The 230,686-nt window shown below is 33.2% G+C and carries 222 protein-coding genes, 1 tRNA gene, 2 pseudogenes and 1 riboswitch (1 of these 226 cut by a window edge); of the genes and pseudogenes, 99 read left to right on the top strand and 126 right to left on the bottom strand.

The features are described 5' to 3' along the window. On the bottom strand, positions 1 to 461 hold the beginning of the coding sequence (locus OH814_RS01110) for a M28 family metallopeptidase (RefSeq protein WP_308826794.1). Its footprint begins 589 nt before the window's first position; only the first 461 of its 1,050 coding nucleotides appear in the window; its start codon is at positions 459 to 461; its stop codon lies off the left edge, out of view. 83 nt (positions 462 to 544) lie between these two features. Here OH814_RS01110 and OH814_RS01105 point away from each other — a divergent pair, with 83 nt between their 5' ends. Together OH814_RS01105 and OH814_RS01100 are read left to right on the top strand one after the other, a co-directional pair. Then, positions 545 to 1,684: an aminotransferase class I/II-fold pyridoxal phosphate-dependent enzyme gene (locus tag OH814_RS01105; protein WP_308826793.1), complete on the top strand. Its 1,140-nt coding sequence runs from the start codon at positions 545 to 547 to the stop codon at positions 1,682 to 1,684. A gap of 109 nt (positions 1,685 to 1,793) precedes the next feature. Then, a complete protein-coding gene (locus tag OH814_RS01100) occupies positions 1,794 to 2,660 on the top strand; it encodes a hypothetical protein (protein WP_308826792.1) in 867 nt (288 codons plus the stop codon). 65 nt (positions 2,661 to 2,725) lie between these two features. Here the strand turns inward: OH814_RS01100 and OH814_RS01095 are convergent, their stop codons facing one another. From OH814_RS01095 to pepE, 11 genes are all read right to left on the bottom strand, one after another. After that, positions 2,726 to 5,467, bottom strand: a complete 2,742-nt coding sequence (locus OH814_RS01095; RefSeq protein WP_308826791.1) for a sodium-translocating pyrophosphatase — start codon at positions 5,465 to 5,467, stop codon at positions 2,726 to 2,728. Between the two features lie 522 nt (positions 5,468 to 5,989). Next, positions 5,990 to 6,601, bottom strand: coding sequence for an inorganic pyrophosphatase (locus tag OH814_RS01090; protein WP_076558242.1), 612 nt, complete (start codon positions 6,599 to 6,601; stop codon positions 5,990 to 5,992). A 20-nt stretch (positions 6,602 to 6,621) separates the two neighbouring features. Then, positions 6,622 to 7,134, bottom strand: coding sequence for a hypothetical protein (locus OH814_RS01085; protein ID WP_076558240.1), 513 nt, complete (start codon positions 7,132 to 7,134; stop codon positions 6,622 to 6,624). A gap of 36 nt (positions 7,135 to 7,170) precedes the next feature. Then, positions 7,171 to 8,103: a phytanoyl-CoA dioxygenase family protein gene (locus OH814_RS01080; protein ID WP_308826790.1), complete on the bottom strand. Its 933-nt coding sequence runs from the start codon at positions 8,101 to 8,103 to the stop codon at positions 7,171 to 7,173. Positions 8,104 to 8,175: 72 nt separating this feature from the next. Further along, complete coding sequence (locus OH814_RS01075) at positions 8,176 to 9,084, bottom strand: hypothetical protein (RefSeq protein ID WP_308826789.1); 909 nt, start codon at positions 9,082 to 9,084, stop codon at positions 8,176 to 8,178. After that, complete coding sequence (radC, locus tag OH814_RS01070; RefSeq protein ID WP_308826788.1) at positions 9,081 to 9,758, bottom strand: DNA repair protein RadC; 678 nt, start codon at positions 9,756 to 9,758, stop codon at positions 9,081 to 9,083. The genes OH814_RS01075 and radC overlap by 4 nt, the downstream gene beginning before the upstream one ends. Before the next feature lie 128 nt (positions 9,759 to 9,886). Continuing rightward, positions 9,887 to 10,459: a murein L,D-transpeptidase catalytic domain-containing protein gene (locus tag OH814_RS01065; protein ID WP_308826787.1), complete on the bottom strand. Its 573-nt coding sequence runs from the start codon at positions 10,457 to 10,459 to the stop codon at positions 9,887 to 9,889. 195 nt (positions 10,460 to 10,654) lie between these two features. Next, complete coding sequence (locus OH814_RS01060; RefSeq protein ID WP_308826786.1) at positions 10,655 to 11,323, bottom strand: ABC transporter ATP-binding protein; 669 nt, start codon at positions 11,321 to 11,323, stop codon at positions 10,655 to 10,657. A 101-nt stretch (positions 11,324 to 11,424) separates the two neighbouring features. Further along, entirely contained in the window at positions 11,425 to 12,528 is a 1,104-nt protein-coding gene (locus tag OH814_RS01055; RefSeq protein WP_308826785.1) for a HAMP domain-containing sensor histidine kinase, read from the bottom strand. A gap of 61 nt (positions 12,529 to 12,589) precedes the next feature. Next, complete coding sequence (dacB, locus tag OH814_RS01050) at positions 12,590 to 13,963, bottom strand: D-alanyl-D-alanine carboxypeptidase/D-alanyl-D-alanine-endopeptidase (protein WP_308826784.1); 1,374 nt, start codon at positions 13,961 to 13,963, stop codon at positions 12,590 to 12,592. Positions 13,964 to 14,059: 96 nt separating this feature from the next. Then, positions 14,060 to 14,752 carry a dipeptidase PepE gene (pepE, locus tag OH814_RS01045; RefSeq protein ID WP_308826783.1) on the bottom strand — a complete coding sequence of 231 codons (693 nt, stop codon included), beginning with the start codon at positions 14,750 to 14,752 and terminating at the stop codon, positions 14,060 to 14,062. 187 nt (positions 14,753 to 14,939) lie between these two features. Here pepE and OH814_RS01040 point away from each other — a divergent pair, with 187 nt between their 5' ends. Next, positions 14,940 to 15,497 carry a tetratricopeptide repeat protein gene (locus tag OH814_RS01040; protein WP_308826782.1) on the top strand — a complete coding sequence of 186 codons (558 nt, stop codon included), beginning with the start codon at positions 14,940 to 14,942 and terminating at the stop codon, positions 15,495 to 15,497. Between the two features lie 20 nt (positions 15,498 to 15,517). On the opposite strand, the gene OH814_RS01035 is transcribed toward OH814_RS01040, so the two are convergent. Beyond that, the gene (locus OH814_RS01035) at positions 15,518 to 16,021 is read right to left on the bottom strand and encodes a YdeI/OmpD-associated family protein (RefSeq protein ID WP_308826781.1); all 504 of its coding nucleotides are present in this window, start codon (positions 16,019 to 16,021) and stop codon (positions 15,518 to 15,520) included. Between the two features lie 185 nt (positions 16,022 to 16,206). Between OH814_RS01035 and fsa the strand changes: the two genes are divergently transcribed. Next, positions 16,207 to 16,860, top strand: coding sequence for a fructose-6-phosphate aldolase (gene fsa, locus OH814_RS01030; protein ID WP_308826780.1), 654 nt, complete (start codon positions 16,207 to 16,209; stop codon positions 16,858 to 16,860). A gap of 126 nt (positions 16,861 to 16,986) precedes the next feature. Here fsa and OH814_RS01025 read toward each other — a convergent pair whose 3' ends face one another. Next, entirely contained in the window at positions 16,987 to 17,415 is a 429-nt protein-coding gene (locus OH814_RS01025; protein ID WP_115619090.1) for a DoxX family protein, read from the bottom strand. 66 nt (positions 17,416 to 17,481) lie between these two features. Beyond that, on the bottom strand, positions 17,482 to 18,357 hold the full coding sequence (era, locus tag OH814_RS01020) for a GTPase Era (protein WP_076558217.1): 876 nt from the start codon (positions 18,355 to 18,357) through the stop codon (positions 17,482 to 17,484). Positions 18,358 to 18,592: 235 nt separating this feature from the next. Here era and OH814_RS01015 point away from each other — a divergent pair, with 235 nt between their 5' ends. The 3 genes from OH814_RS01015 to OH814_RS01005 all read left to right on the top strand — a co-directional run bounded on the left by OH814_RS01015 (position 18,593) and on the right by OH814_RS01005 (position 20,298). Next, on the top strand, positions 18,593 to 19,156 hold the full coding sequence (locus OH814_RS01015; protein ID WP_308826779.1) for a Crp/Fnr family transcriptional regulator: 564 nt from the start codon (positions 18,593 to 18,595) through the stop codon (positions 19,154 to 19,156). A gap of 73 nt (positions 19,157 to 19,229) precedes the next feature. Continuing rightward, positions 19,230 to 19,556: a multidrug efflux SMR transporter gene (locus OH814_RS01010; protein ID WP_076558213.1), complete on the top strand. Its 327-nt coding sequence runs from the start codon at positions 19,230 to 19,232 to the stop codon at positions 19,554 to 19,556. A 40-nt stretch (positions 19,557 to 19,596) separates the two neighbouring features. Further along, a complete protein-coding gene (locus tag OH814_RS01005; RefSeq protein ID WP_308826778.1) occupies positions 19,597 to 20,298 on the top strand; it encodes a T9SS type A sorting domain-containing protein in 702 nt (233 codons plus the stop codon). Positions 20,299 to 20,344: 46 nt separating this feature from the next. Here OH814_RS01005 and OH814_RS01000 read toward each other — a convergent pair whose 3' ends face one another. The 5 genes from OH814_RS01000 to gpmI all read right to left on the bottom strand — a co-directional run bounded on the left by OH814_RS01000 (position 20,345) and on the right by gpmI (position 25,254). Next, positions 20,345 to 21,112 (bottom strand): class I SAM-dependent methyltransferase, encoded by a 768-nt coding sequence (locus OH814_RS01000; protein WP_076558209.1) that lies wholly within the window; start codon positions 21,110 to 21,112, stop codon positions 20,345 to 20,347. Then, positions 21,112 to 21,921 (bottom strand): type I methionyl aminopeptidase, encoded by an 810-nt coding sequence (map, locus tag OH814_RS00995; RefSeq protein ID WP_076558207.1) that lies wholly within the window; start codon positions 21,919 to 21,921, stop codon positions 21,112 to 21,114. The genes OH814_RS01000 and map overlap by 1 nt, the downstream gene beginning before the upstream one ends. Before the next feature lie 136 nt (positions 21,922 to 22,057). Next, positions 22,058 to 22,489 carry a BT0820 family HAD-type phosphatase gene (locus OH814_RS00990; RefSeq protein ID WP_076558205.1) on the bottom strand — a complete coding sequence of 144 codons (432 nt, stop codon included), beginning with the start codon at positions 22,487 to 22,489 and terminating at the stop codon, positions 22,058 to 22,060. Positions 22,490 to 22,584: 95 nt separating this feature from the next. Continuing rightward, positions 22,585 to 23,565 carry an acyl-ACP desaturase gene (locus tag OH814_RS00985; protein WP_076558203.1) on the bottom strand — a complete coding sequence of 327 codons (981 nt, stop codon included), beginning with the start codon at positions 23,563 to 23,565 and terminating at the stop codon, positions 22,585 to 22,587. 147 nt (positions 23,566 to 23,712) lie between these two features. Then, positions 23,713 to 25,254, bottom strand: a complete 1,542-nt coding sequence (gene gpmI / locus OH814_RS00980) for a 2,3-bisphosphoglycerate-independent phosphoglycerate mutase (protein ID WP_308826777.1) — start codon at positions 25,252 to 25,254, stop codon at positions 23,713 to 23,715. A 345-nt stretch (positions 25,255 to 25,599) separates the two neighbouring features. On the opposite strand from gpmI, the gene OH814_RS00975 reads away from it, so the two are divergent. Continuing rightward, positions 25,600 to 25,923: a translation initiation factor gene (locus tag OH814_RS00975; protein ID WP_076558200.1), complete on the top strand. Its 324-nt coding sequence runs from the start codon at positions 25,600 to 25,602 to the stop codon at positions 25,921 to 25,923. A 217-nt stretch (positions 25,924 to 26,140) separates the two neighbouring features. Further along, a complete protein-coding gene (locus OH814_RS00970) occupies positions 26,141 to 26,995 on the top strand; it encodes a nucleoside phosphorylase (RefSeq protein WP_115619096.1) in 855 nt (284 codons plus the stop codon). A gap of 40 nt (positions 26,996 to 27,035) precedes the next feature. Here the strand turns inward: OH814_RS00970 and OH814_RS00965 are convergent, their stop codons facing one another. Next, a complete protein-coding gene (locus OH814_RS00965) occupies positions 27,036 to 27,866 on the bottom strand; it encodes a hypothetical protein (protein ID WP_308826776.1) in 831 nt (276 codons plus the stop codon). A gap of 122 nt (positions 27,867 to 27,988) precedes the next feature. Here OH814_RS00965 and OH814_RS00960 point away from each other — a divergent pair, with 122 nt between their 5' ends. Both OH814_RS00960 and OH814_RS00955 read left to right on the top strand, forming a co-directional pair. Beyond that, complete coding sequence (locus OH814_RS00960; protein WP_076558193.1) at positions 27,989 to 28,288, top strand: hypothetical protein; 300 nt, start codon at positions 27,989 to 27,991, stop codon at positions 28,286 to 28,288. Between the two features lie 121 nt (positions 28,289 to 28,409). Continuing rightward, positions 28,410 to 29,219: an enoyl-ACP reductase gene (locus OH814_RS00955; protein WP_102981595.1), complete on the top strand. Its 810-nt coding sequence runs from the start codon at positions 28,410 to 28,412 to the stop codon at positions 29,217 to 29,219. A gap of 132 nt (positions 29,220 to 29,351) precedes the next feature. Here OH814_RS00955 and OH814_RS00950 read toward each other — a convergent pair whose 3' ends face one another. The 6 genes from OH814_RS00950 to OH814_RS00925 all read right to left on the bottom strand — a co-directional run bounded on the left by OH814_RS00950 (position 29,352) and on the right by OH814_RS00925 (position 39,994). After that, a complete protein-coding gene (locus OH814_RS00950) occupies positions 29,352 to 30,791 on the bottom strand; it encodes a glycoside hydrolase family 30 protein (protein WP_308826775.1) in 1,440 nt (479 codons plus the stop codon). 60 nt (positions 30,792 to 30,851) lie between these two features. After that, complete coding sequence (locus OH814_RS00945; protein WP_308826774.1) at positions 30,852 to 31,532, bottom strand: glycoside hydrolase family 16 protein; 681 nt, start codon at positions 31,530 to 31,532, stop codon at positions 30,852 to 30,854. Positions 31,533 to 31,935: 403 nt separating this feature from the next. Then, positions 31,936 to 34,158, bottom strand: coding sequence for a beta-glucosidase BglX (gene bglX, locus OH814_RS00940; RefSeq protein ID WP_308826773.1), 2,223 nt, complete (start codon positions 34,156 to 34,158; stop codon positions 31,936 to 31,938). 150 nt (positions 34,159 to 34,308) lie between these two features. Further along, positions 34,309 to 35,739 carry a glycoside hydrolase family 30 beta sandwich domain-containing protein gene (locus OH814_RS00935; RefSeq protein WP_308826772.1) on the bottom strand — a complete coding sequence of 477 codons (1,431 nt, stop codon included), beginning with the start codon at positions 35,737 to 35,739 and terminating at the stop codon, positions 34,309 to 34,311. A 2-nt stretch (positions 35,740 to 35,741) separates the two neighbouring features. Then, positions 35,742 to 37,205 carry a RagB/SusD family nutrient uptake outer membrane protein gene (locus OH814_RS00930; RefSeq protein ID WP_308826771.1) on the bottom strand — a complete coding sequence of 488 codons (1,464 nt, stop codon included), beginning with the start codon at positions 37,203 to 37,205 and terminating at the stop codon, positions 35,742 to 35,744. A gap of 11 nt (positions 37,206 to 37,216) precedes the next feature. Then, a complete protein-coding gene (locus OH814_RS00925; protein ID WP_308826770.1) occupies positions 37,217 to 39,994 on the bottom strand; it encodes a SusC/RagA family TonB-linked outer membrane protein in 2,778 nt (925 codons plus the stop codon). A 177-nt stretch (positions 39,995 to 40,171) separates the two neighbouring features. Between OH814_RS00925 and OH814_RS00920 the strand changes: the two genes are divergently transcribed. The 3 genes from OH814_RS00920 to OH814_RS00910 all read left to right on the top strand — a co-directional run bounded on the left by OH814_RS00920 (position 40,172) and on the right by OH814_RS00910 (position 43,370). After that, positions 40,172 to 41,356: an MFS transporter gene (locus tag OH814_RS00920; RefSeq protein WP_308826769.1), complete on the top strand. Its 1,185-nt coding sequence runs from the start codon at positions 40,172 to 40,174 to the stop codon at positions 41,354 to 41,356. Between the two features lie 22 nt (positions 41,357 to 41,378). Next, complete coding sequence (locus OH814_RS00915) at positions 41,379 to 42,119, top strand: NUDIX domain-containing protein (RefSeq protein WP_076558168.1); 741 nt, start codon at positions 41,379 to 41,381, stop codon at positions 42,117 to 42,119. Between the two features lie 72 nt (positions 42,120 to 42,191). Next, complete coding sequence (locus OH814_RS00910; RefSeq protein WP_308826768.1) at positions 42,192 to 43,370, top strand: acyl-CoA dehydrogenase family protein; 1,179 nt, start codon at positions 42,192 to 42,194, stop codon at positions 43,368 to 43,370. Between the two features lie 107 nt (positions 43,371 to 43,477). Here OH814_RS00910 and OH814_RS00905 read toward each other — a convergent pair whose 3' ends face one another. The 6 genes from OH814_RS00905 to OH814_RS00880 all read right to left on the bottom strand — a co-directional run bounded on the left by OH814_RS00905 (position 43,478) and on the right by OH814_RS00880 (position 49,146). After that, positions 43,478 to 46,177: a PD-(D/E)XK nuclease family protein gene (locus OH814_RS00905; RefSeq protein ID WP_308826767.1), complete on the bottom strand. Its 2,700-nt coding sequence runs from the start codon at positions 46,175 to 46,177 to the stop codon at positions 43,478 to 43,480. After that, the gene (locus OH814_RS00900) at positions 46,174 to 46,710 is read right to left on the bottom strand and encodes a DUF922 domain-containing protein (RefSeq protein WP_308826766.1); all 537 of its coding nucleotides are present in this window, start codon (positions 46,708 to 46,710) and stop codon (positions 46,174 to 46,176) included. The genes OH814_RS00905 and OH814_RS00900 overlap by 4 nt, the downstream gene beginning before the upstream one ends. Further along, the gene (locus tag OH814_RS00895) at positions 46,710 to 47,117 is read right to left on the bottom strand and encodes a hypothetical protein (protein ID WP_308826765.1); all 408 of its coding nucleotides are present in this window, start codon (positions 47,115 to 47,117) and stop codon (positions 46,710 to 46,712) included. The genes OH814_RS00900 and OH814_RS00895 overlap by 1 nt, the downstream gene beginning before the upstream one ends. A 63-nt stretch (positions 47,118 to 47,180) precedes the next feature. Next, positions 47,181 to 47,816, bottom strand: a complete 636-nt coding sequence (rsmG, locus tag OH814_RS00890) for a 16S rRNA (guanine(527)-N(7))-methyltransferase RsmG (protein WP_115619109.1) — start codon at positions 47,814 to 47,816, stop codon at positions 47,181 to 47,183. Between the two features lie 91 nt (positions 47,817 to 47,907). After that, positions 47,908 to 48,624, bottom strand: coding sequence for a hypothetical protein (locus OH814_RS00885; RefSeq protein ID WP_076558156.1), 717 nt, complete (start codon positions 48,622 to 48,624; stop codon positions 47,908 to 47,910). Positions 48,625 to 48,681: 57 nt separating this feature from the next. Next, positions 48,682 to 49,146 (bottom strand): hypothetical protein, encoded by a 465-nt coding sequence (locus OH814_RS00880; protein WP_076558154.1) that lies wholly within the window; start codon positions 49,144 to 49,146, stop codon positions 48,682 to 48,684. 256 nt (positions 49,147 to 49,402) lie between these two features. On the opposite strand from OH814_RS00880, the gene OH814_RS00875 reads away from it, so the two are divergent. Both OH814_RS00875 and OH814_RS00870 read left to right on the top strand, forming a co-directional pair. Further along, positions 49,403 to 50,596, top strand: coding sequence for a pyridoxal phosphate-dependent aminotransferase (locus tag OH814_RS00875; RefSeq protein ID WP_123885090.1), 1,194 nt, complete (start codon positions 49,403 to 49,405; stop codon positions 50,594 to 50,596). Between the two features lie 6 nt (positions 50,597 to 50,602). Continuing rightward, positions 50,603 to 53,542 carry an insulinase family protein gene (locus OH814_RS00870; protein WP_308826764.1) on the top strand — a complete coding sequence of 980 codons (2,940 nt, stop codon included), beginning with the start codon at positions 50,603 to 50,605 and terminating at the stop codon, positions 53,540 to 53,542. 61 nt (positions 53,543 to 53,603) lie between these two features. On the opposite strand, the gene OH814_RS00865 is transcribed toward OH814_RS00870, so the two are convergent. Then, positions 53,604 to 54,416, bottom strand: a complete 813-nt coding sequence (locus OH814_RS00865) for a GLPGLI family protein (protein WP_308826763.1) — start codon at positions 54,414 to 54,416, stop codon at positions 53,604 to 53,606. Between the two features lie 244 nt (positions 54,417 to 54,660). On the opposite strand from OH814_RS00865, the gene OH814_RS00860 reads away from it, so the two are divergent. From OH814_RS00860 to OH814_RS00850, 3 genes are all read left to right on the top strand, one after another. Continuing rightward, the gene (locus OH814_RS00860; protein WP_308826762.1) at positions 54,661 to 55,293 is read left to right on the top strand and encodes a peroxiredoxin; all 633 of its coding nucleotides are present in this window, start codon (positions 54,661 to 54,663) and stop codon (positions 55,291 to 55,293) included. Between the two features lie 148 nt (positions 55,294 to 55,441). Further along, positions 55,442 to 55,750, top strand: coding sequence for a co-chaperone YbbN (locus OH814_RS00855; protein WP_201134210.1), 309 nt, complete (start codon positions 55,442 to 55,444; stop codon positions 55,748 to 55,750). Further along, positions 55,750 to 55,998 (top strand): DUF6952 family protein, encoded by a 249-nt coding sequence (locus OH814_RS00850; protein ID WP_308826761.1) that lies wholly within the window; start codon positions 55,750 to 55,752, stop codon positions 55,996 to 55,998. Before OH814_RS00855 ends, OH814_RS00850 begins: the two co-directional genes overlap by 1 nt. Positions 55,999 to 56,177: 179 nt before the next feature. On the opposite strand, the gene OH814_RS00845 is transcribed toward OH814_RS00850, so the two are convergent. The 3 genes from OH814_RS00845 to OH814_RS00835 form a co-directional block, all read right to left on the bottom strand. Next, complete coding sequence (locus OH814_RS00845) at positions 56,178 to 56,864, bottom strand: Bax inhibitor-1 family protein (RefSeq protein WP_308826760.1); 687 nt, start codon at positions 56,862 to 56,864, stop codon at positions 56,178 to 56,180. A 28-nt stretch (positions 56,865 to 56,892) separates the two neighbouring features. Beyond that, positions 56,893 to 57,339, bottom strand: coding sequence for a peptidylprolyl isomerase (locus OH814_RS00840; RefSeq protein ID WP_123885093.1), 447 nt, complete (start codon positions 57,337 to 57,339; stop codon positions 56,893 to 56,895). 131 nt (positions 57,340 to 57,470) lie between these two features. Further along, the gene (locus tag OH814_RS00835) at positions 57,471 to 58,505 is read right to left on the bottom strand and encodes an acyl-CoA reductase (RefSeq protein WP_308826759.1); all 1,035 of its coding nucleotides are present in this window, start codon (positions 58,503 to 58,505) and stop codon (positions 57,471 to 57,473) included. Positions 58,506 to 58,564: 59 nt separating this feature from the next. Between OH814_RS00835 and OH814_RS00830 the strand changes: the two genes are divergently transcribed. From OH814_RS00830 to OH814_RS00815, 4 genes are all read left to right on the top strand, one after another. Beyond that, positions 58,565 to 58,915, top strand: a complete 351-nt coding sequence (locus tag OH814_RS00830; protein ID WP_047443901.1) for a 4Fe-4S binding protein — start codon at positions 58,565 to 58,567, stop codon at positions 58,913 to 58,915. Positions 58,916 to 59,044: 129 nt separating this feature from the next. Continuing rightward, positions 59,045 to 60,109 (top strand): 3-phosphoserine/phosphohydroxythreonine transaminase, encoded by a 1,065-nt coding sequence (gene serC, locus OH814_RS00825; protein WP_308826758.1) that lies wholly within the window; start codon positions 59,045 to 59,047, stop codon positions 60,107 to 60,109. A gap of 108 nt (positions 60,110 to 60,217) precedes the next feature. Beyond that, positions 60,218 to 61,177 (top strand): D-2-hydroxyacid dehydrogenase, encoded by a 960-nt coding sequence (locus tag OH814_RS00820; protein WP_123885096.1) that lies wholly within the window; start codon positions 60,218 to 60,220, stop codon positions 61,175 to 61,177. Between the two features lie 7 nt (positions 61,178 to 61,184). Further along, positions 61,185 to 62,426 (top strand): DUF1015 domain-containing protein, encoded by a 1,242-nt coding sequence (locus OH814_RS00815; protein WP_308826757.1) that lies wholly within the window; start codon positions 61,185 to 61,187, stop codon positions 62,424 to 62,426. Between the two features lie 62 nt (positions 62,427 to 62,488). Here OH814_RS00815 and OH814_RS00810 read toward each other — a convergent pair whose 3' ends face one another. The 5 genes from OH814_RS00810 to OH814_RS00790 all read right to left on the bottom strand — a co-directional run bounded on the left by OH814_RS00810 (position 62,489) and on the right by OH814_RS00790 (position 65,920). Next, positions 62,489 to 63,301: a GLPGLI family protein gene (locus OH814_RS00810; protein ID WP_308826756.1), complete on the bottom strand. Its 813-nt coding sequence runs from the start codon at positions 63,299 to 63,301 to the stop codon at positions 62,489 to 62,491. Positions 63,302 to 63,323: 22 nt separating this feature from the next. Further along, a complete protein-coding gene (lepB, locus tag OH814_RS00805) occupies positions 63,324 to 63,956 on the bottom strand; it encodes a signal peptidase I (RefSeq protein WP_308826755.1) in 633 nt (210 codons plus the stop codon). Further along, the gene (locus OH814_RS00800) at positions 63,953 to 64,513 is read right to left on the bottom strand and encodes a hypothetical protein (RefSeq protein WP_308826754.1); all 561 of its coding nucleotides are present in this window, start codon (positions 64,511 to 64,513) and stop codon (positions 63,953 to 63,955) included. The genes lepB and OH814_RS00800 overlap by 4 nt, the downstream gene beginning before the upstream one ends. A 2-nt stretch (positions 64,514 to 64,515) precedes the next feature. After that, a complete protein-coding gene (locus OH814_RS00795) occupies positions 64,516 to 65,598 on the bottom strand; it encodes a BF3164 family lipoprotein (protein WP_308826753.1) in 1,083 nt (360 codons plus the stop codon). A gap of 88 nt (positions 65,599 to 65,686) precedes the next feature. Beyond that, positions 65,687 to 65,920, bottom strand: a complete 234-nt coding sequence (locus OH814_RS00790) for a hypothetical protein (RefSeq protein ID WP_308826752.1) — start codon at positions 65,918 to 65,920, stop codon at positions 65,687 to 65,689. 123 nt (positions 65,921 to 66,043) lie between these two features. Here OH814_RS00790 and OH814_RS00785 point away from each other — a divergent pair, with 123 nt between their 5' ends. The 5 genes from OH814_RS00785 to OH814_RS00765 all read left to right on the top strand — a co-directional run bounded on the left by OH814_RS00785 (position 66,044) and on the right by OH814_RS00765 (position 70,322). Continuing rightward, on the top strand, positions 66,044 to 66,382 hold the full coding sequence (locus OH814_RS00785; RefSeq protein WP_308826751.1) for a helix-turn-helix transcriptional regulator: 339 nt from the start codon (positions 66,044 to 66,046) through the stop codon (positions 66,380 to 66,382). Between the two features lie 74 nt (positions 66,383 to 66,456). Then, a complete protein-coding gene (locus OH814_RS00780; RefSeq protein WP_308826750.1) occupies positions 66,457 to 67,857 on the top strand; it encodes a M28 family peptidase in 1,401 nt (466 codons plus the stop codon). A 33-nt stretch (positions 67,858 to 67,890) separates the two neighbouring features. After that, the gene (locus OH814_RS00775; RefSeq protein ID WP_308826749.1) at positions 67,891 to 68,451 is read left to right on the top strand and encodes a hypothetical protein; all 561 of its coding nucleotides are present in this window, start codon (positions 67,891 to 67,893) and stop codon (positions 68,449 to 68,451) included. A gap of 35 nt (positions 68,452 to 68,486) precedes the next feature. Then, on the top strand, positions 68,487 to 68,951 hold the full coding sequence (locus OH814_RS00770) for a hypothetical protein (RefSeq protein WP_201134214.1): 465 nt from the start codon (positions 68,487 to 68,489) through the stop codon (positions 68,949 to 68,951). 15 nt (positions 68,952 to 68,966) lie between these two features. Continuing rightward, positions 68,967 to 70,322: a M20/M25/M40 family metallo-hydrolase gene (locus OH814_RS00765; protein ID WP_308826748.1), complete on the top strand. Its 1,356-nt coding sequence runs from the start codon at positions 68,967 to 68,969 to the stop codon at positions 70,320 to 70,322. Between the two features lie 29 nt (positions 70,323 to 70,351). On the opposite strand, the gene OH814_RS00760 is transcribed toward OH814_RS00765, so the two are convergent. Both OH814_RS00760 and OH814_RS00755 read right to left on the bottom strand, forming a co-directional pair. Next, complete coding sequence (locus OH814_RS00760) at positions 70,352 to 70,834, bottom strand: hypothetical protein (RefSeq protein WP_308826747.1); 483 nt, start codon at positions 70,832 to 70,834, stop codon at positions 70,352 to 70,354. 39 nt (positions 70,835 to 70,873) lie between these two features. Further along, positions 70,874 to 72,037 carry an aspartyl protease family protein gene (locus OH814_RS00755; RefSeq protein WP_308826746.1) on the bottom strand — a complete coding sequence of 388 codons (1,164 nt, stop codon included), beginning with the start codon at positions 72,035 to 72,037 and terminating at the stop codon, positions 70,874 to 70,876. Between the two features lie 191 nt (positions 72,038 to 72,228). Between OH814_RS00755 and OH814_RS00750 the strand changes: the two genes are divergently transcribed. The 3 genes from OH814_RS00750 to OH814_RS00740 all read left to right on the top strand — a co-directional run bounded on the left by OH814_RS00750 (position 72,229) and on the right by OH814_RS00740 (position 75,616). Beyond that, positions 72,229 to 73,938 (top strand): DUF4041 domain-containing protein, encoded by a 1,710-nt coding sequence (locus OH814_RS00750; protein WP_308826745.1) that lies wholly within the window; start codon positions 72,229 to 72,231, stop codon positions 73,936 to 73,938. A 121-nt stretch (positions 73,939 to 74,059) separates the two neighbouring features. Beyond that, positions 74,060 to 74,147 (top strand) — tRNA-Ser (locus OH814_RS00745). A 251-nt stretch (positions 74,148 to 74,398) separates the two neighbouring features. Continuing rightward, the gene (locus OH814_RS00740; protein WP_308826744.1) at positions 74,399 to 75,616 is read left to right on the top strand and encodes a site-specific integrase; all 1,218 of its coding nucleotides are present in this window, start codon (positions 74,399 to 74,401) and stop codon (positions 75,614 to 75,616) included. A gap of 137 nt (positions 75,617 to 75,753) precedes the next feature. On the opposite strand, the gene OH814_RS00735 is transcribed toward OH814_RS00740, so the two are convergent. From OH814_RS00735 to OH814_RS00670, 15 genes are all read right to left on the bottom strand, one after another. Then, positions 75,754 to 76,086 (bottom strand): hypothetical protein, encoded by a 333-nt coding sequence (locus OH814_RS00735; protein WP_228445026.1) that lies wholly within the window; start codon positions 76,084 to 76,086, stop codon positions 75,754 to 75,756. A gap of 30 nt (positions 76,087 to 76,116) precedes the next feature. Beyond that, positions 76,117 to 76,374 carry a helix-turn-helix domain-containing protein gene (locus OH814_RS00730; protein WP_123885105.1) on the bottom strand — a complete coding sequence of 86 codons (258 nt, stop codon included), beginning with the start codon at positions 76,372 to 76,374 and terminating at the stop codon, positions 76,117 to 76,119. 836 nt (positions 76,375 to 77,210) lie between these two features. Continuing rightward, positions 77,211 to 77,561 (bottom strand): hypothetical protein, encoded by a 351-nt coding sequence (locus OH814_RS00725; protein ID WP_308826743.1) that lies wholly within the window; start codon positions 77,559 to 77,561, stop codon positions 77,211 to 77,213. A gap of 769 nt (positions 77,562 to 78,330) precedes the next feature. Beyond that, positions 78,331 to 78,927, bottom strand: a complete 597-nt coding sequence (locus OH814_RS00720; RefSeq protein ID WP_308826742.1) for a hypothetical protein — start codon at positions 78,925 to 78,927, stop codon at positions 78,331 to 78,333. A 9-nt stretch (positions 78,928 to 78,936) separates the two neighbouring features. Continuing rightward, positions 78,937 to 80,397 carry a thiol-activated cytolysin family protein gene (locus OH814_RS00715; protein WP_308826741.1) on the bottom strand — a complete coding sequence of 487 codons (1,461 nt, stop codon included), beginning with the start codon at positions 80,395 to 80,397 and terminating at the stop codon, positions 78,937 to 78,939. Positions 80,398 to 80,417: 20 nt separating this feature from the next. Then, positions 80,418 to 81,509 (bottom strand): thiol-activated cytolysin family protein, encoded by a 1,092-nt coding sequence (locus OH814_RS00710; RefSeq protein WP_123885109.1) that lies wholly within the window; start codon positions 81,507 to 81,509, stop codon positions 80,418 to 80,420. Between the two features lie 1,338 nt (positions 81,510 to 82,847). Continuing rightward, a complete protein-coding gene (locus OH814_RS00705; RefSeq protein WP_123885110.1) occupies positions 82,848 to 83,447 on the bottom strand; it encodes a TlpA disulfide reductase family protein in 600 nt (199 codons plus the stop codon). A 136-nt stretch (positions 83,448 to 83,583) separates the two neighbouring features. After that, on the bottom strand, positions 83,584 to 83,733 hold the full coding sequence (locus OH814_RS20580) for a co-chaperone YbbN (protein WP_123885111.1): 150 nt from the start codon (positions 83,731 to 83,733) through the stop codon (positions 83,584 to 83,586). Between the two features lie 9 nt (positions 83,734 to 83,742). Beyond that, on the bottom strand, positions 83,743 to 84,009 hold the full coding sequence (locus OH814_RS00700) for a thiopurine S-methyltransferase (RefSeq protein WP_308826740.1): 267 nt from the start codon (positions 84,007 to 84,009) through the stop codon (positions 83,743 to 83,745). A 54-nt stretch (positions 84,010 to 84,063) separates the two neighbouring features. Continuing rightward, a complete protein-coding gene (locus tag OH814_RS00695) occupies positions 84,064 to 85,464 on the bottom strand; it encodes an MBL fold metallo-hydrolase (protein WP_308826739.1) in 1,401 nt (466 codons plus the stop codon). Between the two features lie 103 nt (positions 85,465 to 85,567). Continuing rightward, positions 85,568 to 86,050, bottom strand: a complete 483-nt coding sequence (locus tag OH814_RS00690; protein ID WP_123885113.1) for a DUF6691 family protein — start codon at positions 86,048 to 86,050, stop codon at positions 85,568 to 85,570. Between the two features lie 12 nt (positions 86,051 to 86,062). Beyond that, positions 86,063 to 86,626 carry a YeeE/YedE family protein gene (locus OH814_RS00685; RefSeq protein ID WP_123885114.1) on the bottom strand — a complete coding sequence of 188 codons (564 nt, stop codon included), beginning with the start codon at positions 86,624 to 86,626 and terminating at the stop codon, positions 86,063 to 86,065. Between the two features lie 152 nt (positions 86,627 to 86,778). Continuing rightward, entirely contained in the window at positions 86,779 to 87,570 is a 792-nt protein-coding gene (locus tag OH814_RS00680; protein WP_123885115.1) for a sulfite exporter TauE/SafE family protein, read from the bottom strand. Positions 87,571 to 87,645: 75 nt separating this feature from the next. Further along, positions 87,646 to 88,275, bottom strand: coding sequence for a Crp/Fnr family transcriptional regulator (locus OH814_RS00675; protein WP_123885116.1), 630 nt, complete (start codon positions 88,273 to 88,275; stop codon positions 87,646 to 87,648). Positions 88,276 to 88,343: 68 nt separating this feature from the next. Next, positions 88,344 to 89,012, bottom strand: a complete 669-nt coding sequence (locus OH814_RS00670) for an HAD family phosphatase (protein ID WP_308826738.1) — start codon at positions 89,010 to 89,012, stop codon at positions 88,344 to 88,346. Positions 89,013 to 89,430: 418 nt separating this feature from the next. Between OH814_RS00670 and OH814_RS00665 the strand changes: the two genes are divergently transcribed. Continuing rightward, positions 89,431 to 90,003: a hypothetical protein gene (locus tag OH814_RS00665; RefSeq protein ID WP_123885119.1), complete on the top strand. Its 573-nt coding sequence runs from the start codon at positions 89,431 to 89,433 to the stop codon at positions 90,001 to 90,003. A gap of 77 nt (positions 90,004 to 90,080) precedes the next feature. Here OH814_RS00665 and OH814_RS00660 read toward each other — a convergent pair whose 3' ends face one another. The 3 genes from OH814_RS00660 to OH814_RS00650 form a co-directional block, all read right to left on the bottom strand. Continuing rightward, positions 90,081 to 90,920, bottom strand: coding sequence for an MBL fold metallo-hydrolase (locus tag OH814_RS00660; RefSeq protein WP_123885120.1), 840 nt, complete (start codon positions 90,918 to 90,920; stop codon positions 90,081 to 90,083). Positions 90,921 to 91,170: 250 nt separating this feature from the next. Continuing rightward, positions 91,171 to 92,283 carry an LLM class flavin-dependent oxidoreductase gene (locus tag OH814_RS00655; RefSeq protein ID WP_123885121.1) on the bottom strand — a complete coding sequence of 371 codons (1,113 nt, stop codon included), beginning with the start codon at positions 92,281 to 92,283 and terminating at the stop codon, positions 91,171 to 91,173. Between the two features lie 259 nt (positions 92,284 to 92,542). Then, positions 92,543 to 93,100 (bottom strand): cysteine hydrolase family protein, encoded by a 558-nt coding sequence (locus OH814_RS00650; protein ID WP_123885122.1) that lies wholly within the window; start codon positions 93,098 to 93,100, stop codon positions 92,543 to 92,545. Between the two features lie 186 nt (positions 93,101 to 93,286). Here OH814_RS00650 and OH814_RS00645 point away from each other — a divergent pair, with 186 nt between their 5' ends. From OH814_RS00645 to OH814_RS00605, 9 genes are all read left to right on the top strand, one after another. Further along, positions 93,287 to 94,144 (top strand): AraC family transcriptional regulator, encoded by an 858-nt coding sequence (locus OH814_RS00645; protein WP_123885123.1) that lies wholly within the window; start codon positions 93,287 to 93,289, stop codon positions 94,142 to 94,144. A 209-nt stretch (positions 94,145 to 94,353) separates the two neighbouring features. Beyond that, the gene (locus tag OH814_RS00640; RefSeq protein ID WP_123885124.1) at positions 94,354 to 94,680 is read left to right on the top strand and encodes a helix-turn-helix domain-containing protein; all 327 of its coding nucleotides are present in this window, start codon (positions 94,354 to 94,356) and stop codon (positions 94,678 to 94,680) included. Between the two features lie 101 nt (positions 94,681 to 94,781). Then, on the top strand, positions 94,782 to 95,141 hold the full coding sequence (locus OH814_RS00635; protein WP_123885125.1) for a hypothetical protein: 360 nt from the start codon (positions 94,782 to 94,784) through the stop codon (positions 95,139 to 95,141). Between the two features lie 69 nt (positions 95,142 to 95,210). Beyond that, the gene (locus tag OH814_RS00630; protein ID WP_123885126.1) at positions 95,211 to 95,486 is read left to right on the top strand and encodes a YHS domain-containing protein; all 276 of its coding nucleotides are present in this window, start codon (positions 95,211 to 95,213) and stop codon (positions 95,484 to 95,486) included. After that, the gene (locus OH814_RS00625; RefSeq protein WP_123885127.1) at positions 95,473 to 96,162 is read left to right on the top strand and encodes an SCO family protein; all 690 of its coding nucleotides are present in this window, start codon (positions 95,473 to 95,475) and stop codon (positions 96,160 to 96,162) included. Before OH814_RS00630 ends, OH814_RS00625 begins: the two co-directional genes overlap by 14 nt. A gap of 93 nt (positions 96,163 to 96,255) precedes the next feature. Next, positions 96,256 to 96,591, top strand: a complete 336-nt coding sequence (locus OH814_RS00620) for a hypothetical protein (protein ID WP_228445030.1) — start codon at positions 96,256 to 96,258, stop codon at positions 96,589 to 96,591. A 226-nt stretch (positions 96,592 to 96,817) separates the two neighbouring features. Beyond that, positions 96,818 to 97,447 (top strand): hypothetical protein, encoded by a 630-nt coding sequence (locus OH814_RS00615; protein WP_185145463.1) that lies wholly within the window; start codon positions 96,818 to 96,820, stop codon positions 97,445 to 97,447. 189 nt (positions 97,448 to 97,636) lie between these two features. Then, positions 97,637 to 99,874 carry a TonB-dependent receptor plug domain-containing protein gene (locus OH814_RS00610; RefSeq protein WP_308826737.1) on the top strand — a complete coding sequence of 746 codons (2,238 nt, stop codon included), beginning with the start codon at positions 97,637 to 97,639 and terminating at the stop codon, positions 99,872 to 99,874. 380 nt (positions 99,875 to 100,254) lie between these two features. Then, a complete protein-coding gene (locus OH814_RS00605; RefSeq protein ID WP_308826736.1) occupies positions 100,255 to 102,813 on the top strand; it encodes an AAA domain-containing protein in 2,559 nt (852 codons plus the stop codon). 84 nt (positions 102,814 to 102,897) lie between these two features. Here the strand turns inward: OH814_RS00605 and OH814_RS20575 are convergent. The 5 genes and pseudogenes from OH814_RS20575 to OH814_RS00585 form a co-directional block, all read right to left on the bottom strand. Beyond that, a pseudogene (locus tag OH814_RS20575) lies at positions 102,898 to 102,975 on the bottom strand (DUF3892 domain-containing protein); the annotation flags it as partial. 572 nt (positions 102,976 to 103,547) lie between these two features. Further along, positions 103,548 to 105,689 carry a DEAD/DEAH box helicase gene (locus OH814_RS00600; RefSeq protein ID WP_308826735.1) on the bottom strand — a complete coding sequence of 714 codons (2,142 nt, stop codon included), beginning with the start codon at positions 105,687 to 105,689 and terminating at the stop codon, positions 103,548 to 103,550. Further along, complete coding sequence (locus OH814_RS00595; RefSeq protein WP_308826734.1) at positions 105,686 to 107,002, bottom strand: ATP-binding protein; 1,317 nt, start codon at positions 107,000 to 107,002, stop codon at positions 105,686 to 105,688. The genes OH814_RS00600 and OH814_RS00595 overlap by 4 nt, the downstream gene beginning before the upstream one ends. Then, positions 106,995 to 108,464, bottom strand: coding sequence for a tellurite resistance TerB C-terminal domain-containing protein (locus OH814_RS00590; RefSeq protein WP_308826733.1), 1,470 nt, complete (start codon positions 108,462 to 108,464; stop codon positions 106,995 to 106,997). Before OH814_RS00590 ends, OH814_RS00595 begins: the two co-directional genes overlap by 8 nt. A gap of 50 nt (positions 108,465 to 108,514) precedes the next feature. Beyond that, a complete protein-coding gene (locus tag OH814_RS00585) occupies positions 108,515 to 109,288 on the bottom strand; it encodes a hypothetical protein (RefSeq protein WP_308826732.1) in 774 nt (257 codons plus the stop codon). Positions 109,289 to 109,711: 423 nt separating this feature from the next. Between OH814_RS00585 and OH814_RS00580 the strand changes: the two genes are divergently transcribed. The 6 genes from OH814_RS00580 to OH814_RS00555 all read left to right on the top strand — a co-directional run bounded on the left by OH814_RS00580 (position 109,712) and on the right by OH814_RS00555 (position 117,352). Next, positions 109,712 to 109,933 (top strand): hypothetical protein, encoded by a 222-nt coding sequence (locus tag OH814_RS00580; protein ID WP_308826731.1) that lies wholly within the window; start codon positions 109,712 to 109,714, stop codon positions 109,931 to 109,933. Positions 109,934 to 110,297: 364 nt separating this feature from the next. Next, positions 110,298 to 111,674 carry an ATP-binding protein gene (locus OH814_RS00575; RefSeq protein ID WP_308826730.1) on the top strand — a complete coding sequence of 459 codons (1,377 nt, stop codon included), beginning with the start codon at positions 110,298 to 110,300 and terminating at the stop codon, positions 111,672 to 111,674. Between the two features lie 13 nt (positions 111,675 to 111,687). Beyond that, positions 111,688 to 112,353 carry a response regulator gene (locus tag OH814_RS00570; protein WP_308826729.1) on the top strand — a complete coding sequence of 222 codons (666 nt, stop codon included), beginning with the start codon at positions 111,688 to 111,690 and terminating at the stop codon, positions 112,351 to 112,353. Between the two features lie 782 nt (positions 112,354 to 113,135). Further along, positions 113,136 to 115,205: a phospholipase D-like domain-containing protein gene (locus OH814_RS00565; protein WP_308826728.1), complete on the top strand. Its 2,070-nt coding sequence runs from the start codon at positions 113,136 to 113,138 to the stop codon at positions 115,203 to 115,205. Positions 115,206 to 115,214: 9 nt separating this feature from the next. Continuing rightward, positions 115,215 to 116,171 (top strand): hypothetical protein, encoded by a 957-nt coding sequence (locus tag OH814_RS00560; RefSeq protein ID WP_308826727.1) that lies wholly within the window; start codon positions 115,215 to 115,217, stop codon positions 116,169 to 116,171. A 41-nt stretch (positions 116,172 to 116,212) separates the two neighbouring features. Continuing rightward, entirely contained in the window at positions 116,213 to 117,352 is a 1,140-nt protein-coding gene (locus OH814_RS00555; RefSeq protein WP_308826726.1) for a DUF4236 domain-containing protein, read from the top strand. A 389-nt stretch (positions 117,353 to 117,741) separates the two neighbouring features. Here OH814_RS00555 and OH814_RS00550 read toward each other — a convergent pair whose 3' ends face one another. The 3 genes from OH814_RS00550 to OH814_RS00540 form a co-directional block, all read right to left on the bottom strand. After that, on the bottom strand, positions 117,742 to 119,025 hold the full coding sequence (locus OH814_RS00550; RefSeq protein WP_308826725.1) for a DUF3945 domain-containing protein: 1,284 nt from the start codon (positions 119,023 to 119,025) through the stop codon (positions 117,742 to 117,744). Between the two features lie 262 nt (positions 119,026 to 119,287). Continuing rightward, positions 119,288 to 120,253 carry a zincin-like metallopeptidase domain-containing protein gene (locus OH814_RS00545; RefSeq protein ID WP_308826724.1) on the bottom strand — a complete coding sequence of 322 codons (966 nt, stop codon included), beginning with the start codon at positions 120,251 to 120,253 and terminating at the stop codon, positions 119,288 to 119,290. A 61-nt stretch (positions 120,254 to 120,314) separates the two neighbouring features. Then, the gene (locus tag OH814_RS00540; RefSeq protein ID WP_308826723.1) at positions 120,315 to 120,758 is read right to left on the bottom strand and encodes a JAB domain-containing protein; all 444 of its coding nucleotides are present in this window, start codon (positions 120,756 to 120,758) and stop codon (positions 120,315 to 120,317) included. Between the two features lie 500 nt (positions 120,759 to 121,258). Here OH814_RS00540 and OH814_RS00535 point away from each other — a divergent pair, with 500 nt between their 5' ends. Then, positions 121,259 to 121,732 (top strand): hypothetical protein, encoded by a 474-nt coding sequence (locus OH814_RS00535; RefSeq protein ID WP_308826722.1) that lies wholly within the window; start codon positions 121,259 to 121,261, stop codon positions 121,730 to 121,732. A gap of 601 nt (positions 121,733 to 122,333) precedes the next feature. Then, complete coding sequence (locus OH814_RS00530) at positions 122,334 to 122,738, top strand: hypothetical protein (protein ID WP_308826721.1); 405 nt, start codon at positions 122,334 to 122,336, stop codon at positions 122,736 to 122,738. 527 nt (positions 122,739 to 123,265) lie between these two features. On the opposite strand, the gene OH814_RS00525 is transcribed toward OH814_RS00530, so the two are convergent. The 6 genes from OH814_RS00525 to OH814_RS00500 form a co-directional block, all read right to left on the bottom strand. Beyond that, positions 123,266 to 123,436, bottom strand: coding sequence for a hypothetical protein (locus tag OH814_RS00525; RefSeq protein WP_308826720.1), 171 nt, complete (start codon positions 123,434 to 123,436; stop codon positions 123,266 to 123,268). A 157-nt stretch (positions 123,437 to 123,593) separates the two neighbouring features. Continuing rightward, positions 123,594 to 123,992 carry an SMI1/KNR4 family protein gene (locus OH814_RS00520; RefSeq protein WP_308826719.1) on the bottom strand — a complete coding sequence of 133 codons (399 nt, stop codon included), beginning with the start codon at positions 123,990 to 123,992 and terminating at the stop codon, positions 123,594 to 123,596. A gap of 11 nt (positions 123,993 to 124,003) precedes the next feature. Next, the gene (locus OH814_RS00515; protein WP_308826718.1) at positions 124,004 to 124,570 is read right to left on the bottom strand and encodes a hypothetical protein; all 567 of its coding nucleotides are present in this window, start codon (positions 124,568 to 124,570) and stop codon (positions 124,004 to 124,006) included. Then, on the bottom strand, positions 124,548 to 128,048 hold the full coding sequence (locus OH814_RS00510; RefSeq protein ID WP_308826717.1) for a DUF6443 domain-containing protein: 3,501 nt from the start codon (positions 128,046 to 128,048) through the stop codon (positions 124,548 to 124,550). Before OH814_RS00510 ends, OH814_RS00515 begins: the two co-directional genes overlap by 23 nt. Before the next feature lie 39 nt (positions 128,049 to 128,087). Then, on the bottom strand, positions 128,088 to 131,552 hold the full coding sequence (locus tag OH814_RS00505; protein WP_308826716.1) for a DUF5977 domain-containing protein: 3,465 nt from the start codon (positions 131,550 to 131,552) through the stop codon (positions 128,088 to 128,090). A gap of 5 nt (positions 131,553 to 131,557) precedes the next feature. Continuing rightward, positions 131,558 to 133,171, bottom strand: coding sequence for a T9SS type A sorting domain-containing protein (locus OH814_RS00500; protein WP_308826715.1), 1,614 nt, complete (start codon positions 133,169 to 133,171; stop codon positions 131,558 to 131,560). A 214-nt stretch (positions 133,172 to 133,385) separates the two neighbouring features. Between OH814_RS00500 and OH814_RS00495 the strand changes: the two genes are divergently transcribed. Continuing rightward, complete coding sequence (locus OH814_RS00495) at positions 133,386 to 133,757, top strand: hypothetical protein (protein ID WP_308826714.1); 372 nt, start codon at positions 133,386 to 133,388, stop codon at positions 133,755 to 133,757. Between the two features lie 360 nt (positions 133,758 to 134,117). Here the strand turns inward: OH814_RS00495 and OH814_RS00490 are convergent, their stop codons facing one another. After that, a complete protein-coding gene (locus tag OH814_RS00490) occupies positions 134,118 to 135,404 on the bottom strand; it encodes an AbiH family protein (protein ID WP_308826713.1) in 1,287 nt (428 codons plus the stop codon). A 235-nt stretch (positions 135,405 to 135,639) separates the two neighbouring features. Here OH814_RS00490 and OH814_RS00485 point away from each other — a divergent pair, with 235 nt between their 5' ends. Next, positions 135,640 to 136,008 (top strand): DUF1016 N-terminal domain-containing protein, encoded by a 369-nt coding sequence (locus OH814_RS00485; RefSeq protein ID WP_308826712.1) that lies wholly within the window; start codon positions 135,640 to 135,642, stop codon positions 136,006 to 136,008. 301 nt (positions 136,009 to 136,309) lie between these two features. Here the strand turns inward: OH814_RS00485 and OH814_RS00480 are convergent, their stop codons facing one another. The 3 genes from OH814_RS00480 to OH814_RS00470 all read right to left on the bottom strand — a co-directional run bounded on the left by OH814_RS00480 (position 136,310) and on the right by OH814_RS00470 (position 136,966). Further along, positions 136,310 to 136,453, bottom strand: coding sequence for a hypothetical protein (locus OH814_RS00480; protein WP_308826711.1), 144 nt, complete (start codon positions 136,451 to 136,453; stop codon positions 136,310 to 136,312). Beyond that, a complete protein-coding gene (locus tag OH814_RS00475; protein ID WP_308826710.1) occupies positions 136,450 to 136,659 on the bottom strand; it encodes a hypothetical protein in 210 nt (69 codons plus the stop codon). Before OH814_RS00475 ends, OH814_RS00480 begins: the two co-directional genes overlap by 4 nt. 160 nt (positions 136,660 to 136,819) lie before the next feature. Then, complete coding sequence (locus OH814_RS00470; protein ID WP_308827002.1) at positions 136,820 to 136,966, bottom strand: winged helix-turn-helix transcriptional regulator; 147 nt, start codon at positions 136,964 to 136,966, stop codon at positions 136,820 to 136,822. Between the two features lie 106 nt (positions 136,967 to 137,072). Here OH814_RS00470 and OH814_RS00465 point away from each other — a divergent pair, with 106 nt between their 5' ends. The 5 genes from OH814_RS00465 (at position 137,073) to OH814_RS00445 (ending at position 141,050) form a co-directional block, all read left to right on the top strand. Continuing rightward, positions 137,073 to 137,570 (top strand): hypothetical protein, encoded by a 498-nt coding sequence (locus OH814_RS00465; RefSeq protein WP_201134396.1) that lies wholly within the window; start codon positions 137,073 to 137,075, stop codon positions 137,568 to 137,570. Beyond that, positions 137,567 to 138,238 carry a glycosyl transferase gene (locus OH814_RS00460; protein WP_201134397.1) on the top strand — a complete coding sequence of 224 codons (672 nt, stop codon included), beginning with the start codon at positions 137,567 to 137,569 and terminating at the stop codon, positions 138,236 to 138,238. Before OH814_RS00465 ends, OH814_RS00460 begins: the two co-directional genes overlap by 4 nt. 495 nt (positions 138,239 to 138,733) lie before the next feature. Beyond that, entirely contained in the window at positions 138,734 to 138,892 is a 159-nt protein-coding gene (locus tag OH814_RS00455; RefSeq protein ID WP_308826709.1) for a hypothetical protein, read from the top strand. A 101-nt stretch (positions 138,893 to 138,993) separates the two neighbouring features. Continuing rightward, positions 138,994 to 140,064 carry a TlpA disulfide reductase family protein gene (locus tag OH814_RS00450; RefSeq protein ID WP_308826708.1) on the top strand — a complete coding sequence of 357 codons (1,071 nt, stop codon included), beginning with the start codon at positions 138,994 to 138,996 and terminating at the stop codon, positions 140,062 to 140,064. 149 nt (positions 140,065 to 140,213) lie between these two features. Further along, positions 140,214 to 141,050, top strand: coding sequence for a DUF6625 family protein (locus OH814_RS00445; RefSeq protein WP_201134400.1), 837 nt, complete (start codon positions 140,214 to 140,216; stop codon positions 141,048 to 141,050). A gap of 1,191 nt (positions 141,051 to 142,241) precedes the next feature. Here the strand turns inward: OH814_RS00445 and gwsS are convergent. The 4 genes from gwsS to OH814_RS00425 all read right to left on the bottom strand — a co-directional run bounded on the left by gwsS (position 142,242) and on the right by OH814_RS00425 (position 145,793). Next, a complete protein-coding gene (gene gwsS / locus OH814_RS00440) occupies positions 142,242 to 143,330 on the bottom strand; it encodes a grasp-with-spasm system SPASM domain peptide maturase (protein ID WP_308826707.1) in 1,089 nt (362 codons plus the stop codon). Between the two features lie 184 nt (positions 143,331 to 143,514). After that, the gene (gene gwsG, locus OH814_RS00435; protein WP_308826706.1) at positions 143,515 to 144,522 is read right to left on the bottom strand and encodes a grasp-with-spasm system ATP-grasp peptide maturase; all 1,008 of its coding nucleotides are present in this window, start codon (positions 144,520 to 144,522) and stop codon (positions 143,515 to 143,517) included. A 65-nt stretch (positions 144,523 to 144,587) separates the two neighbouring features. After that, complete coding sequence (locus OH814_RS00430; protein ID WP_201134403.1) at positions 144,588 to 144,752, bottom strand: hypothetical protein; 165 nt, start codon at positions 144,750 to 144,752, stop codon at positions 144,588 to 144,590. Positions 144,753 to 145,589: 837 nt separating this feature from the next. Next, positions 145,590 to 145,793, bottom strand: coding sequence for a hypothetical protein (locus OH814_RS00425; protein WP_308826705.1), 204 nt, complete (start codon positions 145,791 to 145,793; stop codon positions 145,590 to 145,592). A 458-nt stretch (positions 145,794 to 146,251) separates the two neighbouring features. Here OH814_RS00425 and OH814_RS00420 point away from each other — a divergent pair, with 458 nt between their 5' ends. After that, complete coding sequence (locus tag OH814_RS00420; RefSeq protein ID WP_308826704.1) at positions 146,252 to 146,752, top strand: DUF2004 domain-containing protein; 501 nt, start codon at positions 146,252 to 146,254, stop codon at positions 146,750 to 146,752. Positions 146,753 to 147,002: 250 nt separating this feature from the next. Here the strand turns inward: OH814_RS00420 and OH814_RS00415 are convergent, their stop codons facing one another. From OH814_RS00415 to OH814_RS00375, 9 genes are all read right to left on the bottom strand, one after another. Beyond that, a complete protein-coding gene (locus tag OH814_RS00415; protein WP_308827001.1) occupies positions 147,003 to 147,611 on the bottom strand; it encodes a S41 family peptidase in 609 nt (202 codons plus the stop codon). A 25-nt stretch (positions 147,612 to 147,636) separates the two neighbouring features. After that, on the bottom strand, positions 147,637 to 147,840 hold the full coding sequence (locus OH814_RS00410) for a hypothetical protein (protein WP_308826703.1): 204 nt from the start codon (positions 147,838 to 147,840) through the stop codon (positions 147,637 to 147,639). 68 nt (positions 147,841 to 147,908) lie between these two features. Then, positions 147,909 to 148,481, bottom strand: a complete 573-nt coding sequence (locus OH814_RS00405) for a hypothetical protein (RefSeq protein WP_308826702.1) — start codon at positions 148,479 to 148,481, stop codon at positions 147,909 to 147,911. A 312-nt stretch (positions 148,482 to 148,793) separates the two neighbouring features. Then, positions 148,794 to 149,417 carry an SMI1/KNR4 family protein gene (locus OH814_RS00400; protein WP_308826701.1) on the bottom strand — a complete coding sequence of 208 codons (624 nt, stop codon included), beginning with the start codon at positions 149,415 to 149,417 and terminating at the stop codon, positions 148,794 to 148,796. An 83-nt stretch (positions 149,418 to 149,500) separates the two neighbouring features. Further along, positions 149,501 to 150,178 carry a hypothetical protein gene (locus tag OH814_RS00395; RefSeq protein WP_308826700.1) on the bottom strand — a complete coding sequence of 226 codons (678 nt, stop codon included), beginning with the start codon at positions 150,176 to 150,178 and terminating at the stop codon, positions 149,501 to 149,503. Between the two features lie 337 nt (positions 150,179 to 150,515). After that, positions 150,516 to 150,644, bottom strand: coding sequence for a hypothetical protein (locus OH814_RS00390; protein WP_308826699.1), 129 nt, complete (start codon positions 150,642 to 150,644; stop codon positions 150,516 to 150,518). 70 nt (positions 150,645 to 150,714) lie between these two features. Further along, the gene (locus tag OH814_RS00385) at positions 150,715 to 151,542 is read right to left on the bottom strand and encodes a hypothetical protein (RefSeq protein ID WP_308826698.1); all 828 of its coding nucleotides are present in this window, start codon (positions 151,540 to 151,542) and stop codon (positions 150,715 to 150,717) included. 75 nt (positions 151,543 to 151,617) lie between these two features. Then, positions 151,618 to 152,253, bottom strand: a complete 636-nt coding sequence (locus OH814_RS00380; protein ID WP_308826697.1) for a DUF4304 domain-containing protein — start codon at positions 152,251 to 152,253, stop codon at positions 151,618 to 151,620. Positions 152,254 to 152,299: 46 nt separating this feature from the next. Beyond that, positions 152,300 to 152,848, bottom strand: a complete 549-nt coding sequence (locus OH814_RS00375; protein ID WP_308826696.1) for a hypothetical protein — start codon at positions 152,846 to 152,848, stop codon at positions 152,300 to 152,302. 500 nt (positions 152,849 to 153,348) lie between these two features. Between OH814_RS00375 and OH814_RS00370 the strand changes: the two genes are divergently transcribed. After that, positions 153,349 to 153,618: a nuclear transport factor 2 family protein gene (locus OH814_RS00370; protein WP_308826695.1), complete on the top strand. Its 270-nt coding sequence runs from the start codon at positions 153,349 to 153,351 to the stop codon at positions 153,616 to 153,618. Between the two features lie 303 nt (positions 153,619 to 153,921). On the opposite strand, the gene OH814_RS00365 is transcribed toward OH814_RS00370, so the two are convergent. Both OH814_RS00365 and OH814_RS00360 read right to left on the bottom strand, forming a co-directional pair. Further along, complete coding sequence (locus OH814_RS00365; RefSeq protein ID WP_308826694.1) at positions 153,922 to 154,575, bottom strand: type II CAAX endopeptidase family protein; 654 nt, start codon at positions 154,573 to 154,575, stop codon at positions 153,922 to 153,924. 32 nt (positions 154,576 to 154,607) lie between these two features. Beyond that, positions 154,608 to 155,711, bottom strand: coding sequence for a linear amide C-N hydrolase (locus OH814_RS00360; protein WP_308826693.1), 1,104 nt, complete (start codon positions 155,709 to 155,711; stop codon positions 154,608 to 154,610). Positions 155,712 to 155,726: 15 nt separating this feature from the next. Here OH814_RS00360 and OH814_RS00355 point away from each other — a divergent pair, with 15 nt between their 5' ends. Next, entirely contained in the window at positions 155,727 to 155,933 is a 207-nt protein-coding gene (locus OH814_RS00355; RefSeq protein ID WP_308826692.1) for a hypothetical protein, read from the top strand. Between the two features lie 483 nt (positions 155,934 to 156,416). Next, positions 156,417 to 157,646, top strand: a complete 1,230-nt coding sequence (locus OH814_RS00350) for a YaiO family outer membrane beta-barrel protein (RefSeq protein ID WP_308826691.1) — start codon at positions 156,417 to 156,419, stop codon at positions 157,644 to 157,646. Between the two features lie 6 nt (positions 157,647 to 157,652). Here the strand turns inward: OH814_RS00350 and OH814_RS00345 are convergent, their stop codons facing one another. From OH814_RS00345 to OH814_RS00315, 7 genes and pseudogenes are all read right to left on the bottom strand, one after another. Next, a complete protein-coding gene (locus tag OH814_RS00345; RefSeq protein ID WP_308826690.1) occupies positions 157,653 to 161,078 on the bottom strand; it encodes a sulfatase-like hydrolase/transferase in 3,426 nt (1,141 codons plus the stop codon). Then, complete coding sequence (locus tag OH814_RS00340) at positions 161,072 to 162,136, bottom strand: hypothetical protein (RefSeq protein ID WP_308826689.1); 1,065 nt, start codon at positions 162,134 to 162,136, stop codon at positions 161,072 to 161,074. The genes OH814_RS00345 and OH814_RS00340 overlap by 7 nt, the downstream gene beginning before the upstream one ends. A 3-nt stretch (positions 162,137 to 162,139) precedes the next feature. After that, on the bottom strand, positions 162,140 to 162,496 hold the full coding sequence (locus OH814_RS00335; protein ID WP_201134438.1) for a response regulator transcription factor: 357 nt from the start codon (positions 162,494 to 162,496) through the stop codon (positions 162,140 to 162,142). Then, positions 162,490 to 163,296 (bottom strand): hypothetical protein, encoded by an 807-nt coding sequence (locus OH814_RS00330; RefSeq protein WP_308826688.1) that lies wholly within the window; start codon positions 163,294 to 163,296, stop codon positions 162,490 to 162,492. Before OH814_RS00330 ends, OH814_RS00335 begins: the two co-directional genes overlap by 7 nt. A gap of 505 nt (positions 163,297 to 163,801) precedes the next feature. Continuing rightward, positions 163,802 to 164,029: a hypothetical protein gene (locus tag OH814_RS00325; RefSeq protein ID WP_308826687.1), complete on the bottom strand. Its 228-nt coding sequence runs from the start codon at positions 164,027 to 164,029 to the stop codon at positions 163,802 to 163,804. 244 nt (positions 164,030 to 164,273) lie between these two features. Continuing rightward, on the bottom strand, positions 164,274 to 164,564 hold the full coding sequence (locus tag OH814_RS00320; RefSeq protein WP_308827000.1) for a glycine cleavage system protein H: 291 nt from the start codon (positions 164,562 to 164,564) through the stop codon (positions 164,274 to 164,276). A gap of 93 nt (positions 164,565 to 164,657) precedes the next feature. Then, positions 164,658 to 165,026 (bottom strand): annotated as a pseudogene (locus OH814_RS00315) (glycine cleavage T C-terminal barrel domain-containing protein); the annotation flags it as partial. A 159-nt stretch (positions 165,027 to 165,185) separates the two neighbouring features. Here OH814_RS00315 and OH814_RS00310 point away from each other — a divergent pair. After that, entirely contained in the window at positions 165,186 to 165,461 is a 276-nt protein-coding gene (locus OH814_RS00310; protein ID WP_308826686.1) for a helix-turn-helix domain-containing protein, read from the top strand. A gap of 350 nt (positions 165,462 to 165,811) precedes the next feature. Beyond that, positions 165,812 to 166,012: a DUF1275 family protein gene (locus OH814_RS20570; protein WP_374990541.1), complete on the top strand. Its 201-nt coding sequence runs from the start codon at positions 165,812 to 165,814 to the stop codon at positions 166,010 to 166,012. A 318-nt stretch (positions 166,013 to 166,330) separates the two neighbouring features. On the opposite strand, the gene OH814_RS00305 is transcribed toward OH814_RS20570, so the two are convergent. Further along, on the bottom strand, positions 166,331 to 167,569 hold the full coding sequence (locus tag OH814_RS00305) for a phage integrase SAM-like domain-containing protein (RefSeq protein ID WP_308826685.1): 1,239 nt from the start codon (positions 167,567 to 167,569) through the stop codon (positions 166,331 to 166,333). Between the two features lie 2,158 nt (positions 167,570 to 169,727). Between OH814_RS00305 and OH814_RS00300 the strand changes: the two genes are divergently transcribed. From OH814_RS00300 to OH814_RS00290, 3 genes are all read left to right on the top strand, one after another. Next, positions 169,728 to 170,159 carry a transposase gene (locus tag OH814_RS00300; protein WP_308826684.1) on the top strand — a complete coding sequence of 144 codons (432 nt, stop codon included), beginning with the start codon at positions 169,728 to 169,730 and terminating at the stop codon, positions 170,157 to 170,159. Between the two features lie 23 nt (positions 170,160 to 170,182). After that, positions 170,183 to 170,497 (top strand): helix-turn-helix domain-containing protein, encoded by a 315-nt coding sequence (locus OH814_RS00295; protein WP_308826683.1) that lies wholly within the window; start codon positions 170,183 to 170,185, stop codon positions 170,495 to 170,497. A gap of 81 nt (positions 170,498 to 170,578) precedes the next feature. Continuing rightward, the gene (locus OH814_RS00290) at positions 170,579 to 170,782 is read left to right on the top strand and encodes a hypothetical protein (protein ID WP_308826682.1); all 204 of its coding nucleotides are present in this window, start codon (positions 170,579 to 170,581) and stop codon (positions 170,780 to 170,782) included. A gap of 481 nt (positions 170,783 to 171,263) precedes the next feature. Here the strand turns inward: OH814_RS00290 and OH814_RS00285 are convergent, their stop codons facing one another. Both OH814_RS00285 and OH814_RS00280 read right to left on the bottom strand, forming a co-directional pair. Next, on the bottom strand, positions 171,264 to 171,860 hold the full coding sequence (locus tag OH814_RS00285) for a Crp/Fnr family transcriptional regulator (RefSeq protein ID WP_308826681.1): 597 nt from the start codon (positions 171,858 to 171,860) through the stop codon (positions 171,264 to 171,266). A gap of 376 nt (positions 171,861 to 172,236) precedes the next feature. Then, positions 172,237 to 172,389, bottom strand: a complete 153-nt coding sequence (locus tag OH814_RS00280; RefSeq protein WP_308826680.1) for a hypothetical protein — start codon at positions 172,387 to 172,389, stop codon at positions 172,237 to 172,239. A 165-nt stretch (positions 172,390 to 172,554) separates the two neighbouring features. Here OH814_RS00280 and OH814_RS00275 point away from each other — a divergent pair, with 165 nt between their 5' ends. After that, on the top strand, positions 172,555 to 173,625 hold the full coding sequence (locus tag OH814_RS00275) for a serine hydrolase domain-containing protein (RefSeq protein ID WP_308826679.1): 1,071 nt from the start codon (positions 172,555 to 172,557) through the stop codon (positions 173,623 to 173,625). A gap of 320 nt (positions 173,626 to 173,945) precedes the next feature. Next, positions 173,946 to 175,430, top strand: a complete 1,485-nt coding sequence (locus tag OH814_RS00270) for a serine hydrolase (protein ID WP_308826678.1) — start codon at positions 173,946 to 173,948, stop codon at positions 175,428 to 175,430. A gap of 237 nt (positions 175,431 to 175,667) precedes the next feature. Here OH814_RS00270 and OH814_RS00265 read toward each other — a convergent pair whose 3' ends face one another. Beyond that, positions 175,668 to 176,621 carry a DUF6624 domain-containing protein gene (locus tag OH814_RS00265; protein ID WP_308826677.1) on the bottom strand — a complete coding sequence of 318 codons (954 nt, stop codon included), beginning with the start codon at positions 176,619 to 176,621 and terminating at the stop codon, positions 175,668 to 175,670. 858 nt (positions 176,622 to 177,479) lie between these two features. Here OH814_RS00265 and OH814_RS00260 point away from each other — a divergent pair. From OH814_RS00260 to OH814_RS00245, 4 genes are all read left to right on the top strand, one after another. Further along, entirely contained in the window at positions 177,480 to 178,367 is an 888-nt protein-coding gene (locus OH814_RS00260) for a T9SS type A sorting domain-containing protein (RefSeq protein WP_308826676.1), read from the top strand. A gap of 128 nt (positions 178,368 to 178,495) precedes the next feature. Then, positions 178,496 to 178,948 carry a hypothetical protein gene (locus OH814_RS00255; RefSeq protein ID WP_308826675.1) on the top strand — a complete coding sequence of 151 codons (453 nt, stop codon included), beginning with the start codon at positions 178,496 to 178,498 and terminating at the stop codon, positions 178,946 to 178,948. 102 nt (positions 178,949 to 179,050) lie between these two features. Next, on the top strand, positions 179,051 to 179,665 hold the full coding sequence (locus OH814_RS00250) for a hypothetical protein (RefSeq protein ID WP_308826674.1): 615 nt from the start codon (positions 179,051 to 179,053) through the stop codon (positions 179,663 to 179,665). A gap of 139 nt (positions 179,666 to 179,804) precedes the next feature. Beyond that, positions 179,805 to 180,005 carry a DUF2945 domain-containing protein gene (locus OH814_RS00245; RefSeq protein ID WP_076561602.1) on the top strand — a complete coding sequence of 67 codons (201 nt, stop codon included), beginning with the start codon at positions 179,805 to 179,807 and terminating at the stop codon, positions 180,003 to 180,005. Positions 180,006 to 180,031: 26 nt separating this feature from the next. Here the strand turns inward: OH814_RS00245 and OH814_RS00240 are convergent, their stop codons facing one another. The 3 genes from OH814_RS00240 to OH814_RS00230 all read right to left on the bottom strand — a co-directional run bounded on the left by OH814_RS00240 (position 180,032) and on the right by OH814_RS00230 (position 181,864). Further along, entirely contained in the window at positions 180,032 to 180,703 is a 672-nt protein-coding gene (locus tag OH814_RS00240; protein WP_308826673.1) for a hypothetical protein, read from the bottom strand. 165 nt (positions 180,704 to 180,868) lie between these two features. Beyond that, positions 180,869 to 181,486 (bottom strand): DUF4142 domain-containing protein, encoded by a 618-nt coding sequence (locus OH814_RS00235; protein WP_308826672.1) that lies wholly within the window; start codon positions 181,484 to 181,486, stop codon positions 180,869 to 180,871. Positions 181,487 to 181,594: 108 nt separating this feature from the next. Next, positions 181,595 to 181,864: a hypothetical protein gene (locus OH814_RS00230; protein ID WP_308826671.1), complete on the bottom strand. Its 270-nt coding sequence runs from the start codon at positions 181,862 to 181,864 to the stop codon at positions 181,595 to 181,597. Positions 181,865 to 182,192: 328 nt separating this feature from the next. Between OH814_RS00230 and OH814_RS00225 the strand changes: the two genes are divergently transcribed. Both OH814_RS00225 and OH814_RS00220 read left to right on the top strand, forming a co-directional pair. After that, the gene (locus OH814_RS00225) at positions 182,193 to 182,666 is read left to right on the top strand and encodes a hypothetical protein (RefSeq protein WP_308826670.1); all 474 of its coding nucleotides are present in this window, start codon (positions 182,193 to 182,195) and stop codon (positions 182,664 to 182,666) included. 385 nt (positions 182,667 to 183,051) lie between these two features. Then, a complete protein-coding gene (locus tag OH814_RS00220; RefSeq protein ID WP_308826669.1) occupies positions 183,052 to 183,519 on the top strand; it encodes a hypothetical protein in 468 nt (155 codons plus the stop codon). A gap of 201 nt (positions 183,520 to 183,720) precedes the next feature. On the opposite strand, the gene OH814_RS00215 is transcribed toward OH814_RS00220, so the two are convergent. The 3 genes from OH814_RS00215 to OH814_RS00205 all read right to left on the bottom strand — a co-directional run bounded on the left by OH814_RS00215 (position 183,721) and on the right by OH814_RS00205 (position 186,315). Beyond that, a complete protein-coding gene (locus OH814_RS00215) occupies positions 183,721 to 184,896 on the bottom strand; it encodes an iron-containing alcohol dehydrogenase (protein ID WP_308826668.1) in 1,176 nt (391 codons plus the stop codon). A gap of 75 nt (positions 184,897 to 184,971) precedes the next feature. Beyond that, on the bottom strand, positions 184,972 to 185,844 hold the full coding sequence (locus tag OH814_RS00210) for a helix-turn-helix domain-containing protein (protein ID WP_308826667.1): 873 nt from the start codon (positions 185,842 to 185,844) through the stop codon (positions 184,972 to 184,974). 237 nt (positions 185,845 to 186,081) lie between these two features. Then, a complete protein-coding gene (locus OH814_RS00205; RefSeq protein WP_308826666.1) occupies positions 186,082 to 186,315 on the bottom strand; it encodes a GNAT family N-acetyltransferase in 234 nt (77 codons plus the stop codon). 429 nt (positions 186,316 to 186,744) lie between these two features. Between OH814_RS00205 and OH814_RS00200 the strand changes: the two genes are divergently transcribed. From OH814_RS00200 to OH814_RS00170, 7 genes are all read left to right on the top strand, one after another. Further along, positions 186,745 to 187,179 carry a GNAT family N-acetyltransferase gene (locus OH814_RS00200; protein ID WP_308826665.1) on the top strand — a complete coding sequence of 145 codons (435 nt, stop codon included), beginning with the start codon at positions 186,745 to 186,747 and terminating at the stop codon, positions 187,177 to 187,179. A gap of 56 nt (positions 187,180 to 187,235) precedes the next feature. Further along, entirely contained in the window at positions 187,236 to 187,877 is a 642-nt protein-coding gene (locus tag OH814_RS00195) for a DoxX family protein (RefSeq protein WP_308826664.1), read from the top strand. 47 nt (positions 187,878 to 187,924) lie between these two features. Continuing rightward, complete coding sequence (locus OH814_RS00190; RefSeq protein WP_308826663.1) at positions 187,925 to 189,022, top strand: linear amide C-N hydrolase; 1,098 nt, start codon at positions 187,925 to 187,927, stop codon at positions 189,020 to 189,022. A 55-nt stretch (positions 189,023 to 189,077) separates the two neighbouring features. Next, positions 189,078 to 189,731, top strand: coding sequence for a CPBP family intramembrane glutamic endopeptidase (locus OH814_RS00185; RefSeq protein ID WP_308826662.1), 654 nt, complete (start codon positions 189,078 to 189,080; stop codon positions 189,729 to 189,731). A 302-nt stretch (positions 189,732 to 190,033) separates the two neighbouring features. Continuing rightward, positions 190,034 to 190,126: riboswitch (TPP riboswitch) on the top strand. A 63-nt stretch (positions 190,127 to 190,189) separates the two neighbouring features. Beyond that, complete coding sequence (thiM, locus tag OH814_RS00180) at positions 190,190 to 191,143, top strand: hydroxyethylthiazole kinase (RefSeq protein WP_308826661.1); 954 nt, start codon at positions 190,190 to 190,192, stop codon at positions 191,141 to 191,143. Between the two features lie 18 nt (positions 191,144 to 191,161). Further along, complete coding sequence (locus OH814_RS00175) at positions 191,162 to 191,695, top strand: HAD-IA family hydrolase (RefSeq protein WP_308826660.1); 534 nt, start codon at positions 191,162 to 191,164, stop codon at positions 191,693 to 191,695. A 675-nt stretch (positions 191,696 to 192,370) separates the two neighbouring features. Next, a complete protein-coding gene (locus OH814_RS00170; RefSeq protein WP_308826659.1) occupies positions 192,371 to 192,979 on the top strand; it encodes a phosphatase PAP2 family protein in 609 nt (202 codons plus the stop codon). 70 nt (positions 192,980 to 193,049) lie between these two features. Here the strand turns inward: OH814_RS00170 and ribA are convergent, their stop codons facing one another. Then, positions 193,050 to 193,640, bottom strand: coding sequence for a GTP cyclohydrolase II (gene ribA, locus OH814_RS00165; protein WP_308826658.1), 591 nt, complete (start codon positions 193,638 to 193,640; stop codon positions 193,050 to 193,052). Between the two features lie 97 nt (positions 193,641 to 193,737). On the opposite strand from ribA, the gene OH814_RS00160 reads away from it, so the two are divergent. From OH814_RS00160 to OH814_RS00135, 6 genes are all read left to right on the top strand, one after another. Beyond that, positions 193,738 to 194,397 (top strand): TetR family transcriptional regulator C-terminal domain-containing protein, encoded by a 660-nt coding sequence (locus OH814_RS00160; protein ID WP_308826657.1) that lies wholly within the window; start codon positions 193,738 to 193,740, stop codon positions 194,395 to 194,397. A 138-nt stretch (positions 194,398 to 194,535) separates the two neighbouring features. Continuing rightward, on the top strand, positions 194,536 to 195,855 hold the full coding sequence (locus OH814_RS00155) for an AarF/UbiB family protein (RefSeq protein ID WP_308826656.1): 1,320 nt from the start codon (positions 194,536 to 194,538) through the stop codon (positions 195,853 to 195,855). A gap of 3 nt (positions 195,856 to 195,858) precedes the next feature. Beyond that, positions 195,859 to 196,002, top strand: a complete 144-nt coding sequence (locus OH814_RS00150) for a DUF2256 domain-containing protein (RefSeq protein WP_308826655.1) — start codon at positions 195,859 to 195,861, stop codon at positions 196,000 to 196,002. Next, on the top strand, positions 195,995 to 196,276 hold the full coding sequence (locus OH814_RS00145) for a TIGR03643 family protein (RefSeq protein ID WP_308826654.1): 282 nt from the start codon (positions 195,995 to 195,997) through the stop codon (positions 196,274 to 196,276). Before OH814_RS00150 ends, OH814_RS00145 begins: the two co-directional genes overlap by 8 nt. Positions 196,277 to 196,327: 51 nt before the next feature. Next, positions 196,328 to 197,026 carry an SDR family oxidoreductase gene (locus tag OH814_RS00140; protein WP_308826653.1) on the top strand — a complete coding sequence of 233 codons (699 nt, stop codon included), beginning with the start codon at positions 196,328 to 196,330 and terminating at the stop codon, positions 197,024 to 197,026. Positions 197,027 to 197,064: 38 nt separating this feature from the next. Next, positions 197,065 to 197,712: a MarR family winged helix-turn-helix transcriptional regulator gene (locus OH814_RS00135; RefSeq protein WP_308826652.1), complete on the top strand. Its 648-nt coding sequence runs from the start codon at positions 197,065 to 197,067 to the stop codon at positions 197,710 to 197,712. Between the two features lie 261 nt (positions 197,713 to 197,973). Here the strand turns inward: OH814_RS00135 and OH814_RS00130 are convergent, their stop codons facing one another. The 8 genes from OH814_RS00130 to OH814_RS00095 all read right to left on the bottom strand — a co-directional run bounded on the left by OH814_RS00130 (position 197,974) and on the right by OH814_RS00095 (position 207,016). Beyond that, the gene (locus tag OH814_RS00130) at positions 197,974 to 198,168 is read right to left on the bottom strand and encodes a hypothetical protein (protein WP_308826651.1); all 195 of its coding nucleotides are present in this window, start codon (positions 198,166 to 198,168) and stop codon (positions 197,974 to 197,976) included. Between the two features lie 10 nt (positions 198,169 to 198,178). Next, positions 198,179 to 200,440, bottom strand: a complete 2,262-nt coding sequence (ccoO, locus tag OH814_RS00125; RefSeq protein WP_308826650.1) for a cytochrome-c oxidase, cbb3-type subunit II — start codon at positions 200,438 to 200,440, stop codon at positions 198,179 to 198,181. Positions 200,441 to 200,542: 102 nt separating this feature from the next. Next, on the bottom strand, positions 200,543 to 201,721 hold the full coding sequence (locus OH814_RS00120) for a hypothetical protein (protein ID WP_308826649.1): 1,179 nt from the start codon (positions 201,719 to 201,721) through the stop codon (positions 200,543 to 200,545). Further along, positions 201,711 to 202,814 (bottom strand): UDP-galactopyranose mutase, encoded by a 1,104-nt coding sequence (gene glf / locus OH814_RS00115; RefSeq protein WP_308826648.1) that lies wholly within the window; start codon positions 202,812 to 202,814, stop codon positions 201,711 to 201,713. Before glf ends, OH814_RS00120 begins: the two co-directional genes overlap by 11 nt. Before the next feature lie 31 nt (positions 202,815 to 202,845). Continuing rightward, positions 202,846 to 203,934: a glycosyltransferase family 1 protein gene (locus OH814_RS00110; RefSeq protein ID WP_308826647.1), complete on the bottom strand. Its 1,089-nt coding sequence runs from the start codon at positions 203,932 to 203,934 to the stop codon at positions 202,846 to 202,848. A 122-nt stretch (positions 203,935 to 204,056) separates the two neighbouring features. After that, positions 204,057 to 204,920 carry a cyanophycinase gene (locus tag OH814_RS00105; RefSeq protein WP_308826646.1) on the bottom strand — a complete coding sequence of 288 codons (864 nt, stop codon included), beginning with the start codon at positions 204,918 to 204,920 and terminating at the stop codon, positions 204,057 to 204,059. A 544-nt stretch (positions 204,921 to 205,464) separates the two neighbouring features. Further along, positions 205,465 to 206,094, bottom strand: coding sequence for a hypothetical protein (locus OH814_RS00100; protein ID WP_308826645.1), 630 nt, complete (start codon positions 206,092 to 206,094; stop codon positions 205,465 to 205,467). A 94-nt stretch (positions 206,095 to 206,188) separates the two neighbouring features. Next, on the bottom strand, positions 206,189 to 207,016 hold the full coding sequence (locus OH814_RS00095; RefSeq protein WP_308826644.1) for a Type 1 glutamine amidotransferase-like domain-containing protein: 828 nt from the start codon (positions 207,014 to 207,016) through the stop codon (positions 206,189 to 206,191). Between the two features lie 479 nt (positions 207,017 to 207,495). On the opposite strand from OH814_RS00095, the gene OH814_RS00090 reads away from it, so the two are divergent. The 6 genes from OH814_RS00090 (at position 207,496) to OH814_RS00065 (ending at position 214,403) form a co-directional block, all read left to right on the top strand. Further along, on the top strand, positions 207,496 to 207,696 hold the full coding sequence (locus OH814_RS00090) for a hypothetical protein (protein ID WP_308826643.1): 201 nt from the start codon (positions 207,496 to 207,498) through the stop codon (positions 207,694 to 207,696). Positions 207,697 to 207,712: 16 nt separating this feature from the next. Further along, on the top strand, positions 207,713 to 208,552 hold the full coding sequence (locus OH814_RS00085) for a hypothetical protein (protein WP_308826642.1): 840 nt from the start codon (positions 207,713 to 207,715) through the stop codon (positions 208,550 to 208,552). Between the two features lie 293 nt (positions 208,553 to 208,845). Continuing rightward, positions 208,846 to 209,838, top strand: coding sequence for a UDP-3-O-(3-hydroxymyristoyl)glucosamine N-acyltransferase (gene lpxD / locus OH814_RS00080; protein WP_308826641.1), 993 nt, complete (start codon positions 208,846 to 208,848; stop codon positions 209,836 to 209,838). A gap of 187 nt (positions 209,839 to 210,025) precedes the next feature. Continuing rightward, a complete protein-coding gene (locus OH814_RS00075) occupies positions 210,026 to 212,704 on the top strand; it encodes a PAS domain-containing protein (RefSeq protein WP_308826640.1) in 2,679 nt (892 codons plus the stop codon). Between the two features lie 109 nt (positions 212,705 to 212,813). Beyond that, positions 212,814 to 213,503 (top strand): DUF4304 domain-containing protein, encoded by a 690-nt coding sequence (locus OH814_RS00070; RefSeq protein ID WP_308826639.1) that lies wholly within the window; start codon positions 212,814 to 212,816, stop codon positions 213,501 to 213,503. Between the two features lie 60 nt (positions 213,504 to 213,563). Then, positions 213,564 to 214,403 (top strand): aspartyl protease family protein, encoded by an 840-nt coding sequence (locus OH814_RS00065; protein WP_308826638.1) that lies wholly within the window; start codon positions 213,564 to 213,566, stop codon positions 214,401 to 214,403. Between the two features lie 120 nt (positions 214,404 to 214,523). Here OH814_RS00065 and OH814_RS00060 read toward each other — a convergent pair whose 3' ends face one another. Continuing rightward, positions 214,524 to 215,417 (bottom strand): cation diffusion facilitator family transporter, encoded by an 894-nt coding sequence (locus OH814_RS00060; protein WP_308826637.1) that lies wholly within the window; start codon positions 215,415 to 215,417, stop codon positions 214,524 to 214,526. Positions 215,418 to 215,643: 226 nt separating this feature from the next. On the opposite strand from OH814_RS00060, the gene OH814_RS00055 reads away from it, so the two are divergent. The 3 genes from OH814_RS00055 to OH814_RS00045 all read left to right on the top strand — a co-directional run bounded on the left by OH814_RS00055 (position 215,644) and on the right by OH814_RS00045 (position 217,705). Further along, on the top strand, positions 215,644 to 216,492 hold the full coding sequence (locus tag OH814_RS00055) for a transporter (RefSeq protein ID WP_308826636.1): 849 nt from the start codon (positions 215,644 to 215,646) through the stop codon (positions 216,490 to 216,492). Between the two features lie 61 nt (positions 216,493 to 216,553). After that, a complete protein-coding gene (locus OH814_RS00050) occupies positions 216,554 to 217,117 on the top strand; it encodes a Crp/Fnr family transcriptional regulator (protein WP_308826635.1) in 564 nt (187 codons plus the stop codon). A 69-nt stretch (positions 217,118 to 217,186) separates the two neighbouring features. Beyond that, the gene (locus tag OH814_RS00045) at positions 217,187 to 217,705 is read left to right on the top strand and encodes a GNAT family N-acetyltransferase (RefSeq protein ID WP_308826634.1); all 519 of its coding nucleotides are present in this window, start codon (positions 217,187 to 217,189) and stop codon (positions 217,703 to 217,705) included. Between the two features lie 29 nt (positions 217,706 to 217,734). On the opposite strand, the gene OH814_RS00040 is transcribed toward OH814_RS00045, so the two are convergent. Continuing rightward, positions 217,735 to 218,787 carry an alpha/beta hydrolase-fold protein gene (locus tag OH814_RS00040; RefSeq protein WP_308826633.1) on the bottom strand — a complete coding sequence of 351 codons (1,053 nt, stop codon included), beginning with the start codon at positions 218,785 to 218,787 and terminating at the stop codon, positions 217,735 to 217,737. Between the two features lie 608 nt (positions 218,788 to 219,395). On the opposite strand from OH814_RS00040, the gene OH814_RS00035 reads away from it, so the two are divergent. Next, positions 219,396 to 220,424: a saccharopine dehydrogenase gene (locus OH814_RS00035; RefSeq protein ID WP_308826632.1), complete on the top strand. Its 1,029-nt coding sequence runs from the start codon at positions 219,396 to 219,398 to the stop codon at positions 220,422 to 220,424. 203 nt (positions 220,425 to 220,627) lie between these two features. Here the strand turns inward: OH814_RS00035 and OH814_RS00030 are convergent, their stop codons facing one another. Beyond that, positions 220,628 to 224,536 carry a response regulator gene (locus tag OH814_RS00030; RefSeq protein WP_308826631.1) on the bottom strand — a complete coding sequence of 1,303 codons (3,909 nt, stop codon included), beginning with the start codon at positions 224,534 to 224,536 and terminating at the stop codon, positions 220,628 to 220,630. Between the two features lie 502 nt (positions 224,537 to 225,038). Here OH814_RS00030 and OH814_RS00025 point away from each other — a divergent pair. Together OH814_RS00025 and OH814_RS00020 are read left to right on the top strand one after the other, a co-directional pair. Continuing rightward, positions 225,039 to 225,833, top strand: a complete 795-nt coding sequence (locus OH814_RS00025) for an alpha/beta hydrolase (RefSeq protein ID WP_308826630.1) — start codon at positions 225,039 to 225,041, stop codon at positions 225,831 to 225,833. Next, complete coding sequence (locus tag OH814_RS00020; RefSeq protein ID WP_308826629.1) at positions 225,826 to 226,932, top strand: PAS domain-containing sensor histidine kinase; 1,107 nt, start codon at positions 225,826 to 225,828, stop codon at positions 226,930 to 226,932. The genes OH814_RS00025 and OH814_RS00020 overlap by 8 nt, the downstream gene beginning before the upstream one ends. 152 nt (positions 226,933 to 227,084) lie before the next feature. On the opposite strand, the gene OH814_RS00015 is transcribed toward OH814_RS00020, so the two are convergent. Then, positions 227,085 to 228,110 (bottom strand): rod shape-determining protein, encoded by a 1,026-nt coding sequence (locus OH814_RS00015; RefSeq protein ID WP_076558088.1) that lies wholly within the window; start codon positions 228,108 to 228,110, stop codon positions 227,085 to 227,087. A 221-nt stretch (positions 228,111 to 228,331) separates the two neighbouring features. After that, positions 228,332 to 229,120: a glycosyltransferase gene (locus OH814_RS00010; protein WP_308826999.1), complete on the bottom strand. Its 789-nt coding sequence runs from the start codon at positions 229,118 to 229,120 to the stop codon at positions 228,332 to 228,334. Positions 229,121 to 229,335: 215 nt separating this feature from the next. On the opposite strand from OH814_RS00010, the gene OH814_RS00005 reads away from it, so the two are divergent. Next, complete coding sequence (locus OH814_RS00005; RefSeq protein WP_308826628.1) at positions 229,336 to 230,661, top strand: alpha-amylase family glycosyl hydrolase; 1,326 nt, start codon at positions 229,336 to 229,338, stop codon at positions 230,659 to 230,661. Positions 230,662 to 230,686 lie beyond the last annotated feature (25 nt).

The following is a 230,686-nucleotide window of genomic DNA, read 5'->3' as shown; positions in this document are numbered from 1 at the left end:
ACGACTCCGTTTTTCGTGCCTACATGGTCATAGTGTGCCGAAACAACAATGATTTCTTCGGGTTTTTCGCTCCCTTCAATAAATGCAAGTATATTTTCTGAATCCGGTAAATCTCTCCCGCCAATTTTATTCATATAAGAAGAGGGAACTTTTTGATAATATGATGCTAAATTTTTCGGAAATGAGATTCCTAAATCTTTATAGAATCGAATAATATACTCTCCTGCTTTCTTCTGACCGGGACTTCCCGTATCTCTTCCTTCCATTTCATCAGAAGCAATTACGTATAGATTTTTCTTTAAGTCCTTTAGCTTAATTTGCTGATAGGCTTTACTAAAAGCTTTTTCATTGTTTAAATTACTTGAGCTCGTATTTTGATTCTGATTATTGATCGATGTATTTGCTGTTCCACAACTCGTAAGAATAATTGCAGAAAATATAGGAAGAAGTAATTGCTTCATAATTAAAAAATATTTCTTTAAAAATAACAAAAATATTTCACCTGCTTACTGCGTGCATTTTTTTTATATATTTGATAAACACTATGGAAAAAAATTACGGATTTAATGATTATAAATTTTTTACAGAAATGTCGGAGCTTTCTTCCAGGCATAAAAGTTATGATCTGTCATTAGGCCTTCCCGATTTTGAAATCGATCCGCGTCTTCGGTATTTTCTTAAAGAATCTGCTGACATGATCAGTCACAGTTACGAATCGCTGGCGGGCAATTCTTTGTTGATTGGAAAAATTATTCAATTTAATTTAAACAGAAAAAATAGTTTACAATTAAAATACGAAGAAATTAATATTGTTCCGTGCTCTACATTTGGGTTGTACACTTCCTTAAAATCAATTTTAAATAGAGGCGATGAAGTTATTGTGATTCAGCCTTCTTATTATACTTACGCTCCTTCCATCGTTTTGAATGGCGGAGTTCCTGTTTACTACGATTTGGAAAATGATTTTAAAATTGACTGGGAAAAACTTCAGCAATGTATTTCTGAAAAGACAAAGGCGATCATTGTAAATTCCCCTCAAAATCCTACCGGAAAAACATGGAGTAAAGAAGATTGGGATCAATTGTATGAGCTTATAAAACATCAGGAAATTTACCTTATTTCAGAAGAAGTTTATGATATTTACCATTATGATAATGCAGAACATTACAGTTCGTTCTTGCATCCTGAATTAAGAAAAAAAACATTCTGCATTTTCTCTTTTGGCAAAATGTTTCACGCAACAGGCTGGAAGGTAAGTTATCTTTTGGCAGCTGAAGATTTGTTACAAAATTTCAGAGATCATCAGCAATACATTTCGTACAGCTCCAATTCCCCTTGCCAATATGCAATCGCTAAATATCTTGATGTCTTTGACCCTTCCGAAAATCAAATAATCATGGAGAATAAACGTGATATTTTTAATGAATTGATACAGTTTACTCCTTTGGTAGTTGAAGAAATAGCTCAAGGCGGATTTTTTCAGATTGTAAATTTTAGAAATGTTAATAAAACGATGACAGATGTTGAATTTTCGAAATGGCTTACTGTAGAAAAAAAAGTTTCCTGCTTGCCGCTTTCGGCATTTTATAATTCTAAAACAGATTCAGATTATATCAGATTTAGTTTTGCTAAAAAAGATGATTTGATTATTAATGCTTTGGAGCATTTGAAGAAAGATTTGTAAATCTGTGCAACCCTTAATCAATAAATTTCACATTTTCAATTTTATTTAATTTAGTTTTAAATGAGTTGAACAAATGGATAAAAAATAAAACTTAATAAAAATAACTTTAATGAAGATCTCAAAAAAAATTCTGATGTATTTATGTATCATCATATTATTTTGTTCATGTACCAAAAAAGATCCTTTGGTTGGAACATGGAAATTTACTTATAGTCACGCAAGTAATGAAGCAGATAAGTATAAAGAAGATAATTATTCATCGTATACGTCATATATAACTCTCTCTGGTGATAATTCTTTTTTGCTTGTAGACAACGGAGAATTGAGCCCGGTAACTACACTCAGAATTCCTAAAGATTCGCTTAATGAAAACGATAATAATACCGAAGTTTATTTCGGAACGTGGTCAGTAAAAGACTCAATAATTTATTTTGAAGCTCAGAATCATAAGTCCAGTCCGGAATTTACAGCTAAAATAATTTCTAAAAACGACAGAAATATGAGATTATATTTTCCTGAACAAAAGCAAGCAAAAGGATTGGAGTTTAAATATAAAAAAGATGATTATAATGATGTAAGCCGCTCAGAATCTAATTTTATAACTAATGAATTAAATAAATGGCGTCTCAAAAATAAGAGTAAACAAACAACAGAGAAAATAAGATCTAAAATAGAAAATGCACTGGAATTTTCTATTGCTTTTTTGGAATATCACGAATCTGAAAATAAAGTTGCGATGACGCTTTATTTAGAACCTTTACCTTTCAAATTTTATGGAAATGGAATAGTATTAAAAAATCACTACAAAAACGAAAAATGGAATGATTTGTTTTATGATGAAGAAGATGCTTCTATTGCGTATAACATGCTTAAGAAAAGTTTTAATAATGTAGCAAGTATTCCTGAAGAAATATCGAATAACCCGATAAAAATTAATATTTTCATTCTGAAAGAAACATTAAAAAATTTGAAATAATATTTTTCTTATTTCTAAAGAAAAAGCACTGCGCAATGCAGTGCTTTTGTTTATTATAATTGTGACTAAAGAGAAAGAACTCTTATATCAATTCTTCTGTTTTTTGCGCGACATTCGTCGGTGTCATTGGCTTCACAGACAGGATACATTGAGCCATACCCTTCTGTTTCTATGCGATGTCCATCAATTCCCAATTCTAATAATTTTAGTTTTGTGGTCTGCGCTCTTAAATTTGAAAGCTTCACATTGGTTTCCTGATTTCCTGTATTATCCGTGAATCCGCCGAGTTTTATTCTCATATTCGGATACGCATTCATGATTTCAACCAGATTTAATAATTGGGCTTCTGCTTTTTTCTTGATTTCACTTGAACCGCTTTCAAAGTGAAAATTTTCTAGCGTGTACCAATTATTAGGATCTAAAACAGCCTTATCATTACTTTTTATAGCATTATACATCTGAAGCAACTGGCTTCCTTCACCGATGGTCAATTTTTTCCCACCTTCAAGTTCTACTTCCTGAATTTTTCCGGTATCGTAAACAAAATCTCCTTCTTCATTCAGATATCCTTTAACAACTTTCGGGGCCAAAATAACAGTATTGTGTACAGAATTTACGACAACAGGAGAAGCAGCTATTGACGAAGCTTTAGTCAAAGCTTCGATTTTTGCTTTTCTGTCGGCTTCAATTTTATCTTTATGTAAAACGGCCAAAGTCGGCGCTATTACTAAAGAAACAATAGACATCAATTTAATCAAAATATTCATCGAAGGTCCCGAAGTATCTTTAAACGGATCTCCCACCGTATCTCCTGTTATAGAAGCTTTGTGAGGTTCTGACCCTTTGTAGTACGTCTGACCATTGATATCAACTCCTTTTTCAAAAGATTTTTTGGCATTATCCCAGGCTCCACCTGCATTATTCTGAAATATCCCCATTAAAACTCCGCAAACAGTTGCTCCTGCCAGAAAACCACCTAAAACTTCAGGCCCGAAAATAAAACCAACCAGTAAAGGCGATACAATCGCAATCGCACCGGGAAGCATCATTTTTCGGATAGAAGCATCGGTAGAAATAGCGACACATTTCTGATATTCCGGCTCGGCGGTTCCTTCAAGAATGCCCGGAATTTCTCTAAACTGTCTTCTCACTTCTTCCACCATCGCCATTGCAGCCTGCCCGACTGCGGTAATTGCCAAAGATGAAAATATAAAAGGAATCATTCCTCCAACAAATAATCCTGCCAAAACATCGGCTCGGTAAATATCAATACCGTCAATGCCTGCAATTCCTACAAATGCTGCAAATAAAGCTAATGCCGTTAATGCTGCAGATGCTATTGCAAAACCTTTTCCACTTGCCGCAGTTGTGTTTCCGACAGCATCCAAAATGTCTGTTTTCTCCCGAACTTCTTTAGGGAGCTCACTCATTTCGGCAATTCCACCTGCGTTATCTGCAATAGGTCCGAAAGCATCAATTGCCAACTGCATTGCTGTTGTAGCCATCATTCCTGCTGCAGCGATAGCAACACCGTATAATCCGGCACATAAATAGGAACCGTAAATTCCTCCTGCCAAAACGAGAATCGGTAAAAGTGTAGATTCCATTCCCACGGAAAGCCCGCCTATGATATTGGTCGCATGACCGGTAGAAGACTGTCTCACAATACTTAAAACAGGTCTTTTTCCCATCGCAGTATAGAATTCGGTGATGATACTCATTAAAGTTCCGACAACCAAACCAACGATAATGGCTCCGAAAACCCCCATTTTAGTAAATTCATGGTCTCTTAAAATCATTTTTTCAGGTAAAAGATAAGTAACCAGAAAATATGAAGCTATTGCCGTGATGACGATACTTCCCCAGTTTCCTAAATTTAAAGCATTTTGTACATTAGATGTGGATGCTCCTTCGCTATCATTAATTTTAACGAATAAAGTACCGATCATTGAGAAAATAATTCCTGTTCCGGCTATTAACATCGGTAATAAAATAGGTGCAAAACCTCCGAAATTATCATTAGAAATAGTTTCTCTTCCCAGAACCATTGTTGCTAATACTGTCGCCACATAAGAACCAAATAAATCGGCTCCCATACCTGCAACATCTCCTACGTTATCTCCTACATTATCGGCAATTGTGGCTGGGTTTCGAGGGTCGTCTTCCGGAATTCCCGCTTCCACTTTTCCTACTAAATCTGCTCCAACATCTGCTGCTTTAGTATAAATTCCACCTCCTACTCTGGCAAATAATGCAATAGATTCTGCACCTAAAGAAAATCCCGTAAGGATTTCAATTGTTCTTTCCATTTCGTGAGAATCTACGGCTGCACCAGGTGCAAAAATTTGCTTAATAATTAAGTAGAGGGCTCCTAAACCTAAAACAGCTAATCCTGCAACTCCCATTCCCATTACAGAACCCCCGGTAAAAGATACTTTAAGGGCTTTAGATAACGAAGTTTTTGCAGCTTCGGCAGTTCTTACGTTGGCTTTTGTAGCGATTTTCATTCCTATAAAACCCGCTAAAGCAGACAATATGGCTCCGATGACAAAAGCTATTCCAATGGCCCAATGCGAATTGGAATTGGTCATTCCCATCACTGCTAATAAAATTGCAACAATTATGACAAAATACATCATGATCTTGTACTCGGCCTTCAAAAAAGCCATCGCACCATCAGCAATATGTCCGCTGATTACTTTCATTTTTTCATTTCCTGCATTTTGCCTGCTTACCCAATTACTTTGCAGAAAAGTATAGATAAGGGCAATAACACCGAAAATGGGTACTAAAACAAATAAGTCCATAGTTTATTATTTTTATATTAAAAAAAGTTTGTGATTATCTTTATAAATATAATGATTTTTGTAAATACTTTATGAATTGAATGTAATTATTGTATTATCAGCAAATTTATTTGATACAATTACTCCGGTCATTATAAATTTTTTAGTTAATCTGCCTATAGACTACTACCTTACCTCAGTTCGGGATTAGAGATTCTGATGATAGTTTTTAAAACATTAAACGCAAAGATTTTATAATTGAACTTTCTATTTCAGAAAGCAAAGGCGAATAAATTTGCTTCGCAAAGCTTAAGCAAAAGCTTTATAAAATCAACCTGTTGATTCATCTTAAAGCAGTATAATATTTTATTTAATGGAATATTTTGGAGGGCAAATTAGAAACCATTTAATGAAATAGAAAATATTATATGGGTTTAAAGTTGATACGAAACAATTCGTCATTCATTAATTATTTAAATGAGAAACAAAAAAAGGGTAAATGATTGTTCATTTACCCTTTTAGATATTTAAATCCAGAGAATCTTATCCTCCAAATTTGCTTGCGTAATCTTTTTGAGAAGCTATAATCACTTTTCTAGCATGCTCTGCTCCGTAAACCTCTTGGATTCTACATTTTGCAGGCTCATCTGGTAAGTTTTTGTAAGTTAAGAAATAGTGCATCAACCTTTTTACTTCTGCTTCAGGTAATTCTGAAATATCTCTGAAATGACCAAATGCGTGATCGCTCACCATTACTGCTACGATTTTATCATCAGCTTCACCACCGTCAATCATTTTGAAACCACCGATAGGAATAGCTTCCATCAAAAGTCCGCCCGAGTGAATATTGTGAGAGCTTAATACACATATATCCAAAGGATCGTGATCTCCCATTGTAACATCAGTTGCACCACTTTCAACTGCCAATTTCATTACTTCTTCATTACAGTACGTTCTGGGAACAAAGCCGTAAAGCGCCGGAATAATATTAGAAAACTTCTGAGGTCTGTCTACTTTAAGGTAACCGGTTTCTTTATCTATTTCATATTTAATGGTGTCTGAAGGAACTATTTCCACGAATACGTTTACCACGTTTGGCGCATCTTCTCCTGCAGAAATCCCATGCCACGGATGTGCTTTAAAATTTGGAATCATTATGTATATTTATTATTTAATTAAGCTATTATTAAAATTTCTCTTCTCAAATCTTCTATCGTTGCTCCGATATAATCATTATCATTCATGTAATTCATGATGAAAACGGTTTTATACTCATTAAGATTCGGATTGTTATTGAGACTTTCGTAGGTTTTGTGCAGCAAATCTATGATTGCATTTTTAGAATCTACGATATTCTGCCATGAATTTTTTGTTAAATAAAGTTGCTGTGAAGCATTATATTCAAACTCTTCATTGATGGTTTTCTCGGTAAGAAATACAAATTCGTGAGCTGCAAGTTCTTTATCAAACTTTAGAATAAGGTTTGAAGGTTTTATTCTTTCCAGAAAAAGAGTCATTCTTTCATAAGAATGCGTTTTATTTTCAGAATTAGATTTTACAGAAAGTAATTTTATCTCCTGATTTTTTAAGTTGATGTACGAATACACAAATTGTCGCAGCAAAACCAAAAACGGAATTGCAATAACTAATGCGGCTGCATAGGGTAAATAGTCTGAAAAATCTGTCATAATTTGAGGTAGCAAAATTAATGATATTTTCTGAATTTACAGCTCGAATAATGCAGGTCTTTGCGTAACCTCGTGATAACAGACACTTTTTTCGTCAAAATAATGATAAACTAAGCTCTTTCTTGTTTTTGTTTTATCTAAATGTGGTTCTCCACCGTGAAGAATATTAGCATGCCAAATCAGAAGATCTCCTTTTTTGGCTCTAAAAACTTCCTTTTTCAACCCTAATTCTTTAACTTTATTTTCAAGGAATTCTTCATAAGCTACATAACTTTTTTTGCCGATTTTGAAAGCTGTTCCTTCATTATCATAATCAGAATTTAAGAAATACGGAAGCTTATGACTTCCCGGAATGTAGTGTAAAGCGCCATTTGTTTCATCCACATCTTCCAAAGCAATCCAAACTCCGAGAAGGCCTCCCAAAGGATAAGTCGTCATGTGAATACTGTCTGAATGGGTTTTTTGCTGACTTCCGTTGATGAAATTTATGCTTTGAAACAATTTAGCATCACCATCAATTAAAACAGATAAAAATTCGAGCAAGTTTTTGTCATTTCCGATATTTTTTATGATTTCAGAATGATGAATAACGAACATTAACTTGCCTCCATAACGGAATTTTATAGTTCCATCTTTCAATAGTTTTTCAATCTCATTGTTGATTTGATCGGCAGTTTCAGGTTTTAGATAGTTTCTTAGAACTAAAAAACCATTATCGTCAAAACCTTTAGCGCTGGCTTTATTTTCTTCGGAAAGATTTTTATAAAATTCTGTGTTGAATAGTTTTTGCTCGTCAAATTTTCTTTCATTTTCCGGTAAATGAGCAAAATCCTTGCTTGAAATACTTGAAAAATAATTTTTATCAAGGCCGTATTTTTTATAGAGCGGAATATTATGCTGTAATTTTTTTTTGTTGAAAAAATTATAAATCATGTAAGGCAACTTATAATTGCGAATTTTCTTTAGCATTGCAAGTAGTTTGTTAATACTTTTATAAATCTAAGAATAATATGTAGAACTAATCTAAAGAGAGTAACTAAATTAAAGTTTCATGATAAATTTCAAGCTTAGCAATTTTTTAATAATATTTTTTTTAGAATATTCCATCAGATGATAAGGGCGAAGCTCAGGTCTGAAACCTCTGAAAAATTCTTCTACATTCGGCAATTCACTTCCTTCAAAATCGAATATTTTAGTCTGAATATTCTCTTTTATACATTTGTCTATCAACACGGAAGAACCGGATACTTTAACTGATTCTTTATCATTAAACGTTCCCAAAAGAGCCACCGTAAAATCATCAAAATAAGTAACGATAATATTGATAATTCTTTGGTTAAGATAAAAAGCTGAAAAGTTCAGGCAATTTACCTCAGACATATTTTTAAATATCTTAATAAAAGAATCAACATCTTCTTCTTTATCTGCTCCTAAAAAATTTTCTTTAATAAAGCTTTCAGCCTGAGAAAAACTGATATTTTTAATTTCAGAATTCTTTACAATATCGTCATCAAGTCTAAGCTTTCTTTTTCTTTTTGGGGAATATTTAGAATAAATCGTTTCGTAATCATTGGGAAGAATAAGATAATTCTTCTTTCGTTTTAGTGATGTTTTAAACTGATTAAATTCATTAAAAGTATAAATTCTGATGAGATAATTTTTCTCTAAAAAGCTTAAAAACTGTTCGTTAATTTCAATATTATCTTCGCTGGAAAAAATACCCAATTGCTGACAAAGCATCGGGTTGTGAACGATTTTTATCCCCGATTTGAAAACATAAGGAACCGGCATTACGGCTTCGTAATCTTTGTAAACCAACAATTCCCATTTTTTGTCAGAAGAAATATCTAAAAACTTTTTTGCTGCAGAATATTTTCGCTGTGCAGAATTTTCAAGGCATTGAGTATATTTTTCAAAATCAATTTCATGGTATTTTAATCTTTTAATCATAATAATCCTTCGTCTGAAAAACTGGTATATGCGTTTTGGGTAATAATTAAATGATCCAAAAGCTGAATGTTCATCACATTTCCTGCTTCTTTCACTGTTTTGGTTATACTAATATCTTCTGCACTGGGTCTTAAATTTCCGGACGGATGATTGTGCGAAATAATGATTCCTGTTGAAAAATGTTCTAATGCTGTTTTAAAGAGTATTCTGATGTCAACAATAGATTGATTGATTCCACCTTGAGTCAGTTGAGCGATATGAATCACTTTATTACTTTGGTTGAGAAATAAAGCCCAAAATTCTTCGGTTCTGAGATCCGATAAGTGCATTTTTAAAATATTATAAGCGTCTTTGCTGCTCGAAATCAATGGTTTTTCGGGAATTTCTTGATTGGCTCTTCTCTTCCCGATTTCCAGCGCAGTTGCGATTGAGATTGCCTTTACTTCGCCAACTCCCTTAAATTTCACTAAATCTTTGATCGTTAATAAACTCAACTGATGCCAATTATTATCGACCGATGCCAGAATTTTTCTTGCCAATTCTACCGCCGTTTCATCTCTGCTTCCGCTGCCCATAATAATTGCCAAAAGTTCAGAATCAGAAAGTGAGTTTTTACCTTTCAGTAAAAACTTTTCTCTCGGTCTGTCATCTTCTGCCAAAAATTTTATAGACATAATTTTAGGGTTTAGGTTATGGGGTTTAGTTGTTAGTTATTGAAAATATTTATTAATACATTTTTTTTATTATATCGAATATCAATCCAACAACAATCAACTAAAACCATCAACTATAAAATATTTAGTTAATAAAAAGCATACAAAATAATGCTCTTTTTCGATTGGTCTAAATGTTTTGCGGTTTCTTTAAAAGCTTTTGATGAAAGCATCGGACAACCTAAACTTAAGCAAGATAAATTTTGAGATTCCAGATCCGGAACACAACCAAAGGAATGTAGAACAATAGCGCGCTGCATGGCGTTGCTGTTGGTGGAGTCTAAACCTTTTAAACGATATGCCTTTCCGAACTTACCGGAATAGCTTTCTTTAATCTCATATTTTCCTAAGGAAGATTGATAAGAACCTTCAACATTAGAAAATTGAAGTTGATTCGATCTCTTTATTACAGATCCTGAACCATGAGAAACAATTGCTTTCTGTATTATTTTGTCATTTTTTAAATCGTAAACAAAATACCGGTACTTTCCCGAATGAATTTTAAAGTTAATAAAGACGGCCAGATTTTGATTGTAATCTTTATTTTTAATATAATTTTTAAGCTCAGAAATCTTTTCTTTAGGCAAAACATCTGTACTTTCCTGAGCTTTTGACTCAGTACAGGAAATCAGAAATAAAAATGCAAATAGTAAAGATTTCATATAAAAAATATTTTAAGACAGGATATTTTTTAACCGCAAAAGAGTCAAAAGATTTTTATTAGACCTAAAGTTATTCAAAAGTTTGCAAAACGATTAAAATTAAAGTTTTTACATTTTGTAAACTTTTGAACTTCTATTTTTAATCATTTCTTTTGAATCTTTTGCGGTAAATATTTTTCATAATATAGTAATAAATTACTCAATAATTAATCCGTCCTTCATCACCAATTTACGATCTGTAATCTCGGCTAATTGCGGGTTATGCGTTACAATCACAAAAGTCTGATTGTATTTATCTCTCAAATCAAAAAATAATCGGTGTAGATCATCTGCATTTTTCGAGTCTAAATTTCCTGTCGGCTCATCCGCATAAATAATCTTTGGAGAATTGATTAAAGCTCTTGCAACGGCAACTCTCTGTGCTTCCCCACCCGATAATTGATTGGGTTTGTGATGAATTCTCTCAGCTATTTTTAAATCTTCAAACAAATGATAAGCTTTATCTAAAGCTTCTTTTTCGTTAGTTCCTGCAATCTTTGTTGGCAAAAGCACGTTTTCTAAAGCCGTAAATTCAGGAAGCAACTGATGAAACTGAAAAACAAAACCAATATTCTGATTTCTGAATTTTGAAATCTGTTTATCGGTCATATTGATAAAAGATTCATCATTCAGCATGATTTCGGTATTGTAATTTTTAGGGTTTGAAGGCGTATCTAAAGTTCCCAAAATCTGAAGCAATGTAGATTTTCCGGCACCAGATTCCCCAACTATGGAAACAACTTCCCCGGTTTTGATGTGAATATCAACTCCTTTCAATACTTCCAGACTTCCATAAGATTTATGGATATTACTCGCTTTAATCATGTTTCAAAAATAGTGATTTTTTCTTTTGTTTTGAAGTTTTGGTTGTTGGTTTTAAGATCGAAATTTAGTTTGAAAAATATTCATTTTGTAAAGATAAAGATTTATGCTTTCCTGATCAGAATTCTAAAAGTGGTTCCTTTTCCTACTTCAGTTTGAGAAATTTTAATATCTCCATTATGATACTCCTGCACTACTCTTTTGGCTAAGCTTAAACCTAATCCCCAGCCCCGTTTTTTTGTAGAATATCCAGGTTTAAAAGCATTTTGTGCTTGGTATTTTGTCATGCCGCTTCCGTTATCTTTTACTTCAACCAAGATATTTTTGTTGCGTTCGAAAACCGACATTTGTAACGTACCTTCACCTTTCATGGCATCAACTGCATTTTTTACCAGATTTTCAATTACCCAACTCATTAGAATTCTATTGTGTGGAACCAATATATTGTATGTTGGAAGCAAAAGTGTAAAATCTATTTTCTTTGAAATTCTTGTTTTCAGGTAATCATAATTTTCCCGGATGGTGTTATTAAAATTGGTATCGTTCAACTCGGGTACCGAACCGATTTTTGAAAACCTTTCGGAGATCGTTCTCAGTCTTTCAATATCTTTTTCTATTTCTTGTACACCGTCTGAATCGGGATTTTCAAGCTTCATAATTTCCATCCAGCCCATCATAGAAGATAATGGAGTGCCAATTTGATGTGCCGTTTCTTTTGCTAATCCGGCCCAAAGGTAACCTTCGTCTGTTTTTTTGACTGTTCTCAAAAACCAGAATGAAAATAAGAAGTAACACAATACAAAAAATCCTAATAAAAACGGAGAATACTGTAGGTTATTAAGGATTTTGGAGTTGTCATAATATAAAAACTGATTGTTGCCGTTAGAAAATTCAATTTCTATCGGAGGATATTTTTTTGCCATTCTTTTTGCGAGAGCAACAATCTCATCATTGCTATTTTCATATTCTTTCGAGATATTTTTGTGCTCTATAATCTGGTCATTTCTATCTAAAATAATAACAGGAATCGTAGTATTTGAGCTATAAATTCTAAGAAGTAATTCTTGAACTTCCAAACTTGGAGACGTAGCTTCCTGTTGAAATTTTAAAGCACTTACCAAAATATCAACTCTTCGTACTTCTTCTCTTTTCAAATAGTTTATTACTAAAGTTGAAGCAATCACAATAGCAACAACAACAAGAGTCATTAGAGAAAAAATGAACCAGTTGTTGAATCTGGCAAATATGGATCTTTTTTTCAATTCTTTTTTATTTTAAAACATTCAAGATTTTCTGTAACTCTGTACTTCCGCTTCCCTGATAATTGTTGATAATAATCGAATATACATATTTTTTTCCGTCTTTAGACGTGTGATAGCCAGCAAATGATTTTGTGTCGCGCATTGTTCCGCTTTTCATTTTCATTCCGTTATCCTGAGTCGGGAATCCGTCGTAATAAGAGTCAAACCAAGCTTGTTTTTTAGCATAAAGCAATGCCTGAACTTCCGCTTTTGCTGAAACATAATTTTGTGGTGAAAGTCCGCTTCCGTCGGCAAAATTGATCATATTTGAATTAATTCCTTTTGCTTTCCAAAATTCTTTTAAATAAGCAATTCCGCTTTTAAAACTTGTGTTGTTTTTTTTCTCTTTCCCTAGAGTTTTAATTAAATTTTCACCATACAGGTTTATACTTTTTCTTAAAAACCAATACACGATTTTATCTAACGATGGCGATTCGTAAGTAAGAATGATATTGTTTTTTGGAGTTTCTAAAGGTTTTTTACCTTCTATTTCCAGTTGAGAATTGGTTACCACTTTTCCTGAGAAGTCAATTCCTGAGTCTTTCAGCCATTTCTGAACTTCCACACCCAATTGCAATGGCGGATTTGGAACAGAACCGGAAACTGTCGTTACTTTTCCTGCCGGTAAACTTCCATTAATTAAAGCGATATTTGAATGTGGTGCAGTAAAAATTAAACTTTGATCTGAATTTCCGGATGCTTTCAAATCGTTGAGCCATTTTACATTTTCTAAAGGATAAGAAAAACTTTTAAAATTATTTCCGTTGATATTGATATCGAATTGGTTTTCACGCCAATTTACGCCCCAAACTCCGGCTCCATAATAATTTCCCAAATCATCCCAAGGCCATCCTCCCGGAATAGTTTGATGGTCAAAATAAGAATCATCAATCACCAAATCTCCTGAAATTTTTGTAATTCCTGATTTTTTAACTGCTTCAATCAGTTTTTGTTTGAAATTTTCGGGTTTGTAGCCTTCATATCTCCAGCTTCCTAAAGTAGGATCGCCATTTGAAGTAATGAAAAGATTTCCGTTTAAATTCCCATTAGAAATCGTCCCGGAATAAGATGATGTTGTTTTGTACGTATAATTTTTGCCTAAAGTTTCCAAGGCTGCAGCTGCTGTGAAAATTTTTTGTGTTGAAGCTGTTGAAAGTCCTTTATTTCCCTGAAATTCATACACAAGATTTCCGCTTTCATCGGCTACGTAAAAAGATAGATTAGATGAAATCGCCGAAGAAGAATTCATTAGATTTTTTGTGGCATCATCTAATTTTTGCGAAATATTCTGAGCAAAAATAATTTGTGTGGAAAGTGTAAGAAATACAAAAGTTCTTTTCATTTGATATGTATTAAAAAGCTGTGGAATGCTTCGACTCCGCTCAGCATGACAACGCTAATAATGTTAAGATATTTGAGTAGAATTAAAAAATAAGAATTAAAGTTCGCTTCCGGCTTCAATTTCGTACGGCTCTTTTCCTTTTTCAAAAATCCTTGTCAATTCGCTTCCTTCAACGATAATTTTATCACCAATTCTTCTGATCCAGTTTCCTTCACGCAGTCCTACAACTTTGATGTCATTCTGCGTTAAAAATTCTTTAATTCTGGTTTCTCTGGTTTCTCCGTTGTGTTTTAAATCTGGATTTGGATCTAAATAATGCGGATTGATATTAAACGGAACCAATCCCATACACTCGAAGCTTGGTGGATAAACAATCGGCATATCGTTGGTGGTTTTCATATTTTGTCCGCCAATATTACTTCCTGCGCTGCAACCTAAATACGCTTTTCCGTTTTTTATGTTTTGTTTTAAAACAGACATAAGATTTTCTTCATGCAAAGTTTTAACCAATAAAAAAGTGTTTCCTCCACCTGTAAAATATCCTTTTGCTGAATGTAAAGCTTCAGTTTTGTCGTCAAACTCGTGCAGACCTCTCACTTTAATTTTAATGGTTTCAAAGAAAGATTTTGCTTTTGCGGTGTATTCATCGTGAGAAATTCCACCCGGTCTTGCAAATGGAATGAAGATGATTTCGTCAATTCCGTTATATAATTCAATAAGTTCTTCTTTTAAATATCCAAGATATTCTCCGCCAAAAATTGTAGACGTTGAGGCTAATAATACATTCATAAGATGAAAGATAATAGGTTTGTTATGAAACAAAGATAAACTCAAACAAGGTAAGAATCAAAAAATACGCTAAAAAAAGTCTGATAACTGTTAATACATTCAAAAAAAACTTAAGAGATCTAAAACTTTCTGTTTTCTGGAATTATTCTTGAATTTCAATTATTACAATTTTAAAAATGTAAGAAATATGAAAACGATTAAAATTAATACAAAACAATTATTTGTAGGTTTACTGATGATGGGAAGTACAGGTGCTTTTGTTGCTCAAACCTCGCCAAAAACTGACACCGTAAAAGTTGCTACTTCTACTGCTCAGGTACAGACAAATCCTGTAATTGAAGGTTTGAAAAAACAGGTAGAAGCTAATCCTAAAGATGCAGAAGCATTAGCTAAATTGGCAACTGCTTATCAGGATGCTACAGATTGGCAGAACGCAATTGCTACCTGGAAAAAAATATCGGTGTTATTACCAGATTGGGCACCATCTTATTACAGCCAAGCCTATTCTTATCAATCAGCAAAAGATGATATGAATGCTAAACTTGCTTACGAAAAATATATTGCAACCGTAAAACCGGAAGAGATTGAAGCAAGCAAAAAAAATCTGGCATACGCGTATTATTTTATTGCATTTAGCGAACAAAAAGACAACCCAGATAAAGCAAAAGAGCATATTGCCAAATCAATACAGTATGATCCGAGTAATCAGGAAGCTGTAAAATTGAGTCAGGCTCTTAATTCATAATAATAAAAGAACCGGAGAATTTATTTCTTCGGTTTTTTTATTGGAATTTTTTTTCCGAAAAAGTCTGTTTCTCCTTTTAAATGCCTGATTATTTTTTCGATATTTCTTTGTTTTGCTGCTTCTGTTTTTAGATTATTGATGTACCGAATCAGCTCCAGTTTTCTTGATGGAATAAGGTTTTCAAAACTTTTTGAAGCAACAGGATTTTCTTGAATTGCTTTTTCTAAATCCGGATGAATTGAAATCGTTCGGTCTGAATTATCAAATTCTATAAAAATTTCAAGTATTTCACCAATTCTTTTGGGAGAATCTTTTAGAATCGTTAAATTGATGTACAATCTCCATTCTCCAAAATATTTCATTAAATTTTGTGTGAATTCTTTACCATTTACCTTTCCTTTCACAGGAATTGGACTTTTATTCTTTCCTGAAGTTTCAAAAATTTCATTTAAAATTTCATCAGGAACAAAAACAAAAGGATTAATTCCTATGATGTCGAGCTTTGCGGTGAACTGGTTTTTCATTGAAGTTAAAATTAATGATTTTTATTTTCAAAAGTTTAATTATAAAACCACCACGTCAAAAATTCTTGGAATTTTCGCCAACCTTTCAAAGAAGGGGAATTTCTGAGGCTCAATATGGTAAGTCGACAAATTAATTTCGCACTCAAAATGGAATGTTTATCTTTGCGGGAAATAAATCTATTTAAATGAAATTTTTTATTGACACTGCTAATTTAGAGCAAATTAAAGAAGCTAAAGACCTTGGTATTTTGGATGGTGTAACGACCAACCCGTCATTGATGGCTAAAGAAGGAATTAAAGGTGATGAAGCAATCAAGAATCATTATAAGGCGATCTGCGAGATTGTAGATGGAGATATTTCTGCAGAAGTACTTTCTACAACGTACGAAGAAATGATTAAAGAAGGTGACGAATTGGCTGCAATTCACCCAAATATTGTGGTGAAGATCCCAATGATTAAAGATGGTATTAAAGCTTTGAAATATTTTTCTGATAAAGGAATCAAAACAAACTGTACTTTGATTTTCTCTCCAGGACAGGCACTTTTAGCCGCTAAAGCCGGTGCAACTTATGTTTCTCCGTTTTTGGGAAGATTAGATGATATCACAACGGATGGTTTAAATCTTATTCAGGAAATCAGATTGATTTTTGATAACTATATGTATGACACTGAAATTTTAGCGGCTTCTATCCGTCATTCAATGCATATTATTGACTGTGCAAAAATTGGTGCAGATGTTATCACTTCACCACTTCCTCCGATCTTGAGTTTGTTGAAACACCCTTTAACAGACAGCGGTTTGGTTCAGTTTGTTGCAGATTCTCAAAAATTGGCGTAAGAATTTGAAATTTGAAGTTTGAGATTTGATAGTCGTTTATTGAATAAAATATTTCAAATTCACATAAAAAATCCCGGAACAAAATGTTTCGGGATTTTATTTTATATCAAATTGACTTTACCAGCTTTACCAGTCATTGGCTCTTCTGCGTTTTTCTATCATTCCATCGATGGAAAACCTTCCGGCTCCAAATGAAATAATGATTAAGTAAATTGAAAGGTACAATAAGCTCAATTCTCTTTTATCAAAAGCATCTGCGCCGTGAACTACAAATGCAGCAACAGCCATCGTAAAGATTAAAAATCCTGCTGCAATTCTTGTAAATAAACCAAGAATGATAAAAATAGAACACACAAACTCAGCAAAAACCGCCAATATTAAAGATATTTTTGGACCTAAACCTATAAAATCATAAAAAGGCTTTTCAACTCCATTAATTAAATCCTGAAGTTTTGGAAAACCATGCGAAATCATCGCAAAACCTATAAACAATCTTACAAGAAATAGTACAATATCAAAAATTACAGGATTCGCCTTTGTGTTTAAGTAGCTCATTGATTGAAATTTAAACTAAAGATAACAAAAATATCGTTAATATAACGATGGATAGAGACATTTAGTCTATCTGTATCCAAAATTTTTCAGATCACGATCGTTTTTTCTCCAATCTTTTTTCACTTTCACAAAAAGGTTTAAGTGAATTTTTTTAGAGAAAAATTTCTCCAGATCAATCCTTGCTTCGGTTCCTACTTTTTTGATGGCTTCTCCTTTATGACCGATGATAATCCCTTTCTGGGTATCTCTTTCTACATAAATAATAGAGTCGATAAAAATAATGCCTTCTTTTTCTTTAAACATTTCGGTTACCACTTCTACAGAATATGGAATTTCTTTTTCATAATTCAAAAGAATTTTCTCTCTGATGGCCTCGTTTACAAAGAAACGCTCCGGTTTGTCGGTGTACATGTCTTTATCATAATACGCCGGACTTTCGGGTAACATCGATTTTAATTTCGGTAAAATAATATCTATGTTGAAAGCATTTAAGGCAGAAATAGGAAGAATTTCAGCTTTCGGTATTCTTTCGTGCCATTCGGTGGCTATTTTTTCCAGCCCTTCCTGATTGGTTTGGTCAATTTTATTTAACAATAATAAAACAGGCACCGGAATTTTATTTAATTTATCAATCAAAAATTCAGATTGTTCAGCTTTATCAGTAACATCTACAATGAAAAGAAAAACATCTGCATCCTGTAAAGAGTCTTTTACAAAATCCATCATTTTTTCCTGCAAACCGTATTTAGGGTCTAAAACTCCGGGAGTATCAGAAAATACAATCTGCAAGTCTTCTTCATTATAAATTCCAAAAATTCTATGTCGTGTTGTCTGAGCCTTTTGCGTTACAATTGCCAACTTCTCTCCCATCAATTGATTCAAAAGAGTAGATTTTCCGGCATTCGGCTTTCCAACGATATTTACAAATCCTGCTTTGTGCATATAAAAGTATTAGTTCGTTTTGTTACGATTTGCAAAGTTAGTAAAACAAAATTGGTCTTTCGGTCAATATTAAAATTAGATGCCTAAAAAAGATTATTTTTGAACTAAATTTAATGAATTAAGCAGTAAGAGTTTTTTAATATTAAATACTTTTAGATAAAATGATGCTTTAAAGAACTGGTTTTTACCTAATTATTAAATTTGAATTTTCTGCTAATTCCAAACTGTTATTTTGATGAATATTAAAGAAATTATTGATGCTATTTATTCAATTCCACAAACTTCACAGGAAAATTTGATGCAACATATTTCTGAAGTTAATTATCCTAAAGGATTCTGTCTGATGGAGGCTGATAAAGTGATTCCTTACATCTATTTTTTAAAAAAAGGAATTGTTCGGGCCTACGCTTCTACCGAAAATAATGACATTACTTTTTGGTTTGGAACGGAAGGCGAACCCATTGTTTCTATGAAAAGCTATGTTGATGAAAAACCGGGTTATGAAAATATAGAACTTCTTGAAGACTGCGAGTTTTACAGGCTTAAAACTGAAAAGCTTAAAACTCTTTATAATGAAGATATTCACATTGCAAATTGGGGACGGAAATTTGCAGAGCGTGAGCTGGTAAAGACAGAGGAATTAATTATTTCAAGGCAATATAAAACTGCGTTAGAAAGGTATAAAGATTTGCTGAAAGAAAAACCTTATCTTCTACAGAGAGTGCAGCTTGGTCATATTGCTTCTTATTTGGGAATTGCGCAGGTGAGTTTAAGTAGAATAAGAGCAGAACTGAAATAATTTTATTTTTTAACAATTGTAAAACTTCGTTTCAGTTTAAAACCTCAATTTTGCAGTATAAAATTAGAAAGTAATGAACTGGATTATTTTAATTATCGCAGGATTATTTGAGGTCGCTTTTGCATCATGCCTCGGAAAAGTAAAAGAAACTACTGGCAACGAAATGTATTGGTGGTTTGGAGGATTTTTGGTTTGTCTCACCATAAGTATGCTCTTACTAATCAAGGCAACAGAAACTTTACCGATCGGAACCGCTTATGCAGTCTGGACCGGAATTGGTGCAGTAGGAACTGCTTTGGTAGGAATTTTAGTGTTTAAAGATCCTGCAAGTTTCTGGAGAATATTTTTCATTTCAACATTGATTGGTTCTGTAATTGGTTTAAAAGCAGTTTCGCATTAAAAGTAAAAGGTATATTTCTTATATTTGTGAAAAACTATTTATGAGAACAAAACTACTCTTTCTTTTTATCAGTTGTACCTTGTTTGGACAGAATGCTGATCTTTTTAATAACAATTGGTACATTTCACAAATGATTATCAATAATCAAACTACAGTAAGTCCTATCATGCAAGCTTCTGCGGGTACATCTTTGTTCACTAATAATGGAGGTAATTATAATTTTACTTCTTCATATTACAATTCAGCTGGTTCTACGATTACTTTTAATACCGTTACAGACAGTTTTACAAGACAAGGTGGCGGTTGTACATTGGCTGTTTACAATGGTACAAATGCTGCTGCGGCTCAAGCTTATGACCAAAAAAATTGTGATTTTTATTTAAATACAACATCAGGAGCAATTTTTAATTATCAGATTGTAAATAGCGGAAGCTCCAAAACACTGATTATAACAAATCCTGTTACTGGAGACAAAATTTATTATAACAATTCATTTTTAGGCACAAAGGAAAACGCTATTAAGAAAACTTTTAAGCTATACCCAAATCCTTCTACGGATTTTGTAATCATTGAGAATGTAGAAAAGAACTTAAAATTGAAGATTAATGATCTTTCAGGGAAAATTTTGTTTGAAACATTAACCTCAGATAAAACATTAAAAATAGATGTAAGTAGTTTTGCAACCGGGCAATATATTATGAGTATAGAAAATTTTAAACCTGAAATCTTTATTAAAAAATAAATTTCGGCTTAAGAAAAAGCGGCTTCAGATTATGAAGCCGCTTTTTTTATTTCTTTAAAACGATAGGTAAAATTTCGTTTAGCCTTAAGCCGTATTTTTTTATTTCTGCATCAGAAAACTGCTGTGAGTAAAAATTAGCTTCCACTTCAAAGCCTGCATTCTGTAAACGATCGAAATAATCCATCCCGTACCAACGAACATGATCGTACTGCCCAAAATGTTTTTGTCTTTCTTTTGGATCTGTTATAGTAAAATCTTCGTAGGTTTTTTCCAAAGAATTTTTCATCGGAACCTGCAGAATTCCCCAACCTCCGGGTTTCATTACTCGATATAATTCACTCATAGCTTTTGCATCATCCTGGATATGTTCCAAAACATGATTACAGAAGATGATATCGAAACTTTCATTTTCAAAAGGTAAATCTAAAATATCAGCTTTCACATCTACAATCGGCGAATATAAATCGGCAGAAATGTAATTGAGATTGCTCATTCTTTTAAATTTCCTCAAAAATTCCTGTTCGGGAGCAATATGAAGAACTTTATAATTTTTAATGAAAAAATCGGTTTCATTCTGAAGATACAGATACATCTGACGGTGTCTTTCGAGACTTAAAGTTCCTGGAGACAAAGCATTTTCTCTCTGTTTTCCGTATCCGTAAGGTAAAAATTTACGATAAGATTTTCCGTCAATGGGATCATAAAATTTGTCACCTTTAAAAAACTGATAAATCAGCGGACGTGCCCAAATGCTCATCTTGATAAGCATCGGACGAGGGATTTTATTTAGTAAAAACTTAGTTAGCTTTTTCATTAAAAATCCAATTGAAATGGCTTTTCTTCATCACTTACAATACCTAAAGCATCATAAATATATTTGAATGTAGATAGTAAAACAGGTTTCCCATTAATTACGCAAACATCATGTTCGAAGTGAGCAGAAGGCTGATTGTCTAGTGTGGTAACCGTCCATCCATCATTATGGAATTTCACTTTTTCAGTTCCTAAGTTGATCATCGGCTCGATAGCGATTGCCAAACCGTCTTTAATTACTTTTCCACTTCCTTGCTTTCCATAATTGGGAACTTGCGGATCTTCATGCATTTTCTTTCCTAAACCATGACCCACCAATTCTTTCACAACGCCATACCCTTCTTTTTCACAGTGCTTTTGGATAGCATGAGAAATATCACCGATTCTTTTTCCTCTGATGCACTGTTCAATTCCTTTGTAGAGAGATTCTTTAGCAACTTTCAGTAATTTTTTGGTTTCAGGTTTTACTTCGCCAATTTCAAAAGTATAAGCGTGGTCACCTACATAACCGTTGAGAATGGCACCGCAATCTACAGAAAGTACATCACCTTCTTTTATTTCTTCTTTATTTGGAAAACCGTGAACTACTTGTTCGTTTGGTGAAATACACAGAGAATTCGGAAAGCCTCCATATCCTAAAAATGCAGGTTCGGCACCGTGATCTTTGATAAAATCATGCGCCAGTTTATCTAAATATAAAGTAGTAATTCCCGGTTTGATTTCTTTTGCCAACATTCCTAATGTTCTGGAAACCAACTGGGCACTTTCTCTCATAAGACGAAGCTCGTCTATTGTTTTTAATTGAATCATTTTTATTCTTAGATGTTAGATATTAGATGTTAGAAATTAGTTTTAAATAATACTAATCATCTATATTTTCTGATAATTAATTGGAAGCAGCATCTAAAAACTAATTTCTAATTACTAACTTCTAATTTCTCAAATTTTACCAGAAAAGTCCTTTTTTCTTTTCTTTTTTCAGTTTTGAATATGCTAAAACCTCTTTTCCTTCTACCCGGAACTCAATTCTTTCGTTGATGATATTGTAAATTTCTCCCCAACCCGGAAAACCACCTAAGTTTCTGTCGTCGATAAACCAGTCTGCATCCAATTTTCTTGACTGAGTTTCAGCATCAAAAACTTCTCCTTCAAAACTTGAGTTAATCGCATAAAACTCAATACCGTTCTGTCTGCAAAATTCAACCGCTTCATCCAATGTTTTACCATGTCTGTACGTCCAAAGTATGAGTCTAAAACCTTGAGCCTGAAGTTTTTTCAGAGTTTCGAAAGCGAAAATTTTAGTTTTCCCAATTGCAGGATATGCGTCATCTACGATCGTTCCGTCAAAATCAACTGCAATTTTTTTATTATTTAACATTTTGTTGCGTTTTTAGCTGGGCAAAGATACTAAATAAATAAAAAGTGCCGAAAAACATCCGACACTTCAATTTATAATTTATTGTTAAAATCTAATTATTTTTTAACCCAGTTGAATTCAAACTGCAAATCTGGAGTAGAAATTCTATCTGTAATTTTCTGTAATCTCGATGGAAGCTTCATCAGGTATTCCTGAGCTTTTTCTGCCTTTTCTGTAAGACCTGTAATATGCTCGATTTTCCATTCATCAAGAAGATCTTTCATAATATTGATATAATCCTGACCTGTATAAACCATACATCTTTGTGCCGCATCTGAGAAATGACCCCAAAGTTCACCTGCCTTTTGACCAGATTGTCTCATCATGTGAGCCGGCATAACGATTTTTTTACGCATCATATCTTCAAAAGCCAAAATCATTTCAGAAGGATCTAATTCTAGAATTTTAGCTACGAAATGTTTATATGCTTTTGCGTGTCTTGCTTCATCTGCTGCAATTACACCACACATTTTTGCCAGTTTTCCGTTTCCTGTTTGTTTTGCCAAAGTACCTACCCTTCTATGCGAAACGTTGGTCGCTGTTTCTTGGAAACTTGTGTAGATAAAATTTCTGTAAGGATCCATACTTGTTCCGATATCAAAACCATCACTGATCAGATATTGGGTAGTAATTTCCATCTGTCTCATGTTTACTCTTCCACACAAATACAGGTATTTTCCAAGTAAATCACCGTGTCTGTTTTCTTCGGCAGTCCAAGATCTTATCCAGCTTGCCCAGCCCGGTCCACTTTTTTCCTGATCAATCCCGTCAACACTCATTAGCCAAGATTCGTAAGAAGGTAAAGCTTCTTCAGTAATACAATCCCCAATCAATGTTACAAAAAGATCGTAAGGCATTTCCTGAGCGAAAGTCTGAATCTCTTCTAAGTCATATTTGAAATCAGCGCTAGAAGGATCTGGTAAATAATCTGAAGGTTGCCAGATTTTTTCAATTGGAGTCAAAAATTTATCGAGAAAAGAACCAACTTCCTTCTCCAAAATACCCATTACTTCTTTTCTTACCAGAATATTATACATCTAAAAATACGTTTATAATTTACAAAGATATGATTTATTTGTTATTTGTGGCATAATATAATATGTAACTCATACTATCTCTGACATAAATCATAAGAGATTACCGCTATCATTAGATTAACGGCATTTTTTCAATATTATTATTCACTAACTCACTAAAATGTCTCCTGTCATAATTGCAGGAATTTCAACACCCATGATCGATAAAATAGTCGGAGCCATATCACCCAGTTTTCCTGGTTTCAAATCCCAGTTTTTATCTTTATCCATCACAATTAAAGGAACCAAATTGGTTGAATGCTGTGTATTTGGAGAACCATCTGCGTTAATCATTACATCAGAATTACCATGATCTGCTAAAATGAAAACCGCATACCCGTGTTCATAAGCCATTGTTGCTACTTTTTCGATACAATGATCTACCGTTTCTGCTGCTTTTACAGCGGCTTCAAATACTCCTGTATGACCTACCATATCGGTATTTGCAAAATTTAAACAAATAAAATCTGCTGTTTCGCTTTCCAGTTCTGGTAAGATTGCATTGGTAATCTCATACGCTGACATTTCTGGCTTCAGATCGTAAGTTGGAACGTCTTTCGGGCTAGGACAAAGCAATCTCTTTTCACCATGAAACTCTTCTTCACGGCCTCCTGAAAAGAAAAATGTAACGTGAGGATATTTTTCTGTTTCAGCTATTCTGATCTGGGTTTTTCCGTTTCTTTCCAAAACTTCCCCCATCGTATCTTTCAAAACTTCTTCGTCAAAAACGACGTTTACATTTTGATACGTTTTATCGTAATTGGTTAGTGTAACATAATGAAGATTCAGCTTTCGCATGAAATATTCAGGCATATCGTGCTGACAAAGAACTTCTGTAATCTCACGACCTCTGTCTGTACGGAAATTAAAGCAGATTACTACATCATGATCAACGATTTTTCCCACAGGAACTACGTTTCCAATCTGAGTTTCTTTAACCAGAATAATAGGCTTGATGAATTCATCAGTAATATTTTCGTCGTAAGAAGCTTTTATAGCTGTAAGTGCGTTGGTTATTTGTAAACCCACTCCTTCAACCATTGCATCGTAAGCTAATTTTACACGTTCCCATCTTCTGTCACGATCCATCGCATAATATCTTCCCGTAACTGATGCGAGATTTCCTGTAGTTTGCAACATGTGATTTTGAAGTTCTTCAATAAAGCCAAATCCCGAATGAGGATCGCAGTCTCTACCGTCTGTAAAAGCGTGTACATAAACGTTTTCATGTAAACCAAAATCTTTTGCTGCAGACAAAAGTCCTTTTAAATGATTGATATGTGAATGTACTCCCCCATTGGAAACCAATCCGATAAAGTGTACATTTTTATTTTCTCTTTTTGCATAAGCAAAAGCCTCCTGAATTACTTTTTCCTGTCCTAAAGTTCCGTTTTCGACAGCCATATTCAGTTTTACCAAATTCTGGTACACTACTCTTCCTGCTCCCAAATTCATGTGTCCCACTTCAGAATTTCCCATTTGTCCGGCCGGCAGACCCACTGCCAAGCCGCTTGCTTCTAATGTGGTATGTGGAAATCTTTGATAACAGCTATCTATAAATGGTGTATTTGCCTGAGCTAATGCTGAAACTTCAGGATTTGTTCCTAAACCCCAACCGTCAAGTATTGCTAATATTGCTTTTTTAGACATTTAATTTGATTTTTAAGCAAACAAATTTATCGATTTTAAAGTAAATTGAAGAATTTTCAAGGTTTAAATTTTGCTTAAAAGTTTATAGAAAACTATTTCAGATATTGAATTTAACTTAGAATTCTTATTGATTATTCGCTATTGTATAATTTTTAATTTTAACGCAAAGGTTGCCAAGATTTTTAACGACTCACTGTTTTTAAGTTCACAAAGACGTTCTACTCAGAAACGAATACCAAGAATTTCATTTATAATAGATTGTAAATATTTAGAAGATTTTTAAAATGACAATTGCGATTGAATTAATTTATCCTGAATTATAAATATTATTTTTAATTTTGTTTTATGGATTTAAGAGATCAACTAAAAAACCTTTTTCCTGAACATGAAGAGCAGGATTTTCAAATGCCCGAAGAACAATTCAAACAGAAAGAACCTTTGGTGTGTAAATTTGAAAAGAAAGGACGAAACGGAAAACCTGTAACTATTGTGGAAGGTTGGGAAGGCAGTGAAGACGATCTGAAGAAGATTTCAAAAAAAATAAAGACCACACTAGGAATCGGCGGTTCTGAAAAAGACGGAACAATAATTATTCAGGGAGATAACCGCGATAAAATTATGGCTATTCTAAAAGATTTGGGTTACAAAACCAAAAGAGTCGGCGGTTAAAGTACTTTTCGGAGTATTTTAAGTTTTAATAAAAAAAATTGCCATCGACAAAGAACATGACGACAGCAAAAGAGAAAGTGTAATTATTAAAACGCAAATCTAGAATTTCTATGTTACCGGAATTTTAATCTTAAATTAAATAAAGATTATCTTTTAATAGATCTCCTTTTTCAAAACAAAATTCTTATCTTCACCTTCCTTTTTTAATAAAATAATTATGCTAAATAAACTTGCAGCTTCAGAATTGGTGCTGAATGAAGACGGAAGTGTGTATCACCTTAATCTGTTACCGGAAGATATTGCCAACAAAATAATTTTGGTGGGTGACCCTGACAGAGTTCCAAAAGTTTCAAAATACTTTGATAAAGTAGACGTCAAAAAAAATAAAAGAGAATTTTATACCCACACAGGAACTTTGCGTGGTGAAAGAATTTCTGTGATGTCCACCGGGATTGGTACCGAGAATATCGATATTGTAATGAACGAGCTTGATGCTTTGGTAAATATTGATCTGAAACAAAAGGAGTTTAAATCTGAACATCAAACATTAGAACTATTCAGAATGGGAACCTGCGGAAGTGTAAACCCTGATGTGCAGGTTGATAATATGCTGGTGACTCAAAATGTTGTAGGACTTGACGGTTTGATGCATTTTTACCAAGATTATCAGTTTGAAAATGAGTTTTCGAAGAATTTCTATGAAAAATTCCCATACGAAAAGATTAAACCGATGCTTTATTTCTCGGAATGGTCTGAAGAATTGGGCGAATTATACAAAGACGCAAAATATCACGGAAATACAGCGACTTTTCCCGGGTTTTATGCTCCGCAAGGAAGACAGCTTCGTTTAAAAGCTTTAGATGATAAATTTCTTGAAACTTTAAATGAGTTAGGAATTACCAATTTTGAAATGGAAACTTCTGCAATTTATGCTTTCTCAAAATTGTTGGGTCACAAAGCAATCACCGTAAACAATGTGATTGCCAACAGAAGACGTGGTGAATTTTCATCAGATCATCATGCTTCTGAAAAGAATCTGATAGAATGGGTTCTCGACAGAATCATAAAATAATAAAAAAAGGATTGCAATGCGCAATCCTTTTTTAGTTCTGTTAATACGGACAATTTTTTTCGTATTCTTTTATAATTCCAGCGTAAAATTCGAGATAAGCACGAAGCATATAGTCTCCGATAACCTGCTGCGTTTGATTGTGTTTATAGCCCTGTTTTTTCGCATCGTCATAAGCCTGTTTACGGACTTGTTTAAATCTTTCGTTAATTTCTTTTCTGAAAGCTTTATCTTCCAATTTAGCTTCAAAAGAATCCATATATTTTTGAAAATCGGGACAATTTCTTCCTGCATATCTAAAACTCTGCACCATTCTGTCGTACATTGAGCCAATACTGAACAGGCTCATTTTATCGTAATCTACAGGCATTAAAGCAAAATCGTCTTTTGCATTTCTGATATAAAACTCTGAATATGCATAATTGCAGATTGAATTTGTACAAATGTCTATATTAGAACCATAAATCTGAATCTTCCCTTCATATAGCAATGGCTGAAAAGATCTTTTTCTTTTGTCTTCGACTTTGCCGTTTTTATCTACATACTTCATGTCTAATCTTTCAATGGCGCTTGTCACATCATCATGATCATCAAATATTTTTAGAGATTTTACATCTTTAGCACTTAGCTTTTCTGCAGAAGAACCTGGTGTTTTTTTATATTCAAAACTGTAGATGTTATCTTTATCAAAGAAACCGGGATAGGTACCGTTTGGATAATTGTACCCGACAAAAAAGCCATTTACTTTTGTGCCGTCTTCCAATATAAATTCAGCTTTTGGCTGATCATTCACCTGTTTTTTTCCATAATATTGTTGAGAAAAGATTTTCCCTGTCCCAAGACAAAGTAATAACAATAGTATTTTACCATTCATAATTGATTATAGTTTTATTAAAATCAAATATAAAAAAAATTATGATTTTTTTAACTTTTATTAAATTATTTAGGAATGCTTATTGCGTAGTCTATAAGTATAACACTTAAAATATTGACATTATGGAAAACCAGGATTATAACAAAGCTGAAAAAGCTGTAGACAACACTGAAAATTCTTTAAGAAATGCAGCAACTGATGCAAAATGGAAAGTAAGTGATTTGGCAGACAAAGCCAGAGATTATATCAACGAAAAAAGAAATAATGACGAAGAGGCTAATCAGGAAGGATGGCTAGACAGGGTAAAAGCTAATGCTGCTGACACATGGGAAGACATCAAAGACGGAGCAAATGATGCTTGGGAAAAAACCAAAGATGCTGCAGAAGATGTGAAAGCAGAATGGAACAAAAAAACTAACTAAGTTTATTAGTCTTTTATATATTATCAAGAAAAACGAAGTCTTTTTAGGAAGGCTTCGTTTTTTATTATGTTCTAAACACAAATTATTGCTACATTTGTGGATTAATAAACATTAAAAAATTATGTCATACGGTTTACTTAAAGGCAAGAAGGGAATTATTTTTGGAGCCCTTAATGAACAATCTATCGCATGGAAAGTTGCAGAAAGATGCCACGAAGAAGGCGCAGAATTTATCCTGTCAAACGCTCCTATTGCTCTTAGAATGGGAGAATTGAACGGTTTAGCCGAAAAAACAGGTTCTGAAGTGATCGGTGCAGATGCTACTTCTATTGAAGATCTTGAAAAACTTTTTGATGCGGCTGTTGCAAAATTTGGTAAAATCGATTTTATTCTTCACTCAATTGGTATGTCTATCAACGTGAGAAAAGGAAAGCATTATACAGAAATGAACTACGATTGGTTGGAAAAAGGTTGGGATATCTCAGCGGTTTCTTTCCACAAAGTAATGAGAGTAGCTTACGAAAAGAATTGTATGAACGAATGGGGAAGTATTTTAGCTTTAACTTACATTGCTGCTCAAAGAACGTTCCCGGATTATAACGATATGTCTGATAACAAAGCGTATCTTGAAAGTATTGCAAGAACTTTCGGAAACTATTGGGGTGAAAGAAAAGTACGTGTAAACACAGTTTCTCAGTCTCCTACTCCAACTACTGCAGGTAGCGGTGTGAAAGGTTTCGGTGGTTTCCTAGGATATGCTGAAGATATGTCTCCACTTGGAAACGCTACGGCGCTTGAATGTGCAGATTATTGCGTAACTCTTTTCTCTGATTTAACGAAAAAAGTAACGATGCAGAATCTTTTCCATGATGGTGGATTCAGTAGCTCTGGAGTTACTCAGAAAGTAATCAGCAAATATGATGTTGAATAAGTGAAATTTTCACTCTAAATAAATTAAATCCGAAACAAAAATGTTTCGGATTTTTTTTTGAAATATTAGAAAATAAATTCGGCGGAACCAAAAGCTCCCCCGAATTTTAATTAAAAATATTAATATGAAGTGTTATAAAATTACAGTCTGAATAGAATGTGCAGGTGCAGATAATTTTGCAGACATTCCTTCGATCCAAAGATTAGTATCGATGTCGTTATCAGAATCATTCATGATTACGGTGACCAACTGTCCGTTCTCATTCATGAAAGTTGTTGATGTTAAAGCTGCTCTGTTCGATGAAGTCCCGATTCTTTGAGCATTGGGCTTAATGAATTTTGAAACGTGACCCACGTAATAATATTCATAAGTATAATGAACTTCTCCAGTTTTTGTGTCTGCTATAATCGGAGCAAAACAGAAATTCCCAACGTGATTTGGTCCGCCAGTTTCGTCTAAAAGAACGTTCCAATCTGTCCATAAAGCGGTTCCTTTATTGAAATCATTAATCATATTTCTTCCATACAACTCACCTAAACTTACATCGTAAATTTTAGACATATCAAATTGCTCCTTACAACCTTCAGTAAATGCTAAAAATTTATCCGGAAAAGCTCTTTGAGTTTCTGATAAATTATCGAATAGCTGCGTTTTATTGTTCCATGTTTCGTACCAGTGGTAGCCAATTCCGTGTGCATATTTTGAAGTTTCAGGATCGCTCAGGGTTGTGGTTGCTCTTTGGTAGATCAAATCACGATTGTGATCCCAAATCATTACTTTTTTATCTTTAAAACCATTTTTCCAAAGTGTTGGTCCTAGATTATTTTTAAGGAATTCCCCTTCTTCTTCAGCCGTATAAATACAAGATTCCCAAGTTTGTGTTGCCATAGGTTCGTTCTGAATCGTCAGTCCCCAAACATTGATTCCTCTTTTTTCGTATTCTTTGATGAATTTAATATAATAATCTGCCCAAGTCTGGTAAAAAGGGTTTTCTAATCTTCCTCCTTTCAGCATACTTTTATTAGATTTCATCCAAGCTGGTGGACTCCAGGGAGAAAAGTAAAAGGTAAAATCTTTCCCGATTGCTTTTTGAGCTTCCTTAATCATCGGGATTTTATACTTTTCATCGTGTGCAACATTGAATGATTTTAACGTTTTATCATTTTCTGTAACATAAGTATATGAATCGCTTGAAAAATCACACGAATTCATGTTGGTACGCACAACCGTATACCCCAAACCGTTTTTGCCATAATAAGCTTCAATAATTTCTTTCTGCTTACTCTTCGGAAGTTTATAGAAAGTTTCGGCAGATGCATCAGTAATTGCACCTCCTATTCCAATTAATTTCTGATATTTAAAATCAGGATCTACAAAAATGCAGGCATCCGTTTCTTTTGGCTGAGCCATTTTTTCGAATTTTACCATTCCTTTATCAACCATCTTTTCGTTGGTTTTAGAATTGGTAAAAATCACTTTTGCAGATTTTCCTGCATTTTTTTTCCAGTAGTTTTGTGCGTTTACATTCAAAGCCATTCCGACTACAAAACAACTTACAATTAGCTTTTTCATTTATTTCTTCTTCTTTTTTTTATTTAAATTTAAACCACTCCGTCAAAATTTTTTCGAATTTTAGTTATGTTTATTTTCGTATACTCTTACATAATCAATGTAATATTTCTGTGGGAAAATGGTGTCATCAATTCCTTCTTTTCCGCCCCAAAATCCACCAACAGCCAAATTTAAAATAATGAAATATGGTTGATCAAAAGGCCATGCTTCATACGTTTTTTCTTTATTTTCATAGGTGAAAAACTTTTGATCATCAATATAAACATCGATTTTTTCAGGCGTCCAATCTGCTTTATAAGTATGAAATTTTTCGCTTGCATCTTTCACAAACAATGTATCTGTTTTCTGTGTTCCGATGATGTGATTATACTTTTTTGTGTGAACTGAAGCATGAATATAGCCTTGATTAAAGCCTACATGTTCCATGATATCTAATTCACCATCCTCCGGCCATTCTTTCATGTTTTCGCTCATCATCCAGATGGCAGGCCAGCTTCCGCGACCTTTCGGAAGCTTGGCACGAACTTCAACCGTTCCGTACTGAAAAGAAAATTTCCCTTTGGTTAAAAGTCTTGCGGAAGTATATTTATTTTTCTCCCAGTTTTCTTTTTTGGCTTCAATCACAAGGTTTCCATTTTCAACTCTTGCATTTTCCAGGCGATTCTTAGTATAAAATTGAGCTTCATTATTTCCGTAACCATCGCCTCCAACATCATAATTCCATTTTGCGGAATCGGGCAATCCTTTATAATTAAACTCGTCATTCCAAATTAATTTTCTGCTTGAATCAATTTTGTTTGAAGCACAATTTAATGATGAAAAAATTAAAGTTCCTCCGATTATTATATGAAAATATGTTGGAATTTCATATTTAAAATTTAAAGTTAATGCCTGATATATTGCTATTTCTTTAACGCAAAGATTTTTGTTAAATACTTTTTACTTTAAGGAGCAAAGAGTTGCGACAAGTCGCTTATTAAGCTAGCTTTATAAAATCAACATCGTTGATTCAAATCTTTGCTCCTTAAAATCAAATACAATAAATAAAAAACTTTGCGTTAAAAAACATACTTTAATTGAAAACGCTTAGTTTTTTTACCGCCAAAAGCGGGGTTTATCCCGCTCCTAGACTTGCAACTAATATTTATTTTTCCCAATTAATTCTTTTTGTCTGAACATTTTGTGAATTGGTTCCCACCATAATATCAAATTCTCCAGCTTCCCAATCATAATTTAATTCATCATCATAGAATTTTAAATTTTCCGGAGTTAAGGTAAAGTTGATTATCTTACTTTCTCCTTTTTTGATGAAAACTTTTTGGAAACCTTTCAATTCTTTCACAGGTCTTACTACTTTTCCAAATAAATCTCTGATGTATAATTGCACCACTTCTTCTCCATCATAATTTCCGATGTTGGAAATATTTACACTAATGTTCAACGTCTGATTTCCTTTAAGGTTGGTTGAGCTTATATTCATTTCAGAATATTTAAATTGAGTATAACTTAAGCCATAACCGAAAGGGAATTTAGGATCATTATCAAGATCAATATACGCTGAAACATAATTTCTATCGGTGTTGTTTTTAGCCGGTCTTCCTGTATTGTAATGATTGTAATAAACAGGAATCTGTCCTTCTGTTCTTGGGAAAGTCATTGGAAGTTTCCCACCCGGATTTACCGTTCCAAAAAGAACATCTGCAATAGAATTTCCGGCTTCTGTACCCAGCCACCAAGTGTAAACAATTGTCGAAATATTATCTGCAGCCCAATCAAAAACCAAAGGTCTTCCTGCATTGATCATTAAGACAATAGGTTTTCCTGTTTTAGCAATTTCTTTTAAAAGCTCTTCCTGAACTCCCGAAAAATGAATATTGCTTCTGCTTTTTGCTTCGCCGCTCATCGCGTGACCTTCACCTAAAGTCATAATCACAACATCTGCTTTTTTCGCCGTTTCTACAGCTTCTGCAAACATAGATTTATCCTGATCATCAACATTGGCTCCTTTTGCGTATAGTAAAGTGGAATTTTTATCTAATTGATTTTTAATTCCATCAAACTGCGTAACGATTCTCTGATTGTCATCTTTAAATGCGATCGACCAAAAACCATGATTGGCAACTGTTTCTTTTCCAAAAGGGCCAATTAAAGCCACAGTTTTGGTAGATTTTGAAAGCGGAAGAATATTCTTTTCATTTTTAAGTAAAACAATACTTTTTGAACCAAATTCTCTTCCAAATTTTCTGTTTTCCTGATTATTTAATTGCTGCTTTTGTCTTTTTTCATTACTAAATCTGTAAGGATCATCAAATAATCCCATTTCAAATTTTTTAACTAAAATTCTTCTCGTCGCATCATCAATTAATTTAGGATCAACTTTTCCTTCTTTAACCAATTTTGGAAGTTCAGCCATGTAAGCACGGCTTTCCATATCCATATCTGTTCCTGCATTAATCGCTTTTTCTGCTGCTTCTTTATTATCTTTCGCATAACCGTGAGGAACCATTTCGCCAATACTTCCCCAATCTGAAACGACAAAACCTTTATAATTCCACTGGTCTTTTAAAAGATTTCTTAAAATATATTTGTTTGCTGTTGCCGGAATTCCATTAATGTCGTTAAAAGAATTCATAAAAGTCGCAACACCTGCTTCTGCTGCTGCTTTGAAAGGAGGTAAATACGTTTCATGAAGTTGTCTTAAACTCATGTCAACAGAATTATAATCTCTTCCGCCAACTGCTGCTCCGTATGCTGCAAAATGTTTTGCACAAGCCATAATAGCGTCAAGATTTCCAAGACCTTTTCCCTGAAAACCTTTGATTCTTGCCAAACCAATTTGCATTCCCAAATACGTGTCTTCACCTGAACCTTCCATCACTCTTCCCCATCTCGGATCTCTTGCGATATCGACCATGGGTGCAAAAGTCCAGTGAATTCCGTATGCTGAAGCTTCAGTTGCAGCAATTCGTTCTGATTTTTCAATTAATTTTAAATCCCAACTTGCGGCCTGACCTAAATTCACAGGAAATGTTGTTCTGTAGCCATGAATGACATCCTGACCAAAGAGTAATGGGATTTTTAATCTAGATTTTAAAGCTAATTCCTGAAATTTTTTTGTTTCTTCTGCTCCTGCAACATTGAGCATAGAACCAACTTTTCCTTTTTTTATTTCCTCTAAAACCGTTGCAGAATTTGAGTTTTGCGGGCCCGTTGCATATTCAAAACCGCTGTATTGAACCAACTGCCCTACTTTTTCTTCCAACGTCATTTTAGACAGCAGTTCAGAAACTTTCTGATCAATTGTTTTTTGTCCAAAAACATTGAAACCGAATACTGTAAATGCTAATATGAAATATATCTTCTTCATTTATAATTAGTTTTATTTAGCTTATACTTTAACGCAAAGTTCGCAAAGATTTTTTTGCAAATAATGCTTGATTTTTAAGTTTGCAAAGGCATTCTACTTAGCAAAGAATACGAAGGTTTTTATTCAATATAAATTTTAGAAAATTCTAATTTAAAAAATATAGGTTGCCACAGAACTTCCGGTAATTGTAACCGGAGCAATTTTCTGATTATATTTTATATTGAAACTTTCATCTGATTTATTGTTATTCTGAACAATCAAAACCGTTTTACCTTCCGGAGTTTTAAAAGCAACCGTAGCCAAGTTTTCCGTTTGTGTAGAAGCTATTCTCTGAGAATTTGCAGGAACAAATTTTGAAGCATGAGCAATAATATAATACGCAACATTTCTTGTGAAATTTTCACTGTCTGAAACCGTAATTGCTCCTTTACATTCTGTACAACCTCCCGGTGTATGCGGTTTATATTGAGTATCATTCGCTAAATTCCATTCTAAAGCAATTTTACTCCAGTTTTTCATCGATCCGATGATAACATTTCTGGTATGCCAGTTTAGATCTTCATTGAAAGTACCTTTTGCACCTGTCCATTGTTCTGTAAAATAAAGATTTTTATCTGGATGCGCATCGTGAACAGTACTCAAAGCTGAAATATCACCTTCATACAAATGAAAAGCCGAACCGTCGATATATTGATTGGCTGCTGAATCATTTAAAATATTAATGGCATATTCAGGTTTATTGCAATTGTGATCGTAAACAACGATTTTCGTTTTGATATTATTTGATTTAAAAATCGGACCTAAACTTTGTTTAATAAAATCTCTCTGCTGATCTGAAACCATCAGTAAACTTGGATTATTTCCGGGATGTAAAGGCTCGTTTTGAGGAGTGATTGCATCAATTATAATTCCTTCTTTCTGCATTCCCTGAATATATTTCACGAAATATTTTGCGTAAACATCATAATATTCAGTTTTTAAACTTCCACCAATCGATTTACCATTATCTTTCATCCAAACGGGAGGCGACCACGGTGCTGCAATGATTTTTATTTCAGGATTAATGGCTAAAATTTCTTTTAGCATAGAAATCAGGTCTTTATCTCTTGCCAAACTGAATTTAGAAAGAGAAGGATCGGTTTGACCTTCAGGTAAATCATCATAAGAAAAAACCTCGCCATCCAAATCGGATGCACCAATGCTCAATCTTAAATAGCTTATCGAAATTGAGTTCTTGTCATTTCCGAAAAGTTCGTTTAAAAGCGCTTTTCTTTTTGAAGGTGAGAGACGATTGATTACTTCAACACTTCCGCCGGTTAATGTATATCCAAAACCATCAATATATTGAAACTTTTGAGCGTCGTCAATTTCAATATTCTGAAAGTTATTAGAAGTATTTACAAAAGTTAATGCATTTTGCTGCTGTAATTTTACGCTTTCATCACCTTTTGTCATCCAGATTTGAACTTTGTTTTCTGTATTTGCTACAGATTTACAAGAAAATAAAGGCAAAAGTACCACACCGCTAAATAGCAGTGCAGTACTTTTTAAAAAGAAACTATATGAATTTTTATTTAACATATTTAATATCCGGGATTTTGAGTTAAATTCGGGTTATTATCCAATTGAGTCTGCGGAATTGGCCACAATAGTCTGTTTTGATTTAAATTATTTACATAAGGTAGAAGATTTCCATTTGCATCTCTTTGCTGTGAAAGTATAGAAATTGCTTTTCCTGTTCTTTTTAAGTCAAACCAACGGTGACCTTCGAAAGCTAATTCTAATTTTCTTTCTTTTAGAATTTTATTAATTCCGTCATCTGTATTGGCAATTGTAACAGGAGTTAAACTTGAGTTTGCTCTTGCTCTCACTTGATTGACCAAAGTAGCTGCATCCGCAAAATTTCCCTGATGAACTAAAGCTTCAGCTCTGATTAGTAATAAATCTGCATATCTCATTACATAGAAATTTTGGTGACCTGTCGTAATTCTCATTTTATACATAAAAGGAAAATTATTGCTTTGCCAGAAATTATCTGACCAGCTTACTGTATTCGGATAAAACCACACACTTGAATTCTTTCTTACATTATCACCTTCTGTGTTGAAAGTATTTACGATGTCGTATGAAGGCGTATTAAATTTTTTCCAATCTGTTCCGTAAAACATAGAAGATCCCCATGCCCAAAGATTTCCTGCATTTCCGTTAGATTCGAAGATAGATTCTGCATTCGCTTCGTGATTTCCATCAAAAAGTTGATCGTAATTAGGAAGTAATGAATATCCTTGTCCCATTAATTGCGTTGTATAATCAATTACTTTTGCATAATCAGGATTTGGTTTTGTGGCGTAAACTTTTGCCAATAAAGATAAAGCTAAACCTCTTGTTGCTCTATATTTATTTGAACTTGCAGGCGCACTTGCTAAGGCTCCTTCCAAATCTGCAATAATTTGAGCATAAACCTCATTGATAGGTTTTCTTGCAGGATAAACCTGGTCATAAACTTCTTCAAAGTTTTCATCATTTACACCAATTACAGCTTTTGTTACCAAAGGGAAATCTCCCCAAAGTTGTACACCATGAAAGTTATACATTGCTCGCATAATAGCCGCCTCAGCTTTCATTTCAGCTTTTCGTGAGCTTGTAAGTTCGGGATCTGGAATATTATCTACGTAATTTAAAATTTTATTACAGTTATTAATAAAAGTAAATAAGTAATTCCAATCTCTGTTTACGTTAGAGTTTGTTGCAATAATTCTATACTCGTCAAGCTGGAAGTTCTGAACGTTATCACTTCCTGCATGAGCAATTTCTGTTTGTGCATCACCATTGAAGAAATAATCTAATTGCCAATATTCATTACCCAAATCGGTGTAAATCGTGGTCATCAGACTTTCCGCTTCAGAAGCAGTTTTGTATGGAGTATCTGTATTGGGAATTGCTCTGTCAGTTAGTGGTTCTGTATCTAAATAATCACTACAAGAGGTAGTTCCCACCGTAAGCGTTGCCCCAAGCAAAAAATAATATATTGTTTTATTGAATTTCATAAGAATTTAAATTAAAAGTTAGCTTTAAGACCGAAAATAAATGTTCTTACCTGAGGATAAGTACCGTAATCAACACCAGACACACCGTTTGTTGTGTTGAAAGCGTTCACTTCAGGATCGAAGCCGGTATAATCTGTCCAAGTCAGAAGATTTTGACCAGTTACATATAAGTTGATTTTACTTACGCCTTTGAACGGACTCAAGAAATTGTAACCTAATGTAGCACTCTTAAGTTTTAAGAAAGAACCATCTTCTACAAATCTGTCTGAAACATATTGTGAGCTTGGAGAATTAGCTCTTGGAGTATTTGTAATTTGTCCTGGAGTTGTCCAACGGTCTAAAACTGCAGTTGATTGATTTTTAAAGTCATTCATCATTTCCAAATCAAATCTGGATGCATTGTAAATTTCACCACCATAAGATCCTGTAACCAATACATCTAAATACCAGCTTTTATATGAAAAACTATTGCTAAATCCAAAAGAAAAATCAGGGTTTGGATTTCCTATGAATGTTCTGTCACCAGTATCAAAATATCCGTTTCCATTGTTATCTTTATAAACAATATCCCCTGTCTGAGAGTCAATATGATCCACCTGATACCCATAAAATGAACTAATTGCTTGTCCCGGAGTAAATCTCACCAAATTAGCTCCTACAGTTTCGATATTAGCTTTATCAAGAATAGGAACCCAATTTAGCTGTAATACTTTATTCTTGGTGAATGAAATATTAAAGTTGGTATTCCAATTAAACCCTTCTCCTTTAAAATTTTGAGTATTTAAAGCAAATTCTAACCCTTTATTTTCCATATTTCCAACATTTCTATAAAAAGGCACTTGTGCAGGTCCCATTGGTATTGGAATTATCAGATCATTTGTTTTTCGATGATATGCATCGACACTCAATTTAATTCTGTTACTTAAAAAGCCAAAATCAACACCTATATTTGTATCATTTGTAACCTCCCAGCCTAAATTACTACTATCCCATTGGCGAGTGTACCAAGAGCCTGCATTGCCTAATTCGGTTTGTCTTTCCAAATTATAATGTGAATATGGAGGAATTCCTGAAACGTTTCCAGTCTGTCCCCATCCTCCTCTTAATTTTAATTCAGATATTACCTTACTATCAGAGAGAAAATCTTCATTTGATACCACCCAAGATGCAGAAATACCAGGGAAGAATCCCCATTTATTTCCGTCAGCTAAAGCCGAACTACCATTGTATCTAAAAACTCCCATAATGGTATATTTGTTATCAAGAGTATATAAAGCTCTACCAAAGAATGACAATTCACGCAAATTTTCTTTTACCAAACTTTCATGTCTATTTACAGCAGTATTAAAATCGAACATTGAAGCTCCCTCTGGAAAGCTGTCTCCCCAGTAATTATGCCATGAATTTCTTTTCTCATGAATCTGATTTCCTCCTAATAAAGCCAAATCATGAATTCCTGATTTTATGGTATATGTTAAAGTATTTTCAATATTCAAATCTTGATAGGTTGATAAATACTTACCTCCAATACCTTTTTTCTCTCTTCCATAGCTTGTTTGGTAACCATCTGTAAATTGGTCGTTTGTACTTTCAATTAGGTCAAATGAAACTGTTGGTTTCCACACTAAGTTTTTAAGCAGATTAACTTCCAATCCTAAGTTACTCATAAAACGCTGCGTCTGAGTTTCATTTTTTCTAGATTGATAAGCCACCGGATTTTCCCAAGAAGACTGAAAAGGATTTAAAGCAAACTGTCCGTCTTTATAACCATCAATGAAATTTCCGGAAGCATCTTTCTCTCTTACTTTTAGCTGATTACCATAAATTGGAAGAAAAGAAGGCGTGTTTAAAGCACTTAAAATAACCCCTCCTCTCGAAGTTCCTAAATTATCATTTGTGTTTTTCAAACCTGTATTGATGTAATTGAAATTACCGGTAAGCTTAAGCCAATTGGTAATTTTTGCATCTAAATTTAATTTGGCCGAAATTCTTTCGAATCTAGCCGGGTCAATAATTCCGTCAATTCCCTGATAACCCAATGCTGTATAAGCTCTTACTTTTTCGTTTCCAAAAGAATAATTTACGTTATAATTTTGATCAAAACCTGTTCTGAAGACTTCGTCTTTCCAATTGGTATTGATCCCTTCATATCGTGGATTGTTAATTGTAGTAAGAAAAGATGGATTAATTTCCGCCATCAACTTTTTGTATTGGTCTAAATTTAAAACATCAATATTGTTTACCGTTTTAGACATTCCCCAATAAGCATTGAATGCCAATTGCGGTTTATTAGCTTTTCCTCTTTTTGTAGTGACAATTACAACTCCCGAAGAACCGTTGATTCCGTAAATTGCTGCAGAAGTAGCATCTTTCAGAATGGTCATATCTGTAATATCATCAGGATTAATTCCACTGATGTCAAAAGTTTGAATTCCATCTACTACATAAAGCGGGTTTACGCTTGATGAGATTGAATTGTTCCCTCTGATTTTTACATCTATTGCTGCTCCGGGTTTGCCTGAAGATTGGATAACATTCACACCTGCGGCATTTCCCTGCAGAGCTTGCCCTACATTATAAATAGGTCTGTCGTCAAAAGTTTCAGCTTTTACGGTAGAAACCGCACTTGTTAGGTTTGATTTTTTTACTGAACCATAACCGATAACAACTACTTCTTCAATCTTTTGTTCTTTGGAAACAGTATCACGTGGTGCAGTCTGGGCATTGAAATTTGCAGTAAAATATAGTACAGCAACCAACCCTAGACTCTTTGATATTTTTACATTCATATATAGTTAGTTTTTTAATTCTCAAATTGAGACAATAAAAATATATTTTTTTTTTAATAATTAACATTTTTTTAATAAATATTTTAATATTTCCACTATTTTTGGGCAATCAAAGGCTGTTGAACTTAATAAATAATTCATGATTTGTTAAAATATGGCCTGAACAAATTCCCTAAAATGGCAGCCAAACAACCCAATATTGCACTTCCGCTGAAACTAACTTTCCTTATTTTTTCGATGGTTTTAAATTGTATGGGGATTGTAATTCTTCAACTTTCCGAGCAAAATATTACCTACGATAAGCTGGGTTTTTTAGAATCTTTTAAAGATATACCGATTGCTATATTTTCACTTTTTGCTGTTAATTTTATAAGCCGTTTCGGAACCAAAAAATCACTGATATTTGCTTTGATGCTTGTTGGAACCTGCTCATTATTTTTACCATTTGTTGAAGTATTTTGGTTTTTCAAATTATGGTTTGCCATTATAGGAACCTGTTTTGCGATAGGGAAAATATGTGTTTACGGTATCATTCGAAATAATATGACCGAAGAAAAATCTTTAGCTAAAACCATGAATAGTGTTGAAGCTTCTTTTATGATTGGTATTTTTACAGTAAATACAGGTTTTGGGTGGTTAATTTCCAGTCAGTTTGGCGAATATTGGAAATTTGGCTTCATGTCTATTTCTCTGATTTCTTTTTTTACGGTTTATCTTTTTTCTAAAATTAAAATTGCGGAACCGGAAAACAAAACCACGAGAATCTTTCCTGACTTGTCAGGATTTGGTAAAAAAACCATCATTCTTTTCTTTGCAGTAAGTTTTTTTATTATTTTCATCGAGCAAAGCTTTAATTCCTGGCTTCCATCATTTTACAAAGATCATTTAAAGGTAAATTCTTTCTTCGCACTTCAGGCATCTTCATTTCTGGCACTCTTTTCCTACACAGGCAGAACGATTACATCAAAGATTATTCAGCGTTTTTCATTATCAAAATATTTTATGTTCTGCGTAATGATGATTATCTTTTTGCTGATTATTATTTCAGGACTCCAATTTTATTTCAGTGAAAATACAAAGGTTTTATTATTTCTTTTTCCAGTCATCGGTTTGTTTCTTTCACCTCTCTATCCGGTGATCAATTCAAAAATGATTGCAAAAATTGACAAGAATAAGATCAATACTTTTACTTCTTTAATAGTAAGCGTATCTTCAATAAGCAGCTCAATAAATTCGATATCTATTTCGATACTGTTTAAAAATCAGATGCTTACCTATTACTCTCTCTATATTTTGGGAGCCGTAATAATGGTTTCTGTTCTTGCATTTTCTTATTTTAAACTTAGTTCTGATAGAATTTAAAAAATAATTTTATTTTTACTGCATGAAAACTGATCACAATAAAAACATAGAAACATTAAAAGAACTTATTGATAGTAAAGACCTTATACCCAATGTATCGGTAGATTGCACTATTTTTGGGTTTCATGATAATATCCTGAAAGTCTTATTATTAAAGTACCACGACCTCAATTTGTATTCACTTCCCGGTGGTTTTGTTTTTATTGATGAAGATTTGAGAGAAGCTGCAGATCGTGTTTTGTATGAAAGAACACATCTTAAAGGGCTGTTTTTAGAACAGTTTCATACTTTCGGAAGACTGGATAGAACGCACAATAATGTTCACAAAACATTGATCAATAACAAAGGTCTTGACGTTCCTAAAGATCACTGGATTTTACAGAGATTTATTACAGTTGGGTACTGCAGTCTGATAGATTTTACAATGGCCAATACTTTTCCGGATGCTTTTAATGAATCTTGTGCCTGGTTTGAAGTAAATAAACTTCCGCAAATGGCTTTTGATCACGACCGGGTTATTGCCGAAGGACTAGAATATTTAAGGAAAAACATTGATACTCAGGTTGCTGCAAGTAATTTATTGCCCGAAAAATTTACAATGAAAGATTTGCAGTCGTTGTATGAAACAATTTTAGGTGAAAAATTCAGACGAAATAATTTTCAGCGCAAAATATTAAGTACCAATTCTTTAGAAAGAATGGAGAAGCTATTTGATGGTTCTGCAAATAAAGCACCTTATCTCTATAAATTTATTAAAAAGTAGTTTTTTCTTTCTTTAAAAAAGTTTTCTTTTCAGCATTCCGAAAAAATCTTATTTTTAGGAAAATTAAATTACATGTCATATTATCCTCTTACAAGCATTCCCGATTACTACGGGATTGATGCCTTACTTACCGAAGAACACAAGCTTATACGTCAATCTGTAAGGGATTGGGTGGAGAGTTTTGTAATGCCGAATATTGATGAAGCAGCTCAAAATCATACCGATCTGCCGAATCTGATGAAAGAATTGGGGAAGATTGGTGCATTAGGACCATACATTCCTGAAGAATACGGTGGTTCTGGTCTTGATCAGATTTCTTACGGTTTGATTATGCAGGAATTGGAAAGAGGAGATTCTGCGGTGCGTTCTGCGGCGTCTGTACAAAGTTCTTTGGTGATGTTCCCGATCAATGAGTTCGGTTCTGAAGAGCAAAAAAAGAAATACTTACCCAAGCTAGCTTCCGGTGAGATGATCGGATCTTTCGGTCTTACAGAGCCTAACCACGGTTCAGACCCAAGCTCTATGGAAACTTATTTTAAAGATATGGGAGATCATTATCTTTTGAATGGGGCCAAAATGTGGATCACCAATTCTCCGTTATGCGATATTGCAGTAATCTGGGCTAAAAATGAAGAAGGAAAAGTACAGGGATTAATTGTTGAAAGAGGAATGGAAGGCTTTACCACTCCCGAAACTCACAATAAATGGAGCTTAAGAGCTTCTAAAACCGGTGAATTGGTTTTCAACGATGTGAAAGTTCCAAAAGAAAATTTATTACCTAATGTAACAGGACTGAGAGGACCTTTATCTTGCTTAAACTCTGCACGATACGGAATTTCTTGGGGTGTAATCGGAGCAGCAATCGACTGTTACTGTACGGCTGTTCAATATTCTAAAGAAAGAAAACAGTTTGGCAAACCAATCGGTGGGTTCCAGCTGCAACAGAAAAAATTGGCAGAATTTTTAACAGAAATCACTAAAGCTCAATTGCTTTGTTTACAATTAGGGAATTTGAAAAACGACCACAAAGCAAGTCCTGCTCAAATTTCTATGGCAAAAAGAAATAATGTGAAAATGGCAATTGATATTGCAAGAGAATCACGACAAATTCTTGGCGGAATGGGAATTATGGGAGAATTCCCAATGATGCGTCACGCTGCAAACCTAGAATCGGTAATTACATATGAAGGAACACACGATGTTCACTTGTTGATTACAGGTCTTGATATTACAGGAATTAATGCTTTTTAGGCTAAAATTATATTTCTCAAACCTCACAGGTTTTTAAAAACCTGTGAGGTTTATTTATTTATTAATTTATCGAAAATTAATTTCCAGTATTATTATTTCTAATCAGGCTAAAAATTATAATTTTTCACATTTTCTAAAAAGCTTACTTCAGGATTCAGAATTTCGTGTATTAAATTTTGAATAGAAACCATAGCCTCATCAAGACTTCCCTGAGCAAATTCTAATGACACTACTCCTTTTTTGGCATCCGCAAAACTCCAGATTCCGGTTTCTACAGGAAATCCCCAAAATTCGGGTAAACTTTGTATCACATATTGATATAAGCAAAGCTGCATCGCCTGTTTTCTGTCGCTATTTTGGAAATAGTCTGATTTATTTAACTCATCAATTTTTACAGTAAGATTTTTTGTTTTTGCAGTTTTATAATCGATAATCCTTACCGTTCCATTTAATCGGTCAATTCGGTCGATAAAACCAAAGAAATAAACCTTGTCAGATCTTTCTTCATTCAGATAAAAATCTACGCCTTCAAATCTTCTTTCAATATCAATTATTTCCAAGGAATTACCTGCTTTTATCAATTCCAAATCATGGTTTAGGATATTCTCAATTACTTTTTTAGCAATGGCTTTATGAATGAAATTCATCCCTTTATTGTAAAATTCAGGCTGATGTTTTAGCTTTTCAATAGCAATATTTATAAATTCATCTATCCGTTTAATTGAAGTTTGTAAATCATTTGATTTTAAAACTTTACCTTTTAATACTTCATATACTTCTTGAAGGGTGTAATGAACTAAATTTCCGTAATTTCTAATAGATAATTCTTCTTCAATTTCATCCGCTTCAGAGGTGTTTAAAATCTTTGAAAGATAAAAATCAATCGGATTATAAAGGTAACTTGTTAAATGTGAAGCCGAAACTTTTTCTTTCCATTTTAAAAGCTGCTGCTCAACAATTTCAGTCTTGAAAATCTCGATTGGCTGGCTTAAAATAGGCTCTGAAGAATTTTCAACTATAACGTGCTCGATCTGATGAGAACTTTCCATTTCGATCTGAGTAATAAACCTGCTTTTTTCTCCCGTATTTACTCCCGAACTTAATGCGTTAAAAAGTAAATGTACATTTTGCGCATCCTGAATTAATCGATAAAAGTGATACGCATAAATACTGTCATTTTCAAGGAATGTATGCAAGTCAAAGTGCCTTCTTATATCAAAAGGAATATAGGTATTTTGTGAGTTTCCGAGTGGTAATTTCCCTTCGTTAACCGATAGTAGAATCACGTTTTCGAAGTTTAATAGACGGGTTTCCAAAAGTCCCATTACCTGAAGTCCCCTTAACGGTTCACCCTGAAAATCTATACTTTCTGAATTAATATGTTGGTTGATAAGGATTTCAAGCGTTTCCATCTTGATTTCAAAACCATAAGGCGTAATCTGATTTTTAATAATTCTGAATGCATTTTCAAAATGAGAAACGTTTTCATACTGAATATCATCCAACTCAAGCCATTTGATTTTTTTGCAAAATGCTATAAGATCATCCAAAAACCGATATCCGGAATCTGCTTTCTGAAGTAAATTAAAATACGAAAGGTTACCCAGAAGCTCAGTTAAAAGCTTTTGAGAAATATAAACGATATTTCTTTCTTCTATTTTAGATTTAAAATCGTTGATTGTTTTTTCGTCATCATCAGATTTTGGCAGTTCTTCAAGAATTGGATAAACATCGCGGTAATAATAAGAAGATTTGCTTTTTTCAAGCTGTTTCTGAAGATAAAAAAGCTGTTTTACGGCATTAGAAAAAGAGAGGTTTTTCAGCGGAAAACCCATGGTAATATTTAGGTTTTCAACCTCATGCATTACATCCAGACTTGCAGGAAGAAGATTTTCATCAAGCAAAACAACGGCCGTGTTGGTGTATGTTTTATTATTGATGTTTTTAAATAATTCAGGTAAAATCTTGGTTTGCGTTACATTACCTGAGACTTCGTAGACTTTAATGTTTTTAGGTTGGTTAAAGTCATCTTCGATCCAGTTGAAAGCTCTGCTGTCATTGAATTCTTTCCACATTTTGTGATTTCGAAGAAATTTTCCGGCTTCTTGTCTTTCGTCATCAAAATAATATCGGTCTGCCTGGAAAAAGCATTGTGCTCTATTCCACTGGAGAAGATTCCTCACTAATTTTTCTTCAACAGGAGTAAATGCGTTGAAGCCACAGAAAACAAAATTTTCGATATTGTTTTTCGCAAACTCCCCTATTTTTGCTTTTGCCGATTCGTGAATCATTCCCGGAGTTGCCCAGTTTTTTTCTTTCAGTTTCTTCTTTAAAACAGGAAGAAAAATATTCATATTGCGCCAGAAATTCAGGAACTTTTTTCGCGGAATTTCATCATCGTCACCCAAATCCTGTGCCCATTCTTTTATACGTTCTTCATCAAACATATATTGCAAAACGGCTTCATCAGAATCTGAAAATTTTAAAATATCATCCCAATCTTTTTGGAGTGTAGGAAACCATTTCAAAAATTCGGAAAAATCGTCGTTTGGAATAAGATGTAAGCCTTTATAAACATCAAATGCGAAAAGCCACAGAGAAATCCCCTGAATGGTCTGTTGATCTACGATATTAACGATCAACTCTTCAATCGTATAAAAATTAGGCAGAAACCCGGAATAATTATTTTCTTCTAAAATCTGGCGTATAAAAACGATCGGTCTTTTACCGGGAAGAACAATACTAAATTGCGATAAATCAGTATTTTGGGCTAATAATTCATCGATGATTTTATTTAGAAATTTCAAGGTTTCTGATAGTTGTTTAGTTTTTCGAGTTCTTCGGTAATCAAAAGATTGTATTCTGCCTGCTTTTCTTTATTCATTCCATGCTCGGTAGCACGGTCGTAATTAGCCTGAAAATTTTTGTATTCGGAAGAGATTTTAGCGTAAATTGATTTGAAAAACTTATTGTAATCGGCTGTTGTTTTTATTTTTTCTGAAACTTCCTTTCTGAGTTTTCTGGCATGAATTTCGGCGATATCAAAATGCTTTTGCTCATGAAGCAACACATAATCATTGATCCTTTTGACATCTTTCCATGATTTGTTCTCATTAAAAACCGTCTGAATAGTGATTTTTACGGGAACTTTAGGATCGCTTGATGTCGTTGCAGAATATTCCCAGCCGCAATGGGTGTAGGCTACTACTGTTGAGCCACCCAGATTATTGGTTTTGCTTTTAAAATTATCCCAAACCAATTTTTGATCTTCGCTCCAGTAAATATTTTGAGCTGATATATTATTGAAAATCAATACAAAAACTATTAAAAAAAAACTCATTATTCCACTACAATTGTTTTAGTAATCCAGTTATTATCACCATTCCAGAATCTGAATGTGTAATTTCCTTTTTTCTGCGGACTAAAATTAATCTGATTTGCTGATTGATGACTTGCCTGTTTGCATATACCGTTTGTGAAATACTGATATGCGGTAACATCCCTTTCAAAATCGCTTTTGTGAATATAATCATACCCGTAAAATCCCTCGCATCCTGAAGCGTAAGTTGAATACGTTCTGATACTCTGAACCGAAAAAACACTCATCGTGTCACTAACGATTTTTACACTGTCGATCTTTACTTTATCTACAGATTCTATCGTTTGATAATCATCATCATCTTTACAGGAAGTGAAAAAAAGACCTAAAACTGCCGCAGCAAAACTAATTTTTAATAGAGATTTCATGACATCGGATTTGATCGTTTGGAAGTATAAATTTAGCAAAAAAAAATTCCAAATAATACTATCTTAAGAATTAAAATTACCCTTTGAAAGATAAACTACTTTTTTGGTGTCAAAAAACTCTTCATCGAAGTAATTTTTTAGATTGAAAAGTTCACATTTTAATCCGGCAAGTTCTTCGGCAAGATCTCCGCCTTTTAGATATAAAACTCCGTTATGCTTTGCATTAAGCTGTTCTTTTTCAAATTTACCTTTCAGCCATCTTAAAAATTCGGGCATTTGAGTAACGGCACGACTCACCACGAAATGAAACTTTTCTTTTACTTTTTCTGCCCTTCCATGGATTGCCGTAAGGTTTGATAATCCAACTCCTTCTGCAACTGCATTCACAACCGTAATTTTCTTACCAATAGAATCGATTAAGGTGAACTTAGTTTCAGGAAACAAAATTGCCAAAGGAATTCCGGGAAAACCACCTCCGGTTCCAACATCTAAAACTTTCGTTCCGGGAGCAAATTCCATGATTTTTGCGATGCCTAAAGAATGTAAAATATGTTTCTCATAAAGGGATTCCATATCTTTTCGGGAAATGACATTTATTTTCTCGTTCCATTCTCCATAAAGGCTTTCAAGCATTGTAAACTGCTCAATTTGTTTTTCTGAAAGATCCGGAAAGTATTTTTGAATGATTGCTATCGACATAAAAGTAATTCTAAAGGGCAAAAATAAGTTTAAAAAATAAAAAAAACTTCTTTGTATATAAAGAAGTTTTAAATATAATGCTACAACAAGTTTATAGTTTGCCACTTACTAGTTCATAACCATTATTTAGTAGACCTGCATGAATCATAAATTTATGACCCTTACCATACAAAAGAACAATATTTTTATTTATCAACAACGAAATTTTAGTTAAGGCTTCATTATTCCTTAGTTCATCAGTAAAATAGTATTTAGGAAGTTTCTTTTTTTCTTTGCAAATGTATTTTGCAGATAATGGTGTTTGTAAGTCACATTCGGACAGTATTACTGAACCATATTTTAATTCATATTTTTCAATAAGATCATGAAGTGACATATCTACATTATAATCCGTATTTACTATTCCAGTTTTTTCATTACTTTGAACTATATAGTTTTTTATTGAATATTCTTTTGGTAAACTATTAATGTTATTGTAATTGATATTTGCAATATTATATCCAATGATTTTTCTGGCTTTTCTTGCATTTTTCTCAAAATCATTTTTTTCTATTTCAAAAATAATTCCTTCGTAAGCAATTATAAAACCTTCTTTCCTTAAAGAATCAACTTCTTTCTTTATTGAATAATAATATTCTTTTTTGCCTATGTGAACGGTAGGAAGATAAACGAGATATTTGCCTTGCTTATTCTTATAAACTAGTTTTTTCTTATTAATGTTTTTGTCACTGACTATTTTCGCTAAAATTGACTGACAAGAAACAAGTGAAAAAGATAACATTAGCAATAAAACAATTATTTTAACCATAAATATGTTATAAAAGATCAAGGGTAGGTAGCCGACCCTTGAAATTACCAATATTAATTACGTACTTGCTGTTATTGTTGCAACTGCCTTTAAAACCTGTACTGTTGTTGAAACCCAACAATTAAACTTACAAGCACCTCTACCTGGTTTTTTAGTTCCATCAGCATTAGTATATGTTGTATTACATCCCTGTATACAACTTGCGTGATCATGTTCACCAGCCCCTGCGGTAGTTGCTTGGACTTCATTATTAACCATTACTTCTAATTCCTCATCAGAAAGATTTAAATAATCAGAAAGATTTGGACTCATTACAATATCTGTGACAGCTTCGGAATTCTCATTAAAGGTAAACTCTACAGTTCCGGATATTTCGCCTTTTGCATTTGTACCACCTGGCAAAATGATGGTTTCTACTCTTTTTATTTCGTTTGTAACTTCTTCTCGTTGATTGCTCTCATTACAAGAAAACATCATCAAAGACATTACTAAGACAGAAAAAATACTTTTAAAATTTTTCATATTCTTTTTTTTTATTGTTAGTAATATTAATTTTCAAAATTTTGTGCACAATTTTAAAACATTACAAAACAAAGCAAAAAAAGAATAGTTTACAAACATTTTAGTGATTAATTTATTATGTTAAGTATCAGATAATCAGGTTTAAAAGATGCGTAATCTATTATGATTGTAAAAAAATCATTAACATTAAATCCAAAATTATGTTCTGTTAAAATTAAGTTTTTATATATATTTGTTTAAAAGACAAAAAGAATACATGAATAAACTTTCAGACAGAGTAAACAGATTGGGTTACTCCCAGACATTCGTCATGTCAAACAAAGCTAGAGAGATGAAAGCCAGCGGAATAGATGTGATTTCTTTAACATTGGGTGAGCCTGATTTCGATGTTCCCGATAATATTAAACAAGCAGCTTTTACAGCAATTAATGAAAATTACAGCCACTACTCGCCTGTTCCGGGATTTTTAGAACTTCGTCAGGCGATTTCAGAAAAATTAAAAAGAGATAACCAACTCGATTATAAACCTACACAGATCTGTGTTTCAAACGGAGCTAAGCAGGCAATTATCAACGTCTTAGCAGCGATTATCAATGATGGAGATGAAGTAATTCTACCGACTCCTTTCTGGGTAAGCTATGATGAAATGGTAAAAATGATGGGCGGAAATTCTGTAATGCTTCCGACTTCTTATGTTACCGACTTTAAAATCACTGCAGAACAGTTGGATGAAGCGATTAATGAAAAAACAAAGGCTGTTCTTTTCAGCTCGCCTTGTAATCCTTCAGGCGGATATTACACATATGACGAATTAAAATCTTTAGCGAAAGTTATCGCTAAATATCCTCATGTAACGATAATTTCTGACGAAATCTACGAATATATCAATTACGAAACTAAAACCACCTCGATCGCTCAGTTTCCGGAAGTTTATGAGCAAACTGCGGTAATCAACGGGATGTCTAAAGCTTTTGCAATGACGGGCTGGAGAATTGGTTATTCTGCTTGTCCGGAATGGTTGGCAAAAGCATGTGAAAAAATTCAGGGACAAATGACGAGCGGAGCGAATACTGTTGCTCAACGAGCTTCAATTGTTGCTTTAAAAACTGATCCTTCAGAATATAAATACATGATTGATGCTTTCAAAACAAGAAGAGATCTTGTGTACAGTTTGATGAAGGAAATTCCTGGATTTAAAGTGCTTTTACCGAAAGCTGCTTTCTATTTCTTCCCCGATATTTCTCATTATATAGGAAAAACATTAGACGGAACCGAAATAAAAGATGCAGACGATTTTGCCATGTTTATTTTGGAAAAGGCTCATGTAGGATGTGTTGGCGGAGTTTCATTCGGTAGCCCGGAATGTATCCGGTTTTCTTATGCAGCTTCTGAAGACGATTTGAGAGAAGCGATGAGAAGAATAAAAGATTTACTAGCAAAATTTAATTAAACATAAATGAATTTATTTAAAAAAATTACAATTGTAACGAGCATTGCAGCAGCAAGTTTCTGTGGTTATGCACAGGCTCAGGATTTCCAGTGGAAAGAAGGGAAATCAAATGGGTACACCTATAAATATGTAACCAATGATCCTACTTCTGCAAGATATTATAAGCTTAAAAACGGATTGACTGTCATTTTAAGTGCAACCAATAAAGAACCAAGGATTCAAACTTACATTGCAACAAAAGCCGGTAGTAAAACCGATCCGGCAAGCCACACTGGTCTTGCACATTATCTGGAACACATGCTTTTTAAAGGTACAGATAAGTTTGGTTCAAAAGATTGGGCAAAAGAAAAACCTCTTTTAGATAAAGTGGATGCTCTTTATGAGAAATACAACCAGACAAAAGATGAAGCCAAAAGAAAAGAAATTTATAAAGAAATAGATAAGGTTTCGGGAGAAGCTGCAAACTATGCGATTGCCAATGAATACGACAAAATGATGTCAGGAATGGGCGCAGACGGCACGAATGCATTTACTTCTTTTGAGCAAACTGTTTATGTAGAAGATATTCCGGCCAATGCGGTTGATAAATTTCTCGCTGTACAGTCCGAACGTTTCAGAGCGCCTGTTTTAAGGCTTTTCCATACAGAGCTTGAAGCAGTTTACGAAGAGAAAAACAGGACTTTGGATGATGATACCGACAAAGTATATGATAAAATATTTGAAACGTTGTTTCCGAATAACAATTATGGTAAACAGACGACAATCGGAAAAATCGAGCATCTGAAAAATCCTTCTTTAAAAGCAATTAGAGAATATTACGACAATTATTATGTTCCCAACAATATGGGAGTGATAATGTCGGGAGATTTTAATCCGGATGAGATGATTGGGAAAATCGATAAGGCTTTTTCTTATATGAAGTCTAAAGCCGTTCCGGAATACGTTGTAGGACAAGAAAAACCAATTTCTTCACCAGTTATAAAAGAAGTTGTAGGCCCTAATCCTGAAAGTGTAATGATGGGATTCAGATTTCCGGGAGCTACCACCAAAGACGCAAGGCTTTTAAATTTAATCGGAAATATGCTGACCAACGGCCAAGCCGGATTGATTGATCTGGATCTTGTGAAAAAACAAAAACTCTTGAATGCATATGCTTTTCCGTATGTTTTAAAAGATTATTCTGTTTTAATTTTACAAGGAAGACCAACTGAAGGTCAATCATTGGATGAAGTGAAAACTCTTCTTCTTCAGGAAATTGAAAAACTTAGAAAAGGTGAATTTTCAGATGATTTAATTCAGTCTATCGTTAATAATGAGAAGAAAAGTATTATTCAAAAAGATGAAAAATATTCTTCCAGAGCAAGCATCTTAATGGATGAATTTACCTCTGATATCGATCATAAAGCTTCTTTGGAATATTTAGAAGAAATCTCTAAGCTTACCAAAAAAGATATTATGGATTTTGCATCTAAATATCTTCAAAATAACAATTATGTCGCAGTTTATAAGAAAAAAGGCGAAGACAAAAGTATTGTAAAAGTAGATAAGCCAACAATAACGCCGGTTTCTGTAAACAGAGAAGATAATTCTCCGTTTCTTAAAAAGATCCAGGAGATGCCGGAAAATACTATCTCGCCGGTTTGGTTAAATTTTGATAAAGATATTGAGAAAAGCAAAGTAAAAAGTGTAGATGTTCTTTCTGTAAAAAACACGGATAATGAGCTTTTCAGATTGTATTATTACTTCGATTCAGGAAAATGGAACAACAAAATGCTTCCTTTAGCTGCAGAATATTTACAATATTTAGGAACAAAAGATAAGTCTTCTGAAGCCATAAGCAAAGAATTTTACAAATTAGCTTCAAGCTTTAATGTAAGTGCAGGTAACGAAGATACGTATGTTTCTTTAGAGGGTTTAAATGATAACTTTGATAAAACAGCAGCTTTATTTGAAGATTTAATTAAAAACTGTCAGGCTGATGAAGCAGCCTTAACCGCTTATAAAGCAAGATTGAAAAAAGCGAGAGCCAACGCAAAACAAAACAAAGGAACAATCATGAGTGGATTGAGAAGTTATGCTCAGTATGGTTCTCAAAACCCTTTCAACAATGTTTTAACTGATGCAGAATTAGATGCTTTAAAAGCAGAAGATTTGGTGAATATCCTTCATGATTTATTTAATTATAAACACAAAATTCTTCACTACGGACCAAAATCTGCACACGGAGTTGCATCTTCTTTAACGCTGATTCATAAAGTTCCGGCAACGTTGAAAGAAATGCCGAAATCTAAAACTTTTGCGCAGATTCCTACCGATAAAAATAAAGTTTTGTTTGCCAATTATGACATGGTACAAGCTGAAATTTTCTGGGTAAGAAATGCAGATAATTATAACCCGAAACTTAGTCCGACAATAAGTTTGTTTAATAATTATTTTGGTGGCGGAATGGGATCTATTGTCTTCCAGACGATCAGAGAATCTAAAGCTTTGGCATATTCTACGTATTCATATTTTGGACAGCCAAACAAAAAAGAAAACAAAAATATGATTACGGCTTATGTAGGAACTCAGGCCGATAAACTGAATGAATCTACAACTGCAATGAATGAGCTTTTAACCACTCTTCCAAAATCTGAGCAGCTATTTGAAACCGCAAAAAGCGGATTAAGAAAAACAATCGCTGCAGAAAGAATTACACAAGACGGAATCATTTTCTCTTATTTATCAGCTCAAAAATTAGGTCTTGATTATGACAGAAGAAAAAGTGTCTATGAGCAGTCTCCGAAAATCAGTTTTGCAGACATCAATACTTTCCATGATAATGAAATGAAAGGGAAAAATTACACGTATTGTCTTGTTGCTTCACAAGATAAAGTAAAGGATGAAGATTTGCTGAAATTAGGTGAACTTAAAAAGTTAAGTCTTACAGAAATATTCGGTTACTAAAACCAAAAAGAGCTTTGAAAGAAGCTCTTTTTTTATTTAATTGTAAATGCAACTATAGTTTTTATTTATAGTCAATTCTATGGTTGAGTTCTACAGGATTGTTATTTTCTCGAATCATTTTTTTCATTCTTTCTGATTCGCTTTTCATGTCAACAGAAACCGTACCCCCTAATCCATCATCTTTTTTAAACTGAATTCCCATCGACTTTACACGAGATAAAGGATCTGTGTAAAAATTTTCAGACATTTTTTTTAACTGATCCCAAGTTATTTCTGTGCCTTTTGTTCTATAATAAATTTCTCCATTCAGATTTTTAATTTCTGTCAGGTTAAAAATGAAATTATTCTGATCATCTGAAATTTTCACAATTAAACCTGGTAAACCATGGAAAATATAGGGTCCGTCTTGAATTGGGATTTCATTTGCAAACCATGCAGTCCAATTTCTTCCGCCATAATTTAGTGTTGCTTTCTGAACTTCAAAAGCTCCGATTTTATCTTTTTCAGATAAAATAGTCCAATCAAGTTTTTCGTCAATTTTTATATACAATATTTCTCTAAACATTGTTTGAATACTTTTTAAAACTTCATTGTCAGGTATCTTTTTTATGATGTAAAATTGATGTTCGAGCATAGGTTTTCTTCCAAAACCAAAACCAGTTTTAGCTATAAGTGAATCTGATTTTTTTTCTTGTTCTGTTCTAAAAATAGATAAGCTTCCATCTTTAATGTCTAAAATAGTCTTTTCTAAAACCAGACTATCTTTTAATAAATTTGGTTTGTAGTTTAAATCATATTTAAATGTTTTATTTTGACCGGAAATATTGTTTGAAAATATAATTATAAAAAAGAAAAACCATGTGTGTGTTTTCATAATCATGAAGATACGATTATAATGAGAAATAGATAAGATTACAAGTAACATTATATTAATAATTATAATTAGAAAGTCAACTATACTCAGTTACTAAAAACCAGAAAGAGCTTTGAAAGAAGCTCTTTTTTTATTTAATTGTAAAAACTATTATAGATTTTATTTATCGAAAGTTATTTTTTCAATAGACAAAACTGTGTATATTTGCACTGTAAAATTAATCAAATTAAAAATTAGAAAAATTATGTCTTTAGTAGGTAAAAAATTTCCAAACGTAACGATTGACGCAATGTCTGAAATGGGTAATGATCTTAGAATCAACATCTTTGAAGAAACTACAAAAAACCAACAAAAAGTGATTTTATTCTGGTATCCAAAAGATTTTACTTTTGTTTGCCCGACTGAGCTTCACGCATTTCAGGAAGCTTTAGGTGAATTTGAAAAAAGAAACACTAAAGTAATCGGTGCTTCTTGTGATACAAACGAAGTTCACTTTGCTTGGTTGAACGTTTCAAAAGACAACGGTGGTATTGAAGGAGTTACTTATCCGCTTTTAGCTGATACTCACAGACAATTGGCAAACTTATTAGATATTGTAGATCAGGATCTGGAATTTGACGAAGAAGGAAATGAGTATTTCACAGGTTCAAATGTTACTTACAGAGCAACTTATTTGATCGACGAGACAGGAAAAGTATTCCACGAGTCGGTAAATGATATGCCTCTAGGAAGAAACGTAAAAGAATATTTAAGATTGATCGATGCTTATACTCACGTTCAGAAGCACGGTGAAGTTTGCCCTGCAAACTGGGAAGAAGGTAAAGATGCAATGAAAGCTGACAGAACTTCTACTGCTGAATATTTGGCGAAGAACTAATAAAATTAATGTAACAATGTAGCAAAATATAATGTACCAATATAACAATGTAGCAGTTTACCAATATTTGGGGTCTACTAAATTTAATTGTTACACTGGTAAATTATTAGATTGCTACATTTTTTATTTTTTATAAAAAATTAAAATTATGTATACAGAATTAACAGAAGATACGTTACAAAATATCGTTAGCGACAATGAAAAAGTAGTTGTACAATACGGCGCAACATGGTGTGGAAACTGCAGAATCATGAAGCCTAAATTTAAAAAACTGGCAGCTGAAAACGATGCAATTCCTTTTCTATATGTAGATGCAGAAAAATTACCGGAAAGCAGAAAATTAGCAAAAGTTGACAACTTACCTACTTTCGCAATTTTCAAAAACGGTGAATTGGTCAACCAAGTGCAGTCTAACCAAGCGGAAAGTTTAATTAACCTTTTTAATGAATTAGCATAATGAAGTTACCAGTAATCAGACAGTTTTATCAAAACCAAACTCTGGAAAATTTAGAAAAAACTTTAGAGGTTTTAGAATCTTTCACAGAGTTCAGAGGAACTACAGAAGAGGATATGAATGTTGCAGGTGAATTGATTACCAATATCTGTGGAGCTTTGGAAGTTCATGCAAACGTACAAAACGGAATGAGTGAAAAAGATGCTTTAAACTCTTTTGCTCAAAAGGTTTTAGGGTCAATTGACAAGTAAATTTAAGATTGAAATATTTAAAAATTTCAATTATTATAAAAATATAAACTTTTTGAAGTTTCCCCATATTTTTTAATAAAAAATCCCGATGAAAATACATCAGGATTTTTTGGGTTTATAAAAGTGAATTAAAATTTTGATTAAACTCATAACTTATAACTCATAATTTCTCACTAAAACTAGCTTCTTCTGCTCATTAAAATGCTAAGAATATACCAAAACAGTAGCATGATAGATGCGAAAAGCTGCAATGAAGCTCCTACATATTGATCCGTTACATAAGCATCCTTTAATTTGCTGGTTTGATACAAAATTGTGGCTGACGCTAAAATTACCATTCCTACAGAAAACCATAATCCCAGATTAAATCCGAAAATCATCCCCGCAACAATTAATCCTATAGCGATAAAACCTCCGATTGTAATAATATTTCTAAGGAAAGAAAAATCTCTTTTAGAAGTAAATGCTACAGCCGAAATTCCTGCAAACATAGCTACAGTAAGTGTTGCAGCCTGAAAAATTACAGAACCTCCTGCATACACTACCGCAATATATATCAATGGCAAAAATATTACTGCTTCCAGAAGTACATAAAAACCTAACCCCATATATTGAGTAGATTTACTTTGTGAAAGCGACCATTTGGTAGCTAAAAAAGATGCCAACCAAAATACACCGATAATCAAAAGCCAAAGATAACGCTGAGCAAACATTGCCAAAATTAATTGTTCCGGCACAATATTTAGCAAAACTGTCTCAACACCTATAAATGCAAGAATTGCAAAAGCAACATGCAAATAGGTTTTTTTGTAAAAACTAGCCTTTTCTACATCGGAAGAATGTGCGACTAAAACATCTGTCATCATAAGTTTTCTATTTATAATTTTTATTTTTTTATTTACTGTAACTCGGTTTTACACCTAGAATTTTACCGTCATTTTCAAAAATTACCGTAATCAAATCTTTTGGTGGATTAGATTGATCATCTGTATATTTATACTGAATAGCAGGATACGTTTGATTATCAAGCAATTTTTGATAGCCCGATTGATAAACTTCTGTTTTTCTTTCGAAGCTTATTCCGCCCGAAAGTTTCTGAATCATATTTTCGTCTACCAAACTCTTCACTTTTTCAGAAATCAGAGAACCCACCGCTTGTTTGTCTGCAGTTTTCAAGGCAGAAACAAATTTGGAGAACGACTGATTGTAAAATTCAATTTTATCTTTAGGAATAGAAGCCGAAATATCCATTGCAGGATTTTGAACTTCCACTTTTTTCACATCTTGTGCGAAAGCTGATGAAACTGAAAACAGGCAAAGAACAACGATTAATTTTTTCATATGTAGATGATATTGTTTTTATTTGTCATATAGAATCACCATAAATAACGAGATTTACACGAAATTTAATCAAAAATGATTTCATTTTAGACAAGATTTAAATTTGGCTGACCTAATTTAAGATAAATAAATTAAATAACCTCCAAAAACTTCATTGTATCTACATTATCTGCATAAGTATTCAATCCAGGGTTTTGTGCTTCTCCGAATTGAATTGAATCAATTCCCAGCTCATTTTTAGCAACAACACATTGAATATTTTCTTCGTTTTCAGCAATGAAATTTTTTACTTCATCCAAAGAAGAATATCTGCTAAAATTAATCACAGAAAGCGGACTGAATAATTGAGCGTCTTCTTTCAGCATTACAAAATTATTATCCCAGAATTTATCTTGGTTTAGAAGGTAAACTGCTCTGTTGTAATCGTAATTATTAGCATATTTATTATGATTGATGATTTCTTTAAAATCTAAGAAACTCTCAAACAATCTGTCGATCACAAACTCTTGCGGAATGAAAATTCTGGTCACATTTCTGCATCCTAAACCAAAATACTGGAAAATATCATGCGCTAAAAGCTTCAACTCTTCTTCTGTTTCATCACCTTTTAAAACCGCAACTGAAGTTCTGTTTTTACGGATAATACTTAGATGATTTTTAAAGTAGTATTCCAGATATCTCGCTGTATTGTTGCTTCCTGTTGCTATTACTGCATCAAAATTCTCTAATCTTTCTACAAATTCAAAATCAATGGCTTCGTCAGAAAATTCTTTCCATTTTTTAAGTAAAAATGGAACCATTTGCTTGTCTTTTGATGACAGCTTAATCAATGGTATGTGATTGCTTAAAATCACAGAAATTACATCGTGAAATCCTACCAAAGGAATGTTTCCGGCAAGAATTAAACCTACTTTTTTCGAAGTTTTCGATGGTGAATAGTTTTGCAACCATTCGTTTATATTTTCCTTTGTCAGCAAATCTGCCCATTGTTTTAAGGCATACTTTTGATTATCAGCCGTAAACCATGGGTTTTCAATTTCTGATTTTTTCAATACTTGCTGAAATTCGACATCATTTTCATTATAATATTCAGGGTTTTTTACTAAAAACTCTTTTATATAACCACTTAATTCATTTAGTCCTAAAACTCTTTTTTCGATATTCATAATTACTGCAAAATTGGGGAATATTTTGTAATTTTGTGCAAATTTAAAAAAAATTAGCGATGGCTATTAAAATAACTGATGAATGCATTAACTGCGGAGCCTGCGAACCGGAATGCCCAAACAATGCAATATATGAGGGGGCAGTAGATTGGAAAGCATCCGAAGGTACTGAGCTTTCAGGAACCGTAACCTTACCATCAGGTCTTACGGTTGATGCCGACTCACCACAGGAACCTGTGAGTGACGATGTTTATTTTATTGTAACAGACAAGTGTACAGAATGTAAGGGCTTTCATGAGGAGCCACAGTGCGCTGCGGTTTGCCCGGTAGACTGCTGTGTTCCGGATGAAGATCATGTAGAGTCTGAAGAGGCTTTGCTGAACAAAAAAGCGTTCTTACACGGTGAATAAAAACTTCCGTCTCATAAATTATGAGACGGTTTTATTTTATATTTAAATTATATCTCTTCAAAATAGTAATAATGAAACCGCAGATTTTGTCTATATTGAATAAAATTTGCAAAAACAACAAGTAAAATTATGAGCAAAAAGCACAATTTCAGCGCAGGACCATGTATCTTACCTCAGGAAGTATTTGAAAAATCAGCAGAAGCTATTTTAGATTTCAACGGGATTGGTTTATCAATTCTTGAGATCTCACACAGAAGTAAAGATTTTGTTGCGGTAATGGATGAAGCTCGCGCAATTGTAAAAAGACTGATGAATTTGGGTGACGATTATGAAGTTTTGTATTTGGGAGGCGGTGCAAGTCTTCAGTTTGCAATGGTGCCTTACAATTTGATGAAAGTAGGCGGAAAAGCTGCTTATCTGGATACAGGAACTTGGGCTGCAGGAGCTATAAAAGAGGCTAAAAAAGTAGGAAGTGTAGATATTGTAGGCTCTTCAAAAGAAGAAAATTACTCTTTCATTCCTAAAGATTATAAAATAGGTGCAGAATATGATTATTTCCACTGCACATCAAACAATACCATCTACGGAACACAAATGAAAAACTTTCCTGAAGTAGAAACTTTAATGGTTTGTGATATGAGTTCGGATATTTTCTCAAGACAATTAGATTTCTCTAAATTTGATTTAATCTATGCCGGAGCTCAGAAAAACATGGGACCTGCAGGTGTGACTTTAGTGGTTGTAAAAAAAGAAATTCTTGAAAAATCAGGAAGAGAAAACATGCCTTCTTATTTTGATTATTCTCAGCATATTGCTAAAGAATCGATGTATAATACTCCACCGGTTTTCCCTGTTTATGCATCTTTATTGACGTTACAGTATTTAGAAAAAAACGGAGGAATTGCAGCGGCAGAAGCAAGAAATGAAGCTAAAGCTAAATTATTATACGACGAAATAGATTCTAATCCTTTATTTGAAACGTTCTGTGTGAAAGAAGATCGTTCGCTGATGAATATTTCTTTCAAATTACTCGATGAAAGTAAAAAAGAAGAATTCGATGCTGCATGGAAAGCTGCCGGAATCAATGGGTTAAACGGACACAGAAGTTTGGGTGGTTACAGAGCAAGTATGTATAACGCATTGCCAATAGAAAGTGTGCAGGTTTTGGTAGATGTAATGAAATCTATAAAGTAACTAGCGGGAAAGAAATCAACAATTAAAAGATGTTTTTTCATTCTTTTAAATTTTCTTAATTTGCGAAACTATTAAATTCATCTTAAAAATATTAGATTAATAAGAACAATGAGAGTTTTAGCCAACGACGGAATCTCCAAAGCCGGAGAACTAGCTTTAAAAGAAGCCGGGATAGAACTGCTTGACAACAGAGTTGCTCAGGATCACGTTATTAATTTTATTAATGAAAATAACGTAGATGTTCTTTTGGTGAGAAGTGCTACCAAAGTAAGACAAGATTTGATTGACGCTTGTCCCAATCTGAAAATAATAGGAAGAGGCGGAATCGGTATGGATAATATCGATGTTGAATATGCGATTGAAAAAGGATTATATGTGATCAATACCCCAACTGCTTCCTCAAAATCGGTGGCTGAATTGGTTTTTGCACATTTCTTTTCTTTAGCAAGATTTTTACACGAATCTAACAGACTGATGCCATTGGAAGGGGAAACTCACTTCAATGCGATGAAAAAATCTTTCAGCAAAGCGTACGAACTTTCAGGTAAAACTTTGGGAGTAATTGGCTTCGGAAGTATTGGTCAGGAAGTCGTAAAAATGGGAATTTCTTTAGGAATGAAAGTAAAAGTTCTGACCAGAAAACCCAGAACAGAAGTTTTAGCCTTACATTTTTTCGACGGACAAACTTTAAATTTTGAAATTACTTCTACGAATAATACTGAAGAGTTTTTAAAAGATACCGATTTTATCAGCATCAATACGCCACAGACTGATGAGTATATCATTGATACTCCACAGTTTGAAAAAATGAAAGATGGTGTTTATATCGTCAATACCGCAAGAGGCGGTGTAATCAATGAAGTTACTTTGCTTGATTTTATAGAATCTGGTAAAGTTGCAGGAGCAGCGCTTGATGTTTTTGAAAACGAACCGTCACCTGAACTGATTTTATTGATGAACCCTAATCTGTCTCTTACACCACATTTAGGAGGTAATACGGTAGATGCGCAAGAAAAAATAGGTATTGAACTTGCCAATCAGATTATTGAAATTAAAAAGAAACTATAAATTATATATGCCAGTTTTTAAACCTTTCCGTGGAATACGCCCTCATAAAGATCATGAGGCAACGTTTCCTACTCATCCTTTAGATAATTTCACCCAGGCTGAAATTGCTGAAAAAGCACAAAAAGAAAAAACTTACATCAATATGATTAAACCCTATGTTGTAAGTAAATCTAAAGATGTCGACCGGAATTTAAGGAAAATACGTACCACTTTTGAAGAACTTTTGGAAGACAAAACATTAGTTCAGGACAGCTCTGCCTATTATCTTTATGAGCAGATTTATCCAAACAAGCAGATATTCAGAGGGCTTCTTGGCTTGTCGAGTATTGAAGATTTCTGGAGCGGAAAAATCAAAAGACACGAAAGTACCATTCCTCAGAGAAAAGAAAAGCTGGCGCATTATCTTGATAAAGTGAATCTTCAGGCGGAACCTGTTTTGCTGACTTATCAGTCAAATTCAAAAATTGAATTGCTGATGAATCATGAAGAAAAAAATGTTCCTATTTTCAATCATGTTGATACAATCGGAATCAGACATAAAATCTGGAGAATAGATAACCGCCTGAAACTGCAGCAGTTTAAAGAAGTAATCGATCAGATCGAGTCTTTTTATATTGCAGATGGTCACCACAGAATTGGTTCTACAGCACTTCATGCAAAGCGTCTTAAAGAAAAAAACAAGCGCCATAACGGAACTGAAGCCTATAATTTTGTGTATAGTTTTATCGTTTCCAATCAATCTATAAAAATTCACGATTACAACAGGATTCTGAGCAGTATCGGAGATTTATCTACTGAAGATTTCTTGAAGAAACTGGAAAAATATTTCCTTATTCACGAAAAAGACCAGACTCCGTACTACCCTTCTCAGAAATTTCATATTTCAATGTATTTGGATGGGAAATTTTATTCACTTCACGTAAAACACGATTTGCGTTCCCCGGAAATGTCACTTGATAATCTTGATCATCATATTTTAGATAAATATATCATTAAAGATATTCTGAATATTGAAGATTCCGACAGTTCAGATCAGATTACCTACGTAAAGGGAACATCGAATATCGAAGGAATTAAACTATTGAAAGAGAAAATCGACAAGGGTGAAGGGAAAGTAGGTTTCGGAATCTACCCGGTAAGCTTTAATGATATGATTAAAATATCTGATTTAAAGTTGCGTATGCCTCCAAAATGCACATTTATCGAGCCTAAACTGGTTACTGCATTATTAATGTACGATATGAAATAAAATACATATTAAAATTAAAAAGCATCTTTAGTAGATGCTTTTTATAATAGTTTTAACATTTTTCAATCTTTAGGATAAGGTATAGCTTTATCTTTTTCGATAGGTAAATAATATTCTTTTATACTTTTCTGTATAGATTTTTTTCTTTCTCTAATTTTTTCTGGTGTGCTAAGATCATCATCAGAAGCTAGTGTCCCTCCTTTTCTAATAAAGTCACTGAACTCTTCTATAACATTGTTATAAGAGTCCAATTTTATTTTGTGATATTGTTTTAAGCTTACAGCAATTGGTTTTTTTCCATAATGAGTTTCTAAAAAATTGCTGGTATCAAATGCTTCCGGAAGAGTGATGCTTTTTACTAATGTATAATGAAAAATATTTTCAGAATCATATATTTCAAAAATCAGGCCCGATAATCCTCGAAATTTGTAAGGTCCTTCCTGAAACGGAATTTTATGACTGAACCAGGCGATCCATTTTCTTCCTCCAAAATTACTAGTTGCTTTCTGAAGTGTATAATCCTGTACTTTTTTTGTTTCTTTTTCTAATTTCCAGTCAATTTTATCTGTTGACCTAATAGCAAAATAATCATATCCGTGAGAGAAAAATATCTTGTTTTCAAAACTATTGCGTTTCCTTAATAACAATTGATCGCATTTTAAAAAGTATTGTGTGTTCTTTCCCGTTTTTCTTAAGGAATCATTTTTCACAAATCCCAACTCGTAAAACTTGACAGAGCTGTCAGAAATATCCAAGGCCATATTTGTTTTTATGAAATCATCTTTTTTGTTGATTTCTAATTTATAAATAAATCGATGGTTTTGAGAAGATAAAATTTCAAATGTAATTAGTAAACTAAATAATATTATTTTCATTTTTTTTATTTTTTTTATAAACTTACCAAACTTTGAGAATAACTTTTCCTGTAATATCTGCTTTTTTAACCGGACCGAAAAATCTAGAATCTACCGATTCTGCTCTATTATCTCCCATTAAAAAATAGAAATCGTCCTGAAATATGTATCTTTCTTTAGTCAGATTTAAATCATCAACATTTTCTTCTTCAATCAATTTTTTATAAAGAATGATATTTTTAGGGTTTAGTGCTATTACCATTCCTTTTTTTGGGATTAGAAAAGCACCAAAATTGTATAATGTCCATTCATTTTTACCATATGTACTATAAATTTCCGATCTGGAAAATGCATCAGATTCCGAATTTTTTTTATCTACAGCGTTACTTGGTAATGGAATTAATACATTATCTAAATAAGTTTTGCCTTTAATTATTTTAAAAGTATTTCCAGGTAATCCTATACAACGTTTAATCATTTTTTTATTTTCATGTTTAAATATTATAACATCATTATAGGTAATTGAATAAAAATTTTTAATTATCAATACTTTATTACCCGCTTTGTAAGTATTATTCATCGAGTTTTGATTTATTGTATATATTTCAAAAAAGAATATTCTTAAAATTATTAAAGCGAAAAGAAAAGCTATAATATAAAAAAAATCTTTTCTCATAAATTACATATAAGAATTTTGGAGTATAGTGACTTTGCTTTATCATTATCGTAAAAAGCTCCAAATAAAATCACTTCAGAATTATTATTTAGAATCATTGTGTTATAAAGATTATCCGAGACTGGTAGCTTATTTATTGTTTTAAATGAATAATATTCTCTTTCGTAATATATAGGATAGGGAAAATTTATTTTCTTTATCGCATCTGAAACATATAGCTTGGTTGGAGCACTTGCAATGAATACAAAATTTACATTTGGATTTTCGGGCAAATTTTGTAATGATTTCTTTATTGTACTTAATTCGTCTATACATTTATCACAATCTGCTGTAAAAAAATGAACAATAGTATATCCTTGCATATTTATTAAATCACTAATTTTATTATTTGTAGAAGAAACATTAATCAACTTTTCCATGTTGGAGGGAAAAAATATTTTTTTCTTATACCAACTTTTCATCATTGTCTTTGTTTCTTGTTGTATATTTTCACATTTGTTTTTACATGATGTAAAGAAAATAAAACAGTATATTAAAAAGAATTTTAACATTTTCATTCTTAAAAATTTAGTTTAGTTAAAAAAATACTTTTTACTCTATCATCGTAACAGTATAGAGTTTTTGTTTTCTGGTTTATACAGATTTTACTTACTTTTCGGTCTAAAGAAAGTTCTTTTATAAAATTGCCGTCCCAGTCAAAAATCAAAATTTTTTCTGAAGATGTTTCACCGTTTTTATCTCCTGAAAAAAGACAATAAATATAATCTTCAGTATATGCGACAGATAAATAAGCATAAATTGTTTTTTCATCATCTTCAACAGAGAATCCCATTTTAAGTTTTGTAACATACATTTTAGGATTGAAATTATCTTTATTATAAATCGTTTTTTCAAGCTTATCATTTACATAAAATTCAGCTCTGCTAGCTTTATTATAAAAAACAGCAACCTTATTTTTAAAGGAATGTTTAATACTTGTAGCTTTAAATAGATAAGCTTTATTAGGAAATTTAGTATTTGGTATATCCTCAAGCAATTTATTATTATTTACCTTAGGAAGCTTTCCTATTTTCTTCTTTATTTGTTGAAAATCTGCGTAAAAATATCTACAATTATCCATTGAGTAAGTGGTGGCTAGCAATAAACTATCACCAATTATACTTGGCGAGATTAAATTTTTTAAGTTTGTAGGCAACCTTATCTCTTTTTCTATAACTTTATTTTTTTGTAAATAATCGATATTAATTTTAAATAATTTACTTAATGTTATATCATAAATCCATGCTATTTGGTTATTCTGAATAAATATATTCGCTACAGATAAACCTTCGTTTTGAGCATTTCCACGTGTAATTATCGTATCTATTAATTTATTATTATTTAAAGAATATATATTGATAAGTTTTTCAGATCTAAAATTCCCACATATCAATATACTATCAACTACAGCTATACTAGTAAATATACCATGTATATTTATTGGCTTTAAAACGATAGATAACTTATCCGAACCATTTAAATTAATATCGCTATCATTTTTTTGAATTTTAAATTCAACATTATTGTTATTTTGTTTACAACTATAAAAAATAAGAAAGAATAAAAACAAAATAAAATTATAACTTATATAAGTATGCTTCATGATTGATTATTAAATAACTAAAAGGAGATATCCTCCTTTTAGTTAAAAGTTTGAGATTCCTTATATGGTATCTTCATAAACCCTGTTGTTACAAGCTTTCTTCTTCAAATGATGATGTACCTCCAATGGTTTGTGCTTTATAGCCTGTGTAAATTTGCCCTGTAGAAGCTGATCTGCAGTCGCTATTCGTTGCTTCTACACATTTAATTCCAGCATTAGCTCGAAGGCTTTCTAAAGAAGAGTCATTAATTGTTAATGCAAATGTCGCTGCAGAAGCAACAAATCCAAATCCTAAAAAAAGAATTGTTTTAATCTTTTTCATAATAAAAATATTTTTTAATTATATGCTATTATTAGCATTGCTAAATTAAAAACGCTCTCATAATTTTGAAATGCAAAATAGAACACATAAATTGCATATTACAGCAAATGATTAGAATTAGTTATGGTTAAACAAAAATTATTAGACAAAAGAATAGAAAAAAAGTTTACTCAAGAAGAATTGGCATACAAAGTTGGTATGGAAACATCAAGCTATAACAGGAGGGAAAATGGTGTTACTAAAATATCAAAAAAAGAATGGATTAAAGTAGCGAAAGAATTAGGTGTAAAATTAGAAGATATTTATGAGCCTGATGACGGAATTTTTTTCATTAAAAATGAAAATACTACAAATGCAGTCAATATTTCAGCATATGGCTTATTGACAATGAAAAAATATATTGCTAAATTAGAAGAAGAGAATAAAATTTTGAAAGCAGAAAATGAGCTATTAAGAAAGTAAAATATTCCAGAATAAAACAATATGATAATATTTTTATTTATTTTTATGCTCCGAAAAGAAAACGGTCAGTAAAAATGAAAAAAATCTTACTTATCATATTTCCACTCTTTTTGAGTGGATTTTTATTTTCTCAGAAAAAAACTCCTTCAAAAAAGGCAAAGCCAATCCCTAAATTCAATTACCACGAAGAATTTAAGAAAATCTCTGACGAAATTTTCCTTCACGGAACTGCTTATGATAATCTCGGTGAGTTAACCAAGGGAGTTGGCTCGAGATTCAGTGCAACACCCGGCTACACAAAAGCTACAGAATGGGCTGAAAAAAACTTAAAAGAAGCTGGTGCAGAAAATATCTGGAAACAGGAAGTAAGAGTTCCCATTTGGATCAGAGGAAAAGAATCTTTACAGATTAAAACTTCAAGCGGTGACTGGAAAAACATAAAAATGCTTTCTTTCGGAAATTCTGAAGGTACCAAAGGAAAAGATCTTACTGCTGATATTCTTTTGGTGAATAACGTTCAGGAATTGGTGAATCTGAGAATTGCAGATGCAAAAGATAAAATTATTTTTGTAAACTATCCTATCGATCCTACGATAATCAGCACAGTAGATTCTTACATGATTGCGGCAAAATCTAAACTTATTTCGGCATCCGTCATTGGTCAGAAAGGAGCGAAAGCTTTAATTATAAGATCATTAACAACAGCTTCTGATGATATTCCGCATGCGAAACAGGTTTATTACGAGCCGGATGATAAGGCAAGAATACCTGCAATGACGATTGGCGCTCGTTCGGCAGATGAACTTGAAAGCCTTCTTAAAAAGACTTCTGTTAAAGCCAAAATTAATATGTCGGCCGAGTCAAAAGGTGAAACAATTAATCACAATATTATCGGTGAAATTCCCGGTAAAAAAGATTCTAAAGTAATTGTTCTCGGAGCCCAGCTCGATTCATGGGATTTTGCTGAAGGTGCCCATGATGACGGAACCGGAGTGGTACAGTGTATGGAAGTTTTAAGAGCATTTAAAGCTTTAGGTTACGACAACAATCATACGATAAGAGTTGTGCTTTACGCCAACAGTGAAAATGGCGGAATGGGTCGTGAAACGTATGCAATGAGTGTAAAAAAGAAAGAAGAAAAGCATATTTTGGCTTTAGGAAGCGATTCAGGAGGATATTCTCCAAGAGGATTTTCTTTAGATATGTCGCCACAGAGAAGAAGGCTTATTTTTGAATGGAAAAATTATTTTTTACCGTATGGAATCTATGATTTCGACCAGACGTATGCAATTCAGGATATCGCACCATTAAAAAAACTGGATATTCCATTGGTTGAAATGGTGGTAGATACACAACGTTATTTCGATTATCATCACTCTGAAAAAGATACTTTCGATAAAGTCAATAAAAGAGAATTATTGCTTGGAGCTGTTGCGATGACGCAGTTTGTGTTTATGATTGATAAAAATTGGTAGAAATATACAAATAATAACGATGAATGCACTCAAATGAGCGTTAACAAGAAACTTTTAGAAGCAAAATCAAATCAGGAATTGGCAGAATATATCAAACCTGAAAGTAAATTTGTTCCGGAAGCTAAACTTTATGCCTACGAAATCTTGAAAGCTCGCAGTCGTGAATTTAGTGATGAAGAAACGGCAAGAATTGTATTGTTAATTGAAGAAGAAAACACCAGAAAAAACTTTACTCTTCACCCCAATTATAAAAAATCAGCTGAGTTAATTTATTTAGCTGCAGTTTTAGGAATTGGCAATATGATCTGGAAATATGAAACTTTAGATTCAGGAAGGAAATTTTTCACAGCGCTACTTACTTTAGCTTTTCTTTTTGGTCTTGGTTACGTTGTAAGCAGAGGTATAGAATGGTTTAAATTTATACTATTGGTACTTTTAGCTTTTGGACTTCTCGGGTTTCCTTTAATGGTTTCTGAATTCGTAAACGATCCTGTTGTAGGAGTTATTTATATCGCACAAACAGTCCTGCAAGTATGGTCTTTAATTTTATTATTTAAAATACCTGAAGCTGTACGTACACAACAAACGCATTGATAAACTGTAAAAAAAACTTTAACATCAGATTCAAAATGGAAATCAATCAATTAGACTTAAAATTCGACTCGATAAATAACCCAAAACTTGGCGATCTTTATTCTCAGTTTCAGGAAATTTTAGAAAAACTTAACGATAAAAAATTACCTTCTGAAGCGGTACAGTATATTAATAATATTGTTGAACAATCGAATTCAACAACATTACAGGATAAAGCGTTACTGAAATTTTTAAAAGACAAGCAAAATCTCATCATAAAATATTTGGAAAAAGAACATAAAATCGTTCCTAAAGGTTACTATAAAAAACTTTGGTTAGCAGTGGGAATGACGGCTTTCGGCTTACCAATCGGAGTTGTTTTTGGTTTACTAATGAAAAATATGGGATTAATGGCAATAGGATTACCAATTGGTTTAGGTGTCGGGGCTGCAGTAGGTTCTTCAATGGATAAAAAAGCCTTGCAGGAAGGAAGACAGATTGATGTAGAGCTGAAATTTTAATTTTAAAATGTAATTATGAAAAATATTCTATCAGCTGCGGTTGTCTTTTTAAGCTTAAACTTATTTGGACAGACCAAAGAAGATTCAATACAGTTCAGTAGAATTTCAACTGAAATTTTAAATAAAGGAAAATCCTACACCGAACTTAGAGATTTAACTAAAAATATAGGTCATCGATTAAGCGGTTCTGAAGCATATGAAAAATCGGTGAAATGGGCAGAACAAAAATTGAAAGAAGCCGGAGCCGACAAAGTTTGGCTTCAGGAAGTAATGATTCCGGTTTGGGAAAGAGGAAAAGAATCTTTAAAAATAAAAGCTCAAAACGGGAAATGGAAATCTCTGAAAATGCTTTCTCTTGGGAATTCTGAAGGAACAAAAGGCAAAGATGTTTCAGGAGAAATCATTATGGTGAAATCATTGGCGGAATATGACAAACTGAGTCCGGAACAGGTGAAAGACAAGATTGTTTTCTTTAATTATCCCTTCAGTCAATCTTATGTTCAGACTTTCAAAGCCTACAGCGATGCAGCAGTTTACCGTTCTACTGCGGCGGCTTTGACGGCAAAAAAAAGCGGGAAATTTGCCATTGTAAGATCGCTTTCTTCTGCTTTTGATGATGTTCCGCATACCGGAGCGATGAGATATGGTGATTCAGATAAAATTCCGGCTGTTGCCATTGGAAATACCACTGCAGATGAATTGGAAGCTCTTTTAAAATCCAAAAAAATCACCGCTAAACTCAATTCAAACTGTGGAATGAAAGGTGAAAAGCTCTCCCACTCTGTAATTGGCGAAATTACAGGGAATAAAGATAAAAGTGTCATTGTTGTTGGCGGACATTTAGATTCGTGGGATGTTGGTGAAGGCGCTCATGATGACGGAGCCGGCATTGTACAGAGCATTGAAGTTTTGAGAACGTTTAAAAGTTTAGGTCTGAAAAATAATCATACTATACGAGTGGTTTGTTTTGCGAATGAAGAAAACGGTGTGAAAGGTGGTCAACAGTATGGAAAAGGCGTAAAAGAGAATAACGAAAAACATCTTTTTGCCTTAGAATCTGATGCGGGAGGTTTCTCTCCGAGGGGAATTGCTTTGGAGATGGACGCTGATAAAATCAATCAGATTACAAGCTGGTCTCCCCTATTTCTTCCTTACGGAGCTTATGATTTTGAAGGAAGATATTCGGGAACAGATATTTATCCGTTAAAAGATATGGGAATTCCTACTGCAGAACTCGTTCCGGATTCTCAGCGATATTTTGATATTCATCATACCGAAGAAGATACTTTTGAAAAGGTAAATCGCCGTGAATTGCTTTTGGGAGCTACAATTATGACGCAAATGATTTATATGATCGATAAAAACTGGTAAAATAGAAAGTCCTCAAATCGAGGACTTTTTTACTTAAATCGAGATAATATTTTTTTCACTGAATTTAAAACATTGTTATTTTGCCAATTAGCATCAAATTTTACCAATTGATTTTGGTGTGGAGGCATTATTATTTTTGCATGAAACATTGTCAGATTATCTTTAATTTTTTGGTAATACTCCAGATCTAAATCTGACTTTTTTAAGTATTCAATTTCGATAATCGTTTTATTATTTTTTGCTTTAAAAACATACAAAACTACATCGTAGAGATCGTCATTAAATTCAGCCAAAGTTTCAACAATAGAATTCAGATTTTGAGGTGTTTTTTTTGAATTAGTTTTTTGTTTTATTTTTCTTAATTCATGTAAATTAATGTATTCCAGACTGTTTACATCAGTCAAAATATACTGGTAACGGTTTGTAATAATATTCCAACAATTTTTCTTAACTAATTCAAGCAGATGATCAGTAGTTATTTTAATGTTTTCTTCTAGAATTTCATTATCCATTTTAGTCATCAAATAATTAAGAGTGAATAAAGGATGATATCACAAATATTCTTTTTTAGTAATTGTAAAATCTAAAACCTTTCCGTCTCTTTTCACCTTTACATCAATAGAATTATGATCTCTTTCTATGCGATTTTGCAGATATTTACAAACAGAATCTTTATCCAGATTTTCTAAACTTACGTTGTTAATGCTCAGAATTTCATCATCAATTTTCAAAGGAACATCATTTCCGCTAAATAGCAATACAACTTTTGCTTTTTGATCGATAAATCGGTATCCAAAACCGAAAGATTCCAATTTTGCGGGATAATTTTTAATTTTATTTAAATATATTTTATTGTTTTTCCAATCCATTATAAATCTGAATTTTTTCAAAAATTCGTTTCCAAGCAGACTTGAAGATCCGGTAGAAACAATTTCATTTTCAAATTTTTGTTCATCCAAAAGAACTTTTTCTGGTTTAAAATAATAGGAACTTTCCTGTTTTCCTGCTCCAAAAGCTCCTACAGAAGCAGTTCCGTACGTTTCAATAGATTTTACTGTAGTATTTGTGGGATCATATTCTGTGTTAGAAATTCTAAAGGTCCCTGTAAAGCCGGTATCAAAAGTAAGATTTATCTTTTTATCTAAAATATGAGCTTTTATAACAGGCGTTTTTTGGGGTTTAGGATCGAAAGAAAATACCGTTTCATAGCCTTCTTTGGAAAAGTTTGTCAGATCTTTAGTCGCTTCCAATAAGTTTTCAGAATAATTGGTTCTCCAGAAAAGTTTTGCCATTTGATTGGCTCCAATAATGCCATCAATTTTAAGGCACTCAAATTCAATTCCCTTTAAATCCATCACAATAGCACCAATATTTTTGAAAGTGATTTGATCAATTTTCATTTCGGGTATTACCGTAAAAATCTGTTCCTGTTTATTTTTTTTGGAATCTGTGACTTTACTGCGATGTTTTTTCTTAAGATTGAGCTCGCTGTAAATTGAGGTAGAAATCACAGTCGGAGCACCACTATCGAAAAGAAACTGATATATTTTCCCGTTGATATTTACTTTTACAAAAGGTAATTCGTTGGTATACGTCAGATTAATTTTTTCAACAGAATTCTGCAGTTCGGCTTCACCATTTTCGAAAAATCTTTTCCCTTGTGCTGAAACTGTAATTGTGAATAGTATTAAAACAGCGAGTATATATTTTTTCATATTTATTTTCTATAAAAATAGTATTTTATCGCCGATACAGCCAAATGATTGCATTAAATAGATTACAAGCTTTTGTCTTCAAACATTTTAATCATTTTCTTTTCGCCTTACTTTTAATTTAAATCAAATACGGTTTCCCGTAAAAAAAGTGTGTATGGTTTGCTTATTATTGCAACATAAAACGAATAACCATGGAAATTTTTCTCATTTTATTTTTGGTTGGATTGGCTGTGTATTTCTACACCAGATCTAATAAACTAAAGACCGAAATTAAAAACAAAGACCTTAAAATTAATGATTTAACAAAAATTATTAATCAGTTTCAATCTGAAATATTAAAATACCAGAATGAAAATAATTCTTTAAAAACAAACCTTCAGTCTGCAAAAAAAGACTTGTCTTATATTCAGATTACCAATCGGGAATTAAAAGATAAAATTGCTGAGCTAAGCAAATATCAAAACATTATCGATGTAAAAATTGAATGTGAATATCTGCTTAAAAAAGCTCAGAAAGATTATGAAAAACTGAGAGAAAGAGGTAATCTCGAATTATCTGAAGCTCAGGAAAGCGCAAAAGAATCACGAAGAAACATTAAAGAGCTGAGCGAAAAGAAGCAGAGAGAAATTGAACTTTTGTATGAAAATGCAGTACGAGAATCTACAAGGATCATCGATCAGGCTGAAAACAAAGCAGAAACTATTGGCGGCGATGCATATAGAAGCCTTAGAGAAGCTGATGAAATTGCAAGCAGAATCCAGGCAATGAAAAACGTTATTAAAGGGTACGGAAACGAATATCTTGTGCCGAGCTACACGCTTCTTGATCAACTTGCTGAAGATTTCAGTCACAAAGACGCAGGTGAAAATCTTAAAAAGCTCCGTCAGAATAATAAAATGATGATCGTCAATCGACAAGCCGGAATCTGTGAATATATGGACAATGAAAGAAAAAAAACGGCTGTAGATTTTGTGATTGATGCTTACAACGGAAAGGTAGACTCTATTTTGTCAACCGTGAGAAAAGATAATTATGGAATTTTGAAACAGAAAATCGAAGATGCTTTTCAGTTGGTCAATTTTAACGGAAAAGCTTTCAGGAATGCAAGAATTTCAGATGTTTATCACCAGGCGAGGCTTGAAGAACTTAAATGGGCAGTTGTAGCACAGGAATTACGGGCAACGGAACTCGAAGAGCAAAGGCAAATTCGTGAACAGATCCGTGAAGAAGAGAAAGCCCGAAAGGAGTTTGAAAAAGCAATAAAAGATGCCGAAAAAGAGGAACAAACTTTAAAACGTTTAATTGAAAAAGCCGAAGCACAAGTTTCCATAGCCAATGAAGCACAAAAAGCTATGTTTCAGCAAAAACTTGAGGAGCTACAAGGAAAACTAGAGCAGGCAGAAGAAAAAAATCAAAGAGCTATCTCAATGGCTCAACAGACAAAAACCGGAAATGTATATGTGATCTCAAACATCGGTTCTTTTGGAGAGCACGTTTATAAAATTGGGATGACGAGACGTTTGGAGCCTTTAGACCGCGTTCGTGAATTGGGAGATGCAAGTGTTCCGTTTGAGTTTGATGTACACGCAATGATTTATTCAGAGGATGCTCCCGCTTTGGAAAGGCAGTTGCATAAGCAGTTTCTTAAAAATCAACTTAATAAAATCAATCCTAGAAAAGAATTTTTCAGACTTAATTTAAGTGATCTGAAAAGTCATCTTGAAACTATCGGAATCAATTGTAAATGGACACTTTTGGCAGAAGCAAAGCAATATAGAGAAACGCTGAAGCTGGAGGAAGAAATGAAAACCGATAAAAACCTCGAAGCAGAATGGGAACGTTATCAGAAAACAGCAGATCCCGTAAGCTATGAAGAAATCATTGAAGAAGTTTCTGTTTGATAACCAATTCATTGTTTGAGCATTAGCGAAAAATTACGATAATTTTCAATTTTTTCTTTGTCGGAATAAAAAAACGTTTTATATTTGCACCACTGAAAACAACGATACAATCGAAGTTTTTGGAGAGATGGCAGAGTGGTCGATTGCGATAGTCTTGAAAACTATTGACTGTAACAGGTCCGGGGGTTCGAATCCCTCTCTCTCCGCCAGTTGGGGAACCAAAATAAGCTAAAACGCTGTAAACATCAATGTTTACAGCGTTTTTTGTTTTAACGATAGTATCAAAAAGACCCTAAATAGGTCACTATTTAAATGTCCTATTTAGTGACCCATCCTAAAAAATTTAAAATGGGTCACGAAAAACTCAGGGAAACCCGACCAATAGGCAGTCTAATGATTGTACATCTTGCAAAAAGTGGTAACAAAAAGTAATTTATTAAACAATTAAAGTTACCACACAATGAACAAAACATTCAACCTGTTATTCTTTATAAAAAAGAATAAGATCAGAACAAACGGAACCGCTCCCATCTATTTACGAATCACGATAGATGGCAAGGCAGCTGACATTACTGCTAAAAGGTATATCGATCCAAAGAAATGGGATCATAAAGCCCATAAAGCAGTTGGCAATTCATTAGAAGCCAAAACACTGAACAACTATCTTAAAACTTTGGAACAACAAGTTTACGATTCTCACTATCTGATGCTGAAAGAAGAAGATTTTGTAACAGCAGAAAGTTTAAAATCCAAACTGCTTGGAACCGACATTACAACCCGGACGCTCATTCCTATTTTTCAAGACCACAATGATAAAGTTGAAGCATTGGTTGGTCAGGATTTTGCTCCGGGAACTTTGGAGCGTTATAAAACCTCTCTGAAGCACACACAGGAATTTCTGAACTGGAAATACAAAACCTCTGATATTGACATTACAAAAATCGACAACGTCTTTATAAATGAATATGACTTTTGGCTTCGAAGCGTACGTAAATGCGCAAACAATACGGCAGTAAAGTATCTTAAAAATTTCAAAAAGATCATTAGATTATGTATGGCGAATGGCTGGCTCAGTAAAGATCCTTTTCTTGGATATAAAGCGAAGCTCAAGATAGTCGAACGACCATATCTGAGCAGAGAAGAAATTCAGGTGGTTTATGAAAAGGAATTTGTGTCAGAGAGATTAAGTCAGGTAAGGGATATTTTCCTTTTTAGTTGTTATACAGGACTAGCTTACGTTGATGTAAAGAAATTATCGAAAATGCATGTCAATTTTGGAATAGATGGTGACAAGTGGATTTTTACACATCGTCAGAAAACCGATACCTCAACCAGAGTTCCATTATTACCTTTAGCACAAGAACTTATTTCAAAATATGAAGACCATCCGGAATGCATAAATTTAAATGTGTTATTTCCTGTACTCAGTAATCAGAAAATGAATTCCTACCTCAAAGAGATTGCTAATGTATGTGGAATCACTAAGGAGTTGACATTTCATATAGCAAGACATACATTTGCTACCACAATAACATTGTCCAATGGTGTTCCGATCGAAAGCGTAAGTAAGATGCTGGGACATACGAATATAAAAACGACACAACATTACGCCAAGATTTTGGATCAGAAAGTGAGCAATGATATGTTGGCATTAAGAATCAAACTTCAAGATACATAGTAGAATAAAATCAAAATCAAGCTAAAAATAATTCAACAATTCCGTCTTGTTATAAAGATGGAATTGTTTACCAAATACTGTAAGATTGCGATAGATGGATTAACGAACATCCTTTCCATATAGTTAGATTGAGAAGCCTAAATCTTTCTTTCTCTATATTTAGCTGCAGGTTTTAATGCTCCTGCAAAATCAAGCATAACGATTTTACTTCCAATAAATGGATTGTAAGAAGGCTGGTAATCAATGTAACCCAAAGAATGAAGATTCTTTAGGCACTTGTGATAAGTTGCTTTTGAATTTATTTTACTGATTCTCATTACTTCATCCCGGGAAATACTTATAGGATTCCTGAAACGATTGAAATTCCAGAATTGAAACAAAGCAAAATATAGACTAATATGTGTAGGATTAAGTATGCCATCTTGAATCACCTTCTCATAGAAGCCTGTAAGATGTTTTATATAATTCATTTTACTTAATTTTGAGCATTTAAGAAATTATCATTTGTTATTCAACATTTTTTCTATATCCTTATAATTATAGTATAACGTGCCTCCGACGCGAGTAAAAGATAAGTTACCATTAACGCGAAGATTTTGTAATGTTCCGGTGGAAATTTTCAAAAGTTCTTTAACCTCTGATGATCGCAACCATAATTTCTGCTCTGAATTTTTAATATTAAAAAGTGTTTTGATATCTTCAAGTAATTCAATCTTGAACTCCTGAAGATCTTCTTTAGTAACAAGGTTTACTCTCATAAGTTTTTATTTTCTAATTTTTTTTACAAAGTTGAGCTATCGAACTATTGTAAACAATAGTATAACCATGAAATGGTCTACTTAAGAACATTCTGGAATGATTTGAAAAATTTGAAGATTAAAAAAGAATAAATAAGACCAAGCTGGAATTTATAATTACTTTTGAGTAATAAGCTTCAACAATTAGAAAAATGAAGTGCATCACTCACCTTTTCAAATAAAATGAGATAGCAGAAACACGATCTATAAACTTTGAAGAATCCAATGACATACTCAATCGCGTTTTCTGTTTCTGACAAAATGGTTAAATTTAAAGAGTTCAGTTGTCTGAGCATCTCAGTCTTTCTTGGGAACAGTTGTAGAGTTACGAAAATGTCGTTTTTTTTGTTATACGTGTCAATACGTTCAAGCCTTCTTTGATAATCATTTTAGACGTGCATGTAAAAAAAAATAAGGTAAAATAGTATCAGTTGCATACACATAAACCAAGTGTACCTTTTTTATTCCGCACAAATAAAAAGGCCATTTTTGATTGGAAAATTCTATTAATGCACAGAATTTCAAAGACAAAATTATTTTTTAAATTTTGAAAAATGTAATATAAGATGTCAATTATTAAAATATCAATTAAATTATACACTTGTGTTCACCAACTAAAAAAATAAGTTTTAGTAGAATTTACCAATATATGGTGAAATTTAATTAATATAAATCGTTGCTTTTAGCCCACTCTATTAGTTAGGCAAACTCTATAAAAGATAATTGTGAGCAATTGGAATTAGGTTTGACTTCTCATAAATAATTTCAGAACCCCATTTCTGACAATAAATGAGTTGTTAAAAATCATGTGCCGAATTTTCCTGTAGTCTTACTCTTACCTTCTTCTGGCCTGCTTCTGCTTTTAGTGATATCTGTTCTATTAAAAACCTAATATTATCTGCAGTAAAGGGCATGCCATTGTGTTTAAAACTGACATATTCTGGTTGGTAATCTATTCTTATCTGAGCCCCTTTGTCCAAATGTACATCTGTTACATTTTGAATCAATTCCCAAATCCATCGTTTAGGCGTAATAGGAGATTTTTCTACGAGTGAACGTAATTCACCCATTTCTTTGGAAATTTTAGTTGCTATTATTTGATGGTGTGCTTTCTGCCCTAAAGAGTCAAATCTCGATTTGTAAGACATTAATTTATAGGTTAAAAGTTTTAGCCAAATTTACAAATAACATTACAGTGAATTAGATTTTTTGACACCTATCTTCTTCTTTTTACCTCTTTATTCTCGAAATCTACATTAACCTCCGTTTTACCAACTCATTTATGCAATGGATTATTATAAATGTCTTTTTTCGGAAATAAGCAAAATAAAGTCCTATTTTCATCCAATCTTTCTTTAATATAATTACAGATGATCATATGCTTTCATTTCAAATCTTATTACATTACGAATCAAAAAATTATTTAGTATATATAGAAAACGATAATAAACAAGACAGTAATAATTGGTGATAATCTTGTTTTTAAATTAAGCTAATTTGAAAAACTGTCAAACTGGAGAAAGTCTGCTTAGTTTTAACGAGAAATATGTTTGTTTTGAATTACTTATAAAATGAAAAGAGTGTCTGCAATAATTAAACATGAATTAGACATTAACCGCAAAAAATAAACGTAACATAAGAGGCTAAAAAAGTTTGTGCTTTGCTGAAGGTAAAGAGTTTCAAAATTGCGACCCTCGGATGATTGCAAAAATGTTTTTACTGAATAATCAATTCTCAAAAAACGATAATGTATTAAACTCTTTAAGATTCTCTAATCTCAGATGTCAAATATAAAATATGTTTAATATTCCTGAAGATACATAAAAAAGACCGTTTTCATAATTTGAAAACAGTCTTTTTTACAATAACTTAAATTATATTATTTTTATATGTTTTTCGTTTAAAAGCGATGAATTTTTAATTTAAACTATAATTGTATGTCACATTAGCCCAAAAAACTTCATCCCCCGTCTGAGTCATATTGCTTGGGCTAGTAAATGTGTCTGAGGGGAAAACATTGCTGTAGTTAGCAATTCCAAAACCTGTTATTTTTGAAATAAATAAAGCTTGCGAGTTATCTAACGGCACTTTTTTAAGGTACTTAAAAACTCTTTTTACTTTTAAAGAAGATGTATTTTTATCAAAATCCCCCAAGTATTCGAGATTATTATTTTCCTTAATGAAAACAGAATCCTGCTTCAAAGAAATATTGTATTTCAGATCTGCACTATTTTCCGTAATTAATGTCAGGCTCATCTCTTCAAGGTTAATTTCTACTTTTTTCCATGAAGGCTCCTTGTAAAGAGTCCAATAATTCTGAATATAGCTTTCAGTAACATTTATTGAGTTGCCCGAAGGGCCTTTAAATAAATTTACATTATTTACAACATAATTTTTAAAAGACAGACTAATCTTTGCAGATGCAAGCGGTGGACTTGTGGTAACTTCACTATCATCGCTTTCACAGGCCAAGCATGTGAAAACTGCAATGATTAAATAAATATATATTTTCATAGGACAAAATTAATCAATTATGATATATGTGTTATTAGTACTTGGAAGCAATTTATACGTATAATCCTCTTCATAATTAGAAATATATTCGCATGGAAATCTGCCTCTGGGAACACATACCCCCTGCTCTCGATGATAAGGAAGATTCGGAAGACTCATTCCAGTATTTAAACCTGCGTTTTGTAGCGTGACCTGTTCTACAGTTTCTGTATAATTCCAGTTATTAGAAGTTGGTGCACCACTTTTGATTCCCTTTTTTAATTTCTTTTCAATAGTAAACTTAATACTCGGCGGTGCTATCATGTTAGTATGACTACGGCTGGAATAGAAATACAGTTTAACGTCCACGTTTTTATTACGTCCACTGCTTACCATATTCTCATGTGCCATACGTACGTATACCGGAGGTTTTCTAATGTCATACTTAAATGTTGTCTTTACCTGTGAATTATCGTTTAAATATGAATACGAGCAAAATATTGGAACACCAGGTTGACTTTTAGAAAATGTTCCCTTTGCGACATGATTTACAAATGATTGATATCCTTGAAAAGATTGCACAGCTGTAACACCGCTTCCACCTATTAGATAAAGATTGAAATCAGCCCCATCTAGAAAGTTTCGCTCTTCCTGAGTCAAAGTACTTTCCCCGTTAACAAACAATTTACTAAAACTTTCATTTAGAATCGTACGGGCCGTCTCAGTCAGCTCATTCGTTTCAATTGAAAGTATCCCCATTCTTCCGTAAGAAATTGAACTTACATATACTGGCTCTACACCTCCGGTATCTAGATTAGTATCATTAACCAAAGAACCGTTAGGAAGATCCATATCCAAGGTAAATGATGTTTGGTAAAACTTTACATAAAAGCCTGTTCGCTTTGAAATCATTCCCTCTTCAATATTCGTTGATGAAGAGTTTTTTCCAAAAAGAGACCTTGTGTTTACGTTGGAACCAAACGCTACCTTCAATTCGTCATAAGACGTAAATTGTTCAATACTATAACTCAAGGTTCCATTTTGCGTAAAGTCGGCTGTCTGAAGATAATCTTGCACAAACTGTCTGGTTGCAGAAAGTGACGGATTATTCATAGTGAAAGCTGTTTTCTTATTGATTGCGGGAATCGAAAGAGAAACGGTTACTGGCTTTACAGAAGCATTTATAGGTTTAAAATCCAAATTCTGAATTGAATTACCTTTTAAGAGTGATCCCGGAAAAATATACATTGCCAAATTGGGAAGAACTACAGACTGTGAAGATTCAAATTCTTTTGTTTCAGTAAATTCCTCTTCATCTGTTTTTCCAAATATTGAGTTTGTTTTACTTCTACTATTTTTTAAAAACGAAGGGTATGTACCGTATGATGTTATATCAATAACTTGTTGTGAGGTTCTTTCTAAAATTTGTTCACTATCTCGGTTCAGAGAATCTGTTGCACAACTTTGTAATGTAGCCATCGAGACTGCCATTACATATAAAAATTTTTTCATTAATCTTTTTCTACTGTAAATGTGGTATAATATACAGAGTTGTCTCCTGCATGTGAAGCTGAGAAATAAATTGGAACTCCAGGAGCTTGAGCGGTAAACTGTCCACCACTAACTATAAAGCTAATAAATCCTTCGTATCCGGTTACAACCTGTACAGCATCAGAACCAACACCTCCCAAAATATAAACTGTCAAATCAGATTCTTCAAGAATTTTTTTACTTTGAACATCAATGCTTAAAGATCCGTTGACCATTTTTGCGTTTAGGGCCGCTTTTAAGGCAAAAGCTGTTTCGTTATATGAATAGTCTGACTCCAAGGATATTACCCCTAATCTACCATAAGTGATTGAATTAATATAAACAGGATTATTCGGGGCAGCTAGACCTAAATCAGATTCATTTTTAAATATATTACCGTTATCAGGTATATCCATGTCAATGGTAAAATTCTTCTGAGTGAACTTCGCAAATATTCCGGTATTTTTCTTCACCTTGTTATTGCTTCCACTGATATCAATATTGAAAATTCCCCCTATGTTTACATTTGCTCCAAAAGCAATTTTCAATTCACTGTAATAAGAGAACTGCTTAATATTGTAATCAAAGGAAAGAATTTGCTGACCACTGAAGTTAGCATCATTCATTGCCTTAAATATTGAAGCTCTCATACTTGAAAGTGAAGGCTTTTGTATTTGATCAACTACATAAGCTGAAGGGAAAGAATAAGAAACGGTGATCGGTTTTGTAGGGTAAGTAATTGGTGTGTACGATAAATTATCCAATGTTGTGGAATTATATACACCTCCAATAAATGTTTTATTTGGTGCAGTAACAACCATCTGATCACTGTTTAAAGTAACAGTACTTGTTTTTGCACTGGATGTTACTTTTTTTCCATCTACAAAGATTTCGTCGTAGTTTAAATTTTTTGAAGGTAAGACAACTGTTGGGTTAATACCTCTGGAAGCAAATGTTTTTGTCACTTCATTTTGAATTTCCTGATTTACTTCAGAATTTAGATCATCATTACAAGAGGTAACGGACAAGCTTAAAAGGCCTACTAGTGCTAGTGGCAGAATGATTTTTTTCATAATAATATTTCCTTGTGGAGCGACAAATGTATATTTTAAATGTAAACCACGCAAGAAAAAATCTCTTAACATCACTAATTAGTGATTATTCAATTGTGAATTTTAGATTGATTTCAATTGGCAAATAAAGATTTGACAAATTTTCAAACAAAAACACAAATCGTTATTTCAATTTTTTAGAAAACAATAAAAAATAAATATTTTAAAATAATTCAGATTTGCCATAAAAAGAGAAAATTACAGTTTTTAAAGACATTTCAACCATTGTGATTTAATATTAAATATATGATATGTTTTTTTCTTGAAATGCTAATCGAATTAATAAAAATTTATAAAATTCATTAGAGAGTACATAGTATGAATTCAAGTATTTATTTTATGGTTTTATGGATCTAAGGTGTAAAAAAAAGCATCTTTTTATCGAGTTGCTTTTAAATTTACCTGCCGTTCTAGACAAACTGATAGGATTCTCGTGAGGCTATGATATCTCCAATGAGATAACTTCCTTTTTATATTTTTCAACACAATCTAAATTCTTATCGAAATAAACCTAATATTAATTTAGCTATTGTCCCTCATTAAGCACTCTTCTGGGCTAGGAATCTTTACTGAATTTATGGTAGCAACAATCTTAAATAGAGCATTTTTAACGTAGAAAATGAGAGATTTTAAAAAAAGCAACAAAACTGTTGATTTAAGAAGATCAATTATCAGATATAGGTCTTGCAAAGTTCTTAGGAGTTGCAAAAAGCACAGCGAATAGTTATAGAATTAGTCTTGGTTATCATCGTAGATACTTCGTTTCTAGGCCTTATTAATTTGAGATCTATTATTTAGCCAGCTTATTTGTTCAGTACTCTAAGTTTCCCTCTATTCATCACATCTTAAAATATTAAAGTATAAAAAGTTATTGCTATGTTTTTTTTGTATAAGCCGCTCTAGAACTATTTTGGGGGAATGTGTTCCAGATTAAATAAAAATAATGGAACTATTATGGGAATTACACATGTTTGGAGTATCTTAGTGCTAAACTCATTGAGCATACATTAGGTTTTGTGATTGGCTCCTCAAAGTACCTTAGCTTTTTCAGCAATATCTTCTTGTAGAAAAGATGAGGCGGAAGTTGTAGATTATTTTGGAGAGGCCTTATGAACTTCGTTGCAAGCTCATTACACATATAGTAGTTCTGGTATATTTGATGTAAAAGCAGATATCAATCTGCAAGATGGCAAATGCAGTATTTCTCCTAAGAAATCTGTTGATACTCAATAATGGGATTAGTTCAGTACATGTTTTTGATTAAGTTAAGAAATTATAAAATATAACTTGTTAAAATGTCTATTCTTCTAGAAGTTGATTGATTTGTCCGTAGAAAGAATCCTTACTATAATCAGCCATTCCATCATGTTTCATTCTTATTTTTCCAGTCTTGTCCAAAACTACGGTTGTCGGAAGTGAACCACTGAAATATTCCTTTGAAACACTTCCATCTGGAATTAAAAATGGCACCGTGAATTCTTCCTCTCCAAGATACTTTCTTCCGGCTTTCAAGTCCTCATCCATATTGATTGTGAGGAAAATGAGCTCACTATTCCTTCCATATTTTTCGTAAAATCTTTGAATTGATGGAAATTCTGCTCTACAAGGTGGACACCATGAAGCCCAGAAATTAATAAACACCACCTTACCCTTCAATTCAGAAACATTGATGATCTTTCCGTTTTCATCTTTTACTCTAAAGCTTTCAGAGACGGATGGAGTTTCTTCTAAGGGTTTTCCAACACTTTTTTTCTCAATTTTTGGATTCAATAGACTTGTAGAAATTATTTGTCGCATCAGCCAAGCTTTTGCACCTGGACTTACCAAGAGGAGAATAAATATTCCTACGAAAAATACAGTGCTCCAGTTTTTTCTGAGCCAAATCTTGAATTTTTCCATTTTTATATAATTATGCTTATTGCAAAAGTTGTTTTCTAACTTCTGCTTCTTCGACAAATCCCAGATTTTCCCAGATCACATTTTTGTTTTTGTCTAATTTTAAAACAGGAAGTGCAGAAAGATTCAGTTCTTTACATCATTGAGTGTTTTCATCAGCATTGATTCTTACGACTTTTACTTTGTCCGACCATTCAGATCCTATTTTTTTGAGGTATGGCTCCATTTTTCTGCACGGGGCGCACTGTTCTGCGTGGAAATCAACGAGAAAAAGAGTTTCACTATCCAATAATTCATTTTACTGTGCAAGACTCATTCCTCCAGAGGTAGACTTTTTAATCTCCGGGAGATCTGCATTTCTCCATTTACCCTCAACACTAATATCGAATGCGGAAACATTCCAACCCATATGGACTGCAAAAACGGCATTTCGCCCTTTCCCTTCTGCAGGGAAAAGAATGGAACCAACCGTTAGTTTTGACAATTGTTCTTTTAAATAATTATTGGGTTCTTCACCATAAGCAAACTCTTCCTGGCTATATCGGTCATCCCATCTTGAAGTCATTTACTTTATGATCTTTCATATTAATGTTTTTTATTTTGTTTCAATTTAGTGATTTCAGATCTTACAATTAGAAGTTGCACCGTTTGCAACCACCCACTCTTTCATTCCACCTGAAAAATTTTTCACTTTTTCAAAACCGTTTTTTCCTAGAATTGAATACGCGATTGCTGCCCTATCACCACTCTGACAATGAATGATCACTGTTTTGTCTTTAGAAATTTCATCAAGATGGTCTTCCAAAGTGCCGACAAAAACATTGTCCGCATTTTGTATGTGAGCTTCTTCATATTCTGTTTTGTTTCTCACATCCACAATCTGTATATCGTCTCGATTCAGATAGGTTTCAAACTCGTTGATATCAATAATATCAGAAGTCAGCAAATCTAGACCAAAATCATTTACATCTTCCACGAAACCCATCATTTGATCCATCCCTATTCGCATTAGTTTTCTTGTAAGATCATCCATCTTATCTTGTTCTGCAATCAGAATAAATGGTTCAGAGTAATCTAAAATCCAACCCATCCACGTCGAAAAAGAATTATTACCCTGAATATTGATACTCTTAGGAAGAAAACCTTTTGCAAAATCTGCCTTAATTCTTGTATCAATGATGGTCACATTTTCAGAATATGCTTTGAGAAATTCTTCTTTGGAAAGTTTTCTTTGCTGAGGCACTTCGGTCAGTAAAGGTCTATCCACTTTATTGAGTTTTTTCATCATTGCAAAATATTTTGGTGGCTCAGGCTGCCCTTCCAATAAATTGCCAATGAAATCATCTTCGTCATCTTTATACTGAAATGCCCAATTACGGATCTTTTCGTAACCGACGGTAGAACTTGGAACAGCTCCGAGAGATTTTCCGCACGCAGAACCGGCACCGTGTCCAGGCCAAACCTGAATATATGAAGGAAGCCTGCTGAAATCCTGTACCGACTGATACATTTCTTTCGCACCTTTTTCTTGAGTTCCTTCGAATCCGGCTGCTTTTTCCAAAAGATCCGGTCTTCCTACATCGCCTACAAACACAAAATCTCCGGTGAATATCATAACTGGTTCATCTGCTGCCGGATGATCGGTCAGCAAAAAGCTAATGCTTTCTGGGGTATGTCCAGGCGTATGAATTACTTTTAAAGTCAGATTTCCAACTTTTATTTCATCGCCGTTCTTTACACCAGTATGCGGAAACTCATATTGCCAGTAGTCACCACCTTCATCAGAAAGATAAAGATCAGCACCAGTCACTTCAGCTAGTTCACGTGAGCCGGAAAGGAAATCTGCGTGAATATGCGTTTCTGTAATGTGTGTGATCTTGAGATTATTTTCTTTTGCTATCTGCAGATAGGTATCAATATCTCTTTTTGCATCAATAACAATCGCTTCGCCTTTTGCCTGACAACCGATCAGGTAACTTGCCTGCGCTAGGCTTTTATCGTAAATATGTTGAAAAAACATAACTTTTATTTTTATTAAACTTAATTTTATATTTTAAACGAAAGTGTAGAATAAACTCTTTAAAACCGAAGCTTCTCTCAATAGAAAACCTGCCGATCTACTTCTAATGTGGTAGTTTTTCTCTGTAATATCCGTAGACCCAAGTTCCCAAAATAGCACTTAGTAACGTAACAATCACAGCAAATGATCCTGTCCCGATTTGCGCAAATAAAGGACCCGGACAAGCTCCGGTTATTGCCCAGCCACAACCAAAAATGAGCCCGCCATAGATTTGACCTTTATTGAATTTTTTTGGCGCAATGGAAATGGGTTCTCCATCGAGGGTTTTGATATTGAATTTCTTGATCACCCAGATCGAAATCATTCCTGTAACTATTGCACTTCCGATAATGCCAAACATATGAAATGACTGCAGGCGGAACATTTCCTGAATTCTGAACCAGCTGATCACTTCAGACTTGACGAAAACAATTCCGAATAAAATTCCTACAATGAGATATTTGATCTGAAGATACCAATGAATCTGTGAAGGATTTTCATTGACACAAACACAATTCTTCTGAAGTGCATTATTGTCTTTTTTCATAATAATTAAAATTTAAAGTGAAAGAATAATTGGTAAAATCACATTTGCCATCAGAAACCCTCCAGCCATAAAACAAATCGTCGCAACTAACGATGGCCACTGAAGATTGGACAATCCCATAATGGCATGACCACTTGTACAGCCGCCTGCATAGCGGGTTCCGAAACCCACCAAAAAACCACCGCCCATCATAATGATGGAGCCTTTTAGAGTTAAAAGATTCGCAAAATTCATCAACTGAACAGGAACGAGATTGCTGTAATCGGTGATTCCGTAGCCGCTCAATTCAGCTTTAAGATTTGGATTTACGGTAATTTCTCCAGGATTCATCAGAAATTGAGACGCCAGCAATCCACCTAATAAAATTCCGAAGACAAAAAACAAGTTCCATATTTCCTTTTTCCAGTCGTATTGGAAAAAATTGATATTAGCAGGCACACAGGCTGCACAGATATGCCGCAGAGACGAGCTGATTCCGAAAGATTTGTTACCTAAGATCAGTAAAATTGGGACAGTGAGACCTACCAAAGGACCTGCAATATACCAAGGCCAGGGTTCTTTTATAATTTCTATCATTACTTATTTTTTTAATTTATTTTTGAAACTTATTTTGAAAGTATGTATTGACGATTCTTAACCGATTCTTTATCAAGTACAAATTTCGATGTTCTCATTCTTTTCTACAGCTACTTTTGTTACATAAGAATTTTATCTTCCAGCTTATTAATTTAAAATAAGACTTCTTTAATAATAATGTAAATTCCCATTATGAGAATGAAATATCCAAAGACAGGTTTCAGCTTTTTGCCGTCAAGTTTTTTAGATAATTCAGTACCTATGAGAATTCCTATTATAGAAATTGCTGAAATAGTCCCTAAAAAATTCCAATTGATATCAACACTGTTCATTGATGAAAAAAATCCAATCAGAGAATTGAATGAAACAATAACCAGCGAAGTTCCAATGGCGACTTTCATCGGCGTTTTCAACAAATTGACCAATGCCGGGATGATCAAAAACCCTCCGCCTGCACCAAGTAAACCTGTAATGATTCCAACAGCTGAACCTTGTCCTACTGCCATAAGTGTCTTGTTTTTGGATGTGATATTTTTCACTTTCGATTCCCCATTTTTTTGAATCATTTTATAGGAGGCAATAATCATTAAAGCTGCAAAGATTAATAGTAAAAGCAGATTCCTGGTTAGCAGAAAACCACCCACAGAAAATACCTGATCAGGAATCAGAGGCAAGAGAAAATTTCTGGTAAGGAAAATAGAAATAACTGATGGGATTCCAAAAACCAACGCTGTTCTTATTTTGACCAAACCATTTTTAAAATAAGAAAAGGAGCCAAACAAACTACTGATTCCTACAATAAAAAGCGAATATTCTGTCGCAAGAAAAACATCAATCCCAAAAAGATAAACCAAAACGGGAACTGTAAGAATACTTCCTCCGCCGCCCAGCAATCCTAGCGAAATCCCGATAAAAACAGATGCGATATATCCAAAAATTTCCATACTTTAACTTTAATAACGCAAAAATGGAAATATTAGAATTGCTGCACCGCTACTTTTGTTACATAAGGAAAGTTATTAGGAATCTGAAAGAACAATTTTATTTCTTCCCAGTTTTAATTTACCGGCATCTTCGAGTTGTTTAAGGAGTCTTGAAACCACTACTCTAGCTGTACCAAGCTCATTGGCAAGTTGCTCGTGTGTGGTGACAACAGTTTTAGAATGAGAAATTTCAGACTTTTTCTCAAGCAGTTGTAGTAATCTTTCATCCACTTTTTTGAAAGCGATGGCATTGATGATGTCCAGTAATTCTTCAAAACGCTTGTGATAGAGCCGGAAAATATAATCTACCCATTCCGGATAGTCCTTCATAAAAAGAGATGCTTTTTCTACAGGCAAAAACAAGATCTCAGATTCCTCTTCAATTTCTGCTTTAAGGATGCTTTTCTCATCGTGCATCCCGCCAAGGAAAGACATAATACAGCTTTCACCGGCTTTGATGTAGTATAAAAGAATTTCCCTACCGTCTTCCTCAGTCCGGATGACCTTCATCATTCCTTTCATCACAATCGGTATTGCACGGATTGATGCATTTTCATCTAAAATAACATCGCCTTGCTGATACTTTTTGATAAAACCATTTTGATATAATTTTTGCACCAAATCACTTGATGATTTAAATTCCAAAGCCAATACCGAGTTTTCCATAATTATTAAATTGTAAACTTAAGCCAAATTCTCTTTTAATTTTATAAGAAAACTCTTTAGACCTCAGATTATAGTTCTTCAGATTCATAAAAATCTAATATTTCTTTTAATCCTATTCTCTGGAAATCTCCGACCACATTAATACATTCACTCATTAATTCATTTTTTGAATGTGAAGAAGAAACTCCCACCACGATCATTCCTGCTGATCTCGCTGCGGAAATACCCGCGAAAGAATCTTCAAAGACAATACAATTTACGGGCTCGACACCTAACTTATAGGCAGCCTTTAAATAGCATTCAGGCGATGGTTTACCGTCAACAACATCGTTGGCTGTAATCATCACATTAAAATACAGATCTAAGTTCTTTTGTGTGATGACTCTGGTTAATTTTTCCAGATCCGAGCTTGTAACCAATCCTAATTTTATTTTTGATTCTTTTAAATGCGGTAACAATGTGGCAATTCCCGGAATTTCAGGAAAAGACATCTGATCTTCAAATGCTTTAAATTCTTTTAAAAGATTCTCTTTCTCGAGGTTCCCAATATCTCTGAATTGTGCTTCAAATATTTTTTTTACTGTCATTCCGCGGATCTGTTTTTCAAAGCCTTCAAAGTAAACATTATATTTCTTGGCAGCAGTTCTCCAAAAATTTTCATATTGCGGTTCTGTATTGATCAAAACCCCATCCATATCAAAAATGATCGCCTTGAGATCTAATTTACTGTTTTTCATATTTTTGTCAATTCTTTACCTATTTTTCAAAATTTATCACTTTGAGTATCTACTAAAATTTATATCCATTTCTGATAAATACGTGTATTTAAGTCAAAAATAGAATTCACGGATTGATTATGATATACCAAAACCGCTTATTTAAATATCATTTTGATAAGTATCATCTTTTCTACACTCCTTCGCTCCTATTTTATTATTATAATGAATTTTGAAAAGGCCTTCTTTTCTAAATATCAAAATAGTTGAGAATCTTTTAATATTAAAATTTATTTCTCGCTGTTTGGCTGTATCTTTCATCATTGAATATCCGTAACTATTTAACTGATAAAAATTTCCGCATTACTTTCAAAACATTAACCTTTGTTGGTAAATGTCCATTAAATAAAACAAATCTTCACAACACATCTTTTAATAAATGAAAAAAGCCACGATTATCTTTACGCTCATTTTTACACTCGCAATACAATCTTGCGTTAAAAAAGACGATAAACAAATTGAAAATACAGCAAGGGTTAATGCAACCTTACCTGATTCGCTTACAAAACAAAATGATAGCTTACAGCGTGATTCTTCCCAAAAAAATATTACTGAAAATAATGATCTGCTTTTTGATATCGAAGGACTGTATCAATCTAGAGACAATGCCAGTTGTAAAATGGATCTGAAATTATATTATTCGGAAGGAAAATTAAAATATGATTTAATAACGAATAATCAGACACGTACAGACTTCGCTACTTTAACATTGGATAAGAAAAAAGAGGGCTATTTTGTTACGCTAAAAAATATAAAATGGAGTAAAAACATTGGTGCGGTAGATTCAGAGGGAAATGCCATTGACAAGAATCTTTCTCTTCCTGACGAGATTCAGGGATCATTGGATAAAAATGGAATTATGATTCAAAACTATGGCAACGCAATGAACGATTATGAAAAGTTTGCTGAATGTGGATTGAAATACATTAATTTGATCAAAGTTGCAAAATAACCAAAATATTAAAAAGATAAAACCTACTCAATAAAGTAGGTTTTATCTTTTGTTTTGATCAATTTTATTCTTTACCACTAAAGAGAAAGAATCAGTTTTTCTCCGTCTTCAGGAATGATCAATTTATCTTTTCCGATTTTCAATTCAGCAGCTTTCTTTTTCAGAATGGCTCTGGTCGTAAAGCAATGATCCAATGCATTCATGTGAACTGCTATTACTTTTGCTTTCCCACTTGCGGCTACCAAAGCCATCGTCTGCATTTCATTCATAATGATCGGTGTGTCACCGAAGCCTTTTATCAACGCTCCTCCAGAATTAACAATAATATAATCGGGTTTGAATTTTTCAATATCTTTTTTAATATCTTCATTCCAGATCGTATCTCCTACAATGTAAACCGTAGGTTGGTTCTTAGCTTGTAAAACAAATCCTGATGTTTTACCCATCATTTCTAGCACCTTACCGGAACCATGTTTTCCTTCCACACGGTTTATAGTGATGCCGTTCCATACTTTTTGACCCTCAACAACAGTAGCATTAATAAAGCCCTCTTTTTTGAAAAATTCCTTATCGCCAGGTTGCATGATCAATTCTACAGATTTTTTTAGGGTGCTGCTTGCAGGCTTGTCAAAATGATCTTCGTGAGTATGGGTTACAATAACAAGATCAATGTCCTTCACAATTTCTTCTACAGGAATTGTCAGCTCAACCGTAGGATTTTTTTGAATACCCGCCCATGAATCAATGGCCCCTTTAGGAGACAGCATAGGATCTACCAATATTTTTTTTCCTGCGTAGTCAATGACCAGGGTCGCATTTCTAACTAACTGGACAGTGGGTTTTGTATCAGATTTTGTCTGTCCGAATGAAAAGATAGATGACAGTGTCAGTGCAAATGCTACAATTACTTTTTTCATAATATTCTTTTTTTATATTTTATTAATAATCTCAATTCTTTCAGCGACGATTTTACAGAAATGATTACACTGCAAAGGTCTTAATAAGAACATATCCTTACGGTATCTAAATGATGCGATTTACTGCCATTTTGATAACCTGATTATATTCCCAAATTTCACCGCTTTTAATTATGTTGAATGAATGATTCGAGATGATGCTTTTTTTAATCTCTTTGAATCGATTTAACTCTTATATATAAATATTCTCCTAATATATATTAGGCATATTGTAAGCATCTGCTATCAATGCAGCAGAATGTAAAATACCTTCTGGCGAATATCCCAAATTAGCGATCATCAGTTCATCAGCTCCCGATATCTTTTGAAACTCATTAAGTCCGGCGACGACCTGATCGGCAGTTCCCTGAATCATTTTTTGATTCCAGCTGTCCAACACATAGCTTTCATATTCAGAATAGTTGTAATTTTTTAATTCTTCAGGTGAAGGGATGACGTACGATTCACCTTTCATCATCCGAAGCATACTATGCGAAAAAGAATGCGTCTGGATTCTTGCTTCTTCTTCACTGTCCGCCGCAAATACTGAAAATGATGCGATAGTATAAGGTTGATCCAGAATTTCTGAAGGTCTGAAATTCTTCCTGTATAGATCAAAAGCAATTGACAGATTCTCCGGAGCCAGCTGTGCCGCAAATGCAAAAGGCAAACCTAATTTACCCGCCAACTGAGCTGAGTATCCCGATGATCCCAAAAGCCATACAGATGGCGCGTCAAAAGATCTTTCAATACCGTTTTCTCTATCCTGTCCGGGTCCCGGAACAGCAAAAACTTTTTCTTTGTACTTATTTCCTGCCGGAAAATCGTCTTCAAGAAAATGCAGTAATTCCTCTAATTGCTCAGGAAAATCTTCCACACCTATATGACCACGGCGAAGTGCTGTCGCCGTAAGCCCATTGGTTCCGGGAGCACGTCCTATTCCAAGATCTATACGTCCGGGAGCCATCGCCTGAAGCATCCCGAATTGTTCAGCAACAACCAATGGAGGAAAGTTCGGTAACATCATCCCGCCAGATCCCAACCGTATATTCTGAGTTTCTCCTATAAGTCTGGATAGCAATACAGCGGGCGACGAAGTAGAAACGGCTGGCATTCCATGATGCTCTGCTACCCAATAACGACCAAATCCACGCTGGTCTGCATATTTCGCTAACTTAATACTCGTTTCTATGGCTTCTATAGCAGAATGACCTTTTCCTGTAGTAGACACGTCAAGAATTGATAGGGGTACAGGTGCATTTCCTTGTTTTAACAGTGGAGAAAAAGCAGTTTTTTTATTTCTATCAGCTGTTGTATTTTTCATAACCTCTTGATTTTAAATTATAGTGCAAAATTACCCCGGTTCGTAAACTTGTACGATATCAAAAAACAGATAAGAAATACCATTTTGATAAGCCAGCAGAGAAATGATTTTTCCGGAAATCTATTCCTTGATTGAGTCACACTTTATGCGTCATGTTGTTCTCTGCTGTTTGGATTGACCTGCGTGTATAATTAAAAAAATCCTCAACAAAATAATTGTCAAGGATATTCTTCTAATGTTAGAAAATGTTTTCTCCTGATTAAGAAACAGCATTTATAAACTCGTCCGTAGTTTTTATTTCTCCGTAGAAAAATTCCAATGCTGCTAAAAAAGCGTGATGTACATCATCGGCCTTTACCGTCTTTCCGTTGATTTCCAAATCTTTTGATGCGCAGGCATCACCGATAACGGTACACTTGTAACCAAAGTCAAATGCTGCTCTAGTAGTCGCATCAACACACATATGGGTCATCATCCCTGTGATAATTACTTCTGTCACGCCGTTTTCTTTCAAATATTCACCTAGCCCAGTTTCTCTAAAACTGTTTGGATAATACTTTTGAAAGATTTGCTCTCCATCTAAGGGTTTTACATTTTCGTGGATTTCAGCTCCAGTCGTTCCCTCTACAAAAATCGGCAATGCTTCGGGATCAGCCGATAGATGCTGAATGTGTGCAATAGGCAACTTTTTTGCACGAAAATGCTCAAGAACTTTACCAGCATTCAGACTTGCCTCAACAGGATTGACCAATGTGAGATTTCCGTTTTCAAAATATTCATTCTGGATATCGATGATAATTAATGCTTGTTTGCTCATAATTAGATATTTATTAAAACGCAAAATTACCACCTGATTGAATGTATGTCTATATCAAATGATTATGGAAAAATGTCATTTTGATAAGGGAAATTATGATATATCGGAAAGTGAAATATCCGGTTTAAGTCGCATTTCATTCTAATCATAACTATTTCATTGTATCTTTGATTCTTTAAAGTTATTATGAAAACAATCAATTTTCACAAAACAGAATGCGGTGTAGATTTTTTCATCAATATTCTGAATCAGGAAACCATCAACTATCTGCAGACCGATGTCCACAATACTGACTATTTTGAGGTTGTTTTTTTTTCGAAAGCTCAGGGTACAGTACATATTAATGATACCAAAATTAATATTCACGATAACTCAATCGTATTTATCTCAGCTTTTCAAAAGAGAGCCTGGAAAATTAAGCAAGATGGACTTGAGTTCAAAACTTTAATATTTAGGGAAGACTTTCTCAATGAATTCTTTGCTGATAAATTTTTCACTCACAAAATGCTGTTTTTTTATCAGCTCAACCATGAGTTACTTCTCAATGTGAGTGATTCTGAAATGAAAAGGTTCAATGAATTTCTGGTAGAAATCAAAACTGAACTTGTGCACACAAAAAAAGACAGCGTTCACATTATCAGATCGATCCTGTACTATCTTTTACAAACCATAAATCGACGGTATGCCTCTGCTAATGATCTAATGATTGAGAAGGACGATAAAAATTATGCAGTACAATATAAATCTCTTCTCGAGAAACACATCTGTCAGAAAAAAAATATTGAAGATTACACCGTTTTATTAAATATCAGCAGAATTACCCTTAATAAGGCAGTCAAGGAACAATATAATGTGACTGCTACAGAACTTCTAAAACAGCGTTTATTGGCCGAAATAAAAGATAGATTGGTTTACTCTAATAAAACAGTTTCGGAAATATCTTTTGATTTGAACTACGCTGAACCGGGGCATATGATGAGATTTTTTAAAATGCAGACAGGAATGACTACCTCCGAATATCTGGAAAGTCTAAGCACGGTGTAAACTTATTACAAACAGATTTATAACAATTCTTAAGCTGCGTATTTAACCAATTGGGAAGCATTGATAAAGGACATAAATTGTCTCTTCGAGTTACAAGATTCCATTCAATTCATGCTGAAATTTGACTATAGCATATTTTAGCTTACCTTTGCAACTGTACATTACACATAATCAGGTACATACCAAAAGGTAAGAAATACGTTATATCAATGAATTTAAGCGATATTAATATTTGTGACGAAAACTGTCCTGTCCGAAAATCTCTTCAGCTTTTAAGCGGAAAATGGACTTTATTGATTTTATACCAGATCAATGATGAGAAAGTAAGGTACGGGGAATTAAAGCGTAAAATCCCGGGAATCAGTGAAAAAATGCTTATTCAGGAATTGAATAGATTGATAGAGCACGAACTGGTTCAAAAAAAATCTTTTCCTCAAATTCCGCCGAAAGTGGAATATACATTGTCTGAAAAAGGCTTAAGCACATTACCCATTATTGAGCAGTTAGCCACATTTGGACTTAATCATCTTGCTTAATTTATAATATAACACAAAATCAAAAATAAATCGACTTCAACTGATAATATTCATACTTACTATATGACCAAAGAGTAGTAATTTTATCATCGCAGAATCTAATGAGACTTCTACTATCTTTATTTATTGTTTTTACCATTGCTGTACGGCCGATCATGCCGGTCTACAACTATGTAGTCAACTATGATTATATCGTTGAGAACTTATGTGAAAACAGAGATAAACCCGAATTATCATGTAACGGAAAGTGCTTTTTAGCAAAAGAACTTTCAAATACTGAAAAACAGTCCACACAAACATTCGTAAAAGTGATTAGTTTGGATATTTTTGTTCCCAATGATATTTTTTCATTCGATGGTGGAACAGAATACATTGATTCTGTACAATACATTACAGAATATATTAATTTGTATCATTCAAGATACATTTTCACCATTTTTCATCCTCCGCTCTTCAGTTAAATTATTGCATTACTTGTATTTTGATTTTTTTCAAAATACTATTCAACAAAATTTAACAAATCTTACCTAATGAAATCAACAGTAATTTTGATAGCAGTGCTGTCATTATCCCTTACGTCTTGTAAAAAAGAAGAAGAATTTAAAATTAACCACAAAAAATCGATGACCGCTGGCGTCGACATAAAAAATGTGAAGGTGATCAATGAAGAGGATCCCATCTGTAAAATGAAAACAGCTCAATATCTAAAAGATACTGCAGTTTACAAAAATAAAATCTACGGATTCTGTTCATCTGGCTGTAAAGAAACATTCAAAAAAACTCCAGAGAAATATGCAGCCAAATAATCGTTCAGAAAAGAGGAACTCAGCAATTCGAAAATTTGTTGTTCCTACGTTGGTCTTTGCAGGTCTGTTTGCAGTTATTTCTTTTGGAACCGGATACTTCAAAAAAGAATTGTACTCGGTCATGAAAGTTCCCGATTTTGAACTGACCGACCAAAACAATAAAAAAACTTCTAATAAAGATATGCTGGGCAAAGTGTATCTGGTAGAGTTTTTCTACAGTACCTGCCCTACGATATGCCCGATTATGAATAGCAATCTGAAGCACATAATGGAGGAAATCGACAGTCCTGAACTTGGAGTGATCTCTATCAGCATCGATCCTGAAAACGATACCCCTGAGATTTTGAAGGCTCATGAAAGTAAAATTGGCATCAAATCTCCCAACTGGCATCTTTTAACAGGCGACAGAGACTATATCGGAAAAATTGCCGATCAGTTCAATATTTATGTCGGTGATAAAGATGACGATTCTGAAAGCCTGAACCACAGTGGTATGATTGCATTGGTAGATCAGGAGGGAAACATAAGATGTCGTTTCGGTAAAAATAATGTTCCTATCCTCTATTATTCAGGACTGAATTATGAAGATCCCGAAGGACTCAATACGGATCTTAAAGGACAATACCATCCCGACCGAGAACTTCTGATTGAAGATATCAGAAAGCTTCTAAAATAATTTCAAATTCTATTTGAGTCTGGTTTTCAGCTATTAACAGTCACTTTTTGAATTAAGATTCTGAAATATTTAGTTTCCATATTAATCATTTTCATGATGACAATGCGACCTGTATTGCCACTGATAAACTATGCAGTAAACTATGATTATATTGTAGAAAACCTTTGTGAAAACAAAGCAAAACCTGAACTGATGTGTAATGGTAAATGCTATGTATCCAAAGAATTGACCAAAACAAATCAGGAACAGACGACTCAAAATGGTCATAAAATCTCTGTTCCTTCGACTGATGTTTTTTTGGTTGCCGAAGATTTCAAATTTACCCACTCGGACATCGATAGTGTTCATCAAGACTCTATCAGTACTTTCTGTACGGATCCTTATCATTCCGAATACCATTCAAAGATATTTCGTCCACCTTCAGTTTAATTGACTCTCATTCTTAAAAAAAGAGAACTGTTAAGCAATTAGATTAAACCTAGTAGCAACATTATTAATGTCTGCCATTATCATCCGTGCGCAAAACCTACGCAAGACGGTATAATTCCGATTGAAATCACAAAGAAACTTAATCAACCAAAACAATTTAATGAAATCCATTTCAAATACTCTACTAAAAAAAAGTTTTATAAAAAGCTTTCCCCTACTCTGTTTTATGACAATATCTAATTGTTTTAAAGCTCAGAATCAATCAAGTGCCGTTGTATCAAGTGTTCCCATCAATACAGAAGTTTTAGGGAGCAACCGCGGTCTGGCTTTTCAAATGATTATTGATAAAAAAATAAAAAGCGTCCCCAAACTCGGTTTTTTCAGTGTTACTTCTTTGGTAGGAGAATGGGGTGAAGATAAAGTGAATGATTATATGACGCAAGCCAGTCTTACTTATGAGATTGTAAAAGGTCTGAAATTCGCCGCCGGTTTTCACGTGACGCCGGTAAAAGGGATGCGTCCGATTGCCGGACTGATTTACAGCAAAGCCACCCCCGATTGGTTATTCGTCGCAAATTCCCGAATAGATTTCTCCAGCGACACCAATATAGAAGGAATGTTCTTAGTTGAATACAAGCCGAAAATCAGTAATAACTGGCGTTTGTACACGCGAATTCAAGCCTTATATGAATATAGCAGCATTATCGATATGCAGACCCGAAGCTATCTGATGGCTCGTGCAGGTGTAAGCTACAAAGAAGTAACATTTGGTTTAGGAACCAATATCGATTATTACGGACCGGAAAAATTCAATGAAAACAGTTATGGCATTTTCATAGGTTTTCTTCTGTTTTAATTTAATTGCTGAGAACTGAATCAATATAACTTAACAATCACATAGTCAATTTTAAGTTTTTGGTATCAGTACACGAAATTTCAAGATCAACAAAATCCAACAAATCAAATAATTTAATTCGTAATGTATAAATTAAATATAAAAAAAAGGAGCTTACCATCACATCAACACTTTGTTAAATTCCTTTTTTTGATTTCTATTTTCACTGTCACTTCCTCTTTTGCGCAAACCAATTATACGCTGCAGGGTATGGTAACAGATGTGGACGGCGGTGGATTATCAGGCGTCACCGTAGTGCAGAAAGGCACTCCCAATAGCTTAAAAACAGATCGGTACGGTCATTTTACCTTTGAAACAAACTTTAGTGAAGTCACTTTAGAATTCTTACATTTCGGTTTTGACCGAAAGGAAGAAAAATACACGAAAAATAATGCAGGTTCCGTGATGGTCATTCCAATGACTCCAGCAGTGTCATTACTGGAAGAAGTCGTCGTCACAGGATATCAGACGCTTAACAGAAGCTCCTCCACTGCTGCAATAACAAAAATTTCTCAAAAAACCTTAAACGAAAACCTCAACACCAATTTGGCAAGTGCTCTGGAAGGACGTGTTGCAGGTTTGATGTTTCAAAAAAATCCGGCAGGAATTGGCGGAGACAAACCTATTCTAAGAGGAATCGGAACCTTTTCTTCCCTTCAGGTTGGCTACAGCCCGCTGTTGGTCATTGATGGTTTACCCACTGAGTTGACATTGGATGAGATCAACCCTTATGATATTGAAAGCATAGATGTACTTAAAGATGCAGCTGCAGCCTCTATTTATGGTTCAAGAGCTGCAAATGGGATTATTGTTTTAACAACCAAAAAAGGAAGCGGGAATTTAAAAGTGACTTTCAATTCTGATCTATTTCTTGCTGAAAGACCCATTTTGAGGGATATGAATTATGCCTCTACAAGTGAGTTAATTGATTTTGAACAGGATGTTTATAATAGAGAGCGATCGAAATTTGCCAATGTTGCCACGATGTTCAATAGTTATGGAGATATCGGAAACAGCAGTATCAAGTATTACAGCCCTCTTTATCAGCTTAACAGAGATCTGGAAGAGGGTAAAATTAACAATTCTGATTACAATAAAACGCTTAGCCAATGGAGAAAAAATGACTACAATAAAGATTATCGGGACAATGTTTGGCAAAACGAATTAAGACAACGTTACAATATTGCATTTTCGGCTGGAAACAACAAGTACAATACGTATGTATCATTGAATTATGATCAGGCAAACAGGCGTATTGTGAACAACGATAGCCGTGCATTAAATCTTTATGCAAAGAGCAGTTTTCAGGTCAGTAACTGGCTAAATGCGACCATTGGTTTAAACGGAACTTACAGTAATGAAGATGTTACGGATGGCAGTTACGGAAATTATGATATTCAAAAAAGGTACGAACGTATTACTGATGAGAATGGAAATCGAGTAATATCACCATTTGTGGGTATCAGTGACGGTTTTACCTCCGGAGGGATTATCAATCCGGGAGTGGCTGCAAAAATAAATGGACTAAGTGGTTTTAAACCTGTCACTTTTAATATTTTAGACGAGCTTCAACAAGGTATTACAAAACAAAACTCGCTAAGTTTGAGAGCCTTTGCCAACCTAAAAGCCAAGATCTGGAGAGGTTTAAGTTTCAGTACACAATTTCAGTACGAAACAAGAAGAAACGATAACGAGCAGTATTATGATATTAATTCTTATAAGATGCGTTATGCGACCAATTCTTTAACCATATATAATCCCACAACAAATGCCTACACCTACGTAGACGGTTTTTCAACAGGAGGACGATACAGGCAATTGAGCAGTGAGGTAAACAATTATTCTTTTAGAAACCAACTGGATTTCAGTCAGAATCTTGATGGAGACAAGCATGCTATTACAGCTTTATTAGGTACCGAAATGCGTGAAACTTTCGTCCCCAGAACAGTTGAACAGTTACGATACGGTTATGATCCTGTTACCCTCACTTCTTCAATAATCAATAGTCTTGCATTGAGCCAGACCGGCGTTCCGAGTTACATCTACGGAAATAACAGAACCTTATCAGCCGGATCAAGAGTGCAGACAGAAATTTTGCATCGTTATTTTTCGGTATTTAGCAGTGTCGGTTATACTTTTTTATCAAAATACAATGTGGCTGGAAGTTACAGGGTAGACAGAGCCGATCTCTTTGGAGTAGATCCAAAGTACAAAAACCGTCCGTTGTGGTCTGTAGGTTTAGGATGGAATGTGAGCAACGAAAGTTTCATGAAAGAAATCCAATGGGTAAACGGACTTAAACTGAGAGCTACTTATGGCGTCAACGGAAATGTAGACCAGAGCACAACACCCTACATTACAGCGAGAAGAAGAAATGATAGACTATGAGGTGTTATAGAATCATATTTAAAAAGGCTCATCTTTCGATGAGCCTTAACATTGCACAATATTACAGTCTAGCGCAGTGTGAACATAATGGCTTACCGCCAGTTCCGCTCCGCTTGTTTTCTGTTTCAATGTTGTTACCCTCCGTACAAGAAGTGTTGTTGTGGTGTACAGTTTGTTTGATGCTGTGAAAAGCTGTTGTTTTTGCCATAATTATTTTATTTATTTGTTAGCATCGTAAAAATGGCAATTAAATAAATATTTCAATTACGGGAATCCTCATTCAACAATGTTTTTTTCATTTTTTATAATAATTCTCCAAATATTCCTAATTTACAATTTTTCTGTTACAGTTTATTATATTTGTAATGAACTACCAACCAATGAATAAAAACACTACTCCATATCCTAAATCCCAAGCCATTTACATTGATGGCAGAGACAGAACTGATGAGATAGAATATTATTCATTTGAAGGTGGTAAGTGTATCGTGGTTTATAAAAGCAATGGTAAATCTTATTCTTATCATCAGAGTAAGATTAAAATTATAAAATCTGCTCTACAAACTCAAAAAGCAGAAAATATTTTCAGTTATTTTAAAGAAATTGCTGGGACTATTGGCTTAAAAACAGAAGAGGGAAATAATATCCTTGCTGACAGCTACGAAAGAATATCTTTTATTCCTGAGACTTCGATTCTTTCCAACTATCTCAACCAAAAACAACCGGAGAAAAATTTACATTCCTCTCCTACTGAGATTTTCCCATTTGGTTTTAATCTCAGTCAGAAAGATGGAGTCAATGAAGCTTTTTCAAGTTCATTAAGTGTTATTGAAGGTCCTCCGGGAACCGGAAAAACACAGACTATCTTGAATATTATTGCCAGTGCAGTGATGAATAATCAGACTGTGGCAGTAGTTTCAAGCAATAATTCTGCAACCAAAAATGTTTTTGAAAAACTAGAGAAGAATGGGATATCTTTTATTGCAGCTCTTCTAGGAAGTTCTCAAAATAAAAAAGAGTTTATAGAATCTCAAGCTGAGATTCCTGATTTGTCAGATTGGAGTTTATCTTTTGAAGAGGCAAGTGCTCTTAAATTGTCTAATACCTTACTTCTTGCTCAGCTTTCAGAAAAACTGGAATTCAAAAATGAGCTGGCTTCACTGAAACTAGAAATTGAAAATATAGAAACAGAATATCAGCATTTCTATTTCGCTAACACTTTGTTCGCAGAGGTTCGTTTTAAAAAGAATTTCAGTTCAGATAAGTTGCTTTCGCTTTGGATCACGATTGAAAACTACGAGCAATCGGGTAAGAAATTCAACTGGTGGCGAAAATTAACTTTTCCTTTTCTTTATGGCGTGAGAGACAAAAACTTTTATAAACTGCCTTATCAGGAGTTGATCAGATTGGTTCAGTCAAAATACTACACCACAAAAATTTCTGAGCTTAAGTTGAGAAAGCAACAATTAGAATCGGCATTGCAGGATTTTTCTTTCGATGAGAAAATGAAAGAATACTCAAAAGTTTCGATGCAGTTGTTTAAGAATACACTGTTTGAGAAGTACAAAGACAAAGAACGTAAGGAATATACAGAGCGAGATCTTCTTTTAAAATCAGAAGAGTTCATCGAAGACTATCCGGTGATTATGAGTACCACTTATTCTCTGAGAAGAAGTCTTGCTGAAAATGTGGTGTATGATTTCGTGATTATTGATGAATCATCCCAAGTAGATTTAGCAACAGGTGTGCTGGCTTTATCCTGCGCTAAAAGAGCGGTGATTGTAGGTGATTTAAAACAGCTTCCGAATGTGGTCGATAATCAAACAGCACAAAAGACAGATTTTATTTTTCAGAACTATCAGCTTCCTGAAGCGTATCGTTATTCCAACCATAGTTTACTTTCATCTATCACAGAATTGTTTCCTGATATTCCTAAGACCCTTTTAAAAGAACATTACCGCTGCCATCCTCAAATCATAGATTTCTGCAACCGTAAATTTTACAACAACCAATTGATTATTTTATCCGAAGCCAAGACCGATAGAAACCCTTTAGTAGTTTATAAAACAGTGGCAGGAAATCATGCGAGGGAACGAATTAATCAGCGGCAGATCGATGTTATTACTCAGGAAATCATTCCACAACAAAGTTTGGAAACAGTAAATTTAGGAATTGTAACGCCATACCGAAATCAGACTTCAGCTTTACAAAATACTTTTCAGGGAACCCAAATCAAAGCAGATACGGTAGACAAATTTCAGGGAAGAGAAAACGATGTGATTATTCTTTCCACCGTAGATAATGAAATATCTAATTTTACTGATAATCCCAATCGTTTAAATGTTGCTATTTCCAGAGCAAAAGATCAGCTGATTCTGGTCGTCAACGGAAATGAAAGTGAGAAAGACAATAATATCTCTGACCTGATTCGATATATTGATTATCACAACTTCACCATCGTCAACAGTGAGCTCCACTCTATTTTTGACTATCTGTATAAAGGCTATGAAGAGAAACGAAGAACTCTCCTATCAGGTCAAAAGAAAAAATCGATTTTCGACAGTGAGAATTTAATGTATCTGTTGATAAAAGAAGTTCTTTCTCAGGATGAGTTTTCTAAATACGGTGTGGTTCTTCATTTTCCTTTAAGAAATCTTCTGTTGGATTTTGACAAACTTTCTGAAGAGGAAGAACGATATGCTAGACATCACGCCACCCATCTTGATTTTCTGATTTATAATAAATTGGGCAAAAATTCTGTTTTAGCGATAGAGGTTGATGGTTATGAGTATCATCAAACAGGAACCCGACAAAGCCAAAGCGATGCAATGAAGAACGAAATTTTGGAGAAGTATGGAGTTCCTTTGTTGAGATTTTCGACAACAGGAAGTGGGGAAAGGGAGAAGCTTATTAAAAGGCTAACTATTATAAAAAATTAATGATCTATTTCTTCTGTACTACTTTTTATAGCTTGAACAGAAAGAAAAAGTACCGAACTTGAGATGTTCGGTACTTATAAATTCTTAAGGAGCAATCCAATCAAAATCAATTAAATGATCAAGATTGTTAGTTTCTTTTTTGTCTGGGTTTGATCTCAAATATTAATTTTATGGTTATCCGTAATTGGAGCTTTTATTAAAAAAAATCTTCAAATTGTACTTTTAACAGCAATCAAGCCCATCCTGATCTAAAATAAATATTATGTCTTTTCTTCAACAATTGACAAATATTACATTTTACTCAAAAAACTTGTTCAAAAAAAGATAGGAAAACAAATCGAAAAAGGAAAATTATTTTTTCAGATCTCGTTTTGTATGAAAGTTCTTCTTCAATTCATCCTGAATATTAACATCCAAGTCATTGAATTCTTTTCTCATTAGCCATTGATCGATTATGGGATTCCATAATGCAACAAGAACCATTGTTTTACTTTTGAAATAATCTTAATCTGTTTTAAGATTAAAATAATATTGTTTAACTAAATTTACTGCAATGAGCACAATTCAAGCAATCAAGCCAGGACCAAACCTAACAAACCAAATGGTGGGCCTGACAAAAGGAGAAGGGTAAATCCTCCTAACCAGCCAAAACATCCAAAATTAAAACCTCATGAACATGAGAAAGGTGACTAAAATTGGATAAAACTAAGAAGCAGCCGACACAGCTGCTTCTTTTAATTATTTTCAATAAAATTAATGTTCCTTAAAAAATTAAAACATCCTTCAAAATCATATTCTTTGTTTTTCAATATTTCAACTTGAAACTTAACAGGCAGATAAGTTCCCCATTTAGAAACATTGATTAATTTAGGATTCAACTCCAAATGTTTTCTAATAATATCATTAATTTGGAGATCACTCAAACTGAATGATATAATTTCATTAATGGACTCTACTTCTGTATTTTTTTTAAAAGTAAATAAAGATTTGTGATCAAAATAGTGGTATTCTACTCCCAAATAATCATATATAAAACCAATCGATTTGTTTATTTTAGAACCTGCAAAAGAAAACAATTCTAAATTATTATTGCTATTCATCAATGGTCGCTGAAACTCAAAATTATTCATTGAAAATACTGAAAATTCAGTTCGCATATCATCAAGAATGAGGTGTCCTACTTTATCTAAAAATTCATACTGAACATTTGAAAATAGCACTTGCAGCATTTTCTCCCGTATCCTGTGAGCAGTATCCGCACCGTCACCCAAAAATATAGGTTTCTTTCCGTCGTTGGTGCGAATTACTTCAATCTTATTCATCTCGTAATCGACATATTTTATCTTCCATATTTTCGCAGACAAAAAAATGTTTTCATTTTCTTTTATCTGTGGACTTAAAGGAAGTTCACCTATTTTAACGCCCTGACTTGACACCTTAAAAAAAGTGGGAGTATGAAACATACTGTAAAAGTCTTTGTGGTTGACAACTTTTTCTCCTTCTACACCGATGATGTATTCGTGACCTAATTTCTCTAAAAAATCAATTTCCTGAAGATGCTCAATAATTTCTTTTACATCATTCTCGGAAATATTGCTGAACGTAGAATTTGCAGCTATTTTAGCTAGAAGTTCATTCAGATACAAGCCAGAGCTTCCTTTTACAATGGACAAAATCTGATGTACTAAAACATCGTAAGGTTTTTCAATGATCTGAATTGGCTCAATATATTGTTCTGAATACAATAACCAGCAGGCAAGTGACTGCAAAAGGCTCCATCGATCAGTCGAGTACAAGTAAAGATTGCTGGCTTTACCTTCCCTTCTACCACTTCTACCAACTCGTTGTATAAGCGATGCAATACTGTGCGTAGCATCGATCTGAACTACTTCATCAACATTTCCAATATCAATTCCAAGTTCTAAAGTTGATGTACAGGAAATACAGAAATTTTCCATCTTTGCGCTTTTTGCAAAAAACTCAACATATTCACGTACTTCTTTATCAACCGATGAATGATGTGAAAAGTAATTCTGATGTCCACCAACTCTTTCTGAAATCTTTTTTAGTTTAACAGCAACCTCTTCAACACGTCCTCTCGCATTCGGAAATATCAGTATTTTAGAATCCCGAGTTCTGATATATAAATCCTTTAACAGATCAAGTGGCAATTCTTCGACACTTCCAGGGAAATATTTAAAAAGTGCATTAATGGGCTTTGGAGTTGTATCACGAAGGATTGTGGTGTTCTCAGAATTCCCTAAGTAACCTTTAAGTTCAGCATATTGATTTACATCGCTTACCGTAGCTGATAGCCCAACTGCACTAAAACGACTACTATTTACTTGTTGAAGCCTGTTTAAAAGCGATTTTAAATGTAATCCTCTTTCAGAACCTAGAAAGGAATGGATTTCATCGATAACAATATAATCAAGTGAGGAAAAAAGATGATGAATATTTTGAGGTCTGTTGACAAACATCGCTTCTAAAGATTCAGGAGTAATCAAAACAATTCCTTCAGGATTTTTTATCAGATGATCTTTTTGAGCTTTAGAAGCCTCACCATGCCATTTCGTTACTTTAACATCCAAATACTCACAAAGTTTCTCAACCCTCAAGAACTGATCATTGATCAATGCTATGAGTGGAGAAATATACAAGACTTTCACCCCCTTTTCTTTGAAATTTACTTTCGATAAAATAGGAAGAAAAGCAGCTTCGGTTTTACCTGAAGCTGTTTTAGATATAATAACGTAATTGTTATCCGTACTTAAAATTCTTGGAATACTGGCTTCCTGAATTTTTCTCAGACTTTCCCAACGTTGATCTCTGATGTATTTTCGAATCGGCTCCGATAGTAAATCGAAGGCTGTCATAGCTCTTCAATACTATCTAAAATTGCTAGATCATTAGGTCTCTCGTCAGAGATTTCAATCTCACCGAACAGACGGTTTTTATCAACATCTGGATTTTGTCTGATAATATTTAAAATATTCAAAAAGTCCCTGATCACTTCTCTCGGAGTTAGAAATTCTGAAGCCCCGGGTTTATTGAACATTTCTTCCATAAAAGCAGAAATATCATCATCTGAAACATTGAGTTCTGTTTTGTAGTTGAAATCAAAGATAAACTTCAATTTTTTTAGCAAAACGAATATTTCATTGTGGTCAAGTGGTTGTAATTTGATTACAGGTTGAGCATAATCTCTTATTTCCAGACTTTCAAATTTATTGCTCTCCAATCTGGACTTTAATGCCTGATAACTAAATAATCCTCTCCTTTCATTTTCAAGGAAATCTTTCGTTCCAGCAAAATTGATGAAAAGATTAGAAACCTTGCCTTGAAAACAATCATTATAAATGCTTAGTATTTTTTCATAATTTTTCTCACGAACAGCAGAAGTAGAAATTTTATAAAGATTAATTGCTTCATCCAAATTAATCATAAAACCACTATATCCCATATTAACAAACAGCTTACAGAAATTCTTCAGCATATCATAATAATTGGTATCGTTGATTATTTCTCTAATACCTAAATCCTGACGTGCTTCAGTCTTCGTAGCATATTCACCTTTGAGCCACTTAAGAGCATTTCTTCTTAAAAGTTCGTCATTATTGATATATCCGTCATAATATTTCACAATAACAGAACCGAAATCAAAACCACCTACTTCAGTAATCTCATTGACTGTTTTCATGATTGAGTTTCTGATTAAATCTCTATACTGCTCACTTCGGATGTCTGTCAATAAAATTTTGTTTTCTTCAGCTGTCCTGCTAATCACCTGCTCAATCCATTTTTCAAGAAGTATTGGTAATGCCCCTCCTTCGGGTTTAGTCTGAATGGCTATATTATCCATAATAGATGAATATAAAATAACGCTTTTACCATCATTGGAATATAATCTGTTATCAGGCGTAAAATCTGCGTTTGCGACAACAAATTTCTGTTTCATTGCCACTGTATTTAGAAGATGGAGCATAAATGACTTACCGCTTCCAAAATCTCCAATCCAGAATTTGACGATACTGTGTCCGTTCTTTACCTCTTCCAGTGAACTTATTGCCGCATTAACTTCTTCAGACCTGCCAACAGCGATATGTTGCACTCCGATTTTTGGAACAACTCCACCGGTCAGAGAATTGATAATCGATGTAGCTTCTTTTGGTTTAATATTACTAATCATTGTTAAGTAGTTTTTTAAAATATTCTTTGTTTGTGGTATAATACCCTTCATCTTCCTCAATCAAAACATCGTCTAACACATCATATAAGATATCATTAATAGATTCTAACGTAGCACTGACAAACAATCGCTTAGTTCTCATATAATCTTCAAAATCGGATTGTAAAACGCTCATTCCGTTCTTTTCAAAATAATCTAAAACTTCTAACTGGGTATCGTTTAAATAAAGGTTTTGCACATATTTTGAAGAAACGTCATTATCAAATGATTGTATCACATTAAACTGCAAATCATCATCATCCTTTGAAATCACGTCTGATACTTGTACATCTGACACTTCATTTTCCTCAGCGAGCAAATCTCCCAGTTTTTGGGAAGTTTCAGAATCTAATCTTTGAACACGATCTATAGCAGATCTATCGATGATAATTTTTTTTCGCTTTGGGAGATAGATTTTATCAAGGCTGTCGATAGCAATTTTTAGATTTTTATTAAGAATAAACTCATTTACAATATTTTCAAACTCTTCAAATTGTTTTGAGTTTGAAAAAAGGTTTTTCTGAATACTCTTTGTAAGCTGTTTTCTGTCAAACTTATTGCTGTTAAGATCTTTTTCTAAATAAAGGAAATATAATCTTAGAGAAGCATTTTTATCGTATGCACTGATAAATTTTGAAGCTTCGAAATAAATAGTATCCAATGAAGGATTTTTACTATTTACCTCTGCTAACCTTTCAATCTCTCTCTCAAATGACACCGAATTACTATAATCGGATACAATATTTTCATATCTATCTTTCCATCGATTGGTATTGGTTTCATTCAAAATTATATTTGTCCGATGATCAGCGTCTAAAACTTGATGCTTATTTATTTCAAGAAAAACATCTGCTTTTGATACTATTTTCTTGTAATATTTATCTGCTATCTCTGGTTTAGTATATTTGAAATCAGTATTAATTTTACGTTTTATTGAATAAACATCGCGAACGTTATTCTCACATAGCTTCAAAAGATGGTTTAAGATTTCCGTTTGAATTGATTCAAAAGTATATTTGTAATTCAAACTATCTCGCCTATAATTATATTCTAAAACAATTATTATTTCAGTAATCTCATCAATCACAGAAGAATAAGCTCGGTTAACTGGTTTACACTCCTTCTCTAGAAACTCTACTGTTCTCATTAATTGCTTTAAAATCTGAATACGGCAATAGCCAATCTCATTAAAAACATTATCATTAAATGATAAGTGATTGAGAAGTTTACATTGATCTTCGGTAAGGGAGAGTTTTTTTAAGTACTTCTGACCGATTTTCCACTCATTATACTCATGAATATTATTATTATTTTTATTGTTAGAAATTGGCTGTTCTCTATAATTAATTTGAACTTCAGACATGTCTGAAACATCAATTATAAAATCATCTCCTCTTGATGAATTAGGATCTGAGTTTTCCATTAGCGATGGTTATAGTTTTTACTAAGATAATAAACTTTTATTTAAAACCACTAATTTTGGTTATCAGCATATTTACCTATTATAAGCGGTGTTGCGGGCTTCAGGTTCTTTTTATTTTCGGGATTAACACCACCCACTGTAAAAAAATCAACTTTATTTTGAAATTTTGAATAGTAAACCTCGTAAGCGTCATCAATAGAAAGTGTATCTGTTCTCGTTATTTTTTTAAAATATTTAAACTTAACTGAATCTAGTACTAACACTTCGTGTTTAGGATTTAGATCAACTGCAGTAGTTAGCCGATACTCTGTTCCGTTCCAATACATATGATCTTTCTTTTGGAAACATCCATTGAATTGAGCGAAAGAACCGCCAGCAATCAATACGCTGATGAAACCTAAACTCATCCCCTTATTATTTCTAATAAAATCCGGGATTTTTATAATATTCTGAATGTTTACATGTAATCCTCCACTTAATATCTTCGATAGATCTTGTAGTCCAAAAGGTCTGTGTATAGATCCACCAGTTTCCTTGTCAAGAATAAAATCATTCGGATTACTAAAATGCTCAAAACAACTATATCCAAGGTATTTACTGAATGAGTTCAAGATATATGAATCAATCTCTCTGCTTTCTTTTTTAACATTTTCTGATACAAAGGCATCATAATAACGTATGAGTGTACGCTCTGAAATTTTAAAGTCTAACTTTTCCTCTAGCTTGATAACTAAATACTCAGACAAACCATTTTTTTTACTCTTACCAGACTCCTGTTTTGCTTTATCGAAGACTTCCTGTATCAGTTGTTTTTTTGTAGACATACATGATTATTAAGTTATTACAAAAAAAGCGATTATTTTTCATAATACACTGCGGGATACCGTAAAATGACATTTTCAATCGATAAATAAATTTTTATCGAATTTTTTTCTGACTATTTATTTGTAGATGTCAAATCTTTGTCACACGCTGTCAGAGATCTGTCAATGTTTTAGCCTCTATCTCATCGTTACTTTGCCATAGAAATCAGTGAGAAACTAAACAAACATCAACAATCTGATTTCTGAATATCTGAGAAAACGGAGGATTCATCTCCGGGTTGGGAAGCAGAGGTTTCTCTTTCGTTTTCAAGGGTTTCACTTCCCAAAATTTAAGAAGCGCTTCTTTTTTCAAAAACGTGTAACACCGCCTGCAATCAGTTTTGCGGGGAAGAACACCAATGTCAATTTTTAAATTTTAAAACAGTGATACAACTCTTATTAATGCTATTAGGCTTAGCATTCGGAAACCAAAATGGAAATACATGTAATAACAACGGTACGAATAACGTAGAAATACAGTCTGGCGGTACAGGAACCGGGTTTGATCCCGGCACAGGAACTGGAGGAGATGATGGGACTGGAGGGCCAGGAGGACCGATTGGAGGAAACACAGGTCAGACGCCACCTCCGACACCAAGACCTTAATTAATTTAAAGAAGACAGATTGCATAGATCTGTCTTTTTTTATAATTTGCAATCAAACTAACTTACTGTGAAAAATGCTTTTAACCTATTCATCATACTTTTCATTTTACAGAACTGTTTCGAAAAAAAGAAATCCGAATATATCTTTGGTCAAGATAATTTCTACTATGCTAATGCACGCAAATTTCGTGAGAAAGGCAAAACAGATTCGGCATTTTATTATTACAACTTAGCAACGGATGAATATCTTAAAATTAATGATTCTTTAGGAGCTTCAAAATCTCTTATCAACATGGCCATTATCCAATGCAATAATGGAGATTATTTTGGAAGCATTGAAACTTCGCTAGAAGCAAACAGTTTTTTGGAAGCAAAAACCGATAGCATTTCAAGAGGATTTCTCGCAAGTAATTTTAATAATTTAGCGGTTGCATCAAATAGTCTTAAAAATTATGACGAAGCAGAAAAATTTTACAAGCTTGCTTTAAATAATGCAACGGAGCTGCAGAATAAATATGTTTATTATAATAATGTTGGCGACGTATTAATAACAAAAGGCTTATATAAAAAAGCATTACCATATTTAGATATTGCATTAAAGACAAACGATAGTTTGAGTTATGCTCGAGCACTAAATAATTGGGCTCGTGCAAAATTCTTAGACAATCATAATTTTAATCCTATTCCCCACTATCACAAAGCTTTTAATATTCGATTAAACAATGGCAATACCATTGATTTGAATTCTAGCTATGCGAATTTATGTGATTATTACAAAGAAATTGATTTCGACATCGCCTTGAAGTTCGCAAAAAAAATGGAAAATGCTGCGATAAAAGCTAAAAGTTCACAGGATCAATTACAAGCTTTGAAAAGATTAATTATGCTGGACAAAAAAAATTATCAGCAGAATTTTCGACTTTTTACTGAGCTTACTGATCAAGTTCAATTAAATGGCAATAGAGCTAAAAATCAGTATGCATTGATACGCTATGGTGTAGAAAAAAGTAAAGCTGAAAATAGCATCCTTAAAGTTGACAAACTTGAATCTCAAAAAAAACTGATTTATTTAGTTATTGCAGTAGTTGGATTACTCACCATAATTATCATTGGTAACATATCTTATAAGAAAAGAAGAAAAAGACTTGAACAAGAAAAAGAATTAGAAGTAAAAAATACCGAATTAAAATATTCCAAAAAAGTTCATGATGTAGTAGCCAATGGAATCTATCAGGTGATGATAAAATTGGAGAATAATCTGGATATCGGCCGGGATGAAACACTGGATGATTTGGAATATGTGTATAACCGATCCAGAAATATATCCTATGACAGTGCTGAAAATAATACTGAATCTGAAAATTTCTATGTAAAGATTAATAAACTACTGGGATACTTTTCAAGTAATGATGTTGGTACCATTTTAATTGGTAATGAGATTGAGGTTTGGAAAGATATTTCTGATGCTAATAAGGCTGAAGTGTATCAGGTTTTACGTGAATTGCTGATTAACATGAAAAAGCATAGTGAGGCAGATCGTGTCACTTTGAGATTCGAAAGAACTTTTGAAAAAGTCAAAGTTTTCTATTCTGATACAGGAATTGGAATCAATGATGAAACTATTTTGAAAAATGGTGTGCGTAATATGGTAAACCGTATTGAAAATATGGGTGGGTCTATTACTTTTGAAACTCAAACTGAAAAAGGACTGGAGGTAAACTTTTCTTTCCCTATTTCATAAAACAAAAAATACTATGTTTAAAAAAGTTTTAATCGCAGAAGATCATGAAATTGTCAATTTATCTGTACAAAGGACAGCTGATGAATTAAAAATTCCAGTAGTAGACTATGTGCATTATTGTGATGATGCTGTAGAAAAAATTAAAAAAAGTTTAAGGGAAAACAGTCCCTACGATCTTCTTATTACTGATCTTTACTACGATACCGATCATAGAGAACAAAGAATAAAGGATGGTCGAGAGATGGTTAATGAAATCCGTAAAATCCATCCTTCTCTAAAAGTAATATTTTTTTCTGCTGAAAATAAGTCAGGAATAATAGATTCGCTATTCAATGATTATAAAATCAATGGCTACGTCAGAAAAGGAAGAAATGATGGAAAAGAATTGAAGAAGGCGATTGCTTCTGTGTTTGATGGTGAAAACTATCTAGCTCTTGAAGCGAGACAAGACGTGAAAAAATTAAACAGTTATGAATTTTCTTCTTTCGATGTTACTTTAGTTTCCCTTCTTTCTCAAGGAATCCTACAGAAAAATATTCCTACATATCTAGCAAATAATAATATAAAGCCTAACAGTCTTAGCAGTATAGAAAAGAGATTGAATGTTCTGAAAGAAGAATTGGGAATTAATAACAATGAACAACTTATTGCATTCTGTAAGGATTTGGGAATCATCTAAAAATTATGAGATTTTATAAGTTCCCATAAACTTTCTAATGTATAAAAAAGTTTTTCTTTTATGAATATCCGTAATTAAAGCTACTATTATCTAAATACTTTTGAAATGTTAATCGATAAAAATTAAAATTTTATGAAAAAGTATTATGTAAACAAAAATGCTCAAAGCAATGGAGATCACGAGGTTCATCAAGAAAGTTGCAGGTATCTTCCTTTGTTGGCCAATCGTCAGTATCTAGGAGAATTTTCAACATGTGAAAGTGCAGTGAACGAAGCTAAGCGATATTACAATCAATCAAATGGTTGTAAAACATGCAGCCCAACTTGTCATACAAAGTAAACTTAAACACTTCGACATGAAAAAATGATCTTCGACACTGTGCTGTGGGACTTTTAATACCTGTAAGCAGAAATTCTCAAAACGACAACTTCGGAATTTTCTAGCGTTCAACAGAAGAAAAGAAATCTAAATGCCGTAAAAATACTGCAAAAAAACAGCTTCTAAAGGGCGTACCTACAACGGATATCCTCTCATTGTAGATCCCTCTGGTAGCTATTATTACCCTGGAAACAGCAAGGAGTATATAGAACTTTCCTATTGCGCAAGCTGCAATTAATGTATTTGAAATCAGTCCTCAGTTTTTGGGGGCTGATTTTCTTCTCATTCTTCAGAAGTATCATATTTTCAACCAATCATCTCTTATTATGGTAAACCATAATTTTTAGATAGCCTTTGTTATTAATTTTGAACACAGAATAATAACCCACTAAAAATTCGATACCATGACAACAATTGTACAGGATTCTTTATCTGACGCAGATGAAATTCTATCAAGAATAAAAACTGAACTTCTCAATGCTCAATCAGAGATATTGGTGGCAATGGCTTGGTTTACCAATCCAGAACTTTTTGATATCCTGGAAAAAAAGGCCGCTGAACAAGTGAACATTTCGTTGATTATTTCTGATCAGCCTGACAACGAAAAGTTGAATTTTGAATCATTGCGCAAAATGGGCGTAAAGTTCAATCGCATTAAAAATATAGGATATGGTATGATGCACCTTAAATTCTGTATCATTGACAGACAGATTGCAATATCTGGATCATACAATTGGTCAAATAATGCAAAAAATAACCACGAGCAGGTGTTAGTAACAACTTTCCCTAAAACGGTCGATGAGTTGGTGACTACATTTTTCAAGATTGAAAACAGAATCGAGAAAATTAACAATGGAATCAGTATGGAAGATATTGAAAAAGAGGAGCAATCAGAATGGAAAGAAAAGTTAAATGACTCTTCTGAAATACCTACACTTTCAAAAAAAGAAGAGTTGAGTTTTCAGGAGAAATCATTAAAAGACTTTCAGGATGTTTTAACCAATATTATTGCCACTGAAGTAGGATCTTTTGATAAAAATCTTCTTAAAGCAAATGCATATCAGAGAGCGAACGAAAACCAAGGTGACCACCAGATTTTACCACAAGCTCTCGATAGTTTGTACTCTAATTTTATCAACGATATTGAAGTCATTGAAGAAAAAAAAACTCGCCTTAAAACAAAAATAGAAGAACAGCAAAAATTAAGTATCGGAAATGTAGAAATCAGAACAGAAAATGAGATTGAGAGCCTTACATCCAGACTTAATGCTGAGACTAAAAATGCACAGGATCTGATTAATACGTTGGACAAGTCTACCGATGAGAAAAAGTTTACCATTAAATCCAATACAGATACCCAAATTCCTTTTCTTCAAAATAAAATAGAATTAGTAAGAAAAAAAATCATTGATCTTAAAACAGATATTGTTAAGCCTCCTCTGAATGTTTTTTTAATGACAGTACTAGGAATTTTATGTACTGCAATCCTTGCATATATCTTTGTATTTTATTCATCTGTAGCATATATATTTATTTTCTCAAAGGAAGACACTATGGCTGTCTTAGATAGTGGAGCTATGCCAACATCTACTGAAGTTTTTGACCCTAATGCCTTTACTAAAGCTTCTTCTAAAGGATTTGGCGGAATACTATTTTTGATTCTATTTGTGTTTATTCCCATTGCTCTTGGAATGATGAATTTATTTTTAAAGAATTCCAAGTCACAAAATTCAGCAGAAAGTCCAGTGAATAATAGATGGTATATAGAATCTTACGTCGGCATTCCTTTAATTATTATTGTTGATAGCTTCATGGCATATAAAGTAGCAAGAAATATAGATGAAATTAATTATCTCACAAACCAGACTGATCGTAAGATGTCGTTCTCTGAAATAATTTTTTCTGAAAACTTTTGGCTTGTATTTATTCTTGGGACTTTAGGTATCTATCTTTTAAAATTAATTGTAAACAAAATATATTCTTTGATTCACGAACGCACTACAACTCATCAACAGCAAAAAATAAAGTTTTCTATTGAAAATTTCGAAAATGAAATTGCGGAATTTGAAAATCAGATTATGGCAGTTAAAAAAATAAATGATGGTTTAAGCATCGAGATTCTTGCGATGGAAAGAGATAAAAAAGAATATGAAAAATTAGCTCAAAATTTACCATTAGAATGCAATAGAAAAATTGGCACCTTACGCAATGCCTTTTTATCATTCAGAGAAAAAGTCGAAAATCTATCGCAAATTTTTAAAAGTCAGGTAGATAATGATAAGCTACCGGTTTCTAGAGCTGAAATGGAAAATAGAATTAATATTTTCATGGAAGGATGGAGTAAATACTTGTACGAACTATTTGCTGTAAAAAAAGCAGAAATTAAAACATCTGAAGCCATTAACGAATGTGAAAGTTGGTTGAGTGGGATCAGCCTTCAGAAAAATTTAACTACCGATTTTGCACAAAACTAATTTATAAAAATGAAAAAATCAACATATTATATATTTCTTGTGATATCATTACTGACAACTATCTTATGTTGTAAGGAAGACGATCAAATTAAATACACATATAAAACAAATTATAATATACTTCTAGTTCCTGATTTATCCAATAGGATTAATCAATCTATTCATCCTAAGCCCCTCCAAGATACAGTGATTATAAACACGGTACTAGACGGTATTCCTCAATTTTTAAAAATAGGTAATCGAAGCATAAATCAATTAGATATTTATAAAATTGACTTTATTAACCGTGGGATTTTAAATGAGAAAACATTTAATAATTCTACTTTTGAAATCAGTTTTTTAAAATTTAAAAATAAACTTAAGGAGGCTTCTGAATATAAAAGAAATCAGTTAAAACCAGATATTTTAACATTAAAAAAAGAGACTACAAAAATATATTCTTATGCCTCAATCCAGAGTTCAGGATCAGATGTCTGGAACTACTTTAATGAAACGATACACTCCTCACTATCAAGCCAGATTGATACAGTAAAAGTCTCAAATTGTAATAGAATCATCTCTAAAACAAAAAATAAGGTTGTCTTATTAACGGATGGATACATTGAAACAATAAACAAAACAGCGGGCTATCATCTTAATCAGGATCTAATTATAAAAGTGAGAACTGAATTTCTTAAAAGTAAATCAAATGACTTGCAAAAGTTCATCCTGTCCAATACTCAATTTTTAATTAAAAAAATAAACAATAATCTAAGAAACACAGATGTTTTGGTTTTAGAAGTTACAGACAGATCTTTAGACATCAATGGCGTAGCAAAATATCATCCTACCGACTTGGAAATTATCAAGATTATCTGGACAGATTGGTTGATCAAATCCGGAGCAGATCGTGTACAAATACATGCAGCTTTATCCAACAGGAAAGATGTTCATACTATCTTGAAAAACTTCATAGAAAATAAATAAAATTTTCAATAACTCAACAAAACATAGTAAAAACTATCATCATGGCTTGGTCATATAGAAAAAGAATCAAAATTGTACCTGGTGTACATCTAAATTTCAGCAAAAGAGGCATATCAACAAGCATTGGAATAAAAGGAGCTAGTTTAAATTTCAGTTCTTCAGGAACCAGATTAAACACGAGCGTTCTGGGCTTCTCGAATTCATATAAAATTTCAAACTCGTTATCACAAAGATCTCAACAACCACAATCTTACCCACTTCCTGTACCTAATACTAATCAAAATCTCTCTGATAATATTTTTAGTGCTGATGTACACGAAATCACATCGCAAGATATGTCAGGAATTAAAGAATCTATATTGGTAGCCCAAAGGCAAAAAACTGAATTAGAAACAGATTTAAAGAAAATAAAGAAAGCATTAATCTTTTCTAAAACAAAAAAGATTGTAAGCTATATTTTGATTTACGGTTTTATTGATAAAAAAGTGATTCAAACAATCAATCAAGATATTATTGCTCAAAAAGAGGCCATCATTGAAACACAAATTGTCATTGATAACTCTGCAATTAATATTGATGTTCAATTTGATGATCCAACAAAAAGAAAGTACGAGCGTTTTTATAATGCATTTAAAAACTTAAGTAAATCTCATCGTATTTGGGATATTACGGGTGCACATTTTCAAGATCGTGTTGCAGCAAGATCTAACGCTAGTACATTGGTAAACAGAAGAGAAATAAAAGTAGGCTTAAAATCACTTCCAATAATAAAATCTAATTACGAAGCTTTATATTTCCAAAATATAAATGGAGCAGATTTTTACTTCTATCCCACTTTTGTAATGATGTTTACCAATAATCAAAACTTTGCAATCATTGGAATCGATGAGCTAAATCTGATCAGTACATCCGTCAGCTTTACTGAAACATCCTCGGTTCCGAGAGACTCTAAAATTATCAGAAAAACATGGGCAAAGGTTAATAAAAATGGTACCCCTGATAAGAGGTTTAAAAATAATTATCAGATACCTGTTGTTCAATATGGCAGAATACATTTATCGACTTCAACTGGTGTGAATGAAGAATATCAAATGAGCAACTATGAGTTTACTCAAGAATTTGGAGATGCATTTAAGGAATATAAAATTTTATGTAAATCAATTGGTACTAGCAGCTATTGAAAACTAAATAAAATTTAAATAAGACAAAATGAAGACTTGCCTCAGATCCCTGACGATCATATGATTGCCAGCAAAATTTTTAGAGTAGAATTTAGTTTTAAAAGTATCTCTATAAAAAATTCTAACTCTTCGCAACCTTTTTTCAAAAACATAGAAAAGCCAAAGCCCGGCAATGTTTTAGAAATGGGGTTGCTCCAAACTTTGCAAAAATGCATTTCCGACCAAAGGGAGGAATTGCATTTTTGCCGCCCGATCTTCATCAGCCATCTATTTTTTTTACTCCAACAAAACAACCTGCAAAGTCAATCGACTTTGTAGGTTGCTAAAAATTGTCATTCAATGTAATTCTTTCTTTTCCTCTACACCTTCAAAAAGCTTTTAAATCTTCCCTATTTCTTCTTCGGATTCTTAAACGAAAACTCAATCTTCCTCGTTCTCCAATCAAAACTCATATAACCCTGATATGTCTTTCCATCCTTATTCACCAATCCACTAATATAAGCCATCTCCCCTATCTTCAACTTATCCATCTGCCATTTACGAAGATACTTCCCTCTGAAAACAGTAGGAACTTCCTTCCCATAATTAGCTTGAACAACTCCACCATCAAAGCCCTTCAAATTCTTCTCAAACAAAAATTCAATCCACTGCTTATCCGTATTAAACTGGACCGTGGCAGAAAAAAGCCTTCCCTTCTTCGACAACATATTTTCAATAAACAAAGGTTTCCCATCACGCAGAATCTTCACTTGATCCAAATTCAAGGTCACCCCGCAAATCACCGCAGGAATCCTGACAAACTCCATCCTCAAAGGAATCAATTCATTTGTCAGCCTGTCCATGCTAATCAGCGAAGGAACCACTTCCTCTGTCCACGGATCAACAAGACCCACTATCCTGCCCATATTCCCTGACTTCAACAAGTTCAACTCATCCTCCTTCGTAAACTTATGCCCCATAAACTTCTCTTTAAAATTTGGTTTCTCAAGAACCCTGTGAATGCGAACAACTACTTCCCCACGATCATCCAACCTTAACTGCAACCGTACATCGGCCATACTCACAGACTCTCCATCACTCAGCGGTATCGACATCAACATCGGAGTCTTATATCCTTTCAACAAAGATTCCAACGCACATATATTTTCCAACTTTTCCCGATCAAGACCTATCTCAGCCAACGAGTCCCACGGCACATCTTCAATTTGATAGCGATAATGAGAACTATGATTGCTTACAGATGACTCATTATTAAAACCACTGTTCACAACAGAAGACTCCCTGTGTATATACTTTTTATTTCTGATAGTATCAACCGCCTCAATAGAAACTTCAAACTCTCTTAAATCCTGTTTCTCTACATCCGAAGAGCCATCAATATACTCCTGCAAACCTCTCGCTGTTTCCTGCGCCTCATATTCCCTCACTTTAAAAAACGAATACTCCGCAGGATTCTTCAGCTGATGATAAAAATCTGCATAGAAGTCCATAAAAGAACCTGACGAAGAATCAATCCGCATGACCGTATCAACTAAGCTACTGTCTGGTCTAACATCTATTAAATTTCCATATTGATTGACAGCCTGTACAATTCCAACGGAATTACTACTATGACGAAGTACCAGTAAAGTGCTGACTTCTGAAATTGCTGTATGGTTTCCTATATTATTCATAATGATGATATTTTTATTTTTAATATTTTGATTGTATTTACTATTATAATTTTCATAAAGGATGATTAGTTCGCAGAGAGCCTGTCGCTCTGCTATTTGCTCTAAAGAAACCCTATTGAAATGCTTTAAAGCTATTTCAAAATCTTGCCGTAAGCCGACATTTAAAGCGGTAGACCGAGCCCTTTGCCAGTTTATTTGGGAGTATGTTTGTAGATCCTCTATTGATATTTCTTTCCTGTCAGGTCTTCATTTCTGGTATCAACTACATACAGTACTGCAAATTTTCCAGAAATTTCTTTCCTCTTTTCGACTCTACAAATGCATTGCGTATTTTTGCAGCTCGATCTTCTCGATTTGATCCCGACCAACTTTTCAGATAACGAACACTATTGAGAAATTCATCAGAAATCCCAAACTGAAGGCAAAGCAGCATTGAACCCATTTCGGCTGTTAATTCCTCAAAAGAATAACTTGCTTTATCATCATACCCGTGCAGATTTCTGTTAAGTCTGTTCTCGTGCCCGGTCCAATGTAAAATCTCATGAAACAGAGTGCTGTAATATTTTGAAGCCGAAATAAAATATTGCTTTTTCGGAAGCATTACAAAATCAGATTCCGGAGAATAAAAAGCAATTTCATGAATAGAATAACGCAAATTTAGATTTCCGTTTTTGATGATACGGTAAACGAACGTTTCGCAATTTTCCATTTCTAAAATTTCCGATTTTTCGTGATCTTCAACTTCAAAACTGTTTTTAATTTCTTCTAAATTTTCGATCTGTTCAGCATTAAAAACAGTATAATTTCTGGCACATGGAATTTTTAAAACATTCCTTTTTTCATCATCATTCATCTTTGCCACAACTTCTGCACTGATCAATTTTCCGCTTTCCTTATCTTTAAAAACATAGGTGAAAAATTCGATTAAGCATCCCTTTGAGCCCTTCTTTAATCGTCCTCCAGCTTTCGCAATACTGTTAAATGTTGCATATTTTGCCGATGAAAATTTCTTAACCATCGTATCCAAATAAAGCGCTAAAATATTGTAGCCCTGGTAAGGTGTCCCAGTAAATAAATTTGAGGGGTATACAGCGCTCAGGTCGCTGTACATTTCCCAGTCTTTTGCATTGACTTTATCAAGGTTCTCTAAAATTCTCTCAATGAATAAATCAGGTTTACCTTCCTTTTTGCCAGTTGAAACTTTTTTGTTTTCTGTAATATTTTGCATGATGTTACTTTTTAAATTAATATTAAATTGCTTTGAAACATTTCATTTTGATGAGTCTTTATCACAAATGACCCTCATCCAGAAAAGAGCAATAATGCTCAGAAGTCAGAATAATGTGATCGAGTAAAGAGAAGTCTAAGAACTTTGCAGCTTCTTTGATTTTCTCCGTTATTTTAATATCTTCTATTGAAGGCTTTAGATTTCCCGAAGGATGATTATGACAAACAATAATTGCGCTTGCATTGCATAACAAAGCGCCTTGCATCACAATTCTGACATCCACTAACGTGGAACTGATTCCGCATTCTGATATTTTTTTGATGCCTAACACTTTATTTTTCTGGTCTAGATACAATGCGTAAAAACTTTCTTTGTAGTCGATTTGTTCCGCATCAAAATGGGCTCTGAACACTTCCGAAACATCATAGGAACTCACAACTGTTTTATCTATGTTCCCTTTTCTTGAATAGCTCAATTTAATTTCGTTGATAATATTATAATTCATCGTATTTGCTCCGTGTGCGGCGGAGACCTGTTTTTCCCGCACCTGCTGTTAAAAACTCTGTTAATTCTGTAAATTGCAGATTGAAGGAAATTTTGATCTTTTCTATTCTTTTACTTCGGGTCATATCATTTTAAACTGATTTATGCCAAGAGAATAAGGATGATCTAAATTTCAATGAACTGCATTTGCATCTTGTGAGGTTTCTGACTTTTCTATGCAGATTACCATTCAGGCAGGCACAAGGAAAACTGCAATCAATTCCATGAAAACAATAAGAAAGCACATTGATAAAGCTTGAAATATTTTTGTGGAGGGTTTGGAAAGCTCTGCTTTACGGATACCCAAAAAGATTTTTTTCCGCAGAGACTACGGGATATATTTGCTATAGAAAATTAGATAGCCTCAAAGACAACTGTTTAATAAAAATTTTGATATTAGCTTATAAAGTAAAAATCTAACGGACTACAATTTGCTCAGTACATTATTTAAAATATTTAGCAGTGAATATAATTTCTTTTGAAAACGACATCCCTCAGGAAACATTCGATAAAAACGCAGAAAATTTAAAAATGGCTCAGCTCAATCTTTCAGATTTCAATAAAAGAATGGGTAAAGATTATGATCTTGTTTGTAAGTTTACAAACGGTCATCCTCGTTTTTTCTTAAAACAAGACTTGAGATATCCTGAAAATACAAACACCATAGCAAGTCAGATTAATTGGCTTCTAAACTGGAAAAGAGAAATTAATGACAGAATCTACTTTCAAATATTTTTCAACGATATCGAAAGAGAATTTGAAAAAATTGACCATTATCATTCCCCATATGTTGAAAAGGATAAAGTATATGATAAATTGGTCGAAAATTTCAAAAAGAAATATACGGAATATGCACCTTTAGGTTTTCTAAATCAAGAAGATGAAAATTATATAAAGGAAGAAATAAATAAAAAATTCTTGCAACGCATAGTTTAGCAATAAAACCATAATATATACCACCCCTTACAAATTGTGTGATTTTTTCGAATTAATTACAAAGTTGGATTGGCAACAACCTTGAGAGTGTAATCTTAAGAAAAATATTTGTGATGTACCAATTTAAAAAAATACCAAGCATTAAGCTACAGTTATCTAATTTGTAAAGATCAATATTCTGCATTTTAAAGAGTGTAACTTAACCCGAGGTATTAATCATTATACAAATTGTCAAAAAAACTGTACGATTTAAAACCCTTATCAAATCATTCATAAAAAATAAAGATTAAAATCTATGTGTAGACCAATTCTATATTATAAACTTGTTTAAACTTTTTATTTAACCACAAAAGAGGCAAAATATTTAGATACTTTTATCTAAAGTTGATGAGTACAAAGAAAAAAAACACACAAAAAATCTTTAAAAATCTTTGATTTTTTATTCTTTTGAGAACTTTGATAATCTAATAATAGCTTTATAATTATCTTTTGTTCCTTTTGTGGTTAAATTTTAAATTAGTTTAAACAGCTTTTATAATAAATTATATTTGGGAGAATCCGATAATGTATAAAATGAGTAACTGATCAAACCACTCAACTTATGACTGATAAAATCATTACAGCCTGGAATTTTTCCAATACAGATAAAAACCTTTTATCTCGAAACAAAGAATATAGAATTGAATATGAAATACTGAATGAAATTGCAATGGGCGCACCTCTTGGTGGAATTTCATACTTAACTTTCAAAGACAAAATAGTAACAATTAATGACTGGACATCGGGACCTGTGTTATGGAGTGATAATAGTCAAAAAATTGCTTTACCGATATGGACCGAAAACAGAAAACAGAAAATCTTGATTGTTGATGTCAATACACTAGTAGCGACGTTATATAAAAAAGAATTCAGGGTTTTACATTTTGAATCATTTAAAGGGAATCGACAGCCCTCTGTACAAGCCGGCCATTTTAAATTTCAACTTAAATTCCCAAGAAGTTGCTGAAATACAAAACTTAAATCCGAGATAAAGAACAGCTATCAGTAGAAACTGAAAAATCCTCAACGTAAAGCTGAGGATTTTCATTTTCAATTAATATAATGATGAATGTTGGTATTTCCTTATACACAAATTATATGCCAAAACGATAATAATTATAGATTCCTTCTATGTAAATTCAATTTATTGAGAACTTGTTTCAAAAATTCAAGTAAAGTATAGAATCAAAGTTTGTATTAAATTATTTACTTCATCTGAATTTTTAATGCAGAATAAAAACTAAATTTTCTTTAAAATTTCATATATATGCAATGCCGGACATTTTATCTCCCCACAACACAATTTAGAATTGAACAATACGACCAATCAGTATGCTATGGAAACGAAAATAGTGGTAGAAATAAGTAATAAATCCATTACTCCTGTGGAAATAAAGAATATTACCACTTTTTTGAGATTACGTCTTTCAGTTCTTCATGTTCCAAACTAAGGTTGGCAAACATCTTTTTCAAGAGATTATTCTCTGATTCCGGTTAATTAATTTTTGCCAGTTCTTTGGTAGAATTAATCCCGCTGAATTTCTTTTTCCAATCGTGCAAAATCTGATAATGAAATCCATATTTCCGACAATTCTTTTGCTGTTTGTCCCGACTCATATTTAAAATAGCCAAAATTTGGCTGTCTGTAAATATACTCGTTCTCATAACGCAAAATTAATCGTTTTTTGTTAATAATTTTAGGGTTATAAAATGTCCGGTTTTAAGACGATTTACAGTAGCTTACAAAAATAAAGCCTCGCAAATTGCGAGGCTTTTCATCTTCAAAGGAACGAGCATGACCCTCGCACCAGTGTGGGAGAGACTATACATATATTTCTTCGGGATTCTCCAGATACAAATCTATAAATTCACTAAAAATATTAGCAATAATTCTATATTCACTTCCGCAAAAGATAAAAATTCTATTTATAGAAGATAATGTATTGGATAATTCTATTCCAAAAGAGTAAAAATTAAATTCATAGTTTCCAAAAATAAAAACATTTTCAAATTGTTGAAACTCTAATTTGTTATAGTCTGATACTCCGTTCCAGTCTTTAAATTCATTAAATATTCTATTAATACTATAAAATTCATATAAATTATCTAATGGCATATCATTGCTCCCATTTATTAATAAAAAATATTGCTTAAGATCTGATGGAATTAATATTTTATTATTATTTTGAAATTCATTTATTTTTAAATCATTAGCGGTCATGAAGTTAATTTTTAATATGCAACTTCGGGAAGATTGTTGAAATATTTAAATATTTTCTGATAGTTAATAAGTCTTTGGTCATTTTGATTTTCAATATTTTCATTTAATTGATAAAAAAACAGATCATTATCTTTTTTGATTAGTCCAATATATCTATTGCAATCAAAACAATTATTGCAGATATTTAATACTCCTATTGGCTCAAAATCACTAAATAAATTAACTACATCCATTTCGTTTATTTCAACTTTTTTCACACTACTTATTTTACCATTGGTTACTTCTTTATATTCCCATAAATCTTCACTTTTTTTCCATCTTTTAAAACTATAATTTAAATCTCCGCTCTTATCCTTTATGACTATAATATCATACTTATTTTTTGATTTATAAAAATCTTGAACTTCGTTATTTAACTTTAAGTCCTGAAATGTAAAATCAATACTATTACCTCCGGTAATGATCAAACATTTATCAATCTGATCTTTGTACTGAGCCTGACAAGTGAAAAATGATAAGAAAATTGAAAATATTAAAATATGTCTACTTATATGTTTACTTCTTTTTATAATATTCATATCCTGGTTTAATTACATTAATGTTTTTTGAGCTAATTTCTATCTTTCCTGAAAATGGATTTTTATAATAAGTGGTAATGTTATCATACGACTCTCTTAAAGGAAGTTTTGTACCTGAGGGATCTACTTGAGCTCTGATAATATTTTCAATATGTGAAGCTTCTGATTCTTCTTTTTGACTTACAGTAGAAATATGCTGCATTGATTTTAGAAAATGGTCAGTATCAAATATATTACCTTGATATTTTTCCTCTACTAAGCCTTGGTCAAATCTGATAGCGTGCCCTTCCTCATGACCAATTCCAATTATATTTGTTCCTAAATCAACACCACTAATTGTTGTGTCATTCAAGTCAAGATAAATATCTGTTCCACCTCCTTTTTGTTTTTCGTAACCATCTTTAGGCTTAACTTGCATAGGAATCATCTTTCCTTCAGAATCTTTTTCGTTTAAGTGAATAGTATGAACTTTATCAGAACCTTTTAAAATATTCCAATTCTGGCGAGCTTCTTCTGATTTACTATTTAGTTCTCGTTGTGTTTTTTTGAATTCTCTTCTTAATTCTCTATTTTCTTTTTTTGTCTTGTTAGGATCATTTGCATATTCAATTCGCATTCCGTCAGGATCAATAAATCTAATAGGATTATTAATTGCATACCCATATGGATTATGACGTCTGTAAATTTCCGCCAGTGGATCAATTACTCCCCATCTTCCAATATCTGGCATATAGAAACGTGCGCCGTAATCATACATTCCTGTCTCCTGAAGCTCCTTACCGTTGTACTTGTAGTTGTAATAACCACCCAAGTTCCCTTTTAATCCTCCAATATGATTAAGACCGAATGGATAGTAGTCATTTTTATCAGTGATTTCCAATGATCCATCTACCTTTTTTGTATAGCTTAATCTGGTATTTCCTAAATGATCCTTATATTGGTAAATATAACGATTTTCTGCAAAGCTGTAAAACCCTTCTGCTGTAGGTACAAAATTTAATCTCCATATTGGTGTGAGAGGAGGCTTGATACCCCCTCCTGGATCAAGAATAATGTCTTTCTTCTGATAAGCCTGCTCCTCAAAAGCAAACTCAGTACGACACCACTCGCAAGGTCCTACGGTTTCCTCATAACTGTAATGGAAGCCATCCAAATAATCAGTCACACTTGTAGTTGTAGACTGTCCTCTTCCACCTCCATTAATATATGATTTACGAAGCTTTACTCCATCTGCTCTATATAAGTAATTAATAGTGGTAGGTACCAGGAGCCCCACCATATTAATTTGGGGAATGGATAAAGTATTAGGTAGATTGAGATAATTATAACCGATGCTTTGGATGCTTTTATCCTTCATATTGGTCATATTACCATTAAGGTCATAATCTATTATATTATTTCCTCCTTCATAACCCGTACTGTTCAGCTGGTTTTCAATTATCTGAGTCAGGCGGTTTCCTATGTATTGATAATCCAGATCATCCACCATTGTTGCCGTAGGAGAGAATACCTGTGGAGCATTTCTCTTCAAACTGAGGATATTGCCATTTAGATCATAGGTCAGATATTCATTAAAATTATCATTCTGAGGATTGACTGCATCAGGCTCGGCATATAATCCGTTTTTTAACCTATTTAACCCATCATAAGTATAGTCATACCTTTTCAATATACCATCATAAGAGTTTCTCCAGTCTACTTCAGCAATATTACCATTGAATTTCCCTGTTGTCAAACTGGTATAAATAGGATCGGTATATTTAATTTTATAACCAAACAAATCTCCACCACTTAAATCAGCAGGATTGTTAATCTGCGTCATCCATCCTCGGATATTATACAGATAATCTACCTGCTGCAAGCCGTTTCCAGAGATTGTTCCACCCACTTTTTTGCTTTCCAGCTGCGAAAGCTCATTGTATTTATTCTGGGCAAGATATTCTATAGGGTTAGAGTCAACCTGGTGGGTATGGGTCAATAATCTGTTTTGATGGTCATAGATAAAGTTTTCGGTAATTACTCTTTCGCTATCACTATCCAGCCTTTTATGTTTAGTAATTACCATCTTTGGCGTTCCCGAAAAATCAAGCTCAGATTCTGTTTTGGTATAACCTCCCAAGTGATTGACAGAATACGTTCCGATGGCTCTTCCTTTCTGGTCATACCAGGTATAATTTTTTGTCCAGTTATCATCTTCAATATTTTTAACATAAGAAGCTACGGGTAAACTTTTGGTATTGACATTTAAACTTGAATCATCTGTTAACAACGGTAGATTAGTTACTGTAGGATTAAATGATGGTGTATAGGGAGGATAATTATCATAATAATTTACCGAAAGTATGGTTTCTATCTGCTGATACAAACCGTTGGTGTAATAAATCTGCATTCCGCTCATTGTAAAACCCTGTGCATCCCGGTTCTCAGTAATAACATAATTATTAGTAATCGTCTGTAATCCTGCTCGCGTTTGACCAGGAAGAGGCATAATTCCTGTATAAGCAACTCTGCCAAATTTATCATATTTTGTAACGAGCCATTTAGAAGCTGGTCTTAAATTAGCATCCTGTGTTGCTATAAGACGATCTGCTTTATCATACACAAAGTATTCCCAATCTTTTCCTGGAATCTTCTTTTCTACCAGTCTATTTCTACCATCGTATTTATATTGATAACAAAGATTATCAAGAACTGTGGAGGTAATTGCTGTTCCGGCACTTAGATTTTTAATTTGATCCACAGCTTTGGGAGATAAAACAAAAGCTAATTGGTCATAATCATTATAAACATAATAAATATCCGCACTCTCAGTAGCAGTAAGCATTTTTCTCACCAATACCACTTGTCCTGCTCCGTTTTTAAACTCTATTGTTTTGTTGCCGTCCTCGTCTGTTACTGTATTTTTATATAGCTGACCTATTGCATACGCAGTTGGTGATAAAACAATATCTGACACGAATGTGGAATAATTAAATGTGGCAGTATATTTTTTTACATCGCCGTCCGCATTGACGTCATAATTAAACTTTACGGGTTTATTACTCCAGGCTTGCCCTACTTGTTTTTGTTCTAAAACTCTGTCTAGTGGTGAATTTTCAAACTCCTTTTTAGCAAAAATAATTTCGTTGCCCAAAGGTGTATTGGGAGCATTTGAAAGCGGATTAGGAACAATAGCCCCGTTCATTGTTCCACCCTGAGGGACGGGAAGGAAATCTTTACTCTGTCTCCCGAATGAATCATATTCGAAGTGTGTCACTACATCTCTTCCCAAAGGTGATGCTTTTACATTAACTACCTGTTTTGGCCTTCCCAAACCATCAAAATACTGAATGGTTTCTATTTGCTTGTGAGTGGAACTTGATATAGTAACAGGTTCCAGATAGTTTCTGGTCTGTATGTAGTTTTCGGTATTGGTTGCTTGTGCATGATAAAAGCTTGTTACAAACAATCCGCTTATTGGAATGATTATTTTTTTCATGATTCAATAATTTTATTATATGAACTTCAAATACCTCTCTTAAATGGAATTTGAATCATTTATGTTATACTCAAAATTTAAATTAATTGAACCAGCAGTAGTCGAGGAAGGGCTTATTGCTCCTTCGAATAACTTTATAAAAATTGATCCGTTTATACCCATTGTTACAATCCATTTCCTTCCATTTTCAATTGCCATTAATTGATTTGAGTTTGAAATTAATTGACATCCATCCGCTATTTCTCCGATGAAAAATCCCTGCAATGGAAGACTACTATTAAAGCTGTTAAGTCCATTTAGTGATATAGGAATATTTATTTGTACTTTAACTTTTATATCCGATAATCTTTCTATTGTTGATGTAACATCATTTATGTCATTCTCTGGATTAAATGAACAAAATGCTGGAGAATCACAGACTCCATACATATTAGCAGCATTTTGTCCATTTAGATTAATTTCATTTTGCGCCTGATAATCTGCGTCAGCTTGGCTATTAAGTGACATATACTTATTAGCAGGAACTATGTAATTATAAGTACTTCCATAAGCATCATATCCACAATTGTTTCTTACAAAACCCTCGCTTTTTGCAGTATTAAAATACTTGACTGGAGTATAGTGGTAGCTATAATCCTTTACGATCTTCCCATTAATGTCAACAATTTTTTCCAATTTATTGATAGGATTATATTTATAAGATTCTCTAATGCCTGACGGAGGGGTAACACTTGTCATCCCTATTAGTGGATCGTAAGTATAAGTTGTGACTTGATAATGTGAAAGATTTGAATCTTTTCTTAAAGAATCTAAACTTTTAATTAATTTTTGTTCTGTATCACTATCAACATCTGCATCCGAATTATTAATAATATTTGTAACCAAACTCTGAACCTGAGCATATGTTGCTCCCACAATTTTTGCAATGGGTTGAGTCTTTTTATATCCCCAAATAATGGAAGTTGAAATACCATCTTTTGTGGTATACTGCTGTAAATTCCCTTTTGAATCGTATTGATCGTACTTTATATCATCAATAACTTCAGCCTGAGTATAATTATTTGCACTAAAACTTGAAGTTAATAAAGAAATTCTTTTTTTGTCATTACGTAAAATATCACTTGACGAGCTATTCTTTATATATATATTTTCTGTCAACGACGATTTTCCCAAATCATTAGTATAGACAGATACAACGGGTAAATTAATATTGTTTAGAAACATTTCTTTGTAAATTGTAAATTTTTGTCCCACAAGTTCAGAATCGGAAGGACAGTTTCCTGTAATACACGAAGGATTACCCCGTAAAATGTCTCCTGGAAAATAAAATTTAGAGATATTAATTCTTCCAAATGCTTCTTCTTTTTCTTCTATGGGCATCGAATGCCAATATTGATATGCTGTGTTATATTTAAAATGTTTTACATTTTCAACTATACTACTTAGATTATCACCTCTTTTTTCCCATGTGCGTATCGATTGTGGCAAATAAGGAAGAACAGGTTGATATTGATAAGAGTTATTTTTAATTGGAACGTAAAATCGATCATCTGAAATTTTACATGATGTACAGTTGTTGTTTACTTGATTTATGGGCCAAACATTATTTAGGAAATTGGTAAACTTTGTTTCCTGCCAGTAAACCAGAGTATTGTCTTTATCATATTTTTCTAGCTTATATAACTTACCGCGTTCTTTGTTTTTAAGAATTCTAAATAATGTATTTGATGTACCAAGTGATGTATTAGAAGAAATAGACTTTGTAGCTATTGAATCTGGATTTGTGAGAAGATCAGTAAAATAGTATACTTCCTTTCCTTTACCTTCGACTTCTTCAGTTACTGTACTATATCTTATATTATCATTGTACCTTCCTAAAAAAGATATACTAGTATTAGAGTTTGATGAAAAGTTATAACTAGAACTTCCAGAAGGTTCAGGAATTGGGGCAATTCCTGAATTTGTTCCATCATTATTTTTGTAATAATAATTTTTTCGATAATTTTCACTACCATTACTTGCATTAATTGCCTTCACTCTAAATCCATCTCCATTAAGATTCACATTACTAACAAAATATTGTTCTTGGTTATTTGTTACAGAGTGTCCTACTATTTTTGAAATTCTATTTTGTTCATAAAAGAACTCTTTAGTACCTTTAGTTGGATATACCACAGACTTAAGAAGTCCACCAATACTTGTTTGAGGTTGAGGTCCAAAGTCAGTGTAATAGGTGAATGCAAATTGATCTTGATTATTTGAAAATGATTCTAAATATGTTGAATTATTAAGAGTCAAATAATTAAAATTAATTTGATTTATGTTTTTATTGAATGCTTTAAGTGTTATGTTAGTAAGAAATGGTTTAGTCAGTGAGTTGGTAGCATGAGTGTAAGTGTAATATGCACTTCCATAATCTGAGAACTGTATCGAGTCTAAAACAGCCATTTTTTGATAAATGGTGACATCAGTTATTTTTTCGATAAGAATACCATTAGCAAATCCTGTCTGACCGTGTGAATCAAACTCTTTAGCTTCGTCCACACCTAAAAAAATATTATTATTCATAAGATCAGTTTTGGATGGTATACCATTTGGGTAATCAGCATTATAATAGATTCCACCATTCATGAATGGATCCATAATTGTCCTATTAGACTGTTTGTAGAAAGCTTCAATAATTCTTCCATTAGACAGCACAACTTTCTTCAGAGAGAATGATGAAATATATGTAGTATGAGTGTTTGTGTAGAAATTTGTTGGGTTAATCGCACCATACATATTACTCGTAAATTTAGTTTTCCCATAGTACATATCAACACTATTGTAATCTCCTCCAAAATAGAATTTGTTACCTTTATCATCCTTTATGACAATTTGGGGTATATTTGTTATATTCCCGTATAAATTAAAACACTTTTCACCGTAATATTCGGCTTGAAGATTCCCATTTTCACAGTTAATTAAAAATTTTCCGGCATTATCAAATATCATGTAACCTGTATATCCAAAGAAATCAAAATAAAAAGTGTTGGGATTATAACCTTTAGTAAAACTTGTTGGATTATTCAATAAGTGATATTTGGAATAACTTGATATGTCAGTTGTTATACAGCTTTCTTTAGGCATACCTACACCTATACTTGCATGATGAGGATCGTTATAACCTTCATGTACACCATTTAGAGGTGAAAAAGGTGGTAAAAACTGATTTTGTTCTGAATAAGAAATTATAATCTTACCAAAAGTATTAATATCCCAATTTGTTCCAGTTAAAGATGGTTCACCCTTTATTATTTCTTGTTGATAACTAAGATTTGAATTAAATTGAGTTTCTCCTAGGTCAATAGAAAATAATGGAATAGCAATATCTACTTTACCAGTGTTATAATTATTTGAAACATTTATTTTTTTTGTAATGTTATAATCTTCATTTATTTTTCCTTGTGCCCTAATTAAAGTAGTGGCAATTACAAATGTTAATAGTATTAATTTACTCTTCATCATTTTTATTTCTTAATCAATTTAGCATTAGCAGTTTTCTCAGTATCCGTTTTCACAACAATCAAATACGCTCCCTGAATCAGGTTTTGTGTATTAATCTTTGTTATTTTATTTTTGGTTTTCAAACTTTGAAGTTGTCTTCCTCCCATGTCATACAATGTGATATCTGATTCTTTAAATTCAAATCCTATTTCTACATAACAATAATCTGAAACAGGATTAGGATAGATCTTTATATTTTGTTTTTCTATCAACTGGTCAATCTGGCTGTCACCAAGTTTTACGATCTTCCAGTTCTCTTTACCTAATTCTTCGGCGCTTGTTCCAGCCAGTACGATAGAACCATCCTTATTCATCTTAAGATCAGAAAGTCTTTCTTCTTTTTTTCTCGATTCACCTTTTACGTGTTTTCGCCATTGTTCGTTGCCTTCATTGTCGATATACAGCATCCAAAAGGTCTCATCATCTGCTTCAATTCTTCCTTCTGCCTGAATATAACCTCCCAATAAAACTCCTTTAGAATTTCTACCATCACCTGTGCTGACCACATTCATTCCCATTAAAATGTCGCGGTTCTTAAAGTTGTACGATCTCTGCCACTGCTCTTCTCCTTTTGTGTTTAAAGAAATCAGCCAGACATCAGTTCCTTCTTCAATTCCAACCGTTTTATTTCCTGACTTTTCAGATCTCGATTCTCCACCAATAATATATCCAGAAGAAGTAAAAGCCATGGTTCTCAAATGGTCATCACCTTTACCTCCAAAATTCTTTTCCCATTCTACTTTATTGTCTTTGCTGAGTTTGATTACCCAGTAATCGCCCTCACCGAAATTTCCCGTAGATTTATAATAAATTTGAGACTTAAGAGAATTGATATTGACATCTTTATTTTTTACCTGCGCACTCGATTGCACGTATGTAAAAGAGTTACTTCTCGAATAAATTCCTAATAAAGCTCCCCCGTCCGGGGTTGGTATCATCTTTTCTACTTCATCTAAACCTCTTCCGCCTAAAACTAATTCTGAAAGTACCTTCCCGTTCTTATCAAGTCTTGTTACGGTTACATCTTTCGAGCCGAATCCCTTGGCTTCATTCTGAACATTTCCGGCGACCATAAAACCAAGATCAGCGGTCTGAATCACAGACCTTGCTTCTTCATCCTGTGATGTTCCTAATGTTTTTTGCCACAATTCATCTCCGAATTCATTGATTCTGATCAGCCAGATGTCCGATCCTCCCTTCGAAGCGTCTTTTTTATCTAGACCCATTCCGGAATGCGACGTTCCTGCCAGAAGAAATCCTCCTTCCTGTGTCGCAACCGTTGCCGATAAAAAGTCGTGATTCTGCCCTGAAAAATACTTTTCCCAGACTTCTTCTCCCTGTTGATTGAGTTTAACCAAATGGAAATCGTAGCCGTTGTTTTGTTTTGAAGCTGCTGCTGTTTTACCTGCTGTCTGAATACTGCTACCTGTGATAAGATATTGTTGATCGACAGTTGTAGTAACTTGAGAAAGAAAATCCTGAGTAGAGGATTTAATATCTTTCTGCCATACCACATCCTGAGAATACAATACAGAGGTTGTGCATATCAAAAGTGCACTCATGTAGAGTTTTTTCATAATTTGGAGTTTTTGATTATTATTTTTTTTGCGAATTTAACTTTTTTTAACTTCATATATAATCTCTTTAATGAGAATTAATGTGATTGTTATCATATTAATGTGATAAAAGTAATTCATAAAAGCGACAAAACTTGACGTATTAAATTATTGTAATCTTATCAGAAGAATTTTAATGACATATTAGTTCAAGAAAATTAATAATTTAAAAACGGTGATAAAAAGAGAAATCATTTATACCAAAACAAAAAGCAAAGTAAACTGTGTCAATTATTCATTTGGTCTGCATATTCCGGATGAGAAAAACGGTTATGCTTTTGCTTTGAGTTTATTTGAAAATAATACTATAGAATTATATTTCTTTCATGGAAAAAATAATGGTGTTTTGTCAGACAAGTTTTACGCGGATATAAGCAAAAAACAGGATATACAATCTATTACGCTGTCAAAAATGTTCAGACTTGCTGTCAACACGATTGCATATATGAAATGTTTTCCTGAATGTGTAAAAGACGGTGTACCAAAAATTTCATTTCCAAGAGGTGAAGACAGATCAGATAATAATGTAAATTTTCAAAATTTCTGATACTGTTTGTGATGAAAGCAAAACTCAAATTTCAAAAATTCCACATTTCAGAAAGGGATATTTCAGATTATTGAAGTCTGATTATTTTACACATAAAAAGGACAGCTGATTTATATTACAGAAACCATGGTCAAAGGAAAAGCTAAAACTGTTTCAAAAGCAGATAACATCGAAAAATTCAAGTAGTAATTAATCTCAAAAAATGATCTTTACACAAAAGTAAAGAAAGAGGTTAAAAACTATAATGGAGAGAGATAATCGGTATTATAGTTAATCAACCAATTGACAAATTTAATCACTTAGAAGATGTTGCAAGATATGGCCATATGGCTTGGTACTTAAGAAGCGGAATGGAATTAATCATCGTTCATAACTCGGAAATCTTATGTTTTGTGGTAATGGCGATGATAGACTTTTATCAACTACTTTAGTTCTCATTAAAGCTTTTTTATTAAAGTGTCTTGAAATATTCTGTGTTAAATCTTTGAAATTATCGGTTCCATTTTCTTTTTCGTGATAAAAAACTTTAATTGATTTACAGTTATTATGCTCAAAAACTGTATTTAACATGGTTCTATCTGATAGCCCACAAGAATGACCCATGATAAATACCTGGAAATCTCCGCTCTCTACCCATTGAAGTAATTTCCGATAGTTTGAATTTGATAAATACATAAATGATTTTATATTTTCGAGATATTGATTATCATTTACTTTCTCTAAAACATTATAATTGTCATCCATTTCATCTCCAAAACCAAAGTTTATTTGATTTTTAATATCATGTAATCTGCCATGAATCTGGATATGGGATGATTTCCCCCAATATCTTTCATCCTTCTGATTTAAAATGTTGATGTAGTTTGATATTGTTGGAGTATAATTAAAATCTAAAAAAAGATTTTCAAATGAAGATGGGTCTTTCGATTGAAGCCTTAGACCTCGATCAAAATCAATTAAGTTTCTACGATAATCTGGAGGAAATTCTAAAAAATATTTATCATAATTGTTTCCACTAAGATTTCTATGAGTTTGTTCAAACAGATCGCAAATATCCATCATATTAGAGTATTCTAAATTGAATTGATAAGCGTTTTCTACATGTTCAGTAAGATAATATTCTAAAAGATTTTTTACTTCATTGAATTCTTCATTAAGGCGTTTTACATTCTCAATATATTTATATTTTGAATCACCATTCAGAAGAGAAACTAAAACATCGTAATAAGTATTTTCAATATCAACCCAATTTTCTGCATTCAAAACGGTTATTAGTTCAAAAAACCTATTATTATAATCAAAATAAGTTTGAGGATCAGCACCACCGTAGCGATGGTAAGCAATAATTTTGAAAGTTTTTGTATTGTGAAACGTATTTTCAATTACATAATCAAAATTTATATTATTACTTCTATCATTCAGAATTTGAGGAACTTTGTTGTAGAAGTCATTGTAGTTTTCAAATCGCATAGAAAAGCCTGTTCTAACAACGTTTATTGGATGTTTTAAAATAAAAAGATTTTTTATTAATGGTATCTTTTCCATGTTATGAAAATTCTTCCAAATAAAATCAACAAAAGATCTATAGGAAGTAGGTAGTTTATGAGCAAGGTCAAATCCATTTCCAATAATCACTAATCTGTTCATAAATTAAAAGTTTTCCAAATGTAATAAAAGTGAAAACAATAATCTACGATAATTAATGATTTAAGTTTGCTGAAACTTAAAACTAAAAAGGTAAATAATCTCAAAAAACGATTATATTACTATCTTGGATTTATTAAATTGCTGAATGTTTGGTGTGTTATATAAACTAATAAAATCTGAAAAATGTCTTTGATGTTAGCTAAACTACCCACAGTAAATTTTGTAATTTTGGAAAATGATAGAAAAAACGCAAGAATTCAATCAAGATCTTTACAGCTCCATTGCAAAAATTATTGTTGATGCAAAAGACCAGGTTTATAGAAACAGTAATACTATATTACTCAAGATGTATTGGGAAATTGGACAGCTTATTATTGAGGATGAACAAAATGGTGAATTGCTTGCAAAGTATGGTAAATCCGTTTTGAAAAATCTTGCGAATCATCTATCATTGGAATTTGGAAAAGGATTTAACGAGAGAAATCTTAATAATATGCGGGCTTTTTTCATCGCATTTCCAATTTGGAACGCAGTGCGTACCGAATTGAGCTGGACTCACTACAGAATTATAATGAAAAACTCAATTTTACCCCTTCTCCAATGAAAATTCAAATATCCCCGATATTTTTAGCATTCTTATTTACCGACCCATCATTATAAACCTTCTCCCCTGCCCTCAACTCATTCATCTGCCATTACAAAGATACTTCTGCTTTTTTAAGCAGGAAAATTAGTGTACATAGAAATCTATTCATTTACAGGCGTATTTAGGTATTTCAATGTCAAGTCTGCTGTTGAAAATATTAAGATTCCACTTATTTTACGCCTAACCCTCGACTATACTTCAATAATCAAAACTGCCGACAAAAATTGCCGATAGTTTTCTTGAAAGTATATAGTAAAAATTAGTAACCTTCGTTCTGTACCAAATATCCGGGTACACTAGACGCTCCGTCAATAGCAGATTGAGGGATTGGGAACAGTCTTTTTCTAGGATCTGTATTTGTTTTTGAAGTGTAGATGTCTTCATAATGACCAAATCTGATCATGTCTGTTCTTCCCGAATATTCCCAGTAAAATTCAAAACCTCTTTCGCGATAAAGTAAATCAAGATTGATTGAAGGTAAAGCTTTACTGAAGGTCTGGCTGTTCTTGAAGCTCTTACGAAATTTACATCTGCTAAAGCTGCTCCTGCATTTCCTCTGTTTCTTCCAGTATCGGAAGTTCTGCTGAATTGAAGTTGGAAAAAGATCATTCTCAGCTGATTTCCCGATTAAAACTTCATCAGATAGCCTCTTATCTGGCTGTTACTCCTACTCAGCTCAGCAGAATCAGAGCCGAACTTTAAAGTATAGCCTGTCTACAATATTGACGACTACACAAATACAATTTAATTGTGTCAAGGAAACTGAAAATTATTTCACCACTTCTGTGTGCTTGGAGCCCCAACTTTCCAGCTGACCACAAATAGGAATGAGTTCATTGGCTATTTCAGCCATTTCATAATCAACCCGTGGAGGTACTTCGCCATAAACGGAACGTCTGAATTTTAAGATAAACAATACGTATGAAAAAATAAAAAATAAGCTAATTAAAAAAAATAAGAATATCAAATTTCTTTTGTAAGAGTATTTTATTATATATTTATTTTAATAAAAAAGTTGAATAGTGGAAAGTACAGGTAATATTATTTATTTCTGTGAAACAAAGGATTATTTACAAAAGATTACTGATATATTAAATAAAAATGTAGATAGTGACTTTATCATTATATGCAGTACATCAAAAAAAAATAATGATATCTCACTGAATACATATATAAATAACTGTATCAGTAAGGCTCAAGAAAAAAGTGCAGATATACTTTTAGGAGGGGTACAAAATTTTCATAAGATATTGCAGATTGATGAAAATCTATTTTGTATTGAAAAGTTTCATGGATTCAATTTCATAATTTTATTTAACAAAATATTCTATAAAATCATTAAGAATAAACATCTCACAAACGTTAATCTTGAGGATTTTATATCTGAAATTGCAGAAAATATTTTTGTCATGCACCCTTTTATTAATTTAGAACAAAGCTCCTCTGATGTCGATCATTATGAGCGGTCTAATATTATTATTGAAGACCTTAAACAGATTCGTAAATTTTATCGATCATGAATGAACAGTTTGAAGATATTATTATTCCCACTTATATTATTAATCTTAAAAAAAGAGAAGATCGTTTGACAAGCGTTTTAAAAGAATTTGATGGGAAAGATGAATTTGATATTCATATCATTGAAGCTTGTGAGCATAAAAATGGAAATGTAGGACTATGGGAAAGTATTGTAAAGATTATCAAGCTAGCGCAAACTAATGAAGATGATGTTATCTTATTAATAGAAGATGATCATGTTTTTACCGAAACCTACTCTAAGGAATATTTCATTTCAAATATAATAGATGCCCATGCTAATGGAGCAGATCTTTTACTAGGTGGAATCGGAGGTGGTTTTAACTATGTGGTTCCAATTACCGAAAACAGATTCTGGATTAATCATTTTTGGTGTACCCAGTTTGTAATCATCTATCAAAAATTTTATAATGAAATATTAAATGTGAAATTTGGCGATGAAGATGGGGCAGATAATGTTTTGTCAGAACTTACATTAAATAAAATGGTGATGTATCCATTTATATCTGTTCAAAAAGGATTTGGATATTCTGACATCCAAAATCTGAATAATAATGAGGATGACATTGAAACATGTTTTAAAAATGCAGATAAAGAATTAGCATTTTACCATCGAAAATACCTTGAGTTCATTAAAAAACGTAGCATCTAAATATCTATACCTACAATTATAGCCTCATTTTGCAAGTTTAGAAAAGAGTAAACATTTTTCGACCGAGGTTTGCTTAAAATATGATATAATTTCCATACTGGGAGATTATCAATCAAACTATAAATCACTGAGTATCTTTGCAGAAATTGCTAATAGAGTAAATACGATTGTGTTTAGGGAATCGTTCGGATATTTTTAAACAGTTTTTTGCGTGACAAAGTTCATAATAAAGGTTAACAAATCATAAATAATAGTTAATCTATCTGAAAAATTTTAACTGCTTTTTATAATAGACAATTATGGTTACAGCATTAACTGTTGTAGCTCCAGCAAGAACATATAATATTGTATTTAATATTTTTAGGACAATCTAGAAAATTAGACTGTTAACAATCGTTAAAAGTCTTTTTTAATTCACTCATTATTGTCATATTTAAAAACCAATTATGGTATAACTAACAAACAAAATTTATTATGGAAAAAAAGCTAAAAAAAATGAGCTTTGCTGTAGCAAAAAACGAATTATCTAGAAAAGAATTGAAAGGTATTATGGCAGGTAGTGGAGGTACACTATGCATTCTTACAAATCCATCTTGCCCATCAGGAAAACACAGATTTGTAGGTGGTCCTGGTAACGGTTTTGCTTGTTGCTAATTTTAGTCTTTAAAAAATGACTTATAATGTTATTGGTCTATATATAATATAAATTCTATAGACTGATAACATTTATTTTTTTAATTCATAATGGAAAAATAATGACAATTCCTATCTTAAAACTTAAAGTTCTTTTACCAATACTTTTAACATTTTCGTTTGTTTTACTATCATCACAAAGTAAATTTTTAATTGAAGGAACATCAGAATTTTATAACAATAAAGAACTTTCCATTTATCCAATACAGTTAAATGCTAAGGATACCGCTTCAGCCAAACTTAAATTGGTTAATAATAAAGTAAAAGTTGTAGATAACAAGTTTTTGATTAACGGTATAATTGATGATTTCCCACACCCTCTTGAGATTAGCTACTATGACAAAGAAGAAAATAGAGTGTATTTCGCTACATTTTTTGTTGATAATAGTGCTAACAACTATAAAATATCTGTTAATGACTTGATCAAAGACAAGCGTATAGATCTTCATAGCAAGTCACAAGAAGAGTTTAATCTTATTGTTAGGCAACTGGATGACCAGGGTATAGAACTCCTCCCTTTTGACAGTGATAATTTGATGAAAAAAAATCATTTTTTAAGTAAATACATTAAACAAAATCCAAATTCATATGTAGCCTTATGGATGATTATTTCAGATTACCGATATATCGGATTTAATGAGGGGCTGTCTGAAAATTTGACATTTTTTGGGAATAAAATCAAAAAATCAAAGCTTTATGAAGATCTAATTCTTACTATCAAGAGAGATAAAAAATTTACAATGGGAAATGACTTTCCAGCGCTGACCATTGACAAAACACAACTTCAAAAAGGTTATGGAAAAAAATACACTCTGATAGATTTTTGGTTTTCTTATTGTGCCCCATGTCTGAAAGATTTACCCGCATACAAAAGCATTTACAATCAATATAATCAAAGCGGATTTGAATATATCGGTATATCAACAGACCGCAGTCAGGATATTCAAAACTGGAAAAAAGTAATTAAAAATTACGACTTAAAATGGCTAAATGTCTTGGATGAAAATGGTGTAGAAGCGCTAAGTCTTAACATAACCAGATTTCCTACCAACTTTTTACTTGATTCACAGGGCAAAATCATTGCAAAAGATATTTCACCTGATGAGCTAAAAAGCGTACTGGATCAAAAATAAAGGAAGGATTTAATTAATTTCCTGATAGATTTAATCAGATTTAGATTTTTTCTCAACATGTAACAGGATCAAGTTAAAGGTTTTTCATAGCTTAATCCAACACTTTCATATCGATCATCTTCGATATGACATAGCATAATGAATAGAATATGAAAGCATACGATAAAATTATACTCATAACATGCTGGTATGGCGAATATCCTTGGTATTTACCATACTATCTGCATTCTTGCAGTTATAATTCAAGCATAGACTTTGTAATAATTACGGACAATACTGATGAAGTTCCTAATCTTCCAGAAAATGTGAAGATTATTTTAAAAAGCCTGCCCGATATAATCTCTGCGACATCGGAAAAGCTGAACTTTAACATTAATATAGATTATCCGTATAAACTCTGCGACTTCAAGCCCGCTTATGGATTTATGTTTCCTGAATTAATAAAAGGCTATGATTTCTGGGGACATTGTGATTTAGATATTATCTATGGTGATATCAGATCTTTTTTCACCGGTGAAATACTTGAAAATTACGATTATTTAAGTGTACGACATGATTATACGACAGGATGTTTTGGGCTTTATAGGAATATAGACTTAATGAATAATTACTTTCAAAAGAGTAAAGATTATAAAAAAGTTTTTTCTGAATCAAAACACTATTGTTTCGATGAATGTAGCTTCGCTTGGGACTATTTAGTGGATGGCTCTTCTATTTTCGATGTAGAAACTGAGATAGAAAGTTTCACGCATCTAATGAAGCTGGCTGAATTAGAAAAAACAGTGAGAACTTATTTTGATTTTATTTTAATGGAAGGATTTGAAGGGCATCTTAAATTTGAGAAAGGAAAGATTATATATAGAAATAAGTATGAGGCAGTGATGTATCACCTTTTTTGGTTAAAAAAGAAATTTAATCCTCCAGCATGGCCAAAAAAAATTCCTAACACTTACTATATAAGTTCAACTAGAATATATTTTAAATAAAAGAGATTAATTATAATTGTTCTTTTTGTTAAAATTTCCAAAGTATTCATTTCGTAAAACAAATATAATAGATCCTAAAATTTCATGACCAATTGCGTCAAATTAATTGGTCGTAAAATACACTACATACTTTTCAACCAGTGTGCCAGCGTTTTATATTGCTGACAACAGATCGGCCTCACTGTACAATTTAGGTGGTTGTATTGCCTTTTCGTGTAGAGTTGTTTTTGATATTTTAAACTCATCACCGATCTTAAAATCAGGAAGTTCAATGAGCATTTCCTCGAAGTTATGGCTAGTGTAAGTGCTATTATTATTTTAATCTGAAAATGATGCTTTTGATACCCCGCCAGCCTTTAGTCACTATTTTTGATCCCATGATCCTCAATTCATAATGATGTACTTTGACCGTTACAAGTTTGACCTTTTAGAAAAGTGTTAATAGTTATTCCGGTATTGGATGACCACAAAAAACATCCAACTTCATCTTTCGAAATTTGAATAAATAGTGACCTTTTTGTTTGTATGACTAAAATATTCTTTTTTGAAATCAGTAAACTGCATATTTTTAATGGATTTGGTTAGAGGCAAAATATACCAAATACCGTACTAGTGACCATTACTCGTTTTATCTATTTCCATTAAAAGATCTTTGAGATTTATGGGTCGCTATAATTAAATTGTATCAAGATCAGTGTTTCTATTCTACAATTTTACTATAAGTCTCAATTTTTTAAAAAGTAATATCTAAGCTTAAATCAGATAGTTTCACATTTTTTGCCTTCCAACTAACTATTTAAAATCTGCTCAGCTAAAGAAAAGAATGTGATAATCGAGATTATCTAAATAAAAATTAATTAAGCGATATTTGTAAACAAAATTATTTATTTAAAAATATCGCTAATTTTCTAAAGAAATCAATATCTTTTTTTTAATTCTTTTGTTAATATTTGTTTTTTCAACAATATCTAAATCTTAACAAAATTTTCAACTTCATTAAATCTCACTTCAATTGCTTGATCTATAAATTTTTTACTTTTTTAAGTTAATTTTGCCATTGAAATTCTAAAAAAAGCAACTAAAGAAATACATCGTGATCATTTTGAAAGTTGTTAAAAAAATAAGAGCTATTGTAAATAGATCAATTACAAAAGCTAATAGAAATAATTATTAAAAAAAATGATAAAAATTTTAAAGATTAGTCAGATTGTAGAATTTAATAATTTCTTTTTTGGTTTCATCCTCTGTCCATGAATTTAAGTTACCTGTATAAGGATCATAACTACATTTAAGGGGTTTAGAAAAATCAAAATTATTTTCATCTATATTTGTTCTTTCGGTATAAACTCTACAATCTGTACAGATATACCTAAACTCACAATCTTTGCATACTTCAATAGAATCTTTAGTAATATTCCAATATTTTTTAAAGTCAGGAGCTTGAGTAATTTCGTGTAAGTTTTTGTCATTTATTTTACCAAATGATTTTGACATAGAGGGACAATTTTTAATATCTCCGTTAGAATCAATTGAAAGTTTACAATTTAAACATGAATTATAAGTCATTGATTCAAAAATTAAATTTCTTGTTACAAAACTTATATTATTATCTACTACTCCACAATCTTTTTCATTTAATACTTTTTTCTCATAAACATTAATTTTTTCACTATCAAATTTTTGAAATTTATTAAGAGTGTATATATTAATAGCACTTATAATAGAGCTTTTTGCTAAAGTATCTATTATTTTTTTGTGTAAGCTTAACAAAGATTGATTGTTTACCGAAATATTAATCTGCATACTTTTTAGTCGATTAACTCGATTCTCCTCACTTAATAAAGAAATAAATTCACCTGTATATTGTAGATATTTTAAATCAAAAACCCTGATTTCTAATGCCTGTACTCCAAGTATTCCTATTTCAAAAGAAAATTTATCCATTTGTATTTCATAGTTTCCAATATCTATAACCATATTGGTTATTTGAAAAGGAGTTTCCCAATTTGTGCTTAATTTCGGAAAAAGGGATTCTTCTTTTGAAGAAACCTCAAAAATTAATTCATTTTTAGTTAAAAACTCAATGTACTCATCTATGACCCTAATATCATCAGGATATTCATTGTAGAGTTTATTAACATCAATAAAATCTTCGGATATTATGTCATATAAATCATTAGGAATGAAATAGTAATTTACTCTACTTGGATCAAGTAGAAGTGATCTGCGATAACCTTTTACAGGAATCAGAGATGGAAACAACTGATAATATTTTTTCAAAATTTTGTAATATTTTTGTAAAAACCATAATTAATTGAAATTCCTGAATTATTAAACAAACTGCCTTTTACATGTCTATGTCCATCATTTGGACTTAATTCGGAGTTTTTCATAAATATTTTTTTAGGATCTTTTAGAATAAACGGTACTAAATTTTTCTTTGTTAACTTTTTGAATGAGTCCATTATATCATTTTTAGTTTTACTGTTTCATTTACGAGGAAAGAAGCTACCTTTTTTTCTAAATTATAATTGCAAGGGTATGATACCATTCCAAATTGACCAATAGGATTAACTTCTAAAAAATAATATTGATCATTTTGGTCTAAAATAAAATCTACTGATCCTGTCTTTAAAGATAAATCTTTCATTAATTTTTTTAGACTATTCTCAATAGTTGTTGGTAGCTGATATGGAATCCTTCTATTAGGCTTAAAAAAATCGTACTTTCTAAAATCAACAGCAGTCTTTTTATTATTGGATGAAAATATTGCCATAGAGTAAAAATCATCTCCTAAGACAAAAGTTCTTATCTCTATTTTCTTGTCTACCTTCAATTGAAAAAGGGAAGGGATAAATTGTCCATCAATGTTTTCAACTTCTTGTGTATGTGACATATATGTACCCTTATTTTTATCATCATCATAGTATGAAACTTCAGCTATAGGCTTTGTAATTAATGATTTTTGTTTTAATAGATTTTTGATAGGAGTACTCTCATTCGAAATATATGTTTCAGGTATTAAAAGACCATTTTTTTTAGCTTTTCTTAAAACATCAATTTTATCAATTGCTAAAATATTTTTATAGTAATCAAACCACTCTATATGAGGATAAAAATCAAATATAGATTTTAAAAAAATATTTATTTCTGAAGAAATGAATCTAGAAAGAGATTCTGCGTTCTTGCTTAAACTATCTTTTTTTAAATCAAAGAAAGATGATTTGAAAGTAAATCTTCTGCACCAACCAACCCTAATTTTTGACAGGTCGATTATTTCTTGTCTTCTTTTATCAAAAATATGTAAAGTGTTATTTTCTAGATTTGAAAAAACAGAATATAATTTAGGATTGTATAACTCTTCAATATTTAATCTAATAAAATTGGCTTTTAAATGATATAACCAATCGCAAATTTCGTCAGTTGTTTCTTCGAAATGGAACTGAGAAATTATCAATATTTCGTAACTCATCTGTACAAGGGATAATTAAAAAGAGGCTGTCCGATGGCAGCCTCTGAAATCTTCGTGAGGAATAATTATACGTCTTGAGTAACGCTATCTTCACTTACTACTCCACTTCTCCACGTCAAGTTCAATGTATCGACCCCAGAAATTGGATCAATCTTTTTACCTCCTTTAATGGTTAACAACGTGTTTTTTTGTAATGATCTCGCTTGTAGAGATGTTAATTTCTTTTTCATGTTGAATAGATTTAAAATTAAGTCACGAAAATATGAAAAATAATTTAATATACACCATTAAGTGAAAAAAAATTGTAATTTTCATCTATATTATCACTTACAGCTATTTTTAGCTTATTGTTATTTATGAAAGTATCCTTTAAATCTCCCCAAAAAAAAATGGACATTATATAACCTTAAGATTATAAACAAAAAACGATTGATTTAGGTTATGAGAACAAGCAAATTCATAGACAGCCAGATTTTAGCAATTTTAAAGGAGAGAAGAAGGTTTGCAACTCGACCTCTGTAAGAATAATTTAAATTTCAATGAACTGCAATTTCATCTTGTGAGGTTTCTGACTTTTTCTATGCAGATTACCATTCAGGCAGGCACGAGGAAAACTGTAATCAATTCCTTGAAAACAATAAGAAAGAACATTGATGTAAGCCTGAAATCTTTTTGCGGAGGCTCTGGGATCTCCGATCCCGGATACCCAAAAATATTTTTTTGCGCAGTGACCACGGAATATATTTGCTATAGAAAATCAGTCAGCCTCATATGGAGTCATAGCAGTTGAAATATGATCTGCTTATGATAGATCAATAAATAAGAAAGAATGTTTTTGAGAGATACAGTTAAAAAATGCACAATTTAGATGTCATAATTTTGGATCAAAAAAGAGAACTTCCGGATTGATGGTGGAAGCCCTCTTAAAATTTTGAATATATAAATTGGTTGGTTACAAAAAAACACCCAAAATTCATACCAAAAAATTTAGGCTCCCTATTAAAAATAGGAAGCCTAAAAAGAATTCTATCGGTTTGAAAATCGGCTATGTAGATCAGGAAATATTTTTAATTGCAAACATAACCCCAAGGTGTAATTGTGTAACCACTGGCTCCAAGACTACAACAGACGTTAGGGCTTTCTACTGGACCATAAGTCGCTCTTACATTGCAGGATCTATCATTGGTCCACTTCATACCTCCATCTATCTGTTTCATTTCTTCTCTTGATAGCTGATTTGCTTTACTTTTGAATTTTTCTAAATTTTTCATAACATTGATTTTTAATATTTTGTAATGATGAATTTACAAAAATTTTAAACCTTAAAATCCCGTATAAATACGGTTTTATTTGGAGAAATATTAATCAGCCTAAGTTTTTATACGTCTTATTAAACCATTCAAAACTTTACCTCCAGTAGTAATGTATCTCGAAGTAAACCAATCTTTAATGGTTTCTGATTTGCTTTTTTATTAATTAAAGATAGTAACTAACTATATATTGAATGTAGCACAAGCTAAGCTGAGTTTTATCTAAATGTTTTCATAACTTTGGAAGAACGCAAAGTATCGCAAATTTGCTTAATTTAAGATGTTTTATTTGCAATAGGGCAGCGTAGAATTAAAGTTAGCAGTAAACAGCATCTAATTGATAAATACCTAATAATAATAATAATAATAATAATAATAATAATAATAATAATAATAATAATAATAATAAGACAGTAAAAATGAAAGAATACACTTTACCACATTTCGGAAATTTAGCGGCAGAAAATTTGGAAGAATATTACACTGTTAACATTGAGTTCGACGGAGACGAAATTGAAATAGACCTAAACTTCGAAAACAAAACCATTGATACAATAACAATGGACAAAGTAAAAAATTTCATTGAAAATATTGAAAAGTATAACAAGCTAAACAAGACATATATTCTTAATGATTATAATGACGAAGTTGGTGACACAGTAAAATCGTATTTGGAACATCATCTTGAAGAAGTTGAAAAAGAAGAGCTTTCAAATCTTATCAACTTTGACGATAAGACTATTGAACCTGAACTGCAACTTTTAAAGAATTTAAAATTAGTTAGAGTTGGGCTTTATCCTGACTATGAAGACAATTTCGCAATTTTTGATTATTCAATTGGAGTAGAAATAACAAATTATTTAGTTGTAATTAATACTGACGAGCATGGACAATTAGATTATATGGCAATGGAAAGCTAAAAAACTTACTTCCAAGAGCGGTTCTTGTTTGCAATAATGTGTGAAACTGGAAAGTTCAATGGTATTTCTTATATTAGAGATTTGTGCTTTGATTGTCATAATATCGCAAATCCCGAAAGATTACGTCAGCAATTTCCCAGAAAAAGGATCTATTGCTTATTGATAAAAAGAAGCAATAGATTATCATGTTTATTAAGAAGGACAATATAACCGGAAATCCATCAACAGTTATAGTCTATCAAAACGAATATCATTTTTCCAACTGCAATCTGATTAAATTAATTTTCTGTTTCTCATCATTATCAATCAGTATATCTGGTTTGATTCCTATATTATCAATAGGATTTTGAGGAAGTCGCTTAGATCTTGATATAGATATGATAAGATTATATTCTGCACAAAAAATATCAAAATATTGATAATTGGCATAATCTAACATTCCATAAGAATTTTCGCCAAATACAGTTACCTTCTTACTCTGTTTAGCTGTTAATAATAAGGATTCTGCTGAACTTGCCGTATTGCGATCAATTAAATAAGCGACTTTTTTAGGATATTCATATATAGAGTCTAATTTAATATACATTATATCCTTACCTCCCGGGTTTATAAAACTACCTAGGTTCTTTTTCATTAGCGCGACAACATCTGTAATATATTTTTTAGCTTCTTCGTCCACACTTTCATCTTTAAGCTGTTGCTCATAGTTTTTAATATTGTCTTCGCTAGCCCAATATTCTGAAGGAAATATCGCTATTGAATTTGTATATAAATAAGGTATAAACGGACTGTATGTAAAATCAATTCCTCCCATATTCCCCCTCAAATCGATAATCCAATTTGGAGTCTTGTCAAGCAGTACCTGATTTTTTTTATGATACTATCTATTTTTTCTTCTCATCCCACTCAAATGAAGGTAATGTTATTAATAACGTGTTATCACTTAATTGTTTTAAACTCGCTTCTTTTGCTAAGCTATCTTTAGCCGGAGGAGGAATGTTTTTAAATTTAGGAATCTGTTTATTGAGCTGACGTGTTTTTCTCTGTATCGCTTGCTTTTTTTTCGGTTTGCTGGTTGCTCTTTCCATTGCAGGCACAAAGCGATAGAACTAAAAGCAAAACAAGCTGTTTTTTTATTTTTAATAATGGGCAACTTTTAAGCATATTGATCATCAATCATAATTTTTGGATTACCCGCCAATGCTTCATTTTTTAAATATATCCTTTGGGTTAGATTTCCATGTACATGATAATGATGTTTCGTACCATTGACCAATTGAATGGTTATCCTGCAATCTTGTCTGCTTCTCGTAAAATTGAATCTTTTAAAATGTATACTTTTTATATCAGTAAAAGTATATGCAGGCTGATTAAATATTTTAAAAAATTGCACTTTATCCTGGTAAATAATAAAAGAAGGTAACCATTGTTCGGCAAATGGGCGTAAGATTCCCTGCCCAACGAAAATGGATGATTCCTTTTCACTTAATTGATTAACTGTAGTTATATACGCATTAAAGAATTTAAACATATAAATTCCCAGCGTGCTAAATACTAAACAGATAAACAAAATAAGAAGAAAAGGGAAATTTAAATAGCTATTATCATCACTAAAAGCATAATATAATAAAATGAACAGTCCTGCCCACATCAATATAATACACGTGATGAATATGCTTAAACTCCACCGCTTACGCAAAGTGATTTTTTTCAAAATAAGTTCCTTCATTTTTTAATACAATTTAATTAAAAGATTCCCAAAATAACCGAGCACTTGAGTCAAAGGTTTAAAATAAGAGTTTTAAAAATACTTTTAATTTTAAATCTGATATTTTAAAATCAAAATATCCAAAGTTTGAGATGTTTCCTTAACAAAGTAGCTTGATAATGGTGCAAAACCTCTTTGTAAGCCACTCTTATATCTCCTCCAATCATTAAAATAATTTCTAAAGATGCCAACTAAATATTTGATACAGAAAATATAAAATGCAGTTTTGCGAGAATATAAAGATCTGGTTTTAGTGGTTTTTTCAAAAATTGTCTATCGTTTCCAAATTTCACTTGTTTCCCAATTTACAATATCAATTTTTGAGTCAGCTGTTAAATAATGATTTCCATCTTCCAGTGCGTCTTCATCTAATTGATAAAGATTGTTTTCTAAATCATTCTTAAAAATTTCAATCAACTCTTTTGTAGAATTTGCTACTAAAATCCCTGTTCCATATTCATCATCTATGAAGATGATTTGACCATAATGTCCTTGGCTGGTTGGGGCCAGATCAATAAACAAACCGGTATGAGATCCGTCAAAAGCGAATTTTACCCAATCATTATTATACATATTGGTCAGGTCAATTTCTTTATCTGCTATTTCAAGTGGAATATTTTCAGATGCGTAATGTTCTTTTTTGTACAAATACTCTTTAACAATCCGGTTGACAGGAAAGAAATCCATACCATAGAACAGGCTTCCGAAATTTTCCTGGTTATTTAATCCGTTGTGCCATAAATAAAGTTCTTTAAAATCAACGGGGAAACTTTTACCAATTGTTTTTTCCACTTCGTTAATTTCACTTTCTGTAGCAGGTTTTTGAAGCGAATGGTTAAGAATTTTCTGTGCATTTTCTTTTAACCAATTTACTATTTTTTCAAAATCTTGTTTCATCCTATTTTTTGTAAGTAATTTAAAGAATAGACTCTGTAAAATCTTAGTAGCTTATCTTATTTTTATAGATCCTCAATTGACAACTAACACGGAAGCCACCATTGCATAAAAAAGAGTTTTCCGTTTTTAAGAAAAATATTGATATGCCCGTCGTAAAGTTCATAATCACCTTCTCTTAATTGAATCATCTGCAGTTCGCCCTCACCGTAAACATTCATAGTACCTATATTTTCTACTGAATAGGGAAATATTTCTTTTAGCTGAGCAATTGTAGTGGAAGCATTAAATATCATTCCCTTGTATAAAATAAAATTTTTTTTTGTGAATTTAAACTCATCAACCGCTACCTTTTCGTCTGAATTTTCAAAACGCGAACCATTTTTGTACAAAAATTTGTACTGTAAATTTTTAGCTGGATCAAGATTTTGAAAGACATAGGCGCATGGTTCTTCCTGCTTCATTAGTTTAGTACTATCTGGCTCTCCGAAGTTGTTCTTAAAATCTTTTAAGGAGAAAAACCGTTTTACCTTACCATTAAAAAGCATCAGATCGGCATCAAGAGTTTCAATGCTGTTTGCTTGGTTTTGATCAGGTGGCGCAGTTTCTGTTACAGGGCTTTTTGAGGATATACTAAGCTGTTTCTTAAAGGGAACTGATTTCGTGTCATCCTTTTTTCTTTTATTATTCCGGTCTTTATTTCCTTCATTTTTGCAAGCTGTAAGGGCTGAAAATAAAAAATAGAGAAACAGTATTTTCTTCATTTTATGAATTTTAAAGTTGCTTCATGTGCTAAATAAATAATTCTGATACTCTAATTATACTTTATTTTACCAGCTAGAAAAGATTGTTTGATCTTTTCAATATCGTTTTGAACAACATCCAGATCTTTTTCTAATACGATATTATTTGTGCCGGTTTCTTTGATGACAAAATCAAAATAGTCTTTCTTGAAAATAGAAAAAAGAGGGATAACTGATGACTGTTTTTTAATTTTTCCTGTAAAACTTCATCACTATCCATTCTGCGTGTAGCAACAGTCTGAGATGAAGGGTCTTCACTTTCTGGATCAATTGGTGGTAGAGCTCCCTTCGGAGATGCCTAGATTATTTCAACTTCTTTATCAGACAGTGCATAATAAGGAGCTGCTAATTCTTCTGTCCAGAATCCTGTATTTAAACCTTCTGGGTTTCCATGGTGTTTTCTTTGATGTGAAACAACAATGTTCAAGGTTGCAAGAAAATGACAGAGAAAGATTTCAGGTACGATAATTTTAATCCGGCGTTGTCAGTTCGCTTTTTTACGTCATATATTTTCCAAAATATGTATTCAGAGCTTCTTCATTATATTTGTCTTCTCCACGCCAAGATTCAACAAATGTCCAATCGTGCTTTCCTCTACTTGGTCTGTCATAAGATGCCGGTTTAAGAATGTCAATGCAAGCTAAAATTTCAATTAATATCTTTCGCTCATCTTTGGTTGATTTCAAAGCAGTAGATAATTTTTTTTCTAATGCACTTGGATAATCGTTGGGTTGAGAATTTTTGATGATGGATAGGATATTTTTAAAAATCTCAATATCCTCCGTCGAAGGTTCCTGGATTTCTGCTGCCTGAAGTTGCTGAAGGTCAAACAAAGTGTAACTAAGTTTTCCGTGTCTAATTCCGCCCCATTTTATTCTTTCAAAATTCAAAACATTTAAGTCTTCATTGATATAATCCTTGTCGCCTATAATGCCATATTTTAAATCTCTGCAAATTCCACAAGTATAACTTTCGTATATAACTTCTTCATCTTCTCCAAAACTTTGTCCGCTTACTGCTTTTGTATATTGATGAGGAATCAATTGTTTCGCTATAAAATAGGAAGCCAAACTGGAACGCCAATCTAAACGTCTATTAGAAAGACTGCTTAAAAAGGCTGTTGCAACTTTGTCGATTGAAATTGTGGGAAGTATCTCAAAAATCTTGTCCAAACATTGGTCGTGAGAAATGGTCAAAGGTTCAAACATCAAACCTTTTGATTTTGCATATTCAAAGTCAGCAGCATCTATCTGTATTTCATTATTATCAATCCAACCGTTTTTCCAATACGTTTTGAACAATATGTTTTTGGCTTTTTTGTCCATAGACTTCTTAATTTTTGTTTGTTTGTTTGTTTGTTTGTAGCTAAAAAAACAAAAAAATCCTTTTGAGCAGAAGCACTATTTTCCAAAGTATTTTTTCATTCTTATTTTAATTTTATCACTATCTTCCGGAAATGATGCTTTTGGTCTCCTCTCCCAATAAGCTAGTCCCTGCTCCAGCGTCCACAGTGCTTGATCTCTATTACCAGCAATTAAAAAAAAATCACAAGCTTTATAGTGAGAACATTCATTTTCAACAAGTGCGTAGGCTGCATTTTCCCAATTAGAAAGTTTATTCAAATAAGGTATTCCAATATTTAAAAAGTTTTGTTTAAGCACTGTCAAAACTTTTTCTCTTTCATTTTCGTCTATAATTTGAAAATGCAGTTCTCTTTTTTTGTCAATGATCGGGAATTCCCAACCGTTGATATTCCAGTCCATTGCTCCACCTAAACTGTCATTTACCGGTTCTTCTCCAAATTCATCCTTATGCCATATTGAATATATTTTTGAAGACACGCCAAATGATGTCCAAAATTCTGCGCATACATCCGCTTCATTGTATCTGTTGAGCTGAAAATAAATCGTCTGAACGAAACCATTTATTTTTCTCTTAAATGTCAATAAGCTTTTTGAAAATGTAAAACCCATTTGTGCCAAAGGTTCCAGTAAGGTCATTTCAATATTAGTCGTTATTAATTCTCTTGGTTTCATATGGATCTATGGTATTAAGTATTTCTGCTAACGTTTGCTGCTTTGCTTAAAGTGCATCAAAATTTACATTTGTATATCTCTTTTGATACATCGAAGCGTCGAATGCTTGCTTTGATCCCAGCTGAATTAAAACTTCCTTTTGAAATCCCACTTCTTTCTCCAACAGATTGTTCCAAAACTCAGGTCTATCTGAAAAATTTTCATAATAGTCCAATGTGTCAATAATTCCAATAAAAAGTGCTACTATCTTAGTCGTAAATTTCAAATCAGAGGTTCCACTTGCAAATGCATCCAGCATAAATATTTCTATTGGTTCAGGCTCTTCATAGTTGTCAGCATAGACATCTATAGCAGCATTACTTTTTTCTATCGTTTCCAGGTAATTTTCAATATGACCGTTAATAATATCTAAGAACAATTGGTTTCGTTTTACTTTGATTCCAATATATTTGTGGATAGTCTCTTCAAACTTGGGCAACTGATAGTAAAATCCTAAGATGGAAATTGCTAAGCTTTTCCTCTGCTCCAAAGAACTATTTACTAGCCCATCAACTAAATTTTTGGTATGCTGGTCTATTTGTTTTACAATGTCCATTACTTACAGAATTCAAATTGTTGGATATATATCGAAAGGCGTTCCTGAAAATCGAAATGATTTATAAATCAATTTTCTATGCAAATATAGTAGTATTTCCAGATCCATTTTTCATATGTTAAACTCGAAAAGTACTTTGAAATAGTTTCACAATATCTACAAATATTTCAAAAAGTAACTTTTCAGACAGAACCCAAATACTGCTGAAAAGCTCCTTTTCAAAGCACATTCATTTCTTGTCTTGCATACTAGACTAAAGCCTAGTTGTCAGGCTGTATTGTTACGTGCTCTGCGTAAAAAAGTTGCCGATTTCAGTTGGTTTCGTATGGTTTTGTATGTATTGATACAGATATAGAGAAACTTCAAAATTCGGGAATAAGTATCTATCAGCTTTAAGGTAGATTCCATGTATTTGGGCATTGAATCTAATTAATTTCAGTTGAGCATATAAATCAATAAACTTTAGATTACCTTACTAACATTCATTAAAAACAAGTACAATGAATTTAAAAGAAATATTAAATAAAGCGAATGCTTGTATAGCTGCGGGTAATTACGATCAATTTATGGCATATTATACCACTGACACTCAATGGACATTCGTAGGTGAAACATCTCTAACGGGAATTGATGAAGTCATGGATTATATGAAAGAAGCCTACATCGAACCGCTCAGGTTCAAGGTTGATTCAATGATAGAGGAAGGAAATTATCTCACAGCAGTAGGTACAATAAGCATAGTGAATACTGACTCTCTATGGATAGCCTAGAAGTAATTGCGATGTATGGAGGTTTGAAAATGGTAAACTGGCAGGTCTAAAAGGCTTTATTGCTAACTGATAATCTTTTTATGATAAATTATAATCGTATAAAGACATCAATCTTTGTAAGTATTATCAAACAGCCAACCTCCGATAACTTTTACAATCTTCGGCAATCACAAGAATAATCAGGCAATCTCATTAACCTTACGAAATGTCATCAGACCACAAAATTTCTTTTGACACTACGATCCATCCTCTCATAAAATCGTAAAAAGCTGCGCTTGAAGAGGCTACGAGAGAAGCACATGACTACCAGATAAACTGATAAAACTCAATGTATCCCAAGTAACTTAATGTTAGAAACACGGTATCAATCAACCCATGAATAATGATATTTATCCAGATATTTTTAAATCTAATATATAAAAATCCAAAAGCTATCCCGAATATGAATGTCATGACCAACCCTACAGCACCTTGATACAAATGAGGCAAACAGAACATCAATGCAGAAAGAATGACTATAAGTACTTTTTTATAACCAAAGATATTTTTCAGTTGAGCAAAAGCAAATGCTCTGAATAGCAACTCCTCTCCTATCGCTGCACTGATCCACATGCTGTAAAGCCATTTGAGATACTTTCGCGTGTCACCTTTTATATACTCAAAGGCAGAGTAATCGGCCGGTTCGTTACAAAGCCAATTCACCAGCGGCTGGATAATAAAATCCACACTCAATTCTAAGATCAAATATGATACTAAAATGTTCTTAATGTCGCTTGCTCTGAGATTCTTGAAATTGAGTGATTTCAGATCTCCATTTTGCAAATAGGTACTTATCAGGATAAAAATAATGATGACACAGAAAGTATACGGAAATTTGGTCAGTGGATTATAGATCAGTAAAAAAGATATAGTAAGTAACGCTGGTGATATCCATTTAATTTGTAGCAGCCTTTTCATCTTCATCATTTTAAAAGTATATTTTACAAGACTTAAGATGCCGGCAGGATATTTTCAAAGAACTTAGCAATGTTCTTTTTCAATTTTTCAAAAATGTCCGATTCGCCAAACTCTTTATTGTCATAGCCTATTGGAAATCCTTTCTCCACATATTGATTATTTTTTAGAGTTGTAAGATTTTGAAAGTCCCCGTTCACAATTCCGGTCTCATCGGTATGGATATCCAAGTATTTTATAGCCGCATTTCTGGAGAAATCCAACTTTCTGATATCTATGGTCTTTACCTCTTTCTTCAGATCAGATCTGAAATACAGATTCATTTTCCTGGTGTCAATGACTGTCTGCCATTCACCGGGATGTATGGAGTTTAAAATATTCCACGCATAGTCGACAGGCTTTTCATCGTACGTATAATTTTTTAGCATATAGTATGCACGGTTGTAACGGTCTTCCCATTTTATGTTTTGTTCAAAATCAAATTTATCATTTCCGCCAAGAAAATCAAATTTTTTAGCAGCGGCCAGATCCTTATGGTACTGATTGTTGCATAGCAATGGCATTGGCATTTCCTTATTGGTAAGTACGGTGTATTTCCCGTTTAATAAGGCAATCGTTGCAGAATTTCCTTTGGCATCGGTCAGGAAAAAATGACTTCCGGCTGCATTGGGCCACCAGTTAATGTTGGGACCATCATTCAGATGGTCTACCACTTCTTTTACCGTTTTGTAGTTGTCCAACTGGTACTGTATCCATTGTGCCCAGAACATATCAGGCTGTTTTGGATTATATACTTTACTGGTCTCTTCGAGATATAATTCAACCAAAAAAAGACCTTTTTCATTGATGCCGTAGCAGGGAAGATCATATCCTAAAAGATTAAAGGTTACAGAACCGAATTTTGAAGTCCATTTTTTATTGGCTTGTGTTTGATCAGTTGTCAGATTTTGCCAGCTGATATTCCTTTTCAGGACATCTCGCTTATTAATGACGATCATTCCGGGCATTGTTTTCCAGTTTTCATTGAAGCCAACAACGTTATAATTGTTCCCTGTCAGCAAAAATGCCGAGCACGCTTTACTTTGGACTGAGTAGATAAGAGCGCATATCAAAAAATAGCGCAGAAAGAAAATTTTCATAAAATTGATATTATAATGCCTACGATGAAAAGATTGATTGGTGAGCCTACATTTTTACAGAATCCTGCTCTGCAATTTGAATCTTTAATCCTCAACAAATTTACAGTCAGTACAGAATTAAGTCAATGGTTATTTGTAACCAAAATAGGATTAGACCGTCAACAACTTTTACCAGAAATTACTAATCTTTCATCAGAAGATCCAATAAGTGATTGGATTTAAATTCCCTTTTTATGAAAGGCGCTCAAGCTTGCAATCTTTTTAGTGACAGTATGGTAAACAATCTCTACAGAAAATGACCGCATGTCATAAAGAACAATTTTAAGTTCATTTTTATCGGTTTCACATATGACCTTTCCTTTGGACAGAACTAATTCATGTTGGGAATGCTTCTGCATATTTTTGAAATCATAATAAGAGATAGACATGGTATTTTTATAAATTATTTTGATTGAAGAAACTTTTTGATCTAATTTCTCGATACTTGTTTTATATCTAACAAAGTATTATTTATTATGTAAAGGTAAGACTCTAGTTTTTAGTGTTAACGTTTTTTTATTGATTAGAATTATTTTAAAAGATATTTTTAAAATTTCCTTAGTCCTAATTAATTATTTTTTACGAATAACTTATAATTTTAATGGAATATATCTTTATACTTACAAAAGTTCAATATCTTTGTTCAATATCATTCAGCTAATTTCAATGAGAAAATATTTTGGATTTTTGTTTTTCCTATTACTTCCATTTCAGGCATACAGCCAGAATCTTTCAGCAGACGAATTATTCGTAAAAGCCAGAACAACAGCATTTGAAGAAAAAGATTATCCAAAATCTATTGAGATTACAAAACAGGCATTGCAAAAAGCGCCGAACTATACAGACATATCGGTTTTTTTAGGAAGATTGTACACATGGAGCAAAGATATAGCTGCGGCAAGAGCTGTTTTCGAAGAGCTTGAAAACAAAAATGTTCAGAATGAAGACTTTTTTATTGCATACGGATCATTGGAATACTGGAATGATGACCAAACCAAAGCGATAGAAATTATCGACAAAGGACTTACCTATCATCCACAATCTGAAGCACTTTGGCTTTTGAAGGCGAAAGCTTATTATGCCAATAAAGAATATACAGAATCTGAAAAAGCTATTAAAAATCTTTTGGTGATTAATCCAAAAAATACGGAAGCAAACAGTCTTGCAGTACGAATTAATGATTTGGTTTCTAAAAATGCAATCAACATTACCTACAATTACTCGCATTTTGATAAGCAATTTACTAATGATTGGCATATTGTGGGAGTAGGATATAAAAGAGTAACACCGATTGGATCTTTTATATTGAGAGGGAATTATGCCAATAAATTTGCTGAAAATGGCACACAGATAGAACTAGAAGCTTATCCGAGATTAACTAAAACTTTTTATCTTTATGTTGGTGGAGCTTACTCTAATGACGTAGGCATTTTCCCTAAATATCGTACAGGAGTTTCGTTGAATGCCAATCTTCCTCATAGCTTTGAAGCAGAGATCGGTTACAGACAGCTTTATTTCAGTAATAATATCTGGATGTACACGGCTTCTATTGGTAAATATTACAAAAATTTCTGGTTTAATATCCGTACTTACCTTACGCCGGACAACAAAAATATTTCACATTCTTATACCGGAACAGTACGTTATTACACAAAAAGCGCACAGGATTATTTTGCATTTCAGATCGGAACTGGAATCAGTCCGGAAGAATCCCGTAATAATCTTCTTGAGAACGAAACTTTTAAGCTAAAAACCTTTAAAATAGGCGGAGAATACAATTTTTCCGTTAAAAGAAATCTGTTTTCTGTAGGGACAATGTATTACAATCAGGAATATCGTCCTAACGAAAAAGGAAACCAGTTTGATGTCACATTAGGATATACAAGGAAATTTTAGCCTTAATTATTTAGCAGCTTTTTTCATAAAATTGACGAATACAGAATCCGGCATCAGCTTTTTACTCTGATAAAACTTAGCATTCATTTTTTTAAACTGATCAAAACGACCGTGGACTTTTTTGAAAATCTCAGGATTACTAAGCTCATTCTCTTCCGAATTGCTCAATATGAAAAGGTTGCCATCATGTAAATAATACTTTTCAGAAACAAAATCTGTTAAAAGACTCTTACTCTGCATGATCGGAATATCACTTTTGCTGATCTCAGAATCCGGTGAAAGACCTTTGCCAACCCATGTTACAGCAGATGGCGTAATCAGATTATAATTTTTTCTGTAATAGGCTAAAATGGATGGCGCTATATCGAAATGACTTACTGTTTTCTGGAATTTTTTCGATTCTTTCAATAAAGGTGAATACACCATCATCGGAACATGGAAACGGTCTATTTTAGACTGAAGAAGAATCTCCGGCATACTGTGATCTCCGGTGATGAAGAAAATAGTTTTGGCAAAATCAGGTCTTTTACTATAATTTTCAAAAAAATGTTTCAAAGCATCATCTGCATTTATGACAGCAGCCAACTGCTTTTTATATCCTGCAGCCCATTTTTTCTGTTCTGATGTCAATGCATTTGATTTTAGCCTTTCATTATACATCTTTTCATAATATTCTTTATTGTTAATTAAAAAAGGATGATGTGTAGAAAGTGTAAGAACCATATTAAAATAAGGTTGAGTTTGAACTTTTTGTTTTTCAAGGACTTTTTTGAAGACTGCCTGATCTTCATAACCCCAGCTTTCGTTATCGCTGTTGGCTGGAAGTTTTTGATAAGAAGTGCCATAAGAGCCTATATCGACAATATTATTAACTTTATTGTATTCCAGATATTCTCTGTAGCCGTCGAAAATAAGATTTCCCCCATAATAAAATCCCGTTTCGAAACCGTTTGATTTCAATATATTGAACAGATTAAAATGATCAGGAGTTTCTTTAATTTCTAAGAAACCATTCTTCCCAAATGGCAGAGATCCCGTGAGTGAAGGTAATGCAGCAAAAGTTCTACCCGCAGAACTCAACCCGTTTTCCCAAAAAAGACTTTTCTGCGAAAGAGAATCAAGGAAGGGTGTAAAATTCCCAATATAACCTTTGGGAGATGTATAAGCGTGGCCAAAACCTTCCAAAACAACGAATACCAAATTCGGAACTTCTTCCGATTTGTTGAGATACTGACCTAAGAAATCCGGGGTATCTTCTTTTCTCCAGAAAGGATAATTTTCATTCAGCATATTTGTATTTGATGCTAAATCTTCTTCATCGCTCATTAATTCCGTAATTTCAGGGTGATCGCTGATAAAATTCTCTTCATTGGCTTTGAAAAAATATGCCCACTTACTTTTCGCAGCAGTTTGATTAAACTCGTTTAAATTATTTAACCCTAAAATATTTACCGGAACAAAAAAAGCAATCAATCCTAATGATAAAAAGCCAATTCCGGGATAAATAGATTTGAAACCCGAACGACCGGACATGAATAAGGGAGTAAACGATGCCGCCAATAAAATTGCCAGTAAAGCATAGTTTTTAAAATTAAGCATGCCGCCTGCCTCTAAAATCTGCATCATTTCTTGCTTGCTGTAATAGATAAGGTCTGCACCGAGTAGATTTCCTGTTTCCGAAAAATAAATAAACAAAATATATTGTAAAGAGACCACGAATCCGCAGGTAATAATGGCCAGAGTTCTTGCCCAACCTTCTTTCATAAAGTTCAACACAATATATATGAGCCCAAAGCCAAACATGAGCTGGAATACAAATAGAATATTACCCAGAAAAAGTGCCCCGACAATAGCTACTGAATCTACTTTTGTAAAGACAAAACGATACCAAAGCCATTCTGCAGCCACTCCAACGAGGAAAAGAACACTGAATGTTGTCGCAAAAGCCCCCCATTTTCTAAGACCATTTTTGAGGATTGTTAAAATTCTTTCTTTTAAAGGTAAGTTTTTTGTATTCTGGCCGAAGCCTTGTCTAGTCATTTCGCCCCAACCATGCGATTTTTTAAAATAGTCTATAAAACCATTTACTCCAGCTTTCACTGTAATCAAATGGAAATAAAACGGCTCCGAAAAGGCAGTTATAATAAGCGAGAGAAAATCTTTTCTCTTACTGTACACCTGATGACTCACCATATCGACCAATATTCCGTAAACAGAATAAAGGAATCCCATTGAAAGAACGAGTGCGAATAAAATGAAGAAGAATGACCAATTGATAATGCCGAGAATAAGAAAAGTAATAAACACGATATACCCGGAAAACTCTACCAAAGGTCCTAAAAATTCAAAAAAGAACCAATACGGAATGCTTACCATCCCCAGTTTCTTGTATTTAGGATTAAACATCAGCTTGCGATGTTTCCAAAGTGTTTCTATCGTACCGCGCATCCAGCGGTTTCTTTGTTTTTTCAGAATGTCTTTTGTTTCCGGAACTTCGGTCCAGCAAAGCGGATCAGGGATGGTTGTTACTTCATAAGGTTCTTTACGCTCCTCCATGTACCTCCTCATTCGCACAACTAGTTCCATGTCTTCACCTACCGTATTTCTGTCATATCCACCACATTCCAGAACGATTTTCCGGTCGAAAACCCCGAAAGCTCCTGAGATAAGAATCAAACCTGAAGCACGTGACCAAGCCATTCTTCCCAGCACGAAAGCTCTTATATATTCCAACGCCTGTGTTCTGCCTAACAAAGTTTTAGGCATATTTACGCTTACCACTTTTCCGTCTTCGATCACACAATTGTTGGCAAGACGAATTACCCCGCCACAAGCAATGATTTTCTTTTCGGTTTGTTCTAAAAATGGTTTTGCCAACTTTAAAATAGCATCCTGCTCCAGAATACAGTCTACATCAATACACACCAGATAATCTCCGGAAGAAACATTGATTCCGACATTTAAGGCATCAGCTTTTCCACCGTTTTCTTTATCTACACAAATAAGTTTTTTGAATGCAGGATTCTTGCTTTTATAAATTCCTCTGATATTGTTGGTTTCAATTTTACCCTGTACAAAATAAGATACACATTCCAGATCGTAAGCTTCGATCATTTTCTGCATCGAATCATCCTTACTTCCATCATTGATGATGATGATTTCAAGATTGTGATAATAAAGAGACAGCAGGGATCGTACGTTTTCCACAATTGTCATTCCTTCATTATAGGCCGGGGCAAGGAGACTGAAAACCGGTGCATTGGCATTGGCAGCAATCATACTGTAATCCGTAAAAACATTTTCTTTTTTGTATCGTAGAACCGCTCCGAATGCGTAAATTCCTATCCAACCATAAATAATTGCAACTGCAGCACCATACAATAAATACAGCCATATAACGATTTCGTAGACAATGTGTGAAAATTCTAACATACTTTTTCCTGCAATGCGTATTTTATAATTTGAACTGATTCTTCAGACATATCTTCCTTATTGGCAAGGTCTGATAAGTATTCGTTATAGCCTAATGAATAAAGTGCCTGTGCAGCATTAACCTTAATGCCTGATGTATTACCTTCAAAAAGTTCTCGCTTAAGCAGATATGTACAGCAATGATCTTTTGAAAATTTTATGACCCGCAGAATCTCCAACCGTACATCATCCGGCTGATCATTATATATTGCAGAAAGATAGGCTACTGTTTCAGGATTCTCCAGCGACATTAAGGTCTGGATAGATTTTATTTTCACCTCTACAGCAGATGTACTGAGTAATTCTTTAATTTTAGAATAAAAGGAAAGGAGCTGAAACTTTTTTATTAGTTTAAGCGTAAAAACTACCGCAGAATCATTGCTGCTTTTTAACCATTTTTCAATTGCAAAATCTGCATCTTCAGGCAAAGACGAAATTGAAAGAAGTAATCTCAACTGCTGCCATTCTGAAATCTTAGACGAAAAAGTGTCTAAAAAATTTAAACCTTCAAAGCCTTTTAGTCTTACCATAGCATACTGAGCTTCAAGATAAACCTGTTGTGATGGATGAGATAAAAATAAGGAAATCTTTGATGTTGCCTCTTTATGATCCATCACTGTAAGTTCAAGGATTCCCTGGGCAATAAGGTAATGTTTCTTCTGATCAAGTTTATTCATTGCTACCTCCCTGAGATTATACTCCTTGAATAAATCTTTGATTTTATTTTTTGCAGCTCCCGAAAATTTTTTCTCAGATTCTACCAATCTTTGAAGGAAAATAATCTTGAAAGATTTTCTTAAAGCAAGAATATTAAATTGAGGATTGACGGGAATTTCATCATTACCATAAACAATAACCTCAGATATTTTTTTATCGATAATAACGGACCACGCTGTTGTTCTCGCAGATTCTTTATACTCAATAAAATTGTAGATGAGCACGATGATGACCAATATCACCACCAGTGATAACATCACAATAAAAATGACAAAAAGAAAATGTACCGATGCGATTAGCATATTTTATTTTGGGATATATCTTTTAATTCTCAACATCAATTCACTGGGACTGAACGGCTTTACGATGAAATCCGAAGCTCCGAGATCAAAAGCATTCAGCACCACTTCTTCCTGTCCCATACTGGAAAGCATGATTACCGGAATTTGTTTTCCCATCGATTGTATTGCCGAAAGTATTTCTATTCCTGAAGCAAATGGCATCATAATATCGGTGATAGCAAGATCTACATTATTTTTTTGTAAGGTTTCGATAGCTTCTTTACCGTTGCGGGTTAAAATAACTTCGTGTCCTTCTTTTAATAACTTATGCTCAATTGTTTTGAGAATCAGTTCGTCGTCTTCGGCGATCAAAATTAACATAGCTTTTGATTGTATTTTATTAAACTTTTTATGATATTTAATCCTATTGTTATCTCTTCAATGATCTCTTTTTTCATGGCAGAAAAATCCATGTTGTCGTCTGCTTTCTTCTCCCATTTCAAAGCACATTCTGAAAGACTGAAAAGACCTGCAGTTCCCGCAGTTTCTTTAAGTTTATGAAGAATCATTTTAGCATCGCCCGTATTTTTTATCGCTGCAGCAGTATCAATATCATTCTTTGTCTGGTTAAGCTCGTTGATCAAAAGATTTAAAAATATTTCTTTAAAATAACCATCGCCACCGATCTGCTCATTCAGCATATCCATATTGATGTATTTCTCAGTCAATATTTCGAATTTTTTAAGAGTAGTAATCTGACTTTCTATAATCGCTCGGGGTTTGTAATCGTTCAAACAGACCGTTCCCAATTCGAAACTTTCATCATCTACGAAGGGTATCCTAGCATAAAAACGAATACCTGCTGCCAGAATTAAGGGGTCGGGACGAGATCTGTTATCTAAAAGCGTTTCAATAATAATAACAACCTCACCATTCGCAATTGAATATTGGCAAACCATATTTTCCCGGTCCATAGAATCAATCTCAAGTCCGATACAGCTTTGGATGGTCTGTGTTTCGCTCTCCATAATTGCTATTAAAGAGGAAGGGCAATTTGCAATTAAGCAAGCTGTTTCTGCAAAAACATCAAACTGAGGATCTTTCCCTCTATTTAAAAGATCAAAAAATTCAAATTTGTTTAATCTTCCGATTTTATTATCAGGGACGCTATACTTTAACATAATAGCGACTAAGTTATTTAAAAATAAACAAATATTATAATAATATTTACAATAACATTTTATAAAAGTTTAATTTATAAATACCCTAAGCTTGCAATAACGATATTGGATATGCAAATTAAAGGTCCAGTACAAGTTAAGCTGCATTTTTATAGATTCTATTTGCTTGTTAAATTCTTCTATTGTCTTGTAGTTTAGTAAGCTGTGATGATGTTTGAATAGATGCCTAGGTTAAAATTTGCCTTCCGCTACAGTGAGTCCAGCTATGGCAGATGGCTTCCGCTTGTACAGGCTCAGTTGAAGAATTATTGACGACTTAAAAATGGTACGTGCAATATCTTTGCACAGCGCAGTTGGGGAGCCGAATGGAAATATAATAAAAAGGATTTCTGCTAAAAGTGGCCATAGTAGCGAATTTCCAATTATTAATATATTTTTAAATTAGAGGTCATGTATTCTTTATTCATATTATATGAAATTTAAATGTGGTAACCACTCTTATTGATTAGATCTCGGCCAAACCAGCCCAAGCTGCCCCTAATGATTGAGTGACAACTAATTCATAATTGTTGGTGAAAGTTTTTATTGCATTCTCTACAGAACGGCGAATGACTTCTATATTACTAATATCGCCGATATATTGATAACAAGCTCTTGGTAATACGTAGAATTTTCCTGTTTCAATGTTTTTTATAACTCTATAAATATTAATATCAGCCAAGGCGCTGTGCAATTTTTTGTAATTTTCAGTACTCGCATTATGTAGCTCTACCGTTAGCATTTAATTAGCCATAGTTAATGTTTAGTTTTCCACTAATATAAAAATATTTCACGTATTGCAATTTGGGTTAACTGTGAAAGATCTTAATAAAATAAAAATTATAGTTTTTATCTAAATATTCTTCCTATTTATATATTGCTCAATTTATTAAAAACTTCATCTTTTACAATGATATTGTGCCTAATCTGTTCAAAAATCATTTTATTATTTGTAAATATTTTTCATAAGTCAAAAATTCATCATTTGAGCTATAAGTCGACAGAATAAAGAACCAAGAATTATAAGGGTCTGTATTAATATGAGAAGGCTTTATTGCTACATTTTTATTTACCTCTACAATTTGAAAGTCACAGGGAGCGATAAGCGAAAAAGTTTTATTGATTCCATATATAGCTCCAAACTGTGTTTTTTTACCTATGATAGATTCTTGCCTCATAAATTCAACAAGATAAATTTCTCCTATCTCCTTTTGAGCAAAGTCGGTAATTCCTACACAGAAATCGTATAATCCTATTTTTCTTAGCTACAGATGATGTTCTGTATAATAATGGTTTTTGGGAACAAGCATACAGTTATTTATTTAATCTTTAATGAATGGAGTTTTCACAATAACACCTTTGACCGGTTTATTTCGTATATTAATAAAAATTTCACTTCCGTATTTAGCACTTTCAGAACAGACGTATCCCATTCCTATTCCTTTTTTGAGTGTCGGAGAAAGAGTTCCCGAGGTAACCGATCCGATAATTTGATGATGATGATCCCAAATTTCATAACCATGGCGGGGGATGCCTTTGCCATCAATTTCAAAAGCAACCAGCTTTTTAACAACACCTCTTTCCTTTTGAATTTTTAAGAATACACTATAAATAAAATTCTTAGTAAATTTTGTTATCCAGCCAAGACCTGCTTCCAGCGGCGAAGTGTAATCATTAATATCATTTCCATATTCAGCTATATTAAGTAATGACACATATGGAGATACAACTCTAGCGATGGAAAACTCTGTTATAGCTTTATTTCAAAAGAAAATTTCCTGAAAATTCTTGATCAATCAGACTTTTTCTCAAAATTACTCCTCAAGAGTCTTAGCCATGAATTCAGTGTGATGGCTAATCTAATGAAAGTTTTGTCACAAAGAACGGTTAGGGAACGTGTAGCACTGAGTTTATTAATTCTGCATAGAAAATATAAATCTAATGTAGCAGAGGATAAAACTTACATAACATTATCCAGAACAGATCTTGCCAATATGGTGGGAACTGCCAATGAGACATTAGCCCGTATCCTCCATGATTTCAAGGTGGATCATCTTATCGTTATGGAAGCTAGAAAAATTCTATTAATAGATTTGGAACGACTTACTCGTATTGCCACTATGTAAAGTCCAAAAAAATTGCCCATGTAGACACAATGGGAAAGGAAGAACATACTTCTATAATTTTGAAACTGGCTTCTATTCTATCTGCTGTTGCAGGATTAATAAATATTACAGGAGTTCTCTGTCGATAACCTTACCACAAATATATCGAGACGCTTGCTTTCTTTTCTGAACAACTATTTTTGAGAAATTATAAAATGGCATTTATTTACTATACATTCTATTTTTTTATTAGGTGTATTTATTTCAGGGTTGATAATCGACTGGACTGCAAAATACAAATTACAAAGCTCATACACCATTCCTTTATCTATTGAAATTGTTCTTATGCTTCTCATAGGTTTCCCTCATGAATTATTTCCGGCTTTTCCTTCCGCTCCATTGGTAATTCTTTCACACTACTTTTTGCCATGGGATTACAAAATGCTCTCGTTATCCGTGTTTCGCAATCTGTGGTAAGAACAACTCATCTAACAGGACTTTTTACTGATCTGGTAATTGAACTATCACTATTTTTTTTCAAAAACAAAAAGAAAAGAAAATACAATAAATAAAGCCTATTTCTAAAAATAATGACCCTCATTTATTTATTTTCAGGAGAAATTGGGGCATTCACATATGAGCATTTTCAATTAAAAACACTGATATAACTTTAAAAAGCCTTCAAACATGGGCTAACTTGTTGCAAAAGAAGATCAGGTAATTCCTAAACCTAAAATTTGTATGATATTGCCATTATTTAAAATTGTACTGACGGCAATGAAATAAATATCCTTAAAAGACACCTTATTGCATTTGGAAATTTAGAGTTATTACACATGAAAGATTTTATCACATGGTTCGTAGAGCTTATTCTAATCAACAGTAATAATTCATGTTGTAGAGATCTCATTATACATTTTCTGAAAGTAGTTGCTTAGCTTAACTGTTCTTTCTTTGTCAAAAGAGTTTATATATTTTAAGAACATTAGTTCGGTACTGTGTCCCGTGGCTTCCATCAACAAAGGAGTAGGTATTTTTCCATAAAAATTAGAAGCAAAACTTCGCCTGCCGATATGACTTGATATTACCTCCCATTTCTCAATTCTTATTAGTTTAGTCCTATGTCCTAAACGCTTACGCGCATTTATAGTTTCATCGATCCCGGATAATCTTGCTATTTCTTTTATGTCTTCATTATATTTTTGTACAGCTAGAGCATCAGGAAATTTACAGTTGTTGCGATTAATTATATTCTGAACAATTGGATGCAAGGGTAACAAAATTTCTTTGTGTGTTTTTTGCTGAATAAAATTAAGACATTTTTTCTTATCTACTTCTATGAGCTGCGTACTAGAAAACTTCATAAAGTCGGAGATTCTTTGACCGGTATAACAACTAATCAATAACCAGTCCTTAGCATTTTGTAGATAGGATGGAACATTGGTATACTTTATTTTAAGTATTTCGGGTTCAGTTAGCGTCACAATTTCTTTGTTCTGTCGCTCTCTTCGTACTTCGAGCTCACGAACACGTGTCTGGATTCCTTTACGTTCAGCAAAGTTTAGAATAGTCTTAACAAAGTGTATTGTTCTATACAGTGTATTCTCACTATAATCTTCTTCTTTTCCAAATACCAAAAAATTCTGAATAAATTCTGAATTAACCTGATCAATATATAACCTTTCAGCCAGATGACCCTCAAATTTTTGCATTAAATTAAAAAATACTTTGTATCGTTTGTAAGTGGAATGCGAAATAAGCTCCTCCTTTGTACGTATATATTGCTCCATAAAAAACAATAGAGTCATCTCAGGCAAACTGTTCTTTTTTTGAAGGCAGATATTTTTTACAATTTTCGAAAAATGCCTTTGGTTAATCTGTTTCTTTTTAAGGATGAGCTCACTGTAATATTCCTTAAGCTCTACTTTTAATGTATTTATCTTATTATTAAGATCTTTATATTTTTTGAGGTAAATATTTTTGGGACGCTGTCTTTCCGTATCCCATTCTGTATCTAAAATTCTAAACGGCATATGAACAATAAAACTATTGTTATTTAAAAGATCTGTAAACTTTAAATTAATATTTTTTAGAGTCCCATTACTTGAAAGAAAAAACTGGAATGTCATTTTTTTTTTGAATACTTGAAGTGTTAATGAACTGCGAATCTAGGGAAAAATATGTAGTCCTATCTAGACTACTACATACCACAAATATATGAAAATATACGTACAAACAATATTTTTAATTGACTGATAATTAAAAGATTGTGAAATTTATTTTTTTTCAACCAATTAAATTCAATATATTAGATTTTCAACCATACAACTATTTTATTAAAAAAAATAAAACATATACTGTTTATCAGTGAATTATACTTAATTGTAGTCTAGATAGGACTACAAATGTGTATTAACAAGATTTTTAACTACAAAAAATAGATTTATGTGTATCATTGAGCGGGATATTTATTTCGGGCAAAAGCAAAAATCAAGGTTAAAACATTATTACCTATAATTTTTAGCCCATAGATTATGACATCACTATACATATTAAACTTTAGCATCCTTTTTTAAATTTAAAACCAATTAGTAAAGCTAAATACTAATCTATAAATCAACACTTTTCGAAATGGATTAAACGTATTCTACATTACCATTTCTAAAAACTAAAAAACTAATATTTTCATGCTTGTCACTAATAAAAAGAGTATAGTTCGAAAAATGAACTTTCTGTTAGTTATGCTTGCTTTCAATTTTTGCGCAACAGTTGTAGGCATTGTTCTTAAATCTTTAATAAAATACAATTTAAGAGTTCCATTCATAATAGTGATAGTAATATTAACTATTATCATTTTTAATTCCCTTAGAAATTTAAGAATATTTCAATTTGAAAATATAGGATCTACGTTTAGTATTAAATACTGTCACCCATTTAAAAGAGGCATTATATCTCCTTACGTCGAATTTCCGATTACTAACATTACAAGATTAAAAATAGAAGAAAATTTCTTAAAATCTGACCTTCTTAAAATTGATATTATTGTTAAAGAGAAAAGCAGAATTATAAAAATCAAGCTAAAAATTACAAACCTCAAAAGTAGTGACTATCGCAAAATAGAAAATTCTTTAAAACCAAACTGTTAAATAAAAAAGTCCAGCAATAACATACCAGTAGAGTCACAGATAATTTTTTTTCTAATAACTCTTTCTATGATTCTATAATAAATCTAAAAAAATTAAAAACTAATAATATGATCTACTTAAAACATCAATTTTCGCTGTTTGTAAAATTTCTTCGGAAAAAACTTTTTGTAAGCAAAGAAGTTTGAGTATTGTACTAGCATTTGCAAGCAGCCTAAAATGAAAATACCTTTTCACCGTAAATAAAGTTGAAAATATGATCGAATTATCAAGTCGAATCTTTAATGATGGATTTAGCTTCAATTGTTTCTCACAAATAATTCAGAGAAACAATTACACATCTACTTTTACAACGTTACAATTTAATTCTATTTTACTGACAATAGACGATTTACAGATTAAAGTTAACAATAAGCTCTATCACGTTGATGGAGGAAATACAGTATTGCTAGGACCTCAGAAAACAATTGAGTTAGTAAATAATGATACAAAAAACTTATATATTATTGCTTTTTCACCAACATTTTATAAAAATTCTACGAAAAACAACATGTTATTAAATTTAGAAATTTTCTCAAATGATCGTTGTCATATCGTTGTTGCTTCCCATTTCTGTAATGACAAACATAGCACGTTGCTTGCAATCGAGCGACTTTTAAAATTTTCAATAAAAGATACATCATTATTTAGATCGGTAGTGCACAATACTATAGAATCACTTTTACTAAATGCATATTATTATACCATTTATCACAAAAAATATTAAACCATGCACCAGTGAACACTTTTTAGAACATTTATAAATAAAAGCATTTTCAAATGAATGTTGGTTCGAAAGTAATAAGAATATACAGGAACGCCTTCCCTATTTTTAAAATTTGTATAATGCATTTATCAGCAATGCAAAAAAAGGCAATTGCAAAAGCAGAATGAAAGTTCTTTTTTTTGGTATATTCTATTGAAGGCACCTCCTAAACTTAGTGGTGAGAGTTTAATATATCTGATTACTAATACAAACTTAAAAATATAAACAAATTTGACTCGAAACATGTTATATTGTCGAAACTTTTCCATTTTTTGAAGAAGAGAAATATAAGATTGATGAACAACTATTGAGGAGAAATAATTACATATTACAATTTTAATGAAAACGGATTTAAAAGATATTCATATAGGTGAAATTATATACAAACGTGTTAATGAAATAGGTATTGATTTAGACAGAATTTGTAGTAACATGAATTTGCAGAAAGCTGAAATTGAAAATATCTACAAACAGGAAACTTTGGAGACAAAAGCATTACTGAAGTGGTGTAAGCTTTTAGAATACGATTTTTTTCGTCTTTTTTCGCAACACCTAATACTATATACCTCTCCAAAGGGATTTGACACTCAACAGAAGGTGAATACTGAATTACCACTGTTTAGAAAGAACCTTTATACGAAGGATGTTATATTTTATATTCTTGATGTGATAGAGAATAAAGAAAAAACAAGGATTCAAGTAATTGAAGATTACAAAATTCCAAAATCAACACTAAATAGGTGGATCAATAAGTATAAAAACAGAATATAATAAAAATTAATGTTAAACGACAGATGCCTGATTATAAAAGAATTTATGGTGATATACTGAACAGCAGATATCCAGATAAAAAAAAATATTGTGAAAATATATTACATAATGATATATTAACACATTTAGATGTGATCAAGCTCAACACGATCATATTTGGTGAAGCCACAGCAGAAAGTTGGAACTTTGATAAAAGACACCGCTCTTATAATAAGGAAACCATATTAAAAATACTGCAGTATCAGAAGAAAAATAAATTAAGTAATACGCAACTTGCAATGCATTACAGTTTAAGTAGAAATACTGTTGCCCGCTGGAGAAAATTATTTGTCATATAGTTTAAAAAAAATAATAAATTGAGCGTATTAGCTCTAGTATAATTGGACTCGACAGAACATAATTATTTTTAAATTTGCTGAATGGAAAAATTAGATCTTCTTATACTAACATACTTATCACAAGGTTTAAAAATCGGTGAAATCCCTAAGCAACTTTCAGACAACGAATCAATCGTTGCCAGTAAAAGTAACATAGAAAAAAGACTTACAAAACTGAGAAAAATATGCGGTGCTAAAACTCTTTTCCACCTCGCTGTGATAGCAAAAGAGAGAAGAATAATTTAGTAAACCAAGATTGACTTTTAGTGACTCTTGTGTCATCATAATCTATTTGCACATTGTATAAAATGGCCGATATTTTTTTTAGTGTAAGTATTTGAAACGGTATTAGTTTTAATAAGCTATCTAGGATATATCCTCTAGTAATTTTTCAAAAATCTCAGTTGAGGCTTCCTTCATATCTTTTGAAGTATTGTCACCACTTTGGTTAGTGACAAAAATATGCACAAATGACATTTTGGAATGATATATATATCACTTTGCACAAAGATGCCACCACGGTGTCTGTAAAAAGCCCCAGTTTTGGCCTGCATAATGCCACAAACATACCCTAACCTAAATGTATCATCCATTTTGACCAATGCGCGATCCATGTAATTAGAATGTTAGACCAGCAGTCATATATCTAATGTCCATATTGAGTCATATTCTTTGGCAGCTTCCACATTTGGTTTGAGTCTGCACAAAAAAACAGTATTCGTTTTATTTAAAAGTACACCTTCCGATCTTCTATTTTTACAAATCCCTCTTTTTCAAGTTTTTTCAAAGTTCTGATAACGGTTTCTGTACGTAATCCGGTAATTGACGCAAACTGTTGTCTTGTCAGCTTGACTTCATATGAAAATGGAGTTTTATCCGGAAAAAAACTTTTAAAATATTTTAAGGTACCTCTAATACGTTGTTCTGCGGAAGTAGATGCAATATTCTGCATCATAATAAATTTGTTATATAGCGTTTTCGATATATATTTCCGGACATCGACTGCTGCATGAGGATGTTCATCTAACATCTGTATAAACTCTGCCTTCGGTACTTTCATAATGGTGCAATCAGAAATTGTAACAGCATTTACAGGGTATTTTTCGTCAACGAACAGAAGCAATTCACAGACGCTTTCTCCTTTAGTCAGAAAGCTTTGAATCAGTTCCTTACCCTCCTCATTGGTGTAATTTAATTTTACATCTCCTGAAACTATTTGATAATAACACCTAGGTGTTTCTTCTATTTGAAATATATAATCATGAGAGTCATAGGTATGAATAGTACCTCCGTGGGCACTGAGTAAATCGAGATCAATGAGCATATTAGTTGTATCGGTTAAATTCCAGCAAATTTACTGCAGGACCTCTCTTCAATTTTATGATCCGAATTTGCAATAGGCTTTTTCTGGGATTAATTTTCGTAAATGAAATTTATATCGCCACCAATTATATGCTTTTGTTCTAATAAACGATTTTTCTCAGTTAGCTGGTTCGCTTTATTTGAAAATAATTTATTTTTTACAGGTGTAAGAACAAATAGGATGATTTTCAGAATAATCCGATGGCCATCGTAATATTTAATAAGCTTATGTTATTATAACAGAACGAACTGATTTATCAAGAGCATTAATAAGGATTAAAATTTCAATGACCTACAGTTGCTTCCTGTGAGGTTGACCTTTCTATACAGATTACAATTCAGGCAGGCACAGGGAAAACTGCAATCAATTCGTTGAATACAATAAGAAAGAACATTGATGAAAGCTTAAAATGTTTTGGAGGGATTGAAATCTCTGATTCCGGATACCCAAAAACATTTTTTTTCGAAGGGACAACGGATATATTTGCCATAGAAAATCAGGTAGCTTAGGATATAATACACAACTTTGAAATTTGCTTATATGGTCAAAAAGCAGACGGATATTCTGTTTATAGTTAAATAATAAAATACATTTACTATTTTGTATTACATAGTATTAAATTATTAACATATCTTTGCATTAAATACATCTCACAATGCAAAAGTTATTCGTACTCTGTTCTATTTTCATGCTGGCATTCTCACTGAATGCCCAAAAATTAGATCAAAAAATTGACAGTCTTATCCTGTCGAAATTTAAAGAAGCTGATGGACCTGGAGGCATTTTCATGGTAGCTCAGAAAGGTAAACCTGTTTACCAAAAAGCATTCGGAATGGCTAATCTCGAACTGGATGCAAAACTGAACACCAATAGTGTTTTCCAGATCGGATCTATGACAAAGCAGTTCACCGCTATTGCAGTCCTGATGCTCGAAGAGCAGGGAAAACTAAAAGTCAGTGATCCCATTTCGAAATACATTCCGAGCTATCCGAATGGGAACAATATCACTATTCATAACCTTTTGACCCATACTTCCGGAATTAGGGATTTCACAAAAATGAAAACCTTGCAAGACATTGCGCAAAAGGAAATGACGCCCGAACAAATGGTCAACTTTTTCAAAAACGAGCCAGTTGATTTAGCTCCCGGTGAAAAGTTTGAATATAATAATTCGGGTTATGTGATTTTAGGCTACATTATCGAAATTGTTTCAGGAGAAACTTATGAAGATTTTATTAAAAAAAATATATTTGATAAAGTTGAAATGATCAATTCTTATTACGCAACCGATCGAAAAATTATTAAAAACAGAGCTTACGGCTATCATAAAAAAGACTACGGCTATGTTAATAAAACGGTAATTAACTTTAGTGTTCCGTTTGCTTCAGGATCGTTAATGTCGACTTTGGATGATATGCTAAAATGGCAGAATGCCTTAAATCAAAATCTATTATTAACTTCAAAGGAAGAGACAAAAGCTTTTAGTAAATACACGCTGAATGACGGGAAAGAAATTGAATACGGCTACGGATGGCATCTGAAAAACATCAATGGAATTGCTACAAGAGAGCACGGTGGAAGCATCTTTGGGTTCAAATCGATGGCGGTGTATATTCCAAGTGAAGACATTTATGTTTTAGGATTCAGCAACTGCGACTGCAATTCTCCTACCCAATTGGTAAAGGACATTGCGAAACTTAGTCTGGAAAATATGACAGTAAAATAATAAATATCCAATTGCCCAGAATTTTTAGGAATTGAAATTTTCAAACTAATAAACATCAACACTCATGAAAGAATAAAATATATCACTATAAAAGGAATAAAACTTTCGTCATCCAAACAAAACTTAACATGAAAAACATTTGTAATTAGCTAATAGCTATCCCATCAAAAAAATCTTACCATAACGGCGGTAATAGCTTATTAAATTTATGTAAATTGAGATGATGAAATGTATCAATTTGAAAATTAGCTGTATTTTAAATGGCGATGTAACATCATGTAGTTCATAGCTGTCATACTAATAAATAAAAATGAAATGAAATGAAAAAAATATCAAAAGCTATTAACACCATATTTTTACTTGTTGTAACATTGTTTTCATATCAATTAATAGCTCAAAATACTTCTGACAGCATTGATACTTTTATCAACGCAAAGATGACACAGCTACAAATACCTGGAATTCAATTAGCTATAATCAAAAATGGCAAATTAGATAAGTTAACGAATTATGGTTTCGCAAGTATAGAGCATAAAGTACCAACAAATTCTAAAACAACTTTTTCTATTAATTCTATGACTAAAGCTTTTGTGGGGGTTGCCGTTATGCAATTGCAAGAGCAGGGAAAGCTAAATGTTAATAATCCCATTTCTTCTTATATTTCTGATATTCCTGAAAATTGGAAATCAATAACAATCAAACAATTATTAAGCAATGTTTCCGGACTTCCAAACAATATAGATGAAAGGGAACAAGTATTGGGAGGCGGTTTGGAAAGTAAAAACTGGGAAACGGTTAAGAAATTGCCAATGGAATTTAAGTCTGGTGAAAAATTCAGTTACAATCAAACCGGTTATTATATTTTAGGAAGAATTATTAATTCGTTAAGCGGTAAAGATTTTACACAATTCATAGAAGAAAATCAATTTAAGCCTTCTAACATGGTTTCTACCCGATTTGGTGATTCTAGTGATATTATTCCTAATAACTCCAACTCTTATTCAACAATTTTTAATGATGGTGGGAAATGGATCAACGATGGAAAATTGCACAATTCATATACTTCATTTCCTTTATTTTTCAGAACTGCAACCGGGATTATTTCCACTTCCGAAGACTTAAGCAAATGGCTTATCTCTTTACAAGAAGGAAAGCTATTAAAAAATAAAGAAAGCATCAATCAAATGTTTACTACAACAAAATTAAACAACGGGGAAATTGGAGGATTCAATAAACTGACAAATGGCTATGCTTTAGGGTGGCCAACTGTTGAACGAGAGGAACATCCTGCCGTAGCACCAGTTGGAGGAATGCGTTCTACTTTATTTGTGTATCCAAAAGATAGTTTATCTATTGTCGTATTAAAGAATCTACAAGGTTCAAATCCAGAATGGTTTGTAGATGAAATTGCAGGATACTATTTCCCTGATATGAAAGTGAAAAATGGTTTTGGGCTCAGTAAAAATTTGAAATTATTACGCCAAAATCTTATAAAAAATAAATATCAAAACCCTTATAATGTTTATAGGAAATTATATCAGGCAAATCAAAATTATTCCTTAAAGGAGGACGAGGTGAACACTTGGGGTTATCAGTTATTGGAACAGAATAAAAAAAATGAAGCATTGCAGGTCTTTAAGCTTAACACACTTCTATTCCCTAAAAGTTGGAATGTATATGATAGTTATGGTGAAATTCTAGAAACTTTAGGAAACCGAAAAGAAGCGATTATTAATTATAGAAAATCTTTGGAATTAAATCCGGACAACACCAATGCACGCAAATATCTAGACGATAAAAAATAAAGCCCGCAGCAAATACGTGTTTATGTAAAGCAGCCTGAAACAAAAAATCTGCCTTGACTCATTATTTCGCAAAGCTTACATCTTTTATCCTATTGTTTGCTGAGATTAAGTCTTATTCTCTAACTTTTTGCAGATTGCAGAAGTGGCGAAGAAATTCTAACATTCGATTAACACAAAACCAAATTAATTAAACCTAACACCCCATTTTTTACAAACTGCTGCTAACAGGCGTTTTTTCTATTTATTTAATTTTTCTAATTCGGATAATTCACTTTTATATTTTTCAACATCCCAAATTAAATCCCAATTTTTAACATAATCAGAGATTAAATCCAGACCAACTTCGGTTCTTCTCTTATCTACATTGTCAGGATCAATTAAAGGTAAAACATATGGAGTTTTAGTATTTGGATTTGTTCCTATTTGACTTCCGTATATTTGTTTTCTTCCTTCTCTGATTTCTATTCTGTCAATTAATAAAGCCAAAGAACTTGGATTTGCATTTCCTTTTTTTACAGCTTCTTTCATCATTGGTAAATATTTTTTTTGAGTTTCCAAATCTGAATGTTGAATGACAAGAAATAATGCACTATTGGCTTGCGCACCCACTTTGTCTTTGCCAACCCAGCCTTTTTCATCTAATATTTTTTTTACTTTTAATAAGTTAATTGAGTCTTTCTGATTTGTTATTTTCCACAGGTTATTCATTTCTTTAGAATCCTGACCGAATTTTTTTTGAGTTTCATCCATTTGGATTCTATATTTTTGGTCTTCTTCAAGAATTGTCAATAATTCAGCCTTTAATGGTTTGTCGTAATTTGCTTCTATTAACTCTAATTTTTTTTCTAACTTTTCAATTGTTTCTCCCCATTCTTTTTTTGAATGTAAATTTTCTAAATCAGTATCGGAATTTAAGTGCTTTAGATTTGTCCAACCTTTTTCTATTGATAAGTTCAACCATTTAAATGCCTTTTTTGTATTTCCTGCTAAAGAGGATGCACATGCACCATTATATAAGTGATTTGGATTGCTGCTTTCGATTTTAAAAGCTTTATCATATAAATCAGTAGACATGTTGTAATCTTTTGTTTCATATAATTTATCAGCTTCACTTATTAATTTTAAATATTCCTGAGCGTCAACGCTTGTAAATAAAAATAATAATAACAAAGTATAGATACTGTTTCTCATTTTTCTGTATTTAATTTAAAAATTTTAGATCTTTAGATTCTGTTTCAAAATGGCTGCTAACTTTCAAATTTGCAAATTGCGTCAATCTGATTTATATAACTTCATAACGCCATTTATGATACTACTAATATAAAATTTATTTTGATGAGTTGATTGTTAAATTCTTACAAAAAATTTGCATCCTAACTTTTCGATGAATTGGCGAATATTTTGTTTTTTTAATGGAAATCTTAAAATGACACCTGAGCAGGCAAGATCCACGAATTGTCGAAAACTAAAGATACAAAGGTGGAGCGCAATATAATAAAAAAGCAACGGTCTTTTCTGCAGTAACGGTCGATGATATGTTTTCGTTAAAATCAATCAATCATAAATATCAACCGTATAGCAGCAAATAAGGTTTTGCCTTGAATTTTCACCAAAAATACAACTTATGAACTTTCAGATTAGGTTTCGATTTTACCGTAGAAAAAACCAAGACATATGAAAGCTGCTTTTACTTTTTGCTTCAGCATAATTTATATAATAATGCAGTACCATTGCCAAAACCCACTTCAAAAAAAACCAGAATTTGCTGCGGAAACAAGACCGATAGTCAAAGTCATCCATTTACCTCTATTTAGTATTTGCGAATCAACTACCCTTAGTATCAAGCTTACCAATCCAAATAGAGCCTACTGATCATTCGAAGGATTAATGATAATTCACAGTCATAAAAGTGAATTATTAAAAAAGAAAATTTTTCTTTATGGTATGAATTATTTTGTTAGTTTTATTGCTGAAAAACAAGTAGCTTAATAACACTCAAAACCTAATTCTGAACTGTTTGTAGTTCACTTTTAATTAAAAAAAAAATCTATGAAAATTAAATTACTCTCTCTAATCGTGACTTTCACGTTAAGCATTTCTGTATTTAGCCAAGACATTTCTTTCGAATCTTCCGAAGGCTTTGTATTGGGAGATATCAATAATCAACAAGGCTGGACTTCTTATGGAAGTGCTACTCCCAATAATGCAGCAATTATCAATACCACATCAACTTTGGGAACCAATTCTGCGAACGTATTAGCTACCAACACCATAAATGATGGTGGAATAAAAAAGAATGTTAACGGCTTTGCAAAGACCGAATTTTCGTTTGACTTCAAAATATCCGCTATTGATGAATCTGACTACTTTATGTCTGTTAGGGATAACTCAAATACGATACTTGGCGCTTTTGTCATCGATTATGAGCAGGGAAATGTTGCCATTTATGACGGTATTATGGATGATGTAACAGAAACTTCCATTGATGTTTCACCAAATGTATGGTATAATTTTAAAATGATTGTTAATATGGGCACTCACACCGTGCAATATTTCGTGAATAATATATCCGTGGGAAGCAAAAACTTTCTGACCAGTGCAAGCGGTTTTCAAGTCATCGATTTCGCTTTTGATGATTACGATTCTGGATTTAGTGTAGATAACATCAAAATCTCAAATGCTGATAATCTGTCGACATCCGAAATATCTCAGGATAAAAAAGTACATATTTATCCTAACCCTACGTCAGATTTCCTTCATGTTTCTACAACAGAAAATATTAAATCATTGGAGGTTTATGATCTCTTGGGAAAATTAGTTTTAAAAGATACTTCAGGAAAAAACCAGATCTCGGTATCATTTTTAAACACAGGAACGTACATCATAAAAGTCAACACCAACCATTCCGCTTTTACAACAAAATTCACCAAGAAATAAAAACTCATTTAAACATAGAATCACTCCAATCCAGGAGTGATTTTTTGATTCAGTTCAGCAATCTAAAACTATTTTTTTGACGATATGTGCGTAATGTGAAGCTTCCTACAAAACAGTAATCCCAGTCTATGAAAAAGCTAATTATATTTTTTGCATTCGCATCTTTTATATCAAATGCTCAAAGCCGATTTATCAAATTAGATTCAGCTAAATTGATCAAACATGTGGAAAGCCTTATCTGGTTAACCGAAGTTAACTATATGGCAGATAAAAATAGTTTTGACTGGGGTTACAACAATTACCAATTTGTTAATCCTAAAAATGAAAAAGATCTGTTTACAATCAGATTTGAACGAAGAGCTGATGGGTTTGATATAGTCAGAGTCAGTGGAACTTTTGATAGTCTTTTTAAAATCTGGAAAAGTGATTTCGATAGAAAAGCTGATGCTGACACAGTTAAAAAAACAGGTTTTGCAATAAATGGCCGAACAAGATTTAACAAAAATAAAGATAGTAATTACTGGAGCATCAGCAGTTTATCGGTCATTGCCTTTACATACTTTATTTTTTTATGTTTTTAAAATCTTTAATTTCATCTTACTACTCCTATACTAAACTTAATAAACTAATTGTTTCACATTCAAAGTGTATAATGCTATCAAAAATTTCAAACTTATTCATTCATGATGATTAATAAATTACCGGAGATTTTAACAAAAGAAAAATATAATGAGAAGGACATCGAATTTCGAAATGCGTTATTCAATTTGGACAAGAACATAATCACCGATAACAATGCAGAATTCCTTACAACCATTTACCAGTCCACAAAACATCTCGACATCCGAAATAAAATATTAAAATTGTTGTATGATTTTAACTTTTCTGCCTTAAAGGAATTCTTTCTCAGCTCCTACAAAAAAGAGCGCTATCTGGATATGAAAATTTACGCTTTGCGGGGACTTTCACAATTTATTGAAGAAAAAGAAATTATTTTACTGCTAAAAAAATTCAACCAATCACTAGCAAAAAGACAGCAAACAACACCGTACAATTATCAGGAATATGAACTTTTACGAGGAAAAAATGCTTTACCCTTCTTGGTTCACAAATACAATTACAAATGTTTTAAAGAAACTTTGGAGCAGGTAAACATTCAATACGATGCAATGCCTGATGCGTTTAAAGACCATTATACCGTTGATGAAACTGGTGAGATCGTAATGCTGAAAAGTCATTCAGAGACAAAAAGAATTATGGATAAATTTTGGGAAAACGAAAAGAAAAATCTAGGGTAAATTTTAAAATCTAAGTTCATTTAAAGAGATTAGAATAATAATCAGCTCTCTTGATCCTTTTGCGGGAAGTCGATGATGAAGTAATTATTTTAGTATGTCTTTTGATATATCTAAACCATATTAAGAAAATACAGCAATTATGTTAAAAAAAGGAGACCATGTAAAGTGGAGGTTTCAGAATGGTGAAACACACGGTATTATAACTACAGTTCATACCAAAGATTTTGTTTTTATGAATAGACAAAGACGGGCATCTGAGGCTGAGCCACAGTATGAAGTCATCAGCGAAAAAACGGGAAAGAAAGCAGCCCATAAAGCTTCCGCACTAAAAAAGATTTAAATTACCAGAAGCTAAAAGTTAAGGACTTAAGCTCTATTTGCAATTTTCTGCGTAAGATAGATATAATTAAACATACAAAATGTCGCTATTACCCCGAAAGTATGCCATAAAAAATGTGTTCCGATATTGAGCCACTCCCACTTATCAGCGATACGAAAAGTAAGTGCAAAAGCAAATGACAGTAATGCAAATCCCACCCATTTCCCGGCTTTACATTGCGTATAAATTAAATATCGTAAAACCGAGAAGAGAACAAATGATGCCATCATTCCATAATTTAAATTGATAAAAAGAGATGTATTATCAAGCAAAATCCAGTTTCTTAAAGCAAACATGAGAATTATATATACAAGAACTACAAAGACAGCATAAAACAATTTGGTGCTCTTCGCTATAAAGTAAAATCCTGCAGACAAGCATAGCAACATAATAGGTAGCCAATCCATCACAATAAATACCGACCATTGTCGGAATGAGTGATAAAACGTTCCACCAATAGCACCAATGTATAATAATATCAAGCAATAAACTAAAAATGGATACTCTTTAAAATTATCTTTGATTCTAATAGTCCAAAAAATAGCTGTGATGAGAAAAAAAATCGCAGTAACTGCATTTAAAGGCTCAGGAAAAAGCTGACTCATATCTGTTTCCTTATAGAACATCCCTCCGTCCGGCGGAGATTGATTTATTGACATTCTTTTTATTTTTATTCGTGGTGCAATATACGAAGAGAACTCTTTCAATTAAATATGATTAAGATTAATGACAAGTTCTGCCATTTAAATTATTATAATGTTTACAAGCAATAAAAGTAAGCTGTCATTTTTGACAGCTTACTTTTATTGCTAAATAAATTTTAATTATTTCAGAGCAGACTTCACTTTATCAGACTCCTTCAAATGGTTTTCCAAAGTCGGAAGTGTTTTAGTTGCAAATGCTTTTACGTTAGCATCTGTACCATCTGTTGACTCCTTTTTAAATGCTGCAATATCTTTTTTATGATCGTTAACCATCATGTCGACATAAGCCTTGTCAAAATCGGCTCCTTTCTTTACTTTTAGATCATCATGCATCTTTTGTTGTGAAGCGTCTAAGGATGCGGGTAAGGAATAATTTACACTTCCCGCCCATTTTTTTAGTTCTTCGTTGGCAGCTTTATGATCTTTTGCAATCATTTGCCCTAAAGATTTCACAGAAGCATTGGTAGCATTTGCAGCAGCAAGTTCTCCCATCATAACTTCCATCATTCCCCCTTTAGCAGCAGCATCAACAAAAGTTTTGTCTTGAGTACTTAATGCTTTTGCATCAGGAACTGTACTTGAAACTGTAGCAGAATCATTAAGAGTCTGTGGGGAATCCATTGGAGCTGTTGAAGACATATCCGTTGAATCTACGGAACTGTTTGTAGAAACAGAATCCTTTTTGTTGCAAGATACCATGGCAGCAACTGCTAACAATGTAAGAATTGAATTTTTCATAATAATTATTTGGTGGGTTAAAATTAAAAGCATTTTTATTATCTGCTTTGTGCTACAACTAACAATTTGTCTGCCAAAGATTTTGAGGTAATAAATAGACAATCTACATCAGGTAAGTCTCAAAGTTTTAATTGCCTTAACCCACTCTTTTCTCTCACAACGTTCACAAACCTTTACAGATCTTTCCAAGTATGCGGAATAACCGCAGTAAGTACAGGCGTAAATGTCTTCCTTCTCAATGGTCGTTACTTTTTTGTTATAAATTTTTGGAAGTACAGGCAGTCCGAAATGAACTTCTTCATCCCTGTAGAAATAAAAACTGATATTGCCTGTGGTTTCCAGAATTGCAGAAAGAAAGGTGTTCTTATGTAAATTCAATAAATGAACTGTATTTGCATCTTGTGAGGTTTCTGACTTTTCTATGCAGATTACCATTCAGGCAGGCACAAGGAAAACTGCAATCAATTCCTTGAAAACAATAAGAAAGCACATTGATAAAGCTTGAAATATTTTTGTGGAGGGTTTGTAATCTCCAATTACGGATACCCAAAAAGATTTCTTTCCGCAGGGGCAACGGAATATATTTGCTATAGAAAATCGGGTAACCTCAAAGGCAACTGTTTTATGAAAATTTTGTTATTAGTTTATAAAGTAAAAAGCTAACGGACTACAATTTGCTCAGTACATTATTTAAAAATATTTAGCGGTGAATATAATTTCTTTTGAAAACGACATCCCTCAGGAAACAATCGATAAAAACGCAGAAAATCTAAAAATGGCTCAGCTCAATCTTTCAGATTTTAATAAAAGAATGGGTAAAGATTATGATCTTGTTTGTAAGTTTACAAACGGTCATCCTCGTTTTTTCTTAAAACAAGACTTGAGATATCCTGAAAATACAAACACCATAGCAAGTCAGATTAATTGGCTTCTAAACTGGAAAAGAGAAATTAATGACAGAATCTACTTTCAAATATTTTTCAACGATATCGAAAGAGAATTTGAAAAAATTGACCATTATCATTCCCCATATGTTGAAAAGGATAAAGTATATAATAAATTGGTCGAAAATTTCAAAAAGAAATATACGGAATATGCGCCTTTAGGTTTTCTAAATCAAGAAGATGAAAATTATATAAAGGAAGAAATAAATAAAAAATTCTTGCAACGCATAGTTTAGCAATAAAACCATAATATGTACCACCGTTACAAATTATGTAATTTTTTCGAATTAATTACAAAATTGGATTGGCAACAACCTTGAGAGTGTAATCTTAAGAAAAAAACATTTGTGATGTACCAATTTAAAAAAATACCAAGTATTAAGCTACGGTTATCTAATTTGTAAAGATCAATATTCTGTATTTTAAAGAGTGTAACTTAACCCGAGCTATTAATCGTTATACAAATTGTCAAAAAAACTGTACGATTTAAAACCCTTATCAAATCATTCATAAAAAATAAAGGTTAAAATCTATGTGTAGACCACTTCTATATTATAATAAATTATAATTGAGAGCATCCGATAATGTATAAAATGAGTAACTGATCAAACCACTCAACTTATGACTGACAAAATCATTACAGCCTGGAATTTTTCCAATACAGATAAAAACCTTTTATCTCCAAACAAAGAATATAGAATTGAATATGGAATACTGAATGAAATTGCAATGGGCGCACCTCTTGGTGGAATTTCATACTTAACTTTCAAAGACAAAATAGTAACAATTAATGACTGGACAGCAGGACCTGTGTTATGGAGTGATAATAGTCAAAAAGTTGCTTTACCGATATGGAGCGAAAACAGAAAACAGAAAATCTTGATTGTTGATGTCAACACCTTATTAGCGACGTTATATAAAAAAGAATTCAGGGTTTTACATTTTGAATCATTTATCGATGATCATTTAAAGGGAATCGACAGCCCCCTGTACAACCCGGAGATTTTAGATTTCAACTTGAATTCCCAAGAAGTGGCAGAGATACAAAATTTATATCCCATACAAAGAAAAGCCATCAGTAGAAATTAAAAAATCCTCAACGTAAAGCTGAGGATTTCATTTTCAATTAACATAGTGGTGAATTCTTTTTCCAATCGTGCAAAGACTGATAATGAAATCCATATTTCCGAGACAATTCTTTTGCTGTTTGTCCCGACTCATATTTAAAATGAGGCTGTCTCAAAAGTGAGACAGCCTCTTATACAAAGTGGATTGTTTATTTAATTTGAGTTACAAAGCTGCATTTAAAACTTTGTCCTCGGAATAAACAAGACCTTCATAACAAGCGTTGTAAATATTCTTTAACTCTTCAACGGTTGGTTTTCTAGGGTTGAATCCTGTACAAGGGTCTAAAAATGCATTGTTTGCCATAAAGTCCAGATTTTTATCCCAGTCTTCACGAGAGATCCCGAATTCTTTGATCGCAGATTGATTATTAACTTCAGATCTCAAAGTTTCAATCGCCTGTGCTAACTCTTCAGTGGTTTCTTTACCGATCACTTTTGCCAGATCCGGAAAACGACTGCTTTCTTTTTCATTAAATCGAATTACATTAGGTAAGAAAATCGCATTACAAGCACCGTGAGGAACGCCAAACAAAGCACCAACCTGATGAGATAATGAGTGTACAATTCCCAACCACGCATTATTGAAAGCCAATCCTCCCATAAATGAAGCATCGTGCATATTCTGACGGGCTGTGATATTATTTGGATTTTTAACCGCTTCTTTCAGATTATCAAAAACGATTTTTAAACCACCTTTGGAAAGTGCATCTGCAAAATTACTGTCGATGTTTGAAACATAAGCTTCGACGCAATGTGTCAAAGCATCCAATCCAGTGTTTGAGGTAACGTGAGCCGGCATCGATGCACAGATCTCGCCGTCGATAATTGCCACATCAGGAGTCAATTCATAAGAAACGATTGGATATTTTACTCCTTTTTCACGGTCTGTGATCACTGCAAGACCTGTAGTTTCAGTTCCTGTTCCGCTGGTTGATGGAATGGCAATGAATTTCGCTTTTTGTCTTAAAGTCGGAACACTGAAAGGTTTGATCATCGCTTCGAAATCAGCATCCGGATATTCGTAGAAAACCCACATCATTTTAGCCGCATCGATTGCTGAGCAGCCACCGATCCCTACAATCCAGTCAGGCTGAAATTCCTTCATCAATTCTGCACCTTTGAAACAAGTTTCTGATGACGGATCTTCTTCTACTCCTTCATAGATCTTGGTTTCTATTCCCGCTTCATTCAGATAAGCGACTGCTTTATCCAAAGTCCCGCTTTTTTTCATCGAGCTTCCTCCAGTCACCAAAACTGCTTTTTTACCTTTGATATTTTTTAATTCTTCAAGACTTCCCGCTCCGTGGAATACTTCTCCTGCAATAAATAACTTGCTCATTCTGTATTATATTTTACGTTAAAATTATAGTACAAAGGTAGATCAGTCAGAAAGGTATGTGTTATATAATTGAGTCTATCTGTTATAAATTTGAGCCAGTTCTTCCTGAAGCTCGGTTGGTGTTTCTTTTAATTTGGTTTTTACAAATTTGTTGAGTGCTGAAGGCGAACTGAATCCCAGTTCCAATGAAATCTGCTTGTGGGAAAGGTCAGAAAACAATAATAATCTTTTGATTTCCTGAAGAATACGGTTATGTATTGCATTGATTGCTGTTTCATCACAATGCTTTTTTGTGATATTGTTCAGCTTCTTGGTAGTGATTGCCAGTTTTGATGCGTAATACTGCACTGTTCGCTCATTTTTGTAGCGTTCATTCAGCATTTTTTTAAATCGAATATATAAAGTTTTATCCGTTTCATGCTGTAAAACGGGATGCTGACCGTGAACCAACTCAATTAATCCAAGAAGGAAAATTTTGATATAAAAACGAGCCTGCTCTTTTCGGACAAGACTTGGGTCAAGATAAACGTTCTCAATATCAACGACGAGTTTCTTTGACTTTTCAAATTCTAACGGTGATAGAAAGACACAATTGAGATGAGTCGCCAAATCTACATTATAAGAAAGCAATTCATTTTTAAGAATATCAGAACAAAAAAGAATTTCCTCAAACAAAATAATTTTACCTGAAATATCAGAAGAAACTTTGGTGATGAAAGAAATCTGTTCAGGAAAAACAATTGATATTTTACCGCAACCAAGATTAAATATCTGATTTTCTATCTGAATTCCTATCTCACCTGTTTGTACCATCAGAATACAAAAGTGATCTTTCTTATGAGGTTCAAAATAATTTTCAAGATTCGATTGTGTCAGATCAAATGCTCTGAAAGACAGATTCTGGTCTTCCGGTTTTTGTATATTTTTTTTAATTTCTAAACGTTCCAAATTCTAAATTTAATCATTAAATCGTTATCATTTTTTCTTAACAATATTTTTTCTCACTTTGCTCAAGATTTCTGAGGTAATTCCCAGATAGGAAGCAATTTTTGTATTTGTGCTCTTTGATTCTTATAGTCGATCACGAAATCTTTATGAGTTTCACTTAAGGAATACCAAGCTGGATTATCTAATTTATTTCCATTTTTAATATAATACTTTCTGTTAAAAATAATTTACATCACTTTATTCTTCAATTTGATAAATTCTCGATTCTTCTTCCCACGCATGATAACCTTGGCCTATATATTCAAATCCGTATTTCTCATAATAATTTGTATAATCGGTACATAAATTCAAATATGTAAATCCGTGTAATCTTGTATCTTCTTTGGCTTTGTCAATCAATAAGGAACCGTAGCCATTTCCTCTCCGCTCTTCATCTATAAAAATTGCACAGATCCAGGGATAGAGGTGCATTCTACTTATAAATCATTGGTTATCAGTCCGGCACACCCGATTATATTTTCATTCTTTTCAAATAGATACCACTGAGGTAAGGACTGTGCTGCGTCTATACTTTTAGAAATACAATCTTTATAAATAACTGGCGAAATCTCCGACCAACTTCCTGAAACTACTTTATTGCTCTATCTTTATATTCTGGATTCTGTCTTACTGATATGATTTTCATTGATATTTAATTTTTAATTTAATTGTCTTAAAAAGTATTTTCCATAAGAGTCTATTGCAAATTTAAGATATTACTATCAAAGAAGATGAAAGTTGATAATACATAATGAACATCAGACTTCTGGTAAATTTGAGACTCGGTCATTTTTGGTTAAAACTAACCATTGACTATATCTGGTCCGTTATGGTAAATTCGCTAATAAATATAAAGCAATCGTGCAAATCACAAAATATAGGACGGCTTACAGAGAAAACTGTATCCAAATCTTCAAAACAAATCTCCCTAAGTTTTTTGCAAATGAGGAATTACAACAATTTGAACAGTTTTTGGATCAAATTGACGATCACTATTACGTAGTTGAAATTAGCGGTTGTCCTGTGGGCTGTGGCGGAATTTTTTTCGACGAAATGAGTAATCAGGCAGGGTTATCTTGGGGTATGGTAGATTCCAATTACCACGGACAAGGCATCGGTAAGTTACTCACAAGTTTTCGTCTAGATCTTTTAAAAAAATTGTATCCCGATAAAATTATCAAAATAGAAACCTCACAACATACAGTAGCATTTTATGAAAAGAACGGTTTTAAGATTGTGGATGTTTTAGCAGATGGTTTTAGTGAAGGACTAGATAGATACACTATGAAGATATAACCAAGAACTAAGAATGCGTCTAATGTCTAAACTATTCAACCACTATTCTTCAATCTATGTTTTATAAAGTTCAACAATCTAAATTGATTCAGTGGATCATTATCCACATCAGATATCTTATAGCATTGGCATTTGTACCTTCTGGATTTACAAAATTAATTGGTGAAAGATTCACTCAGCTGCCAAAATCTGAAGCGGTAGGTCAGTTTTTTGAAGTCATTTATCAATCAGGTATGTATTATAATTTTTTGGGGTTGGCCCAGATCATTACAGCAATACTTCTGATCACACAGCGATTTGCATTAATAGGTACATTATTATTTTTAGCGATCACAAGTAATATCTGGATGATCACCATTTCTCTGCCTTTCAAAGGAACATGGATCATCACGAGCTTAATGATGCTCGCCGGTTTTATTTTACTTTATTGGGATAAAAACAGAATCGCAGAATTATATTCTGATAACCATTTACAAAAAAAGAAATATGCACCTGCAGTATCAAAACTCTGGATCAATGCCGGTATCATTTATATCATAAGTCTTCTTACCCTATGTTGTACAAGTCCAAAAACAGACTTGATATCAGAAACCATTGCTATATTGGTATACTTCATTTTAGGAGCTACACTACTCTACACCAATTTTTCTTTCTGGAAAAATTCAAGCAAGGTAAGTTCATCACACAAGCTACAGTAGAAGAATCTCTCTACATCTGCTGATAATAAATCTATAAATTATTCTCTATGAAATTTTTGTTTTTGCGTCTTATCGTAATTTTTTCGATCGTCTATCCCGTCCAAAGTAGAGCCTGCTCCGCATTTTTACTCGCAGGTAAAAATCATAATGTTGTCGGCTTCAACGAAAACTGGAAAACAATGCCGGGGATGATCGTGATCAACAAACGTGATGTTCTTAAAAGGAACATTAGCTGGCAGAACTTGACAACTGATCAACTTCAGCCTCATAAACAATGGATATCAAAATTCGGATCTGTCACCTTCAATCTTTTGGGATATGATTTTCCTTGCTACGGGGTTAATGAAAAAGGTCTTTTTTTGGTCGAATTATATCTGGAAGAAACAACCAAAGTTTACAATCCAAAGCAGCCCAATATGTTCTGGGCACAATGGATCCAGTATCAACTGGACAATTACAAATCGGTCAATGAAGTTGTGGCCCATCTGAATGATGGACCAAACATCGACTGGTGGCCTAATGCAGCCGGAAGTCATTTTTTTCTGACCGATGCCAAAGGAAACTCTGCCACGATTGCTCTATTGAATGGTAAGTATACAGTCCTTACCAACAAGGAAATGCCGATGCCCTTACTTTGCAACAATCAATATCATAAGGATCTGGCTGCTGCTAAAAAGTTTGATTTTCTGGGTGGAAATGAAAAGTTTGATTTTGATCAAAATAAGAACTGGGAAGACCGGTATAACCGTGCATATTATATGCTGAAGAATTATAAGTACGATGTTAGACCTATAGACTATGCCTGGAGTATCTTGAACGCCATACATCCAGGTGAATGGCAGACGGTCATTGACACGAAAAAGATGAATCTTTATTTTAGGTCTGACTTGAAGAAAGAGGTGAAGACAATTTACATCGGCAAGTTGGATTTTTCTAAAAACGCATCAATAAAATATTTAGATATCCACACTGATGAAACGGGAACCGTTAACGACAAATTCCAAATTCTTACAGCAGCAAAAAACAATACTTATGTTGAAAAAGGATTTCCAATTGGCTACGACAATAAAGAATTCGGAAATTCCGCTAGTTTCGAAAAACTCAAAAAAAACATTGTATCGTTTTTTGAAAACATTTTGCCATGATTTAGATGTTTTTAGAAAAAACAGCCAATTAATATTTGACTAAATTATTTTTACGATGAAATCAGTACTTCAGAATAAGTGGATGTCCCTCGTTTTGCTTGCAGTAGTTTGTCTGGTGATCTACAATCCACTGACTAGATTTCCGTACACGTTCTGTGTTATCATTATATTTGTTTTGATTATCATATATCTTCAGAATGGAAATCTAAAAATGCTAAATTTTAAGAATCTCAATTTTCATGATCTAAAAGTAATTATAGCCTCCTATGTGATTTTAGAACTGGGTTTGGATTTTATTGTACAGCCATTGGTCACTTGGCTATGTAATGAACCGGCTGATTATTCTGCCTTTAAGCACATTGAAGGCGATGCGTCCCAGTATTTTAAATGGTTGTACAGAATGTGGATCAGTGCCGCAATAGGAGAGGAATTGTTGTTCAGGGCATTTGCTTTTGCTCAGCTGAGAAATGTTTTCGGAGATAAAAAGGTCATCGTATTCGTTCTCTCAACATTACTCTTTTGTTTACCACACATGTATCAAGGAATAGCTGGATTAATAATGACCTTTGTATTTGGGATTGCATTTGCACTGTTGTATATTAAGTATCAAAATATTTGGATCAATATAATCGTCCATGGATTGATCGATACAGTCTTTCTAAGTTTGAGTTATTTCGGATATATTGAATTTTATGAATTTATTTGGTAAATCATCTGGTAACCTTATAGCTAATTTTAACTCTCATATTTCTATCTGAAAGTTAAATATAGTAGAAATGATCAATATATTTGGCTTCTATTTTTATAAGAAGTAAGAAAACCCTTATGAAAATGAAGCCATTATGTACTGCAAATATTCATTTGTAAGATTGCAATTTAAAAAAAAGCCAGTGAGATCATTTTTCTACGGGCTCCTATAACAATAAATTTATTAGAAAAAATGATAAAAATTAATCCTTTAATATCAGGCGAAATTATTATAGCATTTTGATAATTTTTCAATACTTTTGCTTCACGCTTTAGGGGTATTCTAAATAGAATTGAGACAGTCCCTTTGAACCTGATACGGCTTACACCGACGTAGGGAAAAGCAATAAGTCATTATTCTGATAATGACTGTTGTTCCGGATTTTATCCTAAAGCTTCTATTTACAAACAAATATTAGAATGGAAAATAATCTCTGGCAACACATCCTTCACGTAAGAAATACTTCTCCCCTAGTTCATAATATCACCAATTATGTTGTGATGAACAATATGGCCAACGCTCTTTTGGCCGTTGGCGCATCGCCCATAATGGCTCATGCCAAACCAGAGGTGCTATACATGGTCAAGATCTCAAATGCTATGGTAATCAACATAGGTACACTGGATGAGTACTGGGAAGAAGCAATGCTTCTTGCCGCTAAAAATGCTACCCTATTGCAAAAGCCCTGGATATTAGATCCTGTAGGAGCTGGCGCTACTGCTTATCGTGATACAGTTCTGAGTACGCTTTTAAAATACCATCCAACAGCAATTCGTGGAAATGCTTCGGAGATCATCGCCCTTGCAGATGCAAATGCCAGTATTACAAAAGGAGTAGACAGTACAGCTCAAAGCACAGAAGCTTTGGAAGCAGCAAAGACCATGGTTCAAAATTGTAATTCAGTGGTCTGTATCTCCGGTGAGACCGACATTATCGTCAGTCAAACATTAAAATATCTTAAATATGCAGAAACTGCCATCGTAGTAGAAAATATACTGCACGAATCTTATTTTAAAGACTTCGGCTTAAATGAAAAAGGGGAAATACAGCCTGCGTGTCATTATATTCACTTTCGTAAGAGCACAGCTGCTATGGATTCTGTAGAGATTGCAATGGCATCAGTGCTGCCCTGCTTTTGGATCTACAAAAAAGTGGGAGATCATATTTACAATCATCTTCAATCTGAAAACAATCCCTACCAAAGGTGGATTGACACTTACGGTGGTGAAGAATTTGCAGATGCCGTAGAACAGGCGATCAATCTCTGTGATGAGGTTGCATCAGAAGCTACTGCCGCTGTTAGAGAAAAAATGACAGAAGCATTTATCACCTCCTCAAGAATGGAATATCATTTTCTGGGAAGCTGCATATGATCTTAAAAAATGGGCTTAATGGATCAGGTAAAAGCGGTTATATTTGATATGGACGGTGTACTGATCGATTCTGAAAAATTCTGGAAACAGGCAGAATCAGAAGTTTTCACGTCTTTAGACGAATTTACAGCATTGACTCAATCAATGACAACTAAAGAAGTAACCCGGTTTTGGTATGAAAGATTTCCTTGGTCAGGTCTCACTCTTCAGGCTGTAGAGGAACAAGTTGTACAAAGGGTCATGGAACTGATCAAAACTGAAAATTGTGAGATGAAAGGTATTAAAGCATTCATAGAATCCTTGCATAAATCAGGATTGAAGATAGGTTTGGCGACAAATTCTCCGGCCATCATCATTCCGGTGGTTCTAAATAAGTTAGGGCTCGACCACTACTTTGATGCTGTGACATCTGCAGATGATGTTCCGAAAGGAAAACCTGATCCGGAAATTTATCTTCTGACAGCAAATAAACTTCGGATAAATCCATCTGAATGTATTGTCATTGAGGATTCTTGTTTTAAAACCATGTTCAATATTCTTGATTTTTTCTAATAATTCATTCATAAATTCTTTATCACTGCGGTCTATGGAAATAAACTCAATATAAGTTTTCCAAAATCCGCAAAATTATTATTCTCATTTTTAAAACTTCCGTGACCGATCATCCTGACCGCTACAACCTTGTGCTTGCCATATTCATCGCCAAATAAGTAATATTACCACTGTACTACCCTTTGCACAGACATACATAAGCCGTATGCAAGATATTGATTAATATATTTATAGAATCTGCTGCCAAAAACGGACATGGTTCGATAGCAATAGCGATATACTCTTCTGCATAACAGTCACTTTGTTTTAGCTATGATAAACAGATACCACATCATCTTATTTTAGTTAATATATCAAAAATTTAATGTTCAATGGTTTATTATTTGATTCTTTATCAACTTTTTTAATTGTTAAATCATAAAAAACGTAAGATTATGCTGATAAGAAAAGGACTTTTACTTAGTCGTCGTTGTTCATTCCTAAATATCATGACGCATGACTAAAAAGCAATTAAAAATCCGACAGCAGGCATTTGCATTAACACTCTGCACTATTGTATTCATGGCAGTTTACAATCTTTGCACGTGGTATTCCTCGTCGCTAGGTCAGGTTCCCTAATTCACTTTTGACTTTGAAAGATCAATTCCATTCATCCCCCTGTCGATCATCCCTTACATGGCGAGTGGTGTTTTTTTCTGCGTTGTATTTTTTTCGTGTAAAAATAAACAACAATTAAAAATATTAACCTGGAGAATGCTTTTTGTAATTATTACAGCGGGTATATTTTTTATTACTTTTCCTTTAAGATTCTCATTTCCAAAACCTGAAGTCTCCAATATTATTTTGAAACTACCTTTTTCGTTTTTAAAGAAATTTGACTCCCCTTTCAATCAATCTCCATCATTGCATATTACTTTTGCCTTTATATTCTGGTCTGTGTTCAGATCTCTCTCAAAGTGGCGGATTTTCTTAATGATCTGGCTGATTTTTTTAGGAATTTCTACATTGACGACTTACCAGCATCATTTAATTGATATTTTAACTGGAGCCATTCTCGCGCATGTTAGCTTTATAATCATTCCTTATCGCAACGATAATATTAAATACCAAAATTTCCGATCTGCAAATTATTATTTTCTGTCGGGATGGATCCTGATTTTAGCTACTTTATTGCTATATCACTACATTGGTAATGAGGGATTATTACTTCTATTACCTGCATTTGTAACGATTATTGCGGGTTATAATTACCGAAAAACTAAAATTCTTCTTCAACAAGACTAGAAACAGGTGAATAGTTGCACATTTTCATTAAAAAATATAAGCTTAAAATTTTACTGCAGCAATGAGAAAATTATAACTTTTCCAGAAGATGTCCGAAATAATCTTTTTTTTTCGTCAGATAACTTTCGTTGATCTCATTTGATGCAATTTCAAGCGGAATTCTGCTGCCTAGCTTTATTCCACTATTTTCGAGAGATTTAAGCTTATCCGGATTATTGGTTAAAAGATTAACTTCTTTAATATTCAGAATTTTCAGCATTTCAATCGCTACGTCAAAATTTCTTCCGTCTGCAGGCAATCCCAATTTCAAATTGGCTTCCACTGTATCAAATCCTTTTTCCTGAAGCGCGTAGGCTCTCAGTTTGTTGATGATTCCTATATTACGACCTTCCTGACGAAGGTAAATAATTATTCCTCCGTTTTCGGACATATATTTCATTGCAGCATCAAGTTGTTGCCCACATTCACATTTTTTAGAATGAAAGACTTCGCCAGTAATGCATTCCGAATGAAAACGGACATTTACAGTTTTGCTGAAATCTGTATTTTCTGCCACCCAAACCAAATGCGGGCTCCAGTCGTCTTCGTGTTCGGAGAATGCATAGACAGTAAAAATTCCAAAATCAGTAGGTATAATCGATTGCGCTTGTATTGTCAACATAATTAAAAAATTGAATGATTTATATAGTACAAATGTATACTTTATTTAAATTAAAGATAAAATAAATTACTAAATTTGTTGATAAATTAATTCTATTATGCAAGAACAAACCAATATAACACAGGAAAAACTATTTGAAGTATATGGTGATTATCTTTTGAATCATGGAGAAAAACCTAAAAATGTCTATCTCTTCGCTAAGCAAAATGGTTTTGAGGAAAAAGAATTTTATCATTACTTCTCAGGTTTTGATCAGATCGAAAAAGAAATGCTAAATCATCTTTTCACGAAATCCCTTGAACTTGCTTCGGAAGTAAATTCCTCTGAAGAAACATCTACAAAAGAAAAATTATTGAATGTTTATTTCATTTTTTTTGAGAATCTTGCCATGAACCGTTCTTTGGTATTGTCAATTTTGGGAAATAGTAAATTCCAGAACATTAAAACCTTTCAGAAACTTCGGGAAACGCATAAACAATACGTCAATACTTTAGATTTTAACGATTGGGAAATGATTGAAAAAGCAAAAGAAGATATCCGAAAGTTTAATGAAAAATCAAGGCAGGAAGTACTTTGGTTTCATTTGGTTTCATCGATTGAATTCTGGAAAAAAGATACTTCTCCCGATTTTGAAAAGACAGATATTTTCATTGAGAAAACTATTGACACAGGTTTTGAGCTGATGGATAATGAACCATTGAGAAAAGTATTTGATCTTGGGAAATTTCTTTGGAAAGAAAAATTTAAGATGAGTTGATTTTACAAATAAGATTTCAACAAACTCGATCTGATAGCTGTTTTTTCTCATTTAGTAGTAATGATATCACATTATATTGGATTCGTAAAGCGTGTAAATGAGAAAGAAAAACATATCAAAAATCTAACAAAATTTAAGATGAAAACATTAAATAAAATTCCTACAGGAAAAATTGAACGTACAAGCAGCCTTCTGAAAGCTGGTGCAAAAGTCGGTGTCAATTACCTGAAATATTACGGAAATAAAATCACAAAAGATGAAGACGAAGCCCGGAAAATTCTAAATGAAGACAATGCAACAGATATCTATGATTCCTTGAAAGAATTGAAAGGTTCTGCCTTGAAAGTAGCACAAATGCTAAGCATGGAAAAAAACATCCTTCCGGTGGAATATGTAGAAAAATTCTCGCTTTCTCAGTTTTCTGTTCCTCCTTTATCGGGCGCTTTGGTTAAGAAAACATTCCGAAAATATTTCGGTAAAAATCCTGAAGATCTGTTTGATGAGTTTTCTGCCGAATCGGTAAATGCAGCGAGTATCGGGCAGGTTCACACAGCAAAAAAAGAAGATAAAAGATTAGCGGTAAAAATACAGTATCCAGGTGTGAGAGAAAGCATTTCCAGCGATCTTAAAATGGTAAAACCGATTGCTATGAAAATGTTTAATATTAAAAAAGAAGGTTCGGAATCATACTTTCAGGAAGTGGAAGACAAATTGTTTGAAGAAACAGACTATAATCTGGAACTGAAACGCAGCCAGCATTTTTCGGAAGAATGCCGGCATCTTCCGAATGTGAAATTTCCTCGTTATTATCCTGAATATTCGTGCGAAAAAATCATAACGATGGATTGGATGTACGGAATTCATTTCTCAGAATTTACAAAAAAACAAAATTCTCAGGAAGATTCAAACAAAATCGGGCAGACACTTTGGGATTTTTATATGTATCAGATGCACATTCTGAAAAAAGTTCATGCAGATCCGCATCCGGGAAATTTCCTGATTTCTGAGAATAAAGAGCTTTTGGTAATTGATTTTGGCTGTATCAAAGAGATTCCGGAAGATTTTTATATTCCGTATTTTGAACTTGCCAAAGAAGAAAATTTAAAAAATCCTGAAATCTTCTTTGAGAAATTATTCACTCTGGAGATTCTTCGGGAAGAAGATTCGCCAAAAGAAAAAGAATTTTTTTCCAAATTGTTCTACGAATTATTAGAGCTGTTCACCAGACCGTTTAATCAGGAAAGATTTGATTTTTCTGACGAAAAATTCTTTCAGGAAATTGCTGATCTCGGACAGCGATACGCCAAAGTGAGTGATATGAAAGGAATGAATACGAATCGTGGTTCAAGACATTTTATTTATCTCAACCGTACGTTTTTCGGTCTTTATAATATGATGCACGACCTGAAGTCTAAAGATTTGGTTATTAACAATTTTAGAAATTACATAAAACCCTGAATTATGCCTTCGGGATTACTATCAAAAACCTGTGAAGTCTGCGGATTGCCTTTCAACTGGCGGAAAAAGTTGAAGAGAAATTGGAATGAAGTAAAATATTGCAGTGAAAAATGCCGGAGAAACAAGAAAACAAAATCTCATGACTAAGGAATTTAACATTCATCAAACCGACCGAATCATCGAAATGGCTTGGGAAGACCGAACACCTTTTGAAGCCATTCTTTTCCAGTTTGGTGTAAGCGAATCGGAAGTGATTGAAATAATGCGTTCTGAGCTTAAGGAATCCAGCTTTAAACTTTGGAGAAAAAGGGTAAATTCAGGAGTCAGCCAGAAGCATTTGAAAAAGCGAAGCGAGGAAATTGAAAGATTTAAATGCAGCAGACAAAGGATAATCAGCAATAACAAAATTTCTAAGCGGTAGTTTTAAGCCAAGATCTGCATATTTTGGTTGCAATAATTAAAAGTAAAAAAAATGAAAAATATAGTCATTATCGGTTGTGGAAAAGGAATTGGGTTGGCAACGGCAAAAATCCTTTCAGAGCAACATAAAATCATCGGAATTTCTAAAACAGAAAACCCGGAATTGAATCATCCGAATATTGAATTTCATCAAATGGATATACTCTCGGCAAATCTCGACGATATAACTTTTCCTGAAGTTTTGGACGGCGTGGTTTATGCACCCGGAAGTATTAATCTGAAACCTTTTAATAGACTTTCTATAGACGATTTTAAAAATGATTTTGAAATTAATGTAATAGGCGCAGTAAAAGTGATTCAGAAACTTCTTCCGAATTTAAAGAAATCTGAAAGCGCATCGATTGTATTATTCAGTTCTGTTGCCGCAAAACTGGGAATGCCGTTTCACGCTTCGGTTGCTGCAAGTAAAAATGCGGTGGAAGGTCTTACAAAAAGTCTGGCTGCAGAATTTTCGGCACAGAAAATCAGAGTAAATGCAATTGCACCGTCATTAACAGACACACATCTTGCTGCAAATCTTCTTTCAACGCCTGAGAAACGTGAAGCTTCAGCAAAAAGACATCCGCTCCAGCGAATCGGCAATGCTGAAGAAATTGCTGAAATGACCGCATTTTTGATCTCAGATAAATCATCCTGGATTACAGGACAGATTTTTGGCATTGATGGCGGAATGGGAAGTGTGAAACTTTAGATTGAACAAAACTTATATTTTTAGATTAAATTTGTGTAATGAATACTGATTTTTTCATCGATCTCCTTCATCAGGTAAAAGAATTTGAAAATTCTGAAGCGTACAAACCTCATTCTACGATTGAGGATTTTCGTCTTTGGATGAATGATAAAAAGTACAGAAAGGAAAGCCCTACCAAACTTTTAAAAAATGAGCAGCATCAGGTTTCTTTTACAGAAAATGAAATCTGCAAACAGGTTTTGCTTTTGGGCAGATATTCTAAACAGCTAATCAGAAAAGGACTGTCTGATTTTCCTGAACTGGCAAACGAAGAATTCACGTATCTCTATCGATTGAAAGATGAACCGAATCTTACTAAAATTCAGCTGATTGAAAGAAACGGTCATGAGAAACAAACCGGAACGCAAATCATCAAGCGTCTTTTGGAATATGGCTTGATCGAAGAAAAAAACGACAATGAAGATAAGAGAAGCAAACGACTGAATATAACTGAAAAAGGTGAAGATTACTTTCACCGTTCGGTAGAAAAGGTAAATATGACCTCAAGAATTCTTGCCGGAAAACTTGAAAATATAGAAAAAGACGAACTTTTGGAAATGCTCAGAAAACTGAATGATTTTCACTCGCATCTTTACTTCCAGTATAAAAATTTTAATATTGAAGAAATCAGTGAGACGTTCAATTAAATTTTGCGATGAGTTTTAGTAATCCTGTTTTGTAGTTTTTAAATCATTAAACGCAGAGATTTTATAAGTAAACTTTCTATTTTAGAAAGCAAAGGCAAATAAATTTGCTTCGCAAAGCTTGAACAAAAGCTTTATAAATCAACTTGTTGATTCTTCTTTGCTTACTTTATTATAAAAGAATAAAATTCGCCTTTGCATTAAGTGTATAATAGTCTGAAAGTTAATGTTTTACGATTATTACTTAACTCGAACTCAGGTTAATTATTTAGAATCTAGTGAATTTTCTGTATTATCATCTTCCAATGGAGCACGTACTTCTTCTTTTTTATACTTTTTTGTAAATATATAAATTACGAAAGCCAGAAGGATCAACATAACGGCGATTAAAGACAGTACTTCATATAACTGGTGATTGCTTTTTTCTAAAGCCAAATATGTAAGAATATTTAATTTCATTGGATTGGATTTAATTGTTTGATGCTGTTTTTATTTCATTCGTTCTAATGTCTATTCCAAGTCTCTGCAGATAAGATATCAAAGCAATAATTTCTTTTTTCTCAAGTTCGCCAGACGGGCGAGATGCATAGGCCGTTTTCAGATCTGGTGCTTCAATGAATATATCATTTACTATCCCTGCTGCCTGATTATCTGCCCATTGATCAGCTGAGTCAATCTGAGCTTTTGTATAAGGAACATCGTAGATCTTCTTTAGCAACTTTATTTTATCAATCATCTCAGATCGATCCAAATTATTAGAAATTAACCACGGATATCTGGGCATAATAGAACCTGCTGAGGTTGATCTTGGATTGTACATGTGCTTATAGTGCCATGAACTGGGATTTTTACCACCTTCACGGTGCAAGTCTGGTCCTGTTCTTTTAGACCCCCATAAGAAAGGACGATCATAGACAAATTCACCTGCTTTAGAGTACTGTCCGTTTTTCCCGTTGAATCTGATGACTTCATCTCGAAAAGGTCTTATCATCTGAGTATGACATGCATTGCATCCCTCCCTTATATAGAGATCTCTCCCTTCCAGTTCGAGAGGTGAGTAAGGTTTCACCGCTGAAATGGTGGGCACTGTTTTGTTCATAGATAGTGTTGGGATAATTTCAATAACACTACCGACAGACAGTGCAAAAAATGATAGAAATCCTAACAATACAGGCATTCTCTCCAGCCAGAGGTGAGCCCCCTCTCCTTCTTTACGTCTATTGCTGATATCTGATAAAGGAAAAGCTTCTGCAGGCACATCTTTCTGAAAAGATCCTTTTCTTATTGTTGCAATTAAATTTATTGCCATTAGCACGCCACCTGAGAAATAAAACAGGCCGCCAACAAACCTCATTTTAAAATACGGTACAATCGCTGTTACGGTATCTAGCCAGTTCTTCCAAAGTAAAGTACCATCGGGATTAAACTGTTTCCACATTAATCCCTGTGTAAAACCAGAAATATACATCGGGACAACGTAGAATATAATCCCCAATGTGCCAAGCCAAAAATGCCAGTTTGCAAGCTTAACAGACCAAAGCTTTGTACGCCATAAAATAGGAATAAGATAATAAATTACTCCGAAAGCCATAAATCCGTTCCATCCCAAAGCACCAACATGCACATGACCGATCACCCAATCTGTAAAATGACCGACTTTGTTAATATTCTTTGTAGCGAGAAGAGGGCCTTCAAAAGTTGCCATTCCGTAACAGGTAACTGCAACCACAAAGAATTTTAAAATTGGGTTTACTCTTACTTTATCCCATGCGCCTCTCAAGGTTAAAAGTCCGTTCAGCATTCCACCCCATGACGGTGCAATCAGCATAATTGAAAATCCTGTACCCACAGCCTGTGCCCAAGCAGGAATAGATGTATATTGTAAATGATGCGGGCCGGCCCAGATGTAGACAAAAATCAAAGACCAAAAATGGATGATGGAGAGTTTATATGAAAATACCGGCCGATCTGCTGCTTTCGGTAAGAAGTAATACATTAATCCGAGTACAGGTGTTGTCAAAATAAAAGCAACGGCATTGTGACCATACCACCATTGTACCACTGCATCCTTAACTCCCGCATAAGCGGAATATGATTTCCACGCAGTGAAGCTGAGCGGAACTTCAAGATTATTGAAAATATGAAGCATCAGCACTGCGATCCAGGTACCAATATAAAACCAGATTGCAACGTACAAGTGTCTTACTCTCCGTATTGCTATTGTAAGAAACATATTCAGACCGAAAACAATCCAGGAAAATGCGATTAAAATATCAATAGGCCACTCATGTTCTGCATACTCTTTTGAAGTGTTGATACCCATGAAAAAAGTGATATATGCTGCCACGATCATAATTTGCCACGACCAGAAATGTACCCATGAAAGAAGATCACTGTACATTCTGGTTTTTAGTAATCTCTGCAGAGAATAATAGACGCCAACGTATACGACATTGCAGACAAACGCAAAAATGACACTTGTCGTATGAAGCATCCGAATACGCCCAAATCCGAATGCTCCCTGCGTGTTGATTAAATTTTGGATATTCCCTGAAGAAATGGATCTGATTGTGGCATCATCGGTTCCGAATAAAAATTCTGGAAGCTCAGGATAAAAAAGCAGTAAAGCAGCCGTTAATCCAAAGATAAAACCAAACAGTGAAAATATAACCGTAGCGTATAAAAATGCTTTAACAATAGTGTTGTCGTAACTAAACTTTTGAGGCTCCATAAGAATCATTTAATTTTGAAGATTTACAATTACTATAAAGAGACGATGAGATATTATTACAATTTTAAGAAATGAATATGATCAAAAATCTGCTGTATATTTTCAAGCATATGTATTGAGAGCATCCAGTTGTTTTTTAAATTGAGAAATGGCATGTAAACTTTCTACATCAGCTTTTCTGGTGACAGAAACAGGATCAAAAACATCCCAAATACCGCTATGGTGCCAGATGTCTAAATGATCCCAATCGGGACGGTCAACAATTGGGTAATAGCAACATCCTAAAAGAGGAATCCCGGTTTGCAGTACAGAAAGACATTCATCAGCAATCATAGAAATCCATTTTGCACGATCTTCTCCCGGATGACTGGTTTCGGCAATAACAACGGGCCTTCCATACCTTCTAAAAACAGCTTCTATCAAAGATTGAAGAGATCTGAATAAAGGATGCGTGGGTTTTTCTGCCCATGGCAAACATTCATAAGTTTCATTTACCCATTGATTATTATAATAGTAATTAACACCGATAATATCCAGGTATTCAGGTTTTCCCCTCAACTCGGGACAGATAGCTCCCGACAGAATATCGTGAACCTGAAATTGCTCAAAATGCTTATTTTCTGCGTTGAGTACTGATAAAGAGCTCAGTGGATCATTAGGAACAATATTGATGAGAGGCTCTGTCACCATAATTCTTATCCCCGCATCTACTTCTTTCATCTTCTCTATTCCTTCAATATAAGCTTTCATTAAAGCATATTTCACTTCCCAGCCTTGCCCGGTACAATAAGGTGACGTTCCTCGTACATCGCCACCAAGCCACGAAATAAAACTGACTTCATTGATTGGGGTAACAATAAGTGAGTCTTCAGGAACAAGACTTCTGTATTTAATGACAAATTCTCGACACAGATTGCCGAATCTTCTTGCAAACATCGGATGAAGCGGAGTAAGATCATCAGGAAATCCGAAATGACATATATCCCAAATAACCTGAATATTCTTAGACTCAGAAACTTTAATAATGCGCTCAACCTCAGACCAGTTATATTGATAAGGCTCTGTTTCAACTGCACTCCAGCGTATACCTTCCCGGATTGTTTTAATTCCGAGTTCATGTAATCTGTCATAATCTTCTTCCAAATACCGCTCATGACCAGATACTTTATACAGATCTACCCTGTTGCCAAATGCATTCTGATGATCTGCACACTCGAAACCACCCATCAAAAAGCTTTTGAAAGGGTTGGTATTAATGTCTAAGAAATCATCACTGAACATATTCTCCTCTACTTTTTATCTTTTTGAAAAGCGCAAGTGATTGTGCTACCACCTGATCCATATTGTAATATTTGTAAGTTCCTAAACGACCTGTAAAAAAAACATCCTGATGCTCTTCTGCAAGCTTCTTATATTGATTGTAAATATCCTGATTCTGTTTTCTCGGAATTGGATAATAGGGATCACCTTCGGCGGTAGGATATTCATAAACAATCGTTGTCTTGTCATTTCGCTGTCCGGTTAAAAACTTAAATTCGGTAATTCTTGTATATAAATTTGAAGTTGGATAATTGACCGTTCCCGTTGGCTGATAATTTTCCTGATGTAATGTTTCAAATGTAAAATCAATAGAACGATACGGTAATTTTCCGAAGCAATAATCAAAATAAGAGTCGATAGGCCCTGTATAAATCATTTTTTGAAATGGAATTACATCAATAATATCTCTGTAATCGGTCTGAAGCATAATGTTGATATTTCTATGCGAAAGCATTCTTTTGAACATCTCAGTATATCCTTTTTTGGGCATTGCCTGAAAAGTATCTGTAAAATATCTGTCATCTTTATTGGTTCTTGTAGGCACACGAGCGGTAACAGAGGCATCCAGCTCAGAAGGATCCAGATCCCATTGTTTTTTGGTATAACCCTTAAAAAATTTCTCGTACAATTCTTTTCCAACTGCATTAATTACAACATCTTCCGAAGTGAGAATGGGGATTCTTTTTTCGGCTTTTGAAGCAAGAAAATCTGTGACTTCATCAGAGTTAAGGTTTTTACCGTATAAAGTATTTATCGTTGTAAGATTAATCGGAATAGGAACTAGCAAGCCATCGACACTTCCTAAAACACGGTGCTCATAAGGCCGCCACTCGGTAAATTTTCCTAAATATCTAAATACTTCTTCGGAATTGGTATGGAAAATGTGCGGACCGTATTTGTGTATCAAAATACCATCTTCATTATAATAATCAAATGCATTTCCTGCAATATGATCGCGCTTATCAACAATTAAAATTTTCTTCCCTTCACCGGCAAGACGTTCTGCCAAAACTGCGCCCGCAAAACCACAGCCTACTATTAAAAAATCATACATGATTGATGTGCTTTTTTAAGTTTTTATTTTGCTAATTCACCCATTCTACTTCATTGATGAGGGTATTCATCCGATTGAAGGTATGATCCCATGAATCATCTTCAAGAAAACGATCAACATTGTGCAGCCAACACTCTTTTTCCTTTACAGCGAAGATCTTTTCAGCAGCAGAAATAAATGATTCTGCATCATCCACAATTTCTACCAAACCAGCAACACCATAAGGCTGCACAACATCTTTGATTGCGGTAGATATTACAGGTTTTCCTGCGGCAAGATATTCCGGAGTTTTGGTGGGGCTAATGAATTTCGTAGATTCATTTAAAGCAAATAAAATTAATGCAATATCCCAATGGGCAATATACAATGGTAGTTCTTCATAATCTTTTGAGCCGAGATAATGAATATTGGATGCTTTGGGCAAATCGTCGGGATCTATTTTTACAACAGGGCCAATGATTACAAATTGCCATCCGGGACGTTTGGATGAAACCTCCCGAAGAAGCTCAATATCAAATCTTTCATCAATAACGCCAAAAAAGCCAAGTTTAGGACCATCGATGTCAGACTGGTCTTCGGGCTCGTGCAGAATATTTCTTGCCCTTCCGAAATGTTTTTTGTCTATACTGCTCGGCATTGCATGAATATTGTGATGCCTGCCTTTCTTGGCATGATAGAGAGAGTGTCCTCCGGTAAAAACAACATCAGCTTTTTTGAATAATTCTTCTTCTAACTGTACAAGCTGAGGTGGAGCAAACCTAAAGGCAGACAACTCATCCATAGAGTCATAAACTATGATCTCGGGATTGAGATGATTTGTAAACTGTAATGCCATAGGGGTATAATACCAACACGTATAATTTTCGATATTATATTCTTGCAAAAGCTTTTTTATAAGATTTTGTATTCGTGAATGGGTAGTATCATCATATCCCGTGATTATGAGTTCAACAATATAAACTCCTCCTTGCACATTGACAATGTATCTGTCAGAATCTCCAAGTTTAGGTTCTTCAAAATAAAACACCTGGTATTCGTTTGAGAATCTTGTCATAAGATGCTGAGGTCGTTGATACACAAAATTCCATGATAGATGGCTGAAGCATAATAAGTATTTCATATGTTAAAGTGATTTGGTGTGAACAATATAGTGAGGCTAAAGCATGACATCCTATGACCATAGTCATAGCTGTTTGCTTAATAAGTCAGGCATTAGATCAACAAATTCTGATTCTTGATCCCCTACTCTGTGGTATTTTTTGAAAGATCTGGCTCGTCGGCCGTCATTATACCGCTATTGAAGTCTATCGAACAGCCGTCAGTAAGAATATGTACCTGGAGATTTTCAGCATATACAGGCTCGCCCTTTTCTGCTGTAGAAACATTAGTCTGCTTAATGTTTTTACCAGATATCACCAATACCATCCCAGATCCTTTACATTTTGCACGATGTCCGTTTTCGATCATAAGTGCTGTATCTTCTCCCAAGCCAATTCCCCAATGATCAGGATGCAGAATTGAAGCATGAGCTAATCTGCTGAATCTCCCTCTGTGTACAAAGTGGGTATCTACGATACAGTGATCAATGAGCCCCAGACCCGGCAATATTTTAATATCCTCATCAAGAATAGCTTCTCCATTTACAGCATCACTGATAATGATGTCGGGCATGCACATAGCTCCGGCGCTGGTTCCTGCAACAAGAAAATCTTCTTCATTTCTATATTTATCAAGTATTAGCTCGTTAATTGATGAATTTTTTAGTTCTTCACAAATTTTGTTTTGGTCTCCTCCTGTAAAAAATATAGTTTTAGCTGCTTCTACACGTTTAAAATAATGATCAGAATGTAATTGCTGATCGCACAAATGGAGGAAATCATAATTGGTAAAACCAAGATCATCGAACGTCTCGGTGTATGTCTTTCGCATACTTTCCGGCTCTGAACTTGCCGTTGTCACGACTTCAATGCGATCATTTTTGTCTTGTATAAGTAATTTTAAAATTTCATGAGGTATAAAATCGCGATTCTTCTTTTCCATCTCATTATCTGTATCACTTCTGTCTTCACTGCCACCGATTAGTAATAATTTTCCTTTTGAAATCATAATTATATTTGCTTTATGGGTTAGTATATTTTTTTTAAATTAAATAGAGTAAAAGATTTATTTATTATTGTTTTGATTTGCTTATCTCTGTTTTTAAGCGTTTTCGTATAGACTCGCAGTAGAAAAATTGTGCATTTAACAGTTCTGTTTCAGAATCCATGAATTTTTTTCGTGTAAATTATTAACCAATTAAAAAAGACCTTAATTTTCCGTGGATTTCTTACAAGGATCATCAGCAAAATAATAGTTGCAGCTCCTACATTAAACACGAGTCTGGAAATTTCGGAAAAGTAGATTGTCGGCATTGAAATAATGCTATTAGTAAGAATTATAACGAGAAAAGCAAAAACAGAATGTTTGCCTTTTTCACACAAGGCAGAGCCCGAAAACCTTTCAAAAAAGCTTTTTTTCATATAAATTGTAATTTGTTGGTGATAATAAATAGCTGACAGCTAATGCTGAACTAAATATTAATATGAAATAACAAATTTTTGTTATAAACTTTTTATGATTTAAATCAATCAAGGGCGTCAACTATATCTTTTTATTCCTCATGCAGGTCTATTAAAGAATTGGTAAAGCTTTTCCATTGTATTTTCGACATCCCTGCTATTGAAAGTAAAGCAGTAACAATATTCTTGATTTTATTTAAAAAATTCGTCCGAAGATTTGGCGTTTCGTTTCTTCCGTACACAGCAACTATTATTTTTCTGTTTTGTCTGCAGACTGTAAATGTTGATCTAGAATGTCTGCTGTAAAAATGCTCGATACGGTTTTTATCTCCACCAGGTGCGTATGAAGGTGCAAAAACAATACAAATCTTTTGCTTATCACCGATGTTATCAGTAAAAACATTTTGTATCTGCACCCAAAAATATGGAGTATCCAGATCGGGGCATGCTGTAATTTTTATTCTTACGTAATCTCCCTTTTGGGGTTTGCCAAAGGTCTCATCTCCTTTTTCATCAAAAAGTTTAAAATCAGCAAATGAATAATTGCAGTAAGACGCCCAAGAATTGATCCTGAAAAATTTATCTTTAATAAGATGATACGCCTGAATAGCCATATCTTTTGTCTCAAAGTATTTTATACTTTCAGTATCATGGAAGGCTCCTTTTTTCTGTGCTGGAACCCCCGGAATTTCTTTAGCTTTTGAAAATAGTAACAGTGACATTTAAAATAAAATCGCCAAATTAAATTGAATTATCAAGACTATTTATGATGTAAATTAGAATCTCAATTTATGAGTAAAAATTATTTTCTAAAAATCAGTAATCTTCCTCACATACGATTTCGGCATTATCCGCCAGATTTACTGTACAACCGTTAATTAAGACCCGACCTTTCGGATTCTTAAGATAAAATTCATAATTTGAGTTCACTTTATCAGACCTATATAAAACATCAGATGTTCTCACCACGATAATAGTTCCGTCGCCTTTGCAGATTCCTTGTCCATTCTCAACAATAAATGCGGTGTCGTTTCCGAGGCCAATTGCCATTAAGTTTTGATGCTTTACCACCGTTTCAGCAAGCTGATCGTATTCAGTTTCTTGTATATATTTTGCATCTATAATGCAATTATGTAAAAACCCCAGACCAGAGCAAAGTTTTATTTCTTTGTTGCTATTTAAGTAATTATAATCATTCTTGATGATCATTGATTGCGAAATGCAAGAGGCTCCATCAGACATTCCTCCGATAGTAAAACCGTTTTCAGTCATATATCTTCTTTGCCATATTTTCAGAATTGGTGAGTTTTTTAAGATTTCATACGATTGTGTATGGTCGCCAACAAAAAATATCACTTTTGCATCAGAAAGTTCTGTATTGGTTTTTTTCTGTATAATATTTTCTTTACTGAGAAGAATAAATTTGAAATTACTATATCCGGCTGCAGAGAGTGCTCTACTGTAAAATCTCTTTTGATTTTTGGAAAAATGTTGTCTTCCTATCAAAACTTTTACAGGATCTTGTTTGAAATCGTTTAAAAAACTCAGAAGTTTTGTACATTTTATTTCCGGTGATGCTTCTACATTCTTATCAAGAAGCTGGTCTTCAGAATTTATGAAAACCAATCGTCCTTTTGGTATCATTATTATGGTTAAATTTAATAAACTCGGATATTTTTGAAACTTTTATATCATTCTTAATGCGAACTGTTGCTCCAAACCTACAACAACTCAACTTCCTGTATTATGATGTAACTCATAATCAATATCTGTGTCTGCTTAATAATACCATTTCTTTTGTTATAATCTTCTTGTTTATCTCCTGAGAAATCTATAAAATATTAAAATAAAAAAATTACATCTATGATTTGAGCCATAACCCGTTATTATTGTTATATCTATTTTTGTAAATATTGAGACGTAGAAATACGCAACAATTTTTTTCATCATTTGTGTTTTTACCCTTCTCTTCGGAGAAGGGTTTCTTTTTGGTACATTGAGAACACACGAACGAAAGAATTACGCAATTTATCATATAAAATTACATTTTATCATTTCTGTGATTAACATCATAAAACTTTTAATAATTTCCTGCTTATGTTTGATTTACCAAATCAAAATTTATGAAAAACATAGCGCTTTTACTTACGGCACTGTCTATTGCAGTTGCCTGTACCAAATCTGAAACTCAATATTACAATCAGGAAAATAAACGACAGACTGTAAATGACAGAAAGTCTGATACCGTTAAAACCTTAACGGAAACCTCAGATACTATGCAAATGGGAGCCGAAAAAGTTGATCGTAAAACAGATAACGAGTAACCTAATTTCAGAAACTATGTATCCAAAAGGTAAACTTATTTTATTAGGGCAGCTTATTGACAGTCAGTATAACGACAACGGCGAATTGGTTGTAAAACAAAATCATGGGCGCAGCTTATTTTCATGCATATCACTTAAAAAAGAAGCGCATATCGAAATCATTACCTCTTTACCGTCATCTGATGAATCGCTTACAATGTGTTGTGATGCCATTAGCGAAAAAGGGCATACTAATTATGGCATTATCAGTATTCATAAAGAATGCAATGATAACAACGGCTATTACTCACGCATTGCTGAAGCAGATATCATTATTCTTCTGGGGAATCAATCTGAAATACACACTTTCCTGAGTAAAAACTCAATCGGTGAGCTTTTGCATAATAAATATATGACAGACGAAAAATTTACACTGATAGGAATTCATACCGCAGCTATGGCATTATCCGATGAGATGATCAGTAAAAAATGCACAGAAAAAGGATTAGGTTTTGTTAAAGAATGTGTTATTTATACTCCAACAGAAGAGCAACCTGATTATAAGAAACTGATAAAATCTATACTAACTCAAAGGAATTATCTGGGGCTATCAATTCGTGGGGGAATGTCGGTAATTATTGAAAAAGGTTACAAAGCTGTGTGCAAAGGCAAAGGATCTGCAATGATTATTAATGCAAGAGCAGTGACGGCAAAAAGCATGAAGCCTTTCATCCGTGGGGCATCAATCTATGTTAAAAACCTTAAAGGCCAGATTCTTGTCGACGGATCGGCAGTAGATCTTCGTACAGGTACGCTGATAAAGCCCCATGCTTTTAGCTACGATTTAAATTTTACAAAAAGAAATAATCCGGTTTGAAAAAAACGGGGTTTATTAGTTTACCATTTTGACAATAATTAAAATTCATAAACGGACAATTTTTACTCACTGAGAATATTTAAAATTTGGCTGTAATAATGATTAACATTTGCGATTGTTTGATCTAATTTAATAGTTTATTAAAAATTTAATATTTAATTAGAATAATTCTTCTTTTTATACGTTGTACTATTATTCAATTGTAGTCAATCAATAAATCTTATTATTCTTAGCTCCGTTCGTCGTACTTTTGCACAAGCGCCCAACTGAGGAACGTATCCAAATAATCCTTTATGAAATTATATTCAGTATTAGAAATTAATGCCTTGTTACAGGGATGTATCATAGGCGATACTTCATATTCTGTATCCTCTCCTGAGCAAATAGAAAATGCCGATAATAGCCAGATTACCTTTATAGGAAGTAAAAAATACGAAAAACTTTGGGCTGGCAGTAAGGCATCAATAGCTATTGTGAACAATGATATTTCTATTAGTCCCGGTGAGAATAGGGCATTTATAAAAGTTGCTAATGCAGATCTTGCGATGTGTCAGATTCTAGAATTATTTGCGCCTGTTTATGAACAAAGTGATATTGATATCCACCCTTCTGCATCGGTCCATCCTACTGCTATTATTGGTCAAGGTACACGTATTGGCGCCGGAGCATACATTGGGCCTAAAGTACAATTAGGCGATCATGTGATTATTTATCCTAATGCTACCATTTTAGATCATAGCACTGTCGGTACAAACAGTACGGTATGGAGTGGTGTTGTGATCAGGGAAAATTGTCATATTGGTGCAAACACTATACTACATCCCAATGCTACGATCGGCGCCGACGGATTTGGTTTTAGGCCGTGCCCCGAAAGAGGACTTGCAAAAATTCCGCAAATTGGTAATGTTATCATTGGCGACTGGGTAGAAATTGGTGCTGGTGCATGTGTTGACCGGGGTAAATTCAGTTCGACCATTGTTGGTGATGGCTGTAAGATTGATAATCTTGTTCAAATTGGTCACAACAGTATTCTGGGTAAGTTTTGTATAATTGCAGGTAACAGTGGCCTTGCGGGTAGCGTTACGTTAGGTAATGGTGTTGTTATTGGCGGCGGTGCTTCTATTAAAGATCATACCACAATTGGTGATGGCGCAACTATAGGCGCTGGATCTGGTGTTGCGGGTGATGTACCTGCCGGTAAAACCTATCTTGGCTATCCTGCCGCTGAAGCAAGGACTACCCTAAAACAATGGGCTTCTCTTAAAAAACTCGCTGTAAACAGTTAAGATCAAAAGATCTACAATCGATTCTTATTGCATTGATTTAATATTGATGATTTACAATTAATAATCTATTCATATTCAATATTTAAGATAGAATATATCGCAATCTTGTATTATGTGGTATTTGTTTAAATGTTACAATTTTTGAAATATAAAAGATTAGCCTACCTTCGCATATAGAAGGATTCCGATGAAATTTACAGATACACCGCTACTTAAGAATATAATAAATCATACTCCTCTGCCAGTCTGCATTATAAATGCTGATCTGTGTAAAATTGAGCTTTATAACGATAAGTTTCTTCAGCTTTATAGCCAAGAATCTAAAGACTATTCAGAAAAACAACTTCTAGATTTTCTGAATAGTAAATTTATTGCAGACAATGCTCTTGTTTCGAAAGTGATAGCAGAAAATAATTCTTTTTATGGAGATAAATTTTACTTAGATGTTAATCATGACAATAAGCCTGCTACAGTAATAACCCCACTCTATGCGCCCATAGCCGATGATCAGAATAAAGTGGTAAAACTTGCGATCTGGATGACTCAGGATTCAACAAAAAAAGAAACAGATAATAAAAAACATATTATATCTGAGCGAAATCATCTCAGCAAACTTTTAGAAGAAATCCCTGCCAGCATCGCTTTATTATCAGGAAAAGATTTTGTCTTTGAATTAGTCAATACATCGTATCAGAATTTAGTACCTGGTAGAACGCTTATCGGTAAGCCATTTTTAGAAGCATTACCCGAATTAACGGGTTCGGAATTAGAAAAATCATTGAAAAAAGTATTTCTTGAAGGAGTATCATTAAGTTTTAGCGATGATCTTGTTCCGCTTTCAAACACTAAAATTAATCAGCAGAAGCAACGGTACTTCACTTACAGGCTGATTCCCAGAATAAATGATGATGGATTAACTGATGGAATTTTCATTTTCACCTCCGAAGTTACACATGCAGTAGACAACAAGGTTAATCTGGAAAGAACAAGCAATAATCTGAATCAGATTATCAATATGCTCCCCGCTTCTGTTGTCATTATAAGATATGACAATCTTATCGTAGAAATGATCAATGATGCCAATCTCAGCTACTGGAAAAAAACAAGAGATGAAGTTGTTGGCAAACCGTTTTTAGAAATATTACCCGATCTTGCTGATCAGCCATTTGCCGGACAGCTCAGAAGAGTGATGGAAACAGGAGAAATCATCGACGTTAAAGAAAGTCCTGTTCTTTTTACAGAGCCCGACGGAACCATCCGGGAGACTTTTGTAGATTACACGTATCAGCCCCTTACCGGATTAGACGGGAAACGAGACGGTGTCTTGGTGATGTCTTTCGAAATTACCGACAGAGTGCTTGCGCAGAGGCAGTTGAAGGAATATGCAGATCAGCTCTCAAAAGCCAATGACCAGCTTTCAATTTTAATTAATCAACTCTCAAAAAGCGAATCAAGGTTCAAATATGTTTTTCAAAAAGCTCCCGTTGCGATTGGTTTGCTTCGAGGAAAAGATCTTATTATTGAATCTGCCAACAGCAAAATATTAGAAGTATGGGGAAAAACAGACCAGGTAATTGGGCTTACGCTGGCAGAAGCACTTCCTGAGATCAAAGATCAACCTTTTTTGGGCTTTTTAGATAATGTATACAAGACGGGCACTCCATTTTATGCAAACGAAATTAAAGCTGAACTTCTGCATGATGGTGAGCTTAAAGAAATTTTCTTTAATGTAGTTTATCAGCCAATTGCAGATGCCGATGGAAATATTGCAGACATATTGGTTGTTGCTGCCGATATTACAGAACAGGTAAATGCCCGCAAACTGATAGAAAAAAGTGAAGCGTACTTTAAAATGCTTGCCGATCTTGTACCTTCAAAAATATCTAATGCACTACCAACCGGTGAAGTCACCTTTTTTAATAAGCGTTGGCTTGAATTTGCGGGAATGAATTTTGAAGATTTAAGAGATTTTGGCTACCATGAAATGATGCATCCCGACGAAATTGAAAAGTTTCAAACTGGCCTGGCAGAGGCCGCTGCTAACCGTAAACCACATATTTCTGAGATGCGTTTTAAAAATACCGAAGGAAAATACATCTGGCATCTCAATATTGCATCACCCATTCTAGACGAAGATGGTAATATAACGATGTGGGTGGGCTCTACTACAGATATACAAGGGCTAAAAGAAGAAGAGCAGCGAAAAAACGACTTTATAAGCATGGTATCGCATGAGCTTAAAACACCACTTACCTCGATCAACGCTTACTTACAGCTTCTTTTACGAAAAGCAGAAAAGACCGATAATCAATTTCTGAAGCAAGCCTATGCACAAAGTTTGAAACAGGTAAGAAATATGACCGAAATGATTAACGGTTTTCTCAATGTCTCAAGGCTCGAATCGGGAAAATTACATATAGATAAAACTGAATTTAATATCTGTGATCTGTTGGAAGAAATTAAGGCAGATTATAAAATTCAGTACTCATCTCACGAACTTATTTTTACATCACCACAATCTGTTATCGTGTGTGCAGATCGATTAAAGCTGGCGCAGGTTCTTAATAACCTAGTCGGTAATGCTGTAAAATATTCCGGAAATGGAACAAAGATTTATGTCTCACTCAAAAAATCAGAAAACAGGATCAGAATAACAGTTAAAGATGAAGGAATGGGAATTAAATCTGAAAATCTTACTAAGCTGTTTGACAAGTATTACAGAGTACAACAGGAAAGTACGATTGGCGGATTTGGAATCGGGCTTTATCTAAGTGCAGAAATTATACAAGCACACGGCGGTAAAATATGGGCAGAAAGTGAATTCGGAAAGGGCTCAACTTTCTATTTCGAATTACCTCTAAAATAATTTAAGCAATTTTTGACGTAAAATTATATTGACTGTATCGACAAATTGATAACAAATTTTTATGTTTATTTTTCTGAATTAATTTAAGATCAAACGAATAATTTGTAGAATGCAGACAAAAGAAATGCTTCAAACAGGCTGCCAAAAAATTGCTGAACAATTACAGCCTTTTGGTTTTAAATCGACTCAGAAAGGGCAATTGTTAAAAAAAATATCACGTAACAAGAAATTAAAATTTGAAATATACTTTCAGTCGAGTACAAAAAACTGGAGCGGTAGTGTTTCTATTTTACCACAAATTCTAGTGAGTTCAGACTCATTAAAAAAATGGCAAAAAGAAAAATATAATTCCGACAACGAAAACGGAGTGATATTTTCTACAAAACTAGAAAACCTCACACCATTAAAAAACAAAAATCACGACTGGAATATTACCTTAACCAATCAGGAAAATGTAATCTCAAAGTTAATTGACCTGATTAAGACTTACGTTCTACCTGTTTTTGAGAAGTTCGAAGATATAGAAAAAGTAATCACTGAGATTTCTGAGGACGGACTAAAACTAAATGAACATTTTGACACAAAAAATCAAAATATTCCAATAGATTTCTTATGTTTCTTCGGAACTCAGGATCTTGCGCAGCATGCTTTCGACAATTATTTGAAGGAACAAAAATTATTCGGAAATGCAAAGCGTGTTTTTGACGAATTAAAAAAATCAGAACATTATTCAAATAAATTCGTAACAGATATTACGATGAAAAGCGCTTATTTTAACGGATTGAAAATAAACGAATAATACCTGAGCACTCATAATAAGCAAAATACATTAATAACCTAATCTTAAAAAAAACTAGCCATGAAAAAATCAATATGTGCAACAATTCTTTTTTTACTTTTATTTTATTCTTTAAAAACAAACGCACAAATTCCTTTTGAAACAACAAGCAGCGGTCATATCATTATCAAAGCAAAAATAAATAATGTAGAAGGAAAATTCATTCTTGATACCGGGGCGGGGCTTAATGCTATTTTCACCAAATTTTCTAAAAAGATAGAAAATGAAAAGACTCATAATTTTTTTGTAGGACATAGAGCAACCGGCGAAGAGTTGAATGTGGATCTTTACAATGCTAAAAGTATTGAGATCAACAATAAACAATTTAGCGATCAACAATATACGATCATTGATCTGGAATTTGGTGATATTGATGGATTGATATCACTGCAGCCATTTAGAAATACACCAATTACAATCGATTATATCAACAAAAAGATCTTTTTTGACAAGTCTACAAAAACTAAAAAGAGTATTGATATTCAGATTGCGGATTATGCAGGAAAAGCCATTGATATCTTTACGTACGTCGAACTGAATAATTCTCTTAAAATTCAAACTTTATTGGATAGCGGTGCCGGAAAAAACTCATTTTGGCTTAGCTCAAAATTTTTGACACCTCTATCACTCGACAAAAAAGATTTTAAATCAGTTCCCATAAAAAGTGACTTTAATAAGGAAAATAACTACTATATCGGTAAACTATCAAAATTGAGTACAGTAAATAAATTATCTCAGCTGGAAGGCTTAGACATTGCATTTGTTGATGGTTTAATATATGAAGGAAAAACCAGTATAGAGTGGCTGGGTAAGATTTTAACGATTGATATTGCTAAAAAGAAAATATTTATTGAAGAGTAAAACTGGTATCAAATTATATAAATTATCCACAAAGACTTCTCATTCAAAAAGATTTTTTAATAATAATTTTGGCTAATAAGGATTAATTGATGTGAACGTATTCATTAATTAATCCTTTATTTATTCTGGCTGAATAATTACAAACCGTACGAGCGGAAACTCTTTTTTAATACTTTCGCGGATACGATGTATGGCCACAGTGATCTCTTCTGTGTCGAGATGATCTTCAAAATCTAAGATCAGCATCAATATCACTTCTTCAGGTGATTGATAAGTAGATAATATGTTTTTCGTTTTGAGTACAGCAACATCTTTCTCAGCGAGTTGCGCTATTTTGTCTCTCGTTTCCGGGGCTATGCCTTCTCCCATCAATAAGCTCCTGCTTTCTCTTGCCAAAATAAAAGAAACAAAAACCAATAATAATCCTACAATTACCGATGCCAACCCATCAAGCTCCGGAATTTGCAGCCAGTGACTCATCCCCATCAATATCATTACCACGATAAGCCCCGCTACTGCTGCTCCATCTTCAAATACCACGAGGAAGCTAGAGGGATCTTTGCTTTTTATAATTGCGTCCCACCACCCCATTCCGTTGCGGGTTTTATTAAATTCTTTTACGGCAATAAATAAAGAAGCTCCCTCGAAAATAAGCGAAAGGAATAATACAATATAGTTCCAGAAAGGGTCTTTCATTACTTCTGGTTCTTTAATGTGTGCAATGCCCTGGTAGACTGATAGAGCACCACCTAAGCCAAATATCAGAATAGAAACTACAAAAGACCAAAAATAAAGTTCTTTACCATACCCGAACGGATGAGATTGGTCCGCTGCTTTTTTACTTCTTTTCAGTCCATATAAGAGCAATAACTGATTTGTGGTATCAACTGTTGAATGAATTCCTTCCGAAATCATAGACGAACTATTGGTATATGCCCCTGCAATAAACTTGGTTAATGCGATTAAAAGATTAGCGGCAAGTGCACTATAAATCGATTTATTATTATTGGCCATTAGTTATAGATGTAAACATGACTGGATAAGTTTATTATCAAATATGATTGTATATAATCTAATCCGTAATTAAATTTTCTACTAAAATATTGGTTTTAATCAACAAAAATATGTTCGAAAAAAATCTATTTAAATAACTACTAAAAAATATACCACAATATTTTTTTTCTGTGATATTGGTCTTATTCTTGGATTAGCCTGGCTGCACCAATAAAAATATCCTGATATGAAGCAATATCAATTTTTCGTAAAATTAGTCCTGGGTTCTATATTCATTCCTGCTTTTTGTGTTGCACAGCAAGAAAAACCGCAGCAAAACTATTCACTTTTCAATCCTGTTCCGAGAGCTCAGATGAGAGAGATGGAAACCGACCGTCCTGATGTTACAGAATCTCCTTATACCGTTGATGCAGGTCATTTTCAATATGAAACAGACTTAGTAAGGCTGATAAAAGAAAAATCTGATCTCCATAATACGAGTACAGTTTTAATCAATCAGGCTAACATAAAATTGGGGATTACGGGCAGTACAGCAATACAAGTTGGCTTCCAGACTTATGGTTGGCAAAATGAAAGAGAAATTGCAAAGGGATCTTCTTTAAAAAGTAATGGCATTGGTGATGTCACGCTTAGAGTAAAACAGAATATTATAGGAAATAATAACGGTAATTTTGCTTTGGCTCTATTGCCTTATATAAAACTGCCGACATCTAAATATGATGACGAAAGTCGTTTTGAAGGTGGTTTGATTGTACCAATGTCATATAAATTACCCGGTGAATGGAAACTCGGCTGGCAGGTAGAAGTTGATCGCCTGAAAGATCTTGATCAGCAGGCAATGCATACCGAGCTTTTACAGACATTAACGATCAGTCATCCTTTATCTAAAGGAATAGACGGAATAGCAGAAACCTATTACACATACGATTTTAAGGCGCATCAATTATCTAATTATGTAAATGCAGCGATTCAGATAGAAGTCGCAAAAGATTTTAAATTGGATGCCGGAGTTAATTATGGTATACAGGACACCGCAGCAAAGCATTATTTTGTGGGTGCTTCTTATCGTCATTAATTAAATATATATAACCCATAACATAGGAGAAATTTATATCTTGCATTCCAATATCATTAAAATGGATATCGAACAAATACTTGATAAAATATATCCTTTGTCAGAATCTTCTAAACTGATACTCAAAAATCATATTGTTGAACTTAGCTTTCCTAAAAATAAGATTCTTATTTCAGCAGATAAAATAGAAAAAGACTTTTACTTTATCAAAAAAGGAATTGCACGAACATTTGTTTATACCGATGGCGACGAAACTACATTTTCTTTTGGAAAAGAAGGTGATACCATCATCTCTATGAAGAGTTATATTGCCAATCAGAAAGGCTATGAAAATGTTGAACTTCTGGAAGATTGTTTAGTGTATAAACTCAATACGCAAGATATAAGAAAACTGTATACTGAAAATATTGAAATTGCAAATTGGGGTATCAAGTTTGCAGAAAATGAGCTCCTGAAGGCAGAAGACCGATTGCTGACCAGGCAATTCGGAACTGCTACCAACCGATATCAAATACTGTTGAAAAACTACCCCAACTTATTACAGAGAGTTCAGTTAGGCTATATTGCCTCTTATCTGGGCATCACACAAGTGAGTTTGAGCCGAATAAGAGCAAATATAAAATAGCGTCGTTTTTTATCATTTGTAAAATTCTTTTTTATATGAAATGCAGAGCTTTGTAAAAAATTCGAACAAATGAATATTACTATCAGGAAAGCGCAGGCTAAAGATGTGATTGACTTACAAAATATTGGAAAAATCACCTTTTCAGAAACATTTTCCAAAGACAACAGCGCACAGAATATAAACGAATATCTGGAAACTGCATTTTCAACCGACAAAATTACATCCGAATTAGCAGATAAAAATGCAGAATTTTATTTTGCTGAATTTGATAATGAAATTATTGGCTACTTAAAAGTAAACCACGGAGAATCACAAACGGAAATAAAAAATGAAAATGCATTAGAAATTGAACGAATTTATGTTTTGAAAGACTTTCACGGAAAAAAAGTCGGACAGTTACTGTACGAAAAAGCAATCGAACTGGCTAATGAAAAAAACGTAGATTTCGTCTGGTTGGGAGTTTGGGAACAAAATTTAAGAGCAATACGCTTTTACGAAAAAAACGGATTTACAGCGTTTGATAAACATTTTTTCAAATTGGGGGACGAAGAGCAAATTGACATTATGATGAAACTTTCATTGCATTGAGAATATTTTCTTAGTTTTTTAAGCCAAAACTACCGGAATATTTTCTGTGCAAATTCATAAAGACAACGTCTCCAGGTAAGCCATTCGTGATAGGTTCCTGCTGATTTATACTGAACGTATGGATATTTGTTTTGATCAAAATAACTGGTCAGAATATTGTTATAATCCAGGAACCGCTTATCCTCTTTTGTACCAATTCCTAGAAATAAAAATGGTTTTTTCTTTGATTTCAACAAATTACCAATCGGAAGATGCTTGAAAGGCTGAAGCTCTGTTCCTTCATAGATTACAGGACTGAAAGATCCAATTGCTGAAAATAATTCGGGATGATTCGCACCGATAAGCATTGCCTGGTAACTTCCTCTCGATAGCCCTGCAACAGCTTTATCGTCATTGGTTTTATATTTTTTTTGAATGTAAGGAATCAGCTCGTTAACGATTATTTTGTCTATATTTTGTGAAGAAAGTACCGTTCTTGGGTAATCGTCAGGCATTTTTTCTTCTTCAGGATTCAGGGCTACACCATAATCCATCACTACAATCATTTCTTCGGCTTTTTTCTCTGCAAAAAGATTGTCGAGAATATTAGCTAAATATCCTTGCTTTTCCCAGCCTGTAATATCTTCGCCAGTGCCGTGATAGAGATATAAAACAGGGAATTTTTTGGTTCCATAGCTTGGCGGAAGATATACTTTGATGTTTCGTTTTCCTTCGGTAATTTCAGAATATAGGCTGTCATTAATGATTTTCCCGTGTTTTACATCCTTTTTAAAGAAGAAATCTTCTCCGGAATAGATCTCAATTCCACTTGTGGGCTGGCCGTAGCCAAAGTAAAGTTCAGTATTCGGGTCATTAGTGCGTTTACCATCCACATTCAACCAATAATAATGAAAACCAATCTCTAATGGTGAAGTTGAAATATTCCAAAAGCCATTCTGATCTTTCGTTGCCGTAGATTTTACATTTTGCATTCCATCTCCCCCTTCCAGAACTACAGACTTGGCCTTGGGAAAATAAACTTTAAATTCTGCTTTTCCTTTAGCATCTATTTTTGGGAATTCTCTCCCATTTTTTGCTGCCATAGATGTTTTAAAGTTTTGTGAAAATACCAAAGAAGAGCATAGAACAAAAACGGTTGATATTATTTTAAAGTTTTGCATTAATTTTAATTTAAAAAGCTGAGATAATTGTACATTTTAGGAGTTCTTTCATCATTATTTAAATAAAAAATGTCTGTTTAAATTAGAGGTTAAAAATTATTTAAAATAAAGTTTTCAAGGTTTTTTTCCCAAACCCTTAAGTGCGGAAAAAACAGCTTGAAAATTACAAAAATATTACTCCCTTTAGGGTCGGGGGAAATAATTCGATGTAATTTAAACAGGCGCTTAATATATCTTAAATATTAGTTTTTCTACTCTATTAAACAATTACCTTTTAAGAATATAAAAAGACGATAAGAACTTTTACCATCAATCTTTCCAGCAAATATATCAAATTTGTATAAATAGGATGAATAACAGAATTATGATAATCATTTTTATATGCGTTATTTTAAGCTAAAAATTCAAGAGTAAAAAGCTGTTTCTACCATAAATTTTGTTCCAATGTTTAACAAAGGAAAATTTCTTTTTAGACATTTGTCCTGTGAGCAGAAAGTGCGTTCCTGTAATTTTGCGAAAAATAAAACATAATGCGTACAAATATCTTAATTGTCGGCGGAAAAGGAATGGTTGGAAAAACTATTCATCGTATTCTTCAAACCAGAAATCCGGATTTTAAAATTTTTATAGGAAGCAGAAAAAAAGAAATATCAGAATATGACTTAATGATTGATGTCGATAAACCTGAAACTTTTAACCCTGTTTTGAACAGAAATATCAATCTTATAATCCTTGCCGTTAACGATAAACAAGATCACATTCTAAAATTTGCCATTGATAACGGTATCGATTATATTGACATTACAAAACCCACTCCTGATCTTGTAAAAGCACTAGCCAAAGCAGAAAATAATAAAATAACCAGCAGGATTGTCTTCGGTTCCGGATGGATGGGCGGTCTTGTGGGCGGTCTTCTTAAAGTTCTTTATCCTGAGACAGAAAATATTCAGGAGGTAAAAGTGTATGTTTACTATTCTACACAAGATCTGGCCGGTGAAAGTTCAGCATATTTTATGGCTGAAAATGTTGCTAAACCATTTATTAATTATCAAAATAATCGACAAATTTCTGTAAAGCATTTTTTGAATTCCGAAGATTTCAGATATTCCTTTGGTATTGGAAAAAGACAGGCTTATAATTTTGATGTTCCCGATCTTTATATTTTAAATCAGGTTGAAAAAATACCGACAGTTAATGTAAAAATGACCTATGATTCAAAATTAATAACATGGCTTTTGGGCGCTTTTCAAAAAATGAGAATTTTCGATATTTTATCATTAAAGCAGCGTCGATCTGTTTTCGGGTCTAGTGGAAATGGTGATCAGTCTGTGTTTGAAATTGTAATTAAGAATCATCTTGGAGAGAAAAAACTGAGCCTTCAAAGTGAAAAAGGCCAGGCTGAACTTACCGCGCTCGCTGCCAGTCTGCATGCTGAAATCTTAGTGAAAAATGAGCTGGAAAACAAAATTTATTTTGCCCATCAAATCCACAATCCCGAACATCTTTTTCAATCATTATCAGAATATGAAGGCATCACTATCGAAACAACAATTATTTAAAAATAACTATTAATTCATTTTTCTTTCGACAATAAGTGAAACGACTTATTTAGCTTAATATGAGTATTTTACTTAAAATTCTTTGTCTTTCCTTGCCTTTTTATCGCCAGAAAAGACAAAGTTTTGAATAGTTAGCTTCAGCAAAATCGTTATCATGTGATGCCTCGTCGTCATCTTCTGAATTAGGATTGCCACACTTTTATTTATTTTATTAAATCTTTAATTAATTTTAATCCTATTGCTATTTCAGGAATAATTTCATCTTCCATAGACGTGTAATCCATGCTGATATCAATACGTTTTTCCCAGTTCGAAGTTTGTTCTGCAAGTTGTACTAAACCGGCAGTTCCGGCAGTTCCTCTGAGCTTATGAAGAATCTGTTTCAGATAGTCTAAGTTTCTTTCTTTTACTCCTGATTTTATATTCTCTTCTGCTTCAGAAAGTTGCTGTACCACTAATTCCAAAAATATTTTTCTGAAATCTTCATCATCACCCATCTGCTCATTGAGAAGATTCATATCTAAATATTTTTCTGGCTGTAAATGATCTTCAGGCAGTTGCTGGGTACCAATCCCTACATGCTTCTTCAGCATTTCTAAAAGATCAGCTTGTCTTAGTGGCTTAGGAAGGAAGTCATTCATCCCCGAATCCAGACATTTTTCTTTTTCGCCAACTACGTTTCCTGCTGTTACTCCAATAATTGGCACATTGGAGTATTCTGGTAACAGTCGGATCTGTTTCGTAGCCTCTATACCATCCATTATTGGCATCTGAACATCCATTAACACAAGGTCAAAATGCTGGTCTCTGCATTTTTCCAAAGCTTGCATACCGTCAGTTGCTTCTGCTAAACGTGAATCAGGAATTAATGATTTCATCATTTTGTGATTAAGAACCATATTCACAGGATTATCATCAACCAGCAAAACGAATGGCGAATTAATGAAATTAAAAGATTCTTCCTTCTGCATCGCAATCTGAGCACTTGTTTCTTTTTCTGAACTTTTTATAGCTCGTCGTAATGTTTTATATAATTCCTCAGACTTAATAGGTTTAAGCAGGAAATACGAATTCTCTTCTTTCTTTATTGTATTGATAACATTATGCTCTTCAGAAGAAGTATGAAGTATGACAAGAGGTGATACTTTATTTTGCTCATTAAATAACTGCTTTATTTTTTCAATTGTTTCCAATCCAGAGATAATCGGCATATGATAATCTACGAGAATGACATCAAACTGCTCGCCTGCTAATAACAATTGCAGCGCTTCCATTCCGTTAGCGGCCAATACAGAATCTATGTTTTTGTATGCAAGCATGTGCTGAAGAATAATTCTGTTTGCTTCGTTATCGTCTACAATAAGAACTCTGCCGATATTAAATGTCTCATCTTCACTGTGATCAGAAAGATCATAAGGAATCTCAATATCAAAATAAAAAACAGACCCTTTATCAATTTCGCTCTTAAGGGTAAGTTGACTGCCCATATATCTCAAAATATTATTTGAAATGGTCAGCCCAAGACCCGTTCCTCCGTATTGTTTACTGATAGAACTATTTTCCTGAGTGAAAGCATTAAAGATATGCTGCTGTTTTTCTACCGGAATACCAATTCCTGTATCTCTTACTGAAAATCTTAAGGTAATATTTTCATTGTCGCTACTCAGCTTTTCTACTTTTAATTCTATTTCGCCTTCTGCTGTGAATTTTACTGCATTCCCAAGCAGGTTGATGAGAATCTGTTTCAGGCGTGTTTCATCGAGCCATATTGTTTTGGGCAATCCCGGTTCGATATTTAAAAGAAGTTCGATATCTTTTTTCTGAGACTGATAAAGAATCACATTGATTACCTGACTCACCATATCATAAACATTAGCTTTTTCGATCAAAAGCTCCATTTTTCCTGATTCAATTTTAGAAAAATCAAGAATATCATTGATAATATTGAGCAAGTTTTCACCCGACTCGTTGATATAATTAAGGTATTGCGTCTGAATCTCGTTTAACGGCGTTTGAAGCAAAAGATCGGAAAACCCGATTACTCCATTAAGCGGAGTCCTGATTTCGTGGCTCATATTAGCTAAAAATTCAGATTTGGTTTTATTGGCAATATCTGCCATCTCCTTTGCATTTTTAAGCTCTTCATTGGTTGTTACAGATTCTGTAATATTTTGTGCTGAAACAATAACTCCACCCATCACGTTAGCTGATAAATACCATGGGTTTACGACAATATTGTAATGCTGAATCTCTTCTTTATAAGGAACTTGTAAAGCCATATCTTTATTGATGTAGGTCTTACCGGCAAGCGCATCTCTATATATCCTTTTCCTGTCTTCCGGTACATCGGGCGAAATTGTAAACATATTTTGTCCGATAAGATCTATATCCTGCATCTGAAACTCATTTTTCCAGCTGCTGCTTACCGAGAGATAATTGAGATCTTTATCAAACATCGCGACCGCAGTCGGAACATAGGTAACAAACGACTGCATCATTGCTTCTTTTGTAGCCAGCTCGATATATATTTTTTTGAAGACATCAACATCCTGAATAATCCCAAATACTTTTGTACATACACCATCCTCAAATTCTGGTATGCCTTTCACCCTTACCCAGATCATTACTCCATCATTACGGATAAGCTGTAATTCTTCATCATAAGGTAACCCTTCTTTTACAGCTCGCTCAAATAAGAATTGTACTTTTTCTCTGCTTTTTTCGCTATAAAAGCCCAATGCATTTTCAAAATTAGGCTCAAATGACTTGTCTATTTTATGTATATCTCTGGTAGACTGCGACCAAAAGACAGTATTGTTTTTAAGATTGACTTCCCAGCCACCAACCTGAGCAACAGAACTTGTTTGTTCCAGCATTTTTTTGGTATACAGCAAATCTTTTTCAAGAGACATTCTTTCTGTAACATTCAAAGCTGTACTTACCACATACGGCATTCCTTCTGTATCTGTTTCTACAAGATTATGATACATCCAGACCATTTCCTCTCCTTCCTTCGATTTAAGGATCATAGTGCCGAGATCTTCCTGATTGTTATTGATTCTTTCAAGATATTGGGCAAGTAAAGGCCAGTTTTTTTCAGGAACAAGATCTTTTAAATTCAATTTTTTAACCTCTTCTGGCGAATATTGAAGTATTTTTCTGCCTTTTTCATTAACAGAAAGTATATTTCCCTGCATGTCATGCATACTCATTAGTCCGATTGCGTTTTCAAAAAAACTTCTGAAGCGGCGTTCTGAACTTTCAAGTTTTTGCTTTTCTTCGATCTGTTGGGTAGTGTTTATTCCGAAGCAGAAAATTTCAGAGTTATTTTGATTCTGTTTTAGAGACCATTCTACGATAACCACCGTATCATCGCTTATTTTTGTGGAAGTAGAAAATGTAACTTCTTCCTGGATATCCGTGAGTTTTTTGATGAGGTGCTGCAATTCACTATTATCTTTGCCCAGGATCTCAAAAAAATTCTGACCAGTAGCATTTACTTTACTGAACTTAAAAATTTCCTCAAAAGCAGGATTAGCATCCTTCAGCATAAAGTTACTATCCAAAACACAGATCAAGTTATTGGATATATTGAAAGTCTGATGAAAATATTCAGCCTGAATATTATTCCTTTTTCCTATTAACAGAGTGGTAACAGCACTTCCTATTTTTTTCAAAGCAGTGATCTGCTTTTCTGTAATGGTTTTCGGTTTATAATCAATTACGCATAAAGTTCCTAATGCAAATCCTTCATCATCTAAAAGTGGAATTCCCGCATAAAAACGAATTCCTCCTGCTAATATCAAAGGATTTTCTCGAGACCTTTCGTCTAATAATGTATCATTGATTATTACAACATCGCCACTAGCAATGGTGTATTGGCATAAAGTACTTTTCCTGTCTACAGAATCAAGGTCGAGTCCTATACAACTTTGGATGACCTGCGCATCACTTTCCATCATTGCGATAAGGGCAGCCGGACAGTCTGTAATGAGAGATGCCGTTTCTGCAAAAATATCTAGCTTCGGATCTTTCTCTAGCTGCAAAAGATCAAAAAATTTGAGCTTATTAATTCTTTCGTATTCGTTATCAGGGACAGGGTATTTATCCATATGGTAGCGTCTTCTTTTAGAAATGATATTAGTTTTATTAAAGCTTAAAAATCAATTATTTTTACTAATAATTAATTATGTAAACAAAATTCCAAATTCCAATTTTTTTTTACACTCAACCGTTATAATCAGTACTCACCAATAAATAGTCTTTAGATTACGACTGTGATTCCACTCTCTGTTGGAAGCGATTGACACTCTTTATCTTTACTGTTATTAGGGGAAAAAATATCATTTAGAGTTTAAAAAATTTGATCAATTGAAAGTTTTTTTTCTTGTTATTAATCTTTCAGTTGAATATTCTAACTGATTGATTTGCAAAAATAAATAAATTATGTTCGGTAAACAATAAAAGTAATTTAAAAGATAGTATTACTTTGGGAGTTAGCCATTCTGATAGCTGTTTAGACCAATCATTTTTCTGAAAAAATTATCCACCAAATAATTAATATTTTGGATTGTCAATATTAATATGTTAAATTTACCAAAGTTACTTTATTGAATGAGCGCTATCAAAAGGAATAATGTCGTTATAAACGGAAACGGCGAAAATGTAATCATGTTTGCACACGGATTTGGATGCGATCAGAACATGTGGAGGTATGTTTATCCTGCTTTTCAGAATAATTATACAACTGTTCTTTTTGATCATGTAGGTGCAGGCAACTCTGACCTTTCTGCGTACTCATTCCAAAAGTATGATGAGCTAGAAGGATATGCTGAAGATATTATAGAAATTGCCAAAGAGCTTAATATTAAAGATGCCGTATTTGTAGGGCATTCTGTAAGTGCTATTATGGGACTTATTGCAGCAAATAAGGCTCCTGATATTTTCAAAAGTCTTATTCTCATCGGCCCCTCTCCTTCTTACATCAATCAGGGAGATTATATTGGCGGGTTTAGCAGTTCAGAAATAGATGAATTGCTGGAGTCGATGAATAATAATCACCTCGGATGGTCAATGGCGATGGCACCTGTAATAATGGGAAACCCCGAAAGAGAAGAGCTTGGAAAAGAACTCGCAAACAGTTTTTGTAAAACAGACCCGGAGATAGCCAAACATTTCGCAAAAACAACTTTTTTGACCGATAAACGTGATATACTGCAACATACAAAAGTTCCTGTATTAATCCTTCAATGCAGCAATGATATCATTGCTCCACTAGAAGTGGGGCACTATATGCACAAGCAGATCGAGAACAGCAAACTTGTTGTGATGAAAGCCACCGGACATTGTCCTAACCTAAGCGCACCGGAAGAAACCATTGCAGCAATAAGAAGTTTTTTAAATGATTAAAAACTCACTTTCATCTTCTGAAGATTTTGACGATTTTTTTGAGTCATCATTATCTGGTTTCATCATTACCGATGGTGAAGGAAACATTACCAAGATTAATAAGCGCACAGCAGATTGGCTGAATACTTCATGTGATCATTTCATAGGTAAACGATTTTCTGACATTCTTTCAATTGGTGGGAAGATTTATTTCGAAACCCATCTTTGGCCTCTGTTGAGAATGCAGGGTCACTTCGATGAAGTTGCTGTAGAACTGGCAGACACGGGCAAAGGAAAAATTCCTGTGTATATTAATGGCTATGAAAGAAAAGATGAAAACAATACGCCTATCTTTATGCGTTTTACGATTTTCAGAGCTTCAGACAGACGGCTTTATGAAGAAAACCTTCAAATTGCAAAAAAAAATGCTGAGAAAAATTTGAATATCGAGCAGGAAAACGCAGTAATCAGGGAACAATTCATCGCAGTGCTTGGCCACGATTTGCGGAATCCGCTCAGCGGAATAATGGGCGCCACACAAGTACTTCTGAGATCAAAACTTAGTGACCGTGATCTAAAAATGGTTAACATATTGGAGAATAGTTCAAAAAGAATGCATGAGATGATCGATAATATTATGGATCTTGCACGAGGTCGTCTTGGCGGTGGCATTTCTATCAATACAAGTTCAGTAGATCTGGAAGAACTTCTGAATCAGGTAAGTGGCGAATTAAAAGTGACCTGGCCAGATAGAATTATCAAGTCAGAATTCAATATTAGTAATCTTGTAGAATGCGATCCGGGAAGAATCTCACAAATGGTTTCAAACCTTTTGGCCAATGCAATTACTCATGGTTCCCGTGAAACACCCATAATTTTAAAAGCTGATGTGAATGGAAATTCCTGGAAAATAGATGTGATTAACCAAGGCACGGCCATTCCGGAAAAAGCATTAGAAAATCTCTTTAATCCTTTTCAAAGAGCCGAATCACACTCCAACCACAATGGTTTAGGTCTTGGGTTATATATTGCCTCCGAAATTGCAAAAGCACATCATGGCACATTAACGGTACAATCTGACGACGAACAAACCTGTTTTACTTTTAAGAACATCAATTAAAGCTTTAGTATCATATTTAGTATTCCAATTTTGCCTCAAAAAGCAACAATATAAAATAAAGCATCTACAAATTTTGTAAATGCGTTTTAATAATTCTGAAAAGATTTAAGCTAATTAAAAGAAACTACTTTTTGTAGATAAAAACCTCGATTCTACTTCATAAGAAATCTGAATCGATCTATATTTTTAAGAGCAATTCCGGTTCCGCGAACTACAGCTCTTAATGGATCTTCTGCCACAAAAACCGGCAATCCTGTTTTTCTGTGAATTCTGTCTGATAATCCGTTTAGCAATGCGCCGCCGCCTGCAAGAAAAATCCCTGTCTTATAGATATCTGTTGCCAATTCCGGTGGTGTGATAGAAAGTGTTTCCAAAATAGCATCTTCAATTCTCATAATAGATTTGTCTAAGGCTTTAAATATTTCCTTATAATTTACCATGATTTCCTTAGGCTTACCGGTGAGAAGATCTTTACCCTGTACCGAAATATCGTCTAAAGGAAATTCTAGTTCCTCCAATGCAGAACCGATTTCAATTTTTATTTTCTCAGCTGTTCTCTCGCCAATATCCAGGTTGTGCTGTGATCTGATAAAATAAGCAATATCATTCGTAAAAACATCCCCCGCTAACTTTAATGATCTGTCGCAAACAATTCCGCCTAGTGCTATAACGGCTATTTCTGTAGTTCCGCCACCAATATCAACGATCATATTTCCTTCCGGACTTTCAACATCAATACCCGCTCCAATAGCTGCAGCCATTGGTTCATAGATCATAATAACTTCCTTGGCATTTACCTTTTGAGCAGAATCCCTAACGGCTCTTTTTTCAACTTCCGTAATCCCTGAAGGGATGCATATTACGATTCTAAGTGCCGGTTGTATAAATTTACCTTTGATTTGAGAAATCTGTTTGATAAATTCTTTAATCATATGTTCGGAAGCATGAAAATCTGCAATCACACCATCTTTCAGTGGTCGTATAACTCTGATATCTTCGTGCGTTTTACCCTGCATCAGCTTTGCTTCTTCCCCTACAGCGATTGCTTTTCCTGTTAATCGGTCAATAGCTACAATAGAAGGCTGATCGATTACAATCTTATTATTAAATATAATTAGGGTATTAGCCGTTCCAAGATCCATTGCAATTTCCACCGTAAACATATCAAATAACCCCATCTTACATTAATTTATTAGACGATAAATGTACGCTTATTCCTGAGATATCCTGCCAAAATAAACCCTTCTAAGAAGTTAAACATACGTTAAAATATAGACATAAAATGAATAAAACTGTTTTATAGAAAAAGCGGTGAAATACACCGCTTTTTTAGTTTTTTCTAAGATTCTGCTAAAAAATAACTTTTGCTAACCTTTTTAAATAGAGTTTATTTAAAAATTTACTGCTTTAAATATGCCTCTATTTTATCTCTTGGAATAAGGTGTAAAAGTTTGTTGACATCGATTATTTTGTGTTCGTTAATCACTGCATCCAATGATTTTGAAGCATCAGGATAATTGATAAGCTGCTCCAAAAGCCCGTAAACATTAACCATTTTTTTATGCGTATTCTCTTCGTCACCACCAAACCACGAACCATTAAAATGATGGCTTACGTAATTCCTTGGTAAGTCTTGAGAAAAATAAACAGACGGGTAAAGGGTTACATCATGTTTCAGCTTTTGAATGGTATCGCTGTAACGGTCTGCACCATATTCTTTCTCAAGCATTTCAGAAAATATATCTGTATTAATGCGTTCTACGAAATGTTCCTGATTATTATAATATGCGACAAAATCCTTAGAAAGCTGATGTTTTGGCTCTGCCATCCAGAATGCTGAATAAGGAACACCTTTTACTTCAAAACCACAAACAGCTTTTTCATTAAGAAATTCATCCAAAGGTAATTTCAGCTCCATATCGGTATCCATATAAATCCCTCCGTACTCGTACATTACTTTAGAACGTACATAATCTGAAACAAAAGCCCATTTCTTTTGAGCAAATGCCTCCTTCACATATTCATTATCCTCAAGAGGTGCATTACTTTCATTCCATTCAACAATTTCAAAATCGGGATGAATTTTTCTCCAGGAAGCAATACAATGTTCAGCCAATTCATGTTTTGCATGGCCTCCAAACCAGCAATAATGTATTTTTTTCGGTATCATTAATTTTTTATTTTTGATTAATAAAGTTGCTATATCAGTTTTCTACATCTTGCAAAAATTAAACCTTAACATCATGTTGCCGCAATTATTTGTCTAAAAAATTACCCTGACTGATTAATTTTTATATAAAGACCAAAATATTGATATTGTAATGTAAACATCTGTATAATGGCACATTTCTTACTTATACAAATATTGACTAATATCTTTCAATCTTTCCAATCTGAATATTTATGATACAAGAAAATGAAAATCGGTACCAACCCAAAAAATATGTACAGCTCACTACTCCGGATTGGGTAAAAAATGCCACGCTTTATGAATTGAATATCCGGCAGTTTTCAGATGAAGGTTCATTCAGAGAAGTTGAAAAACAGCTTCCACGTTTAAAAAAAATGGGTATTGATATTATCTGGCTGATGCCGATACATCCTATTGGAGAATTGCATCGTAAAGGAAATCTGGGAAGTTATTATTCAGTAAAAGATTATTTTGCGATTAATGCTGAGTTTGGTACAGAAGAAGATTTCAGAAGCCTGATCAATGCCATTCATCAACAAGGAATGTATGTAATTATTGACTGGGTTGCCAACCACACCAGTTGGGATAATCAAATGGTAGCAGAGCATCCCGAATGGTACATGAAATCAAGAAAAGGAACTTTTCAGTCGACACGATGGAGAGATTATGATGACATTATAGAATTGGATTATATAAGTTCTGAATTGCGGAAGTATATGACAGATGCTCTTAAATTTTGGGTAAGAGAATATAATATTGATGGGTATCGTTGTGATATTGCAAGCTTTGTACCCATTGATTTTTGGGAAAATGCAAGAGCCGAACTTGAAAACATAAAACCAGTTTTTATGCTTGCCGAAGCTGAAGACAAAGACTTGCATCGTAAAGCATTTGATGCCACTTATAATTGGAATTTGTGGAATATTTTGCACCAAATTGCCACGCATGGAACCAGTATAAAAACACTGACGGAAGGATATCTGGCAGAGCATGTTTCTTTTTTTCCTAAAGAAGCGATCCGTATGAATTTTGTCGACAATCATGACAAAAATTCCTGGGAAGGAAACCAATACAGTAATTTTGGGGAAACCCTTAAAGCGGTAATCGTTTTTACGGTAATGATGGATGGGATTCCGTTGGTTTACAGCGGACAGGAAGCAGGACTTGACCGATCTTTGGAATTTTTTGAAAAAGACCCGATTGACTGGAAAACTCATGAAATTGAAACTTTGTATACTGTACTTTTTGAACTGAAACACAAAAATAAAGCACTCTGGAACGGTCGTCATGGAGGGGAAATGGTAAGAATTATGAATGACCGTCTGGATCAAGTAATATCTTTTGTAAGAGAAAAGGATGGCGACAGAGTTTTAACGATTATTAATCTAAGTAATAACCCGATAATTGTGCAATGCGACACATCGTTTGATCAGGGAATTTATACCAACTTATTTACCGGAAAAGAGCAGAAAGTTTTAGATAATATGATACTGAATATGAATGCTTGGGAATATATTGTTTTACATCAATTAAACTAGGTAAGTATCTAATTTAAAAGCTTAT

Source organism: Chryseobacterium sp. CFS15, from assembly GCF_031118795.1.
In the GTDB taxonomy this organism is placed as follows: Bacteria; Bacteroidota; Bacteroidia; order Flavobacteriales; family Weeksellaceae; genus Chryseobacterium; species Chryseobacterium indoltheticum.
This window is presented reverse-complemented; position numbering and strand designations above follow the sequence as displayed.

Coding starts and splice junctions, on each gene's coding strand:
- OH814_RS01105 (WP_308826793.1), top strand. CDS start 545: ATGGAAAAAAATTACGGATTTAATGATTATAAATTTTTTACAGAAATG.
- OH814_RS01100 (WP_308826792.1), top strand. CDS start 1,794: ATGAAGATCTCAAAAAAAATTCTGATGTATTTATGTATCATCATATTA.
- OH814_RS01095 (WP_308826791.1), bottom strand. CDS start 5,467: ATGGACTTATTTGTTTTAGTACCCATTTTCGGTGTTATTGCCCTTATC.
- OH814_RS01090 (WP_076558242.1), bottom strand. CDS start 6,601: ATGATTCCAAATTTTAAAGCACATCCGTGGCATGGGATTTCTGCAGGA.
- OH814_RS01085 (WP_076558240.1), bottom strand. CDS start 7,134: ATGACAGATTTTTCAGACTATTTACCCTATGCAGCCGCATTAGTTATT.
- OH814_RS01080 (WP_308826790.1), bottom strand. CDS start 8,103: ATGCTAAAGAAAATTCGCAATTATAAGTTGCCTTACATGATTTATAAT.
- OH814_RS01075 (WP_308826789.1), bottom strand. CDS start 9,084: ATGATTAAAAGATTAAAATACCATGAAATTGATTTTGAAAAATATACT.
- radC (WP_308826788.1), bottom strand. CDS start 9,758: ATGTCTATAAAATTTTTGGCAGAAGATGACAGACCGAGAGAAAAGTTT.
- OH814_RS01065 (WP_308826787.1), bottom strand. CDS start 10,459: ATGAAATCTTTACTATTTGCATTTTTATTTCTGATTTCCTGTACTGAG.
- OH814_RS01060 (WP_308826786.1), bottom strand. CDS start 11,323: ATGATTAAAGCGAGTAATATCCATAAATCTTATGGAAGTCTGGAAGTA.
- OH814_RS01055 (WP_308826785.1), bottom strand. CDS start 12,528: ATGACTCTTGTTGTTGTTGCTATTGTGATTGCTTCAACTTTAGTAATA.
- dacB (WP_308826784.1), bottom strand. CDS start 13,963: ATGAAAAGAACTTTTGTATTTCTTACACTTTCCACACAAATTATTTTT.
- pepE (WP_308826783.1), bottom strand. CDS start 14,752: ATGAATGTATTATTAGCCTCAACGTCTACAATTTTTGGCGGAGAATAT.
- OH814_RS01040 (WP_308826782.1), top strand. CDS start 14,940: ATGAAAACGATTAAAATTAATACAAAACAATTATTTGTAGGTTTACTG.
- OH814_RS01035 (WP_308826781.1), bottom strand. CDS start 16,021: ATGAAAAACCAGTTCACCGCAAAGCTCGACATCATAGGAATTAATCCT.
- fsa (WP_308826780.1), top strand. CDS start 16,207: ATGAAATTTTTTATTGACACTGCTAATTTAGAGCAAATTAAAGAAGCT.
- OH814_RS01025 (WP_115619090.1), bottom strand. CDS start 17,415: ATGAGCTACTTAAACACAAAGGCGAATCCTGTAATTTTTGATATTGTA.
- era (WP_076558217.1), bottom strand. CDS start 18,357: ATGCACAAAGCAGGATTTGTAAATATCGTTGGAAAGCCGAATGCCGGA.
- OH814_RS01015 (WP_308826779.1), top strand. CDS start 18,593: ATGAATATTAAAGAAATTATTGATGCTATTTATTCAATTCCACAAACT.
- OH814_RS01010 (WP_076558213.1), top strand. CDS start 19,230: ATGAACTGGATTATTTTAATTATCGCAGGATTATTTGAGGTCGCTTTT.
- OH814_RS01005 (WP_308826778.1), top strand. CDS start 19,597: ATGAGAACAAAACTACTCTTTCTTTTTATCAGTTGTACCTTGTTTGGA.
- OH814_RS01000 (WP_076558209.1), bottom strand. CDS start 21,112: ATGAAAAAGCTAACTAAGTTTTTACTAAATAAAATCCCTCGTCCGATG.
- map (WP_076558207.1), bottom strand. CDS start 21,921: ATGATTCAATTAAAAACAATAGACGAGCTTCGTCTTATGAGAGAAAGT.
- OH814_RS00990 (WP_076558205.1), bottom strand. CDS start 22,489: ATGTTAAATAATAAAAAAATTGCAGTTGATTTTGACGGAACGATCGTA.
- OH814_RS00985 (WP_076558203.1), bottom strand. CDS start 23,565: ATGTATAATATTCTGGTAAGAAAAGAAGTAATGGGTATTTTGGAGAAG.
- gpmI (WP_308826777.1), bottom strand. CDS start 25,254: ATGTCTAAAAAAGCAATATTAGCAATACTTGACGGTTGGGGTTTAGGA.
- OH814_RS00975 (WP_076558200.1), top strand. CDS start 25,600: ATGGATTTAAGAGATCAACTAAAAAACCTTTTTCCTGAACATGAAGAG.
- OH814_RS00970 (WP_115619096.1), top strand. CDS start 26,141: ATGCTAAATAAACTTGCAGCTTCAGAATTGGTGCTGAATGAAGACGGA.
- OH814_RS00965 (WP_308826776.1), bottom strand. CDS start 27,866: ATGAATGGTAAAATACTATTGTTATTACTTTGTCTTGGGACAGGGAAA.
- OH814_RS00960 (WP_076558193.1), top strand. CDS start 27,989: ATGGAAAACCAGGATTATAACAAAGCTGAAAAAGCTGTAGACAACACT.
- OH814_RS00955 (WP_102981595.1), top strand. CDS start 28,410: ATGTCATACGGTTTACTTAAAGGCAAGAAGGGAATTATTTTTGGAGCC.
- OH814_RS00950 (WP_308826775.1), bottom strand. CDS start 30,791: ATGAAAAAGCTAATTGTAAGTTGTTTTGTAGTCGGAATGGCTTTGAAT.
- bglX (WP_308826773.1), bottom strand. CDS start 34,158: ATGAAGAAGATATATTTCATATTAGCATTTACAGTATTCGGTTTCAAT.
- OH814_RS00935 (WP_308826772.1), bottom strand. CDS start 35,739: ATGTTAAATAAAAATTCATATAGTTTCTTTTTAAAAAGTACTGCACTG.
- OH814_RS00930 (WP_308826771.1), bottom strand. CDS start 37,205: ATGAAATTCAATAAAACAATATATTATTTTTTGCTTGGGGCAACGCTT.
- OH814_RS00925 (WP_308826770.1), bottom strand. CDS start 39,994: ATGAATGTAAAAATATCAAAGAGTCTAGGGTTGGTTGCTGTACTATAT.
- OH814_RS00920 (WP_308826769.1), top strand. CDS start 40,172: ATGGCAGCCAAACAACCCAATATTGCACTTCCGCTGAAACTAACTTTC.
- OH814_RS00915 (WP_076558168.1), top strand. CDS start 41,379: ATGAAAACTGATCACAATAAAAACATAGAAACATTAAAAGAACTTATT.
- OH814_RS00910 (WP_308826768.1), top strand. CDS start 42,192: ATGTCATATTATCCTCTTACAAGCATTCCCGATTACTACGGGATTGAT.
- OH814_RS00900 (WP_308826766.1), bottom strand. CDS start 46,710: ATGAGTTTTTTTTTAATAGTTTTTGTATTGATTTTCAATAATATATCA.
- OH814_RS00895 (WP_308826765.1), bottom strand. CDS start 47,117: ATGAAATCTCTATTAAAAATTAGTTTTGCTGCGGCAGTTTTAGGTCTT.
- rsmG (WP_115619109.1), bottom strand. CDS start 47,816: ATGTCGATAGCAATCATTCAAAAATACTTTCCGGATCTTTCAGAAAAA.
- OH814_RS00885 (WP_076558156.1), bottom strand. CDS start 48,624: ATGGTTAAAATAATTGTTTTATTGCTAATGTTATCTTTTTCACTTGTT.
- OH814_RS00880 (WP_076558154.1), bottom strand. CDS start 49,146: ATGAAAAATTTTAAAAGTATTTTTTCTGTCTTAGTAATGTCTTTGATG.
- OH814_RS00875 (WP_123885090.1), top strand. CDS start 49,403: ATGAATAAACTTTCAGACAGAGTAAACAGATTGGGTTACTCCCAGACA.
- OH814_RS00870 (WP_308826764.1), top strand. CDS start 50,603: ATGAATTTATTTAAAAAAATTACAATTGTAACGAGCATTGCAGCAGCA.
- OH814_RS00865 (WP_308826763.1), bottom strand. CDS start 54,416: ATGAAAACACACACATGGTTTTTCTTTTTTATAATTATATTTTCAAAC.
- OH814_RS00860 (WP_308826762.1), top strand. CDS start 54,661: ATGTCTTTAGTAGGTAAAAAATTTCCAAACGTAACGATTGACGCAATG.
- OH814_RS00855 (WP_201134210.1), top strand. CDS start 55,442: ATGTATACAGAATTAACAGAAGATACGTTACAAAATATCGTTAGCGAC.
- OH814_RS00850 (WP_308826761.1), top strand. CDS start 55,750: ATGAAGTTACCAGTAATCAGACAGTTTTATCAAAACCAAACTCTGGAA.
- OH814_RS00845 (WP_308826760.1), bottom strand. CDS start 56,864: ATGATGACAGATGTTTTAGTCGCACATTCTTCCGATGTAGAAAAGGCT.
- OH814_RS00840 (WP_123885093.1), bottom strand. CDS start 57,339: ATGAAAAAATTAATCGTTGTTCTTTGCCTGTTTTCAGTTTCATCAGCT.
- OH814_RS00835 (WP_308826759.1), bottom strand. CDS start 58,505: ATGAATATCGAAAAAAGAGTTTTAGGACTAAATGAATTAAGTGGTTAT.
- OH814_RS00830 (WP_047443901.1), top strand. CDS start 58,565: ATGGCTATTAAAATAACTGATGAATGCATTAACTGCGGAGCCTGCGAA.
- serC (WP_308826758.1), top strand. CDS start 59,045: ATGAGCAAAAAGCACAATTTCAGCGCAGGACCATGTATCTTACCTCAG.
- OH814_RS00820 (WP_123885096.1), top strand. CDS start 60,218: ATGAGAGTTTTAGCCAACGACGGAATCTCCAAAGCCGGAGAACTAGCT.
- OH814_RS00815 (WP_308826757.1), top strand. CDS start 61,185: ATGCCAGTTTTTAAACCTTTCCGTGGAATACGCCCTCATAAAGATCAT.
- OH814_RS00810 (WP_308826756.1), bottom strand. CDS start 63,301: ATGAAAATAATATTATTTAGTTTACTAATTACATTTGAAATTTTATCT.
- lepB (WP_308826755.1), bottom strand. CDS start 63,956: ATGAGAAAAGATTTTTTTTATATTATAGCTTTTCTTTTCGCTTTAATA.
- OH814_RS00800 (WP_308826754.1), bottom strand. CDS start 64,513: ATGAAAATGTTAAAATTCTTTTTAATATACTGTTTTATTTTCTTTACA.
- OH814_RS00795 (WP_308826753.1), bottom strand. CDS start 65,598: ATGAAGCATACTTATATAAGTTATAATTTTATTTTGTTTTTATTCTTT.
- OH814_RS00790 (WP_308826752.1), bottom strand. CDS start 65,920: ATGAAAAAGATTAAAACAATTCTTTTTTTAGGATTTGGATTTGTTGCT.
- OH814_RS00785 (WP_308826751.1), top strand. CDS start 66,044: ATGGTTAAACAAAAATTATTAGACAAAAGAATAGAAAAAAAGTTTACT.
- OH814_RS00780 (WP_308826750.1), top strand. CDS start 66,457: ATGAAAAAAATCTTACTTATCATATTTCCACTCTTTTTGAGTGGATTT.
- OH814_RS00775 (WP_308826749.1), top strand. CDS start 67,891: ATGAGCGTTAACAAGAAACTTTTAGAAGCAAAATCAAATCAGGAATTG.
- OH814_RS00770 (WP_201134214.1), top strand. CDS start 68,487: ATGGAAATCAATCAATTAGACTTAAAATTCGACTCGATAAATAACCCA.
- OH814_RS00765 (WP_308826748.1), top strand. CDS start 68,967: ATGAAAAATATTCTATCAGCTGCGGTTGTCTTTTTAAGCTTAAACTTA.
- OH814_RS00760 (WP_308826747.1), bottom strand. CDS start 70,834: ATGGATAATGAAATTCTAGAAGAAAACATTAAAATAACTACTGATCAT.
- OH814_RS00755 (WP_308826746.1), bottom strand. CDS start 72,037: ATGAAAAAATATATACTCGCTGTTTTAATACTATTCACAATTACAGTT.
- OH814_RS00750 (WP_308826745.1), top strand. CDS start 72,229: ATGGAAATTTTTCTCATTTTATTTTTGGTTGGATTGGCTGTGTATTTC.
- OH814_RS00740 (WP_308826744.1), top strand. CDS start 74,399: ATGAACAAAACATTCAACCTGTTATTCTTTATAAAAAAGAATAAGATC.
- OH814_RS00735 (WP_228445026.1), bottom strand. CDS start 76,086: ATGAATTATATAAAACATCTTACAGGCTTCTATGAGAAGGTGATTCAA.
- OH814_RS00730 (WP_123885105.1), bottom strand. CDS start 76,374: ATGAGAGTAAACCTTGTTACTAAAGAAGATCTTCAGGAGTTCAAGATT.
- OH814_RS00725 (WP_308826743.1), bottom strand. CDS start 77,561: ATGTCTTACAAATCGAGATTTGACTCTTTAGGGCAGAAAGCACACCAT.
- OH814_RS00720 (WP_308826742.1), bottom strand. CDS start 78,927: ATGAAAATATATATTTATTTAATCATTGCAGTTTTCACATGCTTGGCC.
- OH814_RS00715 (WP_308826741.1), bottom strand. CDS start 80,397: ATGGCAGTCTCGATGGCTACATTACAAAGTTGTGCAACAGATTCTCTG.
- OH814_RS00710 (WP_123885109.1), bottom strand. CDS start 81,509: ATGAAAAAAATCATTCTGCCACTAGCACTAGTAGGCCTTTTAAGCTTG.
- OH814_RS00705 (WP_123885110.1), bottom strand. CDS start 83,447: ATGGAAAAATTCAAGATTTGGCTCAGAAAAAACTGGAGCACTGTATTT.
- OH814_RS00700 (WP_308826740.1), bottom strand. CDS start 84,009: ATGACTTCAAGATGGGATGACCGATATAGCCAGGAAGAGTTTGCTTAT.
- OH814_RS00695 (WP_308826739.1), bottom strand. CDS start 85,464: ATGTTTTTTCAACATATTTACGATAAAAGCCTAGCGCAGGCAAGTTAC.
- OH814_RS00690 (WP_123885113.1), bottom strand. CDS start 86,050: ATGAAAAAAGACAATAATGCACTTCAGAAGAATTGTGTTTGTGTCAAT.
- OH814_RS00685 (WP_123885114.1), bottom strand. CDS start 86,626: ATGATAGAAATTATAAAAGAACCCTGGCCTTGGTATATTGCAGGTCCT.
- OH814_RS00680 (WP_123885115.1), bottom strand. CDS start 87,570: ATGGAAATTTTTGGATATATCGCATCTGTTTTTATCGGGATTTCGCTA.
- OH814_RS00675 (WP_123885116.1), bottom strand. CDS start 88,275: ATGGAAAACTCGGTATTGGCTTTGGAATTTAAATCATCAAGTGATTTG.
- OH814_RS00670 (WP_308826738.1), bottom strand. CDS start 89,012: ATGAAAAACAGTAAATTAGATCTCAAGGCGATCATTTTTGATATGGAT.
- OH814_RS00665 (WP_123885119.1), top strand. CDS start 89,431: ATGAAAAAAGCCACGATTATCTTTACGCTCATTTTTACACTCGCAATA.
- OH814_RS00660 (WP_123885120.1), bottom strand. CDS start 90,920: ATGAAAAAAGTAATTGTAGCATTTGCACTGACACTGTCATCTATCTTT.
- OH814_RS00655 (WP_123885121.1), bottom strand. CDS start 92,283: ATGAAAAATACAACAGCTGATAGAAATAAAAAAACTGCTTTTTCTCCA.
- OH814_RS00650 (WP_123885122.1), bottom strand. CDS start 93,100: ATGAGCAAACAAGCATTAATTATCATCGATATCCAGAATGAATATTTT.
- OH814_RS00645 (WP_123885123.1), top strand. CDS start 93,287: ATGAAAACAATCAATTTTCACAAAACAGAATGCGGTGTAGATTTTTTC.
- OH814_RS00640 (WP_123885124.1), top strand. CDS start 94,354: ATGAATTTAAGCGATATTAATATTTGTGACGAAAACTGTCCTGTCCGA.
- OH814_RS00635 (WP_123885125.1), top strand. CDS start 94,782: ATGAGACTTCTACTATCTTTATTTATTGTTTTTACCATTGCTGTACGG.
- OH814_RS00630 (WP_123885126.1), top strand. CDS start 95,211: ATGAAATCAACAGTAATTTTGATAGCAGTGCTGTCATTATCCCTTACG.
- OH814_RS00625 (WP_123885127.1), top strand. CDS start 95,473: ATGCAGCCAAATAATCGTTCAGAAAAGAGGAACTCAGCAATTCGAAAA.
- OH814_RS00620 (WP_228445030.1), top strand. CDS start 96,256: ATGATGACAATGCGACCTGTATTGCCACTGATAAACTATGCAGTAAAC.
- OH814_RS00615 (WP_185145463.1), top strand. CDS start 96,818: ATGACAATATCTAATTGTTTTAAAGCTCAGAATCAATCAAGTGCCGTT.
- OH814_RS00605 (WP_308826736.1), top strand. CDS start 100,255: ATGAATAAAAACACTACTCCATATCCTAAATCCCAAGCCATTTACATT.
- OH814_RS00600 (WP_308826735.1), bottom strand. CDS start 105,689: ATGACAGCCTTCGATTTACTATCGGAGCCGATTCGAAAATACATCAGA.
- OH814_RS00595 (WP_308826734.1), bottom strand. CDS start 107,002: ATGATTAGTAATATTAAACCAAAAGAAGCTACATCGATTATCAATTCT.
- OH814_RS00590 (WP_308826733.1), bottom strand. CDS start 108,464: ATGGAAAACTCAGATCCTAATTCATCAAGAGGAGATGATTTTATAATT.
- OH814_RS00585 (WP_308826732.1), bottom strand. CDS start 109,288: ATGTCTACAAAAAAACAACTGATACAGGAAGTCTTCGATAAAGCAAAA.
- OH814_RS00570 (WP_308826729.1), top strand. CDS start 111,688: ATGTTTAAAAAAGTTTTAATCGCAGAAGATCATGAAATTGTCAATTTA.
- OH814_RS00565 (WP_308826728.1), top strand. CDS start 113,136: ATGACAACAATTGTACAGGATTCTTTATCTGACGCAGATGAAATTCTA.
- OH814_RS00560 (WP_308826727.1), top strand. CDS start 115,215: ATGAAAAAATCAACATATTATATATTTCTTGTGATATCATTACTGACA.
- OH814_RS00555 (WP_308826726.1), top strand. CDS start 116,213: ATGGCTTGGTCATATAGAAAAAGAATCAAAATTGTACCTGGTGTACAT.
- OH814_RS00550 (WP_308826725.1), bottom strand. CDS start 119,025: ATGAATAATATAGGAAACCATACAGCAATTTCAGAAGTCAGCACTTTA.
- OH814_RS00545 (WP_308826724.1), bottom strand. CDS start 120,253: ATGCAAAATATTACAGAAAACAAAAAAGTTTCAACTGGCAAAAAGGAA.
- OH814_RS00540 (WP_308826723.1), bottom strand. CDS start 120,758: ATGAATTATAATATTATCAACGAAATTAAATTGAGCTATTCAAGAAAA.
- OH814_RS00530 (WP_308826721.1), top strand. CDS start 122,334: ATGACTGATAAAATCATTACAGCCTGGAATTTTTCCAATACAGATAAA.
- OH814_RS00525 (WP_308826720.1), bottom strand. CDS start 123,436: ATGAGAACGAGTATATTTACAGACAGCCAAATTTTGGCTATTTTAAAT.
- OH814_RS00520 (WP_308826719.1), bottom strand. CDS start 123,992: ATGACCGCTAATGATTTAAAAATAAATGAATTTCAAAATAATAATAAA.
- OH814_RS00515 (WP_308826718.1), bottom strand. CDS start 124,570: ATGAATATTATAAAAAGAAGTAAACATATAAGTAGACATATTTTAATA.
- OH814_RS00510 (WP_308826717.1), bottom strand. CDS start 128,048: ATGAAAAAAATAATCATTCCAATAAGCGGATTGTTTGTAACAAGCTTT.
- OH814_RS00505 (WP_308826716.1), bottom strand. CDS start 131,552: ATGAAGAGTAAATTAATACTATTAACATTTGTAATTGCCACTACTTTA.
- OH814_RS00500 (WP_308826715.1), bottom strand. CDS start 133,171: ATGAAAAAACTCTACATGAGTGCACTTTTGATATGCACAACCTCTGTA.
- OH814_RS00490 (WP_308826713.1), bottom strand. CDS start 135,404: ATGAACAGATTAGTGATTATTGGAAATGGATTTGACCTTGCTCATAAA.
- OH814_RS00485 (WP_308826712.1), top strand. CDS start 135,640: ATGATAGAAAAAACGCAAGAATTCAATCAAGATCTTTACAGCTCCATT.
- OH814_RS00480 (WP_308826711.1), bottom strand. CDS start 136,453: ATGATCAGATTTGGTCATTATGAAGACATCTACACTTCAAAAACAAAT.
- OH814_RS00475 (WP_308826710.1), bottom strand. CDS start 136,659: ATGATCTTTTTCCAACTTCAATTCAGCAGAACTTCCGATACTGGAAGA.
- OH814_RS00460 (WP_201134397.1), top strand. CDS start 137,567: ATGAATGAACAGTTTGAAGATATTATTATTCCCACTTATATTATTAAT.
- OH814_RS00455 (WP_308826709.1), top strand. CDS start 138,734: ATGAGCTTTGCTGTAGCAAAAAACGAATTATCTAGAAAAGAATTGAAA.
- OH814_RS00450 (WP_308826708.1), top strand. CDS start 138,994: ATGACAATTCCTATCTTAAAACTTAAAGTTCTTTTACCAATACTTTTA.
- OH814_RS00445 (WP_201134400.1), top strand. CDS start 140,214: ATGAAAGCATACGATAAAATTATACTCATAACATGCTGGTATGGCGAA.
- gwsG (WP_308826706.1), bottom strand. CDS start 144,522: ATGAGTTACGAAATATTGATAATTTCTCAGTTCCATTTCGAAGAAACA.
- OH814_RS00430 (WP_201134403.1), bottom strand. CDS start 144,752: ATGAAAAAGAAATTAACATCTCTACAAGCGAGATCATTACAAAAAAAC.
- OH814_RS00425 (WP_308826705.1), bottom strand. CDS start 145,793: ATGAAAAATTTAGAAAAATTCAAAAGTAAAGCAAATCAGCTATCAAGA.
- OH814_RS00420 (WP_308826704.1), top strand. CDS start 146,252: ATGAAAGAATACACTTTACCACATTTCGGAAATTTAGCGGCAGAAAAT.
- OH814_RS00410 (WP_308826703.1), bottom strand. CDS start 147,840: ATGGAAAGAGCAACCAGCAAACCGAAAAAAAAGCAAGCGATACAGAGA.
- OH814_RS00405 (WP_308826702.1), bottom strand. CDS start 148,481: ATGAAGGAACTTATTTTGAAAAAAATCACTTTGCGTAAGCGGTGGAGT.
- OH814_RS00400 (WP_308826701.1), bottom strand. CDS start 149,417: ATGAAACAAGATTTTGAAAAAATAGTAAATTGGTTAAAAGAAAATGCA.
- OH814_RS00395 (WP_308826700.1), bottom strand. CDS start 150,178: ATGAAGAAAATACTGTTTCTCTATTTTTTATTTTCAGCCCTTACAGCT.
- OH814_RS00385 (WP_308826698.1), bottom strand. CDS start 151,542: ATGGACAAAAAAGCCAAAAACATATTGTTCAAAACGTATTGGAAAAAC.
- OH814_RS00380 (WP_308826697.1), bottom strand. CDS start 152,253: ATGAAACCAAGAGAATTAATAACGACTAATATTGAAATGACCTTACTG.
- OH814_RS00375 (WP_308826696.1), bottom strand. CDS start 152,848: ATGGACATTGTAAAACAAATAGACCAGCATACCAAAAATTTAGTTGAT.
- OH814_RS00370 (WP_308826695.1), top strand. CDS start 153,349: ATGAATTTAAAAGAAATATTAAATAAAGCGAATGCTTGTATAGCTGCG.
- OH814_RS00365 (WP_308826694.1), bottom strand. CDS start 154,575: ATGAAAAGGCTGCTACAAATTAAATGGATATCACCAGCGTTACTTACT.
- OH814_RS00360 (WP_308826693.1), bottom strand. CDS start 155,711: ATGAAAATTTTCTTTCTGCGCTATTTTTTGATATGCGCTCTTATCTAC.
- OH814_RS00355 (WP_308826692.1), top strand. CDS start 155,727: ATGCCTACGATGAAAAGATTGATTGGTGAGCCTACATTTTTACAGAAT.
- OH814_RS00350 (WP_308826691.1), top strand. CDS start 156,417: ATGAGAAAATATTTTGGATTTTTGTTTTTCCTATTACTTCCATTTCAG.
- OH814_RS00345 (WP_308826690.1), bottom strand. CDS start 161,078: ATGTTAGAATTTTCACACATTGTCTACGAAATCGTTATATGGCTGTAT.
- OH814_RS00340 (WP_308826689.1), bottom strand. CDS start 162,136: ATGCTAATCGCATCGGTACATTTTCTTTTTGTCATTTTTATTGTGATG.
- OH814_RS00335 (WP_201134438.1), bottom strand. CDS start 162,496: ATGTTAATTTTGATCGCCGAAGACGACGAACTGATTCTCAAAACAATT.
- OH814_RS00330 (WP_308826688.1), bottom strand. CDS start 163,296: ATGTTAAAGTATAGCGTCCCTGATAATAAAATCGGAAGATTAAACAAA.
- OH814_RS00310 (WP_308826686.1), top strand. CDS start 165,186: ATGGCTAATCTAATGAAAGTTTTGTCACAAAGAACGGTTAGGGAACGT.
- OH814_RS00305 (WP_308826685.1), bottom strand. CDS start 167,569: ATGACATTCCAGTTTTTTCTTTCAAGTAATGGGACTCTAAAAAATATT.
- OH814_RS00300 (WP_308826684.1), top strand. CDS start 169,728: ATGAAAACGGATTTAAAAGATATTCATATAGGTGAAATTATATACAAA.
- OH814_RS00295 (WP_308826683.1), top strand. CDS start 170,183: ATGCCTGATTATAAAAGAATTTATGGTGATATACTGAACAGCAGATAT.
- OH814_RS00290 (WP_308826682.1), top strand. CDS start 170,579: ATGGAAAAATTAGATCTTCTTATACTAACATACTTATCACAAGGTTTA.
- OH814_RS00285 (WP_308826681.1), bottom strand. CDS start 171,860: ATGCTCATTGATCTCGATTTACTCAGTGCCCACGGAGGTACTATTCAT.
- OH814_RS00280 (WP_308826680.1), bottom strand. CDS start 172,389: ATGGCAAATATATCCGTTGTCCCTTCGAAAAAAAATGTTTTTGGGTAT.
- OH814_RS00275 (WP_308826679.1), top strand. CDS start 172,555: ATGCAAAAGTTATTCGTACTCTGTTCTATTTTCATGCTGGCATTCTCA.
- OH814_RS00270 (WP_308826678.1), top strand. CDS start 173,946: ATGAAAAAAATATCAAAAGCTATTAACACCATATTTTTACTTGTTGTA.
- OH814_RS00265 (WP_308826677.1), bottom strand. CDS start 176,621: ATGAGAAACAGTATCTATACTTTGTTATTATTATTTTTATTTACAAGC.
- OH814_RS00260 (WP_308826676.1), top strand. CDS start 177,480: ATGAAAATTAAATTACTCTCTCTAATCGTGACTTTCACGTTAAGCATT.
- OH814_RS00255 (WP_308826675.1), top strand. CDS start 178,496: ATGAAAAAGCTAATTATATTTTTTGCATTCGCATCTTTTATATCAAAT.
- OH814_RS00250 (WP_308826674.1), top strand. CDS start 179,051: ATGATGATTAATAAATTACCGGAGATTTTAACAAAAGAAAAATATAAT.
- OH814_RS00245 (WP_076561602.1), top strand. CDS start 179,805: ATGTTAAAAAAAGGAGACCATGTAAAGTGGAGGTTTCAGAATGGTGAA.
- OH814_RS00240 (WP_308826673.1), bottom strand. CDS start 180,703: ATGTCAATAAATCAATCTCCGCCGGACGGAGGGATGTTCTATAAGGAA.
- OH814_RS00235 (WP_308826672.1), bottom strand. CDS start 181,486: ATGAAAAATTCAATTCTTACATTGTTAGCAGTTGCTGCCATGGTATCT.
- OH814_RS00220 (WP_308826669.1), top strand. CDS start 183,052: ATGACTGACAAAATCATTACAGCCTGGAATTTTTCCAATACAGATAAA.
- OH814_RS00215 (WP_308826668.1), bottom strand. CDS start 184,896: ATGAGCAAGTTATTTATTGCAGGAGAAGTATTCCACGGAGCGGGAAGT.
- OH814_RS00205 (WP_308826666.1), bottom strand. CDS start 186,315: ATGCACCTCTATCCCTGGATCTGTGCAATTTTTATAGATGAAGAGCGG.
- OH814_RS00195 (WP_308826664.1), top strand. CDS start 187,236: ATGTTTTATAAAGTTCAACAATCTAAATTGATTCAGTGGATCATTATC.
- OH814_RS00190 (WP_308826663.1), top strand. CDS start 187,925: ATGAAATTTTTGTTTTTGCGTCTTATCGTAATTTTTTCGATCGTCTAT.
- OH814_RS00185 (WP_308826662.1), top strand. CDS start 189,078: ATGAAATCAGTACTTCAGAATAAGTGGATGTCCCTCGTTTTGCTTGCA.
- thiM (WP_308826661.1), top strand. CDS start 190,190: ATGGAAAATAATCTCTGGCAACACATCCTTCACGTAAGAAATACTTCT.
- OH814_RS00175 (WP_308826660.1), top strand. CDS start 191,162: ATGGATCAGGTAAAAGCGGTTATATTTGATATGGACGGTGTACTGATC.
- OH814_RS00170 (WP_308826659.1), top strand. CDS start 192,371: ATGGCGAGTGGTGTTTTTTTCTGCGTTGTATTTTTTTCGTGTAAAAAT.
- ribA (WP_308826658.1), bottom strand. CDS start 193,640: ATGTTGACAATACAAGCGCAATCGATTATACCTACTGATTTTGGAATT.
- OH814_RS00160 (WP_308826657.1), top strand. CDS start 193,738: ATGCAAGAACAAACCAATATAACACAGGAAAAACTATTTGAAGTATAT.
- OH814_RS00155 (WP_308826656.1), top strand. CDS start 194,536: ATGAAAACATTAAATAAAATTCCTACAGGAAAAATTGAACGTACAAGC.
- OH814_RS00150 (WP_308826655.1), top strand. CDS start 195,859: ATGCCTTCGGGATTACTATCAAAAACCTGTGAAGTCTGCGGATTGCCT.
- OH814_RS00145 (WP_308826654.1), top strand. CDS start 195,995: ATGACTAAGGAATTTAACATTCATCAAACCGACCGAATCATCGAAATG.
- OH814_RS00140 (WP_308826653.1), top strand. CDS start 196,328: ATGAAAAATATAGTCATTATCGGTTGTGGAAAAGGAATTGGGTTGGCA.
- OH814_RS00135 (WP_308826652.1), top strand. CDS start 197,065: ATGAATACTGATTTTTTCATCGATCTCCTTCATCAGGTAAAAGAATTT.
- OH814_RS00130 (WP_308826651.1), bottom strand. CDS start 198,168: ATGAAATTAAATATTCTTACATATTTGGCTTTAGAAAAAAGCAATCAC.
- ccoO (WP_308826650.1), bottom strand. CDS start 200,440: ATGGAGCCTCAAAAGTTTAGTTACGACAACACTATTGTTAAAGCATTT.
- OH814_RS00120 (WP_308826649.1), bottom strand. CDS start 201,721: ATGTTCAGTGATGATTTCTTAGACATTAATACCAACCCTTTCAAAAGC.
- glf (WP_308826648.1), bottom strand. CDS start 202,814: ATGTATGATTTTTTAATAGTAGGCTGTGGTTTTGCGGGCGCAGTTTTG.
- OH814_RS00110 (WP_308826647.1), bottom strand. CDS start 203,934: ATGAAATACTTATTATGCTTCAGCCATCTATCATGGAATTTTGTGTAT.
- OH814_RS00105 (WP_308826646.1), bottom strand. CDS start 204,920: ATGATTTCAAAAGGAAAATTATTACTAATCGGTGGCAGTGAAGACAGA.
- OH814_RS00100 (WP_308826645.1), bottom strand. CDS start 206,094: ATGTCACTGTTACTATTTTCAAAAGCTAAAGAAATTCCGGGGGTTCCA.
- OH814_RS00095 (WP_308826644.1), bottom strand. CDS start 207,016: ATGATACCAAAAGGACGATTGGTTTTCATAAATTCTGAAGACCAGCTT.
- OH814_RS00090 (WP_308826643.1), top strand. CDS start 207,496: ATGAAAAACATAGCGCTTTTACTTACGGCACTGTCTATTGCAGTTGCC.
- OH814_RS00085 (WP_308826642.1), top strand. CDS start 207,713: ATGTATCCAAAAGGTAAACTTATTTTATTAGGGCAGCTTATTGACAGT.
- lpxD (WP_308826641.1), top strand. CDS start 208,846: ATGAAATTATATTCAGTATTAGAAATTAATGCCTTGTTACAGGGATGT.
- OH814_RS00075 (WP_308826640.1), top strand. CDS start 210,026: ATGAAATTTACAGATACACCGCTACTTAAGAATATAATAAATCATACT.
- OH814_RS00070 (WP_308826639.1), top strand. CDS start 212,814: ATGCAGACAAAAGAAATGCTTCAAACAGGCTGCCAAAAAATTGCTGAA.
- OH814_RS00065 (WP_308826638.1), top strand. CDS start 213,564: ATGAAAAAATCAATATGTGCAACAATTCTTTTTTTACTTTTATTTTAT.
- OH814_RS00060 (WP_308826637.1), bottom strand. CDS start 215,417: ATGGCCAATAATAATAAATCGATTTATAGTGCACTTGCCGCTAATCTT.
- OH814_RS00055 (WP_308826636.1), top strand. CDS start 215,644: ATGAAGCAATATCAATTTTTCGTAAAATTAGTCCTGGGTTCTATATTC.
- OH814_RS00050 (WP_308826635.1), top strand. CDS start 216,554: ATGGATATCGAACAAATACTTGATAAAATATATCCTTTGTCAGAATCT.
- OH814_RS00045 (WP_308826634.1), top strand. CDS start 217,187: ATGAATATTACTATCAGGAAAGCGCAGGCTAAAGATGTGATTGACTTA.
- OH814_RS00040 (WP_308826633.1), bottom strand. CDS start 218,787: ATGGCAGCAAAAAATGGGAGAGAATTCCCAAAAATAGATGCTAAAGGA.
- OH814_RS00035 (WP_308826632.1), top strand. CDS start 219,396: ATGCGTACAAATATCTTAATTGTCGGCGGAAAAGGAATGGTTGGAAAA.
- OH814_RS00030 (WP_308826631.1), bottom strand. CDS start 224,536: ATGGATAAATACCCTGTCCCTGATAACGAATACGAAAGAATTAATAAG.
- OH814_RS00025 (WP_308826630.1), top strand. CDS start 225,039: ATGAGCGCTATCAAAAGGAATAATGTCGTTATAAACGGAAACGGCGAA.
- OH814_RS00020 (WP_308826629.1), top strand. CDS start 225,826: ATGATTAAAAACTCACTTTCATCTTCTGAAGATTTTGACGATTTTTTT.
- OH814_RS00015 (WP_076558088.1), bottom strand. CDS start 228,110: ATGGGGTTATTTGATATGTTTACGGTGGAAATTGCAATGGATCTTGGA.
- OH814_RS00005 (WP_308826628.1), top strand. CDS start 229,336: ATGATACAAGAAAATGAAAATCGGTACCAACCCAAAAAATATGTACAG.